The sequence below is a fragment of the Falsiroseomonas frigidaquae genome (assembly GCF_012163145.1).
Taxonomy (GTDB): Bacteria; Pseudomonadota; Alphaproteobacteria; order Acetobacterales; family Acetobacteraceae; genus Falsiroseomonas; species Falsiroseomonas frigidaquae.
Window position 1 is genome coordinate 1 of the sequence record NZ_JAAVTX010000004.1, and the last position, 225,025, is coordinate 225,025.

General features: G+C 70.5%; 209 protein-coding genes, 1 tRNA gene and 2 pseudogenes (1 of these 212 cut by a window edge). 109 read left to right on the forward strand and 103 right to left on the reverse strand.

What is annotated here, in order from left to right:
• The 10 genes and pseudogenes from HB662_RS12575 to HB662_RS12620 all read right to left on the reverse strand — a co-directional run.
• A pseudogene (locus tag HB662_RS12575) lies at window positions 1-413 on the reverse strand (hypothetical protein); the annotation flags it as partial.
• A 10-nt stretch (window positions 414-423) separates the two neighbouring features.
• On the reverse strand, window positions 424-912 hold the full coding sequence (gene tolR / locus HB662_RS12580; RefSeq protein WP_168050116.1) for a protein TolR: 489 nt from the start codon (window positions 910-912) through the stop codon (window positions 424-426).
• 3 nt (window positions 913-915) lie between these two features.
• On the reverse strand, window positions 916-1,641 hold the full coding sequence (gene tolQ / locus HB662_RS12585; protein WP_168050838.1) for a protein TolQ: 726 nt from the start codon (window positions 1,639-1,641) through the stop codon (window positions 916-918).
• Window positions 1,642-1,722: 81 nt separating this feature from the next.
• Window positions 1,723-2,139 carry a tol-pal system-associated acyl-CoA thioesterase gene (gene ybgC, locus HB662_RS12590; RefSeq protein ID WP_168050117.1) on the reverse strand — a complete coding sequence of 139 codons (417 nt, stop codon included), beginning with the start codon at window positions 2,137-2,139 and terminating at the stop codon, window positions 1,723-1,725.
• A gap of 17 nt (window positions 2,140-2,156) precedes the next feature.
• Window positions 2,157-3,206, reverse strand: a complete 1,050-nt coding sequence (gene ruvB, locus HB662_RS12595) for a Holliday junction branch migration DNA helicase RuvB (protein WP_168050118.1) — start codon at window positions 3,204-3,206, stop codon at window positions 2,157-2,159.
• Window positions 3,203-3,829: a Holliday junction branch migration protein RuvA gene (gene ruvA, locus HB662_RS12600; protein ID WP_168050119.1), complete on the reverse strand. Its 627-nt coding sequence runs from the start codon at window positions 3,827-3,829 to the stop codon at window positions 3,203-3,205. The genes ruvB and ruvA overlap by 4 nt, the downstream gene beginning before the upstream one ends.
• A gap of 145 nt (window positions 3,830-3,974) precedes the next feature.
• Window positions 3,975-4,496 carry a crossover junction endodeoxyribonuclease RuvC gene (gene ruvC, locus HB662_RS12605; RefSeq protein ID WP_168050120.1) on the reverse strand — a complete coding sequence of 174 codons (522 nt, stop codon included), beginning with the start codon at window positions 4,494-4,496 and terminating at the stop codon, window positions 3,975-3,977.
• Between the two features lie 25 nt (window positions 4,497-4,521).
• Window positions 4,522-6,558, reverse strand: coding sequence for an acetate--CoA ligase family protein (locus HB662_RS12610; RefSeq protein WP_168050121.1), 2,037 nt, complete (start codon window positions 6,556-6,558; stop codon window positions 4,522-4,524).
• Window positions 6,555-7,337 (reverse strand): enoyl-CoA hydratase/isomerase family protein, encoded by a 783-nt coding sequence (locus HB662_RS12615; RefSeq protein WP_168050122.1) that lies wholly within the window; start codon window positions 7,335-7,337, stop codon window positions 6,555-6,557. Before HB662_RS12615 ends, HB662_RS12610 begins: the two co-directional genes overlap by 4 nt.
• A gap of 12 nt (window positions 7,338-7,349) precedes the next feature.
• A complete protein-coding gene (locus HB662_RS12620; protein ID WP_168050124.1) occupies window positions 7,350-8,336 on the reverse strand; it encodes a Bug family tripartite tricarboxylate transporter substrate binding protein in 987 nt (328 codons plus the stop codon).
• Between the two features lie 127 nt (window positions 8,337-8,463).
• On the opposite strand from HB662_RS12620, the gene HB662_RS12625 reads away from it, so the two are divergent.
• From HB662_RS12625 to HB662_RS12650, 6 genes are all read left to right on the forward strand, one after another.
• The gene (locus tag HB662_RS12625) at window positions 8,464-9,345 is read left to right on the forward strand and encodes a LysR substrate-binding domain-containing protein (RefSeq protein ID WP_245185630.1); all 882 of its coding nucleotides are present in this window, start codon (window positions 8,464-8,466) and stop codon (window positions 9,343-9,345) included.
• Between the two features lie 77 nt (window positions 9,346-9,422).
• Window positions 9,423-10,520, forward strand: coding sequence for an ABC transporter ATP-binding protein (locus HB662_RS12630; RefSeq protein ID WP_168050127.1), 1,098 nt, complete (start codon window positions 9,423-9,425; stop codon window positions 10,518-10,520).
• A 17-nt stretch (window positions 10,521-10,537) separates the two neighbouring features.
• Window positions 10,538-11,821 (forward strand): ABC transporter substrate-binding protein, encoded by a 1,284-nt coding sequence (locus HB662_RS12635; protein WP_168050129.1) that lies wholly within the window; start codon window positions 10,538-10,540, stop codon window positions 11,819-11,821.
• 14 nt (window positions 11,822-11,835) lie between these two features.
• Window positions 11,836-13,116, forward strand: a complete 1,281-nt coding sequence (locus HB662_RS12640; RefSeq protein ID WP_209443273.1) for an ABC transporter substrate-binding protein — start codon at window positions 11,836-11,838, stop codon at window positions 13,114-13,116.
• A gap of 87 nt (window positions 13,117-13,203) precedes the next feature.
• The gene (locus tag HB662_RS12645) at window positions 13,204-14,079 is read left to right on the forward strand and encodes a carbohydrate ABC transporter permease (protein ID WP_168050131.1); all 876 of its coding nucleotides are present in this window, start codon (window positions 13,204-13,206) and stop codon (window positions 14,077-14,079) included.
• On the forward strand, window positions 14,076-14,918 hold the full coding sequence (locus HB662_RS12650) for a carbohydrate ABC transporter permease (protein WP_171970244.1): 843 nt from the start codon (window positions 14,076-14,078) through the stop codon (window positions 14,916-14,918). Before HB662_RS12645 ends, HB662_RS12650 begins: the two co-directional genes overlap by 4 nt.
• On the opposite strand, the gene iolE is transcribed toward HB662_RS12650, so the two are convergent.
• Together iolE and iolD are read right to left on the reverse strand one after the other, a co-directional pair.
• Window positions 14,911-15,774 carry a myo-inosose-2 dehydratase gene (gene iolE, locus HB662_RS12655; RefSeq protein ID WP_168050133.1) on the reverse strand — a complete coding sequence of 288 codons (864 nt, stop codon included), beginning with the start codon at window positions 15,772-15,774 and terminating at the stop codon, window positions 14,911-14,913. The genes HB662_RS12650 and iolE overlap by 8 nt on opposite strands.
• 5 nt (window positions 15,775-15,779) lie before the next feature.
• Window positions 15,780-17,618 (reverse strand): 3D-(3,5/4)-trihydroxycyclohexane-1,2-dione acylhydrolase (decyclizing), encoded by a 1,839-nt coding sequence (gene iolD, locus HB662_RS12660; RefSeq protein WP_168050135.1) that lies wholly within the window; start codon window positions 17,616-17,618, stop codon window positions 15,780-15,782.
• Between the two features lie 107 nt (window positions 17,619-17,725).
• Here iolD and iolG point away from each other — a divergent pair, with 107 nt between their 5' ends.
• The 7 genes from iolG to HB662_RS12695 all read left to right on the forward strand — a co-directional run bounded on the left by iolG (window position 17,726) and on the right by HB662_RS12695 (window position 25,286).
• Window positions 17,726-18,712 (forward strand): inositol 2-dehydrogenase, encoded by a 987-nt coding sequence (gene iolG / locus HB662_RS12665; protein ID WP_168050137.1) that lies wholly within the window; start codon window positions 17,726-17,728, stop codon window positions 18,710-18,712.
• Window positions 18,709-19,488 carry an SDR family oxidoreductase gene (locus tag HB662_RS12670; RefSeq protein ID WP_168050139.1) on the forward strand — a complete coding sequence of 260 codons (780 nt, stop codon included), beginning with the start codon at window positions 18,709-18,711 and terminating at the stop codon, window positions 19,486-19,488. Before iolG ends, HB662_RS12670 begins: the two co-directional genes overlap by 4 nt.
• A complete protein-coding gene (locus HB662_RS12675; RefSeq protein ID WP_168050141.1) occupies window positions 19,485-20,267 on the forward strand; it encodes an inositol monophosphatase family protein in 783 nt (260 codons plus the stop codon). Before HB662_RS12670 ends, HB662_RS12675 begins: the two co-directional genes overlap by 4 nt.
• A gap of 93 nt (window positions 20,268-20,360) precedes the next feature.
• Complete coding sequence (locus tag HB662_RS12680) at window positions 20,361-21,395, forward strand: ABC transporter substrate-binding protein (RefSeq protein WP_168050143.1); 1,035 nt, start codon at window positions 20,361-20,363, stop codon at window positions 21,393-21,395.
• 51 nt (window positions 21,396-21,446) lie between these two features.
• Window positions 21,447-23,630 (forward strand): ABC transporter permease, encoded by a 2,184-nt coding sequence (locus HB662_RS12685; RefSeq protein ID WP_168050145.1) that lies wholly within the window; start codon window positions 21,447-21,449, stop codon window positions 23,628-23,630.
• Between the two features lie 4 nt (window positions 23,631-23,634).
• Window positions 23,635-24,678, forward strand: a complete 1,044-nt coding sequence (locus HB662_RS12690; RefSeq protein ID WP_168050147.1) for an ABC transporter ATP-binding protein — start codon at window positions 23,635-23,637, stop codon at window positions 24,676-24,678.
• 5 nt (window positions 24,679-24,683) lie between these two features.
• Entirely contained in the window at window positions 24,684-25,286 is a 603-nt protein-coding gene (locus HB662_RS12695; protein ID WP_209443274.1) for a 2-hydroxychromene-2-carboxylate isomerase, read from the forward strand.
• Window positions 25,287-25,291: 5 nt separating this feature from the next.
• Here HB662_RS12695 and HB662_RS12700 read toward each other — a convergent pair whose 3' ends face one another.
• Window positions 25,292-26,557 (reverse strand): D-amino acid dehydrogenase, encoded by a 1,266-nt coding sequence (locus tag HB662_RS12700; protein ID WP_168050149.1) that lies wholly within the window; start codon window positions 26,555-26,557, stop codon window positions 25,292-25,294.
• A gap of 120 nt (window positions 26,558-26,677) precedes the next feature.
• On the opposite strand from HB662_RS12700, the gene HB662_RS12705 reads away from it, so the two are divergent.
• The 8 genes from HB662_RS12705 (at window position 26,678) to HB662_RS12740 (ending at window position 32,950) form a co-directional block, all read left to right on the forward strand.
• Window positions 26,678-27,121, forward strand: coding sequence for an Lrp/AsnC family transcriptional regulator (locus HB662_RS12705; protein ID WP_168050151.1), 444 nt, complete (start codon window positions 26,678-26,680; stop codon window positions 27,119-27,121).
• Window positions 27,122-27,259: 138 nt separating this feature from the next.
• Window positions 27,260-28,321, forward strand: coding sequence for an alkene reductase (locus HB662_RS12710; protein ID WP_168050152.1), 1,062 nt, complete (start codon window positions 27,260-27,262; stop codon window positions 28,319-28,321).
• Window positions 28,322-28,562: 241 nt separating this feature from the next.
• Window positions 28,563-29,954, forward strand: a complete 1,392-nt coding sequence (locus tag HB662_RS12715; RefSeq protein ID WP_168050154.1) for a dihydroorotase — start codon at window positions 28,563-28,565, stop codon at window positions 29,952-29,954.
• Entirely contained in the window at window positions 29,951-30,451 is a 501-nt protein-coding gene (locus HB662_RS12720) for a GlcG/HbpS family heme-binding protein (RefSeq protein ID WP_168050156.1), read from the forward strand. The genes HB662_RS12715 and HB662_RS12720 overlap by 4 nt, the downstream gene beginning before the upstream one ends.
• Window positions 30,438-31,436, forward strand: a complete 999-nt coding sequence (locus tag HB662_RS12725; RefSeq protein WP_168050158.1) for a Bug family tripartite tricarboxylate transporter substrate binding protein — start codon at window positions 30,438-30,440, stop codon at window positions 31,434-31,436. Before HB662_RS12720 ends, HB662_RS12725 begins: the two co-directional genes overlap by 14 nt.
• Entirely contained in the window at window positions 31,433-31,648 is a 216-nt protein-coding gene (locus tag HB662_RS12730) for a hypothetical protein (RefSeq protein ID WP_168050160.1), read from the forward strand. The genes HB662_RS12725 and HB662_RS12730 overlap by 4 nt, the downstream gene beginning before the upstream one ends.
• Window positions 31,649-31,715: 67 nt before the next feature.
• Window positions 31,716-32,006, forward strand: a complete 291-nt coding sequence (locus HB662_RS12735; RefSeq protein WP_168050162.1) for a hypothetical protein — start codon at window positions 31,716-31,718, stop codon at window positions 32,004-32,006.
• Entirely contained in the window at window positions 32,003-32,950 is a 948-nt protein-coding gene (locus HB662_RS12740; protein WP_209443275.1) for an N-carbamoyl-D-amino-acid hydrolase, read from the forward strand. Before HB662_RS12735 ends, HB662_RS12740 begins: the two co-directional genes overlap by 4 nt.
• A gap of 6 nt (window positions 32,951-32,956) precedes the next feature.
• Here the strand turns inward: HB662_RS12740 and HB662_RS12745 are convergent, their stop codons facing one another.
• The gene (locus HB662_RS12745; RefSeq protein WP_168050164.1) at window positions 32,957-34,471 is read right to left on the reverse strand and encodes a diguanylate cyclase; all 1,515 of its coding nucleotides are present in this window, start codon (window positions 34,469-34,471) and stop codon (window positions 32,957-32,959) included.
• A gap of 231 nt (window positions 34,472-34,702) precedes the next feature.
• On the opposite strand from HB662_RS12745, the gene HB662_RS12750 reads away from it, so the two are divergent.
• Together HB662_RS12750 and HB662_RS12755 are read left to right on the forward strand one after the other, a co-directional pair.
• Window positions 34,703-35,668 carry an N-carbamoyl-D-amino-acid hydrolase gene (locus HB662_RS12750; protein ID WP_168050166.1) on the forward strand — a complete coding sequence of 322 codons (966 nt, stop codon included), beginning with the start codon at window positions 34,703-34,705 and terminating at the stop codon, window positions 35,666-35,668.
• Between the two features lie 74 nt (window positions 35,669-35,742).
• Window positions 35,743-36,501: a hypothetical protein gene (locus HB662_RS12755; RefSeq protein ID WP_168050168.1), complete on the forward strand. Its 759-nt coding sequence runs from the start codon at window positions 35,743-35,745 to the stop codon at window positions 36,499-36,501.
• Window positions 36,502-36,519: 18 nt separating this feature from the next.
• On the opposite strand, the gene HB662_RS12760 is transcribed toward HB662_RS12755, so the two are convergent.
• Both HB662_RS12760 and HB662_RS12765 read right to left on the reverse strand, forming a co-directional pair.
• The gene (locus HB662_RS12760; protein ID WP_168050170.1) at window positions 36,520-37,278 is read right to left on the reverse strand and encodes an SDR family NAD(P)-dependent oxidoreductase; all 759 of its coding nucleotides are present in this window, start codon (window positions 37,276-37,278) and stop codon (window positions 36,520-36,522) included.
• On the reverse strand, window positions 37,275-38,327 hold the full coding sequence (locus HB662_RS12765) for a ketopantoate reductase family protein (protein WP_245185631.1): 1,053 nt from the start codon (window positions 38,325-38,327) through the stop codon (window positions 37,275-37,277). The genes HB662_RS12760 and HB662_RS12765 overlap by 4 nt, the downstream gene beginning before the upstream one ends.
• Window positions 38,328-38,464: 137 nt before the next feature.
• On the opposite strand from HB662_RS12765, the gene HB662_RS12770 reads away from it, so the two are divergent.
• Both HB662_RS12770 and HB662_RS12775 read left to right on the forward strand, forming a co-directional pair.
• Window positions 38,465-39,319 (forward strand): DMT family transporter, encoded by an 855-nt coding sequence (locus tag HB662_RS12770; RefSeq protein WP_245185632.1) that lies wholly within the window; start codon window positions 38,465-38,467, stop codon window positions 39,317-39,319.
• Window positions 39,316-40,299, forward strand: a complete 984-nt coding sequence (locus HB662_RS12775; protein WP_168050174.1) for an EamA family transporter — start codon at window positions 39,316-39,318, stop codon at window positions 40,297-40,299. The genes HB662_RS12770 and HB662_RS12775 overlap by 4 nt, the downstream gene beginning before the upstream one ends.
• On the opposite strand, the gene HB662_RS12780 is transcribed toward HB662_RS12775, so the two are convergent.
• Window positions 40,230-40,658, reverse strand: coding sequence for a gamma-glutamylcyclotransferase family protein (locus HB662_RS12780; RefSeq protein ID WP_168050176.1), 429 nt, complete (start codon window positions 40,656-40,658; stop codon window positions 40,230-40,232). The two genes, HB662_RS12775 and HB662_RS12780, sit on opposite strands and share 70 nt — an antisense overlap.
• Window positions 40,659-40,699: 41 nt before the next feature.
• Between HB662_RS12780 and HB662_RS12785 the strand changes: the two genes are divergently transcribed.
• Entirely contained in the window at window positions 40,700-42,097 is a 1,398-nt protein-coding gene (locus HB662_RS12785; protein WP_168050178.1) for an L-lactate permease, read from the forward strand.
• Here the strand turns inward: HB662_RS12785 and HB662_RS12790 are convergent.
• Complete coding sequence (locus tag HB662_RS12790) at window positions 42,075-42,305, reverse strand: hypothetical protein (RefSeq protein ID WP_168050180.1); 231 nt, start codon at window positions 42,303-42,305, stop codon at window positions 42,075-42,077. The two genes, HB662_RS12785 and HB662_RS12790, sit on opposite strands and share 23 nt — an antisense overlap.
• Window positions 42,306-42,316: 11 nt before the next feature.
• Window positions 42,317-43,060: a TSUP family transporter gene (locus HB662_RS12795; protein ID WP_168050182.1), complete on the reverse strand. Its 744-nt coding sequence runs from the start codon at window positions 43,058-43,060 to the stop codon at window positions 42,317-42,319.
• Between the two features lie 85 nt (window positions 43,061-43,145).
• Between HB662_RS12795 and HB662_RS12800 the strand changes: the two genes are divergently transcribed.
• The 7 genes from HB662_RS12800 (at window position 43,146) to HB662_RS12830 (ending at window position 50,443) form a co-directional block, all read left to right on the forward strand.
• Window positions 43,146-44,024 (forward strand): LysR substrate-binding domain-containing protein, encoded by an 879-nt coding sequence (locus HB662_RS12800; RefSeq protein ID WP_168050184.1) that lies wholly within the window; start codon window positions 43,146-43,148, stop codon window positions 44,022-44,024.
• 44 nt (window positions 44,025-44,068) lie between these two features.
• Window positions 44,069-45,502, forward strand: a complete 1,434-nt coding sequence (locus HB662_RS12805) for an aldehyde dehydrogenase family protein (protein ID WP_168050186.1) — start codon at window positions 44,069-44,071, stop codon at window positions 45,500-45,502.
• 135 nt (window positions 45,503-45,637) lie between these two features.
• Entirely contained in the window at window positions 45,638-46,267 is a 630-nt protein-coding gene (locus tag HB662_RS12810) for a YjbE family putative metal transport protein (protein WP_168050188.1), read from the forward strand.
• A gap of 125 nt (window positions 46,268-46,392) precedes the next feature.
• Complete coding sequence (dctP, locus tag HB662_RS12815) at window positions 46,393-47,364, forward strand: TRAP transporter substrate-binding protein DctP (protein WP_168050190.1); 972 nt, start codon at window positions 46,393-46,395, stop codon at window positions 47,362-47,364.
• A gap of 169 nt (window positions 47,365-47,533) precedes the next feature.
• The gene (locus HB662_RS12820) at window positions 47,534-48,514 is read left to right on the forward strand and encodes a DctP family TRAP transporter solute-binding subunit (protein ID WP_168050192.1); all 981 of its coding nucleotides are present in this window, start codon (window positions 47,534-47,536) and stop codon (window positions 48,512-48,514) included.
• 58 nt (window positions 48,515-48,572) lie between these two features.
• Window positions 48,573-49,169, forward strand: a complete 597-nt coding sequence (locus HB662_RS12825; protein WP_245185633.1) for a TRAP transporter small permease — start codon at window positions 48,573-48,575, stop codon at window positions 49,167-49,169.
• Window positions 49,166-50,443, forward strand: coding sequence for a TRAP transporter large permease (locus HB662_RS12830; RefSeq protein ID WP_168050194.1), 1,278 nt, complete (start codon window positions 49,166-49,168; stop codon window positions 50,441-50,443). Before HB662_RS12825 ends, HB662_RS12830 begins: the two co-directional genes overlap by 4 nt.
• Before the next feature lie 42 nt (window positions 50,444-50,485).
• On the opposite strand, the gene HB662_RS12835 is transcribed toward HB662_RS12830, so the two are convergent.
• A complete protein-coding gene (locus HB662_RS12835) occupies window positions 50,486-52,264 on the reverse strand; it encodes a vanadium-dependent haloperoxidase (RefSeq protein ID WP_168050196.1) in 1,779 nt (592 codons plus the stop codon).
• Between the two features lie 211 nt (window positions 52,265-52,475).
• On the opposite strand from HB662_RS12835, the gene HB662_RS12840 reads away from it, so the two are divergent.
• Window positions 52,476-53,174: a DNA-3-methyladenine glycosylase family protein gene (locus HB662_RS12840; RefSeq protein WP_168050198.1), complete on the forward strand. Its 699-nt coding sequence runs from the start codon at window positions 52,476-52,478 to the stop codon at window positions 53,172-53,174.
• On the opposite strand, the gene HB662_RS12845 is transcribed toward HB662_RS12840, so the two are convergent.
• Window positions 53,116-54,309 carry an FAD-binding domain-containing protein gene (locus HB662_RS12845; protein ID WP_168050200.1) on the reverse strand — a complete coding sequence of 398 codons (1,194 nt, stop codon included), beginning with the start codon at window positions 54,307-54,309 and terminating at the stop codon, window positions 53,116-53,118. The two genes, HB662_RS12840 and HB662_RS12845, sit on opposite strands and share 59 nt — an antisense overlap.
• Before the next feature lie 47 nt (window positions 54,310-54,356).
• Between HB662_RS12845 and HB662_RS12850 the strand changes: the two genes are divergently transcribed.
• The 3 genes from HB662_RS12850 to HB662_RS12860 all read left to right on the forward strand — a co-directional run bounded on the left by HB662_RS12850 (window position 54,357) and on the right by HB662_RS12860 (window position 55,773).
• A complete protein-coding gene (locus tag HB662_RS12850) occupies window positions 54,357-55,262 on the forward strand; it encodes a metallophosphoesterase (RefSeq protein WP_168050201.1) in 906 nt (301 codons plus the stop codon).
• Between the two features lie 95 nt (window positions 55,263-55,357).
• Complete coding sequence (locus tag HB662_RS12855) at window positions 55,358-55,552, forward strand: hypothetical protein (RefSeq protein ID WP_168050202.1); 195 nt, start codon at window positions 55,358-55,360, stop codon at window positions 55,550-55,552.
• Window positions 55,552-55,773, forward strand: a complete 222-nt coding sequence (locus tag HB662_RS12860; RefSeq protein WP_168050203.1) for a hypothetical protein — start codon at window positions 55,552-55,554, stop codon at window positions 55,771-55,773. The genes HB662_RS12855 and HB662_RS12860 overlap by 1 nt, the downstream gene beginning before the upstream one ends.
• A 1-nt stretch (window position 55,774) precedes the next feature.
• Here HB662_RS12860 and HB662_RS12865 read toward each other — a convergent pair whose 3' ends face one another.
• From HB662_RS12865 to HB662_RS12885, 5 genes are read right to left on the reverse strand one after another with little or no spacing between them, the layout of a single operon-like run.
• A complete protein-coding gene (locus tag HB662_RS12865; protein ID WP_168050204.1) occupies window positions 55,775-56,539 on the reverse strand; it encodes an alpha/beta fold hydrolase in 765 nt (254 codons plus the stop codon).
• Window positions 56,536-57,399, reverse strand: a complete 864-nt coding sequence (locus HB662_RS12870) for a DMT family transporter (protein WP_168050205.1) — start codon at window positions 57,397-57,399, stop codon at window positions 56,536-56,538. The genes HB662_RS12865 and HB662_RS12870 overlap by 4 nt, the downstream gene beginning before the upstream one ends.
• A 59-nt stretch (window positions 57,400-57,458) precedes the next feature.
• Window positions 57,459-58,826, reverse strand: coding sequence for an NAD(P)H-dependent oxidoreductase (locus HB662_RS12875; protein ID WP_168050206.1), 1,368 nt, complete (start codon window positions 58,824-58,826; stop codon window positions 57,459-57,461).
• 10 nt (window positions 58,827-58,836) lie between these two features.
• A complete protein-coding gene (locus HB662_RS12880) occupies window positions 58,837-59,034 on the reverse strand; it encodes a hypothetical protein (protein WP_168050207.1) in 198 nt (65 codons plus the stop codon).
• The gene (locus tag HB662_RS12885) at window positions 59,031-60,050 is read right to left on the reverse strand and encodes an NAD(P)H-quinone oxidoreductase (protein ID WP_245185634.1); all 1,020 of its coding nucleotides are present in this window, start codon (window positions 60,048-60,050) and stop codon (window positions 59,031-59,033) included. The genes HB662_RS12880 and HB662_RS12885 overlap by 4 nt, the downstream gene beginning before the upstream one ends.
• Window positions 60,051-60,202: 152 nt before the next feature.
• Between HB662_RS12885 and HB662_RS12890 the strand changes: the two genes are divergently transcribed.
• Window positions 60,203-61,507, forward strand: coding sequence for an ABC transporter substrate-binding protein (locus HB662_RS12890; protein WP_168050208.1), 1,305 nt, complete (start codon window positions 60,203-60,205; stop codon window positions 61,505-61,507).
• A complete protein-coding gene (locus HB662_RS12895; protein WP_168050209.1) occupies window positions 61,504-63,306 on the forward strand; it encodes an acyl-CoA dehydrogenase family protein in 1,803 nt (600 codons plus the stop codon). The genes HB662_RS12890 and HB662_RS12895 overlap by 4 nt, the downstream gene beginning before the upstream one ends.
• A gap of 4 nt (window positions 63,307-63,310) precedes the next feature.
• Here HB662_RS12895 and HB662_RS12900 read toward each other — a convergent pair whose 3' ends face one another.
• The 3 genes from HB662_RS12900 to HB662_RS12910 all read right to left on the reverse strand — a co-directional run bounded on the left by HB662_RS12900 (window position 63,311) and on the right by HB662_RS12910 (window position 66,726).
• Complete coding sequence (locus tag HB662_RS12900) at window positions 63,311-64,312, reverse strand: Bug family tripartite tricarboxylate transporter substrate binding protein (protein ID WP_168050210.1); 1,002 nt, start codon at window positions 64,310-64,312, stop codon at window positions 63,311-63,313.
• A 170-nt stretch (window positions 64,313-64,482) separates the two neighbouring features.
• Complete coding sequence (locus HB662_RS12905; RefSeq protein WP_168050211.1) at window positions 64,483-65,472, reverse strand: Bug family tripartite tricarboxylate transporter substrate binding protein; 990 nt, start codon at window positions 65,470-65,472, stop codon at window positions 64,483-64,485.
• 84 nt (window positions 65,473-65,556) lie between these two features.
• Window positions 65,557-66,726, reverse strand: a complete 1,170-nt coding sequence (locus HB662_RS12910; RefSeq protein WP_168050213.1) for a diaminopropionate ammonia-lyase — start codon at window positions 66,724-66,726, stop codon at window positions 65,557-65,559.
• 85 nt (window positions 66,727-66,811) lie between these two features.
• Between HB662_RS12910 and HB662_RS12915 the strand changes: the two genes are divergently transcribed.
• A complete protein-coding gene (locus tag HB662_RS12915) occupies window positions 66,812-67,852 on the forward strand; it encodes an NAD-dependent epimerase/dehydratase family protein (RefSeq protein ID WP_168050215.1) in 1,041 nt (346 codons plus the stop codon).
• On the opposite strand, the gene HB662_RS12920 is transcribed toward HB662_RS12915, so the two are convergent.
• Entirely contained in the window at window positions 67,772-68,284 is a 513-nt protein-coding gene (locus HB662_RS12920) for a hypothetical protein (RefSeq protein WP_168050217.1), read from the reverse strand. The two genes, HB662_RS12915 and HB662_RS12920, sit on opposite strands and share 81 nt — an antisense overlap.
• A 197-nt stretch (window positions 68,285-68,481) precedes the next feature.
• Between HB662_RS12920 and HB662_RS12925 the strand changes: the two genes are divergently transcribed.
• On the forward strand, window positions 68,482-69,453 hold the full coding sequence (locus HB662_RS12925; RefSeq protein WP_168050219.1) for a Bug family tripartite tricarboxylate transporter substrate binding protein: 972 nt from the start codon (window positions 68,482-68,484) through the stop codon (window positions 69,451-69,453).
• A 45-nt stretch (window positions 69,454-69,498) separates the two neighbouring features.
• On the opposite strand, the gene HB662_RS12930 is transcribed toward HB662_RS12925, so the two are convergent.
• Window positions 69,499-70,260 (reverse strand): SDR family NAD(P)-dependent oxidoreductase, encoded by a 762-nt coding sequence (locus HB662_RS12930; protein WP_168050221.1) that lies wholly within the window; start codon window positions 70,258-70,260, stop codon window positions 69,499-69,501.
• A 136-nt stretch (window positions 70,261-70,396) separates the two neighbouring features.
• On the opposite strand from HB662_RS12930, the gene HB662_RS12935 reads away from it, so the two are divergent.
• Window positions 70,397-70,978 (forward strand): TetR/AcrR family transcriptional regulator, encoded by a 582-nt coding sequence (locus HB662_RS12935; protein ID WP_168050223.1) that lies wholly within the window; start codon window positions 70,397-70,399, stop codon window positions 70,976-70,978.
• Window position 70,979: 1 nt separating this feature from the next.
• Here HB662_RS12935 and HB662_RS12940 read toward each other — a convergent pair whose 3' ends face one another.
• Complete coding sequence (locus HB662_RS12940) at window positions 70,980-71,381, reverse strand: thioesterase family protein (protein ID WP_168050224.1); 402 nt, start codon at window positions 71,379-71,381, stop codon at window positions 70,980-70,982.
• Window positions 71,378-71,713, reverse strand: coding sequence for an acyl-CoA thioesterase (locus tag HB662_RS12945; RefSeq protein ID WP_245185659.1), 336 nt, complete (start codon window positions 71,711-71,713; stop codon window positions 71,378-71,380). Before HB662_RS12945 ends, HB662_RS12940 begins: the two co-directional genes overlap by 4 nt.
• Before the next feature lie 102 nt (window positions 71,714-71,815).
• Here HB662_RS12945 and HB662_RS12950 point away from each other — a divergent pair, with 102 nt between their 5' ends.
• Window positions 71,816-72,391, forward strand: a complete 576-nt coding sequence (locus HB662_RS12950) for a histidine phosphatase family protein (RefSeq protein ID WP_168050226.1) — start codon at window positions 71,816-71,818, stop codon at window positions 72,389-72,391.
• A 148-nt stretch (window positions 72,392-72,539) separates the two neighbouring features.
• Here HB662_RS12950 and HB662_RS12955 read toward each other — a convergent pair whose 3' ends face one another.
• Complete coding sequence (locus HB662_RS12955; RefSeq protein WP_342449504.1) at window positions 72,540-73,718, reverse strand: M20 family metallopeptidase; 1,179 nt, start codon at window positions 73,716-73,718, stop codon at window positions 72,540-72,542.
• Between the two features lie 142 nt (window positions 73,719-73,860).
• On the opposite strand from HB662_RS12955, the gene HB662_RS12960 reads away from it, so the two are divergent.
• Window positions 73,861-75,483 carry an ABC transporter substrate-binding protein gene (locus HB662_RS12960; RefSeq protein WP_209443276.1) on the forward strand — a complete coding sequence of 541 codons (1,623 nt, stop codon included), beginning with the start codon at window positions 73,861-73,863 and terminating at the stop codon, window positions 75,481-75,483.
• Here HB662_RS12960 and HB662_RS12965 read toward each other — a convergent pair whose 3' ends face one another.
• From HB662_RS12965 to HB662_RS12975, 3 genes are all read right to left on the reverse strand, one after another.
• Window positions 75,484-76,455, reverse strand: a complete 972-nt coding sequence (locus tag HB662_RS12965; protein ID WP_168050228.1) for a Bug family tripartite tricarboxylate transporter substrate binding protein — start codon at window positions 76,453-76,455, stop codon at window positions 75,484-75,486.
• A 97-nt stretch (window positions 76,456-76,552) separates the two neighbouring features.
• Complete coding sequence (locus HB662_RS12970; RefSeq protein WP_168050229.1) at window positions 76,553-77,434, reverse strand: fumarylacetoacetate hydrolase family protein; 882 nt, start codon at window positions 77,432-77,434, stop codon at window positions 76,553-76,555.
• Between the two features lie 46 nt (window positions 77,435-77,480).
• Window positions 77,481-78,908, reverse strand: a complete 1,428-nt coding sequence (locus tag HB662_RS12975) for an amidase (protein WP_168050230.1) — start codon at window positions 78,906-78,908, stop codon at window positions 77,481-77,483.
• A gap of 69 nt (window positions 78,909-78,977) precedes the next feature.
• Here HB662_RS12975 and HB662_RS12980 point away from each other — a divergent pair, with 69 nt between their 5' ends.
• Window positions 78,978-79,874, forward strand: coding sequence for a polysaccharide deacetylase family protein (locus tag HB662_RS12980; protein WP_168050231.1), 897 nt, complete (start codon window positions 78,978-78,980; stop codon window positions 79,872-79,874).
• A gap of 41 nt (window positions 79,875-79,915) precedes the next feature.
• Here the strand turns inward: HB662_RS12980 and HB662_RS12985 are convergent, their stop codons facing one another.
• The 6 genes from HB662_RS12985 to HB662_RS13010 all read right to left on the reverse strand — a co-directional run bounded on the left by HB662_RS12985 (window position 79,916) and on the right by HB662_RS13010 (window position 87,127).
• Entirely contained in the window at window positions 79,916-80,575 is a 660-nt protein-coding gene (locus tag HB662_RS12985) for a GOLPH3/VPS74 family protein (RefSeq protein WP_168050232.1), read from the reverse strand.
• Between the two features lie 111 nt (window positions 80,576-80,686).
• Window positions 80,687-82,780 carry a catalase gene (locus tag HB662_RS12990; RefSeq protein WP_168050234.1) on the reverse strand — a complete coding sequence of 698 codons (2,094 nt, stop codon included), beginning with the start codon at window positions 82,778-82,780 and terminating at the stop codon, window positions 80,687-80,689.
• A gap of 115 nt (window positions 82,781-82,895) precedes the next feature.
• A complete protein-coding gene (locus HB662_RS12995) occupies window positions 82,896-83,876 on the reverse strand; it encodes a Bug family tripartite tricarboxylate transporter substrate binding protein (protein WP_168050236.1) in 981 nt (326 codons plus the stop codon).
• A gap of 113 nt (window positions 83,877-83,989) precedes the next feature.
• Window positions 83,990-84,652, reverse strand: a complete 663-nt coding sequence (locus HB662_RS13000) for a GOLPH3/VPS74 family protein (protein ID WP_168050238.1) — start codon at window positions 84,650-84,652, stop codon at window positions 83,990-83,992.
• Entirely contained in the window at window positions 84,649-86,226 is a 1,578-nt protein-coding gene (locus HB662_RS13005) for a gamma-glutamyltransferase (protein WP_245185635.1), read from the reverse strand. The genes HB662_RS13000 and HB662_RS13005 overlap by 4 nt, the downstream gene beginning before the upstream one ends.
• A gap of 160 nt (window positions 86,227-86,386) precedes the next feature.
• Window positions 86,387-87,127, reverse strand: coding sequence for a GntR family transcriptional regulator (locus tag HB662_RS13010; protein WP_245185660.1), 741 nt, complete (start codon window positions 87,125-87,127; stop codon window positions 86,387-86,389).
• Between the two features lie 307 nt (window positions 87,128-87,434).
• Between HB662_RS13010 and HB662_RS13015 the strand changes: the two genes are divergently transcribed.
• From HB662_RS13015 to HB662_RS13025, 3 genes are all read left to right on the forward strand, one after another.
• Window positions 87,435-89,600, forward strand: a complete 2,166-nt coding sequence (locus HB662_RS13015) for a malate synthase G (protein WP_168050241.1) — start codon at window positions 87,435-87,437, stop codon at window positions 89,598-89,600.
• A gap of 103 nt (window positions 89,601-89,703) precedes the next feature.
• Window positions 89,704-90,054, forward strand: coding sequence for a hypothetical protein (locus HB662_RS13020; protein WP_168050243.1), 351 nt, complete (start codon window positions 89,704-89,706; stop codon window positions 90,052-90,054).
• Between the two features lie 65 nt (window positions 90,055-90,119).
• Window positions 90,120-91,112 carry a S1C family serine protease gene (locus HB662_RS13025; RefSeq protein ID WP_245185636.1) on the forward strand — a complete coding sequence of 331 codons (993 nt, stop codon included), beginning with the start codon at window positions 90,120-90,122 and terminating at the stop codon, window positions 91,110-91,112.
• A 213-nt stretch (window positions 91,113-91,325) separates the two neighbouring features.
• Here the strand turns inward: HB662_RS13025 and HB662_RS30060 are convergent.
• Window positions 91,326-91,991, reverse strand: a pseudogene (locus tag HB662_RS30060) (lecithin retinol acyltransferase family protein).
• Window positions 91,992-92,473: 482 nt separating this feature from the next.
• On the opposite strand from HB662_RS30060, the gene HB662_RS13040 reads away from it, so the two are divergent.
• Window positions 92,474-92,710: a hypothetical protein gene (locus tag HB662_RS13040; protein ID WP_168050249.1), complete on the forward strand. Its 237-nt coding sequence runs from the start codon at window positions 92,474-92,476 to the stop codon at window positions 92,708-92,710.
• A gap of 3 nt (window positions 92,711-92,713) precedes the next feature.
• On the opposite strand, the gene HB662_RS13045 is transcribed toward HB662_RS13040, so the two are convergent.
• Window positions 92,714-95,581: an FAD-dependent oxidoreductase gene (locus HB662_RS13045; protein WP_168050251.1), complete on the reverse strand. Its 2,868-nt coding sequence runs from the start codon at window positions 95,579-95,581 to the stop codon at window positions 92,714-92,716.
• A gap of 68 nt (window positions 95,582-95,649) precedes the next feature.
• On the opposite strand from HB662_RS13045, the gene HB662_RS13050 reads away from it, so the two are divergent.
• The 3 genes from HB662_RS13050 (at window position 95,650) to HB662_RS13060 (ending at window position 98,294) form a co-directional block, all read left to right on the forward strand.
• Window positions 95,650-96,576 (forward strand): dihydrodipicolinate synthase family protein, encoded by a 927-nt coding sequence (locus HB662_RS13050; RefSeq protein ID WP_168050253.1) that lies wholly within the window; start codon window positions 95,650-95,652, stop codon window positions 96,574-96,576.
• Between the two features lie 34 nt (window positions 96,577-96,610).
• Window positions 96,611-97,450, forward strand: a complete 840-nt coding sequence (locus tag HB662_RS13055; protein WP_168050255.1) for an ABC transporter substrate-binding protein — start codon at window positions 96,611-96,613, stop codon at window positions 97,448-97,450.
• A gap of 154 nt (window positions 97,451-97,604) precedes the next feature.
• Complete coding sequence (locus HB662_RS13060) at window positions 97,605-98,294, forward strand: amino acid ABC transporter permease (RefSeq protein WP_168050257.1); 690 nt, start codon at window positions 97,605-97,607, stop codon at window positions 98,292-98,294.
• 3 nt (window positions 98,295-98,297) lie between these two features.
• On the opposite strand, the gene HB662_RS13065 is transcribed toward HB662_RS13060, so the two are convergent.
• The 4 genes from HB662_RS13065 to HB662_RS13080 all read right to left on the reverse strand — a co-directional run bounded on the left by HB662_RS13065 (window position 98,298) and on the right by HB662_RS13080 (window position 102,341).
• Entirely contained in the window at window positions 98,298-98,711 is a 414-nt protein-coding gene (locus HB662_RS13065) for an NUDIX hydrolase (RefSeq protein WP_209443277.1), read from the reverse strand.
• 167 nt (window positions 98,712-98,878) lie between these two features.
• Window positions 98,879-100,438, reverse strand: a complete 1,560-nt coding sequence (locus HB662_RS13070; RefSeq protein WP_168050260.1) for an AMP-binding protein — start codon at window positions 100,436-100,438, stop codon at window positions 98,879-98,881.
• Window positions 100,435-101,172: an enoyl-CoA hydratase/isomerase family protein gene (locus HB662_RS13075; RefSeq protein WP_168050262.1), complete on the reverse strand. Its 738-nt coding sequence runs from the start codon at window positions 101,170-101,172 to the stop codon at window positions 100,435-100,437. Before HB662_RS13075 ends, HB662_RS13070 begins: the two co-directional genes overlap by 4 nt.
• Window positions 101,169-102,341: a CaiB/BaiF CoA transferase family protein gene (locus HB662_RS13080; RefSeq protein ID WP_168050264.1), complete on the reverse strand. Its 1,173-nt coding sequence runs from the start codon at window positions 102,339-102,341 to the stop codon at window positions 101,169-101,171. Before HB662_RS13080 ends, HB662_RS13075 begins: the two co-directional genes overlap by 4 nt.
• Before the next feature lie 129 nt (window positions 102,342-102,470).
• Here HB662_RS13080 and HB662_RS13085 point away from each other — a divergent pair, with 129 nt between their 5' ends.
• Window positions 102,471-103,457: a Bug family tripartite tricarboxylate transporter substrate binding protein gene (locus tag HB662_RS13085; RefSeq protein WP_168050266.1), complete on the forward strand. Its 987-nt coding sequence runs from the start codon at window positions 102,471-102,473 to the stop codon at window positions 103,455-103,457.
• Between the two features lie 2 nt (window positions 103,458-103,459).
• On the opposite strand, the gene HB662_RS13090 is transcribed toward HB662_RS13085, so the two are convergent.
• Window positions 103,460-104,323 carry a CoA-binding protein gene (locus HB662_RS13090; protein ID WP_168050267.1) on the reverse strand — a complete coding sequence of 288 codons (864 nt, stop codon included), beginning with the start codon at window positions 104,321-104,323 and terminating at the stop codon, window positions 103,460-103,462.
• A gap of 29 nt (window positions 104,324-104,352) precedes the next feature.
• Here HB662_RS13090 and HB662_RS13095 point away from each other — a divergent pair, with 29 nt between their 5' ends.
• The 3 genes from HB662_RS13095 to pcaG are packed head-to-tail and all read left to right on the forward strand — an operon-like array spanning window position 104,353 to window position 106,813.
• On the forward strand, window positions 104,353-105,495 hold the full coding sequence (locus tag HB662_RS13095; RefSeq protein WP_168050268.1) for an ATP-grasp domain-containing protein: 1,143 nt from the start codon (window positions 104,353-104,355) through the stop codon (window positions 105,493-105,495).
• Entirely contained in the window at window positions 105,492-106,196 is a 705-nt protein-coding gene (locus HB662_RS13100) for a dioxygenase family protein (RefSeq protein WP_342449505.1), read from the forward strand. Before HB662_RS13095 ends, HB662_RS13100 begins: the two co-directional genes overlap by 4 nt.
• Window positions 106,193-106,813 carry a protocatechuate 3,4-dioxygenase subunit alpha gene (gene pcaG, locus HB662_RS13105; RefSeq protein ID WP_168050269.1) on the forward strand — a complete coding sequence of 207 codons (621 nt, stop codon included), beginning with the start codon at window positions 106,193-106,195 and terminating at the stop codon, window positions 106,811-106,813. The genes HB662_RS13100 and pcaG overlap by 4 nt, the downstream gene beginning before the upstream one ends.
• Window positions 106,814-106,870: 57 nt before the next feature.
• On the opposite strand, the gene HB662_RS13110 is transcribed toward pcaG, so the two are convergent.
• A complete protein-coding gene (locus HB662_RS13110; protein WP_209443278.1) occupies window positions 106,871-107,341 on the reverse strand; it encodes a DUF3237 domain-containing protein in 471 nt (156 codons plus the stop codon).
• Between the two features lie 3 nt (window positions 107,342-107,344).
• Window positions 107,345-107,761: a rhodanese-like domain-containing protein gene (locus HB662_RS13115; RefSeq protein ID WP_168050270.1), complete on the reverse strand. Its 417-nt coding sequence runs from the start codon at window positions 107,759-107,761 to the stop codon at window positions 107,345-107,347.
• Between the two features lie 112 nt (window positions 107,762-107,873).
• Here HB662_RS13115 and HB662_RS13120 point away from each other — a divergent pair, with 112 nt between their 5' ends.
• Window positions 107,874-108,035, forward strand: coding sequence for a hypothetical protein (locus HB662_RS13120; protein ID WP_168050271.1), 162 nt, complete (start codon window positions 107,874-107,876; stop codon window positions 108,033-108,035).
• Between the two features lie 6 nt (window positions 108,036-108,041).
• Here the strand turns inward: HB662_RS13120 and HB662_RS13125 are convergent, their stop codons facing one another.
• The 10 genes from HB662_RS13125 to HB662_RS13170 form a co-directional block, all read right to left on the reverse strand.
• Window positions 108,042-109,214, reverse strand: coding sequence for an isovaleryl-CoA dehydrogenase (locus HB662_RS13125; RefSeq protein WP_168050272.1), 1,173 nt, complete (start codon window positions 109,212-109,214; stop codon window positions 108,042-108,044).
• The gene (locus tag HB662_RS13130; protein ID WP_168050273.1) at window positions 109,211-110,800 is read right to left on the reverse strand and encodes an acyl-CoA synthetase; all 1,590 of its coding nucleotides are present in this window, start codon (window positions 110,798-110,800) and stop codon (window positions 109,211-109,213) included. The genes HB662_RS13125 and HB662_RS13130 overlap by 4 nt, the downstream gene beginning before the upstream one ends.
• Window positions 110,797-112,017, reverse strand: coding sequence for a phenylacetate--CoA ligase (locus HB662_RS13135; protein ID WP_168050274.1), 1,221 nt, complete (start codon window positions 112,015-112,017; stop codon window positions 110,797-110,799). Before HB662_RS13135 ends, HB662_RS13130 begins: the two co-directional genes overlap by 4 nt.
• A complete protein-coding gene (locus tag HB662_RS13140; protein ID WP_342449506.1) occupies window positions 112,014-112,853 on the reverse strand; it encodes an ABC transporter ATP-binding protein in 840 nt (279 codons plus the stop codon). The genes HB662_RS13135 and HB662_RS13140 overlap by 4 nt, the downstream gene beginning before the upstream one ends.
• Window positions 112,850-114,133: an ABC transporter substrate-binding protein gene (locus tag HB662_RS13145; protein WP_168050275.1), complete on the reverse strand. Its 1,284-nt coding sequence runs from the start codon at window positions 114,131-114,133 to the stop codon at window positions 112,850-112,852. The genes HB662_RS13140 and HB662_RS13145 overlap by 4 nt, the downstream gene beginning before the upstream one ends.
• A gap of 22 nt (window positions 114,134-114,155) precedes the next feature.
• A complete protein-coding gene (locus tag HB662_RS13150) occupies window positions 114,156-115,223 on the reverse strand; it encodes a branched-chain amino acid ABC transporter permease (protein ID WP_168050276.1) in 1,068 nt (355 codons plus the stop codon).
• A complete protein-coding gene (locus HB662_RS13155) occupies window positions 115,224-116,117 on the reverse strand; it encodes a branched-chain amino acid ABC transporter permease (protein ID WP_168050277.1) in 894 nt (297 codons plus the stop codon).
• A gap of 12 nt (window positions 116,118-116,129) precedes the next feature.
• Window positions 116,130-118,013, reverse strand: a complete 1,884-nt coding sequence (locus HB662_RS13160; protein ID WP_168050278.1) for an AMP-binding protein — start codon at window positions 118,011-118,013, stop codon at window positions 116,130-116,132.
• A complete protein-coding gene (locus HB662_RS13165) occupies window positions 118,010-118,813 on the reverse strand; it encodes an ABC transporter ATP-binding protein (protein WP_168050279.1) in 804 nt (267 codons plus the stop codon). Before HB662_RS13165 ends, HB662_RS13160 begins: the two co-directional genes overlap by 4 nt.
• A 98-nt stretch (window positions 118,814-118,911) precedes the next feature.
• Window positions 118,912-119,655 carry a glycerophosphodiester phosphodiesterase gene (locus HB662_RS13170; RefSeq protein ID WP_168050280.1) on the reverse strand — a complete coding sequence of 248 codons (744 nt, stop codon included), beginning with the start codon at window positions 119,653-119,655 and terminating at the stop codon, window positions 118,912-118,914.
• Window positions 119,656-119,793: 138 nt separating this feature from the next.
• On the opposite strand from HB662_RS13170, the gene HB662_RS13175 reads away from it, so the two are divergent.
• The 3 genes from HB662_RS13175 (at window position 119,794) to HB662_RS13185 (ending at window position 124,304) form a co-directional block, all read left to right on the forward strand.
• Complete coding sequence (locus tag HB662_RS13175; protein WP_168050281.1) at window positions 119,794-120,114, forward strand: hypothetical protein; 321 nt, start codon at window positions 119,794-119,796, stop codon at window positions 120,112-120,114.
• 194 nt (window positions 120,115-120,308) lie between these two features.
• Window positions 120,309-121,376, forward strand: a complete 1,068-nt coding sequence (locus HB662_RS13180; RefSeq protein WP_168050282.1) for a TRAP transporter substrate-binding protein — start codon at window positions 120,309-120,311, stop codon at window positions 121,374-121,376.
• Entirely contained in the window at window positions 121,377-124,304 is a 2,928-nt protein-coding gene (locus HB662_RS13185) for an ATP-binding protein (protein ID WP_168050283.1), read from the forward strand.
• 4 nt (window positions 124,305-124,308) lie between these two features.
• Here HB662_RS13185 and HB662_RS13190 read toward each other — a convergent pair whose 3' ends face one another.
• From HB662_RS13190 to HB662_RS13200, 3 genes are all read right to left on the reverse strand, one after another.
• Complete coding sequence (locus tag HB662_RS13190) at window positions 124,309-125,553, reverse strand: patatin-like phospholipase family protein (protein ID WP_168050284.1); 1,245 nt, start codon at window positions 125,551-125,553, stop codon at window positions 124,309-124,311.
• 66 nt (window positions 125,554-125,619) lie between these two features.
• Window positions 125,620-126,549 carry a nucleoside hydrolase gene (locus tag HB662_RS13195; protein ID WP_168050285.1) on the reverse strand — a complete coding sequence of 310 codons (930 nt, stop codon included), beginning with the start codon at window positions 126,547-126,549 and terminating at the stop codon, window positions 125,620-125,622.
• Window positions 126,546-127,109: a DinB family protein gene (locus HB662_RS13200; RefSeq protein WP_168050286.1), complete on the reverse strand. Its 564-nt coding sequence runs from the start codon at window positions 127,107-127,109 to the stop codon at window positions 126,546-126,548. Before HB662_RS13200 ends, HB662_RS13195 begins: the two co-directional genes overlap by 4 nt.
• A gap of 78 nt (window positions 127,110-127,187) precedes the next feature.
• Between HB662_RS13200 and HB662_RS13205 the strand changes: the two genes are divergently transcribed.
• The 4 genes from HB662_RS13205 (at window position 127,188) to HB662_RS13220 (ending at window position 131,913) form a co-directional block, all read left to right on the forward strand.
• The gene (locus HB662_RS13205; RefSeq protein ID WP_168050287.1) at window positions 127,188-127,880 is read left to right on the forward strand and encodes a phosphoribosyltransferase; all 693 of its coding nucleotides are present in this window, start codon (window positions 127,188-127,190) and stop codon (window positions 127,878-127,880) included.
• A complete protein-coding gene (locus tag HB662_RS13210) occupies window positions 127,877-129,460 on the forward strand; it encodes an ABC transporter substrate-binding protein (protein ID WP_168050288.1) in 1,584 nt (527 codons plus the stop codon). The genes HB662_RS13205 and HB662_RS13210 overlap by 4 nt, the downstream gene beginning before the upstream one ends.
• Window positions 129,457-131,229, forward strand: coding sequence for an adenine deaminase C-terminal domain-containing protein (locus HB662_RS13215; RefSeq protein WP_168050289.1), 1,773 nt, complete (start codon window positions 129,457-129,459; stop codon window positions 131,227-131,229). The genes HB662_RS13210 and HB662_RS13215 overlap by 4 nt, the downstream gene beginning before the upstream one ends.
• A 63-nt stretch (window positions 131,230-131,292) precedes the next feature.
• Window positions 131,293-131,913, forward strand: coding sequence for a LysE family transporter (locus HB662_RS13220; RefSeq protein ID WP_168050290.1), 621 nt, complete (start codon window positions 131,293-131,295; stop codon window positions 131,911-131,913).
• Between the two features lie 10 nt (window positions 131,914-131,923).
• Here HB662_RS13220 and HB662_RS13225 read toward each other — a convergent pair whose 3' ends face one another.
• A complete protein-coding gene (locus tag HB662_RS13225) occupies window positions 131,924-132,604 on the reverse strand; it encodes a GntR family transcriptional regulator (protein ID WP_168050291.1) in 681 nt (226 codons plus the stop codon).
• 103 nt (window positions 132,605-132,707) lie between these two features.
• On the opposite strand from HB662_RS13225, the gene tcuA reads away from it, so the two are divergent.
• Entirely contained in the window at window positions 132,708-134,105 is a 1,398-nt protein-coding gene (tcuA, locus tag HB662_RS13230) for an FAD-dependent tricarballylate dehydrogenase TcuA (protein WP_209443280.1), read from the forward strand.
• Window positions 134,092-135,237, forward strand: a complete 1,146-nt coding sequence (tcuB, locus tag HB662_RS13235) for a tricarballylate utilization 4Fe-4S protein TcuB (protein WP_209443281.1) — start codon at window positions 134,092-134,094, stop codon at window positions 135,235-135,237. Before tcuA ends, tcuB begins: the two co-directional genes overlap by 14 nt.
• Window positions 135,238-135,364: 127 nt before the next feature.
• On the opposite strand, the gene HB662_RS13240 is transcribed toward tcuB, so the two are convergent.
• On the reverse strand, window positions 135,365-135,817 hold the full coding sequence (locus tag HB662_RS13240; protein ID WP_168050292.1) for a TadE/TadG family type IV pilus assembly protein: 453 nt from the start codon (window positions 135,815-135,817) through the stop codon (window positions 135,365-135,367).
• A gap of 344 nt (window positions 135,818-136,161) precedes the next feature.
• On the opposite strand from HB662_RS13240, the gene HB662_RS13245 reads away from it, so the two are divergent.
• From HB662_RS13245 to HB662_RS13285, 9 genes are all read left to right on the forward strand, one after another.
• On the forward strand, window positions 136,162-137,493 hold the full coding sequence (locus HB662_RS13245) for a pilus assembly protein TadG-related protein (RefSeq protein WP_168050293.1): 1,332 nt from the start codon (window positions 136,162-136,164) through the stop codon (window positions 137,491-137,493).
• A gap of 5 nt (window positions 137,494-137,498) precedes the next feature.
• Window positions 137,499-137,960, forward strand: coding sequence for a TadE/TadG family type IV pilus assembly protein (locus HB662_RS13250; RefSeq protein ID WP_168050294.1), 462 nt, complete (start codon window positions 137,499-137,501; stop codon window positions 137,958-137,960).
• Window positions 137,961-138,200: 240 nt separating this feature from the next.
• Window positions 138,201-140,720, forward strand: a complete 2,520-nt coding sequence (locus tag HB662_RS29715) for a calcium-binding protein (protein WP_168050295.1) — start codon at window positions 138,201-138,203, stop codon at window positions 140,718-140,720.
• Window positions 140,714-141,067, forward strand: a complete 354-nt coding sequence (locus tag HB662_RS13260) for a M10 family metallopeptidase C-terminal domain-containing protein (RefSeq protein WP_168050296.1) — start codon at window positions 140,714-140,716, stop codon at window positions 141,065-141,067. Before HB662_RS29715 ends, HB662_RS13260 begins: the two co-directional genes overlap by 7 nt.
• Before the next feature lie 45 nt (window positions 141,068-141,112).
• A complete protein-coding gene (locus tag HB662_RS13265; RefSeq protein WP_168050297.1) occupies window positions 141,113-141,721 on the forward strand; it encodes a glutathione S-transferase N-terminal domain-containing protein in 609 nt (202 codons plus the stop codon).
• Between the two features lie 94 nt (window positions 141,722-141,815).
• Entirely contained in the window at window positions 141,816-144,101 is a 2,286-nt protein-coding gene (locus HB662_RS13270; protein WP_168050298.1) for a DUF3141 domain-containing protein, read from the forward strand.
• Between the two features lie 142 nt (window positions 144,102-144,243).
• On the forward strand, window positions 144,244-144,441 hold the full coding sequence (locus HB662_RS13275) for a hypothetical protein (RefSeq protein ID WP_168050299.1): 198 nt from the start codon (window positions 144,244-144,246) through the stop codon (window positions 144,439-144,441).
• A gap of 87 nt (window positions 144,442-144,528) precedes the next feature.
• A complete protein-coding gene (locus tag HB662_RS13280) occupies window positions 144,529-145,482 on the forward strand; it encodes a 3-hydroxyacyl-CoA dehydrogenase (RefSeq protein ID WP_168050300.1) in 954 nt (317 codons plus the stop codon).
• Entirely contained in the window at window positions 145,479-146,402 is a 924-nt protein-coding gene (locus HB662_RS13285) for a BKACE family enzyme (RefSeq protein ID WP_168050301.1), read from the forward strand. The genes HB662_RS13280 and HB662_RS13285 overlap by 4 nt, the downstream gene beginning before the upstream one ends.
• A 4-nt stretch (window positions 146,403-146,406) precedes the next feature.
• Here HB662_RS13285 and HB662_RS13290 read toward each other — a convergent pair whose 3' ends face one another.
• The 5 genes from HB662_RS13290 to HB662_RS13310 form a co-directional block, all read right to left on the reverse strand.
• A complete protein-coding gene (locus HB662_RS13290; RefSeq protein ID WP_168050302.1) occupies window positions 146,407-147,093 on the reverse strand; it encodes a hypothetical protein in 687 nt (228 codons plus the stop codon).
• 80 nt (window positions 147,094-147,173) lie between these two features.
• A complete protein-coding gene (locus tag HB662_RS13295; RefSeq protein WP_168050303.1) occupies window positions 147,174-148,214 on the reverse strand; it encodes an ABC transporter ATP-binding protein in 1,041 nt (346 codons plus the stop codon).
• Complete coding sequence (locus HB662_RS13300; RefSeq protein WP_168050304.1) at window positions 148,211-149,179, reverse strand: ABC transporter ATP-binding protein; 969 nt, start codon at window positions 149,177-149,179, stop codon at window positions 148,211-148,213. The genes HB662_RS13295 and HB662_RS13300 overlap by 4 nt, the downstream gene beginning before the upstream one ends.
• Window positions 149,176-150,036, reverse strand: coding sequence for an ABC transporter permease subunit (locus HB662_RS13305; protein ID WP_168050305.1), 861 nt, complete (start codon window positions 150,034-150,036; stop codon window positions 149,176-149,178). Before HB662_RS13305 ends, HB662_RS13300 begins: the two co-directional genes overlap by 4 nt.
• 61 nt (window positions 150,037-150,097) lie before the next feature.
• The gene (locus HB662_RS13310) at window positions 150,098-151,075 is read right to left on the reverse strand and encodes an ABC transporter permease (protein ID WP_168050306.1); all 978 of its coding nucleotides are present in this window, start codon (window positions 151,073-151,075) and stop codon (window positions 150,098-150,100) included.
• An 85-nt stretch (window positions 151,076-151,160) separates the two neighbouring features.
• On the opposite strand from HB662_RS13310, the gene HB662_RS13315 reads away from it, so the two are divergent.
• From HB662_RS13315 to HB662_RS13330, 4 genes are read left to right on the forward strand one after another with little or no spacing between them, the layout of a single operon-like run.
• Window positions 151,161-152,747 (forward strand): ABC transporter substrate-binding protein, encoded by a 1,587-nt coding sequence (locus tag HB662_RS13315; RefSeq protein WP_168050307.1) that lies wholly within the window; start codon window positions 151,161-151,163, stop codon window positions 152,745-152,747.
• Window positions 152,747-153,454: a creatininase family protein gene (locus HB662_RS13320; protein WP_168050308.1), complete on the forward strand. Its 708-nt coding sequence runs from the start codon at window positions 152,747-152,749 to the stop codon at window positions 153,452-153,454. The genes HB662_RS13315 and HB662_RS13320 overlap by 1 nt, the downstream gene beginning before the upstream one ends.
• Entirely contained in the window at window positions 153,439-154,449 is a 1,011-nt protein-coding gene (locus HB662_RS13325) for a ketopantoate reductase family protein (protein ID WP_168050309.1), read from the forward strand. The genes HB662_RS13320 and HB662_RS13325 overlap by 16 nt, the downstream gene beginning before the upstream one ends.
• On the forward strand, window positions 154,446-155,843 hold the full coding sequence (locus HB662_RS13330; protein ID WP_168050310.1) for a M20/M25/M40 family metallo-hydrolase: 1,398 nt from the start codon (window positions 154,446-154,448) through the stop codon (window positions 155,841-155,843). The genes HB662_RS13325 and HB662_RS13330 overlap by 4 nt, the downstream gene beginning before the upstream one ends.
• On the opposite strand, the gene HB662_RS13335 is transcribed toward HB662_RS13330, so the two are convergent.
• The 8 genes from HB662_RS13335 to HB662_RS13370 form a co-directional block, all read right to left on the reverse strand.
• Window positions 155,844-156,437 carry an NAD(P)H-dependent oxidoreductase gene (locus HB662_RS13335; protein WP_168050311.1) on the reverse strand — a complete coding sequence of 198 codons (594 nt, stop codon included), beginning with the start codon at window positions 156,435-156,437 and terminating at the stop codon, window positions 155,844-155,846. It lies immediately after the preceding gene.
• Window positions 156,434-156,928: a gluconokinase gene (locus HB662_RS13340; RefSeq protein WP_168050312.1), complete on the reverse strand. Its 495-nt coding sequence runs from the start codon at window positions 156,926-156,928 to the stop codon at window positions 156,434-156,436. The genes HB662_RS13335 and HB662_RS13340 overlap by 4 nt, the downstream gene beginning before the upstream one ends.
• Window positions 156,925-157,902, reverse strand: coding sequence for a phosphogluconate dehydrogenase (NAD(+)-dependent, decarboxylating) (gene gnd / locus HB662_RS13345; RefSeq protein ID WP_168050313.1), 978 nt, complete (start codon window positions 157,900-157,902; stop codon window positions 156,925-156,927). Before gnd ends, HB662_RS13340 begins: the two co-directional genes overlap by 4 nt.
• A 45-nt stretch (window positions 157,903-157,947) precedes the next feature.
• The gene (locus tag HB662_RS13350) at window positions 157,948-158,838 is read right to left on the reverse strand and encodes an MBL fold metallo-hydrolase (RefSeq protein ID WP_168050314.1); all 891 of its coding nucleotides are present in this window, start codon (window positions 158,836-158,838) and stop codon (window positions 157,948-157,950) included.
• 55 nt (window positions 158,839-158,893) lie between these two features.
• On the reverse strand, window positions 158,894-161,188 hold the full coding sequence (gene xdhB / locus HB662_RS13355; RefSeq protein ID WP_168050315.1) for a xanthine dehydrogenase molybdopterin binding subunit: 2,295 nt from the start codon (window positions 161,186-161,188) through the stop codon (window positions 158,894-158,896).
• Complete coding sequence (locus HB662_RS13360; RefSeq protein ID WP_209443283.1) at window positions 161,185-162,588, reverse strand: FAD binding domain-containing protein; 1,404 nt, start codon at window positions 162,586-162,588, stop codon at window positions 161,185-161,187. Before HB662_RS13360 ends, xdhB begins: the two co-directional genes overlap by 4 nt.
• A gap of 186 nt (window positions 162,589-162,774) precedes the next feature.
• Window positions 162,775-166,098: a maltose alpha-D-glucosyltransferase gene (treS, locus tag HB662_RS13365; protein WP_168050316.1), complete on the reverse strand. Its 3,324-nt coding sequence runs from the start codon at window positions 166,096-166,098 to the stop codon at window positions 162,775-162,777.
• A gap of 331 nt (window positions 166,099-166,429) precedes the next feature.
• Window positions 166,430-167,317, reverse strand: a complete 888-nt coding sequence (locus HB662_RS13370) for a response regulator transcription factor (RefSeq protein WP_168050317.1) — start codon at window positions 167,315-167,317, stop codon at window positions 166,430-166,432.
• A gap of 231 nt (window positions 167,318-167,548) precedes the next feature.
• On the opposite strand from HB662_RS13370, the gene HB662_RS29230 reads away from it, so the two are divergent.
• The 4 genes from HB662_RS29230 to HB662_RS13390 all read left to right on the forward strand — a co-directional run bounded on the left by HB662_RS29230 (window position 167,549) and on the right by HB662_RS13390 (window position 173,295).
• Window positions 167,549-169,027, forward strand: coding sequence for a response regulator (locus HB662_RS29230; protein ID WP_168050318.1), 1,479 nt, complete (start codon window positions 167,549-167,551; stop codon window positions 169,025-169,027).
• Between the two features lie 113 nt (window positions 169,028-169,140).
• Window positions 169,141-170,316: a glycosyl hydrolase family 8 gene (locus HB662_RS13380; RefSeq protein ID WP_245185637.1), complete on the forward strand. Its 1,176-nt coding sequence runs from the start codon at window positions 169,141-169,143 to the stop codon at window positions 170,314-170,316.
• 101 nt (window positions 170,317-170,417) lie between these two features.
• Window positions 170,418-171,791: a methyl-accepting chemotaxis protein gene (locus HB662_RS13385; RefSeq protein ID WP_168050319.1), complete on the forward strand. Its 1,374-nt coding sequence runs from the start codon at window positions 170,418-170,420 to the stop codon at window positions 171,789-171,791.
• On the forward strand, window positions 171,757-173,295 hold the full coding sequence (locus HB662_RS13390) for a chemotaxis protein CheW (protein ID WP_168050320.1): 1,539 nt from the start codon (window positions 171,757-171,759) through the stop codon (window positions 173,293-173,295). Before HB662_RS13385 ends, HB662_RS13390 begins: the two co-directional genes overlap by 35 nt.
• A gap of 49 nt (window positions 173,296-173,344) precedes the next feature.
• Here HB662_RS13390 and araD read toward each other — a convergent pair whose 3' ends face one another.
• A complete protein-coding gene (gene araD, locus HB662_RS13395; protein ID WP_168050321.1) occupies window positions 173,345-175,093 on the reverse strand; it encodes an L-arabinonate dehydratase in 1,749 nt (582 codons plus the stop codon).
• 167 nt (window positions 175,094-175,260) lie between these two features.
• On the opposite strand from araD, the gene HB662_RS13400 reads away from it, so the two are divergent.
• From HB662_RS13400 to HB662_RS29950, 19 genes are all read left to right on the forward strand, one after another.
• Entirely contained in the window at window positions 175,261-176,538 is a 1,278-nt protein-coding gene (locus HB662_RS13400) for a glycosyltransferase family 4 protein (RefSeq protein ID WP_245185638.1), read from the forward strand.
• 187 nt (window positions 176,539-176,725) lie between these two features.
• Window positions 176,726-177,328 (forward strand): dTDP-4-dehydrorhamnose 3,5-epimerase, encoded by a 603-nt coding sequence (gene rfbC / locus HB662_RS13405; protein WP_168050322.1) that lies wholly within the window; start codon window positions 176,726-176,728, stop codon window positions 177,326-177,328.
• Window positions 177,328-178,254 (forward strand): dTDP-4-dehydrorhamnose reductase, encoded by a 927-nt coding sequence (rfbD, locus tag HB662_RS13410; protein WP_168050323.1) that lies wholly within the window; start codon window positions 177,328-177,330, stop codon window positions 178,252-178,254. Before rfbC ends, rfbD begins: the two co-directional genes overlap by 1 nt.
• Window positions 178,251-179,132 carry a glucose-1-phosphate thymidylyltransferase RfbA gene (gene rfbA / locus HB662_RS13415; protein WP_168050324.1) on the forward strand — a complete coding sequence of 294 codons (882 nt, stop codon included), beginning with the start codon at window positions 178,251-178,253 and terminating at the stop codon, window positions 179,130-179,132. The genes rfbD and rfbA overlap by 4 nt, the downstream gene beginning before the upstream one ends.
• Entirely contained in the window at window positions 179,132-182,593 is a 3,462-nt protein-coding gene (locus HB662_RS13420) for a glycoside hydrolase family 99-like domain-containing protein (protein ID WP_245185666.1), read from the forward strand. Before rfbA ends, HB662_RS13420 begins: the two co-directional genes overlap by 1 nt.
• 371 nt (window positions 182,594-182,964) lie before the next feature.
• Window positions 182,965-183,504 (forward strand): calcium-binding protein, encoded by a 540-nt coding sequence (locus HB662_RS13425; RefSeq protein ID WP_168050326.1) that lies wholly within the window; start codon window positions 182,965-182,967, stop codon window positions 183,502-183,504.
• Window positions 183,505-183,562: 58 nt separating this feature from the next.
• Window positions 183,563-185,683, forward strand: a complete 2,121-nt coding sequence (locus HB662_RS13430; protein ID WP_168050327.1) for a glycosyltransferase family 2 protein — start codon at window positions 183,563-183,565, stop codon at window positions 185,681-185,683.
• A gap of 74 nt (window positions 185,684-185,757) precedes the next feature.
• Entirely contained in the window at window positions 185,758-187,041 is a 1,284-nt protein-coding gene (locus HB662_RS13435) for a glycosyltransferase family 4 protein (protein WP_168050328.1), read from the forward strand.
• Window positions 187,031-187,744: a hypothetical protein gene (locus HB662_RS13440; RefSeq protein ID WP_168050329.1), complete on the forward strand. Its 714-nt coding sequence runs from the start codon at window positions 187,031-187,033 to the stop codon at window positions 187,742-187,744. Before HB662_RS13435 ends, HB662_RS13440 begins: the two co-directional genes overlap by 11 nt.
• Window positions 187,745-187,748: 4 nt before the next feature.
• On the forward strand, window positions 187,749-189,464 hold the full coding sequence (locus HB662_RS13445) for an ATP-binding cassette domain-containing protein (protein ID WP_168050330.1): 1,716 nt from the start codon (window positions 187,749-187,751) through the stop codon (window positions 189,462-189,464).
• Entirely contained in the window at window positions 189,461-191,149 is a 1,689-nt protein-coding gene (locus HB662_RS13450; RefSeq protein WP_168050331.1) for an ATP-binding cassette domain-containing protein, read from the forward strand. The genes HB662_RS13445 and HB662_RS13450 overlap by 4 nt, the downstream gene beginning before the upstream one ends.
• A complete protein-coding gene (locus HB662_RS13455) occupies window positions 191,146-192,495 on the forward strand; it encodes an HlyD family type I secretion periplasmic adaptor subunit (RefSeq protein WP_168050332.1) in 1,350 nt (449 codons plus the stop codon). Before HB662_RS13450 ends, HB662_RS13455 begins: the two co-directional genes overlap by 4 nt.
• Before the next feature lie 33 nt (window positions 192,496-192,528).
• Window positions 192,529-193,740, forward strand: coding sequence for an FAD-dependent oxidoreductase (locus HB662_RS13460; RefSeq protein ID WP_168050333.1), 1,212 nt, complete (start codon window positions 192,529-192,531; stop codon window positions 193,738-193,740).
• Between the two features lie 97 nt (window positions 193,741-193,837).
• Window positions 193,838-195,181: a sn-glycerol-3-phosphate ABC transporter substrate-binding protein UgpB gene (gene ugpB / locus HB662_RS13465; protein WP_168050334.1), complete on the forward strand. Its 1,344-nt coding sequence runs from the start codon at window positions 193,838-193,840 to the stop codon at window positions 195,179-195,181.
• Window positions 195,182-195,253: 72 nt separating this feature from the next.
• A complete protein-coding gene (gene ugpA, locus HB662_RS13470; protein WP_168050335.1) occupies window positions 195,254-196,135 on the forward strand; it encodes a sn-glycerol-3-phosphate ABC transporter permease UgpA in 882 nt (293 codons plus the stop codon).
• Window positions 196,135-197,037: a sn-glycerol-3-phosphate ABC transporter permease UgpE gene (gene ugpE / locus HB662_RS13475; protein WP_168050336.1), complete on the forward strand. Its 903-nt coding sequence runs from the start codon at window positions 196,135-196,137 to the stop codon at window positions 197,035-197,037. Before ugpA ends, ugpE begins: the two co-directional genes overlap by 1 nt.
• Window position 197,038: 1 nt before the next feature.
• Window positions 197,039-198,109: a sn-glycerol-3-phosphate ABC transporter ATP-binding protein UgpC gene (gene ugpC / locus HB662_RS13480; RefSeq protein WP_168050337.1), complete on the forward strand. Its 1,071-nt coding sequence runs from the start codon at window positions 197,039-197,041 to the stop codon at window positions 198,107-198,109.
• 16 nt (window positions 198,110-198,125) lie between these two features.
• Window positions 198,126-200,300, forward strand: coding sequence for a glycosyltransferase (locus HB662_RS13485; RefSeq protein WP_168050338.1), 2,175 nt, complete (start codon window positions 198,126-198,128; stop codon window positions 200,298-200,300).
• A 120-nt stretch (window positions 200,301-200,420) separates the two neighbouring features.
• On the forward strand, window positions 200,421-202,496 hold the full coding sequence (locus HB662_RS29950) for an ATP-binding protein (protein WP_168050339.1): 2,076 nt from the start codon (window positions 200,421-200,423) through the stop codon (window positions 202,494-202,496).
• A 29-nt stretch (window positions 202,497-202,525) separates the two neighbouring features.
• Here HB662_RS29950 and HB662_RS13495 read toward each other — a convergent pair whose 3' ends face one another.
• From HB662_RS13495 to HB662_RS13530, 8 genes are all read right to left on the reverse strand, one after another.
• Window positions 202,526-202,930, reverse strand: coding sequence for a response regulator (locus HB662_RS13495; protein ID WP_342449507.1), 405 nt, complete (start codon window positions 202,928-202,930; stop codon window positions 202,526-202,528).
• Between the two features lie 94 nt (window positions 202,931-203,024).
• Window positions 203,025-203,351: a gamma-glutamylcyclotransferase family protein gene (locus tag HB662_RS13500; RefSeq protein WP_168050341.1), complete on the reverse strand. Its 327-nt coding sequence runs from the start codon at window positions 203,349-203,351 to the stop codon at window positions 203,025-203,027.
• Window positions 203,352-203,364: 13 nt separating this feature from the next.
• Window positions 203,365-204,792, reverse strand: a complete 1,428-nt coding sequence (gene pgmG, locus HB662_RS13505; RefSeq protein ID WP_168050342.1) for a phosphoglucomutase/phosphomannomutase PgmG — start codon at window positions 204,790-204,792, stop codon at window positions 203,365-203,367.
• A 39-nt stretch (window positions 204,793-204,831) separates the two neighbouring features.
• Window positions 204,832-205,704 carry a sugar phosphate nucleotidyltransferase gene (locus HB662_RS13510; protein WP_168050343.1) on the reverse strand — a complete coding sequence of 291 codons (873 nt, stop codon included), beginning with the start codon at window positions 205,702-205,704 and terminating at the stop codon, window positions 204,832-204,834.
• 132 nt (window positions 205,705-205,836) lie between these two features.
• On the reverse strand, window positions 205,837-206,529 hold the full coding sequence (locus HB662_RS13515) for a J domain-containing protein (RefSeq protein ID WP_168050344.1): 693 nt from the start codon (window positions 206,527-206,529) through the stop codon (window positions 205,837-205,839).
• A gap of 2 nt (window positions 206,530-206,531) precedes the next feature.
• Window positions 206,532-207,236 (reverse strand): vWA domain-containing protein, encoded by a 705-nt coding sequence (locus HB662_RS13520; protein WP_168050345.1) that lies wholly within the window; start codon window positions 207,234-207,236, stop codon window positions 206,532-206,534.
• Complete coding sequence (locus HB662_RS13525; protein ID WP_168050346.1) at window positions 207,233-207,949, reverse strand: endonuclease/exonuclease/phosphatase family protein; 717 nt, start codon at window positions 207,947-207,949, stop codon at window positions 207,233-207,235. Before HB662_RS13525 ends, HB662_RS13520 begins: the two co-directional genes overlap by 4 nt.
• Window positions 207,946-208,506: a DUF2238 domain-containing protein gene (locus HB662_RS13530; protein ID WP_168050347.1), complete on the reverse strand. Its 561-nt coding sequence runs from the start codon at window positions 208,504-208,506 to the stop codon at window positions 207,946-207,948. The genes HB662_RS13525 and HB662_RS13530 overlap by 4 nt, the downstream gene beginning before the upstream one ends.
• A 116-nt stretch (window positions 208,507-208,622) precedes the next feature.
• Between HB662_RS13530 and HB662_RS13535 the strand changes: the two genes are divergently transcribed.
• Window positions 208,623-209,144 (forward strand): hypothetical protein, encoded by a 522-nt coding sequence (locus HB662_RS13535; protein ID WP_168050348.1) that lies wholly within the window; start codon window positions 208,623-208,625, stop codon window positions 209,142-209,144.
• Here HB662_RS13535 and HB662_RS13540 read toward each other — a convergent pair.
• Window positions 209,089-211,368 carry an NADP-dependent malic enzyme gene (locus HB662_RS13540; protein WP_168050349.1) on the reverse strand — a complete coding sequence of 760 codons (2,280 nt, stop codon included), beginning with the start codon at window positions 211,366-211,368 and terminating at the stop codon, window positions 209,089-209,091. The genes HB662_RS13535 and HB662_RS13540 overlap by 56 nt on opposite strands.
• Window positions 211,369-211,497: 129 nt before the next feature.
• On the opposite strand from HB662_RS13540, the gene HB662_RS13545 reads away from it, so the two are divergent.
• The 3 genes from HB662_RS13545 to HB662_RS13555 all read left to right on the forward strand — a co-directional run bounded on the left by HB662_RS13545 (window position 211,498) and on the right by HB662_RS13555 (window position 213,646).
• Complete coding sequence (locus tag HB662_RS13545) at window positions 211,498-211,878, forward strand: hypothetical protein (protein WP_168050350.1); 381 nt, start codon at window positions 211,498-211,500, stop codon at window positions 211,876-211,878.
• 25 nt (window positions 211,879-211,903) lie between these two features.
• On the forward strand, window positions 211,904-212,743 hold the full coding sequence (locus HB662_RS13550; RefSeq protein WP_168050351.1) for a hypothetical protein: 840 nt from the start codon (window positions 211,904-211,906) through the stop codon (window positions 212,741-212,743).
• A gap of 237 nt (window positions 212,744-212,980) precedes the next feature.
• The gene (locus tag HB662_RS13555; protein WP_168050352.1) at window positions 212,981-213,646 is read left to right on the forward strand and encodes a GNAT family N-acetyltransferase; all 666 of its coding nucleotides are present in this window, start codon (window positions 212,981-212,983) and stop codon (window positions 213,644-213,646) included.
• A gap of 27 nt (window positions 213,647-213,673) precedes the next feature.
• On the opposite strand, the gene HB662_RS13560 is transcribed toward HB662_RS13555, so the two are convergent.
• A tRNA-Leu gene (locus tag HB662_RS13560) sits at window positions 213,674-213,759 on the reverse strand.
• A 28-nt stretch (window positions 213,760-213,787) separates the two neighbouring features.
• Between HB662_RS13560 and lipB the strand changes: the two genes are divergently transcribed.
• Complete coding sequence (gene lipB, locus HB662_RS13565) at window positions 213,788-214,471, forward strand: lipoyl(octanoyl) transferase LipB (protein WP_168050353.1); 684 nt, start codon at window positions 213,788-213,790, stop codon at window positions 214,469-214,471.
• Between the two features lie 22 nt (window positions 214,472-214,493).
• Here the strand turns inward: lipB and HB662_RS13570 are convergent, their stop codons facing one another.
• The 8 genes from HB662_RS13570 to def all read right to left on the reverse strand — a co-directional run bounded on the left by HB662_RS13570 (window position 214,494) and on the right by def (window position 220,219).
• The gene (locus HB662_RS13570) at window positions 214,494-215,285 is read right to left on the reverse strand and encodes a hypothetical protein (RefSeq protein WP_168050354.1); all 792 of its coding nucleotides are present in this window, start codon (window positions 215,283-215,285) and stop codon (window positions 214,494-214,496) included.
• Window positions 215,286-215,372: 87 nt separating this feature from the next.
• Entirely contained in the window at window positions 215,373-215,537 is a 165-nt protein-coding gene (locus tag HB662_RS13575) for a hypothetical protein (RefSeq protein ID WP_168050355.1), read from the reverse strand.
• A 29-nt stretch (window positions 215,538-215,566) separates the two neighbouring features.
• Window positions 215,567-216,988, reverse strand: coding sequence for a DEAD/DEAH box helicase (locus HB662_RS13580; RefSeq protein ID WP_168050356.1), 1,422 nt, complete (start codon window positions 216,986-216,988; stop codon window positions 215,567-215,569).
• A 290-nt stretch (window positions 216,989-217,278) separates the two neighbouring features.
• Complete coding sequence (locus HB662_RS13585) at window positions 217,279-217,554, reverse strand: acylphosphatase (RefSeq protein WP_168050357.1); 276 nt, start codon at window positions 217,552-217,554, stop codon at window positions 217,279-217,281.
• Complete coding sequence (locus tag HB662_RS13590) at window positions 217,551-218,252, reverse strand: ATP12 family protein (RefSeq protein WP_168050358.1); 702 nt, start codon at window positions 218,250-218,252, stop codon at window positions 217,551-217,553. Before HB662_RS13590 ends, HB662_RS13585 begins: the two co-directional genes overlap by 4 nt.
• A gap of 46 nt (window positions 218,253-218,298) precedes the next feature.
• Window positions 218,299-218,829 (reverse strand): hypothetical protein, encoded by a 531-nt coding sequence (locus HB662_RS13595; protein ID WP_168050359.1) that lies wholly within the window; start codon window positions 218,827-218,829, stop codon window positions 218,299-218,301.
• Between the two features lie 287 nt (window positions 218,830-219,116).
• A complete protein-coding gene (locus HB662_RS13600; protein ID WP_342449508.1) occupies window positions 219,117-219,695 on the reverse strand; it encodes a COQ9 family protein in 579 nt (192 codons plus the stop codon).
• Complete coding sequence (gene def, locus HB662_RS13605; RefSeq protein ID WP_168050360.1) at window positions 219,692-220,219, reverse strand: peptide deformylase; 528 nt, start codon at window positions 220,217-220,219, stop codon at window positions 219,692-219,694. The genes HB662_RS13600 and def overlap by 4 nt, the downstream gene beginning before the upstream one ends.
• Before the next feature lie 193 nt (window positions 220,220-220,412).
• On the opposite strand from def, the gene rpsU reads away from it, so the two are divergent.
• Together rpsU and HB662_RS13615 are read left to right on the forward strand one after the other, a co-directional pair.
• A complete protein-coding gene (rpsU, locus tag HB662_RS13610) occupies window positions 220,413-220,616 on the forward strand; it encodes a 30S ribosomal protein S21 (protein ID WP_007006360.1) in 204 nt (67 codons plus the stop codon).
• Window positions 220,617-220,822: 206 nt separating this feature from the next.
• Entirely contained in the window at window positions 220,823-222,100 is a 1,278-nt protein-coding gene (locus tag HB662_RS13615) for an aspartate aminotransferase family protein (RefSeq protein ID WP_168050361.1), read from the forward strand.
• 13 nt (window positions 222,101-222,113) lie between these two features.
• On the opposite strand, the gene HB662_RS13620 is transcribed toward HB662_RS13615, so the two are convergent.
• The 4 genes from HB662_RS13620 to HB662_RS13635 form a co-directional block, all read right to left on the reverse strand.
• Window positions 222,114-222,854 (reverse strand): sulfite exporter TauE/SafE family protein, encoded by a 741-nt coding sequence (locus tag HB662_RS13620; RefSeq protein WP_168050362.1) that lies wholly within the window; start codon window positions 222,852-222,854, stop codon window positions 222,114-222,116.
• A gap of 66 nt (window positions 222,855-222,920) precedes the next feature.
• Window positions 222,921-224,330 (reverse strand): NAD(P)(+) transhydrogenase (Re/Si-specific) subunit beta, encoded by a 1,410-nt coding sequence (locus HB662_RS13625; protein ID WP_168050363.1) that lies wholly within the window; start codon window positions 224,328-224,330, stop codon window positions 222,921-222,923.
• Window positions 224,331-224,334: 4 nt separating this feature from the next.
• Entirely contained in the window at window positions 224,335-224,730 is a 396-nt protein-coding gene (locus HB662_RS13630; protein ID WP_168050364.1) for an NAD(P) transhydrogenase subunit alpha, read from the reverse strand.
• A gap of 12 nt (window positions 224,731-224,742) precedes the next feature.
• Window positions 224,743-225,025, reverse strand: partial view of a Re/Si-specific NAD(P)(+) transhydrogenase subunit alpha gene (locus HB662_RS13635; RefSeq protein ID WP_171970247.1) — the end only. Its footprint extends 866 nt past the window's final position; only the last 283 of its 1,149 coding nucleotides appear in the window; its start codon lies off the right edge, out of view — the gene reads right to left on this strand; it ends in the stop codon at window positions 224,743-224,745.

Below are 225,025 nucleotides of genomic sequence, written 5' to 3' on the forward strand. Positions count from 1 at the left end.
TGGGGGTCTGGGTCTGGGCCATCGACAGTGCCGGGGCCAGCAGCAGGGCTGCGGTGGTGCCGAGAAGAAGGTGCTTCATCTGTCGCCTCCGTCTGTTGGGGTGGCGGCGGGGTCGGCTGCGGCGGCGCGTTGGTCGGCGGCTCCGGCACCGGCGGCACCGGGGAAGGATCGGGCGGCGCCGGCACGGCCTCCGCCGGGGCGGCCGGGCCGGGCTGGTCGCCGCGCGCCTGGGCGGGCGGCTCTGCGGAGGTGAACTCCACCGTCATCGCCATCTCGACCGGCGGCGGCAGCGGCCGCGCATAGCCATAGATCAGCCCGGCCACGCCGAGCAGCAAATGCAGGCCCAGCGAGACGGCGGCCCAGCGCTTCAGCGCCCGGTCATCGTCCGCGGGAAGGAAGATGGCGCCTGACAAGGCGGTTCCCTCAGCGCCCCGCCGGGCGCGCGGCGCCTGGTGCACCTTGCGGACTTTCCGCCAGCAATGCGACGCGGGAGAAGCCGGCCGAGCTGACCACGCCCATAACCTCCATCACCCGACCATAGCTGATGGCGCGGTCGCCGCGCACGAAGATGCGGCGTTCCGGCTGGTTCGGCTGCCGCTGGTTGCTGTCCATGATGGCGCGAAGCTGCGCCACCAGTGCGTCCAGCGGCACCTCCGTCTCCTGCAGGAAGATGGCGCCCTCCGCGGTGACGGAAATGGTCAGCGGGTCCTGTTCCTGGTTCAGGTTGCTGGCCTGGGTGCGCGGCAGGTCCACCGGCACGCCCACGGTCATCAGCGGCGCGGCGACCATGAAGATGATCAGCAGCACCAGCATCACGTCGACCAGCGGCGTGACGTTGATCTCGCTGACCGGCCGGAAGCTGGCCCGCCCGCCGCGTACCGATTTCCTGCCGCCGAAGCTGCCGCCGGCCATGCCTCAGCCCTCCGCCGGCTGGCGGGCCGGCGCCGGGCGCGCGGGTTCTGCCGCAGCCTCCGACTGGCGCGACAGGATGGCGCCGAATTCGGCGGCGAAGGCGTCCAGCCGCCCGGCGAAGCGGGACAGGTCGGTGGCCAGCTTGTTGTAGGCGATGGTGGCCGGAATGGCGGCGACCAGGCCGATGGCGGTGGCGAACAGCGCCTCCGCGATGCCGGGGGCCACCACCGCGAGATTGGTGCTCTGCATGCCGGCAATCGCGGCGAAGCTGTTCATGATGCCCCACACCGTGCCGAACAGGCCGATGAAGGGCGCGGCGGAGGCAACGGTGGCGAGGAACACCATCCAGCGCTCCAGCCGGTCCATCTCCCGCGTGATGGCAACCGTCATGGCGCGTTCCACGCGTTCCTTGAGGCCGTTCACGGCCAGGTCGCTGGTCATGGCGCGGCCGGAGGACCGGCGCCATTCGCGCATCGCGGCGCCGAAGACGGCGGCGATCGGGTTGCTGGGCTGCTCGCCTTCCTTGTTGAACAGCTCCTCCAGGCTGCCGCCCGACCAGAAGCGGTCCTCGAAGCCATCCGCCGCGCGGTTCACCCGGCGCAGCGTGGTCAGCTTCTCGAAGACGATCGCCCAGACCCAGACGGAGGCGAGCAGGAGCGAGACCATCACGGCCTTCACCACCCAATCCGCCTGCAGGAACAGCGACCAAAGCGACATGTCGTGCGCCATCGGTGCCAGGGCCTGCGCGGTCACATTGCCCAAAGCGCAATCTCCTTTTCCAGCCGCCGTCCCATCCGGGTCGGCCGCATCTCAGACCAGCCCCTCCAGCGCCGCGCGCCAGGGCGCCGGCAGCCGGGTGGGCCGCAGCCCGTCGGCGCGGACGCAGACCAGGCCGACCAGCAGCTTCGCCAGCACCGCTTCCCCCCTCAGAACATGCTGTTCCAGGTCCAGGGTGGCAGCGCCAACCGCCCGCACGCGAGTCGCCACATCCAGCGCATCATCGAGTCGGGCGGGCGCCACATACTCCACTTCAATGCGCCGCACCACGAGCATTGCGCTATAACGCTCCATCATAAGCGAATGCGGCAAGTCCATGGCGCGCAACGATTCGGTCCGAGCCCGTTCTGCCCATTTCAGGTAGTTGGCATGGTAGGCGACGCCGCCCGCATCCGTGTCGTCAAAATAGACGCGCAGCCTGTGGCGATGCCCTGTCCAATTCTTGTCCACGCTGCCGGCCTCCCGCCTTATTCCTCGAAGGGTGGCGCCTGCGCCAGCAGGTCGAGCTGCGCCGCGATGGCGCGCGGCGGCATCAGGCCGAGGTGGCGCCAGCCTGGCTCCCCCAGCATGCGCCCGCGCGGCGTCCGCAGCACGAGGCCTTCCTGGATCAGGAAGGGCTCCACGACTTCCTCCAGCGTATCGCGGCTTTCGGCCAGGGCAGCGGCCAGGGTCTCGACGCCGACCGGGCCGCCATTGTGATGCTCGGCAATGCGGCGGAGGTAGCGGCGGTCCTGCGCATCCAGGCCCAGCGCATCCACTTCCAGCCGCAGCAGCGCGCCATCCACCATGGGCCGGTCGGCCGCATGGCCGGAGACCAGGGCGAAGTCCCGGATCCGCCGCAGCAGCCGGCCAGCCACGCGCGGCGTGCCGCGGGACCGCTTGGCGATCTCCAGCGCGCCATCCTCGGTCAGCGCGAAGCCGAGCTTCTCCGCGCCACGGCGGACGATCAGCAGCAGCTCCTCCACCTCGTAGAATTGCAGGCGCAGCGGAATGCCGAAGCGGTCGCGCAGCGGCTGGGTCAGCAGGCCGGCGCGGGTGGTGGCGCCGACCAGGGTGAAGGGCGGCAGGTCGATCCGCACGGTCCGGGCGGCCGGACCTTCGCCGATGATCAGGTCGAGGCAGTAATCCTCCATCGCCGGATACAGCGTTTCCTCGATGGCCGGCTGCAGGCGGTGGATCTCGTCGACGAACAGCACGTCGCGCGGCTGCAGGTTGGTGAGGATCGCCGCCAGGTCGCCCGCCCGCTGCAGGATCGGGCCGGAGGTGGCGCGGAAGCCGACGCCGAGCTCACGGGAGACGATCTGCGCCAGCGTGGTCTTGCCGAGGCCGGGCGGGCCGAACAGTAGCACATGGTCCATCGCCTCGGCACGCTGGCGCGCGGCGCCGATGAAGACGTGCAGGTTTTCCCGCAGCGGCTTCTGGCCGATGAAGTCGGACAGGGTCTGCGGGCGCAGGCTGCCCTCGGCGCCGTCCTCCTCCTGCCTTGCGCCGGCGGTCAGGCGTTCGCTGTCGCTCATCGGGGCGCCATCTCCTTCAGCGCCTCGGTGATCAGCGCCCCCAGCGCGGCGTCATCGCCCAGGCGGCGGGCGCCGCGGGCGACGGCGGCGGCGGCCTCCGGGCGCTTCCAGCCGAGATTGACCAAAGCGGAGACCGCATCCGCCTGCGGGCCGGCGGGTTCGGCCGCAGGCATGGCCTCTCCGGCGCCGACACCATCGGCGTCCGGCATGGCGCGGCCGACCGCCCACTTCTGCATCGCCGGCTCATCCACGATGCGGGTGGCCGTCGCGGCGCCGAGACCCTTCACATCCGCCAGCCGCTTGCGTTCCTTGGTGGCGATGGCGCGGGCGAGGTCACCGGGGGTGAGGCCGGAGAGCACCAGCAGCGCCTTCTGCGGGCCGACGGTCTTGACCTCGATCAAAGCGAGGAAGGCATCGCGCTCCGTCGCGTCCAGGAAGCCGAACAGGGTGATGGCGTCCTGGCTGACGCGGGTCTCCACCAGCAGCTTCTGCACGCCTTCGCGTGCCGTCATCCGGTCCAGCGTCTTGCGGGAGCAATGGACGAGGTAGCCGACGCCGTTGACGTCGAGGACGCAGGCGCCGTCCTGCACCTGGTCCACCAGGCCGCGGAGGGAGCCGATCATGGGTGCGACCTCTCCAAGCAACCGCGCAAAGCCCTCCCCCCCCTGGGGGGGAGGGTTGGGTGGGGGGGACACGGCAGGACGGGCGCGCCTAGCCCCCCACCCCAACCCTCCCCCCCAAGGGGGGGAGGGAGCAGCCTTGCCCCCCTCACGACGCCGCCCTCGCCACCGCCGCGGAGAAGGCGTTCCGCGTCGACCGGTGATGCGCGTGGCAAATGGCGATCGCCAGCGCATCCGCCGCATCCGCCCGCTTGAAGGTCACTCCCGGCAGCAAGTGGCGAACCATGGCCTGGACCTGTTCCTTCGCCGCATGGCCATTGCCGACCACGGCGCGCTTCACTTCCATGGCGCCATATTCCCGCACCACCAGCCCGGCCAGCGCCGGGGCCAGCAGCACCACGCCGCGGGCCTGGCCAAGTTTCAGCGCAGATTCGGGATTGCGTGCGACATAGGTGTGCTCCACCGCCGCCTCATCCGGCGATTGCGCGGCAATCACCGCCGCCAGACCGTTGTGCAGCGTCAGCAGCCGGTGGTGCAGGTCATCCCCGGCCTGGGTGGAGATCACGCCCTCGGCGCAGAAGCGCAGCCGGTAGCCGTCATGCTCCACCAGCCCCCAGCCGGTGTGCTGGAGGCCGGGATCGAGGCCAAGAATGCGAATCGGGCGCGCCATGCGCCTTCATAGCAGATGCCGGGCGTTACCCGAGCACCGCCAGCCCATCCGCCGCCCGCACCCCCTGCCCTTCCGGCAGGACGAAAAGCGGGTTGATCTCCGCTTCCAGCAGCCGCTCGCCCAGCGCCTCACCCATGCGGGAGAAGGCGAGCACGGCGTCGACCAGCGCCGGCACATCGGCCGCCGGCGCGCCGCGGAACCCGGCGAGGACGCGCGCCACCTTCAACCCGCGCACCATCGCCTCCGCATCGTCGCGCGTCAGCGGCAGCATGCGGAGCTGCGTATCCCCGAACACCTCCGCCGCCGTGCCGCCGGCACCGAGCAGCACCGCGCTGCCCAGATGCGGGTCGCGGACGATGCCCAGAATCATCTCGATGCCGCCGGAGATCTGTTCCTGCACCAGCAGGCCCTCGGCCCAGGGCAGCTTTGCCAGCAGCGCCGCGCCGACCTCCGCCACCCGGTCCGGCGTCACGTTCAGCACGACTCCGCCGATGTCGGACTTATGCGCCAGGTCACGGGCCAGCAGCTTCACCACCAGGCGCGGGCCAAGGCCCTGGGCCGCCTGCTGTGCCGCCGCGGGCGTCACGGCGCTGGCTTCCCGGGTCGCGGGGATGCCGAAATGGGCGAACAGCGCCTTGCTCTCCGCCTCGTTCAGCTTGCCGTGCGGCAGGCCGGGCGGCAGGGCTTCGACCTCGGGCGTCGCGGGCCGGAAGGCCGGGCGCGCCAACGCGGCCAGGATGGCGGCGATGCCTTCCGGCGTGGTGCTGGCGGGCACGCCGCGCGCATTCAGCCCGGCGGCGATCTGCGGCGCATGCGGGCTGACATAGGCGATCACCGGCTTTGCCGAATCGCCACGCGCCTCCAGCATCGCATCGGCCACCAGCTCCGGCTGCGCCAGGGCGGAACTGCCGACCACCACCACGAGCTGGTCATAGAGGTCGCTGGCCAACAGCGTGCGGATGGCGCCGCGGAACAGATCCGGCCGCAGCCCGGCGAGCGTCACGTCCACCGGGTTGCCGACCGGCGCCTCGCCCAGCAGGGCGGCCAGGCTGTCGCGCACTGTCGCATCCGGCGCCGGCACGCTGCCGCCGGCGAGCCCCACCGCATCCGCCACCAGCGCCCCGGCGCCACCCGTGGAGGTCAGCACGGCCACGCGGAAGCCTTCGGCCCGGCGGCCCTGCGCCAGGGCGGCGGGCACTTCCAGCAGGTCGGAAAAACGTTCCGCCCGGATCACGCCGAGGCCGGCGAAGAAGGCGTCATACATCCGATCCGCCCCGGCCATCGCCCCGGTATGGGAGATGGCGGCGAGCGCCCCGGCCTCGGAGCGGCCGACCTTGAAGGCGACCACCGGCTTGCCGGCCTCGGCGGCACGGCGCGCGGCGGCGCGGAAGGCCGCCGGGTTGCGAAGGCCTTCGAGATACAGCGCGATGGCCGTGGTCGCCGGGTCGTCCACCAGCGCGTCCAGCACCTCCGCCACCTCGATATCGCCTTCGTTGCCGGTGGCGACCAGCTTGGCGAAGCCGATGCCGGCCGCGGCGCCGCGCGACAGCAGCGCGCCCAGGATGCCGCCGGATTGCGAGACGACGGACAGCCCGCCCGGCGGCAGATCGGGAAACTCCAGCGCGCCGGAGGCACTCAGCACGATGTGGTCGGTCAGGTTCACCACGCCGATGGTGTTCGGCCCGAGCAGCCGCATGGCGCCCGCCGCGCGCTTCAGCGCGGATTGCTTCTCGGCCCCCGCCTCACCCGTCTCGCCATAGCCGCCGGCCAGCACGATCGCGGCCTGGCAGCCCTTGGCCGCGAGATCCCGCACCGCGGCCTCCGCGCGTTCCGGACCGACCAGCACGATGCCGACATCCGGCGCGCCCGGCAGGCTCGCCACATCCTTGTAGCAGGGCAGGCCGGCGATTTCCGTGGCACGTGGATTCACCGGCCAGACCGCACCGGAAAAGCCGTGCCGCAGCAGGTAGCCCACCGGCCGCCCGCCGGTCTTGGTGGCGTCGGCAGAGGCGCCGACCACCGCCACGCTGCGCGGCCGCAGCAGCGCCTGGAAGGCGCTCACTTCTTCGACTTCTCGAGGAAGGCGGCGACGGAGGCGCGGTGCTCGGCCGTGGTGTAGCAGATCGCCTGGGACTGGCTGCCGATGGCGAGAACCTGCTCGAAGCTGGTCTCCAGGCTGCGGTCGAGCGTCGCCTTGGCCAGCGCCAGGGCGGCGATGGAATGGGCGCCCATCTGCGCCGCCCAGTCCTGCGCCGCCGCCGCCAGATCGGCATCCGGCACCACGCGGTCGGCCAGGCCGATGGTCAGTGCCTCCGCCGCATCGACGCGGCGCGCGGTGAAGACCAGTTCCTTGGCGCGGATCAGCCCGACGCGGCGCGGCAGGAAATACATGCCGCCGCCATCCGGGATCAGGCCTCGGGCGAGGAAGCTCATGGTGAAATGAGCCTTCTCACCGGCGATGATGAAATCGCAGGCCAGCGCCACATCCGCGCCGAGCCCGGCCGCCGCGCCATTCACCGCGGCGATCACCGGCTTCGGCATGTGGTGCAGCAGCGTCACCGCGCGATGGGTGCGCGCCTGGCGCCGCCAGCCATTGATGGCGACATCCTCTGGCGGGGCCTCCAGGCGATTCTTCATGCCGCGCACATCGCCGCCGGCACAGAAGGCGGTGCCGGCGCCGGTGACGACCAGCGCCTTGATCGCCGGGTCCGCCGCCACCGCCTCCAGCGCCGCGATCATCTCGCCGCGCATGGCATCGTCGATGGCATTCCGCACCGCGGGGCGGTTCAGCGTCAGCGTGGCGATGCCGCTGTCGGTGGTGAGCAGGATGGCGTCGGACATGTGGGCTTCGCCTTACTGGACGCGGAGGTTGGCGCGCTCGACCACGCGCGACCAGCGCTCACGGTCCGAGGCGAGCAGGCGGGTGAAATGCGCCGGCTCCGGGCTCGGCGCGATCTCATCGACGCCGGAAGCGATCAGGCGGCTCTTGATGTCCGGCTGGTTGATTGCGGCGACGGCGGCGGCGTGCAGCACCGCGATGCGGTCGGCCGGCGTGCCGGCCGGGGCGAGGAAGCCGTACCAGGTCGAGCTGTCGAGTTCCGGAAAGCCCTGCTCCACGCTGGTGGACAGGTTGGGCAGCGCGACGCTGCGCGACTGACCGGCAATGGCGATGGCGCGGATCTTCTCCGCCTCGATATGCGGCTGCAGCGGGGCCGAGGCATTGGTCAGCAGGTCGACCCGGCCTGCGAGCAGGTCGTTCAGCGCCGGGCCGGTGCCGCGGTAGTGGATCGGCTCCATCTCGATGCCCAGCACCACGCCGATCATCGCGCCCAGCGCATGGCCATTGGTGCCGACGCCCGGCGTGCCGAAGCGCAGCGGCTGGCCGCGCGACTTGCCCAGGGCCTGCAACTCCCGAAGGTTGGTCGCCTGCACGCTGGGGTGCACCGTGATGACGTTGGGCGAGGCGCCAAGCCAGCAGATCGCGGCGAAGTCCTTCACCGGGTCATAGGGCAGCCGCGTCTGCACCAGGGAGGAAATCACGAAGCTGCCGGAGCCGGCGAGCAGAATGGTGTGGCCATCGGGCTCAGCCTTCGCCACGGCGTCGTTGCCGATCACGCCGCCGGCGCCGCCGCGGTTCTCCACCACGACCGGCTGGCCGAGGCGCTGCGCCATGGCATCGCCGATCATGCGGCCGACCACGTCGTTGCTGCCGCCGGCAGTGAACGGGATGACCATGCGGACAGGGCGGTTCGGGAAAGCCTGGGCCGCGGCGCCGCGCGGCAGGATGGCGGTGGTGCCCAGGGCAGCCAGGCCCAGCAGGGCGTCGCGGCGACGGATCATGGTGTGTCCTCCTTAGGGGTGGCGGGTCTTGGAACGGGCCCGCGCAGGGTGCTGTCTGCCGGGAACGAACCGGCGGCGCCAGCCTGCAATCCTTGCCCTACCCCAAGCCGGCGTTATGCTGACCCGCATGCCGGACCCACTTCCCCCCCTCGCTGCGCTGCGCACCTTCGCCCTGGTGGCGGAAACCGGCAGCCTGACCGCCGCCGGCGCCCGGCTGAACCTGACCCAGCCCGCCATCAGCCGCCGCATCCGCGAATTGGAGGCGGCGCTGGGCGTCACGCTGGTGCATCGCGGCGCCAATGCGCTGCGGCTGACGGAGGACGGGCTGCGCTACGCCGCCGCCCTGCAGCAGGCCTTCGCCGGCATCGCCGCGGCGACGCTGGAACTGCGCGGCACCGCCGCCGCCCCGCTGCGCATCCGCGCCTACACCACCTGGGCGATGCGCTGGCTGATCCCCCGCCTGCCCCGCTTCCGTGCCCGCCATCCGGGGCTGGAGGTGGAGGTGGTGACCTCCACCAGCCCCGCCGTGGATTTCGCGCGGGAGGGGCTGGACGCCGCCATCCGCACCGCCCCCGCCGGCACGCCCCCGATGCGCGGCGCGGTGCGCCTGCAGGCGGTGCATGTGGCGCCCTTCGCCGCGCCGGCCGCGGCGCGGCAGGGGCTGGACCGGCTGACCTGGCTCGGCAGCCGGGTGCGGCCGCGTGACTGGGGCAGCTGGTGCGCCGCCGCCGGCCTCACCCCGCCCGCCACCCCGCCACTGCTGTTCGAGAGCACCTCCCTGGCCATCCAGGCGGCGCTGGAGGGGCTGGGCGTGGTCATCTGCACGCCTGATTTCGTCGAGGAGGAGGTGCGCCGCCGCCGGCTGCGGCGCATGTCGCCGATATCGGCTGCCACGGGGGACCATTACTGGCTGCTGCAACCGCCCGGCGCGCCGCGGAGCGGGGGGGAGGCGTTCCGGGACTGGCTGCGCGATGAAGTTGCCGCCATCCCGCGCGGCGCGGCGCGATAATCCGTGCTCTCCGCGCTGTCATCTGGCTAACTTCCGTCTGTCATCGCACTGTCATTACAAGAGGCTAAACGCCCGTCATGCCAGAACGCCCCGCAACCCAGGGCCAGCTTCGTCTTGACGGGGTGGCCAAATCCTTCGGGGCAGCCCAGGCGCTGCGCGACGTGACGCTGGCGGCCGCGCCCGGCACCTTCCTGGTGCTGCTCGGCCCCTCCGGCTGCGGCAAATCGACCCTGTTGCGCGTGCTGGCGGGGCTGGAGGCGCCGACCGCCGGCCAGGTCTTCATCAATGGCCGGGATGCGACGGGGCTGCCGCCGGCTTCCCGCGGCATCGCCATGGTGTTCCAGTCCTACGCGCTGTTCCCGCATCTGTCGGTGGCGGAGAACATCATCTTCGGCCTGCGCGCCCGCGGCGTGGGCCGCGCGGAACGTGACGCCAGGCTGTCCCGCACGGCACAGATGATGGGCCTGGCCGGGCTGCTGGACCGCCGCCCCGCGCAGCTTTCCGGCGGCCAGCAGCAGCGCGTCGCGCTGGCCCGCGCCGTGGTGGCGGAAGCGCCGATCTGCCTGATGGACGAGCCGCTTTCCAACCTCGACGCCAAGCTGCGCGCCGAGATGCGGCGGGAGATCCGCGCGCTGCAGCAACGCCTCGGCATCACCATGGTCTATGTCACGCACGACCAGGCCGAGGCGATGAGCATGGCCGACCAGGTGGTGCTGATGCGCGATGGCTGCGTCGAGCAGGATGCGACGCCGGCCGAGCTCTACGCCCGCCCCGCCACCACCTTCGCCGCCAGCTTCATCGGCACCCCGCCGATGTCCCTTCTGCGGCTGGTGCCAGGTGCGCATGGCGCGGAAGTGGCCGGCGCGCCGGGCCTCGCCGTGGCCCGGATCGACGCCGCCGGCGCCACGCTTGGCATCAGGCCGGAGGAAGTGGCGCCGACCGATGGCGCCGGCCTGCCGGTGCGCGTGCTCGCCGCCGAATTCCTCGGCGCGGAAACCGTGCTGGCCTGCGCGGTAGGCGATGGGGCGGAGGTGATGCAGGCCCGCATCCCCGGCCACCACGCCTTGCCCGCCGGCACCCATCTGCGCCTGCGCCTGCCGCCGGCGCTGCATCTGTTCGACGCCCATACCGGCCGGCGCCTGCCGGAGCCGGTGCGCGAAAACGCCTTCGCCTGACAACAGGAGCTTCCTGCATGACCATCACCCGCCGCCTGGCCCTGGGTGGCCTCGCCGCCGCCCCGCTGCTGTCCGCCCCCGCCTTGCGCGCGCAGGCGCCGGTGGAGATCGTGTTCAACTACCCGATCGCCGTCGGCGGCCCGATCACCCGCATCATCGACGGCTATTGCGAGGATTTTGCCCGCGCCAATCCCGGCTTCCGTGTGAAGCCGATCTATGCGGGGTCCTACCAGGACACATTGACGAAAACGCTGACCGCGATGCGCGGCGGCGATGCGCCGCAGATGGCCTGCCTGCTGGCCGTCGATATCTTCACGCTGATCGGCGAGGATGCGGTGCTGGCCTGGGATGACCTGCCGGGCGCCGAGAAGCCGTGGCTCGACAGCTTCTACCCGAGCTTCCTGGAAAACAGCCGCACCGCCGGCAAGACCTGGGGCGTGCCGTTCCAGCGTTCCACCGTGGTGATGTACTGGAACAAGGAGGCGTTCCGCGAGGCCGGGCTGAACCCGGAGACGCCGCCAGCCGACTGGGCGCAGCAGGTGGAATTCGCGCAGAAGCTGACCAAGCGCCAGGGCGATGCCACCAGCCAGTGGGGCATGCAGATCCCGTCTTCCGGCTTCCCCTACTGGCTGTTCCAGGGCCTGACGACGCAGAACGACGTCCGCCTGATGAATGCCGAGGGCAACCGCACCTTCTTCAATGACCCGAAGGTGGCGGAAGCGCTGCAGTACTGGATGGACCTGTCCATGAAGCACCGCGTGCACCCCGCGGGCATCGTCGAATGGGGCACCACGCCGCGCGACTTCTTCGAGCGCAAGGTCGCGATGATGTGGACCACCACGGGCAACCTGACGAATGTCCGCGCCAATGCCCCCTTCCCCTTCGGCGTCGGCATGCTGCCGGCCGGCAAGCGTCGCGGCAGCCCGACCGGCGGCGGCAATCTGTACGTGTTCAAATCCGCCAGCGCCGCACAGCGCGAAGGTGCGGTGCGCTTCGTGAAGTTCCTGACGACGCCGGAGCGCGCCGCGCAATGGGGCATCGACACCGGCTATGTCGCCGTGACGCCCGCGGCCTTCGAGACGCCCGCGATGCGCGCGCATGTCGCCGGCTTCCCCGCCGCCGCCGTGGCGCGTGACCAGCTTGAGCACGCCGTGGCCGAGCTCTCGACGCAAGAAAATCAGCGCGTGACCAAGGCGCTGAACGACAACCTCCAGGCCGCGCTCACCGGCCGCAAGCAGGCCGCCCCCGCCATGGCCGACGCCCAGGCGGAAGCCGAGCGCATCCTCCGCAGCTATCGCTGAGAAAGGATTTTCCCATGATCCAGATCACACGACGCGCTGCCTTCCTGGCGGGCGCCAGCCTGCTCGCGACGCCGGCCCTGGTTCGCGCCCAGGCGGTTCGGGAGCTGACCTTCTACTATCCGATCGCCATCGGCGGCCCGGTGCCGCGCATCATCGATGGCTATTGCGAAGCCTTCCAGCGCGAGAGCGGGATCAAGGTGAACCCGGTCTATGCCGGCAATTACGGCGAGACGCTGACCAAGGCCGTCACCGCCATCCGCGGTGGCGCCGGGCCGCATTTCTCCGTGCTGCTGGCGGCCGAGCTGCACAGCCTGCGCGACATGGACATCCTGGCGCCCTTCGAGGATGTCGAGGGCGCCGGTGATCTGGATGCCTGGACGCGCGGCTTCTTTCCCGCCTTCATGGCGAACAGCAAGGCAGGCGGTAAGACCTGGTCCGTGCCGTTCCAGCGCTCCACCGCCGTCTACTACTACAACAAGGACCTGTTCCGCGCCGCCAGGCTGGACCCGGAGGCGCCGCCGCGGACCTGGGCGCAGCTGATCGAGGCCGGCCGCAAGCTGACGAGCGACGGCAAGTGGGGCGTGAAGATGTCCAACAGCGCCGGCAACGGCCAGTGGACCTTCGGCGCCATGGCCAACCAGGCCGGCCACAAGCTGATGAACGATGCGGGCACGGAGACCTACTTCACCGATCCGCGCGCCATCGAGGCCGCGAATTTCTGGCGCGGCCTGGCCTTCGACAGCCGCATCACGCCGCAGGGCACCATCGACTGGGGCGTGCTGGCGCCGGACTTCCTGAACCAGACCGCGGCGATGATCTGGTCCACCACCGGCAACCTGACCAATATGCGGACCAATGCGAAGTTCAACTTCGGCGTCGCCGGCCTGCCGGGCAAGGAAGGCCCGCGCACCGTCGTCGGCGGCGGCAACCTGTATATCTTCAAGAACGCCTCGCCGGCCGAGCAGGCCGCGGCGCTGCGCTTCGCCCGCTTCGTGGCGCAGCCGGAGATGGCGGCCGATTGGTGCATGAAGACCGGCTACCTGGCGACCCGGCCGGAGGCCTGGGAGACCGAGAGCCTGCGCCGCTACACCAGCGAATTCCCGGCAGCATTGGTGGCCAAGGACCAGATCCCGGTCGCGACCGGCGAACTGTCCACCTTCGAGAACCAGCGCATCTACAAGGCGCTGAACGACAACCTCCAGGCGATGCTGTCCGGCGGCAAGTCCGCGCAGCAGGCGATGGCCGATACCCAGGCCGAAGCCACGCGCGTGCTGCGCCCGTTCCGCCGCGCCTGAACTTCGAAGCGCCCGTCCACTGAGCCCTCTCCCCCCGCTTGGGGGAGAGGGTTGGGTTGAGGGGCAAGCGCAGGACCAGACCACCCGATGCCATCCCGCACCACCCTCCACGCCTGGCTGATGCTAACGCCGGCGCTGGTGCTGCTGATCGGCTTCACGCATTACCCGGCCGTCGCCACGCTGTGGCATTCCTTCTTCACCACGCCACGCGCCAACCGCCCCGCCCGCTACATCGGCGTGGAGAACTATACCGCACTCGCCGATGACCCGGTCTTCTGGCAGGCGCTGTGGAACAACCTGATCTACGCCGGCGCGACCATCCCGCTATCGATCGGGCTGGCGCTGGCCATGGCCGTCTGGGTGAACGGCAAGCTCCAGGGCCGCACCGCGCTGCGCATCGCCTATTTCACGCCGACGGTGCTGCCGATGATCGCGGTGGCGAACCTCTGGCTGTTCTTCTACACGCCGGATTACGGCCTGCTGGACCAGATCACCCGTGCCCTGTTCGGCTGGGGGCCGACCAACTGGATCGGGCAGCAGGAGACCGCGCTGGGCGCGATGATCGTGATTGCCGTCTGGAAGGAAGCCGGCTTCTTCATGATCTTCTACCTGGCGGCGCTGCAGGCGATTCCGCCGAACCTGTATGAGGCCGCGGCCATCGAGGGGGCGTCGCGCGCCCGCGTCTTCCTGCGCGTCACGCTGCCGCTGCTGGGGCCGACCACGCTGTTCATCGCGGTGAATGCGGTGATCAACGGCTTCCGCCTGGTGGACCATATCATCGTCATGACGCGCGGCGGGCCGGACAATGCGACGGCGCTGCTGCTGACCATGATCTACGACCTGGGCTTCCGCTTCTGGGACACGGCGACGGCGGCGGCGCTGACCGTGGTGCTGCTGGTGATCCTGGCGGCGACCGCGGCGCTGCAATTCGCCTTCGCCGCCAAGCGGGTGCACTACCGATGAGTGCCACGACGATGACGCAGGCCCCTGCCCTGCCCCGCCTCGGCACGATCCTGGAGACGACGGCCGCCTGGCTGCTGGCGCTGGTCTGGGTGGCGCCGCTGCTCTACGCCGTCTGGGCCGCGATCCACCCGACCGGCTATGCGACGCGCTTCGAGCTCTTCGCGCCGCTGACGCTCTCCAACTTCGCCGCAGCCTGGGAGGCCGCGCCCTTTGCCCGGTATTTCCTGAACACCTTCGCCCTGGTCACCATGGTGCTGGTCGCGCAATTCGTGCTCTGCACGCTCGCGGCCTTCGCCTTTGCCCGCGCGGCATTCTGGGGCAGCGGCATCCTGTTCGGCCTGGTGCTGGTGCAGTTGATGATCATGCCGGACATCCTGCTGGTCGAGAACTACCGCACGATGCGCGCGCTGGGGCTGGTGGATACGATCCTCTCCATCGGCCTGCCCTATATGGCCAGCGCCTTCGGCATCTTCCTGCTGCGGCAGACCTTCAAGCAGGTGCCGAAGGAGTTGGAGGAGGCAGCGCGGGTGGAAGGCTGCGGCACGCTCGGCATCCTGCTGCGCGTCTATGTGCCGCTGGCGAAGCCCACCTACCTCGCCTATGGGCTCACCAGCGTCTCCTACCACTGGAACAACTTCCTCTGGCCGCTGGTCATCACCAACAGCGTGGAGACGCGGCCGCTGACAGTGGGCTTGTCGGTCTTCGCCTCCACGGACCAGGGCATCGACTGGGCGATCATCAGCGCGGCGACGCTGATGACCTCCGCGCCGCTGCTCCTCGGTTTTCTGCTGTTTCAGCGCCAGTTCGTGCAGAGCTTCATGCGGGCCGGGATCAAGTAACTCGGGAAAGATAGTCATGGCCCATCCGCGCATAGGTCAGCGGGTGGGCCTTGGCGGGGTCCTGCTCCGCCTCCACCACCAGCCAGCCCTCGTAATCCGGCAGCTGCGCGAGGACGGCAGGGTAGTCCACGCAGCCATCGCCCGGCACGGTGAAGACGCCTTCCAGCACGGAATCCAGGAAGGACAGGCCGCGCGCCTTCACATCAGCCATCACGCCCGGGCGGATATCCTTGCAATGCACATGCACCACCCGCGCGGCGTGGCGCCTGGCGGCGCGCACCGGGTCGCCGCCGGCGAAGGTCAGGTGGCCGGTGTCGAGCAGCAGGCCGACATCGCGCGTACCGGCCATCAGCCGGTCCACCTCATCCTCCGCCTCAACCACCGTGCCCATGTGGTGGTGATAGGCCATGGACAGGCCCCGCGCCTTCAGCCGGCGCGCCATCTCATCCAGCCGCGGCAGCAGCACATCCCATTGCGCGCGGGCCAGGATCGGGCGGCATGTCAGCGCGGTGGCCTTCTGGCCATGCACGCTGCCGGTGACCTCGCATTGCACCATGGTGGTGCAGCCGAGCGCGGTGAGCAGCGCGATATGCGGCTCCGCCTCCGCCATCTCGGCATCCACCTCGCGCTCCAGCAGGCGCGAGCCGTACCAGCCGGAGACCAGTGCCAGGCCGTGTGCCTCCAGGATCGGCTTCAACTGGCCCGCCACACGAGGAAACTTATTGCCCAGTTCCACGCCGGCAAAACCGGCCAGCCTGGCCTCCGCCAGGCAGGTCTCGAGCGGGGTTTCCGCGCCGAGCTCCGGCATGTCGTCATTCGTCCAGGTCAGGGGATTGATCCCGAGCCGCACTTTCATCCGTGTCACGCTCCGCTGCCCCGCTTGCGCAGGGCGGTTTCATAGGACTGGCGGGCCGCTTCCTGCGCCGCGCCGCGGGGGGCGGCCGAGACCGGCACCTCCCACCAGGCGCCGCCCTCCGCCGTGCTGGCGGCCGGGTCGGTGTCGATCACCACCACGCTGGTGCGCTTGGCCGACAGCGCCTTGGGCAGCGCATCTTCCAGCCCCGCGATGCCGTCCACCTTCACCGCCTGCGCGCCGAGCGCCCGCGCATGCGCGGCGAAATCGACGTGCGGCGCGGCATCCGGCAACAGGTTCAGGAAGGGCGCGCCGCCGGTGCCCTGCTGCAACCGGCTGATGCAGCCAAAGCCGCGATTGTCCAGCACCACGATGGTCAGCTTCGCACCCAGCGCGACGCTGGTCGCGATCTCGCTGTTCATCATCAGGTAGCTGCCATCGCCGACCAGCACCACCACCTCCCGCTTCGGCGCCGCAAGCTTCACGCCGAGCCCGCCCGCGATCTCGTAGCCCATGCAGGAGAAGCCGTATTCGACGTGGTAGGCTGCCGCATCCGTCGCCCGCCACAGCTTGTGCAACTCCCCCGGCAGCCCGCCGGCGGCGCAGACCACGATGCCATCGGCCGGCATCGCCCGGTTCACCGCACCGAGCACCTGGGCATCCGAGGGCAGCCCCGCCTCGCGCGGCTTCGGCGCGGCGGTGATCTTCTCCACGCTGCGATTCCAGCGGCCGGTCGCCGTCACCGCCTTCTCCTGCCAGGGCCGCGGCGCATCCCAGCGGCCGAGGCCAGCGCTCAGCGCCACCAGGCCGCGCAGCGCATCCGCCACCAATGGCTGCGCGCCGTGCTTGCCGGCATCGAAGCTCGCGACGTTCAGGCCGAGGATGCGCGCACCGCCGAACAGGGCGCGGGACCCGGTGGTGAAGTCCTGCAATCGGGTGCCGACGGCCAGCACCACATCCGCCTTCTCCGCCAGCGCATTGGCCGCCGCGCTGCCGGTCACGCCGATGGCGCCGGCATTGCGCGGGTGGTCCCAGGGCAGGCTGCCCTTGCCGGCCTGGGTTTCCGCCACCGGCACGGCGTGGCGATGGGCGAAATCCGCGAGTGCGGCCTCCGCCCCCGCATACTTCACGCCGCCGCCGGCCAGGATCAGCGGGCGCCTGGCGTCCCGCAGCAGCGCCACCGCCTCGGCCAGCTCCTGCCGGTCCGGCTCCGGCGCGCGGGGGCGGTGCAAGCGCTTGCGGAAGAACTCCGCGGGCCAGTCGAAGGCCTCGGTCTGCACATCCTGCGGGAAGGCGAGCGTGGCAGGGCCGCATTCCACCGGGTCCAGCAACACCCGCAGCGCCGCCGGCAGGGCGGCCAGCAACTGCTCCGGCCGCATGATCCGGTCGAAGTAGCGGGAGACGGGGCGGAAGCAGTCATTGGCCGAGACGGTGCCGTCGCCGAAGGCCTCCACCTGCTGCAGCACCGGGTCGGGCTGACGGCTGGCAAAGACGTCACCGGGCAGGAACAGCACCGGCAGGCGGTTCACATGCGCCAGGGCCGCGGCGGTCACCATGTTGGTGGCACCCGGCCCGATCGAGGTGGTGCAGGCCATCATCCGCCGCCGCGCATGCGTTTTCGCGAATGCGATGGCGGCATGCGCCATGGCCTGCTCGTTATGCGCCCGGAAGGCCGGCAGGGCGCGGCCCATGGCCTGCAGCGCCGGGCCGAGTCCCGCCACATTGCCATGGCCGAAAATCGCCCAGACGCCGCCTAAGATCGGGACGGTGCGACCTTCCAGCTCGGTCATCTGCACGGACAGCCAGCGCAGCGTGGCCTCCGCCGCGGTCAGGCGTATGGTGCCCATGAATTCTGGTCCTGGCGTCCTGTGGCGGGCTTCCGCCGGGGCGGCGGGAAGGCCAGTGTTACGGTTTGATGACAGGCCCCACAAGCGGTGCCCGGGTACGGAACAAGATGCTGCATTTCGCACAATTCGGCGCCGGCCGCATCGGCGCCATCCATGCCCATAGCCTGGCCACCAGCGGCCGCGGCACGCTGCGCCACGTCATCGACGTGAACCAGGCCGCCGCCCAGGCCCTGGCCGAGCGGCACGGCGCCCGCGTCTCGACCACGCAGGCCGCGCTGGCGGACCCCGAGGTGGGCGCGGTGATCATCGCCAGTTCCACCGATACCCATGCGGGGCTGATCATCGCCGCCGCCCAGGCCGGCAAGGCGATCTTCTGCGAGAAGCCCATCGACCTGTCCCTCCCCCGCGTCGATGAATGCCTGGCCGCCGTGGCCAAGGCCGGCGTGCCCATGCTGGTCGGCTTCAACCGCCGATTCGACCCGGATTTCGCCGAGCTGCACCGCCGCATCGAGGCGGGCGCCATCGGCGCGGTGGAGCAGGTGGTGATCACCAGCCGCGACCCGGGCCCGCCGCCGGTCTCCTATATCAAGGTCTCGGGCGGGCTGTTCCGGGACATGACAATCCATGACTTCGACATGGCGCGCTGGATGCTGGGCGAGGAGCCGGTGGAGGTCTTCGCCACCGGCTCCAACCTGGTGGATCCCGAGATCGGCGCGGCGGGCGACATCGACTCGGCCATGGTGGTGCTGAAGACGGCCTCCGGCCGCCTGGCCACCATCAACAACAGCCGCCGCGCATCCTATGGCTACGACCAGCGGGTGGAGGTGCATGGCAGCCTCGGCCGGCTGATCGCGGGCAACCGCGTCGGCAGCACGGTAGAGCAGGCCGATGCCCAGGCGGTGATGACGGAAAAGCCGCTGCACTTCTTCCTGGAACGCTATGCCCAGGCCTACCGGATCGAGATGCAGGCCTTCATCGAGGCGGTGACGCAGGGCTCGCCCATGCCGGTCGGTGCCGCGGATGGCCGCCAGGCGCTGGTGCTGGCCGATGCCGCGCTGCGCTCCATGGCCGAGGGTCGCGTGGTGCGGCTTTGAACATCACCCTCCCCGGCCGCCGCATCCTGGTCACGGGCGGCACGCAGGGCATCGGCGAGGGCGTCGCCCTCGCCGCCGCCGAGGCCGGCGCCGCCGCCATCTGCATCACCGGCCGCAACGCCGCGCGCGGCGCGCAGGTGGTGGACAGGCTGCGCGCGCTGGGCACGCAGGCGCATTTCGTCGCGGCGGATCTCGCCGATGCCGCGGCCACCGCCGGCATCCTGGCGCAGGCCGAAGCGGCACTCGGGCTGATCGACGGTCTGGTGAACGCCGCCGGGCTGACCGACCGAGGCACCATCCTCGACACCGACGTGGCGCTGTGGGACCGGCTTTTCGCGGTGAACGCCCGCGCCCCCTTCCTGCTGACCCAGGCTTTTGCGAAGCGCCTGGTGGCGGAGAAGCGGCCAGGGGCGGTGGTGAACGTCATCACCATGTCGAGCCATGGCGGCCAGCCCTTCCTCACCGGCTATGCCTCCTCGAAGGGCGCCTTGGCGACCTTCACGAAGAACACCGCCTTCGGCCTGCGCACGCAGCGCATCCGCGTGAACGGCATCAATCTCGGCTGGGCCGATACGCCTGGCGAGCACGCCATCCAGGCGAAGGATGGCAACCCGCCCGATTGGCGGGAGAAGGCGGAACCGGCACAACCCTTCGGCCGGCTGATCCGCCCGTCCGACGTGGCGGGGCTGGCGACCTACCTGCTGTCCGACGCCGCGGCGATGATGACCGGCGCCTTGATCGACTTCGACCAGAACGTGATGGGGGCCTATGCGTGACCCAGGATGAACTGAAGCACCGCATGGCGGTTGCCGCCGCCATCGCCCAGGAAGCCGCCTCGCTGGCCTTCCAGATGCGCGCCACCGGCATGGCCGAGACCACCTTCAAGGGCGCGCAGGATTTTCTCACCGAGGCCGATGGCGCGACGGAAACCTTCATCCGCGCCAAGCTCGCCCGGCACTTCCCCGATGATGCGATCATCGGCGAGGAACAGGGCGGCGCGGTGGTCGGCGACGGCCCGGTCTGGATTCTCGACCCGATCGACGGCACCTCCAACTTCTCGCGCGGCAGCGACCGCTGGTGCGTCTCCATCGGCATGGCGCAAGGCGGTCGTGCGGTGCTCGGCGCCATCGCCCGCCATGCGCCGGCGGAGGTTTTCGTCGGCGCGGCGGGCTGCGGCGCCACGCTGAACGGCGCGCCGATCCGCCCCGCCACCACCACCGACATGCGCCGCGCCATCATCGAGGTCGGCTGGTCGAACCGGAAGCCGCTGGCCGAATTCCACAGCCTGGCCCAGGCGGCGATGGCAGCCGGCGCCGGGCTGCGCGTTGGCGGTTCGGGCACGCTGGGGCTGGTGGAGACGGCGGTCGGGCGGCTCGATGCCTATATCGAGCGGCACATCAATTCCTGGGACGCCTGCGCCGCCGTCGCCATCGCGCGGGAGGCCGGCTGCTGGATCAACGGCTTCGACAGCGGCGACTGGATCGCGGAAGGCAACCCCGTCGGCATCGGCGCGCCGGGCCTGGCCGCGGCGCTGGAAGACCTGATGAAGGCTTGAGCCCCGCCGCGCCCCGGCCTTAACTGCACTGTCACAAACAGAATATCGGACCGGCGCCATAACGCCGGCCGTCCCTTCGGAGGTTCCCCGTCCATGCCGACCCCTCGCCGCCTTCTCGCCACCGGCTTCGCCGTCACACTCACTGCGCTGCTGCCGGCCGCCGCCAGCGCCCAGGGGAACCTGACCGTCTATTGCTCGGTGCAGGAGGAATGGTGCCGGCCGATGATGCAGGCCTTCGAACGTGCGACCGGCGTGCGCGTCGCCATGACGCGCAAATCCTCCGGCGAGACGATGACCCAGATCCGCGCCGAGGCCGCCAATCCGCGCGGCGATGTCTGGTGGGGCGGCACCGGCGACCCGCATATGCAGGCGGCGGAGGAGAATCTGACCGTCGAATACCGGTCCCCGCGCATGTCGGAACTGCACCCCTGGGCGACGCGCCAGGCCGAACAGGCGCGCTTCCGCACCATCGGCATCTATGCCGGCGCGCTCGGCTATTCCTACAACACCACCGAGCTGACTCGCCGCCGCATCGCCGCGCCGACCTGCTGGGCGGATCTGGCGAAGCCGGAATTCCGCGGCGAGATCCAGGTGGCAGACCCGAATACCAGCGGCACGGCCTATACCATGCTGGCGACGCTGCTGCAGGTGATGGGCGAGGAACCGGCCTTCGACTTCCTCAAGGCGATGCATCGCAACGTGAACCAGTACACGCGGTCCGGCGCCGCGCCCGCGCGTGCGGCCGCGACCGGGGAGACGCTGGTCGGCATCACCTTCCTGCATGATGCGGTCACGCAGAAGATCGCCGGCGCGCCGGTCGAGATCGTCGCCCCCTGCGAGGGCACCGGCTACGAGATCGGGTCCATGTCCATCATCCGTGGCGCGCGGAACATGGAGAACGCGCAGCGCTTCTACGACTGGGCGCTGAGCGCGGAGGCGCAGGCCATTGCCGGCCAGGCGAACTCCTTCCAGCTGCCGTCGAACCGCAATGCGCCGATCCCGCCGCAGGCGCCGCGCTTCGAGAATATCCGCCTGATCGACTACGATTTCGCGCGCTGGGGTTCGGCCGCGGAGCGTACCCGCGTGATTACGCGCTGGGAGCGTGAGGTGCGCGCGGGCGCCCGCTGATATCTTCGGGAATGGGCCGGGACCTTCCCGGCCCGATCCGCAGGCTCTGACATGGGCGCCCTGACCCTGGCCCGCGCCGCGCTGCTCTGCGCGACGCTCGGCCTGTTCCTCGCCCCCTGGCATGGCCTGCAGGATGGCATTTCCGAAGTCACCGCCTGGCCGGGCGGCAGTGCCGCGCCGCTGGTGGCGCTGCTGCTGGATGGCTCACGCTGGTGGCTGTGGCCGGTGGCGCTGCTGCTGGCGCTGGCCGCCCCTGCCCTGCTGCGCGGGCGTGCCGGGGCGGGGCTCGCCTGGATTGGCGCGGGGCTGGTGCTGGCGGTCTTCGGCGCCGGCTATGCCATCGGGCTGAACGGGTTGCAGTGGGGCTGGCTCGCCCCGCTGCTGGGCGCGCCGCCGGCGCAGCCCTCGCTGGGCTGGGGCGCCTTCCTGGTGCTGGCCGGGGGCATCGGCTTGTTCGCGGCAGGCCAGGCGGCGCGCGGGCGCTTCGGCGCGGATGCCTTCGTCGCCTTCCTGGTCTGCAGCTGCGGTTTTCTTCTGTTGCTGTTCGTCTTCCTGCCACTGGTGAACATGCTCTCGGCCGCGCTGTACGAGGACGGCCGGCTGGCGCCCGCCGCCTTCGGCGCAAGGCTGGTGGCGCCGGAAGCCTGGAGCCTCGCCTGCCTCTCCACCCATGCCGGGTGCGGCGTGGTGTGGAACACGCTGCTGCTGGCCACGCTGACGGCAGTGATCTCCACCCTGCTGGGCCTGGCCTTCGCGCTGCTCGCGGTGCGCGGTGGCGCGCGGGGGAAAGTCAGCGCGGGCGCCTTCCGCGCCATGACCATCCTGCCGCTGATCACGCCGCCCTTCGTCGTCTCGCTGGCGCTGATCGTGCTGTTCGGCCGCACCGGCATCGTCACCGGCTTCATGTGGGACTGGTTCGACATTCCGCGCAGCCGCTGGATCTACGGCCTGCCGGGCGTGCTGCTGGCGCAGGTGCTGGCCCAGGCGCCGATCGCCTTCCTGCTGCTGGACGGCGCGCTGCGCGCCATCTCCCCAAGTCTGGAGGAAGCCGCCAGCACCATGGGCGCGCGGCGCATGCGCGTGTTCTGCAGCGTCACCTGGCCGCTGCTGAAGCCGGCGCTGGCCGCATCCTTCCTGCTGGCCTTCGTCGAGAGCCTGGCGGATTTCGGCAATCCGCTGGTCCTCGGCGGTGACTTCGACGTGCTGTCCACGCGCATCTTCTTCGCCATCGCCGGCGCGCGGCACGACCCCGGCCGCGCCGCGGCGCTGGCCTTGCTGCTGCTGGCCATCACCTTCGGCGCCTTTGCGCTGCAGGCGCTGTGGCTCGGCAAGCGGCGCTACACCACCGTGACGGGCAAGGGCGACAGCGGCATTCCGGCGGCGCTGCCGGCCGGGCTGAAACTCACCTGCGCCGCCGTCGCCTGGCCCTGGATGATCTTCACCGCCGCGGTCTATGGCATCATACTGGTCGGCGGCTTCGTGCATGACATCGGCCGCGGCGACCTGTCCTTCACCTGGCGGCATCTCGGCACCGGCTTCGAAGTGGGTTGGTTCGACGGGCCGGCCTTCATTGGCAGTGCCTGGGACAGCCTTTTCACCACCATCCAGGTCGCGGCGATTTCCGCGCCACTCACCGCCGGCCTCGGCATCCTGCTGGCCTGGCTGATCGCGCGCCAGAATTTCCCCGGGCGGCGCGGGCTGGAATTCATGACCATGCTCTCCTTTGCCATCCCCGGCACCGTGGTCGGCGTGTCCTATATCATGGCCTTCAACGTGCCGCCGGTGGAGCTGACCGGCACGGCGCTGATCCTTGTCATCTGCTTCGTCTTCCGCAATTTGCCGGTCGGCGTGCGCGGCGGCATCGCGGCGCTGGCGCAGATCGACAAATCGCTGGACGAGGCTTCCGCCACCATGGGCGGCGGCGCCTTCCAGACGCTGCGCCGCGTGGTGCTGCCGCTGCTGCGGCCGGCCATCGTCACCGCGCTGGCCTATTCCTTCGTCACGGCGATGACGGCCGTCTCCGCCGTGATCTTCCTGGTCTCGGCGCGGCACAACCTCGCCACCGTCTATATCGTCGGCCGCGTAGAGGCCGGGGAGATGGCGCTCGCCATCGCCTATTCCACCGTGCTGATCGTCATCATGCTGGTGACGGTGCTGGGCATCGAGAAGCTGGTCGGCCGCGCGCGCCTCGGCCGCGCCAGCGCCGCCGCCCCACCCATCCGCGCCGGAGCCTGAGCCCATGTCCGATGTCGCCATCAACTTCGAAGGTGTGACCAAGGCTTTCGGCAATGTGCGCGCGGTGGACGAGGTATCCTTCCAATTGCCGCGCGGCGCGCTGGTGACGCTGCTCGGCCCCTCCGGCTGCGGCAAGACCACGACGCTGCGGCTGGTGGCGGGGCTCGAATTGCCGACCGGCGGGCGGATCGAGATCGAGGGCCGCGACGTCACCGGCCTCTCCGCCGCCGAGCGCCGCATCGCCATGGTGTTCCAGTCCTATGCGCTGTTCCCGCATATGAATGTGCTGGAGAACGTCTCCTACGGCCTGCTGGTGAACGGCGCCCGCAAGCCCTCCGCCGAGGCCGAGGCGAATGCCATGCTGAAGACCCTGGGGCTGGAGGGGCTGGGCCAGCGCCTGCCCTCCGAACTCTCCGGCGGCCAGCAGCAGCGCGTGGCGGTGGCGCGCGCTTTGGTGCTGCGGCCCAAGGTGCTGCTGTTCGACGAGCCGCTGTCCAACCTCGACGCGCGGCTGCGGCGGCGCGTGCGGGAGGATATCCGCGACCTGCAGCGCAAGCTGGGCCTCTCCGTCGTCTATGTGACGCATGACCAGCAGGAGGCGCTGGCCGTCTCCGACCTGGTCTGCGTGATGCGCGCGGGTAAGATCGCGCAGATGGGCACGCCAGTGGAGCTTTATGACGATCCGGCGGATGCCTTCATCGCCGATTTCATGGGCGAGGCGAATGTGCTGCAAGGCGAGGTGCTGGCCCCCGGCCGCATCGCGCTCGGCGGCATCCCGCTCGATGTGACGATGCGCCCGCATCCGTCCGGCCCGGCGCAGATCGCCGTGCGCCCCGAATCCATCCTGCCGCAGCCGGAGGGTGCCCCGGGCCTGCCCGGCCGCATCCAGCGCGCCGCCTTCCTCGGCCAGACGCGGGAGTATGAGGTGGAGACGGCGGCAGGCATGCTGTTCGTGGTGACGCCGGCGGCCAGCCTCGCCTTCGCGATGGGCGAGGCCGTATCCTGCCGGCTGGACCGGGTGATCCCGCTACGCGACGTGAAAGGCTGAGGCCCATGCATATCGACTACTACCTGTCCCTCGGCAGCCCCTGGACGCATCTGGGCGCGGCACGGATCGAGGCCTTGGCGGCCCAGCACGGCGCCACCATCCGCCCGATCCCCTGCGATTTCGGCGGCACCGTCTTCCCGGCCTCCGGCGGCCTTCCCCTGCCGAAGCGCAGCCCGCAGCGCCAGGCCTACCGGATGCAGGAGTTGCGCCGGTGGCGGGAGGCGCTCGACATTCCGATCCATGTCCAGCCGAAGCACTTCCCCTGCGACGAATCCTTCTCCGCCGCCTGCGTCATCGCGGTGCGGGAGACGCAGGGCGACGCCCCCGCGCTGCGCCTCGCCCACCGCGTCCTGAAGGCGCTGTGGGAGGAGGAGGCCAATCCGGCGGATCGCGAGACCCTGTCGCGGCTGATCACCGAGGTGGGCCTGGACGCCGCCGCCGTCACCGCGCTGGCCGAGGACCCGCGCTGGGCCGAGATGCGCCAGGCGGACAGCCAGGCGGCGCTGGCCCGCGGCGTATTCGGCGCGCCGAGCTACGTGATCGGCGAGGACATCTTCTGGGGCCAGGACCGGCTGGAGTTTGTCGCGAAGCGGCTCGCCCAGACTTAGCGAAGTCAGCCGGCGTAGCGGGTCAGCGCCAGGTCGCTGGCGTCGATATCCGGCGCCTTGCCGCTCATCAGGTCCGCCAGCACGCGGCCCGAGCCGCAGGCCATGGTCCAGCCCAAGGTCCCATGGCCGGTATTCAAGAAAAGATTCGGGAAGCGCGTCGGCCCGACCACCGGCGTGCCATCCGGCGTCATCGGCCGCAGCCCGGTCCAGAAGCTGGCCTGGGTCACATCGCCGCCACGCGGGAACAGGTCCGAGACGGAATGTTCCAGCGTGCGCCGCCGCGGCCCGCGCAGGGTGGTGGAGAAGCCGGCGATCTCCGCCGTGCCGCCGACGCGGATGCGGTCGCCTAGGCGGGTGATGGCGATCTTGAAGGTCTCGTCCATCACGGTGGAAACCGGCGCGCCTTCCGGGTCCGTCACCGGCAGGGTCAGCGAATAGCCCTTCACCGGATAGACCGGCACATGCACCCGCAGCGGCCGCATCAGGCTGGGCGCGAAGCTGCCGAGCGCCACCACGTAGCGATCCGCGGTGACGCGGCCCTGGTCCGTGGCGATGCCGGTCACCTGGCCGGCCTCGGTCTCGATCGCCTGGATGGTGATGCCCTGGCGGAAGGTGACGCCCGCGGCCTCCGCCAGCTTCGCCAGCCGCTGGGTGAACAGGAAGGCGTCGCCCGTCTCATCCCCGGGCAGGCGCAGGCCGCCGACATACTTGCCCTCGACGAAGCGCAGCGCCGGTTCGGCGGCGGCGCAGCCGGCGGCGTCCAGCACCTCGTACGGCACCTGGAACTGGTCGAGCACGGTGGTGTCGTTCGGCACCAGATCGAGCTGCTTCTGGGTGCGGAACAGCTGCAGCGTGCCCTGGGTGCGCTGGTCGTACTGGATGCCGGTGGCGCCGCGCAGGTCGCGCAGGCAGTCCCGCGAATACTCGGCCAGCCGCACCATGCGCGACTTGTTCAGGTTGTAGGCGTCCTCGGTGCAATTCGCGAGCAGCCGGGCCAGCCAGCCGTATAGCCGCGTGTCCAGCAGCGGCCAGACCACCAGGGGGCGGTGGTGCATCATCAGCCACTTCAGCGCCTTCACCGGAATGCCCGGGCCCGCCCAGGGGGCGGAATAGCCGGGCGAGACCTGGCCGGCATTGGCGAAGCTGGTCTCCATGCCCGGGGCCGGCTGGCGGTCCAGCACCGTCACCTCATGCCCCGCCTGGGCCAGGTACCAGGCGCTGGCCACACCCACCACGCCGCTGCCGAGCACGACCACGCGCATCATCGTCATCCCTTGCGATTCGGTGAGGATAGCCGGTGAATCCAGCGAATTTCATGCCGCACCGTCGCAGGACTGTTCGCCGCGACCGGCTCAGCGCAATATTCTGCGAGAAATTCGTGGAATCTGCATATGGACGACATCGACCGCGCGATCATCCGCGCGTTGCGCGCCGATGGCCGGATGCCGAACGCCGCGCTGGCCGCCACGGTGGGGCTTTCGCCATCCGCCTGCCTGCGCCGGCTGCGGCTGCTGGAAACGCGGGGCATCATCCGCGGCTATACCGTGCTGGTGGACGAGCCCTCCCCCGCCGGGGTCGTCACGGTGATCGTGCAGATCACGCTGGAACGGCAGACGGATGACCATCTGCGCCGATTCGAGGATGCGGTGCGGCGCTGCGCGGAGGTCCGCGAATGCCACCTGATGACCGGCATCGCCGACTACCTGCTGCGGGTGGAGGCGCGCGACGCGGCCGATTACGAGCGCATCCACAAGGAGGCCCTGTCCCGCATGCCCGGCGTGTCCCGCATCCAGTCCAGCTTCGCCATCCGCACCGTGATCCGCGGCGGCGGATGACAGGTTCCATCGCGGCGCCATCAGCCTCGTGAATGGTCGCCATGGCCGCCGGCCGGTGGCGCAACCGGCCGGGCAGGCCCAGATCACGGTCAACGCAGCGGCACCATCCGTGCCGCGCCGAAATCCAAGGATACCCCGATGACCGAGACCCCCGACCTGTTCGGCCCCGTGAAGCTGGGCGCGCTGAACCTGCCCAACCGCATCGTCATGGCCCCGATGACGCGCAGCCGCGCGCCGGGCAACCTGCCGAATGCGCTGATGGCCGAATACTACGGCCAGCGCGCCTCCGCCGGGCTGATCGTCACCGAGGGCACCGCCCCGGCCCCGAATGGCCGCGGCTATATCGACATCCCCGGCATCTACAGTGATGCGCAGATCGAGGGCTGGCGCGCCGTGGCGGATGCGGTGCATGCCAAGGGCGGGCGCATCTTCGCGCAGATCATGCATGTCGGGCGCATCTCCCTGCCCGAGTTCCAGGACGGCGCGGATCTGGTGGCGCCTTCCGCCGTCGCCGCGGCGGGCCAGATGTACACCCCCTCCGGCATGAAGCCGCTGGCGACCCCGCGGGCGCTGACGGAAGCCGAGATCGAGACGCTGATCGAGGCCTATGCCCAGGCCGCGCGCAACGCCATCGCGGCGGGGCTGGATGGCATCGAGATCCATGGCGCGAATGGCTACCTGCCGAACCAGTTCCTGGCGCCGAATGCCAATCAGCGCACGGACAAGTGGGGCGGCTCGGCCGAGAACCGCGCGCGCTTCCTGGTGGCCATCACCGATGCGGCCGCCGCGGCCATCGGCGCGGATCGCGTCGGCGTGCGGATCAGCCCCGGCAATCCCTTCAACGACATCGATGACCCGGATGTGGAGGACACCTATACGCCGGTGATCCAGGGCCTCTCGGGCAAGGGGCTGGCCTATCTCCACTTCCTCGATGCCAAGCCGGCCTTCGACGTGATCGGCCTGGCGCGGAAGCATTTCGGCGGGCCGATCATCCTGAACGCCGGCTACGACAAGGCCCGCGCCCAGGCGGATCTCGCCAGCGGGCGCGCGGACCTGATCGCCTTCGGGTCCAGCTACATCAGCAACCCGGACCTGGTGGAGCGCCTGAAGCAGGACGCCCCGCTGAATGCGCCGGACCAGGGCACCTTCTACGGCGGCGACGCCAAGGGCTACACGGACTACCCGGCGCTCGCCGCCTGACCTTCACCAGCCAATTAACCCCGGCCGGCTACTGGCCGGCCGGGGCAATGAGACGACGCCGCCGCGGCCGGAAGGACGCGGCGGCGTCCTGCGTTCGGCCCGAGCCGGTCGGTCCGCATGGCATGCAATCTGCAGCCAGATCCCGCGCCGCCCATCCGATGGCCCGATATGCGCCCCCCCGGATTGGCGTGGCGCCCGACCCGTCCTAGCCTCCGCCCGCATCAACCGAGAGAGATCCCGCATGTCCGACGCCGCCGAGCCCTTCGATCTTGTCCTGCGCGGTGCTGTCGTGCTGTCAGACCGCGTGCTGGCGGATGGCTATGTCGGCATCCGGGGCGAGACCATCGCGGCGATCGGCGAAGGCCTGCCGCCGCCCTCCAAGGCGGTGGCGGATCATCGCGGCAAGCTGGTCCTGCCCGGCCTGGTCGATGGCCACATGCACACCTCCTCCTCCACCGGCTGGCCGGGGATCGAGAATGCGACGCTGACGGCGGCCGCCGGAGGCGTCACCACCGTCTGCGACATGCCCTACGACGTGCCGAACCCGGTGATGTCGGCTGCCATCTTCGGTGAGAAGGTGGAATGGGTGAACCGCCTGGCGCATGTGGACATGGCGCTCTACGCCACCATCCGGAAGACGGGTGGCGCGGAGGATGTGGCGGCGATGGCGGAAGCCGGCGCCTCCGCCTTCAAGGTCTCGACCTATGAATACGACGCCCACCGCTTCCCGCGGCTGGACCACCCGACCATGCTGGCGGGCTTCACCGAAATGGCGAAGACCGGTTTGATGGTCGCCGTGCACAACGAGGACCAGGAGCTGGTGGTGAAGCTGACGGAGGCCGCGAAGGCCGCCGGCAACACCAGCCCCATCTGGCATTGCCGCACCCGTCCGCCGCTGGCCGAGAGCATGGCGGACCTCGAGATCTTCGAGATGGCGCTGGAGACCGGCGCGCATGTCCACATCGCCCATTCCTCCATCGCGCGCGGCTTCGAATTGGCGCAGATCTATCGCGGCATGGGCGCCAAGACCTCGGGCGAGGCCTGCATCCAGTATCTTTGCATGACGGAGGAGGACATCGTCCGGCTGCAGGGCTACGGCAAGTGCAACCCTCCCTTCCGCTCGGCGGAGGAGGTGGAGCGCATGTGGGGCGCGATGGCCGGCGGCATCATGGCCTATGTCTCGACCGACCACGCGCCCTGGCCGCGCGCGAAGAAGGAATACAACGGCGACATCTTCCCGGTCGGCGCCGGGCTGACCGGCCTGCAATCCTTCGCGCCGCTGATGTACACGCTGCTGGCCGAGCGCGGCCTGTCGCCCACGGTGATGGCGCGCATGTGCTCCGAGGAACCGGCCCGCTACCATGGGCTGGACCCGAAGAAGGGCGGCATCCGGATCGGCGCCGATGCCGATTTCTGCGTGCTGGAAACCGGCGACTTCGTCTTCGACGAGCGCATCATCCAGGACCGCGAGGAGTTCCGCTGGTCCGCCTATCATGGCCGCGCCATGAAGGCACGCGTGGCGGCAACCCTGCTGCGCGGGGCGGAGATCTGGAACGGCACCGAGGTGAAGGCCCGCCCCGGCACCGGCCGCTTCGTGCCGCGCCAGCACAAGCGGAGCGCACTCGACGCATGAGCACCCCCGATGGCTACTACATCAAGCACCTCGCGGTGGATCTGCGCCTGTCGGTGGCGGAGCACATCGCCGATGCGACGCTGGCCGCCGGCCGCCAGGCGGCGCTGCTGCCGCTGACCGTGGTGGTGCTGGATGCCGGTGGCCATGTGGTGGTGCAGAAGCGGGAGGATGGCTCCGGCATCCTCCGCGCCGAGATCGCGCGCGGCAAGGCGCATGGCGCGCTCGGCATGGGCATCGGCAGCCGCGTCATCCGCGACCGGCTGAAGGACCGCCCGGCCTTCCAGTCGGCCATCGCCGCGGCCAGCGACGGGCGCTTCATCCCGGTGCCCGGCGGCGTGCTGATCTGCCGGGAAGATGGTCCGGTGATCGGCGCCGTCGGCGTCTCCGGCGATGCCTCGGACAAGGACGAGTATGCGGCGATCGCGGGCATCCGCGCCGCCGGCCTGTTGCCCCACCCCGAAACCCCCGTGGAGAATTGGCGCGATGCCGGACTTTAGCCTGACCCGCCGGGGCCTGCTCGCCACCGGCGGAGCGCTGCTCGCCGCGCCCGCGATCGCGCCGGCCTGGGCGCAGGAATTTCCCGCGCGGCCGATCCGCCTGGTCATCCCCTTCCCCGCCGGCGGCCCCACCGATGTCTATGCCCGCTTCTACGCGGAGCGGATGACGCGGGAGCTGGGCCAGACTGTGGTGACGGAGAATCGCGGCGGCGCCGGCGGTGCGATCGGCGCGATGGAGGTCGCCCGCGCCCGGCCGGATGGCTACACGCTGCTGTTCGGCACGGCATCGACCCACGCGCTGTACAATCTGGTGACCCGGCAGCCGCAATACGATGCGGCCAAGGATTTCCAGGTGGTCGCCACCCTGGGCGGCGGGCCGCTGTGCTGGCTGGCGCATCCCTCCCGCCCCGCCACGCTGCCGGCGTTCATGGCGGCGGCGCGCAGCGCCAACCCGCCGCTGGCCTATGGCTCGCCCGGCACCGGCACGCTGATGCACCTGGCGACCGAGATCCTGAAGCGCGAATCGGGTGACGTGCCGCTCAGCCACATCCCCTATCGCGGCGCCGCGCCGGCGATGAACGACCTGGTGGCCGGGACACTGGCGCTGGCGGTGAACACGCTGGGCGCCGGGCTGCCGCTGCACCAGGGCGGCCGCGCGCGGATGCTGGCCGTGGCGTCGAACGCCCGCGCGCCGCAGGCGCCGGATGTGCCGACGGCGGCGGAAGCGCTGGGCCGGCCGGGCTTCACCGCCGTGCTGTGGCACGCGGTCTTCGCCCCGCCCGGCCTGCCGGCGCCGGTGCTGGCCCGCCTGTCCGCCGCCACCAATGCCGCGCTGGCGGATGCCGCCTTCCGCGCCAGCCTCAACGCATCCGGCATCGAGCCCGCCGGACCCGGCACGCCGGAGGCCGCCGCCGCCTTCATCGCCGCGGAGGCCGACCGCTACCGCCCGATCGTCGAGGCGATCCGGCCGGAGCTGGACGCGTGAACGCGTCACATCCCGGCCAGGACGAGGATGAGGAGGCACCACCCAGCATCCTGCCGCAGGCCATCCTGATCGGCATCCTGGCGCTGGTGGGCATCGGCTTCGCGGCCTTCGAGGTGCTGGGCCTGCAGGCGGATGACCTGGGCGGCGCCTGGCCGCTGGTGCTGGGCGGCATGGCGTTGCTGATCATCCTGCGCATCACGCTGCGACCCTGACGGTGGTCCTGGCGGCGCGATCCGGCTACAGGCCAGGGCTGCACAGCACGGCAAGACCCGACCCCGCATGACAGCGAAGCGCCCGCCCGGACAACGTTGGATCAAGCGCCCGCCCCGCCCCTCCCGCAACGGCTTGCCCGGCCCGCCGCCGCGGGTCGGCCCGGGGCGCGTCCACCTGCTGATGGCGATCGCGACCGGTGTCGCCACCGGCATCGTCGGCGTCGTGCTGGCGCAGCTGGCCGATGCTCGGCCGGGCGTGCCGGGATTCGCCGCCGGGCTGGGCTTCATGCTTGGATTCATCGTGCTGTGGCGCGGCTTCGGCGGCACAAGGCAAGACATCAGGAACCTGTTCAAATGAGCCGTCTCCTCACCCTCGCGGGCGCCCAGATGGGCCCCACCCAGCGCGCAGACAGCCGCGCGCAGACGCTCGCCCGGCTGGTGGCGCTGCTGGAGCAGGCGGCGGCACGCGGGGCGAAGCTGGTGGTGTTCCCGGAACTCGCCTTCACCACCTTCTTCCCGCGCTGGCCGATGGACCGCGAGGCGCCGGAACTGCTGGCGAGCTTCGAGACCGCGATGCCGAACCCGCAGGTGCAGCCGCTGTTCGACCGGGCGCGCGAATTGGGCGTGGGCTTCTATATCGGCTACGCCGAGCTGACGCCGGACGGCCACCGCTTCAACTCCGCCATCACCGTGGGCCCGGACGGCCAGATCCTGTTCAAGTACCGCAAGATCCATTTGCCCGGCAGCGACCATGTGAAGGACGGGCAAAAGTACCAGCAGCTTGAAAAGATGTATTTCGAGTATGGCGACATGGGCTTCCCCGTGGCGCGCGGGCCGGAGGCCTGGGGCCGGCCGGTGCTCGGCATGCTGGTCTGCAACGACCGCCGCTGGCCGGAAGGCTGGCGCTGCCTCGGCCTGCAGGGGGTGGAGCTTGTGATGGTGGGCTACAACTCCGCCGCCTATGACCCGAACGGCGGCGAGGGTGAGAGCGAGCAGCTCCGGACCTTCCATTCCATCCTGGCCGCGCAGTCCAACGCCTATATGAACGCCACCTGGGCGATCGCCGTGGCGAAGGCCGGCGTGGAGGATGGCGCCGGGCTGATCGGCGGGTCCTGCATCGTGGACCCCAACGGCGTCGTGGTGGCGCAGGCCCAGACGACGGCGGATGAGGTGATCGTGGCCGAGATCGACCTCGATGCCTGTCGCCAGGGCAAGGAGAAGATGTTCAACTTCGCCCAGCACCGCCGGCCGCAATGGTATGGCCGCATCGTCGACCAGGTGGGCGCCGAGCCGCCCGCCTGAACCGGTTCAGCGCGCGCCAGCCGCCTCCGGCTGGCGCTGCTGCTGGCGCTTCACGCGGTACAGCTCCGCATCCGCATGCAGCACGCCGGCATCGATCCCGCAGCCATCGCGCGGAATGATGGCGGTGCCGATGCTGCAGCCGAGCGACAGGCGGCCATGGCCGGTGGGCAACCCTTCGGACAGCGCCATCTGCAGCCGCGCCGCCACTTCCACCGCCGCCAACTCCGCCATGCTGGCGGGGCCGCGCAGGCAGATCAGGAACTCATCGCCGCCCATCCGCACGGCACAGTCGCCGAGCCGCAGGTTGCCCTCCAGCCAGCGGCCGATGGCAGCCAGCACGGAATCCCCTGCGGCATGGCCCAGCCGGTCGTTGATCGGCTTGAACCCGTCCAGGTCCAGCATCAGCAGCGCGCAATCCTGCTCCGCCTCCGTATGCGCCTCGCGCCAGGCGGCGAAGCCGGCGCGGTTCAGCAGGCCGGTCAGTTGGTCGCGATAGGCGGTGTCGCGCAGCCGGCGCAAGGTGGCGGCCAGCCGTTCCAGTTCCTCCGCCGGGTCGCGGCCGCCGGGCCCGTCCTGGATCGCCCGCAGCGCCTGGCCGAAGCGCGTCACCAGGCCGCCGGCCAGCAGCCCGCCCAGCGCGGCCAGCCCCAGCGTGCCGACTGCCAATTTCCGGCCGAGCGTCCAGAGCGGCGCCAGCACCGCCGCGCGGTCCTGCCGCGCCAGCACCACCCAGCCGAGGCCGGGGTGGTCGGCGGTGCCGCGGGTGCGGGCGAAGCCGGTCACCGCGACATCCTCCGCCACCCAGCCGCGCCGCGCCGTGTCGCCGGCACGCGCCACTGCCTCGCCCTGCACCGGCTTGCCGCGTTCGGCTTCCGGCCCCAGCAGAAGGCGGCCGTCGCTGCCAGCCACCAGCAGTTCCGGCGCCGGGCGGTCGGTGCCCAGGCGCATGATCTCCTGCCGCACGCCCTCGGCCCAGAGCCAGTTCATGTGGCCGGCGACCACGCCGAGCACGCGGCCCGCGGCATCCACCACCGGCGCGGCGGCATCGACGAAATAGGCGTTCGCGCCACCCTGGGAGGCCGGCAGCAGCTTGGCCAGCAGCACCGCCGGATGCACGTCCCCCAGATGCACGCCGTGCATACCGCCGGCGAACCACGGCCGGGCGGCCACATCCTGCCCTTCCAGCAGGCCGCCGGTGGCCGCGATCACCCGTCCATCCGTGCCGGCGAAGCCGATCCAGGAGAATTCCGGCGACCGCGCCTGCAGATCCTCCAGCAGGGTGCGGGCCGCGCCGGGGTTCGGCGGGTCCTGCCGGAAGGCGGCGAAGCGGGCCAGCAGCACCACATCCTGCGCCCAGGCCGCCAGCCCGGCATCGAGCCGCCTGGCCAGCACCCCTGCGGTGGCGGCCAGCTGCGCGCCATGCGCATCCAGCAGCCGCTCGCGTTCGCGCAACAGAGTGATGGCCGACAGAAGTGCGCCCAGCAGCAGGCAGGTAGCGGCGGTGACCAGCGTGGTCCGCATGCGGCCGGCAATGACCGGGCGCGCGGTTGATGATGACAAGTTGATCGTCCCGGCGGGTTCGTGTTGCGCTTTCCTCTATCGCAACCCTTGCGCCGGACCTTGTCCGAATATGTAGCGGCCTCGGGCGACCCTTACATTTCCGGACGATCCCGGCCCGGGCGGGCGCCGCGGGGCTGGCCAGGGCGGGCCGCCTCTGGCATCTGCGACGCAGCATTCGGGAGAGATTGCCGCATGGCCCGCCGCCTCGTCGTCGCCGCAGCCCAGATGGGCCCGATCCAGAAGGCCGAGGGCCGTGACGTGGCCGTGGACCGCATGGTCCGCCTGATGGAAACGGCGGCGCGGCGTGGCGCGGAGGTGGTGGTCTATCCGGAGCTCGCGCTGACCACCTTCTTCCCGCGCTGGTACCACGAGAACCTGGCCGAGGCGGACCATTGGTACGAGCACGCCCTGCCGTCCAACGAGACGGCGCCGCTGTTCGATGCAGCGCGCCGGCTCGGCGTGGCCTTCCACCTGGGCTATGCGGAAAAGACGCCGGAGGGCCATCGCTACAACACCGCCGTCTTCGTGCACCCGACCGGCGAGATCGTGCTGAAATACCGCAAGGTGCATCTGCCCGGCCATGCCGAGTTCGACCCGGTGCGGAAGGTGCAGCATCTGGAGAAGCGGTATTTCGAGCCGGGCGACCTCGGCTTCCCCGTGGTCCGCGCGCCGGTCGGCAGCGCCGGGCCGGTCAATCTCGGCATGCTGATCTGCAACGACCGGCGCTGGCCGGAAGCCTGGCGGGTGCTGGGGCTGCAGCAGGTGGAGCTGGTCATGCTCGGCTACAACACGCCCAGCCTGAACATGGAGAATCGGGGCTTCGAGGCGCATCACCTGCGCGTCGCCCACAGCCACCTGTCGATCCAGGCCGGCTGCTACCAGAACGCCTGTTTCGGCGTCGGCGTGGCGAAGGCGGGCAGCGAGGATGGGCATGAGCTGTTCGGCCATTCCATCATCGTCAACCCGCAGGGCGAGATCATGGCCCAGGCGACGAGCTGGGATGACGAGGTGATCATCGCCGATTGCGACCTCGGCATGTGCGAGCTCGGCCGCAGCACCATCTTCAACTTCGCCCGGCATCGCCGGCCGGAGCACTACGCGCGCATCACCAGCCAGACCGGCAGCGAGGCGCCGGCGGTCTGGACCCCCAAGGGCTGAGACACGCCCGCCCGGCTGGCTAAGCAGCCGGCCGCGCGTTACCTTTGCATCCCTCCCCGCAAGGTCGTTCCCGCATGACTGAAGCCACCAGCTACCCCATCCTGTACCGCGTCACGGCCACCACGGAGCTGCGCGAGGGCCCGGGCCCGGACCAGAAGGCGATCCGCACGCTGCCGATCGACCAGGTGCTGGTGCTGGCGGGGGATGTCGCGGAAGGCTGGCTGCCGGTGGAGGCGCCGTCCGGCCAGAAGGGCTTCGCGCCGGCCGGGCTGCTGCGCCGCCAGGTGGCCGGCGCCAAGGCCCCGCAGCACGTCACCGAGACTTTTCCCTGGCGCAACGTGGACCGCGTGAACCGCGAGCCGAAGATGCTGCACCCCGCCTTCCGCAACAAGGCGCTGCGCACCGTGGCGCGGCTGAACGCGGAGGGGATTCCCTTCGGCATCTATGAGGGCATGCGCGGCCCCTGGCGGCAGAACCACCTCTATGCCTCCGGCCGCAGCCGCACCGGGCGCATCCTGACCCCGGTCCGCGCCTTCGAAAGCTTGCACCAGTTCGGCCTGGCGGCCGATTTCGTGCTGGCACTGGAAGGCCGCTGGTCCTGGGATGCGGATGAGGGCCAGGCGCGGATGTGGGACCGGCTGCATGCGGTGGGCGCCGATGAGGGCCTGGTCTCCAAGCCCGGCGAGACGCCGCATCTGCAGCTTGCCGATGTGAATATCGAGGATCTGCGCGCCGGCCGCCTGCCGCCGAACACCGACCCGGCCTGGACCACCGCCTATACCTGGATGGTGCAGAGCTGGGACGGCAAGCCTTCCGGCCCGCCGTTGAAGTAGCGACGGGCCGCGGGGGGCTCAGCTCCCCCCGTCGACCTGCAGGATCTGCCCCGTCACCCAGCTCGCAAACGGCGAGGCGAAGAACATCACGGCATGGGCCATGTCCTCCGGCTCACCCAGCCGGCGCATGGCGATGCGGTTCAGCATCGCCTTCTGGCCTTCCTCCCCGTAGCTCTCGAACTGCTTGATCGAGGCGGCGTTGGACAGTGCGAAGCCCGGCGCCACGGAATTCACCGTGATGCCGAAGGGGCCGAATTCGCGGGAAAGCTGCCGCGTCAGGCCGACCAGCGCATGCTTGGAACTGCAATAGGCCTGGATGCCGGTGAGGCTCGGCTTCAACCCGGCGCCGCTGCTGATGGTGATGATGCGGCCGGTCTTCGCCTTCTTCATGCCCGGCGCCACCGCCTTGCACAGGTTGAAGGCGGCATGGGTGTTGATGTCGAAGATCGCGTGCCAGTCTTCCTCCGGCACTTCCTCGATCGGGCGCATCACCTGGCCGCGCACGCCGCCGGCATTGCAGACCAGCACGCCGACGGCCTGGCCGGTTGCCTGCTCGATATCGCGGATCCAGCCAGCGGCGGCGCCTTTCGCCGTCAGGTCGAAGGCCGAGGTGGTGATGCTGGCCTCGCCCGCGGCCGTCTCCGCCAGTTCATCCGCCGACAGGTCGCACGCGAAGACCTTGGCGCCGACTCGAGAAAATTCGCGCGCGATGGCGCGGCCATAGCCGTGGCCCGCGCCGGTCACCGCGACGACCACGCCGTCATATCGAATGTTCATGCCATCAGCTCCGTGAGATTCGCATCCGCCATCGGCCGCTCGCCGCGCTCGCATTCGTGGATCATGGCGATCAGCCGTTCCAGCGTCGGGCAGGCCAGCCCGTGCGCGCGGCCGATCGGCGGCACCGCGCCGATCTGCGCATCGGCCGGCGTTGCGCGGTGGCGCACCCACAGGTCGCGCCAGACGCCGGAATGGGTTTTCGCGTTGGGGCGGTTGAAGGCTTCCATCGCGGCCATGGAGGCGCGCGCCGCATCCTCCGTCCCGCCGGGGCCGAAGGCATTGGGGTCGAAGCCGTTGAAGCCGAGCGGCGTCACGCCCTCCGCCCGCGCCACCGTAATCACCTCGCCGCACAGGGCACGGACCAGCGGCAGCAATTCCGTGCGGGCCAGCGTATCCGCGATGCCCTTCTCCGCCAGGGCCTGGGCGTAGAGCAGGCTGGAATAGGCCAGCTTGCCCCAGAGATAGCCCCAGATGTTGGGTGTCAGCACCGCATCCGGCTCGAAGGTCTCGGCCAGCAGCTTGTGCAGCGCGGCCACGCGCGGCGTGGTCGCGCCATCCAGCTCCCCCACCACCACGGCACCGCGATTGCCGTAGAGGATGCGGCCCGGCTCGATCCAGTCGGCGCCGAAATTGACGAAGGCGCCCATGGTGCGCTGCGCGCCGCAGACCTCCGCGATCACCCGCTCGCACAGCCCGTTCTGCAACGACAGGACGTAGCCATCCTCGGCCAGGTGCGGCAGCAGCTGGCGGCAGGCGGCTTCCGTGTCATGCGTCTTCACGGCCAGGAAGACACGGCGGAACACGCCCTTCACCTGCTCGGGCAGCACGGCCGGCGCGCTGATGCGGGGGCGGGAGACGGGGCCCTCGATCGCCAGGCCGCGCATCGGGTCGCCGATGGCGGCGACATGGTCGGCCACGACATCGCAGAACACCACGGCGTGCCGCGCGCGCACCAGATGCGCGCCGATGGTGCCGCCGATGGCGCCCGCGCCCCAGATCAGGATCGGCCCATGATCCACCGCTTCCTTCGCCCCGTCCCTGCCTGCCAAGCCTGTGTCCCTTCCTGCCGATGACGGCCATGCGCCGGGCGCCCTTGCGCGGCAAGGGGCCGCCAGACCACCCTGCATGACAGGCTAGACAGGACCAGCGCCGCGTCAATGCGTCCAGAAACGGTTGAGCGCCCAGGATGAGTGGCAACCTGAAGGGCGCTGCCTTGATGTCGGCGGCCGCGGTGCTGTTCGCGGTGGAAGTGCTGATGATCCGCTGGATGACCGCGCGCGGCATTCCGGTGGAGGTGCAGCTTTTCGCCCGCGCGCTCGGCCAGTTGCTGTGGGTGACGCCGCGCATCGCCACCAGCGGGCTGCTGGTGTTCCGCACCAGGCGGCTGCCGATGCATATGCTGCGCGGCCTGTCGTCGCTGATCTGCTGGGGGCTCTACTACTACTCCTTCACCCGGCTCGACATGGCGACGGGCACGGTGCTGTCCTTCACCAATGTGATGTTCACCACGCTGCTCGCCGCGCCGATCCTGGGCGAGCGGGTGGATCGCTGGCGCTGGTTCGGCACTATCGCCGGCCTGCTCGGCGTGGCCGTGATGCTGCGGCCGGGCGCGGAGGTCGATCCGATCGGCGCCACGGCCGCCATCGCCGCGGCCGTCGCCTGGTGCGGCATCACGCTGTCCTCCCGCAGCCTGACGCGCACGGACAGCACGCTGACCGTGCTCGCCTGGGTCGGGGTCTTCACCAGCCTCGGCGTGCTGCCGCTGGCGGTGCTGGCCTGGGTGCCGCTCGGGCTGTTCGAATTCGGATTGCTGCTGGTGGTGGCGACGGTGATGCCCGGAATCATCTTCATGGTGACGGAGGCGCTGCGCCACGGCGAGGCCAGCGCCATCGCGCCCTTCCAGTATCTGCGCCTGGTGGTGGTGACGGCGGCCGGCTGGATCCTGTTCAACGAGGTGCCGGACCTGTTCGGCTGGATCGGCGCCGTCATCATCCTGTCGGGTGCCGTGGTCATCACCGTGGCGGAGGCGCGCCGGCGGTGAGCCCTTTCGCCAAGGCGGCGCTGCTGTCGGTTGCCGCAGGCTTCATCTTCAACCTGGAGACCACGGTGGTGAAGGCCATCGAGGGTGTGCCGCTGGCCACCCTCGTGCTGGCCCGCGCACTCGGCCAGCTGGGCTGGACGCTGCCGGCGCTGCTGCGCGACCCGACCCTGCCGCATACCCGCGCCCTGCCGATGCAGATCTTCCGCGGCATGCTCTCCGTCGTGTCCTGGTACACCTACTACCTCGCCTTCTCCGGCCTGCCGCTGGCCACCGCCACCGTGCTGTCCTTCACCTCCGTCCTGTTCGTCACGGCGCTCGCCGGGCCGGTGCTGGGGGAGAGGGTTCGCTGGCGGCGCTGGAGCGCGACGCTGGTAGGCTTTGCCGGTGTCGTTGCCATCGTGCGGCCCGGCGAGGCCGGCGCGGTGGCGATCGGCTGGCCGCTTGCGGCCTCCCTCGCCTCGGCGCTGATGGGCGCGGTGATCGTGCTGACCACCAAGACGCTGGCGCGGACGGAGCGCACCGGCACCATCATGTTCTGGATCGGCGTGGTCGCGGTTTCCGTCGCCCTGCCGGTGGCGCTGCCGGGCCTGGCCTGGCCGGGCTGGAGCAACTTCCTTCTGCTGCTGCTCTGCGCGTTGTGCGGGCCCTTCGCCATGCATCTCTGGATCAATGCGCTGCGGATGGTGGATGCCAGCGTGGTGGCGCCGATTTCCTATGTGCGGCTGATCTTCGCCGCGGCGACCGGCGTGCTGCTGTTCGAGGAGGTGCCGGATGCCTGGCTCGGCTTCGGCGCCGCGCTGATCGTGGGATCGGCGCTCTACATCACGCGGCGGGAGGCGCAGGTGGCGCGGCGGCGGGCTGCCCCGCTGGCGGCGAATGCCCAGGCCGCGCTGCCAGTGCAACCGGCGGTTCAGCCGGCGAAGCCGCTGGCGGACAGTGCCGCATCCAGCGACCCCGATTCCAGCCCGAACTCCCGGTAGCCGAGACGCAGATGCGCGACATACCAGCCCTCCGGCGGCCCGGCGCGCAGACGCCGCCCGGCATAGATCCAGGCCTCGCCACCTGCCGTGGTCCCCTGGGGCAGCACGACCTTGAGGCGTTCATAGATGCCGAGCGCGGTGCCCTCGAACTTGTCCAGGCTGCGCAGATGCGCCGGGCGGATGCGCCACAGGCCGATCGGCAGCAGGCTTGCGCGATCCGGCTCGATATCCGCGTAGCGCCGCAGCACCAGGCGCCAGCCGGGCAGCAGCGCGGTGCCCGCCGGTTCGGCGCCCTTGCAGCGGTCGCGCATGCGGGCATGGTCGAGGTTGCTGCCATAGGCGGCGTAGAGAACGGGCATGGCGCGCAGGATCGGTGCGCCGCGGTGGGATTGGCAAGACCATGATGCTCGCCCTGCAGGCCGCGCCGCTGCTGCTGCTGGTGGCGCTGCTGCTTTCCGGTCGCGCCGGTCCGGTGCCGGCGGTGCTCGCCGCGCTGGTGGCCGCGCTGCCTGCGGTGGTCGCAACGCTGGATGCGCCCACCTTGCCCTTCCTGGTGGAGGAAACGCTGCGCGGCGCCTTCCTGGCGCTGAAGCCGATCGCGGTGGTGATAGGCGGGCTGCTGTTCCACGCCGCCGTCTCCGGCCAGGGCGCCGCCCCGGCGCAGGCGGTGCCGGAGCCACGGCGGATCTTCGTCGCCTGCCTGCTGATGGGCGGCTTCATGGAAAGCGTCACCGGCTTCGCGGTGGGCGCCGTCTTCGCGCTGTCCGCGCTCCGCGGCATGGGGCTCCGTGGTGCGCCGGCCGCGGCGATGGCGCTGCTGTCCCTCACTTTGGTGCCCTGGGGCGGGCTGGGGCCGGGCACCTCGCTCGGCGCGGCGCTGACGGGTCTACCGGCGCAGGATGTGGCGGCGCTGACCGCCTGGCCCAACGCCGCCTGGCTGCTGCTGATGGGGCCGGTGCTGTGGCGGCTCTGCGCCGCTGCCGGGGTTGCGGTGCCGGGGCGGGAGAAGGCGGCGCAGATGGGCCTGCTGCTGGCCGTGTCGGGCATCCTGCTGGCCTCCCACGCGCTGTTTCCCTTCGAGATCGCGGGCATCCTCGCCACCGGTATCCCGCTGCTGTTCGCGCTGTGGCGGCTGGACCCGCCGCGGGGCGCGCAGGGCTGGCGTCGGGCCGGGCGGGGGCTGGCGCCCTATCTGCTGCTGACGGCGGCGCTGCTGCTGGCGCGGTCCTGGACCGCGGCACCGGCCTGGACGCCCTATGCCGACCTGCCGGGCTTTCCCCTCACCCATGTCGCCGTGGTGCTGTGGCTGGTCGCGGGTCTGCTGCTGCTGCGCCGGGCGGAACCCGGCGCCCGCGCGCGGTCGGCCTTGCAGCGCGCGCTGCGGCCGGCGCAGGCGATGCTGCTGTATGTGGTGCTGGCGCGCTGGATGGCCGGCTCGGGCATCGCCGGGGCCTTGGCCAGCGCGGCGGCGGAGGGGCTGGGGCCGGCGGCGCCCTTCGCCGTGCCGGTGCTGGGCCTGGCATCCGGCATCGTCACCGGCAGCAATGTCGGCTCCAACGCCGCGCTGATGCCGGTGCAGGCGGCGCTCGGCCAGGCCTCCGGGCTGGCGCCGCTGCTGGCCCCGGCCCTGCACAATTTCGCGGGCGCCGCCGGGGCGGGCATGTCCTTCGCCGTCAGCGCGATGATCTGCGGCCTGGCCGGCGATGGCGCGCGGCCGGCGCAGGTCTGGCGGCTGCTGGCGCCCTCGCTGGCCGGGGTGGTGCTGCTGGGCTGGGCTATGGTGGCGCTGCTGGGCTGAAGCCGGCTCGGCCGGCCGGCGTCGCCTCCACCCACAGCGCACCGTCGCGCGTGGTGCAGGCCAGCAGCCCGCGCTCCACCGCATCCTCCCACACCGTCAGGCGCGGGCAGCTGGTGCGCCAGCTTTCCATCACCTCGGCATAGGGGCGCGGCGCGGCGGCCACCCAGGCCACCAGGTCGCGGATCAGCGGTTCCTTCGGGTCCGTCATCGGCGCCTCCTTCACGGAAAGACCAGCAGCCAGCCACCCTGGGCGATGTAGAAAGCCGAAATGCCGGCGACCAGCCGCCCGGCCCATCGCCGGTATTGCTGCTCCGTCAGGGCGGCCAGCAGGGGCCGTGCGGCCAGCGTCCCGAACAGGGAGGCGAGCACCGCGCCGCCCGCCAGCACCGGGTCCAGCGCCTCCGCCGCGCCGATCAGCCCGCCGAAATACAGCAGCTTCAGCGCATGGCCCTGCACCTGGCAGACCGCCTTGGTGGCGACGATGCCATGCCGGTCCAGCCTACCGCCCAGAAAGAAGCTGTCGAGCAAGGGCCCCGCCACGCCCGTCAGCAGCATCAGCGACATGCTGGCCATGCCGCTGCCCAGGCCGTGCAGCGGCTTTTCGGGATCCGCCTTGGCGCCCCCGGGCAGCAGCCTGAGCAGGAAGGGGCTGAGGCCGAGGGCGATCAGCGCCAGCGGCTTGGGCGGCACGAACAGCACCAGCGACCAGACGCCGAGCGCCAGCAGGCAGCCCAGGCTGTAGACGCCGACAATCCGCCAGCGCACATGCGGCAGCAGGAAGGCCGCGCGCCAGGCATTGGAAGCGATCTGCGTCACCGCATGCAGCGCCATCGCCACCGGCAGGGGCAGCACCACCAGCAGCACGCCGACCAGCACCAGCCCGCCCGCCATGCCGAAGATGCCGGACAGCAGCGAGGTGGCGATCATCACGGCCCACAGCATCAGCATGAAAGGCAGGGTCATCTCGGCGCATCCTCCGGCGGACTCATTGCGCCCCGATCCGGCCGCCCGCAAACTGGATTTCCTGAGGCCAGGATGAGATTTCCTGATGCTGCCACCGTCCCACCCGCCCTTCCTCAACGGCATCCGCGCCTTCGAGGCCGCCGCCCGGACCGGCAGCTTCGTCGCCGCGGCGGCGGAGCTGCATGTGACCCCCGCCGCCGTCAGCCGCCTGGTGAAGCTGCTGGAGGAACGCATGGGCCTGGCGCTGTTCACCCGCCATGCCAACCGCCTGGCCCTGACCGAGGCCGGCCAGCAGTACCGCGATGGGCTGGTCCCGCTGCTCGCCGCCCTCGCCCGGCTGACGGAGCAGGTGGCGGAGGCGGCGGGCGGCGGCGTGCTGACGGTGGGCGTCGGCCCCAGCTTCGCCATACGCTGGCTGATCCCGCGCCTCGCGGATCTGCAGCGCCGCCAGCCGAAGCTGGAGGTCCGCATCACCACCGGCGGCGCCACCGTGCCCTTCTCCCCGCGCTGGACCTGCGGCATCCGGATGGGCGATGGCGCCTGGCCGGGGCTGGTCGCGACCCGGCTCTTCGCGGCGGACCTGCTGCCGGTCTGCAGCCCTGCCCTCGCCGCGCGGCTGCGCGACCCGGCGAGCCTCGTCGGGACGCCCCTGCTGCGGGTGCTGCATGCGCCGCAGGACTGGCCACGCTGGCTGGCGGCCGCGGGCGCGCCCGGCATCCAGGCGGCAGGGCCGGTCTTCGAATTCTACAGCCAGGCGCAGCAGGCCGCGGTGGATGGGCTCGGGGTCGCCATGGGCATCCGGCCCTATATCGACGACGACCTCGCGGCCGGCCGGCTGGTGGCGCCCTTCCCGCTGCCGGTGGCGCGCGGCACCGCCTGGTACCTGGTGCATGCGGCGGGGCGGGAGGCGGAGCCGGGTTTTCGGGCCTTCCGGGACTGGCTGCTGGCCCAGGCAGGCGCTTGAAGCCGCCGCTTGAAGCCGTTGGGGCCCGGCGCTACCAGCCGCGCATGACCCTTCATACGCATTTCATCGGCGGCCGCCCCGTGGCCTCCGACGCCACCCTGCCCGTCCTCAACCCCTCCGACGGCGCCGAGATCGGCCGCATCGCCCGCGGCACGGCGCGGGAGGTGGATGACGCCTGCCGCGCGGCGGATGCGGCGCTGGCCGGCCCCTGGGGCCGCATGCCCGCCGCCGAGCGCGGCCGGCTGCTGCTGAAGCTGGCGGAGCTGGTGCGGCGCGACGGGGAGAAGCTGGCCACGCTGGAATCGCTCGATGTCGGCAAGCCGATCCGCCAGGCGCGCCAGGACGCCGCCGCCTGCGCCCGCTACTTCGAATTCTACGGCGGCGCGGCCGACAAGGTGCATGGCGAAACCATCCCCTCCGCCGAGGGCATCCTGGCGATGACGGTCTGGGAGCCGCATGGCGTCACTGCCCACATCATCCCCTGGAACTACCCGATGCAGATCCTCGGCCGGTCGCTGGGCGGCGCGCTGGCGATGGGCAATGCGGCGGTGGTGAAGCCGGCGGAGGAGGCCTCGCTGACCACGCTCGCCATCGCCGAACTGGCGGCGGAAGCCGGCTTCCCGGAAGGCGCCGTGAATGTCGTGACTGGCCTCGGCGAGGAAGCCGGCGCGGCGCTGACCGCGCATCCGCTGGTCGCCCATATCTCCTTCACTGGCAGCCCGGAGGTCGGCACGCTGATCCAGCGCGCGGCGGCGGAGCGCACGATTCCGGTCACGCTGGAGTTGGGCGGGAAAAGCCCGCAGATCGTCTTCGCCGATGCGGATCTCGACCAGGTGGTGCCCGCGGTGATGGGCGCCATCATCCAGAATGCCGGCCAGACCTGCTCGGCCGGGTCGCGCCTGCTGGTGCAGGATTCGGTGCATGACCGGCTGCTGGCCGCGCTGGCCGATCGCTTCGCCGCGCTGGAGGCCGGACCCGCCGAGCGCGACCTCGACCTCGGCCCGCTGGTGACGCGGGCGCAGCAGCGGCGGGTGGAGGGTTTTCTGGAGACCGCGCGGCGCGATGGCTTGCGCCATGCGGCCACCGGGCGGCTGGCGAGCAACACGCCGGAGGGCGGCTACTATGTGAAGCCGGTGCTGCTCGATGATGTCGATGCCGCGCATAGCCTGGCACAGGAAGAAATCTTCGGCCCCGTGCTGGTCGCCACGCGCTTTGCCGATGAAGAATCGGCGCTGCGCATCGCCAATGGCACCGCCTATGGCCTGGTGGCCGGGGTCTGGACGCGGGACATCGGCCGTGGCCTGCGGCTGGCGCGCCACATCCGCGCGGGCCAGGTCTTCGTCAACAACTACGGCGCCGGCGGTGGCGTGGAGCTGCCCTTCGGCGGTGTGAAGCGCAGCGGCCACGGGCGGGAGAAGGGCTTCGCCGCCCTGCATGGCTTCGGCGCGCTGAAGACGATCGCCATCCGGCACGGCTGAAGTCTCTGTAACCCGGCGGGCATCTTGGGCATGGCCGCCGGGTTGCCGCTTTGAAACTGTGGAAACAGGCCATCGCGCCATAGCTTCCAACCGGGTTGAAACGGCCACGATGTGTGCCGTGCCCGGAGGACCGGTATGGATTCGCTGTTTTCCCAGGGACCGCAGTTCCTGGAGATCCTTTGGCTCAACATCATCCTTTCGGGTGATAACGCCGTGGTCATCGGCATGGCCGCCGCCGGCTTGCCACCCGCCTTGCGCGCCCGCGCCGTGCTTTTCGGCATCATCGCCGCCGCGGTCCTGCGCATCGTCTTCTCGCTCGGCGCCACCTGGCTGCTTGGCCTGTGGTGGGTCGAGATCATCGGCGGGATGGCCCTGCTGTACATCGCCTGGGGCTTCTGGAAGGAACTGCGCCACCAGGCGGAGGAGCAGGAGGCCGGCCACGCGGTGCCGGACAAGACCCTGATGCAGGCGCTGCGCCAGATCATCATCGCCGACGTATCCATGAGCCTGGACAACGTACTGGCGGTGGCCGCCGTGGCGCGCAACAACATCACGATGCTGGTGATCGGCTTGACCGTCTCCATCCTGCTGATGGGGCTACTGGGCGGCGCGCTGGCGCGGCTGCTCGATCGCTACAAGGTCATCGCCTATGTCGGCCTCGCGCTGATCGCCTGGATCGGCGTGGAACTGCTGTGGGAAGGGACCGCCGCGGCGAATGAGGCGCTGGCGCTGGGCCTGCCGCTGCCGCATGTGGCGGCGCATTAGCCCAACCCACGGCGCGGGTTGACCAGCCAGCGGCGCGGGTTGAAGCAGCACCTGCGCTTCACCTATACCCGGGGACAGCAAGGGGCGCCGGCAAGGGCGCCCCGTTCCTTGGGAGAGATGCCTTGATGAAGATGTCCCGCCGGCTGGCCCTCGCCGCCGCGCTCGCGCTGCCGATGGCAGCACCCGCCCTCGCGCAGACGCAGATCACCATCCAGCACCCGCTGCCGCTGAACAGCCATTACGGCGCCGGCGCCACCGCGCTGAAGGAAGCCTTCGAGCGCGCCAGCGGCGGCCGCTACAACGTGGTGATCCAGCGCAACGACAATGAGCGCGAGGCGATCGAGAGCGTGCAGATCGGCACCATCGAATGCGTCGTCACCTCCACCGGCCCGGTCGGCAATTTCGTGCCGGAGACGCGCAACCTGGATGTGCCCTTCCTGTTCCGCGACACCGCCCATGCCCGCGGCGTGCTGGACAGCGAGATCGGCCAGCAGATGCTCGGTCGCTTCTCCGCCCGCGGGCTGACCGGCGTGGTCTGGATGGAGAACGGCTTCCGCCACCTGACCAATTCCCGGCGCGAGGTGAACGCGCCGGCCGATATCCGCGGCCTGAAGGTCCGCACCATGGAGAACCAGGTGCATATGCGCGCCTTCTCCACGCTGGGCGCTCTGCCGACTCCGATGGCGTTCAGCGAACTGGTGCCCGCCCTGCAGCAGGGCACCGTGGATGGGCAGGAGAACCCGATCCCGGTGATCGTGGCAAACAACCTGAACCAGGTGCAGCGCCACCTGACGCTGACCGGCCACGTCTATTCGCCGGCCATCCTGATCTGCAACCCGGCGATGCTCCAGCGCATGTCCGCCGCCGACCGCGCTGCCTTCATGGAAGCCGCCAAGGCCGGCGCTAGCGCCAACCGCGCGCGGGTTTCGGCCGACGAGGCCTCGGGGGTGGAGGAGTTGCGCCGCCGCGGCATGACGGTGGTGACGCAGATCGATTCCGCCGCCTTCCAGACCGCCCTGGCCCCGGCCTTCGCGGAATATGAGCGCACGCTGGACGGCGCGCTGCTGCGCCGGATCCGCGAGTGGCGCGCCAACTGAGGCCAACCGCGCGAAGCAGCTGAAGGGCGCGCGGGAGTGGGGGCGGGAAATCCGCCCTCGCCATCCCGCCGCCACTCCCCCCGGGATTGATGCGTCCGCCGCAATGCATCTATACCCTTACCGCATCGAGTGCCGAGCCAACGGCACTCATCCCAGGGAGAGGTCTTTGATGAATGCAACCCGCCGCGTGGCAATTGCCGCCGCGCTCCTGCTGCCGTTCGCCCTGCCGCCGTCCAAGGCGCAGGCGCAGACCCAATTGACGGTCCAGCACGCGCTGCCGCTCGACAGCCACACCGGCGTCGGTGCCAGCACCTTCAAGACCGCGCTGGAGCGGCTGACCGCCGGGCGCTACCGCGTCGCCACGCAGCGCAACGACAATGAGCGCGAGATGGTCGAGAGCGTGCAGATCGGCACCATCGACTGCACCTTCACCTCGACCGGGCCGGTCGGCAATTTCGTGCCCGAGGTCCGCATCTTCGACGTGCCCTTCCTGTTCCGCGACGCGACGCATGCGCGCGGCGTGCTGGACAGCGAGATCGGCCAGCAGGTCCTCGGCCGCTTCAACGCACGCGGCCTGGTCGGCGTGGTGTGGATCGAGAACGGCTTCCGCAACCTGACCAATTCGCGGCGCGAGATCCACACGCCCGCCGATCTGCGCGGCCTGAAGATCCGCACCATGGAGAACCAGGTGCATATGCGGGCCTTCACCACGCTCGGCGCGCTGCCGACGCCGATGGCCTTCTCCGAGCTGATCCCGGCCCTGCAGCAGGGCACGGTGGATGGGCAGGAGAACCCGATCTCGGTCATCGTGGCGAACAACATCAACCAGGTGCAGCGCTACATCACGCTGACGCGCCACGTCTATTCGCCGCAGGTGATGATCTGCAACCCGGCCATGGTGGCGCGGCTGAACCAGGCCGATCGCGCCCTGTTCCAGCAGGCGGCGCGCGAGGCGCAGGCCGCGAACCGCGCCCGCGTCACCGCGGATGAGGATGCCGGCGTGGCCGAATTGCGCCGCCGCGGCATGACCGTGGTGACGGAGGTGGACACCGCGGCCTTCCAGACCGCACTGGCCCCGGCCTTCGCGGAATGGGAGCGGACGCTGGATTCCGCCACCCTGCGCCGCATCCGCGACTGGCGCGCGAACTGAAGTTCCGCAACGGGGCACGGCGCCACGCCGTGCCCTTCACGCATCCGGAAGCAATGCGATGAACATGATGAACGTGGTGCCATTGCAGGTCACGGGGGCGGCCACGCTTGCCGTTGTCCTGCTGGCGCTGTGGGCAGCCAAGGGCGGTGGAGCCAGGGCCTCGGTGCGCGCGGCGGTGCTGCGGCTGGACCGCATCGCCACCGGCGTCGCCGCCATCCTCGCCTGCCTGGCGCTGGCCATCGCGCTGGCGGCGGGGCTGTGGCAGGTCTTCGCGCGCTTCGCCACGGAAACGCCCTCCGTCTGGTCCGAGGCGCTGGTGCGGACGGCGCTGATCTGGATGGCCTATCTCGGCGTCGCACTGGCCTTGCGCGGCGGCGCGCTGGTTTCCATCGACGTCGCGCAGCGGCTGACTTCCGGCGCCCTGCAGCGGTCGGTGGAAGCGGCGGCGCTGGCCTGTTCCCTGTCCCTCATGGGCATCATGTTCTGGTTCGGCTGGAGCATGGCGCAGCGCGTGCAGTTCCAGGAGATGGCGGGGCTCGAGGTCTCGATGACCTGGGGCTACGCGGCCATTCCCGTCGGCGCGGTCTTCGCCATGATCGGCGCCCTGGCGCATTTCCTCGACCGGCAGCATGCCGAGCTGGAGTACGCGGCATGAGCGGCATGATGCTGACCGTGATGCTGGTGCTGTTCGCCATCAGCGTGCCGGTCGCGGTTGCCATCGGCCTTGCCGCCATCGTCGGCATCCATGGCTTCACCAACTTCCCGCTGATCGTCGCGGCGCAGCAGCTTTTCGTGGCGCTGGACAAGTTCCCGCTGGCGGCGATTCCCTTCTTCATCCTGGCGGGCAACCTGATGGATGTGGGCGGCATCTCCCGCCGCCTGGTCGCCTTCGCGCAATCCATCGTCGGCGGCGTCCAGGGCGGCCTGCCGGCCACCTGCGTCGTCACCTGCATGATCTTCGCCGCCATCAGCGGCAGTTCCGTCGCCACCACCTTCGCGGTCGGCGCCATCATGATCCCGGCACTGGTGCGCGCCGGCTACCCGGTGGCCTTCGCCGCCGCGCTGCAGGCCACCGCGGCGGAGCTCGGCGTGGTGATCCCGCCCTCCATCCCGATGATCCTGTACGGCGTGACGACGCAGGTCAGCATCCCGGAACTGTTCATCGCCGGTTTCGGCCCGGGCATCCTGATCGCCGGCACGCTGGTGGCCACGGTGCTGGTCTGGTGCCGCATCAAGGGCTGGGGCAAGCAGGACGCCGAGGGCCGCCTGCCCGTGCTGACCGCGACGCGCCAGGCGGGCTTCGCGCTGTTCATGCCGGTGGTGGTGCTCGGCGGCATCTATGGCGGCATCACCACCCCGACCGAGGCCAGCGTCGTCGCCGTCGCCTACGCCATCCTGATCGGCATGTTCCTGCACCGGGAGATCGGCTGGCGCGACCTGTATCCGATCTTCCGGAAGTCGGTGGTCAGCAGCGCGGTGATCCTGTTCATCATCGCCTGCGCGGCCGTATTCTCCTGGCTGCTGAACCGGCAGGGCGTGCCGGATGCGGCGGCGGCCTGGCTGGTCGCCACCTTCGACAGCTCGGCGCTGTACCTGCTCGGCGTGAACCTGTTCCTGTTCGTGATCGGCATGTTCGTGGAGACCAGCGCCAGCATCATCGTACTCGCGCCCGTGCTGCAGGAAGCCGCGACGCGCCTGGGCATCGATGGCGTGCATTTCGGCACGATCATGGTGGTGAACCTGGCGATGGGCATGATCACGCCGCCCTTCGGCGTGAACCTGTTCGCCGCGGCGCAGGTGGCCGGCACCAGCGTGGACAAGATGATGCGCTACCTGCCGGTGTTCATCGGCGCGATCTTCGCGTGCCTGATGGTCATCACCTACGTGCCATGGATCGCCCTGGCGCTGCCGCAGATGCTGTTCCGCTGAAAGGGTGGCGGAGCGGATCTCCCGCTCCGCCACCAGCTGGCTTCAGATCAGCGGCCGGTAGAAATCCTCCAGCGCCCGGTCGGACGGCACCTTCACGCCCTCGGGGTCGATGCGGACCTCATGGCCGTCGAAGCTGCAATAGCTGAAGCTGACACCGGCTTCGGCGTATTCCTTCACCTCGCGCGCCATGATGACGGTGGCGATCACCTCCCCCAGCCGCAGGCTGCGGGTGTTGTCGCTGCGCCAATGCACGCCGCCCATGGTGCGCCCCATCGCGACATTGCTGGCGATCTTGTTCAGCTCGCCCCCCACCGTCAGTTCATCGGCGTCGCGGCCGGCATAGGGCGGCAGCGGGCCTTCGATCACCATGGGCTGCAACAGGGTGCGGCGCAGGCGGGTCTGCGGATGGCGAGACGCCTCGACCATCGCCCGGATCGGATGCTTCTCGTCGAACCAGGCCTTCAGCACGGTGACGCAGGCGCCCGCGACGGTGGCGTGGCCGGCGCCATAGGCGGGGTGCGCGGGCGATCCGCTGGTGAAGGCCATCGGCAGCAGGAAGTTGTCATCCGCCGCATGCTGCGTACCGGCATTGGCCGACCGGTTCATCTCGCGGATCGTGCCGGCGGCGCGGGTGGCGAAGACCCAGTCGGGCAGGCCGAAGGCCTTGTCGCGGAAATGCTGCATGGTCATCAGCCCGCCATAGGCTTCCGGCCGCAGCCGGCGATGCACCATCCATTTCTGCCGCCACACCACCTTCAGCGCGCGGGAGGCAACTTCGGAGACCATGGTCAGCAGGTTCGGCCCGCCCAGCGTGGCGAAGCCGCCCTGGCGCCGGTAGCGGCCACCGGGGCGGTACGGGTTGCCCACGTCCAGCGGCGCGTCCCAGTCCATCAGCAGCAGCGCGGCGTTGAAATAGGCCTGGTGCAGCGCGTCCTTGTGCACGAAGCGCGCCAGGTCCCGCATGCTGCCGATGTGGCGCTGCCGGTTGCCCGGCTCATATGCCGCATTGTCGTCGCCGAAGCCGTTGGCGCGGGAATAGTCGCGCGAATGCGCATCGCGGCCGATGTTCTGCGCCATCAGCCAGTCCTGCGTGTTCTGCAGGTAGTTCACCCGTGGCGCGTAAGGGAACTGGGTCTGCTTGATGGTCTGCGTGCCAAAGGGCACGTCATGCAGGAAGAACTGGCTGACCAGCGGCCCCTTCTCCTCATCCACGAAGCCGCTGCGGAACAGCGTCATCGGCGTCAGCTTGAGCCGGCCGTCGGCGCCCTGCGGCAGGTCGAGGCCGAGGCGCAGCCGGCCCGCATCGGGCTCATCCACCGCGGCCTGGAACAGCGGCGTCAGCTCCGCCACCGCGTCCTGGACGGACTGCATGTTCGCCATGTCGGCGCCCTGCAGCAGCTCCAGCGAGACGTCGCGCCAGGACGCCATGTAGAACACCTCGGTCATCTCCGCCGCGGTGCTGGCGGAGCAGACCTCGGGCGCCGGCCAGATGTTCAGGGCGAAGGGGTCCGGGCCAAGGCTTTCCCGCGCCCGGCCCGCCTGCGGGCTGACGAAGGCGGCCGCGGCGCGGTCCCCGCTCGGCAGCGAGCCGGGCGGCACCAGGCCGGGCGCGAGCGCCTCATAATCGCCGCCCGGCCGTGCGTCCTCGGCGGCGCGAACCAGTGCGGCGTAGGCGTTCCTGTCGACCAGGCCGAACGCATCATGCGGCAGGGTCTTGTGGAAGTTGCCGATGAAGGGGAAGGCGGCGTCCTTCCCATGGATCGTCTCATCGTCGTTCGGGCTGGGTCGCGACGGCATCAGCGGGGTGGGGTGTGCGCTCATCTCCGGCTCTCCCTTTCTGGCAGGCGGCGCATTCCGCCGCCGGAAGAGGATCTTTCGCAAGCGAAGTGAAACCGGGCGAAGCGATGGCGTCCCGCGTTTCGCCACAAGCCACGAAGCCAAGTCCGGACTTCGCGGATGACACGAGCGATCGCTCAAAAATGCATCCGGATCGCGGCTTACGCGCCCTGCAGCCGCGCGGTAGCCTTGCGGAATGACGGACGCCCCCCGCCCCTTCGCCGGCCCCACCGCACTGCGCCATCTGCGGCGCGACCCGGTGCTGAAGGCCGTCATCCGCCGCATCGGCCCCTGCACGCTGCAACCCGCGATGCGCGACCCCTATGAGGCGCTGGTCCGCGCCATCACCCACCAGCAGGTGCATGGCCGCGCGGCGGAGGCGATCCTCAACCGCTTCATCGCGCTGTATCCGGGCCACGGCTTTCCCCCCGCGCCGCAGGTGCTGGCCACGCCGGTGGAGGCGATGCGCGGCTGCGGCCTCTCCGGCAACAAGGTCGCCGCCATCCGCGACATCGCCGAGAAGGCCGTGGGCGGCCTGGTGCCGACCGCCGAGGTCGCCGCCCGCCTGCCGGATGAGGCGCTGATCGAGCGCCTGGTCGCGATCCGCGGCGTCGGCCGCTGGACGGTGGAGATGCTGCTGATCTTCACCCTCGGCCGGCGCGACGTGCTGCCGATCGATGATTTCGGGGTGCGGGAGGGCTGGAAGGTCTCGGCAGGCCTCGCGGAGCAGCCGAAGCCGAAGGAACTCGCGGTGATCGGGGAAGCCTGGGCGCCCTACCGCTCCATCGCCGCCTGGTACCTGTGGCGGGCCGCGGATGCGGACAAGGCGGCGCGGATCAAGCCGAAGGCGGCGAAGGTGCCAGTTCCCGGAGCCATGCCGGGATCCGCTCTCTGAAGGCGAAGTAGCCCTTCGTCGCCGCCGGCCAGCAGGCAGCATCCCAGTCCCGTCGCGCCACATGCAGCGGAACGCCCAGTTCCCGCAATGCGGTCGCCGTCCAGCCCACCGGCGCCTGCGGCGTCACCACGGGCAGGCCATGGTCCAGCGCCCAGCCGGCCACCGCCTCCGGCGCCAGGGCGACGGCGGGGGCGTTGCAATGGCGGCCGGCGCGCTCCAACCCATCCGCCATCACCTGCCAGGCGTGGCGTTCGGCCATCGGCGCGCAGCCGAGCGGCGATCGTGCCCGCGGCACCGCCAGGCCGGCGATCGCGCCGACTGCCAGGCCGGGCGGCAGCAGGCTTTCCGGGTGCATGTCATCCTCATGCAGCAGCAGCGCCACCGGCCCTTCCGGCAATGGTGGCACCGGCACCAGGGGTTGCGGCGGGATGGGCGGCGGTGCCGGCGGGGGTGGCGGGTCTTCCTCCAGCCCGACCGGGTCGAAGCGGCCATCGGTGAAGCGCCGGATGTTTTCGGCACGCGCAACATAGGGCTTGCCGGCGGTGTGCAGCCCCGCCACCCAGCGCCAGGACAGCGTGTTGCTCGCCGCATCGGCATCCAGCAGGTGGCGCAGGAACAGATCGGCGCCGAGCGTCCAGGGCAGCCGCAGGGTGAAGATCCAGATGCTGGCGAACCACATGCGGGCGTGGTTGTGCAGCCAGCCGGACTCCTGCAATTCGCGCATCCAGGCATCGAAGGCGTCGATGCCGGTGGCACCGGCCACGGCGCGCGCATGCGCCGCCTGCAGCGCCGGCTCCGCCTCCAGCCTTGCCAGGTCCTGGGCGAGCCCGCTGCGGTAGGAGTCCCACAGGGCCGGGCGCAGTTCGAGAAAGCCCTTCCAGTAGCTGCGCCAGAACACCTCCTCGATGAATTTCTGCGCCCGTTCCGGCCCATGCAGGTGCAGCGCGGTGCCCACCACCTCGGCCTCCGTCACCAGGCGGTGGCGGATGGCGGGCGAGAGGCGGGAGACATCCTGCCGCCGCCCCGGGCCAAGGTCACTGTTGCGGCCCCGTGCATAATCGGGCCCCATGCGCGGGCCGAAGGTTTCGAGCCGCAGCAACGCCGCGGCGCGGTCAGCCGGAAAGTGTTCCATCATCCCATCCAGATCGGCCCGCCGGGCGATCGTGCAACCGAGGCTTCCGCATGACCACCCGCCGCGCCTTGCTGACCACGATGGGCGGGCTGACGCTGGCCGGCGCGGGCAGCGGTCTCTACGGCTTCTGGATCGAGCCGGCCTGGCGGCTGGCCGTCGCCGAGTACCGGCTGAACCCGCCCAACTGGCCGCAGGGCCGGCCCATCACCATCGCGGCCCTGGCCGACATCCACGCCAGCGAGCCGCACATGCCGCTACGGCGCGTGGAGGAGATCGTCGCCGCGACAAATGCACTGCGGCCGGACCTGGTGGTGCTGCTGGGCGACTACATGGGCGATGGCCGCTACGTGAAGCACGGCATCCCGGTGGCCGAGACGGCGGAGGTGCTGAAGGGGCTGCGCGCGCCGCATGGCGTCCACGCCATCATGGGCAACCATGATTGGTGGGACGACCATGAGGTGCAGCGCCGGCGGCGCGGCGTGCCGCACACGGCACGCGTGCTCGCCGGTGCCGGAATCTCCGTGCTGCACAACGCCGCGGTGAAGACCGGCTTCCGCGACCGCGGCTTCTGGGTGGCGGGCAGCGGCAGCCTCTGGGCGTTCAGCGAGGGTCCGGGCCGCTTCCTCGGCAGCAACGATCTGGCGCGCACGCTGGGTGGCGTGCAGGACCAGGACCCGGTGATCCTGCTGTGCCACGAGCCGGACCTGTTCCCCAGCGTGCCGGCGGACCGCGTGGCGCTGACGCTGTGCGGGCATACCCATGGCGGGCAGGTGCGGCTGGCGGGCTACTCGCCCTACGTCCCCTCAGCCTTCGGCAACCGCTACGCCTATGGGCATGTGGAGGAGGCGGGCAAGCACCTGGTGGTCTCCGGCGGGCTCGGCACCTCGATCATGCCGGTACGGCTGGGGGTGCCGCCGGAGATCACGCTGGTGCGGCTGGGCTACGGTCCAGGCTGAGGCGTCCCTCCCTTCGAGAAGAAATTGAATTTCTTGAGCCTCCCGAGACGGCTGCAAATATGCAAAAAACCGGCAGCGAGGAAGGGAGAGATCGGATGACGCAGAACACCAGGCCACAGCCGATCCCGGATGAGGCGTTGGAGCATGTGGTGGGCGGCACGGGCAATTCGGGCCAGCCGGAGCAGCCCACGGAAAGGCCCACGCCGGAGTTCGAATACAGCCCCCCGCCGACCGATGAGACGGTGGATGAGGAGATCGTCGAGGCCGTCCCGCGGACGAGGTTTTCCTGATGCGTCCCGTGGAACCCAAGGCGCCCGTGGAGCCCAGGGCGAAGGCCGTGGCCAAGCCGGTCGCACTGGATGAGGCGTCGCTGGACCAGGTGACGGGCGGCGCCGTCGCGATGAACTTCGAGTACAGCGGCGCGGAATGGCCGCCGCTCGGCGCCGGGCAGGACCCGGCGGATGATGAGGCGGTGACCGAGGCGCGCTCCGGCAACCGCGGCGGCTCCTGACCTACAAGGCCAGGAAGCCCTTCACCGCCGCCAGGAAGGCCTGCGGATTTTCCGCATGCAGCCAGTGGCCGGCGGGAATGCTGGCCTGGGTCGCGGCGGGGAACAGCCGGCCGAACAGCGGCGCATGTTCCGGCTGGATATAGTCCGACCGGTCGCCGGCCAGCACCAGCACGGGGCCCCCATACTGCCCCGGCAGGTCCGGCCAGCCGGCGATCTCCGGCATGCCGGCGGCGATCTGCTCCAGCCCGATCCGCCAGGATGGCGGATTGCGCGTGAAATCCAGGTTCTGCAGCAGGAAGGCGCGCAGCGGCGCCGCGGGCACGGCGGGCGCCAGCGCCGCATCCGCCTCCCGCCGCGCCAGCCCTTCGCGCAATTCCAGGCCGCGCATGGCGGCGATGTAGGTGTTGAACAGCGGCGCCGGGTAATGCACCGGGGCGATGTCGGCGACCAGCAGACGCGAAACCCCCTCCGGCCGCGCCAGCGCCAGCGCCATGGCCACCTTGCCGCCCATGGAATGGCCGATGATGGCGGCGGGCCAGGCGCCCTCGGCCTGCAGCGTCTCCGCCACATCGGCGGCCATGTCGGCATAGGCCATGCCATCCGCATGCGGCGAGGCGCCATGGTTGCGCAGGTCGAGCGCCAGCACCCGGAAGCCCTCCGCCGCCAGCGCCTTCTGCACCGCGCCGAAATTCTGCCCGGCGCCGAGCAGCCCATGCAGCAGCACCACCGGCGGCCCCTCGCCCAGGCTGTTGACGACGAGCCTCATCCGCGTGCCGCCATGATGACCGAGGCAAAGATCAGCCCGCCGCCGATGATGACGTCCCAGCCCAGCGGCTCGCCCAGCCACAGGGTGGAAACCAGCACGCCGAAGGCCGGCACCATAAGGAAGCCGACGGAGGCGACGGCGCCGGGCAGCTTGCGCCCGGCCTCGATCACGCACCACGTGCCGATCGGCGCGGCGAACAGCCCGATGTAGAGCAGATGCGGCCAGGAGCTCAGGCCGACGCCGCCATCCGGCTCCAGCACCAGCGTGATCGGCACCAGCATCAGCGCGCCGATGCCGAAGCACCAGGGCAGCAGGTCGAACATCGGCGTGCGCGGCGGCCATTTGCGCGACGCGATGATGGCAATGGTCCAGAGCAGCCCGGCCAGCACCAGCATCAGATGGCCGATCACGGCATCACGCTGCGACCAATCCACCGACCATGGCCCGATCAGCACGCCGGCCCCCGCCAGCCCCAGCCCGGCCGCGAACCATCGGGCGCGGGAGACCTTCTCCCCCAGGACCAGCACGGAAAGCGGGATCAGCCAGTAGGTCACGACATTGGACAGCACCGCGGTGCGACCCGCCGGCACCAGCGCCACCGCCAGATGCGTCAGCGCGAAGAAGCCGCCGAGCTGGAAAACACCGAGGAAGAACACCGCCCGGCGATCCTCCGCCACCGGAAAGCGCAGCCGCCCCAGCGCCGCGAGCAGGATCGCCGCCCCCAGCGCGGCAAGGGCGGACCGCCCCGTGCCAAACCAGAGTGGCGACGCATCCGCCAGCGCGGCCTTGGTAATGGGCCAGGCACCGCCAAACAGGATGACAGCTGCGAAAAGCAGCCGGAAGGCGGAAGCCATGGGCATTGGCGTTAACCTAGCCGCGCCCGTCGCGTCGCGAAAAGCCTGGTTTTGTGCAAATGCGCTTACAATTCGCCAATCGTATCCATCGCCATGCCGCGCATCGCCGCGCGCATCTCCCGCGCCGCCTGCGCCGCGCCGCCAGCCTGGTGCGGCTGCAGATCCGCCTCCGTCACCAGGGCGCCCTGCGGCACCGCACGCGCCAGGGCGACGCCGTGGGCGAGGCCGATCGGCACGGCGCCCAGGGCGCGTGACCGTGCGGCCGGGATGCATTTGCCCCAGACCATCGCCCCTCCCTCGCCGTCCAGCAGCTCACCCGGCTTCAGCGCGCGCTTGGCGATGGCGACGCAATCGGCGGCCCAGCTTTCCGCCACGCCCGTCGGCTCCCGCCGCAGGGCTGCGGAGGCGACGGAGACGCCGAGCTCCAGCCCGATGAAGTGATAGGGCCGCCACAGCGCGGCGTAGCGGCCGGTGCTGTCGGTGGCGACTCCGTATTCGGCGAAGCAGCGGCGCGCGTATCCGGTGTCGCCCTCGAACACCACATAGACGCCCCAGCGGAGGTTGTCCGGGATCTCGGCGCCGTCGCGGGTAAGGGAGGACACCACCTCCACCACGCCCTTGCGCGCCAAAATGCCGCCTTCGTTTTGCGGGCGCAGCAGGTCGGGCAGCCGGCTGGTGCCGGCGGGCGGGAAGGCCAGGCCATCCTCGGGCGGCGCCAGGCCGGTGGCATTGGCGATGGCCGCCATCTCGATGCCGGATTTCGTGCCATCGAGGAAGGAGTTGAACATGCGCGGATTCATCGCGCCCTGGCGCGCCTGTTCCGCCGTCAGCCCGTAGAAATCCCACACCGTCTCCGGCGTGCTGGCGTGATAGGCGGGCAGGTACTTGGTACCCTTGCCGGCGGCGACGATGGAAAAGCCGCCGGTGCGGATGGTGTCCACCAGCTCCGCCACCAGGGCCGGCTGGTCGCCATAGGCCATGGAATAGACCACGCCGGCCGCCGCAGCCTCCCGCGCCAGCAGCGGGCCGGCGAGCACATCGGCCTCCACATTCACCATCACCACATGCTTGCCGTGGCGGATCGCGTGGCGGGCATGGACCAGGCCGGCGGCGGGGTCGCCGGTGGCTTCCACCACCACCTCCACCAGCGGGTCGGCGATCAGCGCCAGGCTGTCCTCGGTCAGCCAGGTGGCGCCGCTGCGCGCCGCCGTCGCGGCATCCGCCGCGGCGCCGGCCTCGGGCGGCCAGTGGATGCGGGCCAGCGCGGCGCGGGCGTTGGGGATGGACAGGTCGGCGATGCCCAGCACATGCAGCCCCGGCGTGCGCGGCGCCTGGTGGAGGAACATCGAGCCGAATTTGCCGGCGCCGATCACGGCGACGCGCACCGGTCGCCCCTCCGCTTGGCGCTTCAAAAGCAGGCGGTGCAGGTTCATCGTGGGGACCTCAGGGCGAATACCAGGGCCGCGGGCGTGACCCGGGCAGCGGCAGCGCGGTGCCATGGCGGCGGGCCAGCAGGATGCTGGCCGTCAGCGCCAGCAGCACCGCCAGCCCCTGCCCCGCACGCCGAACCCCGCGGTCCCGCAGCCGGGGCGTCAGCGCCAGCAGCAGCAGCGCGGCGGCGAAGGCCCACCAGGGCGTCAAGGCACCGTCAGCATGATCTTGCCGATATGCGCGCTGCTTTCCATCAGGCGATGCGCCTCCGCCGCCTGGATCAGCGGGAAGGTCTTGAAGATGCGCGGCCCAGCCTTGCCCTCGGCCAGCATGGGCCAGACCTTGGCCTCCAGGGCCTGTGCGATCTCCGCCTTCTGCGCCGTACTGCGCGGCCGCATGGTGCTGCCGGTGACGGTCAGGCGCTTCACCATGATCGGGCGGAGGTCCACCTGCTCCGCCAGGTGGCCGTTGAGGAAGGCGATCATCACCAGCCGCCCGTCCAGCTTCAGGCAGCGCAGGTTCTTCGTGAAATACGGCGCGCCGACCATGTCGAGCACCACATCGACGCCCTTGCCGCCGGTCAGCGCCTTGATGCGCTCCTGGAAATCCTCCGCCTTATAGTCGATGGCGGCATCCGCGCCGAGTTCCAGGCAGGCCGCCACCTTCTCCGCGCTGCCCGCCGTGGCGTAGACCGTGGCGCCGAAGGCCTTGGCGAGCTGGATGGCGGTGACGCCGATGCCGCTGGTGCCGCCATGGATCAGGATGGACTCGCCCGCCGCGAGGCGCCCATGGCCGAAGACATTGGCCCAGACGGTGAAATAGGTCTCCGGCAGGGCGGCGGCGCGCAGCGCGTCATAGCCGGCCGGCCAGGGCAGCGTCTGCGCCTCCGGCGCCGTGCAGTATTCGGCATAGGCGCCGCCATTGGCCAGCGCGCAGACCTTGTCGCCCACTTTCCAGCGGGTGACGGCGGCGCCCACGGCCACCACTTCCCCGGCGCATTCCAGGCCGATGACGGGGCTGGCGCCGGGCGGCGGCGGATAGCTGCCGGTGCGCTGCGCCACATCCGGGCGGTTCACGCCAACGGCCTGGGTGCGGATCAGCACCTCATCCGCCGCCGGGCTTGGCAGCGGGCCGCGCACCGGCACCAGTACCTCCGGCCCGCCGCCCTTGCCCGTGCCGCCCTGGGTGTGGTCGATCAGGGTCATCTCGACGGGCAGGTTGGACATGGCGGGCTCCTGTTCTCGGTCGGGGCATGAGGGACCATGCGGCGGCGCGGCACGTCAAGGCGGGACGGCGGAGGACGCAGGCGGGGTGGCGGGGTTGTGCGCCGGCGGCGGGCCGTGGAAAACTGCGCGCGGGTGCCTGGAGGGTTGGAGGAATGCAGGGCTTCGGCCGCCGGATGCTCGGCGGGCTGGCCGGCGCCGCGCTGGGCGCCTTCGGCCCCTTCGGCCGCGCGCGGGCGCAGGCCCCGGCGGCCACCCCCGCCCCGGCCCCGGCCGGGGCACCCTCGGCGCCTCCGGTCCGGCTCGGCGCGCTGTTCCCGCTCAGCGGTCCCTCCGCGCTGTTCGGCGATGAGTGCTATCGCGGCCTGGAACTGGCGGTGGAGGACCGCAACGCGGGCGGCGGCGTCTTCGGCCGCCCGATCGCCCTGGTCCGCGCCGACGCCCCGGATGAAGCCGCGGCCACCGAGGAAGCCCGCCGCCTGGTGCAGGGGCCGGAACGGGTCGCCGCCATCTTCGGCAGCTTCAGCACCACCATCGCGCTGCCCGCATCCCAGGTGGCGGAACTGGCGAATGTGCCGTTCTTCGAGCTGTGCGCGCTGGGCGACCCGGTGGTCGAGCGCGGCTTCCGCTGGGTGTTCCGCGCCGCGCCACAGGCCACGGATTTCGCCGCCACCGCGCTGCAGGGCGTCAGCATCCTGGCTGCTGCCATGGACCGGCCGGACACCGCGCTGCGACTGGCCATCGCGCAGGAGGATGCACTCGGCGCCCAGTCGATCGGAGCGGCGCAGGAAGCGCTGATGCAGGCGCGCGGGCTGACGCTGATCCAGCGCGCCAGCTACGCGCCGCGGCCGACGGACCTGGCCGGCCTGGTGCAGCGCCTGCGCGGGCTGGATGCGGAGGTGGTGCTGCATGTCGGCGCGCCGGGCGACGAGGTGCTGCTGTTCCGCGCCATGCGGGACGCCAACTGGCAGCCGCGCATGGTGATCGGCACCGCCGGCGGCTACGGGCTGGGGGAGACGGCGCGCAGCATCGGCGCGGATTTCGCCGGCACGATGAGCGCGGATTTCACCCCCTTCGCGGTGAATGAACGCATCGCCCCCGGCGCCCGCGCCTTCGCCGAGCTGTATCTGCGCCGGTATGGCGCGGAGCCGCGCTCCGGCCATGGGCTGGCCTGCTTCACCGGGGCGCGGCTGTTCCTGGATGCGCTGCACCGCGCCGGCAGCGCGGAGCGGGACCGCATCCGTGCCGCGCTGATGGCGACCGATATCCCCGAGGGCCTCACCGCCTGCGGCTGGGGCGCGCGCTTCGACGAGCGCGGCCAGAACCTGCGGGCGCGGCCGGTGCTGTGCCAATGGCAGCCCACCCTCGCTACGCCCGGCGGCCAGGCGGGGCTGCGCCAGGTGGCGATCGCCCCGGCGGAGGCCGCCATCGCCGCGGCGCAGACCCGGCTCGGCCCATGAACATCGCCCTGCCCCATCCGCCGCACGGCTCCCAGGCGGCACCGCCGCACGGCTCCCAGGCGGCACCGCCGCAGGGCTCCCAGGCGGCACCGCCGCAGGGCTCCCAGGCGGCACCGCCGCAGGGCGCCGAGGCGGTGCCGGACAGCCGCGGGCTGAACCTATGGCGCGCGGACCCGGCGCTGGCGCGGCTGGCGGGGCTGTACCTGCCGGCGGACCTGCTGGCGCATCTGGCGCCGCATCTGGACCGGCTGGGCGGGCTGGCCGGCGGGCGGCTGGATGAACTGGCCGCGACGGCGGACCGCAACCCGCCGGTGCTGCACAGCCGGGACCGGCGCGGCGCGGATCGGCAGCACATCGAATACCACCCGGCCTACCGGGCGATGGAACAGGTGGCCTTCGGTGATTATGGCCTGGCCGCGCTGTCGCATCGCGGCGGGGTGCTGGGCTGGGCGGCGCCGATGCCGCCGGCGGCGAAGTACCTGATCACCTACCTTCTGGTGCAGGCGGAATTCGGCCTGTGCTGCCCGGTCTCCATGACCGACAGCCTGGCCCGCACGCTGCGCCGCTTCGGCGACCCGGCGCTGGTCGCCCGCTACCTGCCCGGGCTGACCAGCCAGGATCTGGATGCGCTGGACCAGGGCGCGATGTTCATGACGGAACAGGGCGCCGGCAGCGACATCGCGGCCACCGCCGTGATGGCCGCGCCGAATGCGGATGGAAGCTGGGCGCTGACCGGCGACAAGTGGTTCTGCTCCAACCCCGATGCCGGCCTGGCCATGGTGCTGGCGCGGCGCCAGGGGGCTGAGCAGGGTGCGGGGCCGGGGCTTGCCGGTGTCTCCCTGTTCCTGCTGCCCCGGGTCCTGCCGGATGGCACGGAGAACGCCTACCGCATCCTGCGCCTGAAGCCGAAGCTCGGCACCCGGTCCATGGCCAGCGGCGAGATCCGGCTGGAGGGGGCGACTGCCTACCTGGTCGGCGACCCGGCGGCCGGCTTCCGGCAGATGGCCGACATGGTCAACAATTCCCGCCTCTCCAACGGTATGCGCGCCGCCGGCCTGATGCGCCGCGCCGTGACGGAAGCGCTGTATGTGGCGCATCGCCGCCGCGCCTTCGGCCAGCGCCTGGTGGACATGCCGCTGATGCGCCGGCAATTGGCAAAGATGCTGCTGCCGATGGAGCAGGCGCGCAGCCTGATGTTCCAGACGGCGGAGGCGCTGCGCCGATCCGATGCCGGGGAGGAAGGCGCCTACCCCCTGCTCCGCATCCTGACGCCATTGCTGAAATTCCGCGCCTGCCGCGACGCCCGCCGCGTCACCGGCGATGCGATGGAGGTGCGCGGCGGCTGCGGCTACATCGAGGAATGGCCGGATGCCCGGCTGCTGCGGGACGCACATCTCGGCAGCATCTGGGAAGGCACCAGCAACATCGTGGCGCTGGACGTGCTGCGCGCGGCAAAACGGGAGGCGGCGCTGCCGGTGCTGCGCCGGCATGTCATGGCGCTGCTCGGCAATGCCCCTGCCCTGCCCGAAGCGCCGGCGGCACTGGACCGCGCCGTGGCGCTGGCCGAACGGGCGCAGGAGAACCCGGCTTTGGCCCGCCAGGCGGCCTCCGCCCTGTACCATTTGACCTCCGCCGCCGCGATGGCGTGGGAGGCGGCGCGGCTGGAGGATGCCGGGCGGCTGGAACTCGCCCGGCTGGTGCTGCGCCACCGCGTGCTGCCGCGCGACCCGCTGGCGGCGGAGGATGAGGCGGTGCCGGAGGGGATCGCAGCGGGGCTGTTGCCCGACCCCGGCACCTGACACTTCAGCTGGCCCGGATGCCCGCCGCGCGGACCAGCGGTTCCCACACCGCAATCTCGCTGGCGAGGTAGGCGGCGGCCGATTCCGGGGTGCTGTCGGAGACCACCTGCATGGTGAAGCCCAGCAGCCGCTCCTTCACCGCCGGGATGTTCACCGCCGCATTCACCGCCCGGTTGACCTGCTGGATGATGGCCGGCGGCGTGCCGCTGCGCGCCATCACCATGTGCCAGGTATAGGCCTCGTAGCCCGCAACGCCCTGCTCGATCATGGTCGGGATGTTCGGCGCGAGCGGCGAGCGCTGCTTCGTGCTGATCCCCAGCGCCCGCAACTGCCCGGACCGCGCATAGGGCAGCGCGGAGGCGGCGATGTCGAAGATCATCGGCACCCGGCCGGACAACACATCCGGCAGCGCGGCGGAACTGCCGCGATACGGCACATGGTTCACCCGCAGCCCGCCGGCCGCATGCAGGAACAGCTCCGTCGCCAGGTGCACCGCGCCGCCATTGCCCGAGGAGGCGTAGTCGTACTTGCCGGGATTGGCGCGCAGCACGGCGATGAACTCGGCCAGGTTCCGGGCCGGGAAATCATTGTTCACCAGCAGCACCACCGGCACCTGGCCGACCAGCGCGCAGGGCGTGAAATCCGCGATTGGGTCGAAGGGCAGCGTCGGGAACATCGCCCGCGTCACCGCATGCGCCACGGTGGTGTACAGCAGCATGGACCCGTCCTGCGGACCCTTGGCCACCACATCCGTGCCGATCACCACACCGGACCCGGTGCGGTTCTCCACCACGATGCGGTTGGGCAGCGCCTTCGACATTTCCTCCGCGATCAGGCGCCCCGGTACATCGGTGGGGCCGCCAGCGGCGAAGGGGACGATCATGCGGACCGGCTGGCTGGGCCAGGTACCCTGCGCCGCGGCGCCGCGCGGCAGCAAGGCGGGGGTGGCCAGCGCGGCGGCGCCGAGCGCCAGCGCGCTGCGGCGACCGAAGATCGGATCTTTCATGAACATGCTCTCCCCTCGGGCGAGATTGCCGCCCGTTGATTTATGGGCGGAACAGTCGGGGAGAGTGTGGGCCGGCGTCAACCGACGATCGCCGGGGCAGCCTCCGGGGCGGGCACGCCCCCCTCACGCAACCCTCTCCCCCCGTCGGGGGGAGAGGGCTTTCGCGGGTGCTAGTTGATGGTGATATTGGCTTCGCGCACCACCGATGACCACTTCCGGGTCTCCTCCCGCAGCCAGGCGGCAGCCGAATCCGGCGTGCTGTCGGTGACCAGGCGCATCGCCAGGTCGGACAGGCGCTGCTGCACCGCGGCCTCGCCGGCCACCTGCATGAAGGCGCGGTTCACCGTCTGGACCACATCGGCCGGAGTGCCCTTGGGCGCCATGACCATGTGCCAGGTATAGGCCTCGAGCCCCGGGAAGCCGGCTTCCGCCGTGGTCGGCACATCGGGAAGCTGCGGCATGCGGGAGCTGTCCATCACCGCCAGGGCACGCGTCTCGCCGCTCTGGACATAGGACAGCGCGGAGGTGGCGACATCGACGATCAGCGGGATGGTGCCGTTCAGCACATCCGGCATCGCCGCCGCCGTGCCGCGATAGGGCACGTGCAGGGCGCGGGCATCCATCGACCGCAGCATCAGCTCCGTCGCCAGATGCAGCGCGCCGCCATTGCCGGAGGAGGCATAGGTCATGCCGCCCGGATCGGCCTTCAGCGCCGCCTGCAGCCCGCGCAGGTCGCGCACCGGGGAGCTCCGGCCGACGGTGACCAGCATCGGGATCACGCCGACCAGCGCCACCGGCACGAAATCCGCCTCGGGGTCGAAGGGCAGGCGCTGGAACAGGGCGCGCAGTACCGCATGCGCCACGGTCGTATACAGGAAGGTGTGGCCGTCCGTGGCCTTGGCCACCACTTCCGTCCCCACCAGCACGCCGGCGCCGGTGCGGTTCTCGACGATCACGCGCTGCGGCAGGTTGGCGCCGATGCGCTCGGCGAACAGGCGGGCCGGGATGTCGGTCGGGCCGCCGGCGGCGAAGGGCACCACCAGGCGCATCGGCTGGTTCGGCCAACTGCCCTGGGCGCGGGCGGCGGAGGTGAAGGCGGGGGCGGCCAGCGGGGCGGCGATTGCGGCCATGCCGGCGCCGAGAATTTGGCGGCGATTCATGCGGCGGGTCTCTCCGTAAGGTCGTTCAGGCAGCGCCGAAGCGCCGCCGTGGTTCCCCGCATGTCGCGCTGCAACAATCCAACGTCAATCCGATTGGTCTATCAACCTTGCGTAGAGCTCCGGGTCCGTGGCGCCCTCGGTTCCGAACAGCAGCACCCGGCTTTCAGTGCCCAGTCCCAGCATGATCCGGGTCATCGGCTCCCGCGCCGCCAGCAGCAGGGCGGCGAGCCCGGCCACGGCGCTTTCGCCCGCGACGATCTTCGGGGTGCGCCGGGCCAGCAGGCGCATGCAATCCACGGCGCTGTCGTCGGAGACGGCCATGAAGGCGAAGGCGCCGCGCTCCAGCTCCTGCCAGGCGAGCAGGCTCGGCTCGCCGCAGGCCAGGCCCGCCATCAGCGTGTCCAACTCGCCCTCCACCGTCACCGCTTCCCCGGCCTCGGCGCTGGCGAGCAGGCAGGCGGCCTTCTCCGGCTCCACCACGATGACCTTCACATCCGGCCCGAAGCGGGCGCGGAGCTGGATGGAGACCGCGGCCGCCACGCCGCCGACGCCGCCCTGGATGAAGGCGTGGGTCGGCGCCTGGCCGTCCAACTGGTCCGCCGCCTCATCGACCATGACGCGGTAGCCCTGCATCACGTCGCGCGGGACCTCGGTATAGCCCTCATAGGAGGTGTCGGAGACGACAAACCAGTTCTCCGCCTCGGCCGTGCGGGCGGCTTCGCGCACGGCGTCGTCATAGTTGCCCGGGACCACCCGGATCTCGGCGCCGTATTTCGCGATGGCGTCGCGGCGGCCCTGGCTGACCGTCTCATGCACGAAGATGACGCAGCGGCAGCCGAAGCGCTGGGCGCCCCAGGCGACGGAGCGGCCATGGTTGCCATCCGTCGCGCAGGTCACGGTGATGCCGCGCAGCGCGTCGCGATGCGCGCCGCCGGCCAGCTCCGCGCTGGTCGCGGCATTCGCCACGCCGCGCCGCGCCAGTTCCGCCACCAGCAGCCGCGCCACCGCATAGGCGCCGCCCAGCGCCTTGAAGCTGCCGAGACCGAAGCGGCCGGCCTCATCCTTCCAATGCACCGCCGCCACCCGCGCCTCGGTGGCCACATCCTCCAGCTTCAGCAGGGGGGTCGGCGCATAGCCGGGCCAGGAGGCGATCTCCGCCTTGGCGCGACGGAAGCTGCCATCCGGCAGCACCACCACGCCGGGGGTGCCATGGCGGCGATTGAGCAGGAGGCGGGAGGGGCGATCGGGGATCATGCGGCGGAGAGTGGCGCGCCGGCCCCTGTCCCGGCAAGTTGCCCTCGGGCGAGTCGCGCCAGTTGATGAAGAAGGGAAGAGAAGCATGCAGGTCACCATCCTGGGCGGCGGCGGGTTCCTGGGCCGCAGGCTGGCGGCGCGGCTGGCGGCGGATGCCGCGGTGGGCGGCCAGCGCATCACCGGGCTGACCCTGTTCGACCTGCACCAGCCGGCGCCGCTGGAGGCTCCCTTCCCGGTCCGCTGCCTGGCCGGCGACGTGGCCGATGCATCCGTGCTGGCGCAGGCGATTCCGCCCGGCACCGGGCTGGTGGTGCACCTGGCCGCCGTTGTCTCCGCCGCGGCGGAGGCCGATTACGACCTGGGCATCCGGGTCAACATCGCCGGGACGCAGGCGCTGATCGATGTCTGCCGGAAGCTGGTGTCCGATGACCGCAGGGCCGAAGGGCCCGAAGGTCTGAATCGGCCGCCCGGCCAAAGGCCGCCGCGGGTGGTCTTCACCTCCTCCGTCGCCTCCTTCGATGGCGGCCAAGCGGCGATGGTGCCGGATGAGGCGCGGCAGCTGCCCACCAACAGCTACGGCGCGCAGAAGGCGATCGGCGAATTGCTGCTGGCGGATGCGACGCGGCGCGGCTTCCTGGACGTGGTCTCGATCCGCCTGCCGACGGTGATGGTGCGGCCGGGTCGGCCGAATCGCGCGGCCAGTTCCTTCGTCTCCGCGGTGCTGCGGGAACCGCTGCTGGGCCTGCCGGCGCAGTATCCGGTGGCGGAGGATTTCCGCGTCTGGGTCTGTTCCCCGCGCCGCGCGGTGGATTGGCTGGCGCATGCCGCCGGGATGGATACCGCGAAACTCGGCCGCGACCGCGGCATCAACCCGCCCGGCCTGTCCGCCTCCATCGCGGAGATGCTGGCGGCGCTGGAGGAGGTGGCGGGGCCGCAGGCCCGCGCCCTGGCCCGGCACGTGCCGGATGCGGAGGTGGAGGCGATCGTCGCCGGCTGGCCCGCCGCCTTCGCCGCGACGCGCGCCCCCGGCCTCGGCTTCGTCCGCTCAGAACCGCTGACGGAGATCCTGCGCGCCTTCATCGCGGATGATCTCGAAGCCACGCGCCGGGACCGCGAGGCCGGCTGACGGCGCGGCATCACGCGACAGCGGGCCCGGCTGCAGCACCAGGCAGAGCGGGATGGTCATCGCGGCGCGCACCGCCTCCAGCAGCGGGGGCGCCATGCGGCCGCGGGACATGTCGTGCGGGAACCAGCCGATCAGCACCGGCGCGGCCTGCCTTGGCGGCACCGTCACCGGCTCCGCCGGCGCCTCCACGATGCCGGGCAGGCGGATGCCGGCCAGCACGGCGGCGGGCCAGGGATGCGGGTTGCGGACCGTCATCCAGTATTCGGTACGCGCCGCCTGCGGCGGTTCCGTCTGCACCACCAGGTCGAATCGCTCCGCCACGAGGTGGCTGTCCTTGGCCTCGAGCCGGCAGGGGAAGGCTGTCTGCGCCGCGGCCGGGGTGGCGGCCAGCAGCAGCAGGGTGGCGGCGAAGGCGGGGCGAAAGCGGATCATCGGGGTCTCTCCTGCACTGACGGCAGGATGCGGCGCCGGGCGCGGAGCAGGCCAAGACGCGCTGCCTTTCGGGCCGATTGGCTGCGCCTTGGGCCGGACGTTGCGTCAGGTAGAATGATTTATGAAGCGAGTTCAAGCCGTTGCATGCCGCGCAGTCCGGCGTCATGCTGCCGGAAATCGTCCCGGGAGGACCCGCCATGACCACCCGCCGCACCCTGTTGGGTGTCGCCGCCGCATCCGTCGCCACCCTCGCCGCGCCGCGGCTCGCCCAGGCCGCCTGGCCGGGCGACCGCGCCATCGAGGTGATCGTCCCCTTCCCGCCGGGCGGCGGCGTGGACAACATGGTGCGCCCCATCGTGCATTTCGTGACGCCGCGCCTGCCCGGTGCGCGATTCGCCATCGTCAACCGCCCCGGCGCCGCCGGGCAGCTGGGGTTCGAGGCGTTGTTCAACGCGGCGCCGGATGGCTACACGCTGGGCGCGCTGACCAACACCGCCATGCATGCCATCGCGGTGGAACGCACCCCCCGCTACAAGCCGGAGGACTTCACCTACATCGCCAATGTGGTGGATGACCCGGGCGGATTGTGGGTTCGCGCCGACAGCCCCTGGCGCACGCTGGACGACCTCAAGGAAGCCGCGAAGAAGGACCCGGAGGGAATCGGCGTCGGCACCGCCGGCATCGGCTCCGACGACCACATGCTGCAGCTCAGCTTCGAGGAAGCGGCCGGCGTGCGGCTGCTGCACATCCCCTACAACGGCACCGCGCCGGTGCAGCGGGACGTGCTGGGCGGCAGCCTGAAGGTGGGCAGCTTCAACATGAGCGAGGGCGTGGCGCTGATGCGCGAAGGCCGCATCCGCTGCCTGGCGCAGGGCGGGCCGCAGCGCTGGGCGCCGACCGGCCAGGTGCCGACCTTCAAGGAACAGGGCTACGACGTGCTCGGCGGTTCCGCCCGCGGCATCGGCGCCCCGCCCGGCCTGCCGGAGGAAATCCGCGTGAAGCTGGAGACGGCCTTCCGCGAGGCGATGGCCGACCCCGCGCTGATCGCCGATGCCGAGCGCACCGGCCTGCCGCTGCGGCCCCTGGTGGGCAAGGACTACCGCGACATGATGCGGGCCGACCACGCGGTGCTGCAGGGGCTGTGGCAGCGGCGGCCCTGGCGGCAGTAGTTCGGCGAACCCTCTCCCCCTGTGGGGGAGAGGGCTTGCCGGCTGTCAGATCCCGAAGCCGCCGGCCATGTTGAGGGTCTCGCCGGTGATGTAGCCGGCGGAAGGCCCGGCCAGGAAGCAGATGGTCTCCGCCACCTCCTCCAGCGTCGCGATGCGACGAATCGGGTGCGCGTCCAGGATGGCATCCCGGTCCGGCAATTCGCCGGCGACGTCGGCCGCCATGTCCGTCGGCATGATGCCCGGCTGCACCACATTCACCGTGATGTTGCGCGGGCCCAGGTCGCGCGCGATGCCCTTCGCGTAGCCCGCCAGCGCCCATTTCGTGCCGGCATAATCGGCCACCCCCGCGAAGGGCACGACGGAGCCGAGGCGTGAGCCGACGAAGATGATGCGCCCGCCATCGCTCATCCGCGGCGCCGCCGCGCGGGTATTGGCGATGCTGCCCAGGACATTCACCTGCCATTGATGGTTGTAGCGGTCGCCATCGAGCGTGGGGTCATCGACGCGCTGGCCCTGGATGGCGATGCCGGCATTGTTCACCAGGATGTCGAGCCGGCCAAATTCGGCAAGCACCGCATCGACCAGCGGCCGGGCGGTGGCCAGGTCCGCCTGGTCGCTGCGGATGGCGATGGCGCGCGCCCCCTTCGCCTTCAGCTTCGCCACGACGGCCTGCGCCTTGTCGGCGGAGGCCGCATAGCTGATCGCGACATCCGCCCCCTGCGCGGCGAAGGCTTCCGCCGTGGCAGCGCCGAGGCCGCGGGAACCGCCGGTGACCAGGACGACCTTGCCCTTGAACGTGTTGGACATGTGAACCCCTTCGGATGGCATGGGCACCTTCGCCCTGGAAACGTAATGGCCATTACGGTAACGTCTGGTATGAAATTCGACAGGGGCCGTCAAGCCGTTTAATAATGCTCGTTATGAAAAAGGTCGGGTCCAGCTGATGGGACGCCATCGGGAGTTCTGCACCGAGAAGGCGCTCGACGCCGCGCTCTGTGTCTTCTGGCGCAAGGGCTATGAGGGCGCGTCCTACACCGACCTGGTCGCGGCGACCGGCGTCGAGCGGCCCGCGCTGTATGCGGCCTTCGGCAACAAGGAATCGCTGTTCCACCGCGCCTTGGCGCGCTACGGCGAGCGCTACCTTGGCTACATCCCGGAGGCGCTGCAGCAGCCCACGGCGCGCCAGGTTGCGGCGCATTTCCTGCAAGGTGCGGTCGAGCTAACCACTCGCTATACGGACCGTCCCGGCTGCCTCGGCATCCAGGCCGTGCTGGCCGGGTCGGACGAGTCCGAACCCATCCGCCAGGCCCTGATCGCCTATCGCGCCACCGGCGAGGCGGCGCTGCGGGAACGCTTCGAGCGGGCGAAGGCCGAGGGCGACCTGCCAGCCACGGCGGATTGCGCGACGCTGGCCGGCTTCGTGATGGCGATGGCGCACGGCCTGTCCGTGCAGGCAAAGGCGGGCTTGCCGCGCGCGACGCTGCAGGCGGTGGCCGAGCAGGCGCTGGCCGGCTGGCCCGGCTGAGCTAGGCGGCCGCCTCCGCCCCCTGCCCTTCCAGCAGCGCGCGCCATTCGGGCGTCAGCGCCACCTTCTCCCCGCTGTCCTGCCGCGTGAGCACGCAGACGGCGCGCGCCGTGCAGCAGGGCTCGCCATCCTTCAGCAGCGCATAGTCCTGCACATAGGAGCTGCGGCGGAAGGAGATGGTGCGGCAGGTCAGCGTCACCGCATCGTTGAAGCGCACCCCGCGCAGGTAGCGCACATCCAGCTGCGCCACGACCGGCCCCGGCCGGTCCGGCGCCAGCGCCGCGCCGGTCAGCGCCTGCCAATGCGCCACGCGCAGATCCTCGAACAGGATCAGGTAGGCCGCGTGGTTCACATGGCCATAGGGGTCGCATTCGGACCAGCGGATGACGTGTTCGCGGATCACAGGGGGGGCACCGGCCGCGGCTTGCGGTTCTCATCGATGGCCACGAAGGTGAAGACGCCCTCCGTCACCAGGCACATCTCCTCCTCCGACCTTTCGCGGCGCCAGGCCTCGACCTCGATGCGCATGGAGGTGCGGCCGACGGAGACGACCTCGGCATAGATGCTGACCTCGTCGCCGACGAGGACCGGCATGTGAAACTTCATGCCCTCCACCGCGATGGTCGCGACCCGGCCGCGGCCGCGGCGCCCGGCGGCGTTGCCGGCCGCCAGGTCCATCAGCCCCATCAGCCAGCCACCGAAGATGTCGCCGGAGGGGTTGGCATCGGCCGGCATGGCGATGGTGCGAAGCTTCGGCGCATCGGTGGGCGGGGTGCGGGGGTTGGGCAAGCGTGTCTCCGTGGTAGGGTCGTGGCGCAACGCATCCTTACGGCAGCCATGGCGCAAGTCCACTTCCTGACGCATCCGGAGGTCGCGATCGACCCCGCCGTGCCGGTCCCCGACTGGCCGCTTTCGCCGCGCGGGCTGGAACGGTCGCGGGCCATGCTGGCGCAGCCCTGGGTGCCGCAGGTCCGCGCGGTGTTCAGCAGCACGGAGCGCAAGGCGCGCGACATGGCGGAAATCCTGGCCGGGCATCTGGGCCTCGGCGTCACCCAGGTGGCGGCGCTCGGGGAGAATGACCGCAGCGCGACAGGCTACCTGCCGCCGGCGGAGTTCGAGGCGACGGCGGATGAATTCTTCGCCGCGCCGGAGCGCAGCGTGCGCGGCTGGGAAAGGGCGGTGGATGCCCAGGCGCGGATCGTGGCGGCGGTGCGCGGCGTGCTGGCGCAGGCGCCGGCGGGGGATGTGGCGATCGTCGCCCATGGCGGCGTGGGGGCGCTGCTGCTGTGCCACATCAAGGGCGTGGCGATCAGCCGGGCGGAGGACCAGCCGGGCGGCGGCGGGGGGAACGGGTTTCGGTTTGCGCGGATCGGCTGGGGGTTGCTGGAGGGGTGGCGAAGGGTGGAGGGGTAGCCCGGCCCCCACCCTCCCGCGCTGCGCGCGGGCCCCTCCAGCCCATGGCGTTGCGGCAGCGCCGCAACCCCCCGCTTCGCAGGGGAGGGTTTGCTTCTCCCTCCCCCGCTTTGCGGGGGAGGGTCGGGGTGGGGGCTCGGCGGCCCCCTCAGCCCGGCCCGAGCTTCAGGATCGCCCGCGCCACCGCCTGCGCCCGCGGCACCAGGCTCCCCAGCTCCAGATACTCCTCCGGCGTATGCGCCTTGCCGCCCACCGGCCCGACGGCACACAGCGTCGGCGCGCCCATCGCCGCGGTGAAGCCGCTATCGGCGCAGCCGCCGCTGAACTCGCCGCTGGGATCGAAGCCGGATTCGGCGGCCGCCGCGCGATAGGTGGCGAAAAGCTTCGCCGCCTCCGGCGACTGCGTCAGCGGCAGGAACTCGCCCTTGATGGTCAGCTTTGCGCGAGTGCCGGGGACGTAGGATTTGTCGATGATGGCGTGGATCTTCGCCATCACCTCCTCGCGGTCTGCCGGCTCGACATAGCGCAGGTCGATCTGGCCCTGGGCGTGCGGCGCCACCGTGTTCACGCTCTGCCCGCCGGTCACCAGGCCCACATTCAGCGTGATGCCGCGCTTCAGGTCGGTCAGCGCATGGATCGCGGTGATCTTGGCCGCCAGCTCGCCGATGGCGCTGATGCCGGCCTCGAAATTCCCGCCGGAATGGGCGGCCTTGCCCTCGATATCGAAGACGGAAAACACGCCGCCCTTGCGGCCGGTGACGATGCCGCCATTCGGCCGGCCGGGTTCCGAATTGAACACCACGCGCGCCGCCTTGGCCTCCGCCTCGATCACCGGGCGGCCCTCGGGCGAGCCGATCTCCTCATCCCCCGTGAACAGCGCGACGAGCGGCCCGGGCGCGCCGCCGAATTTCTTGAAGGCGGCCAGGACGAACATGTTCATCACCAGCCCTGCCTTCATATCGGCGACGCCAGGGCCAAAGGCGCGATCGCCCTCGATGGTGAAGGGGCGGCGCGTCGGTTCGCCCTTCGGGAAGACGGTGTCGCGATGGCCCATCAGCAGGATGTTCTCACGGGCATTGCCGCCGCGCGTAGCGTCCCCGCCCTCAAGCGTCGCACGGATGCAGTCGCCGTGCTTCTGCTGCGGCAGCACCTCCACCGGAATGCCCTGCGCTTCCATAAAACGCGCAACCTGCGCGCCGACCTTGTCGACGCCCTCCTTGTCGTAGCTGCCGCCATCGGTATCCACCATCTCGCGCAGCACCTGGATCATCGACTCGCGTTGTGTGGACAGCCATTTGATGATGTCGGTCTCGGTGGACATGGTCATCCGGTCTCCTTTGCGGCGCGACAGCCTCGCATCCGGCGGGAAAGCTGGAAAGGCCTGTCCGTCCCGCAGCCTTCATCACCCCGTCATCGGTGCGTCATCCCCCGCGCCTAGCTTCCGCCGCCTTCGAACGGGAGCCATCCGCATGATCCAGCGCAGACATATCCTCGGCGCCACCGCCGGCGCGGCGCTGCTGCCGCGCTTCGCCATCGCGCAGAACGCGGCACCGGATACGCGGCCTTCCATCACGGTTGCCGTGCAGATCGTCAGCATCTCCGGCACGCTGGAGCCGATGCGCGAGCAGTCCAATGTCGGCTTCCGCATCATGCCGAGCTTTTCCGAACCGCTGATCGGCATCGACTGGACGCGCACGCAGCGTGCCGAGCCGGTGCTGGCGACATCCTGGCGCCGCATCGATGCGAAGACGCTGGAGCTGACGCTGCGCGACGATGTGCGGATGCATGACGGCCGCGTGATGGAGGCGGAGGACGTCGCCTTCACCTTCTCCAACGAACGCATGTGGACCGGCCTGCCCGCCGACACCCGCGGGTTGTTCGTCTCCACCACCGCGGGTGCCGCCGGCAAGACGCCGCCGCCCGAGGCCGCTGCCATCAGCCGCGCCCATTTCCCGAATTTCGAGCGCATGGAGGTGGTGGACCGGCGCACCGTGCGCTTCGTCAATTCCGTGCCGGATGTGACGCTGGAAGGCCGGCTGACGCGCACCACCGGCGCCATCTTCTCCCGCGCCGCCTTCGCGCAGGCCGCCACCTGGCTGGACTGGGCGCGCAAGCCGGTCGGCACCGGACCCTACCGCGTGGTGTCCTTCCGCCCCGGCCAGGACCTGGTGCTGGAAGCGCATGACGAATACTGGGGTGGCCGCCCGCCGCTAAAGCGCATCCGCTTCGTCGAGGTGCCGGATGTCGCCTCCCGCGTCGCGGGGCTGCAGGCCGGCGACTGGGATTTCATCTGCGACCTGCCGCCGGACCAGATCCAGGGCATCGAGCGCAGCCCGCGGCACGAGGTGGTCGGTGGGCCGATCAACAACAACCGGCTGATCGTCTGGGACAAGACGCATCCCGTTCTCGCCAATCCGCTGGTGCGCCGCGCCATGTCGCACAGCATCGACCGGCAATCGATCGTCGACAGCCTGTGGGGCGGCCGCACCGCGGTGCCGCGGGGCCTGCAATGGGAAGTCTACGGCGACATGTACCTGGCCGACTGGGAAGCGCCCCGCTTCGACCTGGCCGAGGCGCGCCGCCTGCTGCGGGAGGCCAACTACCAGGGCCAGCCGATCCCCTACCAGCTGCTGAACAACTACTACACGCTGCAGGTCGCCTCCTCGCGGATCCTGGTCGAGGGCTGGCGCCAGGCCGGGCTGAACGTGCAGATCGAGATGAAGGAGAATTGGGGCCAGATCATCGGCCGCTTCGAGGGTCGCGGCCTCTGCGACAATTCCAACACCGCGGTCTTCAACGACCCGGTCGCGCCGATGTCCGTCTATGCGCCGGGCGGCCAGACCTGGGCCAGCGGCCAGTGGCAGAATGACGAAGCACCGAAGCTGATGGACGCGCTGCAGACCGAGAGCGACCTGCAGAAGCGCCGCGCCACCTTCCGCCGCCTGCTGACGCTGACGGAGCGCGAGGACCCCGCCTATACCGTGCTGTTCCAGACCGCGAACTTCACGGGCAAGCGGAAGGACCTGCCCTGGCAGGCCTCGAAGTCCTTCGTGATGGACTTCTCGGCCCGCAACTGGGGCGGCGCGGCCTGACTATTCGACCTTGCCGATCCGGGCGACGGCGCGCAGCAGGCGCGCGCTGTCCTCGGCGAAGAAGCGGGAAAATTCCGGCGCGTCCAGATAGGCCACGGGCGCGCCGGCAGCGGTGAAGGCGGCGACCAGCTGCGGGTCCCGCACCGCCTGGCGCACCGCGTCGCGCAGCTTCTGCTGCACCGGCGCGGGCGTCGCGGCCGGCACGAAGAGCCCGGCCCAGATGTAGAACTCAACCTCCGAGAATCCCTTCTCCATGAAGGTCGGCACATCCGGGAAGGCCGCCACGCGGTCCTTGCCCCAGCAGCCCAGCACCCGCACCCGGCCCGACCGCACATGCTGCGTCAGCGTGCCCGGCGCGGAGGCCAGCGCCTGCACCTGGCCGCCGAGCAGCGCCGTGATGGCGGGGCCGGCGCCGCTGAAGGGCACATGCAACGCACGGAAGCCGGCGGCGGCCGCCAGCATCTCCATCGCCACATGCAGCGTGCCATAGGTGCCGGAGGAGCCGTAGGGGATTTCGCCCGGCCGCGCCTTCGCCGCCGCGATGAACTCCTCCATCGTCTGCCAGGGCGCGCTCGCCGGCACGGCGAGCATGGTCGGGTCGGCATTGACCAGGGCGATGGGGGCGAACTGGTCGACCGTATAGGGCGGCGTGCGGCCGAACAGCTTCTCCGCCTCCGGGATCACCGCCAGCGAGGACAGCGCCATCAGCGAGGTGTAGCCATCCGGCGCGCTGCGCGCGACATGCGCATTGCCGATGGCGCCCGCGGCACCGCCGCGATTCTGCACCACCACCGACTGGCCGAGGATCTTCTCCATCGCCGAGGCCGTCGGTCGTGCCGCCAGATCCGCCTGCCCGCCCGGCGGGAAGGCCACCACCATGGTCATGGCGCGGGAGGGGAAGTCGGACTGCGCGAGGGCGCTGCCGGCGAAGGGCAGCGCGGCGGTGGCGCCCAGAAGCGTGCGACGGTTCATTGTTGTTTTCTCCCTTGGTTCAGATCGCGGGCGGTGCGGCGCAGCCCCCCTCACCCTGCCCTCTCCCCCCGAAGTTGGGGGGAGAGGGTTCGTCAGGCTAGGCGACCGGGTTCTCCAGCACGCCGATGCCCGAAATCTCGATCTTCACCACATCGCCGGACTTCAGGAAGACCGGCGGGTTGAAGCCGATGCCTACGCCGGCCGGCGTACCGGTGGCGATCACATCGCCCGGCTCCAGCGTGATGACGGCGCTGATCGCCTCGATCAGCGTCGGGATGTCGAAGATCAAATCGGCGACGGGCGCCTTCTGGCGCTGCTCGCCATTCACCCAGGTGGTCAGCACCAGCGTCGTCGGGTCCGGCACCTCATCGGCCGTCAGGATGGCCGGGCCCATGGGGCAGAAGGTGTCCAGGCCCTTGCCCAGGATCCACTGGCTGTGGCGCTTCTGCAGGTGGCGCGCGGTGACGTCGTTGATGATGGTGTAGCCGAAGACGTGCTTCAGCGCGTCCGCCTTGGCGATGCCGCGGCCGCCCTGACCGATGACGACGCCGAGTTCGCCCTCGTAATCCACGCCGCCGGTCGGATCGAGATGGCCGAGGATCTTCTCGCCCTGGGCGATGATGCTGGTATGCGGCTTGGAGAAGACCACGGGGAAAGGCGGCACCACGTCCTTCGCGCCGCCGTCGAAGCCCGACCCGGCGAATTCCTTGGCGTGCTCGTGGTAGTTCTTGCCGACGCAGAACACGTTCTTCGGCGGGCGCGGGATCGGCGCGCAGAGCTTCGCGCCCTCCACCACCGGCGCCTTCGGCATGGCAGCGCGGGCCTTGTCCAGCAGCGCCGGCGCGGCGGCCAGGTCCAGCATGCTCTGCCCGCGCAGCAGCGGCTCGGCGGCGGCCAGGTCCAGAACGGCATCGCCGGCACCGAGGGCGCCGACTTCCTGCTGCAACTTGCCCGGACGCGTGAATGTCACCAGCCGCATGACGAGACCTTCCTCATTGGGCGGACCGGGTCGGACCCTCGGGCCGCTAGTTCAGCTTCGCCCGCATCTGCCCGGTTTCGGCCGGATTGGCCAGGGGGAGGCTGGCGGCGCGTTCCAGGGCGCGGGCGGCGCGGAAGGCCAGGTCGTCGCGGTACAGCGCGGCCGCCACCTGCACGCCGCGCGGCATGCCGGCCTCGTCCAGGCCGATCGGCACGGCGATGGCGGGCTGGCGGGTCAGGTTGAAGGCGAAGGTCCAGGGCGCCCAGTCGCGCCACAGCGCCTCGACAGGCTTGATGGTGGGCGCATCGGCGTCGAAGGCCGCGGTGGGGGTGGCCGCCGTCAGGATCAGGTCGTAGCGCTGGTGGAAGCGCGCCATGGCGTGCCCGCATTCCACGCGCAGCATGTCCGCGCCGAGGAAATCCGCGGCGGACATGTCGCCCATCCGCCGCGCCACCTCCTCGATCCCGGAATCGAGCTGGCCGCGCTTGTCCTGGGCCGTGCTGTTCCAGATCCGGGCGATGGCGACGCCCCAGACGCGGGAGAAGATGGCGCGCGTGTCGGGCAGTTCGGGGTCCGCCTCCTCGACGATGGCGCCCTGTTCGGACAGCAGCTTGGCGGCCACCTGCAAGGCGGCCTCGCCTTCCTCATCCAGCGGCGGCTCGAAGCCCAGGCGGCGCACCACGGCGACGCGCAGCCCGGCGACGCCCTGGTCCATGCCGAGGCGCCAGTCGCGCGGATCATCCGGCAGGCTGACCGGGTCGCGCAGGTCGTGGCGGGCCATGGCGGACATCATCAGCGCGGCATCGCCGACGCTGCGCGTCATCGGCCCGGCGCAGGCGACGCCCGAAAAGGCGCCATGCGGCCATTGCGGGATGCGGCCGTAGCTGGGCTTCACGCCGACCAGGCCGCAATAGGCGGCCGGGATGCGGATGGACCCGCCGGCATCGGTGCCGATATGCAGCGGCCCGAAGCAGGCCGCCCCGGCGGCGCCGGCGCCCGATGAGCTGCCGCCGGCGGAACGCTGCGGGTTCCAGGGGTTGCGGGTGACGCCATGCAGCGGGCAGTCGCTCGGCGTCTTCCAGCCGAATTCGGTGGTGGTCGTCTTGCCGATGATGACCGCGCCCTCAGCCAGCAGGCCGACCACGGCCGGAGCATTCTCCGTCGCGGGCGTCGCATCCGTCGTCAGGCTGCCGCGACGGGTCGGGAAGCCGGCCATGTTCAGCAGGTCCTTCACCGTGCAGGGCACGCCATCCAGCAGGCCGATCGGCCGTCCGGCGGCCCAGCGCGCCTCCGACTCGCCGGCCTGGCGCAGCGCCTGCGGGTTCATGGCGGCGAAGGCGTTGACCCAGGGATTGTAGCGCGCCACCCGCTCCATCACCGCCTTCAGCGCCTCCACCGGGGACAGGGCCCGGGCGGCGTACAGCGCCAGAAGCTGTTCCGCGGTCATCTGCGCGGGGTCGGTTGGCGTGTTCATGCGGGGCTTCCGGTTCGGGGCATCGGGGTGCAGCATGGCGACTCACCAACGCCAGGGAAACCCCGCAGCATGACCAGCGCCAATCCGTGGGAATGGAGCGAGCCGGAATGGCGCCACATCGTGGGCCGCGCCCGCGCCGGACGCAGCATGCGGCCGACGCATTGGCCGGATGGCGCGCGCTGCTGCGTGACGCTGAGCTTTGATGCGGACCACGAGACGATCCCGCTGCGCGACAACGACGAAAGCCCGATGCGGATCAGCCAGGGGCAGTACGGCAACCGCCAGGGCATTCCGCGCATCCGCGCCCTGCTGGCCCGGCACGGCATTCCGGCCACCTTCTTCTACCCGGCCGTTTCCGCGCTGCTGCATCCGGAGGAAGTCCGCGCCGTGGCGCAGGAAGGCCACGAGATCGGCGTGCATTCCTGGATCCATGAGGCCAACACCAAGTTGCCCCCCGGCGTGGAACGCGAATTGACGCTGCGCGCGGCGGAGACGCTGGAGAAGATCAGCGGCCAGCGCCCCGTCGGCATCCGCACCGCATCCTGGGATTTCTCGGTCGATACGCTGTCCATCATCAAGGAGATGGGGCTGCTCTATGACAGTTCCCTGATGGCGGATGACGATGCCTATGAGCTGCTGGACCAGGGCGAGCCGACCGGCATCGTCGAGCTGCCGCCGGAATGGATCCGCGACGACGCGGTGTATTTCAACATGCTGCGCTTCTCCGGCCTGCGCCCCTACACGCCGCCCTCCGCGGTGGAGGAGATCTTCGCAGCCGAATTCGACGGCGCCTATGAGGAAGGCGGCATGTTCCTGCTGACCATGCACCCCCACGTCATCGGCCACCGCAGCCGCATCGCGCTGCTCGACCGGCTGGTGACGCGGATCAAGAAGTTCGAGGGGGTGTGGTTCGCGACCCACGCGCAGGTGGCGCAATGGTGCAAGGATAACGCGGCGAAGGCGTAGCGGCAGTACGGCCCCCCGCGCCTTGCGGGGGGCGGCGGGTTTCAGTGCATCGCGCCCTGGCGCAACAGCGTCGCGTAGACGTCCCGCGTCGCCGCGGACAGCGAGCGGGACAGTTCCTCCAGCCCCGCCACCTGGTCCACCCGCGCCGCCGCCTGCGCGCGTTCCTCCTCCGACAGCACCAGCGGCACCAGGCCGCTGGCCTTCGCCAGGCCTATCAGCAGCGCATCGCGCGGGTCCGGGATCTCATCTTCCAGCAGCACGCCGCGCAGGCGGCGCCGGACCTCCGCCGTCTCGGCGCGGCCGGTGGCCTTCGGGTAGCGGCGTTCGGGGAAGACCCAGAGGAAGCGATCCTCGATCCGGCGCAGCACGCCGCCATCCACCAGCCGTTCCAGCACCTGCGCGCGCAGCGCCGGGCCGGATTTGGCGATGTCCTGGATCCACCAGCGGCTGGTGCGCTCGCCGGCTGTGTTTCCTGCCACCAGCCGCGCCAGCACACCATCCAGCAGCGCATCCCCGGTCGGCCGCTGCTGCACCAGCACCAGCCGGTCCAGGTCGGTGTCGATGCGCCCGGCCAACGCCAGCTCCATCAGGATGGCCCCGGCCAGCGCCAAGTCGCCGGCGGGGCCGGGCAGCCCCACCGGCTTGCCGGTTTCGTCATCGAGGAGGAGCAGCAGGATCTCCTCCGGCATGGTCAGCGACATCTCGGCCCCCGTCTTTGCCGGCAGCCTGCCATGGAAGCCCCCACCGGGGCCATCCATGGCTACAAAGCCATGCCGGCGTCAGGCCAGCATGGCTATCAAGCCATGCCAACCTCAGGCCAGCATGCGGACCTTCGGCTCCCGGTCCCATTGCCGCGTCGCGGCCGCCTTGGTGAAACCATCCACGCCTTTCGCCAGGTCGATGACGCCGGCATCGGGCTTCACCCCCGCTTTCTCCAGCAGCTTCATCGCCTCCGCCGTGTGGCCGATGGCCTTGAGATGGGCGAAGGCGAAGCTGGCGAAGTCCATCGCCGCGCTTTCGTGCAGCAACTGCGCGCAGCCTTCCTCGGACAGCACCAGCGCCACGGCGTCGAAGATGACGGAAGGTGTGCCGGCGAGCTGGCCATCGGCGGCCAGCTTCTTGCCGTCCTTCAGCGTCACGCCGCCCACCTTGGGCGCCACGATCTTCACCGTCGCCCCCGCCTGGGTGGCCGCCTTGCGCACCGCCTGCACCAGGCTGCCATCCGCGCCATCCGAGACGAGGATGCCCACGGCGCGGCCCTTCAGCGTCTCCGGATACTTGCCGACGATCCGCAGCGCCGGCGACTCCGGCAGATCCTGCGGCGCCACCGCGGGCTTCGCCGCCGCCGGCAGATCGAGGTTCATGCCGGCGGCGACCCGGCTGGCCAGATCCTCATCCACGTTCCGCAGCAGCGACAGCATCCGGTCCCGCACATGCTGCAGCGTCACCTTGGACAGCTCGAAGACGAGTGCGGAGGCCAGATGTGCCTGCTCGATGGCGGTCTGCGACCGGTAGAACAGCCGCGCCTGGCTGAAATGATCGGCGAAGCTTTCCGCCCGGATGCGGACCTTGCCTTCCTCCACCGGAACCGAGGCGGTGCGGAAGCCGCCACGCGGGTCGGCACGCGGGCCGGCCACCTCGCCGGCCTCGGCCAGGCTGTTCGGCTCGTAATTGGCGCGACCCGGAATCACCTGGGTCTGCATGTGGCCGTCGCGCTGGAAGTTCTGGAACGGACAGCCCTTGGCGCGGTTGATCGGCAGCTGGTGGAAATTGGTGGAGCCGAGGCGCGAAAGCTGCGTGTCCTGGTAGGAAAACAGCCGCCCCTGCAGCAGCGGGTCCTCGGAGACGTCGATGCCGGGCGGCATGTTGGTGGGCAGGTAGGCCACCTGCTCGGTCTCGGCGAAGAAATTGTCCGGGTTGCGGTCCAGCACCATGCGGCCCACCACGCGGATCGGCTTCACCTCCTCCGGCACCAGCTTGGTGGCGTCGAGAATGTCGAAGGGCAGCGCCGCCGCCTCCTCATCGGTGAAGAGCTGCACGCCGAACTCCCATTCCGGGAGATCGCCGGAGGCGATGGCGTCGTGCAGGTCGCGGCGGTGATAGTCGGGATCGGCGCCGGCGATCTTCACCGCCTCGTCCCAGCAGGTGGATTGCGTGCCGAGCTTTGGCCGCCAATGGAACTTCACCAACGTGCCCTTCCCGGCGGCATCCACCAGGCGGAAGGTGTTGACGCCGAAGCCTTCCATCATGCGCAGGGACCGCGGGATGGTGCGGTCCGACATGATCCACATGACCATGTGCATGGATTCCGGCATCAGCCCGATGAAATCCCAGAAGGTGTCATGCGCGGTGGCGGCCTGCGGATAGCCGCGGTCCGCCTCCATCTTCGCCGCATGGATCAGGTCGGGGAACTTGATCGCGTCCTGGATGAAGAAGACCGGGATGTTGTTGCCGACCAGGTCCCAATTGCCTTCCACCGTGTACATCTTCACGGCAAAGCCACGCACGTCGCGCGGCGTGTCCACGGAACCGGCACCGCCGGCCACGGTGGAGAAGCGGGTGAACACCTCGGTCTTCTTGCCAACTTCGGTGAGGATCTTGGCGGTGGTGTAGTCGGCGAGGGATTCCGTCAGCTCGAAGAAGCCATGCGCGGCGGAACCGCGGGCATGGACGATGCGCTCCGGGATGCGCTCATGGTCGAAGTGCTGGATCTTCTCCCGCAGCACGAAGTCTTCCAGCAGCGAGGGCCCCCGCCTTCCAGCCTTCAGCGAGTTCTGGTTGTCGCTGATCGGGACCCCATGATTGGTGGTGATCCGGGCATCCGGCGCGCTGGCCGTCTGGTGCAACTCGCCGCCATTTCCAAGGCTGGAGGCTTGCTCGGCGGGCTTCTTGCTGGCGGGGGGCATGGGGGGCGTCCTTTGGCTGCGCTACGACGCCACCCTTACGCGCCCCCACCCGTGTCGGTTCCATCATGGCCGCCGCCTGGCGCCAGGACAGCGTCCCGAAGGATGGCCAGCCGGTTCAGCTCACCACGATGTTGAATTGCCGCGCCACCGCGGTCCAGGCGGCGATGTCCTCCCGCATGATACGGATGAAATCCTCGCCCAGTGGCGGCGGGTTGCGCGGCAGGGTCACCAGTTCCTCGAAGCGGGCCTTCAGCTCGGGCCGCTGCAGCAGCGGCGGGATCAGCGCCGTCATCCGCGCCGCGATCGGTGCCGGCAGGTTCTTCGGCGCGGACAGGCCCAGCCATTGCGCGCTGGTCAGTTTCGGAAAGCCCTGCTCGGCGAAGGTCGGCACGTTCGGGAAGGCCGCCAGCCGCTGCGGCGACGAAACGCCGAGGCAGCGCAGCGAACCATCCCGCATCGGGCCGACATTGGTGGTGATCGGGTCGAACATGCTCTCGATGGTATTGGCCATCAGGTCCTGCATGGCCGGCGCGCTGCCGCGATAGGGGATGTGTTCCAGGTTCGGCACATTCGCCTCGCTCGACATCATCGCCCCCAGCAGATGCGGCGCGGAGCCGATGCCGGAGGAGCCGTAGCGCACCGGACGGGTCTTCGCCGCCGCGATGTAGTCATCCAGCGTGCGGAACGGCGAATCGGCCCGCACCATCAATACATTGGCCGCTTCCACCAGCATCCCGAGATGGGTGAAGTCGGCCACCGGGTCGAAGGGCAGCGTCGGCATGGTGGCGGTGGAGAACACCTGCACCGAGGCATGGCTCATCAGGAAGGTGTAGCCATCGGCGGGCTGTTTCGCGACGAAATCGGTGCCGATGACGCCACCGAAACCGGCGCGGTTCTCCACCACCACGGTCTGGCCCAGCGCCTGGGACATGAAGGGCGCCATCAGGCGGCTGATCGTGTCCACCAGCCCGCCCGGGGGGAACTGGGCGACCAGGCGGATGGACCCACGGGCCGGCCAGGCGCTGCCCTGGGCGAGCGAAGGCGTGGCCAGGGCCGTGGCGGCACCAGCCAGAAGCAGATGACGGCGTTGCAACATTTCTGTGCCCCGAGCACGAGGACCGGGCGGCCGCCGCACTGGCACCGGGCAGCCGCCCGGCACCGGGGTGCGGAACCCCCGGCAGTCGTGGGGAACAGCAAGCGCCGTGCCGTTCAGTCCCGCCGTGCCGTGCCGAGCCCGACGCCCCGCACATCCGCCACCGCCTCCGCCAGCGACCGGTTCAGGCTCTCGATCCGCGTCACCACGCCGAGCCAGGGCTGCACCGCCTCCAGCTCCGCCGCGGTGAAGATCAGCGGCAGCAGCCCGGCGGCGCGGGCCAGGCCGAGCAGCAGCGCGTCATGCGGCGCCGGGATCTCGCCTTCCAGCAGCAGGGCGCGCAGCCGGGCGCGGGCTTCCCTCACCTCCGGCCGGCCGGGCGCCTTGGGGTGGCGGCGGTCGGGCAGGATCCACAGCACCCGGTCCTCCACCCGCCGCAGGATGCCGCGCGCCACCAGCCGGTCCAGGATCGCCGCGCGGGCGGCCGGCGCTTCGCGCGCCAGCAGGGGAATGGCACCGCGCGCATCGCCCGGCGCGCCGGGGGCCGCCAGCCGCGCCAGCGCCGTATCCAGCGCGGCATCGCCGAGCGGCGTGGGATCGACCAGGATCAGCCGGTCCCGGTCCGTATCCAGCCGCCCGGCCAGCGCCAGTTGCATCAGCAGTGCGCCGGCCAGCGCCCGGTCCGGTGCCATGCCGCCGCGGCCGACCGGGCGCCCTGTCTCGTCATCCAGCGCGAGGAGGACGATCTCCTCCGCCAGCGTCAGCGCGCTGTCGCTCATGTCTGGGCGAGGGCGGCGGACCAGGGGGACATCACATCGGTGATCCCCACCCTTTCGCCGCCCGCGCGGATCTGGATCAGGTTCGGGCAGGCGAAATTCACCGGCAGCACGGCGTGCTCCACCACCTCCAGCGGGCCGGCGGCGGCCAGGCCGTCCAGCGTCGCCTGCGGCAGGCCGCGATCGGCTGTGGCGCCTTCGGGGCCGCTGACATCGATGCGCGGAAAATGCGCCGCCGCGTCGGGGTCCATGCCGAAGCCGCTGACCAGGGACAGCATCTGGAACACCGCCGCCAGGATGCGCCGGCCGCCGGAAGCACCGAGCGCCATTTCCGGATTGCCCGCCGCATCGGCCACGATGACCGGGGACATATTGGTCAGCGGCCGCTTGTTCGGCCCGATCTCATTGGCGCTGCCCGGCCGCGGGTCGAACCACATGACGCCGTTGTTCATCAGCACGCCCGAGCGCGGCAGCACGACGCGGGAGCCCATGGAGGACAGCAGCGTGGTGGTCATGGACACCATCATGCCATCCGCGTCGCAGACATTCAGATGGGTGGTGCAGGTCTCCGCGCCCTTCGGCTCGGCATCGCCGAGGCCGGCCAGGCGCTCGGCATAGGCCGCCTGCATCGCCTTGGCGAAGGCCAGGTGCCAGGCGGTGCCCGGCGCGCTGCCATTCCAGTCCGCCGCCTCCATCAACTCCATCACGCGGCGGAAGGTCGGTGCCGCGGTCAGGCCGTTGGACAGGTGCAGGGTATGGCCGCGCCAGGGCACGGAAACCGCCGGCAGCACCCGCGCCTGGCAGCCGGCGAGGTCGGCGGCGGAGAGGATGCCGCCCGCCTCCTTCACATCGGCCGCGATCGCCGCGGCCACGTCGCCCTCGTAGAAGTCCCGGAAGCCGGCCTGCTGCAGCCGCTCCAGCGTGTCCGGCAGCCGGCCGAGGCGGAAGAAGCCCGGCTTGCCCTGGTAGGGGGTGACCGGCGGCAGGCCGTTCGGCAGGTAGATCCGCGCCGATTCGGCGTAGAGCTTCAGGGTGGAGGCCGCGTTGGCGATCTTCAGCGTGGTGTACCAGTCCTGCGGCAGGCCGCGCTGCGCCAGCGCCACCGCCGGGGCCAGCACATCCTTCGCCGGCATCCGGCCACGGCGCTCATGCAGCAGCGCATAGCCGGCCACGGAGGACGGGGTGCAGAAGCTCATCGGCCCATGGATGTTGCGGTCGCCCTCCACCTCCGGCCAGGAGAACAGGTCCTGCTTCATCCGGCCGGTGGTCGGGAAATCCCGGGCGTTCAGGCCGGCCGGGGAGACGGGACCGAAGTCGAAGGTCTCGGCCGGGCCTCCGGGGGCTGCCACCTGGGCGTAGCCGATGCCGCCGAGGCCGCTGTTCCAGGGCTCCATCGCGGCGAGCGCGAAGGCCATGCCGACCGCCGCATCCGCCGCATTGCCGCCGGCTTCCAGGATGGCGATGCCGGCTTCCGCGGCGGCGCGGGACTGGCTGGCCACCATGCCGCGGCGGCCGCGGGCGGCGGGCTTGGTGACCTGCCAATGCTGGGTGGTATGGGCGGGCGGCTGGTACATCATGCGGGATCCTCCGATGCGCGGAGGATCGACCCGCCCAGGGCGTTGGGCAACCCCGGCCCCGGCCAGGGCGATCCGTTCGGCCGGATCATGTCGGTGCATCCTGCTCCAGGCAGGCCGCCGAGAAGGCCCGTCCAGACAGGGCGGCTGGCGGAGCGAGCCTCTACGGGCGCTGCTTGGCCTGCCGCCGGCGTTCCACCGCCTGCTCGAAATCCAGGTCCTCATGCCAGCTCAGATGGCGGTCCAGCGCTGCCTGCGCGCCCTCCAGGTCGCCGCGTTCCAGCAGGTCCAGGATCTCGGTGTGTTCGGCGGAAATGCGCGGCTTCGGCCGCACATCGTGGCCCAACCCCCAGACCACCGAGAGCTGCCGCGCCACGCTCAGCCAGATGCCATGCAGCACGCCATTGCCGGAAAGCCGGCAGAGCTCGCCATGGAATGCCTCGTCGGCCGAGACGATGGCCGCGGTATCCGGCCCCTCCGCCACGGTGTTGTAGCGATCCGCGGCGCGCCGTGCCGGGGCCAGGCGCTCCGCCGTCGCGAGGCCCGAGGCCAGGATCTCCCGCAGCGCCAGCGCCTCCAGCGCCGTCCGCACCCGCATCAGTTCCGCCACCGCGCGGTTGGTCACCTGCATCAGCCGCATGCCCTTGTAGGGCGTGGAGACAACGATGCCCTGGCTTTCCAGCAGGCGCAGCGCCTCCCTCACCGGGACGCGGCTGATGCCGAGTTCGCGCGCGATCTCGGCCTCCACCAGCCGGTCGCCGGGCAGGAACACGCCGCGCGCGGCGGCGGCCACCACCGCCTCCGCGGCCTGTTCGACCATGGTGCGCGGATGCACCGGGGCCAGGCGTCGCGCCTCGCCGACGGTGTCCTCGGGTGCGGACGGCTCGGAAGCCTCGGCGGACATGGCATTCACGGGCGGCTGCCTTTGGGTCGCTTCGAATTGTCAGGTCATTCCACCACAGGCGCGGGCGCTTGTCTCGCGCCGATGGCAGCGTGAGACGCTTCTTTCCGGGCGAAGGCCGGCGCTGCCCATTCCAGGGGCCGGTCCGCCGGTCCTTCAGGCCGCCCCCGGTGCCGCCGGGCGCGCCCTTCCGGCGTGCTGCCCCCTTGGATGAGCGGGCTTTTGCGCCTAAGCACCCGCCCCAAAGGCCTTGAGAGGCGTGGCACCCGCCGGCCTGGCGAGGGCGCCGCACAGGATTGGGAGACGGATCGTGGCAGCATCGGAGCGGATCGGCGGACTAGGCGTGGACCCGACCTTCCGGCAATTCATCGAGGCCGAGGCCCTGCCGGGCACCGGCGTCGAGCCGGCGCGCTTCTGGTCCGGCTTCGAGGCGCTGCTGCGCGATTTCGCGCCGCGCAACGCCGCCCTGCTGGCGAAGCGGGATTCGCTGCAGGCGCAGATCGATGCCTGGCACCGCGCAAACCCGGCCCGCCCGGTGGATCTGGCGGCCTACAAGGCGCATCTGGCCGAGATCGGCTACCTGCTGCCGGAGCCGGAGGATTTCAGCGTCGGCACCACCGATGTGGATGCCGAGATCGGCCAGATGGCCGGCCCGCAGCTCGTCGTGCCCGTCTCCAACGCCCGCTACGCGCTGAATGCGGCGAATGCGCGCTGGGGCAGCCTGTATGATGCGCTGTACGGCACGGATGCGATCCCGGATGCCGACGGCGCCGAGCGCGGCCGCGGCTACAACCCGAAGCGTGGCGCCAAGGTCATCGCTTTCGCCCGCAACGTGCTCGACCAGGCCGCCCCGCTGGCCGGCGGCGCCAGCCATGCCGGCAGCCGAGGCTACGCCATCGAGGGCGGCGCCCTGGTGGTGACGCTGGAGAATGACCGCAAGGTGGGGCTGGCACGGCCCGGGCAATGCGTCGGCTTCCAGGGCGAGCCCTGGGCGCCGACCGCCATCCTGCTGGTGAACAACGGCCTGCACCTGGAACTGCATATCGACCGCACCAGCGCCATCGGCCAGACCGACCCGGCCGGCATCTCCGACCTGGTGATGGAAGCCGCGCTGACCACCATCATGGATTGCGAGGACAGCGTCGCGGCGGTGGATGCGGCCGACAAGACGGAGGTCTATCGCTGCTGGCTCGGCCTGATGAAGGGCGACCTGACGGCCGATCTGGAGAAGGGCGGCAAGACCATCACCCGCCGGCTGAACCCGGACCGCACCTGGAAGACCCCGGCCGGGTCCGCCGTGACCCTGCATGGCCGCTCCGTCATGCTGGTGCGCAATGTCGGCCACCACATGATGACCGATGTGGTGACCCTGGACGGGGCCGAGATCCCGGAAACCGCGCTGGACGCCATGGTGACGGTGGCGATCGCGCTGCACGACATCCGCGGCAAGCGGATGAATTCCCGCACCGGCAGCGTCTACATCGTCAAGCCCAAGATGCATGGGCCGGAGGAGGTGGCGCTGGCCGACAGCCTGTTCGCCCGCATCGAGGACGCCCTCGGCCTGAAGCGCGCCACGCTGAAGATGGGCATCATGGATGAGGAACGCCGCACCACGGTGAACCTCAAGGCCTGCATCAAGGCGGCGCGGGACCGCGTGGTGTTCATCAACACCGGCTTCCTGGACCGCACGGGCGACGAGATCCACACCGCCATGGAAGCCGGCGCCGTGGTCCGCAAGAACGAGATGAAGGCACTGCCCTGGATCTCGGCCTATGAGGCCTGGAACGTCGATGTCGGCCTGCTGTGCGGGCTGCGCGGGCGGGCGCAGATCGGCAAGGGCATGTGGGCCATGCCGGACCTGATGGCGGCGATGCTGGAGCAGAAGGTCGGCCACCCCAAGGCCGGCGCCAATACCGCCTGGGTCCCCTCCCCCACCGCGGCCACGCTGCATGCGCTGCACTACCACCAGGTGGACGTGGCGGCGCGCCAGGTGGAGCTCGCCGCCGGCGGCCGCCGCGGCAAGCTGGACGACATCCTGACCATCCCGCTGGCCGTGGACACCAACTGGGCGCCGTCCGACGTGCAGGCGGAGCTGGACAACAACGCGCAAGGCATCCTGGGCTATGTGGTGCGCTGGGTGGACCAGGGGGTCGGCTGCTCCAAGGTGCCGGACATCAACAATGTCGGGCTGATGGAGGATCGCGCGACGCTGCGGATTTCCGCCCAGCACATCGCCAACTGGCTGCGCCACGGCATCGTCAGCCGCGACCAGGTGGAGGAGACGATGAAGCGCATGGCGGCCGTCGTGGACCGCCAGAATGCCGGCGACGCGGCCTATACCCCAATGGCGCCGGGCTTCGACGGCGCCGCCTTCAAGGCCGCCTGCGACCTGGTGTTCGAGGGTGCGGCGCAGCCAAATGGCTACACTGAATTCGTGCTGCACCGCCGGCGGCGGGAGGCGAAGGCGGCGGGCTGAACCGGTCGGGACGGGGTGCGGCGCGGGTGATTCCCTCCGCGCCGAACCTGCTATAGGCTTTCGCAACGATCGTGGAGCCCGCGCCCTGACCCGCTTCCTCGCTTTGCTGCCCGTGCTGGCGCTGCTGGCCTGTTCCTCCTCCAGCGAGGTCGCGGAGCTGGCGCCCGAGGTCTATGGGCTGACCGCGCATGGCAATACCTCCGCCCAGGCCGCGCGCGTCGGGGTGGAACGGGCGCGGGCGCATTGCGCGGCGATGGAGCGGGATTTCGCGGTGACGCGCAGCCATATCGGCGGGCTGGACTACACCATCGCCTTCCGCTGCCCGCGCCCGGATGCCGCGGCGCAGAACCAGGCGGCCCCACCCCTGCTCGCCGGTGCGGCGCGCGGCTGGGAACCGGATGCACCGGTGCCGCGATCTCCCGGCGGAAGCGGCCCGGCGCCTGCGCTCTACTGAAACCGTCCGCAATTTGGCGGGGCCGTCAAATGCGGTAGAATGTCCCTTCTGACATGGTTGGATTGATGGCGGACGAGGACTGGAACATCCCCGAGGACATGCGGCCCGACCCGGCCGACTACAGCTTCGACCTGCAGCAAGCCCTGGCTTCGGTGGTCAGCCTGAAGACCCGCGTGCCCTCCGACGCCTTTTCCGCCCGCACATTGGGGACGGAGCGGGAAGGCAGCGGCGTGGTGATCCGCGAGGACGGGCTGGTGCTGACCATCGGCTACCTGATCGGGGAAGCCGACAGCATCTGGATCAAGACCGCCGCCGGGCGCGTCGTGCCGGGCCATGCGCTGGCCTATGATTTCGAGACCGGCTTCGGCCTGGTGCAGGCACTGGGACGGCTGGAGGCACCGGCCATGAAGCTCGGCTCCGCCACGCTGCCGGATGCCGGGGTGCAGACCATCCTGGCCGCGGCGCCGCAATCCGGCCGCGCGGCCGGGGGTGGCGGGGCGATGGCCTGCTCCGTCGTCGCGAAGGAGCCGTTTGCCGGCTACTGGGAATACCTGCTGGAGGAGGCGCTGTTCACCGCCCCGGCGCATCCGTCCTGGGGTGGGGCTGGGCTGATCGGGCCGGATGGGTCGCTGCTCGGCATCGGCTCGCTCGTGCTGCAGCACCGCGATTCCAAGGGGCGCAAGCTGGATCTGAACCTGGTGGTGCCGATCGGGCTGCTGCACCCCATCCTGGACGACCTTTTGGCCTATGGCCGCGTGAACAAGCCGCCGCGGCCCTGGCTCGGGCTTTATTGCGCGGATCAGGAGGAAGGGGTGGTCGTGGCCTCCGTCGCGGCCAAGGGGCCGGCGGACAAGGCGGGCATCCGGCCGGGCGACCGGATCCTGGGGCTGGATGACAGCGAGGCGCCGGATCTGGCGGGGCTGTGGCGCAGCCTGTGGTCGCGCGGGGCTGCGGGGGTCGCGGTGAACGTGGCGGCGGAACGCGACGGCCGGCGGCTGATGCTGCCGGTGGTGAGCGCGGACCGGAACAAGTTTTTGAAGGCGCCGCGGTTGCATTGAGGTCAGTAGCGGCGGGGGTGACGCCCTCGAATTTTTGGTTCGACGAGCAAATTCAAGAAGGGATAGATCGCTTAGCTGGAAAAACTGGGCTCATCCACCAAGACGCCTTGCCATTCGAGGCCAATGCAGGCTCATTCAATTTCAGTGAAAATATGGCTGTCGCTGAAGCCAGCGGGCACAGTGGCGAGAATCTCTAAAATCGAAAGATGCAAGCTAGTAGGCTTTGTAGTCGTTAGTTTTCAAGCGCGATATAGAAAAGCCATGCCCAAGCCAGTCCGGCATAAGCGCATCCTTGTCCGAGTTGTAGAGCGTCAAGAGGGCTTTGACGAAATATTCCGAAACCTCTACTTTCGAGAAATCTTTTGATACGCCCCTCGCAGCTGGTATCTTATAGTTTGAGGGGCCGCAAAGGTGACTCTGGCCAGAGTCCGCTATGCCTGTCCGGCACCAAATTGCAAAATGTTGGCAATTGTCTTGCAGAAGGTCGTAACTAGATCGACCGATATTAGATTCGGCTCGACGGACCGATTCCTTCAAACTAGGTATGGGCCGGCCCTCAACAGTTTCCGGCACGCCAATTACGTCGAAGCAAGGCGCTCCCAGCAGAAATTTATCGAGGCTTGTTTTCTAAATAATATTCTTCCCCGACATTTCAACATCATCATTAGTGTAGTGGACAATCTGGCCGGCTCCCACATATAGCCCGTAGTGCCAATAGAAGCGCCTAGATACGCGCAGAACAACGCCTGGATGTATTGACTTATTTGTTGCAGGTTCGGATGAGAATGACTGGATAGCAGTAAACGCACCAGCAACGATGGAAACCAGGGGCCCGCTGAGTGTGGGCAAAATCGACCCCACGAAGATGCGCCACACCATGTCCTGTGCTCTCTGATGCTTCGAGGTCGGCCAATAGTTCGCTAAGGAGGGGTCGGCTCAACAGGCTGTCAAAACCGGTTCGGCCAAAACGCCCGCCCCGCGCCCGCGCGCCCTGCGCTCCCTTCCGACCAGTCTCCCGCACACCGGCCCCAGCGTCCACCCGTTGAACGTCACCGCATGGTGCAACCCCTTCACCCGAGGGTCCGCCCAAGGATGGGGCCCGGCAACCTGCTCATTCAGCGCCGTCGAGCCTCGTGTCACCTGCAGCGCCGGCAGCACGCCGCGCCTCAGGTTGCCCTCGCCTCCCCTCCAGCAGGTTGCGCTGCCGTCCCGCAATATCCAGCACATTGCGTCCGCGATGCGCGTCAAGTGCCGCCGTCAATGGTGTGGGGGTCACGGCTGAGTCGACACGCGCCCAGGTAGTTCTTGCGATATCCTAAATCGCCTATAGATTGGGTGTGACGATTTCGCGAGATCGCCCGATGCCCGAGAACCTGCCGTTCCTGCCCGTCGATCCCGCGGCCGATGGCCGCCCCGGTTCCTGTACCGGCACCACACTCGGCTTCTCCGCGGCCTCAGCGGCGCAGGCGGTGGCAAGCGCGTTGGCGCAGTTCGCAACGGATCATCCGGCGACGTCGCACAAGGTCCTGCGAAGCGGCGTGCTGCCAGTCACACCCAACGAGGTCGGGCAGTATTTCGCCGAGGTCGCGCCGGTCTGATCCTCAGAACCGCCCCGGCGAGAAGGCCCGCCCCGCCCCCGCGCCGCCGCGAATCCCCTCCGCCACCAGCCGCCCGGCCACCGGCCCCAGCGTCCAGCCATTGAAGGTCACCGCGTGGTGCAGCCCTGGCACCCGCGCATCGGCGCCCAGGATCGGCCCCGGCACCTGCACGTTCAGCCCGGTCCAGGCACGGATCAACTGCAGCCCGGCCAGCGCCGGCAGCACGGTGCCGGCGACGAACAGATTGCCCTCGATCGATTCCCGCAAATTGCGCGGCCGCCCCGCCGCATCCAGCACGCCGGGCCAGGCGCCGCCGAGCACCAGGTGTCCGGCATCGCCCTGCTTGGCCGACAGGTGGCGGCTGCCATGCAGCACCAGGTGGCGCATGATCTCGCCGCTCGCCGCCTCCGTCACCATCACCTGCTGCACCGCCGCCTGCACCGGAATCGGCGCGCCCAGCATTTTCCCGAGTTCCCCCGCCCAGGGCCCGCAGGCATTCACCAGCTGCCCGGCGCGGATCACGCCGCCCGCCGCCGTCTCCGCCCGGAAGCCCGCCCCCTCCCGCACCACCGCCGCGATGGTGGTGCCGCCGCGCACCGAAACGCCCGCCCGCCGCACCAGCGCATACAGCGCCGAAAGGCCGCGCAGCGGGTCCATCTGGCCTTCCGGCGCGCAAAAGGCGGCCCCCGCGAAGCCGGGGGCGAGGTAGGGCGCCACCGACATCAGCTCATTCGCGCCGAGCACCCGGCTGTCCACGCCGAAGCTGCGTTCCATCGCCACCTTGGCGACCAGGCGTTCCAGCTGTTCGGGCGTCTCCACCAGCATGATGCCGCCCTCAGTGCGGATGCCGAGGCCCTCGCCCGCCTCCGCCGCAATCTCCCGCCACAGCGCGACGGAGGCCGGGCCGATGGCCAGCACCTGCGCCGCCGCACTTTCGGGCCCCTCCTCCGCCCCCGCGCTGTCATAGGCATGGAGCTGGATGTGCAGGCTGCCGGCATTGCCCGTGGTGGCGCCCTGCCCCGGCTCGCCGCGTTCCGCCAGGATCACCGAAAGCCCCTCCCGCGCGCAGTACAGCGCGGTGGACAGGCCGAGCGCGCCGCCGCCGACCACCAACACGTCGCAGGCCTCGGCCGGGCCGGTGGCCGGTGCGCGATGCGCCGGCAGGATGGGGGCGGGCTGCACGGCAGGGCCTTCGAGCCATTCCGGCTTCTCCATGGCCAGCGCGATGGCCGGCACCGGCTTCAGCGGCGCGCGCGGCGCGGCCCAGCCAGCTTCCTCCGCGGCGCCGGCGATGCGCGCCACGGTGGCGCCGCACATGCGGCCCTGGCAGCGCCCCATGCCGGCGCGCGTCGCCTTCTTCACCGCGCCGAGCGAGGCCGCGCCATCGGCCATGGCGGCGCGCAGGGTGCCGGCGGAGACTTCCTCGCAGCGGCAGACCAGCGTGCTGTCGGCCAGGCTGCGCGCATCGAATTCCGGCACGGCGAAGAAGCGCCACAGCGCGTCCTGGAAGCCGATGGCGCGCGCCAAAGCGCGGCGGCTGACGGCATCGTCCTCCAGGCCCGGCCGCAGATCCCGCGCCGCCGCCAGGCCAGCCAGGCGGCCGCGTGCGAAGGCGATGCGCGCGCCGCCCACCTGCGCGCCATCGCCCACGGCAAAGACGGTCGGCAGGCTGGTGCGGCCGTTGGAATCCGTCACCGTCTCCAACCGGCCGAGGCCGCTATCGATGAAGCGATGCGCGCAGCCCAGCGCGCGGGCCAGCCCGGTTTCCGGCTGGAAGCCGAGGTTCAGCGCCAGCGCATCGGCGGCGATGCGCGTCTCGCCCCGTGGCGTGGATGCGTGCAGCGCGACGAAGCGGGTCTCGCCCTCCGCCGCCACAGGCCGTGCGCCCCAAATCACCGGCACGCCGGCGCGCTTCAGCACGGCCAGGTAGCGCGCGCCGTCCCAGGCGAGGTCCGGCGCACCGGCCGCCAGCCGCAGCGCCTGGCGCATGCCGCGGAAACCCGGAAAGGGCGCAGCCTCCAGCACCGCGGCGACCTGCACGCCGCCCTCCACCAATTCGCAGGCGAGCTGCAGGTTCAGCGGGCCATTGCCGGCGATCACCACGCGATCCCCGGGCGAGACGCGGTTGGCGCGGGCGAGCGTCTGCAGGCAGCCGGTGGTCATCACCCCCGGCAGGGTCCATCCGGGAATCGGCACCGGGCGTTCATGCGATCCGGCCGCGATCACCAGTCGCTGCGGGCGGAACACCAAGTTGCGGCCCTCGACCAGCGCCGCGATCTCATCCGCCGCGAAGCCGCCCCACACCGTGGCGCCGAAGCGGAACTGCACGCCGGCGGCGATGGCGCGGGCGCGCAGCTCGGCGCCCTGGCGGAACTGCCGGTCCGGCGCCGCATGTTCGTGGCTGGCGGCGAGCGGCTTCAGGTACTGGCCGCCCGGCGCATCGCGTTCATCCAGCGCGACCACGTGGCAACCGGCCTCCGCCGCGGCGATCGCGGCCGAGAGCCCGGCCGGGCCAGCGCCCACCACGAGCAGGTCGCAAGCCACTTCCTCCGCCTGGGCGTGCGGCGGCGGCGCGAGGGGCGCGGGCTGTGCCGGCGCGGCGCGTTCCACCACCATGCCGGGCGTGACCTTCGCCAGGCAGGCGCGCTGATTCGCGCGGCCATCGATGGTGACGAGGCAATCGAAGCAGGCGCCCATGCCGCAATGCAGTCCGCGCGGCGCGCCGGATTGCGTATACCGCAGCGTCAATTCCCCCGCGGCCGACAGCGCCGCGGCCAGTGTTTCCCCGTACAGCGCGGGAATCGGGCGCCCGTCGAAGGTGATGCCCACCGCTTCGGCAGAAGGGCGGATCGCGGCGTGGGTCAGGCGCATGGGATGGGCTTGATGCTTTCGCGGAAAGGCGCATGGATGATGGCCTTTCGTGCAGTCGGAGCAAGCCAATGGGTCACCAAAAAGAGCGGGGCAAGAAATTTCGCGGCTGCTACACAGTACTGATCACGCCCTTCACCGAGGGCGGTGAGGCAGTGGATCTGAAGGCGCTGGAGCGCCTGGTGGAATTTCAGATCCGCGAAGGTATACGCGGCCTGATTCCGCTCGGCTCCACCGGCGAGTTCCTGTCGGTCTCGCCGGAGGAACGCACGGCGATCGTCGAGACGGTGGTGAAGACCGCCGCCGGCCGCGTGCCCGTGCTGATCGGCACCGGAGCCGAGGATACGCGGGAGGTGGTGCGCACGTCGAAGGAGGCGGAAGCGCTGGGCGCCGATGGCGTGATGATCATCCCGCCCTTTTATTCGGTGCCGACCGAGGACGAGCTGTACGTCCACTACAAGAAGGTCGCGGACGCCATCGGCATCCCGATCATGGTCTACAACAACCCTGCGACGGCGAATGTGGATCTGACGCCGAAGATCCTCGCGCGTCTCGCCACCATCGAGAGCTGCCTCTACGTGAAGGAGAGCACGCTGGAGGTGACGCGCGTGCGCGACATCGTCGATCTCTGCGGCGACCGCATGGAAGTCTTCGCCGGCGTGCTCGGCTATGAGAGCGCCTGGCTGGGGGCGATCGGCTGGGTCGCGGTGTGTTCCAACCTGGCGCCGAAGCTGTCCACCGAGATGTTCCACGCGGCGGCCTTCGACAAGGACATGGACAAGGCCTTGCCGTTGTATCGCAAGCTGATGCCGCTGCTGCCCTTCGTCGGCGGGCCGCGCTACGTCTCCGGCACCAAGGCGGGCTTCCGGCTGATGGGCATGCCGATGGGCGATCCGCGTCCGCCGCGGCTGCCGCTGCCCGGCGCCGACACGGCGCAGCTCAGCGCCGTGCTGCAAGGCATGGGCCTGCTGTCCGAGGGTGCGCGGCAGGCCGCCTGACTTCTTCTTCGAACCAAACAGGGAGTTTCAAACCATGCGTCGTCTTCTGCTCGCCGCCGCGCTCGCGGCCTTCGCCTCGCCTGCCTTTGCCCCCGTCGCTTCGGCCCAGGCGCCCGCCGGCTGCACGCCGCGCGTCGCCAATTCCGAGCTGGTGAAGCCCGGCACGCTGATCATGTCGATCAACCCGACCCTGCCGCCGCTGCAATTCGTCAATGCGCAGGGCCAGCTGCAGGGGCTGCGCGTCGATCTCGGCGTGGAGATCGCGCGGCGGCTTTGCCTGACGCCGGAATGGGTTCGGATCGAGTTCAGCGCGATGATTCCGGGCCTCGCGGCGCGGCGCTGGGACGTGATCAACAGCGGCACCTTCTTCACCCCGGCGCGCGCCGAGATCATGCAGATGCTGCGCTACGAGAATGCGGCCGTCGCCTTCTCCGCCGCGCGCGGCAACCCGCTGAACATCTCCAGTGTCGATGACCTGGCCGGCAAGACCGTGGGTGTCGAGCTCGGCGGCTTCGAGGAATCCCGCACCCGCGCGCTGAGCGCGGATCTGGTCGCACGCGGCAAGGCTGCCATCACCATCCGCACCTTCGACAACTTCGCCATCGCCTTCCAGGCGCTGCGCGCCGGCCAGGTGCAGGCGGTGACGAGCGTGGATGCAGTGGCCGCCGAATACGACCAGCGCGGCGATTTTCCGCGTGTTCTGCATGGCCTGTTCCCTACCCCCGCGAGCCTTGCCATGCGGTCGCGTCCGCTGGCGCAGGAAATCGCCAAGGTGCTGACCGAGATGAAGGCGGATGGCAGCTACGACCGCCTGTTCGACCGCTACGGCGTGTCGAAGTACGAGGCGGGCTTCGAGGTCGTCGGCCCGCAATAATCGCAGGAAGGATCTGGCGGCCCGCGCACCTCGCGCGGGCCGAGGCCACGAACCTGGCCCGCGCCCAGACCACCACGCTTGCCAGGCACGATCGTGCACGGCGCGAAGCCAGGCGGCCGCAGGCCGCACCCGGCGTTTGAGGGCCTGAACAAGAATGCATATCTGGTCCTGGCAGGGCTTCTTCGACTACCTGTTCAATCCCTTCCTGCTGGAAGGCGCGCTCACCACGCTGTGGCTGACCGCGGCCTCCCTCGTCTGCGGGCTCGCGCTCGGCATCGTCGTGGCGCTGCTGCGGCTGTCCGGCAACAAGTGGCTGGCGGCGCTGGCCAGCTTCTATTGCTGGATCTTCCGCGGCACGCCGCTGCTGGTGCAGTTGCTCATCATCTATACCGGCCTGCCGCTGTTCGGCGTGCGCTTCAGCGTGACGCAGGCTGCCCTCCTCGGCCTGGCGCTGAACGAGGCCGCCTATCTCAGCGAGATCGTGCGCTCCGGCATCTCCGCCGTCGGCCCGGGGCAGCGGGAGGCGGGGCTGGCGCTGGGGCTGAAGAAGATCCAGGTCTTCCGCACCATCACCTGGCCGCAGGCGTTCCGCATCATCATTCCGCCGCTGGGCAATTCGGTGAACGGCTTGCTGAAGACCACCTCGGTGGCCAGCGTGATCTCCATGGAGGAATTGCTGCGGCGCACGCAGATCCTGATCCAGGAGAAGTTCCTGGTGCTGGAATTATTCCTCGCCGCGGCGTTCTGGTACCTGGTGATGACCACGGTGTGGGACCTGGTGCAGCGCCAGCTGGAGAAGCGCTACGGCCGCGCCTACGTCACCACCGCGGCGGACCGGCGCTGAAGCTCAGCCGGCGGCGATGGTGCGCAGCAGCGCCGCCAGTTCCGGCTCCGCCACCAGCCCCGCGGCGGTGGCGGGCGTGACCAGCCGGCGCTCCCGCTGCCGCCGCTCCGGCCAGTCATGCAGCAGGCGGGCGACGCGGAGGCGATAGACCATCACCTCGCAGGGCAGCAGCACGCCGCCTGGCTTGCGCTTGTTGTAGCCGAAGCTGCCGATCGGTTCCGGATCGGCATCCCCGACGATGCCGGCTTCCTCGAAGGCTTCGCGCACGGCGCTGCGATGCGGCTGTTCGCCCGGCTCGATCCAGCCCTTGGGAATCACCCAGCGCCGCGTCTCGCGGCTGGTCACCAGTACCACGCGCAGGGCGGTGCCCATGCCGGTCAGTGGCAGAGCCGCACATTGCCGGCGGAGGTCAGCCACCACATCGCCGCCCGGCATCTTTTCCCTGACCCCCCGGATCGCAGTGAGGCGGCCAATCCGCCTACGAAATTGCATATGATCCAGATGGACAATCCGCGGCAGGATGTGAAGAGCTTATGAATGCGCCTGGTCATTTCATACGGATGACTGGACTTGTCATGGATGTTTCACAGCTCCAGCAGCGCCAGCGCATGCGCCCGAAGCTTCACCTTCTGCACCTTTCCACTGGCGGTCATGCCGATCGCCTCGAAGCCACCGACGATTCGCAGGTGCCGTGGCATGCGGAAATTCGCCAAGCGCGGCTTCAGCCAGGCGAGCAGTTCCGCCTCCGTCACCGCAGCACCCTCTCGCAGTTGCACGAAGGCGGCCACCACTTCCGTCAACCGCGCATCCGGCACGCCGACCACCTGGGCGAGCGCCACGGCCGGGTGCGCCGACAATACCTCCTCCACCTCGGCCGGCGCGACATTCTCGCCGCCGACGCGGATCACGTCCTTGATACGGCCGACCATGCGCAGCCGCCCATCCGCATCCTGCGTGCCGAGGTCGCCGGTGCGCAGGAAGCCGTCCGGCGTGAAGGTCCTCCGGGTGTTTTCGGCATCGTTCAGGTAGCCGCGCATGATCGACCAGCCCTTCACCTGGATCTCGCCGGCCTGCCCCGCGGGAAGCGGCGCGTTGCTGGCGGGGTCGGCGATGCGGACCTCGAGCCCCGCATGCGGCACCGCACCGCCGGCGATACGCGCCTCGACCGGCTCGCGATGGTCGGACAGGGCGACATTGGGCGACGCCTCGCTCAGCCCATAGGCCCAGCAGAGGTCGGTTACGCCCATCTCCTCGACGATCCGGCGCATCGTCTCCGGCCCCGCCGCGGCCCAGCCGCCGCGCAGATGCAGCCGCGCGCGATCGAAGCGCGGATGCGACATGATCAACTGGAAGATCGCGTCATTGCCGGAGGTCAGCGTGCAGCGCTCACGCTCCAGCAGATCGAGCGCGGCACCGGCCTCGAAGGTCGGCGGCGTGACCATCGCGGCACCGGTCGCCAGGCAGACCAGCAGCGACAGCGTCGATCCGGCGACATGGAAAAAGGGCCGGCAGTTCAGGTAGCGGTCATCCGGCCGCACGCCCAGCTTCGCGGCGCAGGCTGTCGCGTTGCGCAGCATGTTGTGGTGCGTCAGCAGCACGCCCTTGGGGTGGGCTGTGGTGCCGGAGGTGTATTGCACCAGCAGGATGTCCTCCGCCGTCACCTCGGCCATGGCGGCGTCCAGCGCGGCGTCTTCCACCGCCTGCGCACGAAAGCTGTCCCAGCCCGGCGTGCCCGCCACGATCACATGGCGCAGCTCCGGCAGCTCCGCCCGCACCTCGGCGACGGCCGATGCAAAGTCGATGTTGAGGAAGCGCCCGGCCAGCAGCGCCACCTTGCAGCGTGCGCGGCCCAGGGCGAAGGCGATCTCGGGCGGCTTGAAGCGGGTGTTGACCGGCACCGTCACCGCGCCGATCAGCGCCGCGCCGTAGAAGCCCGCAACCCAGTTCGCATCATTGCCCATCAGCAGCCCGACGAAATCGCCGCGCCGCACGCCGAGCGCCAGCAGGCTGCGCGCCACGCCGCGGGCTTCCGCACGCAGTTCCGCATGGGTCAGCCGCAGGCCATCGGCCACCAGCGCCTCCGCCGCGCCGCGCGTCGCCGCATTGGCGTCCAGGAGGTCGGCGACACGGGTGGTCCAGCTCATCGGCCGAACCCGGACATCGCCTTGCGCCATTCGGCGGCGGCCAGGCTGTCCTCGATCGCCAGCAGTTCCGTCGCCAGCGCGCCGCGCGGGTCCCGTTCCAGCCCCTCGTCGATGCAGCGCTTCGCGAGTGCCAATGCAGAGGCGGGCGCCTTCAGGATGGTGGCGGTGATCGCCGCCAGCGTGGCCTCCACAGCATCGGGCGCAACCAGCCGCGCCACCAGCCCGGCCGCCACAGCCTCCTCCGCCGACAGCACGCGGCCGGTAAACATCATGTCCTTCGCCAGCCGCTTGCCGAGGATGCGCGGCAGGCGCTGCGTCGCGCCCACCGTGCCCCACAGCGCCTCCGGCGTCTTGAAGCTGGCAGCCGGGGTGGCGAGGATCAGGTCACAGGCTGCGGCAATCTCCACGCCCGACCCAACGGCCGGGCCCTCGACCACGGCGATGCTCGGCATCGGCAGCCGCTCAATGGATTCATACGCCCAAAATCCCTTCACGCGGCGTGCACGCACCGCGTTGTCGTCCATGCCCTGGCGTTCCTTCAGGTCCGCGCCTGCACAGAAGACCGGGCCATTGGCGCGGATTACCACGCATTTCGCCTGGGCCTCCGTGGCGCGGCGGCAGGCGGCGGCCAGCGCCTCGGCGAGTGCCAGGTTGAGCGCGTTGCGCGCCTGCGGCCGATCCAGCGTCAGCGTGACCAGGCCCTCGGCCTCGGCGTAGAGCAGCGGCTCCGTCATATCGCACCTTCCTCCCGCAATGCGGCGATCCTGTCCGCGTCGTAGCCGAGCTCGGCCAGCACATCGTCCGTATCCGCGCCCAGTGCCGGGGCGGGCAGCGGCGAAGGATCCGCCAGGCCGTCGAACCGGAATGGCAGGCGCAGCGCGGGATGCGTCGCCGCGCCATGCGCCACCTGCGCCACGCTGCCGCGCGCCTGCACATGCGGGTCCGCCACCACCTCATCCAGCGCCAGCACCGGGCCGTTCGGCACATTCGCCGCATCCAGCACCGCCACCGCCTCCGCGCGGGACATCGCGCCGAGGGCGGCGGACATCGCCGCCATGATGCGCTCCCGCTGCTCCAGCCGCTCGGCATTGGTTGCCAGCCCGGCCAGGTCACCAAGCCCCAGCGCGGCGCAGAGCGGTGCCCAGTGCTGGTCGCTGGCGGTGATGTGCAGGAAGCGGTCGTCCTTGCAGCGGAAGCTGGCGGTGGGCACCCGGCCGGGATGTTCCGTTCCGAGCCGTGGCGGCACCTCCCCCAGCGCGAACAGACGTGCCGCGGCAATCGTCAGCAAGGCCACCTGCCCGTCCAGCATGCTGAAATCCACATGCGCGCCATGCCCCGTGGCGTCCCGCCCGCGCAGCGCGGCGAGCAGCGCGATCGCCACCCACAGCCCGCTGGTCAGGTCCGCCACGGGCAGCCCTGGCTTCACCGGCCCGCCGCCCTTCTCCCCGGTCAGGCCCATCAGCCCGCCCATCGCCTGAAACACCGTGTCGTAGCCTTTCCGGGTCGCGTAGGGACCGGTTTGGCCGAAGCCAGTGCAGGACAGGTACACCAGCCGTGGATTCACCTTCTGCAACTCGGAAAAGTCCAGCTTGCGGCGCGCGAGCGTGCCCGTTGGAAAATTCTCCACCAGCGCATCCGCGCCCGCCACCAGGTCGCGGATCAGCTGCCGCCCGCCGGGCTTGCGCATGTCCACGGTGATGCTGCGCTTGCCGCGGTTGCAGGCGAGGAAATAGCCGCTGACGCCGAAATCGAAGAACGGCTCGAAGCCCCGGGTTTCATCCCCCGTCCCGGGCTGCTCCACCTTAATGACGGTGGCGCCGAGTTCCGACAGCAGCATCGTGGCGAAGGGGCAGGCCAGCACGCGCGAAAGGTCCAGGATGCGCAGCCCTTCGAGCGGCCTCATGACGCCATCGCCTGCCATCCGATCCATCCCCCGTTCCGTGCTTGCAGGAATGGGGGCTGTTGGTTGAGGATGTCAACGGTAAGGGCCGTCAGAGCCCGTCGTCAGTGCCCCTGGGATGGAGACCACACAATGCACATCACGCGCCGCCACGCGCTGGCCGGGCTCGGCCTGGCGCCACTCGCACTGGCCGCACCCGCCCTGGTTCGGCCCGCTTTGGCCCAGCCCGCCTGGCCGAACCGGCCGGTGCGCTTCATCGTGCCCTTCGCCGCCGGCGGCCCGGTCGAGGTGCCCGCCCGCTTCATCGCCGATGCGCTGGGCGGCAAGCTGGGGCAGCCGGTGGTGGTGGAGACCAAGCCGGGCGCCGGCGGGTCGCTCGGCGTGCAGGCGGTGGTGCAGGCGAATGACCCGCATACGCTGCTGTTCACCACATCCTCCGTCGCCATCCTGCCGGCGATGATGGCGAACCCCGGCTACGACCCGTTCCGCGACCTGGTTCCGATCACCATGGTCAGCGAGGCGCCGATGGTGCTGCTGGCCAAGCCGGACCACCCGATCAAGGACCTGGCCGACCTGCTGGCGCGGGCCAAGGCGCGGCCGGGCGCGATCAGCTACGGCACCTCCGGCGTCGGCTCCACCACCCATCTCGGCGGCGCGCTGCTGGGCGTGCGGGCGGGGATCGATCTGCTGCACGTGCCCTATCGCGGCGCCGGCCAGGCGGTGAATGCGCTGTATGCGGGCGACACGGATCTGCTGGTGACCGGCACGATCGAGGCGCTGACCCATGTGCGCGACGGCCGCCTGAAGGCGATCGCGGTCACCAGCGGCGAACGCGCCAGCAGCCTGCCGGATGTGCCGGCGATCGGCGAGGCGGTGCCCGGCTACGCCATGACCATCTGGTACGCCATGTTCGGCCCGCGCAACATGCCCGAGGAGGTGGTGCAGCGCCTGGCGCGGGAGGTGGCGCCGCTGTCCCGCGGCAATCTGCTGGCCACCCGCATGGAGGAAAGCGGCGCGAAGCTGCTGCTGGACGGCCCCGCCCGGCTAACGGAGCGCCTGCGCCTGGAAGTGCCGCAGTGGCGGGAGGTGGTGGCCCGCGCCGGCATCCAGGCCGGGTGAGGCTACAGCCCCGCCAGGGCGGCGACCGCGTCCTCGGGCCGCGCCACCGCCAGGGCGCCGGCCTGCGCCAGCGCGGCGAGCTTGGCCGCCGCCGTCTCCCGCTCCGCCCCCGCCAGCGCGCCGGCATGGCCCATGCGGGTGCCGGGCGGGGCATGGCGGCCCATCACCAGCGCGACCAGGGGCTTGCCAAGCGTGGGCAGCGCCTCGGCCAGCGCATATTCCTTGTCACCGCCGAGTTCGCCGCAATACAGCACCGCCCGCGTGCCGGGGTCGGCGGCCAGCATGGGCAGGTATTCATGCGGGTTGCGGCCGATCACCAGGTCGCCGCCCATATGGATGACGGCGCTCTGGCCGATGCCGGCCTCGGTCAGCAGGCGGGCCAGCGCCAGGGTCAGCGTGCCGCTGCGGCAGAGCAGGGCGACATGGCCCGGGCGGCAGAATTCCGGCGCGATGGAGCCGAGCAGCGTGCGGCCGGGGATGCAGAGGCCGAGCGTATTCGGCCCGACCAGCCAGCACCCCGCCGCACGGGCTTCCTGCGCCGCCTTCAGGCTGTCCTGCACCGGCACATACTCCGCCGCGGCGACGATCAGCGGGATGCGCGCGGCGATGGCGCCCCGCACCGCATCCAGCACGCCATCCGGCGGCGTGTAGAGCACCGCGGCATCGGCGGGCGCATCGAGCTGGCTGTAGTCATCCAGCAGCGGCAGCCCATCCTGGCTGGTACCGCCACGGCCCGGCGCGATGCCGGCCACCAGGCTGGTGCCGGCGGCCCGCATGGCGGCGACCTGGGCGCTGGCGTAGCGTCCCGTCGGGTTGACCACGACGACGCGGCGGGGCGCATCCTGCAGCAGATTTTTTTGCATCATTCTCGGACAGGTATAGGGACGGCGGCACGATGCGTCTGACGGAGTGGGACGGCAAGACGGCGCTGCGGCGCCACGGCATCGCGGTGCCGCAGGGCGTGCTGCTCGGCGCGGCGCCGCAGTCGGGCTGGGAGGACGCCGTGGTGAAGGCGCAGATCCTGGAAGGCGGCCGCGGCAAGCGCGGGCTGGTGCAGCGCGGCGCGGCGGCGAAGCTGGCGCCGGAGATCCGCGCGCGGCTCGGCGATGCCGCCGCGCCGCTGCTGCTGGAACGCCCGCTCGACATCGCGCAGCAAATCTTTCTCGCACTGCGCGTGGATGGCACGGCGCAGGCGCTGGAAGTGCTCTGCGCGCCGCAGGGCGGGGTGGAGGTGGAGGCCGGAGCGCCGCCGCTGCGCTGGCACATCCTGCCCGAATCGCCCGCCGCCCTGCCCGACAGCCTGCGCATCCTGCGCGGCGCCTTCCCGGCCGACCTCGCCGCGCGGCTGGCGCGCATGGTGGTGCGGCTGGCGCGGGTGATGGTGGCGGAAGATCTGGAGAGCCTGGAGATCAACCCGCTGGCGCGCCTGGCCGATGGCAGCCTGGTCGCCTGCGACTGCAAGGCGGTGCGCGACGAGGCCGCCGGCTTCCGCCACGATGCGGAGGGCACGGCGCTGTCCGCCGCGCTGGAAGACGCCGCCATGACGCCGCTGGAGCGCCGCGCGCGGGATGAGGGCTTCCAGATGGTGGAAATCCCCGGCGGCCGCGTCGCCATGGTCACCGCCAGGGCGGGGCTCGGCATGATGATGCTGGACCTGCTCGGCGATGCCGGCTGCCCCGCCGCCTGCTTCATGGACAATGCCCAGGGCGGCCCGGTGGAAACCGCGCCACAGCGCTTCGCCATCGCCTTCGAGATGGCGCAGCGGCCGGGGATCGATGCGGTGCTGTTCTACACCACCCTCGCCTCCCGCCCGCTGAAGGGGCGGGTGGAGGCGCTGGCGGCACAGCTGCGCGCGCAGCCTTCGCCCAAGCCGCTGTTCGTCGGGCTGGCGGCGGGGCATGCGGCGCTGGCAGGCTATTCCATGGCGCAGGCGGCAGCCGACCTCGCCGCGGTGGGTGTCACGGCGCTGGAGGCCGACCCGCATGCGCTGGTCCGGCAACTGGCCACCGCCATCGGGCCGAGGAGAACCAAGCCGTGAATCAGCCGGACCGCTTCGACCCGCTGGACCCGGCGACGCAGCCGGTGGTGCCGGTGCCCGGCTACCCCAACACGATCCGCCGCAACCCCTCCCGCGCCGCCTTCCGCCGCGTGCTGACCCGCACGGAGCTGACCGGGCCGCTGGACCTGGCCGAGAAACTGCGGCCGGGCGACGACAACCTGGCGGTGCTGGCGCCGGGCCGCATGGCGCAGGGCCAGCTCATCCATGTCGGCGGGCGGGTGCTAGACGAGGATGGAAGGCCGGTGGCCGGTGCGATCGTGGAGCTGTGGCAGGCCAATGCCGGCGGGCGCTACTTCCACCCGATCGACCAACGCGACGCGCCGCTGGACCCGGACTTCATCGGCAATGGCCGCACGCGGAGTGATGATTCGGGGCGCTACGGCTTTTTCACCATCAAGCCCGGCGCCTATCCGGTGCCCGATAGCGGGCGCTGGTGGCGGCCGCCGCATATCCACATTTCCGTCCTCGGGCCGGGGTCGCTGATGCGGCTGGTGACGCAGATGTATTTCCCGGGCGACCCGCTGAACGCGATCGACCGCATCCTGAACGCGGTGCCCGATGCCGCCGCCCGCGCCCGCTGCATCGCCGGCTTCCTGCCGCCGGAGGCGGTGGAGGGCGACTGGCAGGGCTTCACCCACGACCTGGTCCTGCGCGGCCGCCACGCGACGCCGCCGCTGTGACCCCGCGCCCCAACGCCCCGCTGGTGCCCACCGCCTGGGCCACCATCGGCCCCTTCTTCCCGCAGACCTTCTTCCGGGATGGCGACAACGACCTGACACGGCTCGCCCCTGACGCCCCGCAGACTGCCCAGGGCCGCCCCTTCTGGCTGACCGGGCGCGTGCTGCAGGAAGGTGGCGGCCCTTGCGTGAACGCCGTGCTGGAAGCCTGGCAGGCCGATGCCGCCGGCCGCTTCCGGCATCCGCGCGACCCTGCATGGCAGCAGGCCGATCCCGGCTTCCTCGGCTGGGGCCGCGCCTGGACGGATGCGGAGGGCTGCTTCGCCTTCCGCAGCATCCTCCCCGGCGGCTACCAGGACGCCAGCGGACCGCGGGCGCCGCATATCAACCTGGCGATCATCGGCAGCGGCATCATGGGGCGGCTCGCCACCTGCGTCTTCCTGCCCGACTTCGCCGAGGCCAATGCCGCGGACCCGGTGCTGTCATCCCTGCCCGCGCCGCTGCGCCCGCTGCTGGTGGCCCGCGCCGATGGGCAGGGCCCGGATGGCGCGCCGCGCTTCAGCCTGGACCTGCTGCTGCGCGGCGATGCGGCGGAGGAGACGCCCTTCTTCGAGGATTGAAGCATTTCAAGTCTTGCGGCTTCGCAAGACGGCTCGGAAATGCGTGACAGCAAAAAGCTAAAGCACCGCGTAGACGTCATAGACCGGGCCATTGGCGAAGCGGTGGCCGACGCCCACCGCCAGCACGCGGTTCAGCCATTCATGCGGCCCCGGCCCGGTCTCGAAGCGCATGGCGACGCGCATGTAGTAGCTGCCGGGCTCCATCGCCTCCCCGGCCGCCATGCGGGCGGCCACCTCCGGCGGGGCGTGGCGGATGCCCTGGTAGGTCGCGCCGATGACCTGCCCGTCATCCGCCTGCAGCACCACCCGCACATCCAGGCGCGTGCCACCATCCGACTGGGTTACCAGCCAATCCGCCCCACCCGGCAGCACCTTGCCCGCCAGCCCCGGCCCGAAGAAGCGCCCGCCGGTGACGAGGAAGACGCGCCGGTCGCCGATCGGGCCAGCGCCGATGGCCTGCGGCCCCTCCACCGCCAGTTCCAGGCGGAACAGGAAGTCGCTGTGCAGTGGCATGCGTTCCACGGTCATGGCCTAGCGCTGCCGCCAGGGCAGTCCGTCGGCTTTCCAGCCGGCGACGCCACCGCGATGCCCCGCCGCATCGACCGGGCCCTCGAAGCCGTCAGCGACGTTGAAGGCGTGCGGAAAGCCGTGCTGCTGCGCCGCCTGGCCGGCCGCGAGGCTGCGCGCACCTGAACGGCAGATGAAATAGAGTTTGGACAGCGGGGTGGCCCCGGCGCGGTGCAACTGCTCCACGAAGGCGCCATTGACCTGCATGCTGGGATAGACTTGCCACGGGATCAGCGCGACCTCCTTGCCGACCTCCCCGAGGTCCGGTAGTCCGACGAAGTTCCATTCGGCGTCCGTGCGGACATCGACCAGTATTGCATCGGGATCCTCCGCCAGGGCCTGGTAGGTGGCACGAGGGGTTACATCGGGAACACCGGTCATGGCTTCCTCTCCGTCGGTTGGTTGACCGGCAGGATGGAGCCTCAATGGCTGCGGGACAACCATAGCGTGCCGCGCTAAGTTATGCGTGGCGAGATTAGGGGAAGATCAAAGCATGTCCGAGACGCAAGACAGCGACGCCACGCACGACCACATGGGCCGCAAGATCGTTGATTCGAAGCGGGAAGCCTTCCAGCAGGACCTGCCCTGGATCATCGCCATGGCCGCCCTGACCGTGTTCACCATCATGGCGCTGGCCGGCTACTTCCGCCTCTAGGCCGCTTCAGGCCGATTCGCGGAAGATCTCCCGCCCGATCAGCAGGCGGCGGATCTCGCTGGTGCCGGCGCCGATCTCGTACAGCTTGGCGTCGCGCAGCAGGCGCCCGGCCGGGTAGTCGTTGATGTAGCCATTGCCGCCGAGGATCTGGATCGCATCCAGCGCAGCCTTCGTTGCGGCCTCGGCCGCGAACAGGATGGCGCCGGCGGCGTCCTTTCGGCTGGCGTGGCCGCGGTCGCAGGCGCGCGCCACGGCATAGGTGTAGGCACGGCCGGCGTTCAGCGCCGTGTACATATCCGCCACCTTGCCCTGGATGAACTGGAATTCCCCGATCGCCTGGCCGAACTGCTTCCGGTCGTGGATGTAGGGCACGACCAGATCGAGGCAGGCCTGCAGGATGCCGATGGGGCCGGCGGCCAGCACGGCGCGTTCGTAATCCAGGCCGGACATCAGCACGCGCACGCCGCCGCCGACCGTGCCCAGAACATTCTCCTCCGGCACCTCGCAATCCTCGAAGACCAGCTCGCTGGTCGGGCTGCCGCGCATGCCGAGCTTGTCCAGCTTCTGGGCGGGGCGAAAGCCCTTGAAGTCGCGCTCGATCAGGAAGGCGGTGATGCCCTTGGGGCCGGCCTCCGGGTCCGTCTTGGCATAGACCACCAGCGTCTCGGCGTAGTGGGCATTGGTGATCCAGAGCTTGGTGCCGTTCAGCACCCAGCGCTCGCCGCGCTTGTCCGCCCGCAGCTTCATGGAAACCACGTCGGAGCCGGCGGAGGGTTCGCTCATCGCCAGCGCGCCCAGATGCTCGCCGGAGATCAGCTTGGGCAGGTAGCGGCGCTTCTGGTCCTCGTTGCCGTTGCGGCGGATCTGGTTGACGCAGAGATTCGAATGCGCGCCGTAGGACAGGCCGACGCTGGCGCTGGCGCGGCTGAGTTCCTCCATCGCCACGCAATGCGCCAGGTAGCCCATGCCGGCGCCGCCATATTCTTCCTCCACCGTGATGCCATGCAGGCCGAGCGCGCCCATTTCCGGCCAGAGGTAGCGGGGGAATTCATCGGTGCGGTCGATCTCGGCGGCGATCGGGGCGACGCGATCCTCGGCGAAGCCGCGCACGCTGTGCCGCAGCGCGTCGATCTCCTCGCCCAGGTCGAAATCCAGCATCGGCATCTGGTTGGAGATCATCCCGCCACCCCTTCCCCGGCAAAGCGCGCCCGCAGCGCGCCGCGCATGATCTTGCCCGTCGCCGTCTGCGGCAGGGCTTCGACGAATTCCACCTGGCGCGGATAGAGATGCGCCGCCAGGCGCTGGCGCACCTGCGCCTGGATCTCCGCGGCGAGCGCGGCGCCGGGCGCAAAGCCGGGCTTCAGCACGACGACGGCCGTGACCCGTTCCGTGCGCAGCACATCGGGCAGGCCGATGACCGCGGCCTGGGCGATGGCGGGATGGGTGAGGAGAAAATCCTCCACTTCGCCGGGGCCGATGCGGTAGCCGGCGGAGGTGATCACATCATCATCGCGGCCGATGAAGGTGAACATGCCGGCCTCGTCGCGCACGGCCTGATCGCCGGTCAGCAACCAGTCGCCGTGGAATTTGTCGGCGGTCGCGGCCGGGTTGTTCCAGTAGCGCAGGAACATCACGGGATCGGGCGCGCGTACGGCGAGCACGCCCTGCGCGCCATCAGGCAAGGGCTGGCCCTCGGCATCGAGGATCGCCAGCTCATGGCCCGGCACGGCACGGCCCATGCTGCCGGGACGCACCGGAAACAGTTTCGCCGAATTGGCCACGATCTGGTTGCATTCGGTCTGGCCGTAGAATTCGTTGATGGTCAGGCCGAAGGCGCTGCGGCCCCATTCCAGCATCTCCGCGCCCAGCGTCTCGCCGCCGGAGCCGACGCTGCGGAGCGCATGGCCGAAGTGGGCGGGGTCCGTCACGCCGCGCAGCATGCGCAGCGCGGTGGGCGGCAGGAAGGCGTTGCGCACCCCGTGGCGCGCCATCAGGTGGAAGCAGAACTCCGGATCGAATTTCGCCATCCGATGCGCGAGCACCGGCACGCCGTGGAACAGGCTCGGCAGCAGCACATCCAGCAGCCCGCCGATCCAGGCCCAATCCGCCGGAGTCCAGAACAGATCGCCCGGCTGGGGGAAGCCATCATGCGGCCATTCCACGCCGGGCAGATGGCCGCGCAGCACACGATGCGCATGCAGCGCGCCCTTCGGACTGCCGGTGGTGCCGCTGGTGTAGATGATCAGCGCGGGATCGTCCGGGCCGGTGGCGAGGCAGGCGTGGCTGTCCCGGGCGCGCGCCATCTCCGCCGCCAGATCCAGCGCGCCGGGGCCGCCGCCGATGGCGAACACCTTGGTCAGTTCCGGCAAGGTGTCGCGGATATTGTCGAGCTTAGCCAGACCATCCTGGTCCGTGACCAACGCGGCCGCGCCGCAATCCGCCAGCCGGAAGCGCAGCGCCTCCTCGCCAAACAGCAGAAACAGCGGCACGGCGATGGCGCCGATGCGATAGGCGGCGAGATGCGCCACCGCCGCCTCCGGCCCCTGCGGCAGCAGCACGCCGATGCGGTCGCCGCGCGCGACGCCATGCGCCAGGAAGACGTTGGCGAGGCGGCAGCAGCGACGGTGCAGTTCGTCGAAGCTGATGCGCTCCACGGCATCGCCCTGCAGGTGCAGCAGCGCCAGGCGGCCGCTGCCATCGGCCCAGCGGTCGCAGGCCTCCTGCGCGATGTTGCAGCGGGCCGGGATGTTCCAGGCGAAGCTCATGCCGGGCGCGTGTCGTCGATCACCTTGCCGTCGTTCGGCAGGGCGCCGGGTTCCAGCAGTTCCACGCTGCCACGCAGCCGCGTGACGTTCTGCAGCGTGGCCGCCAGGCTCTGCACCAGGGATGCATCGCGCACCGGCGTTTCCACGCGCAGCACCATCGTGTCCCGCGTCTCGTCCAGCCCGATGACCAGCCGCGCGCGGCCGAGGCCGGGATGCGCGCGCAGGATTTCGGAGACCTGTTCCGGCCGCACGAACATGCCGCGCACCTTCGCCGCCTGGTCGGCGCGGCCCATCCAGCCCTTGATGCGGGTATTGGTGCGGCCGCAGGGGGAGGCGCCGGGCAGTACGGCGGAGAGATCGCCGGTGGCGAAACGCAGCAGCGGATAGGTGGCGGAGAAGGTGGTGACCAGCACCTCCCCCACCTCGCCCTCCGGCAGCGCATCGCCGGTGCCGGGGCGGACGATCTCGACCAGCACATCCTCGTCGCAGATCAGCCCCTCCCCGGCTTCGGATTCATAGGCGATCAGGCCGAGATCGGCGGTGCCGTAGCTCTGTCGCACCACCAGCCCGCGCGCGGCGTAGAAGCTACGCAGCGCGGGCAGGAAGGCACCGCCCGTAACATGGGCCAGCTTCAGCGAGGAGAGATCGAGCCCCAATGCATCGCCCGCCTCCAGGATCGTCTTGAGAAAATCCGGCGTACCGCTGTAGCAGGCGGGCCGCAGATGCGCGGCGGCACGCGCCTGGCTTTCCGTATTGCCGGGACCCGCGGGGAACACCGGGCAGCCCAGGGCGCGCGCGCCTTCCTCCAGCATCATCCCGGCCGGTGTGAAGTGGTAGGCGAAGCAGTTGTGCAGCAGCATCCCGCGCCGCAGGCCGGTGGCGTGCAACGCGCGCGCATAGCGCCAGGGGTCGGCGCCCGCGCCCTGCGGCTCATGGATCGGCCCCGGCGAGGCGAAGACGCGTGGCACATCGGCGAGGCCCAGCGCGGTGAAGCCGCCGAAGGGCGGTGCCTCCGCCTGCGCCGCGATCAGGTCCGACTTGCGGGTGACGGGCAGCGACGCAAGGCTCGCCTCATGCGGATCGAGATCCGCCAGCATCTCGGCATAGGCCGGCGCGTGGCGCCTCGCATGCGCCACCTGCAGCGGCAGGCGCCGCGCATTCTCCGCCGCGCGCTGATCCGCGCTGCGTGTCTCGCGATCGTCGAAGAACCCTGTCACAGCCAGCGCTTCCGTCGTTTGTAGGATTTCAGGTTGCGGAAGGATTTGCGCTCCGCGCCATGGCCGCCGAGGTAGAATTCCTTCACATCCTCGTTGTTCGCCAGGTCGGAGGCGCTGCCATCCAGCACCACCTTGCCCTGCTCCATCACATAGCCATGGCTGGCGACGGAGAGCGCCATGCGGGCGTTCTGCTCCACCAGCAGGATGGTGATGCCGAGATCGGCGTTGAGCTGGCGGATGATGCCGAAGACCTCCTTCACCAGCAGCGGCGACAGGCCCATGGAGGGTTCGTCCATCAGGATCAGCTTCGGCCGCGCCATCAGCGCGCGCCCGATCGCCAGCATCTGCTGTTCGCCGCCCGAGAGGTAGCCGGCCAGGCCCGTGCGTTCCTTCAGGCGGGGGAAGTAGCCGTAGACCATCTCGATGTCGCGCCGGATCTCCGCATTGTCGCTGCGGGTGAAGGCGCCGAGGCGCAGATTCTCCAGGCAGGTCATGTCGCTGATGATCCGCCGCCCCTCCATGACCTGGAAGATGCCGCGGCGGACGATCTGGTGCGCCTCCACGCCGTTCAGTCGTTCGCCTGCGAACCGGATATCGCCGCGCGTGATCTCGCCATCCTCGGACTTCAACAGGCCGGAGATGGCTTTGAGAGTCGTCGACTTGCCCGCGCCATTGGCGCCCAGCAAGGCGACGATCTTCCCCTTCGGCACGGCCAGCGAAAGGCCGCGCAACACGAGGATGACGTCGTTATAGACGACCTCGATGTTGTTCACTTCCAGCAGCAGCTCCTCCGCCGGCGTCACCGCCGACGGAGGATTTGCGAGCGCCTGGCTCACCAGCCGAGCCAGTCGCGGCGACGCTCGAGATCGATCGTCGCGATGTTCTCGATCTTCATCGTGCCCGCCTGCATCAGCTCCGCCACGCTGCCCTGCGTCGTGTCGCCGCTGACATTGGCGCGGTACAGCGCGACGCGCAGCGTGCCGCGATGGTCCTCGCGCGTGAAGGTGGAGGGGTTGCAGACGCCCTCGAATCCGCGCGGCACCCAGTTCTGCCTTGCGTAGAAGCCATCGCGGATGCGCTCGCCCGTCACCTGCCCGCCACCCTCGGCCGCCGTCTCCATCGCCTCGACCATCAACATGGCGGAGCAGATGCCGGAGATGTAGTGCACGGGGCGATAGGCATTGCCGGCGCTGTCCGACACGCGGCTGATCTCCCGCACCTGCGCCATGCCCGGCGCCTCGCCGCCCCACACGGCCGCGGTGCGGACCGGGAACACCACGCCATTCGCCGCCGCGCCCGCGGCCTTCATCGCATTCTCATCCATGCCCCAGACATTGCCGAGGAACTGCACCTGCACGCCGGCCGTCTGGCAGGCGCGCAGGACGGAGATGTTGGAACCAGCGGTATTGCCGAGATAGGCGAAATTGGCGCCACCATTGCGCAGGCCAAGGCATTGCGCCGTGTAGTCGCCAGGCGTCAGCGCGAACTGGATGGCGGGCAGCACATCGAAGCCGAGCTCCGCCGCCAGCGCCTCACCGGCCGCCTTGGGCGAATTCGGATAGGGGTGGTTGGCGCCCATATGGACGTATTTCGGCCGCCCCTGCTGGCCGCGATCCTTCCAGTCCTGCGCCGCCCATTGCAGCATGGCGCGCAGGCTGTCGGAGTAGGAGGGGCCGTAGAAGAAGTTGTAGGGCGCCGCCTCCACGCCCTGCCGCCCGGACTGCCCCGCGGCATCCGTCAGCGCGGCGGAGTAGGAGGCGCTAACATAGGGGATACGGTCGCGCGTGACGAAGCGCACCAGCGCTTCCGTATCCGCCGTGCCCCAGCCCTGGATGGCGACGACGCGCGTGCGCCCGGTCCAGGCCTGGTACTGGCTGACGGCGCGCGGCGCGGCATAGCCGTAGTCGAAACCGGAGACATTCAGCGGACGGCCATTGATGCCGTTGCGCCGGCTGTTCACCCAGGCCAGCGCATCCGCCACGCCCTGCCCATAGGGCTGGCCGACATCGCTGGTGGCGCCGGAATTGTCCATCAGATGGCCGACCGGGATCGGCTGCGCGGCGAGCGGCAGCGCGAAGGCCAGTGTCGCGGCGCCGGCCAGGATCTGCATTTTCATTCGTTCGTTCCTCCCCTTTGGTTCAATGCGAGTATGGGTAGAGCTTCCAATACGCCTTGATCAGGCGCCAACGCCGGGCCAGCCCATCCGGCTCGAAGATCAGGAACAGGATGATCGCCGCGCCCACCACCATCTCCCGCAGGAAGGAGATGCTGGCGCCGAGTTTCAGCGCGCGGTCGATGCTGCTGCCGGCCAGCAGATCCGCGCCCCATTGCGTCACCTCCGGCAGCATCACCATGAAGGCCGCGCCCATCAGGCTGCCCATCACGCTGCCCAGCCCGCCGATGATGACCATGCCGAGGAACTGGATGGAGAACAGGATGTTGAAGGCCTCGACCGAGACGAAGAGCAGGTAGTGCGCGTAGAGGGCACCGCCGATGCCGGCATAGAGGCTGGCGATGCCGAAGCTCAGCGTGCGGTAATAGGCCAGGTTGATGCCCATCATCTCGGCCGACAGGTAATGGTCCCGCACCGCCACCAGCGCCCGCCCGTCGCGGCTCCGCATGAGGTTCGCGGCGCCCACGAACATGATGATGACCCACACCAGGGTCAGGTAGAAATACGTTTCATCGCGGTCCAAGGCGAAGCCGAACAGCACCGGGCTTTCCGTCATCCGCCCCGACACGCCGCCGGTGAACCACTGCGCGCGGGCGAAGAAATCCTCCAGGATGAACTGCGCGGCGAGCGTCGCGATAGCCAGGTACAATCCCTTCAGCCGCGCCGCCGGCGCGCCGAAGACCAGGCCGATCAGCGCCGTCACCACGCCCGCGATCGGGATGCAGAGCAGCACCGGAACGTGGTAGCGCTCATGCAGATACGCCGAGACGAAGGCGCCGAGACCGAAGAAGGCCGCGTGCCCGATGCTGATCTGCCCGGTGAACCCCACCAGAATGTTCAGTCCCAGCGCCGCGATGCCGAGGAAGCCGATATTGATCAGCAGCGAGAGCTCGTAGCGCCCGAAGACAAGTGGCGCGCAGCAGAGAATGGCGATGCCCAGCAGCAGCGCGATGCGGCTGTTGCGCGTCGGGAAGATGGTGGTGTCGGCGGCGTAGCTGGCGCGCCAGTCGCCGCAGGGGGTCAGCGCCGTCATCTACACGCGCTCGATGTTCTTGGTGCCGAACAGGCCGTAGGGCTTGATCAGCAGGATCAGCACCAGCCCGTAGAAGGGCGCGATCTGGAACATGTTGCCCCAGTTGAGCCATTGGCTGTCGACGTAATGCGCCCAGTTCTCCAGCAGCCCGACAATCACGCCGCCCAGCACCGCGCCGAGGATGGAATCCAGCCCCCCCAGGATCACCGCCGGGAAAACCTTGATGCCGTAGAAGGACAGCGCGGAGGACACGCCGTTCACCACGCCAACGACCACGCCCGCCACCGCGGAGACGACGGCCGAGATCGCCCAGGACATGGCGAATACTTTCGGCACGGAGACGCCAAGCGATTGCGCCACCTGCTGGTCAAACGCCGTCGCCCGCATCGCAAGCCCGTGCTTGGAGGCTTTGAAGAACCAGCCGAACCCCGCCATGATCAGCAGCGAGACGCCGAGGCTGGCGAGGTACACGGTCTGCACCTCCAGCCCCAGCACCCGCACCTGTTCCATGGCGAAGATCGGCGGGAAGGGCTTGGCAAACACGCCAAAAATCCACTTCATCAGCGCCTGGAAGAAGATGCCGAGACCGATGGTCGCCATGATCACGCTGATCACCGGCTCCCCGATCAGCGGCCGCAGCACCACCACCTGCAGCACCAGGCCGAAGAGCATCATGAACACCAGGGTGAACAGGAAGCCGGCATAGAAGGGCAGCTGCCATTCCGTCAGGAACCACCAGCAGACCCAGGCACCAACCAGCAGGAACTCGCCCTGCGCGAAGTTCACCACCTGGGACGCCTTGTAGATCAGCACGAAGCTCATCGCGACCACGCCATACAGCATGCCAACGATCAGCCCGTTCAGCGTGAGTTGCAGCAGCAGCGCCATGTCCATGCGACGTCTCTCCTACGCAGCTGCCAAGGCGGGTTCGGTGCGGATCACGGCGAGCGTCGTTCGGATGCGCTGCGTGGTGCCGTCCTGGAAGGCGATGGTGGTGTCGACGGGAATGTTGTCCGCGCCGCCATAGATCGCATTGATGATGTCGCCGTATTTCTCCGCGATCACGCCGCGCCGCACCTTGCGGGTGCGCGTCAGCTCCCCGTCATCGGCGTCCAGCTCCTTGTAGAGCAGCACGAATTCCCGCAGCCGCTGCGCCGGCGGCAGCTTGGCGTTGACCTTCGAAACCTCGTCCCGCAGCAGTTCCAGAACCTGGTCCCGCGCCGCCAGGTCGGAGTAGGTGGTGAAGGCGATGCGGTTGCGCTCCGCCCATTTGGAGACGATGGGGAAGCGGATGCAGATCATCGCCGCCAGGTGCGACCGCCCTGCCCCCAGCACCACAGCCTCCGCCACGAAGGGCGAGAATTTCAGCTTGTTCTCGATATATTGCGGACTGAAGCGATCGCCCCCATGGGTCTCCGCGATGTCCTTGATGCGGTCGATGACGACGAGCTGGCCGGCCTTGTCGAAATAGCCGGCATCGCCGGTGTGCAGCCAGCCGTCCCGCATATCCGCCGGCGCCTCGGTGCCCAGGTAGCCGGAGAACATGTTGGGATGCCGCGTGACGATCTCCCCAACGCCATTCGCATCCGGCGCGTCGATGCGGATCTCGATGGTCTCGTCGAAGCCGACTCCCACCGTCTCGAAATCCACCTCCCCGGCCCGGTGCAGCGTATAGGCGCCGAGCAGCTCCGTCTGGCCATACAACTGGCGCATCGGCACCCCCATCGCCTGGAAGAACCGAAAGGTCTCGGGCCCGAGCGCGGCGCCGCCAGTCGCCGCCGAAGTCAGGTTCGAGAAGCCCAGCCGGTCGCGCAGCGCGCGGAACAGCAGCAAATCCGCCATGGCCGAACGCTTGCCATCGGCGATCTTCACGCCGACATCGAACATGCGGCGCTTCAGGGCCGAGGCGTCCATCACCCGCGCCCGCACCTCGGCCGCCAGCTGTTCCCAGACGCGCGGCGCAAACAGGACGAAGGTCGGGCCGATCTCGCGGAAATCGGCCATCATCGTCTCCGGCTCCTCGACGAAGTTCACCTTCATCCGGGCGATCAGGCCCCAGCCGAGCACGTAGATCTGCTCCATGATCCAGGGCAGCGGCAGGACGGAAACGTATTCGTCCTGCGGTCCCTTGGGGTCGGCCTTCAGATAGGCGCGGCAATGGCGGATCAGCGCGCCAGCGGTCAGCATCGCCAGCTTCGGCCGCGCCGTGGTGCCGGACGTGGTGCACAGCACGGCGATGTTCTCGCCGTCCGTCGCCGCCACAAGCGCCTCGAACAGCCCGGGCTGCTCCGCCTCCAGCGCGCGGCCGGATGCCAGCAGCGCCTCCAGTGACATCAGCCGCGGGTCGTCGTGCTTTCGCATTCCGCGCGGATCGGCGTAGATGACGTGCTGCAGCGTCGGCACGTCGCCAAAGATGTTGAGCAGCTTGTCCACCTGCTCCTCGTCCTCGGCGAAGACCAGCTTCGCGCCGGCATGCGCCAGCAGATAGGCCACCTCCTCATCCAGCGCGTCGCGATACAGCCCCAGGCTGCGCGCGCCCACCGCATGGGCGGCGATCTCGCCCATCACCCAGTCGGGCCGGTTGTCGCCGATCAGCCCCACCACATCACCCGCACCGATGCCGAGCACCCGCAGGCCGAGCGCCATGGCGCCGGTGCGGTCGTGGTATTCGGACCAGGTGAAGCTGCGCCAGATGCCGAACTGCTTCTCCCGCAGCGCCACCTCGGCGCCGTGTTCGCGCGCATTCGCCGCCAGCAGCTTCGGCAGCGTGTCCAGCGTCGGCGCCCTCATGCCTCCACCGGCTCCGCTTGCACGGCATCCTCGCCGAGATAGGCGCGGCGCACCTCCGGATGCGCCATCACCTCCTCCGGCTCGCCCTCCGCGATCTTGCGGCCGAAATCCAGCACCATGACGCGGTGGGAGATGTCCATCACGACGCCCATGTCGTGCTCGATCATCAGCACCGTCATGCCCCATTCGGCGTTCAGGTCGGTGATGAAGCGGGCCATGTCCTCCTTCTCCTCGAGGTTCATGCCGGCCATGGGTTCGTCGAGGAGAATGAGCTTCGGCTTCAGCGCCACAGCGCGCGCCAGCTCCACGCGCTTGCGCAGCCCGTAGGGCAGCGTGCCGGCCATGGCCTTGCGCACCGGCTGGATCTCGAGGAAATCGATGATCTCCTCGACCTCCCGCCGATGCGCGAGTTCCTCCGTCTGCGCGCCGCCCAGCCAGTACAGCATGCCGCGGAGAAAACCCGCCTTCAGCAGGTGGTGGCGGCCGACCATGATGTTGTCGAGCACGCTCATATGCCCGAACAGCGCCAGATTCTGGAAGGTTCGGCCGATGCCGAGGCCGGCGCGGCGGTTGGGGCCGAGGCGGGTGATGTTCTGCCCGTCGAAGTGGATCCGGCCCTCGGTCGGCCGGTAACGGCCGGAGATGCAGTTGACCATGGAGGTCTTGCCCGCACCGTTCGGCCCGATGATGGAGAAGATCTCGCCGGGGCGGACGGCGAAGGACACATCGGTCAGCGCCCGTACCCCGCCGAAGCGCAGGCTTACGCCATCCACTGCCAGAACTGGCGTGTCTTCACCCAACTGGACGCGCTCCCCTGAACGCCGATCTTGTTGAGGGGAGCCTAGGACGGCTTCACGGCGCGCCGCAACGACGCGATTGTGGCGCCGGCCGGTTCAGTTCAGGCTTCGGCGCGCAGCCGGATCGCCAGCGGCGGGTCGTCCGTGGCGAAGATGTCCACGCCAAGGTCCAGCATCCGCCGGATGCTCGGCGCGTGGTTGGCGCCCCAGGTGCCGATGCCGATGCCGGCGTCCCGCAGGCCGGCGACGAGTTCCGCATCGATGACGCTTTCATGCGCGCCGACCTCCGGGAAGCCATAGGCCCGCGCCGTCGCGACCAACCCGGTCAGGCCCAGGTCCCGCAAGGTTGCGGTCTCCAGCAGCCAGGCAACCCCGGCGAGGCCACCTGCCGCCTGCGCCTCGGCCATGGTGCCGGCCTGGAACCCGATGATCCAGCTTCGCGACCTTTCGCCCGCCCGGTCCAGGATGGAGAGGGTGGCGGGGACGATGCCGGTATAGGGCTGGCCGGAGGCGCTGGCCTTGATCTCGACCCGCGGTGCCACCGGGCTGCCGGCCAGGATCGCGAGATATTGTGCAAGCGTCGGCGGCGCCTCCCCGCCCGCTCCGCGCACCCGGACCGTCGCGAATTCGGCGGCGGTAAGGGCTGCAACCGGGCCGCGCCGGTCCGTGGTGCGGTCGAGCGTCGCGTCATGCAGGACCACGACTTCGCCATCCGCGGTCAGGTGGACGTCGCATTCCGCCTGTTCCAGCGCCAGGCGGGCGGTGTTGCGGAAGGCGAGGGCACTGTTCTCAGGCCAGAGGAACAGGCCGCCACGGTGGCTGGCGATCAGGGTCTGGGGGCGCATCGGCCGGCAGTCTCGCCTCGCTTGCGCCGGGGCGCCAGAGCCATTCCGGAAGTTGCATCCGGTTGCAGGCAAGGCAACCTTCAGCGCATAAAGGGTGCGGCCGAACAATGGTCATCAGCTAGCCGTGCGGAGGGCTTCATGACCCTGTCCATTGTCATCCACCGGCCAGAATCCGGCCATGCAGGCAGCCCCCCGGACGCGGAGGCGGAGGCGATGCGCCTCGCTGTGCGCGATGCGGTGTGGGAAATTGCCGATGCGCACTGGACCATGGGAAGCGACGCCATCCTGGTCTCCACCGACCTTTCGCCGGACTACATGCTGAGCCATTTCCGGCGCGCCCTCGCCCGGCGCGGCTTCAGCAGGACAGGATTGCTGCTGGTCACCGGAGTCGGGCCGCGCGCGGCCTGGTCGGACCTGCCGGAGGAAGCTGAAGGCTGGCTGAAGGATGTGCTGGCCTGATCGCGGCAGGTTCCCCTTCGCGGCGAAGGCGTGTTCCTCCTGCCCCCGAATGTCGATAGCGCGATTGCGTAACCGCCCGCTCGCGTTATGGTTGCTGCAATCGTTAATAATCTTGCTATAGGATGCTTCGGTGGCGGGGCCGTGCCGTCATGGCCCGCATGCCGCCGGGCGCCTCGCCTGCCAGGGAGCCCAGCATGCCGACGGCACGTCGCTGCATCTACATCCTTCTCACCGCATGGCTTCTGGCCCTGGGGGTGGGTCTGGCTCCGGCACGCGCCGAGCAGCCGCCGATCCGCCTGAAGATCGTCGGCGGCCTGGCTGATGTCAGCCAGTATGTGCGCTACGAGGAGCCCTTCTGGCGCTCGCGCATCACCGAACTGACCAACGGGCGGGTGCAGGCGGAAATCGCCCCCTTCGACCGCAGCGGCATCCGCGGGCAGGAAATGCTCCAGCTGATGCGGCTGGGAGTGGTGCCGTTCGGCACCGCGCTGCTGGCCGTCGTCTCGACCGAGGAGCCGGAATTCAACGCGGTCGACCTGCCGGCGCTGGCACCGGACATCAACAGCCTGCGGCAGACCGTCTCCGCCTTCCGCCCGCATATCGAGCAGGTGCTGCGCGAGCGATACCAGATCGAGCTTCTGGGCATCTACACCTATCCCGCACAGGTGGTCTTCTGCACCCGCCCGTTCACCGGGCTGTCGGACCTGTCCGGGCGCCGCATCCGGTCCTCCTCCGTCGGGCAGTCCGAGATGCTGCAGGCGCTGGGCGCGACGCCGGTGGTGATTCCCTTCGCCGAGGTGGCGCAGGCGATCAACAGCGGCGTGGTGGAATGCGCCATCACCGGCACGCTGTCCGGCAATGCCATCGGCCTGCACGAGATCACCAGCCATGTGCATGCCATGGCGCTGGCCTGGGGCATTTCCATCTTCGGCGCCAATGCCACCGCCTGGGCGGCAATTCCCCCCGATGTGCAGCAGGTGCTCCGCGGCGGGATCGTCGACCTGGAACGCCAGATCTGGGCCGCCGCGGACCGCGAGACCGGTGAGGGCCTGGCCTGCAATGCCGGCCTGCCCACCTGCACCGCCGGGCGCCGCGGCAACATGACCGTGGTGCCGGTCAGCGCGGCGGATGATGAGCGCCGTCGCCGGCTGCTGACCGATGTGGTGCTGCCGCGCTGGGTGAACCGCTGCGGCATGGATTGCGTGGAGGCCTGGAACGAGTACCTGGCGCCGATCCTCGGCATCCGGGCGCGGCCCGAGTAGATGCAGACCGCCCGCCGCCTTCGCCTAGCCGTACTGGCTGCCGTCATCCTGCTGCTCCTGGCGCAGGTCGTTGCGACGGCGATGCTGCTGGAGCGGTCTCGGGAAGCGGCGCTGACGGCGGCGACCGACACGGCGGACCGGGTCAGCCGCGCCGTCGAATCCTCCATCAACCGCAGCTTCGTGCAGGTGGACGCGATGCTGGCGGGGCTGCCCGCCATCCTCGCCCCCTATGCGCGGGATGGCCGCTTCGACGCGAATGCGGCCGGCCGGGTGATGCGGGAGTTGAACAACCAGAACTTCACCTTCCGGGACGTGCTGCTGGTGCGGGATGATGGCATGCCCATCGCCACCTCGCTGGCCGTGTCGCGCCGCCGGCCGCTGCCGCTGCCGCTGGGCGCCGCCTTCATGGACGCCACGCCGAATGCCGGCAGCGTGATGATCGGCGGGCCGGTGCAGAACCCGGCCACCGGCGAGTGGGCCCTGTTCTTCGCCCGCCCCGTGGTCATGCCGGTGCTTGGCGCGATCACCGCGGTGGCGGAGGTGCCGGTACCGATGGTCGGCAGCCTGCTGGCGGTGGGCGGCAGCGCGCCGGGCCTGCGCATCACGCTGGAACGCGATGACGGCACGCTGCTCGCCGCCCTGCCGCATGACGAGACGCGCATCGGCCGCCGCCTGGCGCTGACCGCTGCCGCGCTCACCGGGGTGGCGGAAACCCGCAGCCGGTTCAACGGGGAGCCGGTGCTGATCGCGGTGCGGCCGACGCTGTACCCCTCCTTCTCCATCGTCACGACCATCGAATTGCAGGCCGCGCTGCAGGGCTGGAGCACGGATCGCGAACGCGCGCTGTTCGTCTCCGCCGCCTTCGCCGCCCTGGTGCTGGCCCTCGCCGCCGCCCTGCTGCTCGGGCTGCGGCAGCGGGAAAAGGTGGAGGCGGAGCGCGCCCGCTGGCGCTCCACGCTGGAGAATGCGCTGGAGAGCATGTCCGATGGCTTCGTCATGTTCGGGCCGGATGACCGGCTGATCGCCTGCAACCAGCGCTACAAGGAATTCTACGCGATCTCGGCGCCCTTCATCAAAGCGGGCGCCGCCTTCCGCGACATCATGCGCGAAGGCGCCCGGCGCGGGCAGTACCCGCAGGCGGTGGGCGACATCGAGGCCTTCGTGGACGAGATGGACCAGTGGCGCCACGCCAACAACCCGCCGATCGAGCGGCTGCTGCCGGACGGCCGCTGGGTGCTGATCACCGAGCGCAGCACGCCGGATGGCGGTACCGTCGGCATCCGCACCGACATCACGCCGCTGAAGCGCGCCATGGATGACCTGGCCCAGGCCCGCGACACGGCGCGCGCGGCCGGCGAGGCGAAGAGCCAGTTCCTCGCCCGCATGTCGCATGAGCTGCGGACGCCGCTGAACGGCGTGCTCGGCTTCGCCCAGGTGCTGCTGCGCGACCCGAACCTGTCGGAGGAACAGCGCGACCAGGTGATGACCCTGCATGAGGCCGGGCAGCACCTGCTGGAGCTGGTGAACAGCCTGCTCGACCTGTCCAAGATCGAGGCCGGCAAGCTTGACCTGCATCTGCGCGATGTCGCGGTGCGGCCGCTGCTGGAAGCCTGCGCCGGGCTGCTGGCGCCGGAGGTGGACCGCAAGGGCATGACCCTGACGCTGGACATCGCCCCCGGCACGCCGGAGGCGGTGGAGGCGGATGCCACGCGGGTGCGGCAGATGCTGCTGAACCTGCTGTCCAACGCCGTGAAGTTCACCCCGCCCGGCGGCAAGGTGGATTTCCGCGCCGGCCCGATGCCGGAAGGCCGCCCCGGCCTGCGGATCGAGGTGCAGGATACCGGCCCGGGCGTGCCGCCAGAAAAGCGACACCTGCTGTTCGAGGATTTTTCCCAGCTTTTCCCCGTCGCCGGTCAGGAAGGCGCCGGCACCGGGCTGGGGCTGGCGATCTCCGCCCGGCTCGCGGCGGCCATGGGCGGGCGGATCGGCTGCGACAGCGAATCGGGCCCCGGCGCCCGCTTCTGGGTGGAGCTGCCGCTGAAGCAGGTGCCGCTGCCCGCCGTCGTCGCCTCCGCCCCGGCAACCCGGCCGGCCGAACCCGCACCGGCCACGCCGGGCCGCAGCCTGCGGATCCTGGTGGCGGATGACGTGGCGGCCAACCGCATGGTGGCGCGCGCCATGCTGGTCGGCGCCGGGCATCGCGTGGACAGCGCGGCGGATGGGGCGGAGGCGCTGGCCGCCGTGGAACGCGATGCCTATGACGTGGTGCTGATGGATGTGCAGATGCCGGTGATGGACGGGCTGGAAGCCACCCGCCGCATCCGCGCGCTGGACAGCGCCCGGCGTCGCGTGCCGGTGCTGGCCGTCACCGCCTCCGCCCTGCCGGAACAGGTCGCCGCCTGCCGCGCCGCCGGCATGGACGGGCACCTGGCCAAGCCGATCGACCGCGAATCGCTGATCGCCGCCGTCGCGCGCCTGGCGGCCGGGGATACGCTGCCGGGCATCACCACCGCCGCCATCGCCGATGCCCAGCAGCCATTGCTGGACGAGGCGGCCTTGCGGAACCTGGCGGCCGATCTCGGGCCGACCGCGGATGTGGTGATCTCGGAATTCGTGTCGGAAGTGCGCATGGGCTTCGAGACGCTGTCCGTCCCCGGCATTGCCCAGGACCTGCCCCGCCTCCGCCATGCCGCGCACCGCATGCTCGGCGCGGCCCGCACCCTCGGCGCCCGGCGCCTGGGCGCGGTGACGGAGGGGCTGCAGAAGGAGATCCATGCGGAGCGGGATCCGGCAGCGCCGCTCCGCCTGGTGCTGGACACGGCGGCCGCCACCCTGCCGTTGATCGAGGCGCCGCTGGAATTCAGTGCGGAGAACGATCCCGCCCCGCGGAGCCGCGCGGCGCGGCTGGCGCAGGGCGTCGCGGATTGAGGCTTCAGCCCGGTTCGCGCGGCAGCGTCCCGATCCGCATCGGCACGATCGGCGGGCGGACGAAGTAGGGCGGCAGATCGCTCCACAGCCCGCCGCGGCGCATGGCGGCGGCGCCGAAATCGAACAGGCACCGCATATAGGTTGGGTCGAATTCCTCGGTCGAGGTGCAGGGCATCTCGCGCGGGATCCAGGCGGCACGGAACTCGATCTCGTCGCGCTGCGCGATCAGGAACAGCTTGTACAGGTCGCCGATGGCGCTGCCGCGGATCAGCGAACTGATCGAGGCGCCGCCGATGGAGAAGATGCGCGGGCGCACCGGCGCCGCGTTGGTCAGCACCCGGTTGTTGACGATCACCCACATCCGCCGATCGATGTTGCGGCCGATCTGCTGCCGGGTCAGCGCCGCGATCGGCAGCTGCGGTGAGATCAGCACCACCTGCGAGGTGGCGCCGCCATCCACATGCATCTCGTCATAGCGCCGTCCATCCGCGGTCTGCACCGGGATGAAGACCGGCGGGAAGGCGATCGGCACGGCGGCGGAGGCGCGGATCACGTCGCGGAACAGCTGCACGGCACCGGGATGGCCGGAGGCGGCGATGGCGCCCATGTTCCAGATCATCGGCCTGCCATGATCCAGGTTGGTGGTGCCGACAAACAGCAGCCGCCCCCGCCGGTACTCCGCCGCAACCTTGGCCAGCAGGTCGGCCGTGACGTAGTGCGCGATGCGGTTGGCGAGGCCGGTGGTATCGGTCAGCGCCACGCCGGAGACCAGGCCGCTGAGCACCGCCGGGCGGGCCACCTGGCTGGTCCGCAGCGTGGTGTAGATTTCCTCGATCACCGGGTCGTAGTCGGAACCGAGGAAGGCGAAGGGCGCGATGATGGCGCCGGTGCTGATGCCGGCGACGGCGGCGAAGGTGGGCCGCGAGCCGCTTTCGCTCCAGGCGCGCAGCACCCCGGCCCCGAAGGCGCCATCCGGCCCGCCGCCCGACATCGCCAGGTAGTGCAGCACCGGCATCTGCCCGGCCGCCGCGCGGTCCCCGTAGCGCTGCCGCAGGATGCCGGCCTGGCGCGCGACCAGCGCATCCAGCGCATTCGGCTCCAGCACGTCGCCCCATACGCGCAGCCCCGGAATGCCGAGCGGATGCGCCTGGCCATCGAGGTCGACCGGCACGGCATTGCGGCTGACGCCAGCGCAGGCGGCCATCAGGCATAACAGGCAGGCCGCGGCCATGCGTCGGAAACGGGTCATCGGCGGAGCCTCCCAGGTCAGCGCGCAGACTGGGCTGGCAGACGTTGAACGTTTCTGAACGCGCCCTCAGCGCAGGGTGGCGATGCGCGCCGCCAGCAGGTCGAAGAAGCCGGGCGCGTCCAGCGTCTCCAGCAGGTTCAGGTTCGGCGGATGGCCGAGGCGTTGCCAGCGGTCGATCACCGTGCGGCCGCGGCCGGGCCCGGGTCCGCAATCCACCTCCGCCTGCGCGTCCCGCGCGCCGAACAGGCCGGGCGCCAGCAGCCAGGCGACGGCGGTCGGGTCATGCAGTGGAAAGCCGCGATGGCCCATGCGGCGGGAGGGTGGCAGGGCGCGCAGGATGGCGGTGGCCGCACGCCAGCAGGCGCCGCCCGGCCGCGCCTCCAGCGCCGCCACCACAGTGGGCGTAACGAAGGCCTGCGCCGTCAGGTCCAGCGTCGCCATGGTCAGCCGGCAGCCGAGGCCGAGCAGGATCGCCAGCGCCTCCGGGTCGTTCCAGGCGTTGAATTCGGCGGCGGGGGTGATGTTGCCCTCGGACCAGGCGCCGGACATCAGCACGATCTCCGCCACCCGATCGACCAGCGCCGGCTCCGTCGCGAAGGCGAGCGCCAGGTTGGTGACGGGGCCGAGGCCGATGACGGTGACGGAGGCGGCGGGCGCCGCGCGCAGCAGGTCGCGGATCGCATCGGCCGCGATGCCAGGGGCCAAAGGCGGGCCTTCCGGCAGTTGCACGCCGGCCAGCCCGTCCTGACCATGCACCGCCGTCTCGAAGCGGAACGGCGCCATCAGGGACCGTTCGGCGCCGGCCACCACGGGGACGGCGCGGCCCGTCAGCCCGACGATGGCGCGCGCATTGGCGGTGGTGGAGGCGAGGCCGACATTGCCGCCCGCCACCGTGACCAGCCGCACATCCAGCTCCGGCGAGGCGAGTGCCAGCCACAGCGCGATGGCATCATCCGTGCCGGGGTCGCAGTCGATCAGGCAGGTGCGTGGGGTCATGCCCGGTCCCTGCCCCATATCGCGTCCTCGGTGAAGCCGAGCTCCGCGAATTCGGCGGCCCGCAGCGGCGCCTCCGCCTCCGAATAGAACTCATCGAGCTGCGGCGGCCGGACGGAGGTGCCGGACAGCATGGCATGCGCCTGGCCGCGATGGTGGATCTGGTGCTGGAACAGGTGCAGCAGCAGCCGGTCGCGCCGTTCCTCCTGCACGCGCGTATTGCGGTTCACCCGCACGATGCCGGCCAGCGCGGCGTCGTCCAGCGCCTCGCAATGCGCGATCAGCCGCCGGTCCACGCCGGACTGGGCTTCGCGCAGGCCGGGCAGGTCCGGATGCGGCACTTCATTCGCCCAGGCGGCGGGGCCGAGCCAGCCGCCCTCCAGCGCATCTACATAGAACCAGTCGATGATCAGGATGTGGTTCAGCGTGGCGATCAGGCTGGGAAAGAAGCCGGTTCGCGGCGCGGCGAGTTCCGCCGGCGGCAGACGGGCGCAGGCGGCCAGCAGGCGGTGATTGGCCCAGGCATTGTTGTAGGCCTGGGCCCGGAACAGCAGCACGCTCATGCCGGACTCTCCCGTCGGGCGGTTGCGGTGAAGCGGCGCAGCATGGCAGTTTGCGCCCCGCAACCCAATGGAACCCGGATGGCGTATTGGCAGCATTTCGGCGCGCCGCCGGTCGCACGCGCGCCGTTCCAGGAAAGCTACCCCGCCACCCTGCCCGATGGCGCGGTGCTGGAGCTGCCGCTGCGCGATTTTTCCGAATTCGCCGTGGCCGGGCTGATCGCCAACCAGGCCAGCTTTCCGGTCATTCGCCGCCTCGCCCATTGGATGACGGAGGCTGCCCGCCCCCTGCAGCCGGAGGTGGTGGTAGGGCTGCCGAGCCTCGGCCAGGTCTTCGCCCCGCTGGTCGCGGAATCGCTCGGGCATGCGAACTGGGTCGCGCCCGGCTGGTCGCGCAAGCGCTGGTACGAGGAACGGCTTTCCGTGCCGGTCCATTCCATCACCTCCCCCACGCCGCGCCGGCTCTGGCTGGATCCACGCATCCTGGACCGGCTGGCGGGGCGGCGGGTGCTGCTGGTGGATGACGTGATCTCCACCGGCACCTCCGCCCTCGCCGGGCTGGAACTGCTGGCCGCCGCCGGCATCGCCCCGGTGGCACTGCTGGTGGCCATGGTGCAGGGCGATCGCTGGCGGGCCAGCTGGCCCGCTGCGGTCCCGGTCCGCGCCGCCTTCGCCACCCCGATCTTCCGTCCCTCCCCCGCCGGCTGGCTGCCGGAGCCCGGGACGGCCCCGCATCACCTGTGTCTGACGACCGCCAAGGACCACGCCGCATGATCCGCACATTTCGCGCCGCCTTGCTCGGCACGGCTCTCCTTGCCAGCCCTTGGGCCACCCCCGTGATGGCGCAGGAGAACATCCGCATCGGCGTGGAGGCCGGGCCGACCAGCCTCGACCCGCATTTCGCCAGCCTGATCACCAACATCGCCTTCGCCCGGCACGTCTTCCAGCCGCTGATGGAGCAGGATGCGAAGCAGGATCTGCGCCCGGCCATCGCCCTGTCCATGCGCGCGGTGGATGAGCTGACCTGGGAGGTGAAGCTCGACCCCGCCGCCCGCTTCCATGACGGCGCGCCGGTGACGGCGGAGGATATCGCCTTCACCATCGGCCGCGCCGGCGACGTGCCGAATTCCCCCTCATCCTTCCGCTACGCCACGCGCCCGATCGCGGGCGTGGATACGGTGGACGCCACCACCATCCGCATCCGCACCACCCAGCCGACGCCGCTGCTGCCAAATTTCCTGGCGCTGGTGATGATCGTCTCGAAGAAGCATGGCGAGGGCGCTTCCACGGCGGACTACAATGCCGGCCGCGCCATGATCGGCACCGGGCCGTTCCGCCACGTCTCCTGGCAGCCGGGCAGCCCGGTGGTGATGGAGCGCAACCCGGCCTTCGCCGGCGCCGCGCCCGCCTTCCAGCGCGTGGAGTTCCGCCCGATCGCCAATGCCGGCGCCCGCGTGGCGGCGCTGCAGGCGGGCGATGTGGACCTCATCGAGATCGTGCCGCCCGACCATTTCGCCCGCTTCAAGGCGGAAGCCGCACGCTTCGCCACGGCCGAAAGCCCCTCCAACCGCCTGATCTTCCTGACGCTGGACAGCGACCGGGAGGACAGCCCCTTCATCCGCGGCCGCGACGGCGCGCGCATCGCCAACCCGCTGCGCGATCCCCGCGTGCGGCGCGCGCTGTCGCTGGCCATCAACCGCGACGCCATCGTCTCCCGCATCATGCAGGGCCAGGCGCTGGCGGCGGGGGATCTCGGCCCGCCGGGTTATTTCGGCACCTCCCCCGATTTGCGGCCGACGCCCTTCGACCTGGACCAGGCGAAGCGCCTGCTGGCCGAGGCGGGCTTCCCGAACGGCTTTGCCGTGCAGATCAACGGGCCGAATGACCGCTACACGAATGACGAGCAGGTGGTGCAGGCCATCGCCCAGATGTGGACGCGGCTCGGCCTGGCGACCACCGTGGAGACCAAGACGCGTTCCATGTGGCTGAGCGAGGCGGCGCAGCTTCGCTATTCGGTGAACCTGGCCGGCTTCTCCCCCAACCCCGAATTGCTGGGGATGCTGGAGACGCAGATCCATAGCTGGAACACCACGCTCGGCCTCGGCACCGCCAATCGCGGGCGGTTCTCCAATGCCGAGATCGACGCCATCATCCAGCGCGCCCGCACCACGATCGATGACGACCAGCGCCGGGCGCTGACGCAGCAGGCGACGCGGATGGCACTGGTGGACCACACGGCGCTGATCCCGCTGTACTTCCCGGTGAACACCTGGGCGATGCGCCGCGGCTTTACCTATGAGGCGCGGACGGATGAGATGACGCTGGCCTTCAGCGCCGGGCGCGCACCGCGGTGAACCAGCACGTCGACCCCGCGCTCCGCGCCCGCGCCGTCCAGGCGGCGCGCGGCGCGGCACCCTTCGACCTGCTGCTGCTGGGCGGCACGGTGGTGGATGTGGCGACCGGCGAATTGCGCGCGGCGGATATCGGCATCGTCGGCCCGCTGATCGCCTCCGTCCACCCGCCCGGCGAGCGTGCCGATGCGGCGATGGTGGAGGATGTGGCGGGACGCTTCCTCGCGCCCGGCTTCATCGACAGCCACCTGCATTACGAAAGCAGCTGCATGGCGCCGGCGGATTACGCCGCCGTGGTGGTGCCCGCCGGCACCACCACCTGCGTCTGGGACCCGCATGAGCTGGCCAATGTGCTCGGCGTGCCGGGCGTGCGCTGGGCCGTCGAGGTCTCCCGAAATCTGCCGTTGCGAACTTTGGTCGCCGCACCCTCCTGCGTGCCCTCCGCCCCCGGTCTGGAACTGGCCGGCGCCGAGATCGGCGCGGCGGAAATGGCCGAAATGCTGTCCTGGCCGGACGTGGTCGGCGTGGCGGAGGTGATGGACATGCCCGGCGTGCTGCGCGGCACGCAGCACATGACGGGCATCGTCGGCGCCGGGATGGCTTCGGGCAAGAACGTGAACGGCCATGCGCGCGGGCTGCTGGATGCGGATCTCCAGGCATATGCCACGGCCGGCGTCACCTCCGACCACGAGATCACCGCGGCCGAGGATTTCCTGCAGAAGCTGCGCGCGGGGCTGACGGTGGAACTGCGCGGCAGCCATGACCAGGTGCTGCCCGGTGCCGTCGCCGCGCTGGCCACGCTGCCGCTGCTGCCGGTGAACCTGGTGCTGGCGACGGACGACGTCTTCCCGGACGAGCTCGTCGCCAAGGGCGGGCTGCGCGACACCATCGCCCGGGTCATCGCGCGCGGGCTGTCGCCGATTTCCGCGATTCGGCTGGCGACGCTGCATGCGGCGATGCGGCTGAAGCGCGATGATCTCGGGCTGGTGGCGCCGGGGCGGCGCGCGGATATCGTGGTGCTGTCCGACCTCGCCGGCGTGGCGGTGGATCGCGTGCTGGTCGATGGCGCCGTGATCGCGCGCAACGGGGCGCTGGTCTCGCCCCCCGCGCGCCGCACGGATGCGCCGACGGACACGATGAAGCTGCCGGCGCAGTCACCGGACGCCTTCCGGCTGCATGTGAAGGGCGTGCGCAGTGGCCGCGCCAGGCTGCGCCGCATCATCGGCTCCCGCTTTACCGAATGGGGCGAGGCCGATGTCGAAGTGCGCGACGGCGTGGCTGAAACCCCGCCGGGGCATGCGCTGCTGACCATCATCCACCGCCATGGCCGCGCCCCTGCGGTACCGCAAACCTGCCTGACCGACGGCTGGGGCGAGATGCGCGGCGCCATCGCCACCACCATCGCGCATGACAGCCACAACCTTCTGGTGCTGGGCGACACGGCGGAGAACATGGCCGCCGCCGCCAATGCCGTGATCGCGGCCGGCGGCGGCATGGCGGTGGCGCAGGGCGGCGCGGTGACGGCGCTGCTGCCGCTGCCCATCGCCGGACTGCTGGCGGAGACCCCGCCGGAGACCACGGCGCGCAACTTCGCAGCCCTTCGCCAGGCCGCCGACCAGGTCTGCGACTGGCAGCCGCCCTACCGGATCTTCCGCGGCATCACCGGCATCTCGCTCGCCTGCAACGCCGGCCCGCATTTGACCGATCTCGGCCTGACCGATGGCGGTACCGGCGACATCTTCGACCCGGCGGAGCCGCTGCCCGCCGGGTGAGGTGCCTTCCCACCCACGGCCTCGCGATGCTTCATGGCGCGGCACATACGGAAGGCTGGTGACATGGACTATCTCGGCGTCCTGGGCGGGATCGCAGGCGTGTTCCTGCTGGCTTGCCTGAGCCCTGGCCCGGTCTGGGTGGTCATCACCTCAACCTCGATCGCGGTGTCCCGCAAGGCCGGAGTGCTGGCCGGCCTCGGCGTGGCCGGGGCCACCATGACCTGGGCCACGGTGGCGATGCTGGGCCTCGGCCTGCTCACCCAGTTCACCTGGCTGGCCATGGCCATCAAGCTCGCCGGGGCGGCCTACCTCGTCTGGATCGGATGCCAGATGATCGCCGGGGCACGCCGCCCGGCACCCGCGCCCGGGTCGCTGTCGGGCGCGATGCATGGCGGCTGGACCGCGCTGCGGCGCGGCTACCTGTCCAGCATCACCAACCCGAAGGCCGCGGCCTTCTTCGGCAGCATCTTCGTCGTCATGCTGCCGGCCGATGCGCCCGGCTGGGTCCATGCGGCGGCGGTGATCCTGCTCGCGACGCTTTCCGCCTTCTGGCATTGCGGCCTGGCCGTGGTGTTCTCGATCGCGCCCATCCAGGCGGGATACCGCAGGGCCAAGGCCGGGATCGACAGCGTTATCGGCGTCGTCCTGGTCGGGCTCGGCATCCGCCTCGCTGTCTCACGCTGAATAAGCCCGGTTAATCCCCGCCCGGGGCCGCGAAGGGCACGCCCACGGTCTGCACCAGCCAGGCCAGCCGATGGCGCTGGGCGGCCTGGGCGTGCGCGCGGCTGGCGGCCTCGGCCGCCGCGCCATCCCGCGCCCGCAGCGCGGCAAGGATAGCCTGGTGTTCCGCATGCGCCTGCTCGGCCCGCCCACCCACGGTCAGCAGGCTGGGCAGCAGCGCCATGGTGGCGGAAATCAGCTCCAGGCTGCGCAGCAGGTAGCGATTATGGGCGGCCAGGTACAACAGGCCGTGGAAGCGCTGGTTGGTCTCCGCCAGGGCGCGGGCGTCGGTGAACAGCGCCGGCTCGCCGTCGATGAGTTCCGCCATGGCGCCGATCTCGGTCGGGCTGGCATGCTGCGCGGCCAGCCGCGCGGCAGCCCCCTCCAGCACCTCCCGCATCACGTACAGTTCCACCACCTGCTGGTGGTCCGGCCGCGTCACGGTCAGGCCGCGGCGCGGTTCGTGGGTGAGCAGCCCTTCCGATTCCAGCCGGGCGATGGCCTGCCGGACCGGGGTGCGGGAGACGCCGAAGCGAGCCGCCAGGTCGGTCTCCGTCACCCTTATGCCGGGCGCCAGCGCGCCTTCCCGGATGGCGGCGCGAATTCGGCCATAGGCTTCCTGGCCGAGGTCGCGGGAGGGGGGCGGCAGATCCATGCAGGCGGTGTAGCCCAGGTGGACCGCGCAATGGAACACGCATCTGGACATCGGTGGATACAAGTGGATACAAGAACGCGCGCCCGTCCAAGGAGACCCCAAATTGCCGGATTTCGCCCGCATCTATGACGTGCTGGTGGTCGGCGGCGGCAATGCCGCGCTCTGTGCCGCCATCACCGCGCGCCGGGCCGGCGCCTCCGTCATCCTCTGCGAGGTGTCCCCGCCGCCGCTGCGGGGCGGCAATTCGCGCCACACCCGCAACCTGCGTGCCCTGCATCCCGGCCCGACCCAGGTGCTGACCGACAGCTACCTGGAGGAGGAATACTGGGACGACCTCAACCGGGTGACCGGCGGCAAGACGAATGAGGAGCTGGCCCGGATGTGCATCCGCGCCAGCCAGCACGCGCCGGATTTCCTGGCGAGCTGCGGCGTGGTGTTCCAGCCCTCGCTGTCCGGCACCCTGTCGCTGTCGCGCACCAACGCCTTCTTCCTCGGCGGCGGCAAGGCGCTGGTGAATGCGCTGTACCGGGAGGCCGCGAAGCTCGGCATCGTTACGCTGACGGATACCGAGGTGCAGCATATCCAGGTCGAGGAAGGCCACGCGACGGAGGCGGTGATCTCCCATTGCGGCTTCCCGCAGCGGATCCGCTTCAAGGCGCTGGTCGCGGCCTGCGGCGGCTTCCAGGCCAATCGCAACTGGTTGCGCGAATACTGGGGCGATGCGGCGGATAATTTCCAGATCCGCGGCACGCCCTATGCGCAGGGCGTCGTGCTGAAGGACCTGCTGGCGCAGGGCGTGCAGCAGGTGGGCGACCCCACCCAGTTCCACGCCGTGGCGAACGACGCCCGCGCGCCCATGGAGGATGGCGGCCTGGCCATGCGGCTAGACTGCGTGCCGTTCTCCCTGGTGGTGAACCGCAATGTCGAGCGCTTCTACGACGAGGGCGAGGATGTCTGGCCGAAGCGCTATGCCATCTGGGGCCGCCTGATCGCGCAGCAGCCCGGTCAGATCGCGCTGGCCGTCACCGACAGCAAGGCGGTGATGAACTTCCTGCCGTCCGTCTACCCGCCCTACAAGGCGAACAGCATTGCCGAGATCGCCGCCATGGCTGGCTTCGATGCTGCGAAGCTTGAGAAGGTGGTGGCCGATTTCAACGCCGCCGTGCGCCCCGGCACCTTCAAGCCGATGGTGCCGGACGACTGCACGACGGAAGGGCTGGTCCCGCCGAAAAGCCACTGGGCGCGGCGCATCGATACGCCGCCCTACTACGCCTATCCGCTGCGCCCGGGCATCACCTTCACCTTCCTCGGCCTCAAGGTGAACGAGAAGGCCCGCGTGCTGATGGCGGATGGCAAGCCCTCCGCGAACATGTTCGCGAGTGGGGAAATCATGTCCGGCAACATCCTCGGCCAGGGCTACCTGGCCGGCTTCGGTATGACCCTCGGCACCGTCTTCGGACGGCTGGCCGGAGAGGAGGCGGCGCGCCATGTCCGCAACTGAAATGAGCAAGCTCGACCTGCTGTTGCAAGAAGCCACGGAAATCGAATCCGACGCCTACCAGGATGCCCGCCGCCAAATGGCGGTGTGCAATGCCTGCCGCTACTGCGAGGGTTATTGCGCCGTCTTCCCGGCGATGGCGGCACGGCGGGAATTCGAGAAGGCGGACCTGACCCACCTCGCCAACCTCTGCCACAACTGCAAGGGCTGCTACCACGCCTGCCAGTATGCGCCGCCGCATGCCTTCGGCATCAACATCCCGGCGACCTTCGCGACCATCCGGCAGGAGAGCTACGCCGAATTCGCCTGGCCCTCGGGCATGGGGCGCCTGTTCGAGCGCAACGGCACGCTGGTGGCCGGCGCGGCGACGCTCTTCGTGACGCTGGCGCTGGTGCTGACGGTGCTGATCCGCGACCCGGCCGTGCTGTTCTCCGCCCAGACCGGTACCGGCGCCTTCTTCCGCATCATCCCGCTCTGGCTGATCAACCTGCTGGCCGGCGGCAGCTTCGGCTTCGCGGTGGTGGCCATGGCAATGGGCGCCATCCGCTACTGGCGCGGCACCGGCGGCATGGGGGGCAGCTTCCAGCCGCAGCCGGCGGTGGATGCGGCGGTGGATGTGCTGACGCTGCGCAACCTCGGCGGCGGCGGGCATGGCTGCAACGACCTGGATGACAGCTTCGCCCAGCATCGCCGCTGGCTGCACCAGGCGATGTTCTTCGGCTTCATGCTTTGCTTCGCCGCCACCTCCACCGGCGCCATCTACCACCACGTCTTCGGCTGGCGGTCGCCGCATGACTTCCTGTCCCTGCCGGTGCAGTTCGGCACCTGGGGCGGCGTGCTGCTGTGCATCGGCACGGCCGGGCTGCTGTGGGTGAAGACGGTGACGGACCCGGCGCCGGTGGCCCGCAAGCTGATGGGTGGCGAATACGCGCTGCTCGGCCTGCTGTTCCTGATCGGCTCCACCGGGCTGCTGCTGCTGGTGGTGCGGCACACCGGCGCCATGGGCATCATGCTGGCGCTGCATTTCGGCCTGGTGCTCGCACTGTTCGTGGTGCTGCCCTATTCGAAGATGGTGCACGGCATCTATCGCAGCATCGCCCTGCTGCGGAATGCGCGGGAGAAGCGGCCGGCCTGAGGCCGCGCCGCCGGGTCGGCCCCGGTCGCGGAACCCGCCGCGACGGCCCTGCAGCCGCAGCCGACCCGAAGCGCCCGCGGGTCATCCATCGCGGGCGCCGCTTGCACTTGAAGAACGCCTGCGCGTTTCAGTTGAAGAACGCCTGCGCGGTCTCCGTCATCACCCGCGACGGTGCGCCGAACAGCGTCACCTGCAGGGTGAAGGGATACTGCACCGTCACCGTGACGCTGGTGATCCCGGCCTGCGTGGCGCAGTCGCTCACCGTCGCCGTCAGCCCGCTTGCATCCAGGAATGGCACGCGCGCGGCAACCCCCGGGAGATTGCCGCTGAGGCTGGTGCAGGCGGCGGTGCCGCTGTTCAGGTTCTGGCTGCCACGCAAGGTCGCCATGCGCACGGCCTCGGCGCTCGCGGTGCGCAGCGCCTGAACCGTGATCAGGTAGCGGCCGAGTTCCATCGTGCCGAGCAGCAACCCCAGCAGGATGGTGCCCACCAGCGCGAATTCCAGGCTGGTCGCACCGCGGCGGCCGAGCGTCCGGAAACGCGCGGACAACCCGCTCTTGCCGCTACCGACAGCCGACATCGTCCCCCTCCTGCCGAGCGGCTCATCCTGCCACCACCCGCCCGGCCGTGATCGGTGCGTTTTGTCTGGACTTGTCAGCCTCCGTCGATCGGCAACGGCTGGACCGGCCGGTAGCGGGAAGCCGGCAGACAGGAATCCGCCTGTTTGTCGTTCCTTTTCAGATGCTTGCGCTTGCACCCGTCCACCTCATCCCGCGCCTTGCGGCCCGGCCGGCAGCGCGTGGATGGCGATTGACGCTTACCGCATGTCGGCCGAATGTCTGCCCACCGCTCGCAGCGACAGGACCAGTACGAGCGGCACCGGCCGCCCCGCATATCGCCGCCCCTGCCAACGGAGGCTCAGCCATGTCCGCCGGCAAGACCCTCGAACCGGCGTTCCAGGCCGCGCAGGCGCCCTTGCGGTGGGCGGCCGTGCGGCGGCAGTTGCGCAGCCAGCGCGGCGCCACCGCGGCGCTCGTCGCAGTCAGCCTGATGATGCTGGTGGGTTTCGCCGGCCTCGCTACCGAGGGTGGCCTGCTCTACCTGACCTCGCGCAATGCCCAGAATGGCGCGGACTCCGCGGCAATGGCGGCTGCCTCTGCCTATCAGTTCCGCGGCCGTACCGCCGCCCTAGGCGCCGCGTCCGAAGTGGCGCTGCGCAACGGCTTCACCGGCGCGGTGGTGAACAACCCGCCCCTCGCGGGGGCAATGGCCGGGAACGCCAATGCCTTCGAGGTGGTCCTGGACAGGGCCGTCCCGATGATCCTGAGCCGGTCGTTGCACGGCAAGGCCAGCATGCCGGTGAGCGCACGTGCGGTTTCGCTTCTGGTCGGCGCGACCCCGGCCTGCATCGTCGCCCTGACCGGCACCCTGACGATCCAGAACTCCAGTACCTTCGACGCCAGGGAATGCGCCATCGGGTCGAATGCCCCGGGTGCATCCGTGCAGATTCCCCAGAGCAACTCGACGGTGCGGGCCCGCGCGGTGACGGCCGTCGGCACCTGCAATGGCTGCAGCAATGCCCGCTGGAGCTTCAGCGAAGGCTACCAGAACCACGCCCCACCGCTCGACAACCCCTATGCCCCGCTGGACACCAAGCCCTACACCCTGGCCAGTGGCGCGTCCTGCCTCAACACCACCACCCTGAACGCCCGCGGGCCGATCGCGCCGACCGGGACGACGCGGGCCTATTGCGCCTCCGTCACCGTCTCCAACACCTCCGCCGTGGTCTTCTCGCCCGGCACCTACGTGTTCCAGAACGCGTCTTTGACCATCGGCAGCATCTCGAGCTTCGCCTGCAGCGGCTGCACCTTCATCTTCCGCGGCAGCAGCCCCGGCAATCTCAGCATCACCAACACATCCGCGGTGAACCTCTCGGCGCCCGCCACCAATGGCGACGACGCCGATTATGACGGCGTGCTGTTCCATCGCGCCACCGGCGGCGCCATGGGCAGCAACGGGTCGCCGAACCTCAACCTGCAGAGCGTGTCGAGCTTCAACCTGGCCGGCGGCATCTATTTCCCCGGCTCCTACATCCGCATCGGCAATGTCAGCTCCAGCAGCTCGAACAACTGCCTCGCCCTGGTCGGCGGCACCATCGAGATCAGCAGCCTCAGCAGCTTCCGCTTCGATGTGTCCAACTGCGCCAGCTACGGCACGGCGGTGCCCGCCACCCGTGTCGCGCGGCTGGTGGAGTAGCGGCCATGCGGCAGCACCTGGCGCGCTTCCTGGTGGATCGCCGAGGCATGGCCGCGGCCGAATTCGCGCTGGTTGGTTCGGTCCTGGTCCTGCTGTTCCTCAGCATGTTCGACCTCAGCCATGCCATGTGGCGGACCACCCGGCTGGAGATGGCGGCGCGGGCCGGGGCGCAATACGCCTTCGCCAAGCCACAGGACAGCAACGGCATCGCCACCCGGGTGACGGCACAGCTTTCCGGCTGGACGGGCGTGGTGGTCGGCTCGACCGCCATGGTGTGCCGCTGCGACGATGGCGCCGCGGCGGATTGCGCCACGGGCACCTGCGAGAACAACGGCCAGACCCACGCGCCGATCGGCTCCCTCTCCATCACGGTGACGCAGCCCTTCGATTTCATCTCGCCGCTGACCGCGCTGCTGTTTCCGCAGCTGGGAACGCTGCGCGGCAATGTGGAGCTCCGGCTGCACTGACCACGGCGGCGCCTGCCCTGTTCGAGGATGGTGCACGGCATCTATCGCAGCATCGGCCAGCTGAGACATGCCCGGGAAAGGCGGCCGGCCCGACGAACCGGGCGCGAAACATCTGAAACAATCGCCCGGCGGCCGCGCAATCGAGTGGAAACACGGCAGCCCTAGGAAGCGCGCCCATCGCAGGGGCGTCTCCGAGGGAAAGGATGGCGGCCCGCTGCCCATCCACCCAATGAGGTTTCCATGCGCACGCCCAGAATGGCGCCTTTCGCAGCTTCGCCCCATGTCATCGAGGGCACCGACGGCACGGACTACCTGTTCGGCGAGACCGGCGCCGACCTGATCATCGGCTATGGCGGCGATGACCATGTCTTCTACGACAACCTGGCGGAAATGCAGGGCGACACGGTCGCCGGCGGCGCCGGCTTCGACACGCTGTCCATCACCTTCACCACCGCCACGGCGGGCATCACCCTGCAGGTGGTCGATTCCGCCAACCTGGTCCCGCTGCTGGGGGCGCAGGTCATCGGCGTCGAATCCTATGCCGTCACCGGCAGCGCCTTCGCCGACCGCTTCACCGGCGGCACCTGGAATGACCGCTTCGTCGGCGGCCTCGGCAATGACACGGCGCTGGGCGGCCTCGGCGACGACACCCTGTTCGGCGAGGACGGCCATGATCGCCTGGAAGGCGGCAATGGCCAGGATGCGCTGCTGGGCGATGCCGGGAATGACAGCCTGCGCGGCGGCAATGGCCGCGACCAGCTATATGGCGGCACTGGCAACGACCGGCTGTATGGTGACAACGGCGAGGACCAGCTGTTCGGCGATGCGGGGAACGACCTGCTGGAGGGCGGCGCGGGCCTCGACACGCTGCGCGGCGGCGACGGCAACGACGTGCTGCGCGGCGGCACGGAGGATGACAGCCTGGCCGGCGGCGCCGGTGCCGACACCCTGGATGGCGGCAGCGGCAATGACGTGATCGAACACTGGAGCGGCGAGGGCGCCGATTCCATCCAGGGCGGCAGCGGCCTGGACCGGCTGGTGCTGCACGGCATCTCCGGCAGCTTCATCGCCAAGGCGGCCGATGTGGTGAATGTGCTGGCCGATGGCACCCGCATCCTCGGCATCGAATCCTACAGCATCGACGGGACGGAACAGGCGAACCTCTTCGCCGGCGCGGCCGGCGACGATGTGCTGAACGGCTTCGCCGGGGCCGACACGCTGCGCGGCGGCGGTGGCCAGGACCTGCTGATGGGCGGCGAGGGCCAGGACCTGCTGGAGGGCGGCGATGGCGATGACTTCCTGATCGTCGGTGCCGGCGGCATCGACACGCTCCGCGGCGGCGCCGGGACCGACACGGCACGGATCGACCGCTTCACCTATTCCGATGCGATCGACTACCGCTTCACCGGCGCCGCGACCGCCACCCTGTCCGATGGCACCACGCTGACCGATATCGAGGTCGTCGAGATCGACACCGCCTATGGCGACGATGTGCTCGCCGCCGGCACGGCGCAGCGCGTGGTCTTCAACGCCGCCGGCGGCAACAATTCGCTGACCGGCAGTGCCGGCGACGACGTGCTCACCAGCGGCAACGGCAACGACACCATCAGGGCCGGTGCCGGCATGGACCGCATCATCGATGGCGGCGGCAATGACAGCATCGATGCCGGCGACGGCGACGACGACGTCCGCGTGGATGGCGCGGCCGGCCACAGCCGGATCCGGCTCGGCGCCGGGAACGACGTGGTCTATCTCAACGCCGGCGGCGGCAGTGCCGGCGGCGCCTATACGGTGGATGGCGGCGACGGCATCGACTACGCCTGGATCAACCGCTCCGGCAGCAGCAACAACATGACTTTCACGCTAGCCGCCAAGGCGCCGCTGTCGAATGGCGCCGTCACGCTGGCGAATATCGAGCGCGTTCACATCCAATCCGGCTCCGGTCGCGACAAGCTGACGGGTGGCGCGCTGGATGACTGGTTCAACGGCATGTCGGGCCACGACACGCTGCTGGGCCTGGGCGGGAATGACGAGCTGATCGGCTGGTATGGCGCCGACCGGCTGGAGGGCGGCGATGGCGCCGACATCCTATGGGCCACCGGCGGCATCAAGGATGGCGACGCCGATACGCTGCTGGGCGACGCCGGGGCGGACGATCTGCACATGAATCGCGGCGACTTCGCCGATGGCGGCACCGAGCAGGACCGCCTGTTCCTCGACCTGACCGAGGAATACGTGGATTTCACCTTCGTCTTCTCCACCGGCCTGACCCAGGTCGATGCCACCACCCGCTTCACCGGCATGGAGCAGCTGTATTTCGACGGCGGCCGCGGCCATGACAGGGTGACCGGCGGGGCGCTCGCCGATGTGCTGGAGGGCAATGCCGGCAATGACCGGCTCCTGGCCGGCGGCGGGGCTGACGAGCTGACCGATGGCGACGGCAATGACAGCCTGTACGGCGAGGCCGGCGACGACCTGCTGGTGCGCACCGATTTCGACGCCAACGGGATCGACCTCTTCGACGGCGGCATCGGCACCGACACGCTGCGCTTCAACATCGTCTCCGGCGCGCCCGTCTGGGTGGACATGGTGGAGCAGCAGTACAATGGCGGCCTCGCCCAGGGCCTGACGCTGGTCAGGGTCGAGAATGTCGTCGGCAGCGACGCCGGCGACGACATCCGCGGCTCCTCCGCCGCCAATGCCTTCTGGGGCGGCAAGGGTCCGACTACCTGGAGGGTCGCGAGGGCAACGACGTGCTGACCGGCGGCGAGGGTTCCGACATCCTGTCCGGCGGTGCCGGGCGCGACCTCTTCCGCTTCGGCCTGGGCGCCACCGGCTCCGGCGATTTCATCCTCGACTTCGTCCGGGGCGAGGACCGCATCGCGATCGAGCGCGCGACCTTCCAGCTTGGCAATGCTGCGACGCCCTCGCTGGTCGTCGGCGCCAACCCGGTGGCGAATGCCGCGACGGCGCAGTTCCTGTTCGAAACCGGAAGCGGCCGGCTGTGGTTCGATGCCGATGGCAGCGGCGCCGTGGCCGATGCCAGCTGGGTCGCAACCCTGTCCGGCGTCACCACCCTCTCGACGGCGGACCTCCTGTTGTTCTGAATGCGCCCCGGACGGCGGGGTGCCGGGACGAGGAGGGGCGACGCGGTGCGGCATTTCTACGGATGGGCGACGCCCAATTCCCAGCGGGTTTCGATCATGCTGGAGGAATGTGGGCTGGAGTATGCGGTGACGGGCGTGAACATCCGCGCCCGCCAGCAATTCGCGCCCGAGATCCTGGCGCTGAACCCCTATGGCAAGATCCCCATCCTGGTCGAGGATGGGCGCGTGATCTTCGAAAGCGGCGCCATCCTGCTGCATCTGGCGGAGCGCCAGGGCGTGCTGCTGGGGGAAGATCGCGCCACCACCCTGTCCTGGCTGATGGTCGCCCTGACCTCCCTCGGCCCCTTCACCGGCCAGGCGCATCACTGGACCGAGCTGGCGCCGGAGAAGCCGGAGGCTGCCCGGGCCCATACCACCGCGCTGGTGGACCGGGTCTATCGCCTGCTGGATGGGCGGCTGGCGGAGGTGCCCTATCTGGCCGGCGTCACCTGCTCCATCGCCGATATTGCCGCCTATCCCTGGGTGGCGAAGCATGGCTGGGCGGACCGCGACCTGGCGCCGACCCCGCATCTGGCGGACTGGTTCGGCCGGATGGGTGACCGGCCGGCGGTCCAGCGCGGCATGGCGATTCCCGCGGGGGCCAGGCTGGAATAGGGCCGAAACTTTCCTGGCGTGCCCCGTTCATCATTCCCAGCTATGCTGCACCGCCGTCGTGGCTCCCCAGGATGGCGATCCAAGGATGCATCGGATGAACGCGCAGACCCCTCCCCCCGGGCGCGAGCTGATGGCCAGGGGCGCCGAAACCCTGTCCCGCTTCGTGGAACAGGCCAATGCCATGGGCGAGGTCGCCCGCAAGCAGATGGCCGCCATGGCCCCAGCCCTCGGCCCGCCGCGCGTGATGGACGGCGCCGGCCCCACCGGCTCGGCATTCTTCGGTCGCTCGCCCTTCGCGCTGATGGCGGATGCCATGGCCTATGCGGTGGATGCGTCGCAGCGTTCCGTCCTGTTCTGGGACACCATGCGCCAGGCCGGCAATGCCTTCACCGAGCACGAGAAGGCCGGCTGCCCGCCGGTGCTGGTCTTCGACTGGGACATGGTGGTGGATGGCCGGCACCTGCCGCGCCGCTGCAACTACGCCCTGGTGCGCATCAAGCCGCCGGAGGGCTTCAAGCCCACCGACCCTGCGATGCGCCCCTTCGTCATCATCGACCCGCGCGCCGGCCATGGCGCCGGCATCGGCGGCTTCAAATCGGACAGCCAGGTGGGCGTCGCCCTGCGCCGCGGCCATCCGGTCTATTTCGTCATCTTCTTCCGCGACCCCGAGCCCGGCCAGACGATCCTCGACATCACCGAGGCCGAGGCGATTTTCCTGCGCAAGATCCACGAACTGCACCCGGAGGCGCAGCGCCCCGTCGTCATCGGCAATTGCCAGGGCGGCTGGGCGGTGATGATGCTCGGCGCCTCCGAGCCGGAGCTGACCGGCCCGCTGGTCCTCAACGGTGCCCCGCTGTCCTACTGGGCCGGCGAGAAGGGCCGCAACCCGATGCGCTATACCGGCGGCCTCGCCGGTGGGTCCTGGCCGGCGGCGCTGCTGGCCGACCTTGGCAACGGCACCTTCGACGGCGCCAACCTGGTGGCCAATTTCGAGAGCCTGTCCCCGGGCAACACCAAGTTCCGCAAGTACTACAATCTGTACGAGAAGGTGGACACCGAGGCCGAGCGCTTCCTGGAGTTCGAGCGCTGGTGGGGCGGCTACTTCCTGATGACGCGGGACGAGATCCGCTGGATTGTCGAGAACCTGTTCATCGGCGACAAATTCGCCCGCGGCGAGATCTCCGCCGGCAAGGGCGCATCCTTCAACATGCGCTCGGTGAAGTCGCCGATCGTGGTCTTCGCCTCGGCCGGCGACAACATCACCCCGCCTGGCCAGGCGCTGCGCTGGATCGCCGACGTCTATCGCGACGAGCAGGAGATCAAGACCCTCGGCCAGACCATCATCTACCTGGTGCATGACGAGATCGGCCATCTCGGCATCTTCGTCTCCGGCAAGGTGGCCAACAAGGAACACACGGAAATCGCCAACACCCTCGACCTGATCGAGAGCGTGGCGCCGGGCCTGTACGAACTCCGCATCACCGGCACCGCCGGCAGCGGGCTGAACACCGGCTACCAGGTGGAGTTGGTGGAGAAGACCGTCGCCGATATCCGCGCCGTCTCCGGCGATGCGGAGAACGAGGCCTTCCCGGCGGTGGCGCGCATCTCCGCGCTGAACCAGATGATCTACGACCTGTTCGCCAGCCCCATCGTGCGGCAATTCGCCACCGAGGAAAGCGCCGAGCTGCGCCGCCAGATGAACCCGATGCGGGCGCGGCGCTACATGGTTAGCGACGCCAACCCGATGATGAAGCCGCTCGGCGCGATGGCGGAGATGGTGCGCGCCAACCGCCAGCCGGTGGCGCCCGACAACCCCTTCGTCGCCATGGAGCGCGCCTGGGCCGACAGCGTCGAGCGCAGCATCGATGCCTGGCGCGACTGGCGCGATTCGCTGCAGGAAACCGCCTTCCATGCGGTCTACGGCACGCTTTCGGCGCTCAATGTGGCATCGGAAGTGCCGACGCTGGATGCGGCGCCTGAGCTGGCCGGGGAGACGCCGGATGTGCGCGCCGCGCTCGACCGGGTGGCGGAGGGTGGCTACGCGGAAGCCGTGGTGCGGATGATGATCCTGCTGGCCAAGGCACGCGGCGGCGTGCGGCGCAGCCGGCTGGCACGCTCCAACGCGCTGCTGACGACGGAGGAGCCCTTCGCGCAGATGACCGCCTCCGCCCGCCAGGCGCTGATCCGGGAGCAGACGGTGGTGGTAGAGATGGCGCCGCAGGAAGCCTTCGACACCCTGGCGAAGCTGCTCGCCACCCCCACCGACCGCCGCCGCGCCCTGGCGACGGTGGAGGATGTGGCCGGACCGGAGGAGGAGCTGGGCGAGCCGGCCCAGGCCATGCTGGCCCGCCTGCGGGCGCTGCTGCTGGACGCGGCGTAGCACTGGTTGATGGCCCGTTGGATTGCCCGGTGGATTCACCACTGGGCAATCGGCGGGTGGGATCATGGCCCTGCGTCCGGTGCCCCGCGCCGGATTCCAAGGCCGCAAAAATTGCGGCGCCGAGGCAAGAGGGCCAACCCCAATGCTGCTGCACCCCACCGGCCAATCCCGGCCCGCCCGCGCGCCCGATTTCGTGGCCGCATCCCTGCTGACCTCCGCCGAAGGCGCGGAAATCCACCTGGTCGCCCGTGATGGCCGCCTGTTGCGTCTGCCGACGGACGAGGCCAATGCCCGCCAGATCATCATCGGCCTGTGGCAGGCGCTGGACCGGGACCGGTAGGCACGGGCCGCGGCGAGACCAGCCAGCCGAAACGGGATTGCGCGCCGCCCTGTGACTTCTATCGTGCCCCTCGTGGGGGAACGACACATGGCGGAAACGCGCAAGGTTGCGATCGTGGGGGCGGGGCTGATCGGCCGCGCCTGGGCCATGATCTTCGCCCGGGCCGGCTGGCGCGCCGCGCTGCACGACCCCTCCCCCGCCGCGCTGGAGGCCGCCCCTGGCCTCTGCCTCGCGGGGCTTCGGGAACTGGCCCGCCATGGGCTGTGCGATGACCCCGATGCCGCCGCCGGCCGCATCGGCATCGCGCACAGCCTGACCGAAGCGCTGGCCGGCGCCGAATTCGTGCAGGAGAACGGGCCGGAGGATGCCGCGATCAAGCGCGCCATCTTCGCGGAACTGGATTTCCTGGCGGCGCCGGATTGCATCCTCGCCTCCTCCACCAGCGCCATCCCGGCCTCCGTCTTCACCGAGGGGCTGGCCGGGCGGGCGCGCTGCCTGGTGGCGCATCCGGTCAACCCGCCGCATCTGGTGCCGGTGGTGGAACTGTCCGGCGCGCCCTGGACGGCGCCGGAAACCATCGACCGTGCGCGAAAGATCTTCACCGGCATCGGCCAGGCACCGATCACGGTGAAGCGGGAGATCGAGGGCTTCATCCTCAACCGCCTGCAGGGCGCCCTGCTGGCCGAGGCCTTTCGCCTGGTGCAGGAGGGCTATGTCTCGCCGCAGGACCTCGACACCACGGTGAGCGAGGGCCTCGGCCTGCGCTGGTCCTTCCTCGGTCCTTTCGCGACCATCGAGCTGAACGCCCCGGGCGGCATCCCGGACTATTGCGCGCGCTACGGCCCGTTCTACGGGCGCATCGCCGCCGCACCGCCCAGCCCGGCCGTCTTCGGGGCGGAGGGTATCGGGCGGATCATGGAGCAATGGGGCGCCTCGCCGCCGCGCGAGGAAATCGCCCGGCGCAGCGCCCGGCGTGACGCCAGGCTGGCCGCGCTGGCGGCGCATAAGAAGCAGCAATCAAAGGGGGAGAACGGCGCATGAGCCGCAAAGTCATCATCACCTGCGCGGTGACCGGCGCGATCCATACGCCGAGCATGTCGCCACACCTGCCGATCACGGCGGAGCAGATCGCCGATGCCGCGATCGGCGCGGCGGAGGCGGGCGCCGCCATCGTCCACCTGCATGCGCGCAACCCGCAGGATGGCCGCCCGGATCAGTCGCCGGAGGCCTTCGCGCCCTTCCTGCGTGTCATCAAGCAGCGCAGCGACTGCGTGATCAACATCACCACCGGCGGCGCGCCGACCATGACCATCGAGCAGCGGGTGAAGCCGGCGGCGAGCTTCGCACCGGAGGTGGCTTCGCTGAACATGGGCTCGATGAACTTCGGCCTGTTCGGCATGCTGAACCGGTTCAAGGATTTCCAGCATGACTGGGAACAGCCCTACCTCGCCAACAAGGACATCCTGTTCCGCAACACCTTCGGCGACATCGAGTACATCCTGAAGACCTGCTCGGAGAACAACACGCGCTTCGAGTTCGAGTGCTACGACACCTCGCATTTGTACAACCTGAAGTATTTCCTCGACCAGGGCCTGGTGAAGGCGCCGCTGTTCATCCAGACGGTGTTCGGCCTGCAGGGCGGCATCGGCGCGCATCCCGAAGACGTCATGCACATGAAGCGCACGGCGGACCGGCTGTTCGGCGATAGCTACCGTTGGTCCGTGCTCGGCGCCGGCCGCAACCAGCTGCCGATCGCGGCGATGGCGGCGGCGATGGGCGGCAATATCCGCGTCGGGCTGGAGGACAGCCTGTGGGGCGGCCCCGGTCGCCTGGCGCGCAGCAATGCCGAACAGGTCCGCAGCGCACGGCAGATCATCGAGGGGCTGGGCCTGTCGGTGGCCACGCCGGAGGAAGCGCGGGAAATCCTGTCGCTGAAGGGCGGCGACCGGGTGAATTTCTGACGGATCAGCCGTGGATGTTGCCGTTGCGCGCCGACCAGCGATAGGTGATCTCGCCATATTGCCGGCCGACGATGCGCAGCGGCAGCGTCGGCGCGTAGATCTCCATGGCGTAGGCGGGGCGGTAGTCGCAGACCAGCTTGCCGGTGGCATCGGTGATGTACACCCAGGTCGACGGCCCGACCCGCCAGGTGACGCCGCCATGATTGGCGATGGTCATCGCCACGATACCCCGCCCGGAGGCGCCGTAGTTGCGGACGGATTTGATGAAGGGCCGGTAGCGCGCCGGCTCATTCGCCACAGCCTGGGCGATGATGCCGTCCTCATGGTCCTCGACCAGCGCCTTCACCACGCCCGTCACCATGGTGGCGCCGGAGCCGATGGCGCCGCCGGCGAGCGAGACCACGGTGCCCAGCCCCCACAGCGCCACATCCCCGGGCTGCGGCGCATTGCCCGAAATCACCCAGACCGCCGGCTGCACCAGCGAACCGGCCAGCCCACCCGCCGCGCCGCGCAGGCCGAGCCGCCCGGCATCGGCGGCACCGCGCTCAATCAGGTGGCTCAGCGTCTCGGAGGCGATGGTCTGCGCCACCTCCCGCCCGGTGTTGGAGGAGTTGTTGATCAGGTCGGTGATGCCGTTGGAGGTCGCCGGCGGCGTGAAATCCCCGGCTGCGGGCTGCGTGCTTCCGCTCATCGGCTATTGTTCCTGGCTGCCTCGTCCGGCGCAGGTTAATCGCGGCCGACCGTTACTGCGTTTCGCTCTGCTTCACGCGTTCATGCGTGATGGCAGGCGACCAGCGCGCCATCCTCGCGCGGCGTCAGCAGCGGGCGTTCGGCACGGCAGATGTCGGTGGCCTTCGGGCAGCGCGGATGGAAGGCGCAGCCGGGCGGTGGCGACAGCGGCGAGGGCAATTCGCCGGCAATCGGCTTGAAGCTCGCCGCCGCATCGCCGTCCAGCCGCAGCTTCGGCACGCTGTCCAGCAGCCCCTGGGTGTAGGGGTGGCGTGGCGCCGCGTAGATCACGCGGGAGAACCCGCTCTCGACGATGCGGCCGAGATACATGATGGCGACGCGATCGCTGACATGCCGCACCACCGACAGATCATGCGAGATGAAGACGCAGGTCAGCCCCAGGTCGCGCCGCAGATCGAGGAACAGGTTCAGGATCTGCGCCTGGATCGACACATCCAGCGAGGCCACCGGCTCGTCGCAGACCAGCATTTCGGGCTGCATCGCCAAGGCGCGGGCGATGGCCACGCGCTGGCGCTGCCCGCCGGAGAATTGGTGCGGGAAGCGCGTGGCGAAGGCGGGGTCCAGGCCGACCCGCGCCAGCCATTCCGCCACCATCCGCGGCGCCTCCGCCCGCGTGGTCAGGCCATGGGTGACGGGGCCTTCCGCGATGGTCTCGCCGATGCGCATGCGCGGGTTCAGGGACGCGAAGGGGTCCTGGAACACGGTCTGGATGCGCGTGGTGGATTTGCGCCGGCCGCTCATCGGCGGCTGGCCGGAGACCAGCACGCGGCCTTCCGTCGGCGCCAGGATGCCGGCCAGCATGCGGCCCAGCGTGGATTTGCCGCAGCCGCTTTCGCCCACCAGGCCCAGCGTCTCGCCGGCCGTGACAGAGAGCGAGACATCCGACACCGCCTGCACCGCGCGCTTTTCCACCTGCGCGCCCAGCGCGCCGGCGATGCGGTCGCCGAGCGACAGGCGCGGGTCGAAGCGTTTGGTCACGCCCTCGGCGACGAGGACCTGATCCGGAAGCGGCCGATTCACGGCGGCGCGGCCTTCGCCGCTCTGCCGATCGGACGCGCTCATGCCGCCAGCCCCAGCGGGTGATGGCAGCGGAACAGCCGGTCGCCCATGGCGACATCCGGCGGGTCCGTCGCACAGACCGCATCGGCGCGCGGGCAGCGCGGCGCGAAGGGGCAGCCGGGCGGCAGGGAAAGCAGGCTCGGCGTGGTGCCGGGAATCTGGTTCAGCTTCTCGCCCGGCAGGGCCGTGGCCGGCAGGCTGTCCAGCAGGCCGCGCGTATAGTGGTGGCGCGGGTCGCGCAGCACCTCCCCCACCCGTCCCGATTCCACGATGCGGCCGGCATACATGACCAGCAGCCGGTCCGCGAGGGAGGAGACGGTGGCGAGGTCGTGGCTGATCCAGACCAGCGCAGTGCCGGTCTCCCTCGCCAGTTTCTGCATCTCCGCCAGGATCTGCGCCTGGATGGAAACGTCCAACGCCGTCGTCGGCTCATCCGCGATGATCAGGTCCGGGCCATGCAGCAGGGCGGTCGCGATCGCCACGCGCTGGCGCATGCCGCCGGAGAATTCATGTGGATAGGCATCCAGCCGCGCCGCCGCATCCGGGATGCCGACGCGGGTCAGCGTGCGCGCCGCAAGATCCCGCGCCGCCGCCTCGCCGGCGCCGCCATGCGCGCGGACGGCCAGCGCCATCTGCTGGCCGATGGTCAGCACCGGGTTCAGCGTCGCAGCAGGGTCCTGGAAGACCATGGCGATGCGCTTGCCGCGCAGCTTCCGCATGTCGCCCTGCGCCAGGCCCACCAGTTCCTGCCCATCGAAGCGGATGGAGCCGGAGACGATGCGACCGGGCGGATCGACCAGGCCGATCAGCGAGAAGCCGGTGACGGACTTGCCCGAGCCGCTTTCGCCGACAAGGCCGAGGATCTCGCCCCGCGCCAGGCTGAAGGACACGCCCTCCACCGCGCGGACCACGCCGGCACGGGTGAAGAAATGCGTGCGCAGATCGCGCACTTCGAGAAGCGCGCTCATCGGCGGAGGCGCGGGTTGAACTGGTCGCGGATCTGGTCGCCGACGATGTTGATGGCGACGATCAGCAGGATCAGCGCGATGCCGGGATACACCGAGATCCAGGCGCGCCCGTTCATCATGTAGGGGAAGCCATTGGCGATCAGCATGCCCAGCGAAGGCTCGGTCGGCGGCAGGCCGAGGCCGAGGAAGGACAGCGTGGCCTCCAGCGCGATGGCATTCGCCACCTGCACCGTGCCCACGACGATCAGCGGCGGCAGGCAGTTCGGCAGGATGTGGCGCAGCACCACCCGCCAGCTCGGCAGCGGCGTGGCGGAGGCGGCCTCCACATAGTCCTTCTGCCGTTCCGCCGTGGCGGCGCCATAGGCGGTGCGGGCGAAATACGCGTATTGCGCGGCCACCAGCGCGATGATGAGCTGCGACTTCCCCTGCCCCAGCACCGCCACCAGCACCAGCGCCAGCAGGATCGCGGGGAAGGAGAGTTGCAGGTCCACCACCCGCATCACCAGCGCCTCCACCCAGCCGCCGAGATGCGCCGAGAGGATGCCCAGCGTGGCGCCCAGCGTCATCGCCACCGCGCCCGCCACAAGCCCCATCTGCAGCGAGATGCGCAGCCCGTAGAGAATGGCCGAGAGCAGGTCCCGCCCCTGCGCATCCGTACCGAGCCAATGCACATACTCGCCGGAACCGACGAAGCCCGGCGGCCGGCGCGCATCCATCAGGTCCAGGATCGCGAGGTCGTAGGGATTCTGGGGTGCGAAGATCGGCGCCGTCAGCGCCGCCAGCACGACCAGCACGACGACGGCAAGTGCCACCACCGCCACCCAATTCTCACGGTATTCGCGCCAGAAGCTTTTCACGGGCGCATCCGATTCAGCTCTCCGGTTCGCGCCGGCTGCGCCCTGCGCCGATCGGATGCGGTCATGCTGCGCGTCCGCCCCGTCGCAGCCGCGGATCGAGCAGCGCGTAGGACAGGTCCACAACCAGGTTGATCACCACGAAGAAGAAGGCGACCAGCACCAGATAGGCGACCATCACCGGCCGATCGAGCGAGGTGATGGAATCGATGATCAGCTTGCCGACGCCGGGCCAGGAGAAGATCGTCTCCGTCACCACGGCGAAAGCGAGCGTCGAGGCGAATTCCAGCCCGAACACCGTCACCAGCGGAATCGAGATCAGCCGCAGCACATGCCGCCGCAGGATGGTGAACTCGGACAGGCCCGCCGCGCGGGCGAACTTTACCGTATCCGTCAGCATGATCTCCCGCGTGCCGGCGCGCGCCAGGCGGATCATCATGGCCAGCTTGAACAGCGACAGGTTCAGCGCCGGCAGCACCAGGTAGCTCAGCCCCTCCAGCGACAGGAAGGACCAGCCGATGCCGAAGACCTCCACCAGCGGCCCGCGGTCGCCTGCCGGCAGCCAGCCGAGATTGACGGCGAAGGTCAGGATCAGCAGCAGCCCGACCCAGAAGGTCGGCACCGAGAACCCCAGCACCGACACCGCCATGATGGCGCGCGACGACACCGCATCCGGCCGGTAGCCCGCATAGATGCCGAGCGGAATGCCGATGAAGGCGCCGATCAGCACGGAGGCCAAGGCGAGTTCCAGCGTCGCCGGCAGCCGGGCCAGCACCAGTTCCAGCACCGGGATGTCGAAAACGAAGGACCGCCCGAAATCGCCCGAGAGCAGCCGCCCGAGGAAGGCGAAATACTGTTGCCACAGCGGCAGGTCCAAACCGTAGCGGCGGATCGTATCCTCCCGGATGTCCTGCGTCGCATCCGGGGAGATCAGCACGTCGATCGGATTGCCGATGGCGTATACGCCAACGAACACCAGCGCCGACATGGCAAGCATGACGCCGGCGGATTGGAGGAGTCGCTGGATGATGAAGCCGAGCATTGCGATGCAGTATCGGGGCATGGACAGCGGACGCAAGCCGTTCCTACCATCGGCGCGACAGGACGCTTCCCCGGGGGATCGAAAAATGACCCAGACCTTCCGCCGCCTTGCCCTGGCGGCCACCACCAGCCTGCTGATGACGGGTGTCGCAGGCGCGCAGACCCTGAACCTCGGCGTCCGCGCCGGGCCGGAGGGCGTGGACCCGCATTTCACCGCCACCGGCACGCATGCCGAGGCGCTAAAGCACGTCTTCGACACGCTGGTGACCAGCGGCGACAATCTGCAATTGCTGCCGGGCATTGCCGAAAGCTGGCGCCCGGTCGATGCCACCACCTGGGAATTCAAGCTGCGCCAGGGCGTCACCTTCCATGACGGCAGCCCGATGACGGCGGAGGATGTGGTCGCCTCCATCCGCCGCATGCAGGTGCTGTCTGGCCCGAACCCGACGCGCATCTATGTCCGCAACGTGCAGGACCTGCGGATCGTCGACCCGCATACGCTGCATGTCATCACCTCCGGCCCCGCGCCGACGCTGCCGAACGATTTCATCCGCGTCTTCATCACCAGCGCCCGCGCCACCGCCGGCCTGACGCCGGAGACCAGCAACGAGGCCTTCAACACCGGCCGCGCCGCCATCGGCACCGGCCCCTACCGCTTCGTCTCCTGGACCCCGCGGGAGCAGTTCGTGGTGGAGCGCAACGACAGCTACTGGGGCGGCCGTCAGCCCTGGGCGCGGCACATCCGCCGCGAGATCCCGAACGACGCGGCCCGCGTGGCGCAGCTTCGCACCGGCCAGGTGGACATGATCGTGCGCGTGCCGGCGGCCGATGTCTCGACGCTGGAGCGCGACCGGGCGCTGCGGGTGGTGAAGGCGGACACCGTCTATGTCTTCAACCTGCAGCTGGACTACCGCGAGACCACGCCGCAGGTGACGGCCAAGGACGGCTCCGCCCTGCCTGCCAACCCCTATCGCGACATCAGGGTGCGGGAGGCGATGGACCTCGCGGTGGATCGTCGCGCCCTGGCCGAAATCGCCATGGAAGGCCTCGGCGCGCCGCAGGGGCAGATGGTGACGCCGGGCATCTTCGGCTTCAACCCGAACATCCCGATCCCGACGCCGAACCTGGCACGCGCCCGCACGCTGCTGGCCGAGGCCGGCTATCCCAACGGGTTCAGGATGGTGCTGAATTTCACCAACAACCGCCTGCCGGGCGACAATGGCGTGGGCACAGCGCTCGCCCAGATGTTCGCCCGCATCGGCATCGAGGTGCAGGCCGCCGGCCAGCCAGCCGCCGTCATCTTTCCCGCGCGTGCGCGCGGCGAGCTGTCGAACATCATGGCCGGCTGGGGCACGCTCACGGGCGAGGCGAACTACTACTATTCGGCCAATGCCCACACCAACAACCCGGCGCTGCGCCTCGGCGCCTTCAACTGGCATGGCTATTCCAACCCGGAGATGGACCGCCTGATCCAGGCCGCCGGCGTCGAGCTGGACGAGAAGAAGCGGGAGGCGCTGCTGCAGGAAATCGGCGCGCTGTTCACGCGGGAACGCGTCGGCATGCCGCTGGCCTCCGTCGGCAGCGCCTGGGCGATGCGGCGGGACCGGGTGAACCTGGTGCGGGCGCGCACGGATGAGGACACGCTGGCGATGGACATCGTGCCGACGCGCTGATGTTCGTCCCCGAGCACAATTGGAAGGATATCGAGGCGCGGCTGCGCCTCGATGACCGTTGCGTGCTGCCGCTGGGCAGCACGGAACAGCATGCGCAGCTTTCCCTCGCCACCGATGCCATCCTGGCGGAACGCGTGGCGCGCGAAGCGGCCGCGCCGCTCGGCGTACCGGTCTTCCCGGTGATGCCCTTCGGCCTCGCGCCCTATTTCGCCGAATTCCCGGGCAGCCTTTCGCTGCGCGTCACCACGCTGCTGGCGGTGATGCGCGACCTGGTGGAGAGCGTCACGCGCGTGGGCTTCCGGCGCGTGCTGGTGGTGAACGGCCATGGCGGCAATGCACCCGTGGCCGCGCTGCTGCAGGAGATGATGGCGGAAACCCCCGGCCTCAGCCTGAAATTCCACAACTGGTACAACACGCCACGGGTCTGGGCCGCGGCGATGGCGGCGGATGCCTCCGCCAGCCATGGCAACTGGTTCGAGAATTACCCCTGGACCCGCCTGCCCCACGCCCCCGCGCCGGAAGGCCGCAAGCCCGTGCCGGACCTCGCGCGCATGAAGGCCAGCGGCCCCGCGCAGACGCGCGACATACTGGGCGACGGCGCCTTCGGCGGCCCGTGGCAGATCGACGACGCGACAATGCAGGCCATCTGGGAGATCGGCGTGGCCGAGACCCGTGAGGCGTTGGAGGGACCATGGCAGACCCGATAATCATCTGGGGCGCCGGCGCCATCGGCGGCACGCTCGGCGCGCATTGGGCGCGCGCCGGGCACGACGTGCTGCTGGTGGACACCGTGGCGGAACATGTCGAGGCCTGCCGCACGCGCGGCCTGCACATCAGCGGCCCGGTCGCCGAATTCACGCAGGTGATTCCGGCGGTGACCCCGGCGGAACTCACCGGCACCTATTCCCGCATCGTCCTTGCCGTGAAGGCGCAGGCGACGGAGGCCGCCATCCCCATGCTGGCGCCGCATCTGGCGCCCGATGGCTTCGTCTTCTCCGCCCAGAACGGCCTGAACGAGATCGCCTTGTCGCGCGCCTTCGGCGCCGATCGCGTGATGGGCTGCTTCGTCAATTTCGGCGCCGACTGGCACGGCCCGGGCGAGATCCTGTTCGGCAATCGCAGCGCATTGGTGATCGGCGAGCTGGACGGCGTGACGCGGCCGCGGACGGAGGCGATGTTCGCGCTGTGCCGGGAATTCGAGCCGGATGCGATCCTGACCGACGACATCTGGTCCTATCTCTGGGGCAAGATGGCCTATGGCGCCATGCTGTTCGCCACCGCCCTGAACGATGACAGCATGAGCGCCAATTTCGGCGACCCCGCCCGCCTGCCCGCCTGGCTCGCCCTGGGCCGTGAAGTGGTCGCCACCGCCCTCGCGCATGGCGTGACGCCGCGCGGCTTCGGCGAATTCCGCCCCATGGCCTTCGCACCCGGCGTGCCGGATGCGGAAGGCAAGGCCGTGGTGGATTGGCTGCGCGATTTCAACGCGGTCGGCGCCAAGACCCATTCCGGCATCTGGCGCGACCTGGCGGTCCGCAAGCGCAAGACGGAAGCGGATGCACAGATCGGCCTGGTGCCAGGCCTGGCCGCGGAGAAGGGCATCCCCGTGTCGGTGATGGAACGGCTCTGCGCGCTGATCGCGGATATCGAGACCGGCCGGCGCACGCAGTCCGCCGAGACCTTCGCGGCCCTGCTGGCATGAAAGACCCCGTCCTCGACCACCTTCTGGCCGACCGCACGGCCTTCGTCGCGCGCCTTGCGGCCCTGGTCGCCTGCCCCTCCGTCTCGACCGACCCGGCCTATGCGCGAGGCATGGCGGAGGCGCGGGACTGGTGGTGCGCGCGGCTGGCCGCGCTCGGCTTCCAGGATGTGCGGGAAGTGGCGGCCGGCGGCCATGCCGCCATCACCGCGCGCTGGCATGGCGCCGGGCCCAGCGCGCCGACGCTGCTGGTCTATGGCCATTACGACGTGCAGCCGCCGGACCCGGTGGCCGCCTGGTCCTCTCCGCCCTTCTCGCTGACGCCGCGCAACGGCCGCCTGCACGGCCGCGGCGTCTCCGACGACAAGGGGCCTTCCCTGCTCGCGATCGAGACGCTGGGCGCCTTCCTGGCAGTGGAGGGAAAGCTGCCCTGCAACGTCACCCTGCTGCTGGAGGGCGAGGAGGAAGTCGGCTCCGCGACGCTTGGCCGCATCCTGGAGCAGAACCGCGCGCTGTTTGCCGCGGATGCGGTGCTGTCCGCCGATGGCGCGCGCTGGCGGGCGGACCTGCCGACCATCACCGTCGCCACCCGCGGCGTGGCGGCGCTGGAGCTTTCGGTGCGCAGCGCGGGGAAGGATCTGCATTCCGGCCGCTATGGCGGCGTGGTGGCGAATGCGGCGCAGGCCCTGGCGCAGCTCATCGCCTCGCTGCGCGATGGACAGGGCGAGATCGCCGTGCCGGGCTTTGCCGATGGCGCGACCCCGCCCAGCGCGGCGGAGCGTGCGGCCCTGGCGGCCATTCCCTTCGACGTGCCGGCGCATGATGCCAGCATCGGCGCGCCGCCGAGCGGGCTGAGCACGGCGCAATTCCTCGAACGCCTCTGGCTGCGCCCGACGCTGGAGGTGAACGGGATGTGGGGCGGCTATACCGGCCCCGGCGGCAAGACCGTGATCCCTAACCAGGCGCAGGCGAAACTGTCGATGCGCCTGGTGCCGGGGCAGGACCCGGCGCGGGTGGTGGCCGCCGTCGCCGCGCATCTGCGCGCCCATTGCCCGCCCGGCGTGGCGCTGGAGATCAGCACGCATCGCGATGGCAGCCAGGCCACCGCCGTGCCGCCGGCGCACCCGCTGCTGCTGGCGGCGGAGGCCGCGCTGGAATCCACCACCGGCACCAAACCGCTGCGCGTGCGGATGGGCGCCACCCTGCCGCTGACGGATATCGTCCAGCGCGTGCTGGGGCTGCACACCGTCATGTTCTCCTTCGCCACGGCGGATGAGGATTTCCACGCGCCGGACGAGAATTGGCGGGAGAGCGCGATCCCGGAAGGGTTCGCCGCCTGGGTCGCGCTGCTGCGCCGCGTGGGCGGGCTGAAGCGAGGGGATTTCGCCCCCGCTTGATCAGGCGGCGGCGGCGCCGAGCTTCCGCAGCCTGTCCAGCCAGGCCTGACGCCGCGCCGGGCTGCCGCCCGCGACATTGCCCAGCAGCGTCCAGCGCACCGGCTTCAGCCCGACGAAGCGCAGCGTGTTGCGCTCCAGGCTGCGCAGGCTATGGGCGCGGAAGAACACCCGGTACAGCATCGCCGGCATCCCCATGGTCACCACGAGCCGCACCGACCGGCCGCGCAGCAGCCCCGCATCCAGGCCGCGCGCCCCGCGCGGGAAGGCGAAGCCCGGCCGCAGCACCTGCTCGAAGAACGCCTTGAGAGCGGCGGGAATATCCCCGAGCCAGAGCGGCGTCAGGATGACGATATGTTCCGCCGCGGCGAGGGCAGCCTGGGCGGCGGCGACATCCGGTGGCGCCTCCGCCTCCCATTCCGCGGCGGAGCGCAGGGGTGCGAAGGCCAACCGCGCCACATCCAGCCGCGTCACCGCATGGCCGGCCTGGCGTGCGCCCTCGGCATAGGCGTCGGCCAGGGCGTGAATCAGTCGCGCAGGGTCGGGGTCCGGGTGCCCATCCAGGATCAGGATGCGGCGGCCGGACCCGGTGTTCATTGGCGGAGGGCGGAGATCGCCGCCTCGGCCAGGGCATCCGGCGTGGCGGCCACATCCAGCAGGATGGCGCCTTCCTCCGGCGCCGGGGGTTCCAGCGTGGCGAACTGGCTCGCCACCAGGCTCGCCGGCATGAAGTGGCCCTGCCGCGCCGCCTGCCGCGCCGCCACCAGCGCCAGGTCGCCCTGTAGGAAGACCAGCCGCAGCCCCGGTGCGGCCACCCGCAGCCGGTCGCGATAGGCGCGCTTCAGGGCCGAACAGGTGACCACGCAGCCCACCCCCTCATGCGCCGCCAGATGCGCGCCGATGGCGTCCAGCCAGGGGGCGCGGTCGGTATCGTCCAGCGGCGCGCCGCGGCTCATCTTCGCGACATTGGCCGGTGGATGGAAGGCATCCGCATCGTCGAAGCGCAGCCCGAGCCGATGCGCGATCAGCGGCCCGACGGTGGATTTTCCCGCGCCCGAGACGCCCATCACCAGGACCAGATGGCTCATTTCGGCTCCAGATGCCCGCCGAAGGCGTTCCGCATGGCCGAGAGCGAGCGGTCCGCGAAGGGTGCCTCCTGCCGCGAGCGGAAGCGCGAGTACAGCGCGGCGGAGAGCACCGGCGCCGGCACCGCGGCCTCGATCGCCGCCTGCACCGCCCAGCGCCCCTCGCCGCTGTCGCCGACCCGGCCGGAATAGCCCGAAAGCTCCCCATCCGCCGCCAGCGCCTGCGCCGTGAGGTCGAGCAGCCAGGAGGCGACGACGGAACCCCGGCGCCAGGCCTCGGTGATGTCGGGCACGTCGAGGTCGAGGCGCAGCTCCGGCGCCACCGCCTCGCTGCCCTGCTGGCGGAGCAGTTCCAGCCCCTCCGCCATCGCCTGCATCATCCCGTATTCGACGGCGTTGTGGACCATCTTGGTGAAGTGCCCGGCGCCATTGGCGCCGCAATGGACATAGCCCTGCGGCGGGCGCGGATCGGCCGCGGCGCTGCGGCCGGGCGTGGGGGCGGCCGCTTCCTCCCCGGGCGCGAGCGCCTTGAAGACCGGGTCCAGACGTTCCACCGGCGCGGCGGGCCCGCCGATCATCAGGCAATAGCCGCGCGCCAGGCCCCAGACGCCGCCGGAGGTGCCGATGTCCAGCATGTCGATACCGGCCTCCCGCAGCAGCCCCGCGCGGCGGATCGCGTCCTTCCACATGCCGTTGCCGCCATCGATGGCGACATCGCCGGGCGACAGTAGACCGCCGAGCTGCGCCACCGCGTCTTCCGTCGCCGCCCCGGCCGGCAGCATCACCCAGACGGCGCGCGGCGCGGCCAGGCGGCGCACCAGGTCGGGCAGGTCCGTCGCCGCCTCGGCACCCTCCGCCGCCAGCGCGGCCACCACCGCCGGGTCGCGGTCCCAGACCACGCAGCCAATGCCGGCCCGCATCAGGCGCCGCACCAGATTGCCGCCCATGCGGCCCAGGCCGACCATGCCGAGTTGCATCCCGAACCCTCCCCGTTTCCCGCGCAGGATGCGGGGCGGCCGCGGTCAGGACAAGCCGGCGGCGGCCTCGGCGGATTTCGGCTTCACCGGGATCTTCAGGTAGCGCACGCCATTCGCCTCCGCCGCCGGGAAGCGGCCGGCGCGGATATTCACCTGGATGGAGGGCAGCAGCAGCGTCGGCGCGGCCAGCTTCGCATCGCGGGCGGTGCGGAAGGTGACGAAATCCTCCTCCGTCTGGCCGTCCTTCACATGCGGGTTGTGGGCGCGCTGCTCCGCCACGGTGGATTGCCAGGCGAAGCGGTCCCGCCCCGGCGCCTTGTAGTCGTGGCACATCCAAAGGCGCGTCTCGGGCGGCAGGTCCAGCAGGCGGCGGATGGAGCGGTACAGGGTGCGCGCATCGCCGCCCGGGAAATCCGCGCGCGCCGTGCCGTAGTCATGCATGAACAGCGTGTCGCCGACGAAAATGTCGTCGCCAATCTTGTAGGCCGCACAGGCCGGCGTGTGCCCCGGCACATGCAGCACCTCCACCTCCAGCTCGCCGATCCGAAAACGTTCGCCATCCTCGAACAGATGGTCGAAGTCGCCGCCCTCGGGCGTCATGTCCTCCAGCCCGAAGACCGGCCGGAAGATGGTCTGCACCTTCTTCACCCCGGCGCCGATGCCGATGCGCGCGCCGCTGTGCTGCTTGATCCAGGGGGCGGCGGTCAGGTGGTCCGCATGGACATGGGTTTCCAGCACCCAGTCCAGCGTCACCCCCTCCGCCCGCGCCGCATCCAGCAGTGCCTGGGCGGAGCGCGTATCGGCCTCCCCGCTGCGGTTGTCCCAATCCAGCACCGGGTCCACCACGGCGCCGCGCATCGTGGCGGGGTCCCAGACCAGGTAGGAGACGGTGTTGGTCGGCTCGTCGAAGAAGGCACGGATGGTGGCGCTGGCCATGATGGTCTCCCCCGGCTTTGCCCCATGATAGGGGAGAATCCGGCTGCGGATCACCTCAATCCCGAGCGATTTTTTCTCCATCTCCGCGCAGCGCCATCAATACCCGCTCCGGCGTCGCCGGCAGGTCCAGCGCCGGCACGCCGATGGCGTCCTTCAGCGCATTCGCCACGCTGATCGCCAGCAGCACCGGCGGCTCCCCCACCGCCTTCGAGCGGAAGATCGTCTCGCTCCGTGCCGGCGCGCCTTCCAGCAGGCGCACATTGAAGATGGGCGGCACGTCGCGGGAACCGGGGATCTTGTAGGTGGAGGGCCCCACCGTACGCAGCCTTCCCTGCCCGTCCCACCACAGCTCCTCGCAGGTCAGCCAGCCCATGCCCTGCACGAAGGCGCCCTCGATCTGGCCGCGATCCACCGCCGGATTCAGGCTGCGGCCGCAATCCTGCACGATGTCGGTGCGCAGGCAGCGATGCTCGCCGGTCAGCGTATCGACGATGACCTCGGACACGGCGGCGCCGTAGGAGAAGTAGAAGAACGGTTCGCCCCGCATCGTCGCGCGGTCCCAGTGGATGTCCGGCGTCCGGTAGAAGCCGGTGGAGGACAGCGACACCCGCTCCAGGAAGCACAGCTTTGCCAACTCGGCGAATTCCAGGAAGCGGTTGCCACCGGCCTGCTCGGCCCAGACGCGGTTGTCGGCGAAGACCACCGCCTCCACCGCAATTCCGAAGCGCCGCGCCGCCACCTCCGCCATGCGACCCTTGATGGTCTGCGCGGCATTGTGCGCCGCCCAGCCATTCAGGTCGCTGCCGGTGCTGGCGGCGGTGGGTGCGGTGTTCGGCACCTCCGCCGTGCTGGTCGCGGTGATGGCGATGCGGTCGAGATCGACGCCGAAGACATCGCAGACCACCTGCGCCACCTTCACGAACAGCCCCTGCCCCATCTCCGTGCCGCCATGGGCCAGCCGGATCGAGCCATCCGAATAGACATGCACCAGCGCGCCCGCCTGGTTCAGGTGCATCACGCCGAAGGAGATGCCGAAGGCCAGCACCATCGACCCCAACCCGCGCCGCAGCGTCGGATGCGTAGCGTTGAAGGCCGCGATCTCGCCGCGCCGCCTGTCCCAGTCGCTGTCCCGCTTCGCCTCGGCCCAGACGCGTGCGATCAGATCGCCTTCGACCTTCTGGCCGTAAGGGGTCTCCTCCCCCTTGCCCGCCGCGCCGAGGAAGTTGCGGGCGCGCACCTCCTCCGGCGGCAGGCGGCAGGCGGCGGCGATGCGGTGGACCACATCCTCCATCAGCAGCGCGCCCTGCGGCCCGCCGAAGCCGCGGAAGGCGGTGTGGGAGACGGTGTTGGTCTTCACCGCGCAGCCGGTGACGGAGACATCCGCCACGTCGCAGCAATTCAGCGCATGGGTGATGGCGCGGAACACCACGCCGCCGGACATGTCCAGCGACCAGCCGCCATCCGCCGCCAGCAGCGCCTGCAGCCCCAGCACGCGGCCCTGGTCATCAAAGCCCGCGGTCCAGCGATACAGGAAGGGGTGGCGCTTGCCGGTGGCGATCATGTCCGCCCGCCGCGCCAGCCGCAGCTTCACCGGCCGCCCGGTATGGCGGGCGGCCAGCGCCGCGGCGGCGGCCACCCAGCTCGCATTGCTCTCCTTGCCGCCGAAGCCGCCGCCCATTCGCCGGCAGGTGACGGTCACGCCGTTGCAGGCACCGCCAAGCACGCGCGCCACCACATGCTGCACCTCCGACGGGTGCTGGGTGGAGGCCACCACGGCGATCTCGCCATCCTCGCCCGGCGAGGCGATGGCTACCTGGCCCTCGAGGTAGAAATGCTCCTGCCCGCCGGCACGGAACTCCGCCTCCATCCGGCGCGGCGCGGCGGCGATGGCGCGGGCCGCATCGCCGCGCGCCATGGTCTGCGGCGCGACCACATGCTGGTCCAGTTCCAGCGCCCGCTCGATGCTCAGCACCGGCTCCAGCGGCGTGATCCCGGCGCGGACCGCGGCGGCGCCAAGCAGCGCGGCGTCGCGCGTGGTGGCGACCACCAGCGCCAGCGGCTGGCCGGCGAATTCCACCAGCGGATCGGCGAATAGCGGCTCCGCCTGGCCGATCGCGGCGATGTCGTTGGCGCCCGGAATGTCGCGCGGGCCGAGCACCGCGACCACGCCGGGCATCGCCCGCGCGGCTTCCGTGTCCAGCGAAAGCAGCGTGCCATGCGCGACATCCGACAGCACAAGCGCGGCGTGCAAGGTGCCGGCGGCCTCCGCCAGATCATCGGCGAAGCGGGCCTCACCGGTTGTGTGCTTCAAGGCGCTGTCATGCCGCAGCGCGGCGCCGGCGCCCTTCATGGGTCATACCCCGCGACATCGGCGGGCAGGTCGGGTCGCGAGGCGCGCAGATGCAGCCGCCGCAGCAGCCCCTGCGCCACCATCAACCGATACGCCGCCGTGCCGCGCCAATCGGACAGCGGCGCGATATCCGAGGCCAGCGCCGACGCCGCGGCCTCCAGCGCATCCGCATCCAGTCGCCGGCCGGCCAGCGCCGCCTCCGCCCGCTTCGCCCGCGCCGCCATCGGGCCGACGCCACCGAAGGCAAGCCAGGCTTCCGCCACCCGATCGCTCGCCAGCCGCAGCCGAAAGGCGGCGCCCACCGTGGCGATATCCTGGTCGTGCCGCTTGCTGATCTTCTCGCAGACGAAGATGTCCGCCGGGTCCGGCCGCGGCAGGCTGACGGAGACCACCACCTCATCCGGCGCAAGGTCGTTCACCCGGTAGCCCCTGAGGAAATCCGCCACCGCCAGCACCCGCGTGCCGCGCGATGATGCCAGGGTCACCGAGGCGCCCAGCGCCAGCAAGGGCGGCAGCGCATCGCCGATCGGCGACGCCGTGCCGAGATTGCCGCCCAGCGTGCCGAGCCCCCGGATCTGCCGCGACCCCAGCCGGGCCAGCAGCGTGGCGAAGGGCGCGAAGCCCGGCTCCTGCCGGAACAGCGCCAGCAGCCGGGCATAGGGCACGGCGGCGCCGGCCTCGATTCCATCCGGCATCGCCCGCAGCGCGTGCAATTCCGGCACGCCGAGCAGGCAGATGACCTCCGCCGGCCGCTCCCGGTGATCCGAGACGCGCAGGCCGAGATCGGTGCCGCCGGCCAGCAGCCAGGCCTGCGGATGCGCGGCCCGCAGCGCCAGCAGCGCCGCCAGCGTGACCGGGCGGTGGAAGACCTGGCCCGGTGCCTCGAAGCAGGCCGCCTGCGGTGCCGGCAGCACGGGCGTGGCGGCGGCATCGTCGGCCAGCGTCGCGAAGACATCGAGGATCGGCCGGTAGCCGGTGCAGCGGCATAGATTGCCCGCCAGCGCCTCATGCACCTCCCCACCCTCCCGCGCATGCGCCCAGGCGGTCATGACGATGCCGGGCGTGCAGAAGCCGCATTGCGTGCCGTCGCTCTCGGCCATGGCGCGCTGGATCGGGTGCGGGCTGCCATCTGCGCCGCGCAGCCCCTCCACCGTGCGGATCGCCTGGCCATGCACCTGGCCGAGCAGGGTCAGGCAGGCGTTGATGGGCGTCCGCGCGCCATCGCCAGCTTCCAAGACCACGGTACAGGCGCCGCAATCACCCTCCGCGCAGCCTTCCTTGGTGCCGGGCAAGGCACCCGGCCCGCGCAGCCAGTCCAGCAGCGATGTGGTGGGAGAGGTGCCGGGCGGCAGGCTGACCTGCCGCCCGTTGAGAAGGAAACCGATGGCCGTGGCGATCATGGCCCGATCTTACGCAAGAACCGGGCCCGCAAGTAAGCGGGCCCTTTAAGCGCAAGAACCGGGCCCGCGGTTAAGCGGCCCCTTTGATCGCAAGAACCGGGCCCGCGGGTAAGCGGCCCCTTTGAGCGCAAGAACCGGGCCCGCGAGCAAACGGGCCCGTGGGCGGACAACCCATGCGCCCCCGGCCTATTCGTTCGCGGGCGGTTCCTCGCCGAGCAGGCGGGACGCGATGGTCACCAGGCCGCGCAGCGGCACCGGCAGCCAGGCCGGGCGGTTGGCGATCTCGTAGCCCACCTCGTAGGCCGCCTTCTCCACCAGGAACAGGTCGAGCGCCGCGGTCGCGCCCGGCGGCACCGGCCCGGCCTCGGCCTCCCACGCCGTGTTGTAGGCGGCGAGGAAGGCCATCTCCGCCGCCTCCCGCCAACGGCTGATCAGCGCGGCGCGGCGCGGCGTCGGCGCCGCGGTGGCGGTGGCCGATTCCTCCGTCGCGGCGGCGACCGCGGCGGCATAGTCCAGGCTTCGCAGCAGGCCGGCCACGTCGCGCAGCGGGCTGTACTTGGCCCGCCTGGCATCCAGCGTGCGCGCCGGCTCGCCCTCGAAATCCAGGATCACCGCATCGCCGGGTGCGACCAGCACCTGGCCGAGGTGGAAATCGCCATGGATACGCGTGGCGGCCAGGCTCGTGGGGTCCGGCTTGCTGGCGCGCAGTGCGGCCAGCAGCGCGTCCCGGTGCCGCAGCAGCCACTCCGCCAGCACCGCCGATTCGCCATCCAGCCCCGGCCGGGAGATCTGCTCGAAGGCCCGGCTGAGCATCGCCTCCGTCTGCCCGACCCATTCATCGACCATCGCCGGATCGGCGGCTTCCGGTGTGAAATCCGGGTCCTCCGACGGCCGCGCCAGCACCAGGTGAAGCTGTGCCAGCCGCCGGCCTATGGCTTCCGCCAGGGGCAGGTAGCCGGCCAAAGGGTCCTCGGGCTCGGCTTCGGTCAGCGCCGCGTCATCGACGGTGCGGGCCAGCCAGTCCAGCGTCCAGCCCCAGGCATCACCCTGGTTGCGGCTGAAGGCCTGCAGCACCATCAGCGTGTGCGGCACGCCATCCTTCCCCACGCGCATCACCTCCCCCAGCAGTGCCGGGGTGCCGGGATAGCCGGAGGTGGTCAGGTGGCGCGCCATCTCGGCTTCCGGATGGCGCCCGGGCAGCACGCGACGGAACAGCTTCAGCACCACCGCCTCGCCGATGATGACCGTGGAGTTCGATTGCTCGACACCCAGGCGCCGCACGTCGGGCAGTTCCGGCAGCGCCATGTCGCGCAGCGCCTCGGTGGCCGTGAAGTGCAGCTTGCCCTGCGGCGTATCCATCATGCTGCCCTTGCGACAGGCGGCCAGCATGGCGCGGACGAAGCCATCCACCGCCATGCCATCGGTCAGCAGACCCACCCGGGCGCCCTGGCGCAGCCGCGCCAAGGCGAGCTGCCCGGCGGGCAGGCCTTCCTCCTCCACCGGCACGCGGGCCAGCGGCAGCGACCAGCGCGTGCCGTCCGGCGTCTCGATCTCGGCCAGGATCATCAGCGGGTTGGTGTTGAACGGCACCGCATAGGCGAAGCGCGGATGGCTGGTCGGCGCCTGGTCCTTCTGGCCGAACCAGCGGCGGCGGCGCAGCCATTGCGGCAGCACCTCCCGCTCCAGCACGCGGCGCGCCTCGTCCAGCAGCGACTGCGCGCCGCCGGCCTTCATGTCGGTGGGCGCCACCAGGGTGCGAAGCTCCGGCAGCGGCTCCGGCGCCGGGCTGTGCCAGGGCGGAAGCTGGGCGCCCTCGGCCAGCAGGAACCACATGAAGGCATAGGGCGGCAGCGTCAGCGGGTAGGAGCCGGAGGAAACCGGCGGGAATGGCGTGCCGCCCAGCATCTCGACCGGCACCCGGCCAAGCATGCTGGACAGGTCCAGCTCCACCGCCTGCGCGGCGCGGGACAGGTTGAAGACGCAGAGCACCACATCGCCCTCATGCTCACGCAGATAGGCCAGCACCTTGCGGTTGCCGGGATACAGCAGCCGCATGGTGCCGCGGCCGAAGGCGCGCGAGCGGCGGCGCACCGCGAGCATGCGGCGCGTCCAGTTCAGCAGGCTGTGGCTGTCCCGCGCCTGGGTTTCGACGTTCAGCGTCTGGTAGCCGTACATCGGGTCCTGGATGGTCGGCAGCACCAGCGCCGCCGGGTCGGCGCGGGAGAAGCCGCCGTTGCGGTCCGGCGACCACTGCATCGGCGTGCGCACGCCGTCGCGGTCGCGCAGGAAGACGTTGTCGCCCATGCCGATTTCGTCGCCGTAATAGATCACGGGCGTGCCGGGCATCGACAGCAGCAGGCCGTTCATCAGCTCGATCCGCCGCCGGTCATTCTCCATCAGCGGCGACAGGCGCCGGCGGATGCCGAGGTTGATGCGGGCGCGGCGGTCGGCGGCGTAGATCGACCACAGCGTATCGCGTTCGGAGTCGGTCACCATCTCGAGCGTCAGCTCGTCATGGTTGCGCAGGAACACCGCCCATTGGCAGCCATCCGGGATTTCCGGCGTCTGGCGCAGGATGTCGGTGATCGGGAACCGGTCTTCCTGGGCCACCGACATGTACATCCGCGGCATCAGCGGAAAGTGGAAGCACATGTGGCATTCGTCGCCGTCGCCGAAATATTCCTGCACGTCCTCCGGCCACTGGTTGGCTTCCGCCAGCAGCATGCGGTTCGGATAGCGGTCCTCCAGCGCCGCGCGGATGCGCTTCAGGATGGCGTGGGTCTCGGGCAGGTTCTCGTTGTTGGTGCCGTCGCGTTCCACAAGGTAGGGCACCGCATCCAGCCGCAGCCCGTCTACGCCCATGTCGAGCCAGAAGCGCATGACGCGCAGCACGGCTTCCAGCACGCGGGGATTGTCGAAGTTCAGGTCTGGCTGGTGGCTGTAGAAGCGATGCCAGTAATGCGACTTCGCCACCGGGTCCCAGGCCCAGTTCGACTTCTCGGTGTCGATGAAGATGATGCGGGTGCCGTCGTACAGGTTCGGGTCATCCGACCAGACGTAGAAATCCCGCTGCCAGGACCCTGGCGGGGCGTGGCGGGCACGTTGGAACCATGGGTGTTCATCGCTGGTGTGGTTGATGACCAGCTCCGTGATCACCTTCAGCCCGCGATTATGCGCCTCCCGCACCAGGCGGCGAAAATCCGCCAGCTTGCCGTAGTCGGCATGCACATCGGTGTATTCGGCAATGTCGTAGCCATCGTCGCGGCGTGGCGATGGGTAGAAGGGCAGCAGCCAGATCGCATCCGCGCCGAGGCCCGCCACATGGTCGAGCCGCGCGATCAGCCCGGCGAAGTCGCCGATGCCGTCATCATTGCCGTCCATGAAGGATTTGGGGTGGAGCTGGTAGATGACGGAATCCCGCCACCACTGGACATCACGCTCCGCCTGCTTCCGCCCCGCCGGGTTTATTCCCCTGGCCTGATCCTTCGCGCTGCTGCGTCCGTCCGCCATGCTGGTCCCCTTGGTCAAGCGGCGGAAACGCGGGGGAAGCCATTCCGTTCCGCCCCCGGCGTCGATCCGGCCAGGCGCCCCGCCGGGAATTGCCCGGTCGAAGGTCGCATGACCGCGGCGCCAGATCTGCCGCCTCGACTGCTCCGCAGGCTGTGTGTCGCCGCTGGGCGCGCCGGGGGCAAGACGGAAGCGGCACCCGCGGCTGGCCGGACGCCGCCGCGGACGTCGCACCGGCCGAATTATCGCCGGACGTCTCCACTACCGAGACACTTTGACAAGGTTTCCACGATGAGGCGGTCCGGCACCGGCGGTCGTCTTTTCCGGAACCGTCTCAGGAATGCGGAAATCCGATGAAGACGTAGCCGACCTGGCGGATGGTGATGATGCAGCGCTCACCCAGTTCCGGCGCCAGTTTCTGGCGCAGATGCAGCACCGCATTGTCCACCGCCCGGTCGCCGACGCGCCAGGGGCGGCGGAAGACCTGCAGGGTCAGCGCCTCCCGCGTCTGCACCTCGCCCGGCATGGCGGCCAGGGCGGCGAGCAGGTCGAATTCGGCGCCGGTCAGCTCCAGCAGGCTGCCATCCGGGCGCATCACCCGGCGCTCCACCGCCTGCAGGCGCCAGCGGTCGCGCCGGGGCGGCGTGGCGGCCAGGCTGCCGGGGCGGCGGATCCGGGCCCGCAGCCGGGCCACCAGCTCGCGGCCGGAAACCGGCTTCACCAGGAAGTCATCGGCCCCCAGTTCCAGGCCCAGCACGCGATCCGTTTCCTCGCGGTTGCCGGTGACGATCAGGATCGGCGCCTCCGTCCGGGCGCGCAGCTCCGGCAGATGCGGCAGCGTGTCCACCGGGCCCAGGCGCTGGTCCAGGATGATGGCGTCCAGCCGATGCGTCTCGACGATGTGCAGGGCGGCGGCAAAGGTGTTCGCCACCACGGTCCGCAGGCCGTAGCGGGCGAGGTAGGCGGCCATCTCGTCCGTCAGTTCACGTTCGTCATCCGCCAGCAGCACCAGCGGCAGCGGCGCCTGGCCGGCCAGGACGGAATCCTCCGCCCGCGCCTCCCGCTCCACGCTCAGGCGCGGCTCGCCTCGCCGGGCCTCTCCCGGGAGGGCCTCGCCTGGGCGCGCGTGCCCCCGCCCGCCATCACCCGGCACGCCATCACCCGGGCGGCCGTCCCCCGGGCGGGCGTCCCCCAAACGGGCGGCAATCGTCCGCGACGTCATGATATGTCTCCCGGAGCGGGGCGTATCTCCGAAAATGGAGACGTTCCCCGACATTGGCATTTACGCGAGGACAAGAGGCGACGTCGAGCGTCCGTCTCAGCAATTGCGAGGTTTGTTACCACGAAACGCGACAACACGGCGACGCGTTAACGTTTCATTCATGGGTCGCCATCAAGGGGCGGCCCGGTCCACCGGCCTCCGTCCCCACTCAGCGAGACGGAGCCGCGACCCATGAATATGCAGATCGGCCTTGGCAGCGCCCACACCCGCCCCGCCACGGGGCTGCGCCTCGACCAGCGGCGCCAGAGCTTCATCGAGCCCGCCAGCCGCTTCGGCGTGCTGGTGGTGGATGATGAGATCGAGGTGCTGGAGGAACTGGCCGCGACGCTGGGCCGCCGCGGGCTGAACGTGCTGGCCGCCGGCTCCGCCGAGGCGGCGCTCGCGGTGCTGCGCGGCCGGCGGGACATCGCCACGCTGGTCAGCGACATCCGCATGCCGGTGATGGATGGGCTGGCCCTGGCGGAAGCCGCGCTGCGTGGCCGGCCCGAGTCGGAGGCGCTGGAGGTGGTGCTGATCACCGGCTATGCCTCCCCCGCGCACGGCATCGCCGCCGCCGGGCTTGGCGCTTTCGGCGTACTGCAGAAGCCGATGCGGGGCGCCGATCTGGCGCGGATGGTGCAGGATGCGCTGGCCCGCGCCGTGCGGCGCCGCAACGCGCCGTCCGGCGGGCGTTCCGGCGCCCCGTCCGGCGAGATCCGCACCCCCGCGGCCGCGGCCCAGCCTGCCTGGCCGCCGACCCGCGCCACGGGCATCATGCACACCCCGGTCGCCTGGACCCGGCGCCCGACGGCGCGCGGCGGGCTGCCGCAGATCGCCCCGCGCCACCCGGATGCGGCACCTGCCGCCCGCACCCCTGCCGCCATCCCGCACCCAGCCACGCAGGCGGACTGGATGCCGCCCGAGGACCAGGCCTGGCCGGCCGAGCTGCCGCTGAACCCGACCATCGCGGCGGAGGCCCTGCTGCAGACCCTGTCGCAGCGGCTGGATGCCGCCGGCAACGGCATCGAGGCGATCGCCCGCGACCTGCGCGGCCCGCTCGGCGACCTGCTGCGCGCCGCGCCGCAGATGGCGGAAGCGGCCGGGGAACCGCGGCGGCTGCTCGCCCTGCTGGACGACCTGATGGACATCGCCGCGCTGGAAGCCGGCCTCGCCGCGCCGCAACGCGCGCCGATCTCCGCGCATGGCCTGGTCGGCGCCGTGGCTGTCAGGCTGTCGGCGCTCGGGCTGCGCTGCGGCCGCCGCATCATCCTGCAGCCCGATGCCGACCCGGCCTTCGACCTGGACACCGCCCGCCTGGTACGCGCCATGGCGCTGCTCGCCTGGCTCGCCGTGGGGTCGCGGGCCTCCGCCGAGGCCGCGGAGGCGTCCCCCACGGGGACCGCGGAACTGTCGATCGACGCGGGTGCGGGGCAGGCACGGCTGGACCTCGTGATCCGCCCGGCCGTCCCCGGCCTCCGCTCTTCCGGCCCCAATGCCCCCAGCCCGGGCACCGCCGATAGCGGCCTGCCGCCGGCGCAACCCTCGCAGGCGGAGCACCGCCTGCCGATCGCCATCGCCCGTCGCCTGGTGGCGCTGCAGGGCGGCCGGCTGGATGCCTGGATGCTGCCGGAGGGTGGCCTGCGCGCCCGCATGCTGATCCGCAGCAGCTGAACCTCGGCGCCGCCACCCGGCGCCACGAAACGCCCGCCTTCGCACGCCACCCGGCCTGGTTCCGCTCGGAACCCGGAACGGCCAGCCGCAGCCTTGACTGGAGCCTCACCCAAATGCTCGCCGAATCGCAGATGCATTCCGACGCCGCCGAGATCATGCCCGACGGGCCGCTGGAGCTGACGCCGCTGGCCCGCCGCACCTTGCTGGCCGCGGCGACCGCCGCCCTGGTGCTGACCCCGGCCTGCGGCGAATCCTGGGCTCCAGTCCCGGTGGTGACCACGCAGGACGACCCGGCGGCGCAGTGGCGCGCCTTCCGCGACCGCTTCATGACGGCGGAAGGCCGCGTGGTGGACAACGGCAATGGCGGCATCTCCCACAGCGAGGGCCAGGGCTACGCCATGCTGTTCGCCGAGGCCTTCGAGGACCGGCCGGCCTTCGAACGCGCCTATCACTGGGCCCGCACCAACCTGCGCCGCCCGGATGGCCTGTATGCCTGGCGCTTCCGCCCGCAGGCCGCGCTGCCGGTGGAGGATGCCAACAACGCCACCGATGGCGACCTGTATATCGCCTGGGCGCTGCTGCGCGCCGCCGACCGGTGGCTGGAGCCGGCCTGGCGGCGGGAAGGCCAGCGCATGGCGCAGACCATCCTGCAGAAGCTGGTGCTGGAGGTGGAAGGCCGCACCGTGCTGCTGCCAGCCGTCTTCGGCTTCCAGCATGCCGACCGCGTGGTGGTGAACCCGTCCTACTATGCCTTCCCCGCCCTGGCGGCGCTGAACCGCGCCGTGCCGGACCGCGCCTGGGGCCGGCTGATGGATGACGGGCTGCAGATGATGCGCGGCATGCGCTACGGCCGCTGGGGCCTGCCGGCGGATTGGGTGGAGATCGGCCGCGGCCGTGCCGCCGGCGCCATGCAGCCGGCCCAGGGCTGGCCCGCCCGCTTCTCCTTCGACGCGGTGCGGGTGCCGCTGCACCTGGCCTGGGCCGGGCTGACGACGGAACCCGCGCTGCGCGCCGCTACGCAGTTCTGGAACGACCCCTGGATGGCCAGCCGCCCCGCCTGGGCCGACCTGCGCAACGGCCATGTCGCGCCCTATGCCGCACCGCCGGGGATCGAGGCGGTGGCCGATGTCACCACCGCCAGCGGCCTGAGCCGCGCCATCACCCGGCCGCTGCCGGGCGTTGCCGCCGCGCCGGATTATTACTCCGCCGCGCTGGCTATGCTGTCCCGGCTGGCGCTGCGGGAGAACCCGCGGATGCTGCTCACGGCCCATGCCCAGCGGGCTGCGTGAACAACAGATCGACATGAACCGGATACCCAACAGGATTCGTTCACCGCTAGGTAACAGGGCTGGCGCAGATTGCCGACGAAGTTGAGGCAGGAGCAGCCGGGATGTCGTCGAAGTCTGAGCAGCGCGCATTCCAGACGGATGAGCGCACGCTGAAGGCCATGTTCACCGCCATAGACCGGGCGCAGGCGGTGATCGAGTTCGACCTCCAGGGCCAGGTGCTGAGCGTCAACGACAACTTCCTGTCGCTGATGGGCTATGCGTCGGAGGATGTGATCGGCCGCCACCACAGCATGTTCTGCGACCCGGCCTATGCCAAGTCGTCCGAATATTTCGCGCTCTGGGCCAAGCTGCGCGGCGGCGCCTTCGACCAGGCCGAATACCTGCGCTTCGGCAAGGATGGCCGGCGCGTCTGGATCCAGGCGAGCTACAACCCGATCCTCGACGATGCCGGCAAGCCATGCCGGGTGGTGAAATTCGCCACCGACGTCACCGCGGCGAAGCTGGCCAGCGCCGAGATCCAGGGCAAGGTCAACGCCATCGATCGCGCCCAGGGCATCATCGAATTCGACCTGCATGGCCATGTGCTGACGGCGAACCGCAACTTCCTGGCGGTGGTCGGCTACACGCTGGACCAGGTGGTGGGCCAGCACCACAGCATGTTCTGCCCGCCCGACCATGTACGCTCCGCCGAATATCGCGACTTCTGGCTGAAGCTGTCGCAGGGCGACTACCATACCGGGCGCTACCTGCGGCTTGGCCGGCATGGGCTCGAGGTCTGGATCCAGGCCACCTACAACCCGATCTTCGATGCCGACGGCAAGGTCAGCAAGGTGGTGAAATTCGCCACCGACATCAGCGAGCAGGTGGCGATGGAGCAGCGCATCCAGGCCAAGACCGCCGCCATGTCGGCCGCCATCGCCGACCTGAACGCCTCGATCAACGCCATCGCCGCCAGCACGCGCGAAGCGACGGAGCTGGCGCGGCTGACGCAGGAGGAAGCGGATAACGGCGCGCGGGAGCTGAACCGCTCCGTCGAGGCGATCGCGCAGATCCAGCAGGCCTCCGAGAATATCAGCGAGATCGTGCAGGTGATCGACGGCATCGCCAGCCAGACCAACCTGCTCGCCTTCAACGCGGCGATCGAGGCGGCACGCGCCGGCGAGCATGGCCTCGGCTTCTCCGTGGTCGCCGACGAGGTGCGCAAGCTGGCGGAGAAATCCTCCCAGGCCACGCGCGAGATCAACCGCCTGATCGGCGAGGCGGAGAAGCGCGTCGCTTCCGGCAACGAGGTCTCCCGCCTCGCGGGCGACGCCTTCAAGCGGATTCTGGCCGGCGTCGGCAAGACCACCAGTTCGATCCAGAAGATCGACAGCGCCACCGCCGGCCAGCTCGCTTCCGCCCGCGCGGTGCAGGAGCTGATCCTGGCGCTGGTGCGCGCCAATGACAGCTCTACCGCCGCCAGCCACGCCGCCTGACCGGATGGACCACGCGCTGGTCTTCGGGGTGCTGCGCGTCGCGGGACGCGAGGTGGCGGTGCCGGCCGAGCTGTTGCAGGAAGTGGTGGAATGGCCCGCCACGCTGGTGCCGCCGCTGCGCGCCGTCGCCTTGAGTCTCGGCACCTTCAACCTGCGCGGCCTGGCGATCCCGGTGCTGGATCTGCGCCGGCTGCTGGATGCGGAGCCCGCGGACGGCGCGGGCCGGATCGCGGTGCTGCGGACGGAGGGCGGCTGGCTCGGCCTGGCGGTGGACGGCATCGCGGAGGTGCTGCGCGTAGCGGCATCGGATATCGACCACCTGGCCGTCAGCGGCGCCGCTTCCGACCCGCCGCTGGTGACCCGCCTGATCACGCAGCGCGAGGGCGGGCGCATCCTGCCGGTGCTGGATGTCGAGTCGCTGCTGCGCCGCCCGGGCGTGACGCGGCTGGCGCCACACCCCTCGCGGCTGGAACGGGCCGGCAAGGCCAACCGCTTCCACCAGCAATACCTGTTCTTCGACTGCGACGATCTGCGCTTCTGCTTGGAGACCCGCGCGGTGCGGGAGGTGATCGAGCATCCGAAGATCGACCGCACCTATCGCCTGGGCGAGATCTACCACGGCATGATCACCCTGCGCGGAGAGGCGGTGCCGGTGGTGGACCTGTTCCACCTGCTCGCCTTGCCGGGGCAGGAGACGCCGAAGACCAGGCTGCTTGTGCTGGAACTGCACGGCCAGGTGGTGGCGCTGATGGTGTCCGCGGTGGTCGGCATGCGGCGCCTGGCGGCCGAGAACATGATGCCCCTGCCCGGCTTCGGATTGCGCCGGCCCGATCTGTTCAGCGGCGTCGTCACCGGCGACCTCGGCGACAAGGACACGCTGATGCTGCGCGAGGACGCGCTGCTGCTGAGCCATGACGGGCTGATGCGCGACAGGAACGTGGGCGCGCTGCACCGCCTGCATGACGGGCTCGTGGCCGATGCGACCAGCACGCCCGGCGCCCGGCGGCGGGACCGATCGGGCGGCCAGCGCACCGCCCTGCTGCAGTTCAGCGCCGGCACGCCGCATCTGGTGCCGCTGGCGCAGGTGCAGGAAATCCTGGCGATGCCGCCGCACTACCTCAAGGTCGGCTCCACCGATGGCTGCGTGCTCGGGCTGATGAAGCGGCGCGGCACGATGGTGCCGCTGGCGGATTTCCGCCGCCTCGCGGGCCAGCCGGACCGTCCGGCGGATGACGCGACGCGGGTGCTGCTAGCACGCGGCGCGCAATCCACCTTCGGCTTCATCGTCGATGCGGCGGAGGCGGTGGAGCACGCCTTCGTCACCAGCAGGGCGGATGACGGCGCGGCGACGCGTCTTGCCGATGGCGACCCCGGGGAGACGGCGGTTGCCGCCGCCACCGGCCTGCTCTGGGTGCAGGATGCCGGGGGCGCGCGGGCGCTGTCCGTCGTGGATCTGTCCCGCCTGGCCTGCGCGCTGGAAGCGCGCTTCGCCCCAGCGGCTTAGTCCAGCGGCTCGGAGCCTGACCCATGAGGTCGCCGCACTGGTCAGGCTCTCAGTAGATGTCCGGCTCCGGCGTCGGCGCGCCGGCCTCTAGGAAGCGCAGGTCGCAGCCCTCATCCGCCTGGGTCACCTGGTCCAGATACATCGAGGTCCAGCCGCGCGCGTAGCGGCGGGTGGGCGCCACCCATGCGGCCTGGCGGCGCGCCATCTCGGCCTCATCCACCAGCAGGTCCAGCTTGCGGTTCGGCACGTCGAGGCGGATCAGGTCGCCGTCCTGCACCAGGGCCAGCGGGCCGCCGACATGGCTTTCCGGCGCCACATGCAGCACGCAGGTGCCGTAGCTGGTACCGGACATGCGGGCATCCGACAGCCGCACCATATCCCGCACGCCCTGCTTCAGCAGTTTTTGGGGGATCGGCATCATGCCCCATTCCGGCATGCCGGGCCCGCCCTGGGGCCCGCCGGACTTCATCACCAACACGCTGTCGGCCGTCACGTCGAGGTCGGGGTCGTCGAGGCGCTTCTTCAGGTCCGCATAGTTCTCGAACACCACCGCCGGGCCGGTATGGTTCAGCAGCCGCGGATCGGCCGCGCTGGTCTTGATGACGGCGCCGCGCGGCGCCAGCGAGCCCTTCAGCACCGCCAGCCCGCCTTCCGCCTGCAAGGGGCGATCCAGTGGCCGGATGATCTCCTCGTTGAACACATCCGCATCGGCGATGTCCTCGCCCAGCGTGGCGCCGGAGACCGTCTTCGCCGACAGGTCGAGATGCGGCGAGAGGCGGTTGAGGAATGCGCGGCTGCCGCCGGCGAAGAAGAAATCCGCCATCAGGTAGGTGTCGCCATTGGGGCGGAGGTTGGCGATCAGCGGCACCCGGCGGCTGATCGCGTCGAAGCGCTCGAGGTCCAGCTCCAGCCCGGCGCGGCGCGCCATGGCGATGATGTGGATGATGGCGTTGGTGGACCCACCGAAGGCCATGGTGGCGGCCACCGCATTGTCGATGCTGCCCTGGCTGAGCAGTTTTCCCGGAATTTCGTCATCCCAGACCATGTCGACGATCCGCTTGCCGGATTCCGTCGCCATGCGGGGATGCGCGCTGTCTGCGGCGGGAATGGAGGAAGCGCCCGGCAGGGTCAGGCCCATGGCCTCCACCGCCAGCATCATGGTGGCCGCCGTGCCTGCCGTCATGCAGGTGCCGAAGGACCGGGCCATGCCGCCCTCCATGTCCTTCCACTGCGCCTGGGTGATGTTCCCGGCCCGCAATTCGGCATGGTATTTCCAGGCATCGGAACCGGAGCCGAGCGTCTTGCCGCGCCAGCCGCCATTGTTCATCGGCCCGGCGGGCACGAAGAGGAAGGGCAGCCCGGCCGACAGCGCGCCCATCACCAGGCCGGGCGGCGTCTTGTCGCAGCCACCCAGCAGCACCAGCCCGTCGCAGGGCTGGCTGCGCGCCAGTTCTTCCGTCTCCATCGCCAGCATGTTGCGGTACAGCATGCTGGTCGGCTTCATGTACTGCTCGGTGACCGGATGCGCCGGCAGTTCCACCGGGAAGCCGCCAGCCTGCCAGACACCGCGCTTCACCTCCTCCGCCCGGGTGCGGAAGTGGAAATGGCAGGGGCTGAGCTCGGACCAGGTGTTGACGATGCCGATCACCGGCTTGCCGCGGAAATCGGATTCGGAGAAGCCCATCTGCAGCATGCGGGACCGGTGCCCGAAGGCGCGCAGGTCATCCACGCCGAACCAGCGGTGGCTCCGCAGATCCTCCGGCCGCTTGCGCGCCCCACCCTTTTCATCAGCGGCCATGGCCGTTTCTTCCCCTGCGATCGCGATGGACGCCAATTTGCCACCCGCGCCGGGGCCCGAACAGCCCGCCGGCCGGCCGACGGGGTCCGCAGGGCCCGGCCTGACTTGACCGCGCCGGCCCCACCTCACAGTTTCGCGCCTTCGATCGCGCGCCCCCCGGAGAAGTAATGGCCCTGCTGCTGCCGCGCCGCCCGTTGAAGGCGATGTTCATCCACCAGAATTTTCCTGGACAATATGCCCATCTCGCCCCTGCGCTGGCCCAGCGGCAGGGCGTGCAAGTCTGGGCGGTGGGCGAGAAGCCGGGCTTCAGCGCCCCCGGCGTGCAATACATCTCCTATGGAGCGCCGAAGGGCGCCGGCGAGAACACGCACCGCTACCTGCGCTCGCTGGAAGCCTCCACCCGGCGTGGCCAGCACATGGCGAACAAGCTCGTGCAGATGCGCGACCAGGGGCTGAAGCCGGACATCATCGTCTGCCACCCCGGCTGGGGCGAGGGGATGTTCCTGAAGGACGTCTTTCCCAAGGCGCGCACGCTGTTCTACTGGGAATTCTACTACAATTCGGTCGGCCAGGATCTGGGCTTCGACCCGGCGCAGCCGGTTGGCCTGGATGATGCAGCACGCGTCCGGGTGCTGAACGCGACGCAGCTCATCTCCCTGCAAGCCGCCGATTGGGGCGTCAGCCCGACCCGCTGGCAATGGAGCCGCTACCCCGCCTGGGCGCGGCGCCGCATCTCCTGCCTGCATGAGGGGGTGGACACGGAACGCTGCGCCCCTGCCGCGGACGCGGTGTTCCGCACGCCGGGTGGCCGGGAATTCCGCCGCGGCGACGAGGTGATCTCCTACGTCGCGCGCAACCTGGAACCCTATCGCGGCTTCCCGAGCTTCATGCGCGCCCTGCCCCGCCTGCAGCGGGAGCGGCCGGGGCTGCACACCGTCATCGTCGGCGGCAACGATATCTCCTACGGCAAGAAGCCGGAGGGGGCGGAGAACTGGAAGGCCAAGATGCTGGCGGAGCTGGGAGGGGAGCTCGACCTGTCCCGCATCCACTTCACCGGGCGCGTGGCGCATGACGCGCTGCACGACCTGTTCCGCGTGACGCGGGCGCATGTCTATCTGAGCTACCCCTTCGTGCTGTCCTGGTCGATGCTGGAGGCGATGGCCTGCGGCGCCCTGGTGGTCGGCTCCGAAACCCCGCCGGTGATGGAAGTGGTGCAGCATGGCCGCAACGGCCTGCTGGTGCCCTTCTTCGAGCCGGAGAAGCTGGCGCAGACGGTGCTGAAGGTCCTGGCCAACCCGGATCGCCATGCCGGCCTGGCCGCACAGGGTCGCGCCGACATCATCGCCCGCTACGACCTGCGGACCCATTGCCTGCCGCGCCAGCTCGACATGGTGGAAAGGCTGGCCGCGGGCGGAGAGCCGGATCCGGAGCCAGAGACCGCCTGAGGAAGTTGCGCCGCACCGCACGCGCGACCTTCCCGGGCGGGCGCGCTTGTATTAAGAGTCGATCGTCTCCCGATGCGCGAATTGCCGATGCGGATGTTTCACGTTTCTCATTTTTTGAACATTTTGCGCTGGCTCTGAACCCGGGCGACAACCCCTGATATGCCTAGCCGCGAGGAGCTGGAGTGGAATGCCGGACGGGACCGGACCGCAGGCTGCCGAAATCCGCCGGTCAGGCAATGTCGAGGCGCGCAGCCTGGGCATCGAGGGACCGCTGCTGGTTTCCGTCCGCCGCTTCGCCGATGCGCGCGGCGCCTTCGTCGAGACCTACTCCCGCCGCGATTTCGCCGCGGTCGGGATCCCGGATGAATTCGTGCAGGACAACCAATCCATGTCGGTCGCCATCGGCACGGTGCGCGGCCTGCACTTCCAGCTGCGCCCGCATGCGCAGGGCAAACTGGTCCGCGTGCTGCGCGGGCGGGTGCTGGATGTGGCGGTGGATCTGCGCGCGGCCTCGCCCAGCTTCGGCCGGCATGTGGCGGTGGAGCTTTCCGCGCTGAACGGCCAGATGCTGTGGGTGCCGCCCGGCTTCGCGCATGGCTTCGCGACGCGGGAGACGGAGACGGAAGTGGCCTACAAGGTCACCGCCCTGTATGCGCCGGATTGCGACCGGGCGCTGGCCTGGGACGACGCGGCGCTCGGCATCGACTGGGGCCTGGCGGCGGCGGATGCCACGCTGTCCGACAAGGATCGCCGCGCGCCGCTGCTCGCCGATCTGGGGCCCGCCTTCTGATGCGCGTGCTGGTCGCGGGCCGCGAGGGCCAGGTGGCGCGCGCCCTGGTGGCACGCCTGGCGGACCATCAGGTGGTGGCGCTGGAGCCGCCGGAGTTGGACCTCACCGACGATGCCTCCGTCGCCGCCGCCATGGCGCGGGCGCGGCCCGACCTGGTGGTGAACGCCGCCGCCTATACCGCCGTGGACAAGGCCGAGGACCAGGAGGCGCTGGCCTTCGCGGTGAATTGCGACGGCGCCGCCCGGCTGGCCGCCGCCGCCGCCGATGCCGGCGCCCCCTTCGTGCATTTCTCCACCGACTACGTCTTTGACGGGCTGAAGGGCGCGCCCTACCTCGAAAGCGACGCACCCTCCCCGCTCGGCGTCTATGGCCGCAGCAAGGAAGCCGGCGAACGCGCGGTGCTGGCGGCCAATCCGCGCAGCGTGGTGCTGCGCACCGCCTGGGTGTGCAGTCCGGACGGCGCCAATTTCGTCAAGACCATGCTGCGCCTGGCGGCGGAGCGCGAGGAACTGCGCGTGGTCGCCGACCAGCATGGCGCACCGACCTTCGCCGCCGACCTGGCCGATGCGGTGGCCGTGATGGCGCCACGCCTGCTGGCGGCCGCGGCGGAGGATGCGGCCTTCGGCCTGTTCCACCTGACCGGCAGCCCGCACACCACCTGGCACGGCTTCACCGCCGAGATCCTGGCGCAGGCGGCAACGCGCGGACACCGGCAGCCACGGCTCCAGGCCATCACCACCTCCGAATTCCCGACGCGCGCGGTGCGCCCGGTGGATGGAAGGCTGGATTGCAGCAGGATCGGGCAGGTGCACGGCATCACGCCCGCGGATTGGCGCCAGTCCCTGGCGCGGTGCCTTGATACGCTTGTGGCCAATACGCCGACCCGAGATACGCCGACCGGGCCGGCAAAGGAGAATTCGGTATGAAGGGCATCGTCCTTGCTGGCGGATCGGGCACCCGCCTGCATCCGGCGACACTCGCCGTCTCGAAGCAGCTGCTGCCGGTCTTCGACAAGCCGATGGTCTACTACCCGCTCTCGGTCCTGATGCTGGCCGGCATCCGGGAGATCATGATCATCTCCACCCCGCACGACCTGCCGCTGTTCAAGCGCCTGCTCGGCGACGGCACGCGCTGGGGCCTGAAGCTGGCTTATGCCGAGCAGGACAAGCCGCGCGGCATCGCCCACGCCTTCGTCCTGGCCGAGGAATTCCTCGCCGGCGAACCCAGCGCCCTGGTGCTCGGCGACAACCTGTTCCACGGCCACGACCTGGAAGCACGGCTGACCCAGGCGAAGGAGAATGCGGCGCAGCAGGGTGCCACCGTCTTCGCCTACCGCGTCGCCGACCCGCACCGCTACGGCGTGGTGGAGTTCGACGGCGAGAGCCGCGCGCTGACCATCGAGGAAAAGCCCACCTTGCCGCGCTCGGACTGGGCCGTGACGGGGCTGTATTTCTACGATGGCCGCGCCGCCGCCATCGCCAAGGCGCTCGCCCCCTCGCCGCGCGGGGAGCTGGAGATCACGGATCTCAACCGCGTCTACCTGGACGAGGGCACGCTGCGCGTGGTCCGGCTTGGCCGCGGCTATGCCTGGCTCGACACCGGCACGCATGACAGCCTGCTGGAAGCCGGCGAATTCGTCCGCGCGATCGAGAAGCGCACCGGGCAGAAGGTGGCGGCGCCCGAGGAAGTGGCCTGGCGCATGGGCTTCATTGATGGCGACGCGCTGCGCGCTTTGGCTGCGCCGCTGCGCAACAGCGGCTACGGCGCCTATCTCGAAACGCTGCTGGCGCGCGACGACGCGTGATGGAACAGGGAGGGCAGGACCGGGCGCCGGAGGATCGGCAGGCGATCGCCGAGGGCGGCGTCTTCGATGCCGCCTGGTACCTCGCCCACAACGCCGATGTGGCGCATGGCGGCGAAGACCCGCTCGGCCACTTCCTCGAACGCGGCTGGGCCCAGGGCCGCGCGCCCTGCTTCTACCTCGACCCGATCTGGTACCTCGCCAACCATGCGGATGTGCGGGAGGCCGGCATCGACCCGGTGCTGCACTTCATCCGCCACGGCGATGCCGAAGGCCGCGCGCCCGGCCCGCATTTCGACACCGCCTGGTATCGCGCACGGCACGGCCTGGCGCCGGAGGATGGCGCGCTGGCGCATTTCCTGCGGCACCGGGACTACGGCGCCAGCCCGATTCCCGAATTCGATGCCGAATTCTACCTCTCGACCTATCGCGACGTGGCCCGCGCCGGCGCCGACCCCTTCCAGCACTACGTCACGCTCGGCTGGCAGGAGGATCGCGAGCCGGGGCCGGAATTCGACACGCGCTACTATGTGCAGCGCCACATGGGCGGCCGCATCACGGAGCCGCCGCTGCTGCACTGGCTGCGCCACCGGCTGGAGCCCGGCGTGCATCCGCGCATGCCGCAGGAAACGCCGACCATCCCGCGGGAAGTCCGCCGCAATACCCGCCCGGCGGAGGAGTTCGAGGAGGTTCAGCCGCTGCCCGACGGCGCCCGCCTGCGCGCCAGGGTGCTGGCCTACTACCTGCCGCAGTTCCATGCGATCGCGGAGAATGACGCCTGGTGGGGCCGCGGCTTCACCGAATGGACCAACCTGCCGCGCGCCCTGCCGCGCTTCGCCGGCCACTACCAGCCCCGCGTGCCGCGCGACCTCGGCCCCTATGCGCTGACCGACATGGAGGTGATGCGCCGGCAGATCGAGATGGCCAAGCGCGGCGGCGTGCATGGCTGGATCTTCTACTGGTACAGCTTCAACGGGCACCGCCTGCTGGAAAAGCCGGTGGACGCCTTCCTCGCCGATCGCAGCCTGGACATGCCCTTCGCCCTGATGTGGGCAAATGAGAACTGGACCCGCCGCTGGGACGGTGCCGAGCACGACATCCTGATGGGCCAGGACTACCGCGCCGAGGATGAGCCGGAGCTGGTGGCGACGCTGGCGCGCCATTTCGCAGACCCGCGCTACATCCGCGTGCAGGGCCGCCCGGTGCTGATGGTCTACCGCGCCGGCCTGATCCCGGAGCCGGAGGAAACCATCGCCGGCTGGCGCAAGCGGTTCCAGGATGCGCATGGCGAGGACCCGGTCTTCGTCATGACCCAGTCCTTCGACGACATCGACCCGACCGAATTCGGCTTCGATGGCGCCATCGAATTCCCGCCGCACAAGCTGGCGAAACGCTGCACGCCGATCAGCGCGCATCTCGACTACCTGGACCCCGATTTCACCGGCACCGTCTTCGCCTATGAGGACGTGGTCCGCGCCTCGCTCGACGAGAAGACGCCGGACTACCCGCTGATCAAATGCGCCGTGCCGGGCTGGGACAACGACCCGCGCAAGCAGGGCCAGAACACCGTCATCATCCACGGCGCCAAGCCCGCCACGTACCAGGCCTGGCTGGCGGAGCTGGTGGAGCGTGCCGTCCATGTGCCGTTCTTCGGCGAGCCGCTGGTCTGCGTGAATGCCTGGAACGAATGGTGCGAGGGCGCCTATCTCGAACCTGACCTGCATTACGGCGGCGCCTTCCTGAACGCCACCGCGCGCGCCGTGGTCGGTACGCCGGCCACGGAAGCGCCCGGCCTGCTGGTGGTGGCCGCCGATGCGGCGGAGACGGAGGCATCGCGCCGGCTGATCGACGCCGCAGCCGCGCTGCGCCGTGCCAGTGGCCTGCGCCTGGAGGTGCTGCTGCTGGCCGGCGGCGCGCTGGAGGAGGATTACCGCCGGCTCGGCCCGCTGACGGTGGCCATCGGCCTGGAACAGGCCGAGGCGGCACTGACCGCCGCCGCGACGGAAGGCCTGCGCCACGCGCTGATGACCAGCGCCGCCGCCGCCCGGCTGGCAGCGCTGGCCGAAGCCCGCGGCATCGCCACCACCATCCTGCTGCAGGAGATGCCGGGCGAATTGCGCGCGCTCGGCCTGCTGAGCGGGGTTCGCGGGGCACTGCGCCATGCCGCGGCGACGCTGCTGCCGGCGGAGTCCGTGCGGAACGCGCTGCTGCCGGAACTGCCGGGCCTGGCCAAGCTGCGCCAGCACCTGCTGGAGCCGGGCCTGCCCTTCCCGGCCAGCCTCGACCTCGCCGCCTGCCGCGCGGCGCGGGATGAGATGGGCCTGACGGCGACGGGCCGCCTGATGGTCGGCGCCGGGCCGGGCGACCTGCGCCATGGCATCGACCTGTTCCTGCAGCTGTTCCGCCGCCTGCGAGCGCAGATCCCCGGGCTCCAGGCGATCTGGGTCGGCGCGCTGGACCCGTCGCTGCGGATCTGGCTGGGGCCGGAACTGGCCGCGGCGCGGCAGGATGGGCTGCGGGTGGTGGAACACATGGCGGAACCCGGCACGCTGCTGGACGCGGCCGATCTGGTGGCGCTGACGGCGCGGGAGGCACCCTTGCCGTTGCTGGCGCAGCAGGCGCTGGTGGCGGGGCTGCCGCTGGTGGCCTTCGCGGGCGCCGGCGGGGCGGCGGATCTGGCGCGGGATTACGGCGGTACCGCGGTGCCGCTCGGCGATGTCGAGGCGATGGCCCTGGCGACGGCCAAGCTGCTCGGTGCGCCGCTGGCCGATGCAGCCCGCGCCACGCGGAGCGCCGCGGCGCGCGGCCGCTTCGATTTCGGCCGCTACGCCACGGCGCTGCGCAGCGCCCTGCTGCCGGAGCTGCCGGACCTGGCCGTGGTGGTGCCCGGGCAGGGCCGTGGCTTCATGCTCGCCAGCCGGCTCGACGCGGTCTTCCGGCAGGATCTGCCGGTGCGGGAGGTGGTGCTGCTGGACGAGGCCGCCGATCCGCGCGTGGCCGAGGGGGCGGCGCTGGCCGCCGCCCGCTGGCAACGGGATCTCCGCATCGTCGTCGCGCCCCTGCCGGCGACGACCATGGAGCAGCGCTGGAGCGCGATCGCCGCCGCCGCACTGTCGACAACGCAGGCCGAGTTCCTGTGGCTGTGCGATCCGGACCTGGCACCTGGCGGCAGCTTCCTGCGCCGCGCCGTGGCCGCGCTGCAGGCGGCACCGGAGGCGCCCTTCGCGGTAGCCTCGGGCCGCATGACGCCGGGCGCGGCGGTGTGGCGCCGCAGCGCGCTGCAGGCCGCGCGGCTGATGTACCAGGGCAGCCCGGTGGCGGCGCTGGCGGACCCGGCCGGCCTGACCCTGCAGGGGATCGCCTTCCAGGATCTCGCTCCTGCGCCGCATCATGCCGAAGCCGGACTCGCCCGCGGCAGTGCCCGTCGGCGGAAGCTGACGCCGACGCCGCAAGACGCCTCATAAGGCGCAAAGCATCCCATCGCCTGGCACCACCCGGCCTCGACGCACGCCTTGTGAGGCTCGTCCCATGCGCCGGATTTTGATGATCTCTGGTTGATTGTCGGCTGCAACGCCGTCAGCCCAATGCAAGTCCGGATCGGCCAGAGAGGCATTTTCAAGACAATTGAGACGATCTCTCAATTTGGTAATCTTGCGTCCAACCGTCCCAAAACCATATATTGCCAGTTGAATCAGTTGCTTACAGCACCTTTCTCGCCTGCTGCGGCGAATTGCTGCGTTGCCAAATCGGTTGACTCGCGATCGGTCTAGTTCGTAATACCGCGCAGAGATAAACGGGCGCCGTCTCCGGTTCCCTTCCCTCTGCGGAGGTTTCCATGTCTGGTTTCGCTTCTATCTCCGGCAGCGATGCCGATGACCTGCTGGTCGCGCCGGCTGGCAACATCGACCACTTGGTGCTGGGACGCGGCGGCGAGGACACCATTTCGGGCCTCGGCGGCGACGACACCCTGCGCGGTAATGGCGGCGACGACGTGATCTTCGGCGGCCTCGGCTCGGATGTGCTGCGCGGTGGCGCGGGCGACGACTCGCTTGAGGGCGGCGGCGGCAGTGACCTGCTCGAGGGCGGTTCCGGCAACGACACGATGGATGGCGGCGTCGGCGCCGACTCCTTCGAATTCGATGACGGCTTCGGCCACGACCTGATCCTCGGCTTCCAGGTCGGCACTGACACGCTGCAGATCGCCAGCAACATCAACGCCACCGGCGTGACGGATCCGAACGATCTGCTGGCGCTGGTCTCCGACGATGGCTCGGGCAATGCCGTGATCACGCTGGGCACCGATACCATCACGCTGGATGGCATTACGGTGGCCGACCTGACCGCCAATATCGGCACCATCGTCCAGATCGTCTGAAGGCCGGCCGCCCCTGCCGGGGCGGCCACAATCCAGCATGCAGGCGGAACGGCGCGAGATGGGGCCAGCCCAAGCTTCCGGCCAGCCGGTCCTTCCGCCTGCCTGGACTCGTCTCGGCACGGAAATCGCCGCGATCATCCTGCCCGCCGAATCGGCGGGCCAGCGGGACCAGATGCTCCGCCTCGGCGAGGGCCAGCCCTTCCCGCCGCTTTCCCAGATCCCACTCAACCCGGATGCCACGCTGCTGCTGCTGCGCGCGGCGTCGGACCAGCCATTGTCGCTGCGGGCGGCGGATGGGTCCTGGCTGCCGCTAGGCGCCCCCGGCCCACTCGCGCTGCTGAGCGCCACGCCACCCGGACCGCGATTCCTCGCACTCCTCGCCAGCAAGGCGGCCGGTCCCTTGCGGGCCGGGGCTGATGCGGCGCTGGCGCGGGACCTGGCGGCGCTGGCGCAGGACAGCGCCCAGCCGGCACCGGAAACGCTGCGCCCTGTGGTCGGCCTCGGCCTCGGGCGGCTGTTGTGGCGCCTCGACTCGGGCGGCTGGCTGGTGACGGCGCAGGGCCTGGCACGGGTGGCGGAGCCGGATGGCGGCCTCGCCCCCCTGCCCCCATCCGCCGGCGGCGCATTGCTGCTGCGGGCGGATGGGCCGCCGCTGCGCCTGCCCACCGGCTATGCGCCGCCGCCCAACCTGGTGGAACTGGCCCGGCAATCCGCCACCGCCCCGCGCGCCCTGCTGCGCCAGGCGCTGCTGGCCCTGCGGCGCCACACGGCGGAGCCCTGGTGCCGCGATTCGGTGCGCGACGCGCAGGTGCTGGCGATGGCGCCCACCCGCTCCGCCGCCGAGCCCTCCAACGCCGTCGCGGCCGCGATCGACCGCGCCATCTCGGACCATGAGGGCGGCGTCTTCCTTGTCGGCTGGTTGCACGACCCGCTGCGGTTGACCCGTGGCATGACACTGCGCGGCCCCTTCGGCGGTACGCCCCTGCCGGCGGAGTCGCTGTTCCGCGTCAGCCGGCCGGATGTGGTGAAGCGCTTCGAACAGGCCGCCTTCGGTGCGACGGATCCCCGGCCCGGCTTCGTCGCCCACCTACCCAATGCCGGTGCCGGTCCCGTCGCCCAATGGCGGCTGGAACTCGCCCTCGGCTCCGGCGAGGCGATCGAGCTGGTCGCCGGCCCCGCCCTGATCCCCGCCGCCCAGGCGCGGGAGGCTGTGCTGCGCGGCGTGAACCCGCTGGATGTCGGCCCGGCTCTGCTGGACCGCTGCCTGACCCCGGCGGCGGAGCGCCTGCACCGTGCCGCGGCGGCGGAACCGCTGGGGACGGAGGTGGTCCGCATCGGCCGGCCGGTGGCCCGGCCCAGCGTCAGCCTGGTGATCCCGCTGTATCGCAACCTGCGCTTCGTCCGGCACCAGATCGCTGCCTTCGCCCGCGACCCGATGCTGCGCGAGGCCGAGATCATCTATGTGCTGGACAGCCCCGAGCAGCGCGCCGAGGCCGACCACCTGCTGCGCGGCATCTGCGGCCTGACGGGCCTGCCGGTGACGCTGGTGCTGCATGGCCGCAACGCCGGCTACGCCACCGCCTGCAACAGCGGCGCGGCGGAGGCCAGCGCGCCGATGCTGCTGATGCTGAACTCGGACGTGGTGCCGGACCGGCCCGGCTGGCTGGCGCCGATGCTGGCGCGGCTGGAGGCCGACCGGCGCCTCGGCTGCGTCGGGCCGAAGCTGATGTTCGACGATGGCTCGCTGCAGCATGCCGGTCTGTACTTCGCCCGCGGCCCCGGCGACGACTGGTACAATTGCCACTACTTCAAAGGCTTCCCGCGCCACTACCCCGCCGCATCGCGGGCGCGGGAAGTGCCGGGCGTCACCGGCGCCGCCATGCTGATGCGCCGCAGCGCCTGGGATGAGGTGGGCGGCTTCTCGGCCGAGTACATCGTCGGCGACTACGAGGACAGCGATCTGTGCCTGCGTCTGCGGCAAGCCGGCTTCGCCATCCTGTACGAACCGGCGGCGGAGCTGTTCCACTTCGAGCGCCAATCGATCGCCCAGCATGGCGGCTATGCCGGCACCGTCGCCGCCGCCTACAACCGCCGCCTGCACCACCGCCGCTGGGCGCCCGCCATCGCCACGCTGATGGAGGATTTCCCGCGCATGGGTGAAACCCACGCGGCCGCCTGAAGATCGCGAACTCCTTGAAACGCCGGGAATCGGTTATTTCGCCGCAACCCGCTTTACTTTAGCTTTGTGGAGCCATGCGCCTCCTCGTCTTCTGCCATAATCATCCTGACCTGCAGCCGGGCGGCACCGAGGTGGTGGCGCGTGGGCTGTTCCGTGCGCTGCGCGACCGGCATGGGGTGGAGGGGCTGTTCCTCGGCGCGGTCACCGCGCAGCACCGCGAACGCCGGCCGGGCACGCTGTTCCAGGCCATCGGCCGCCATCCGGATGAGATGCTGGTCTGGCTCAGCCATTTCGACCGCTTCCACCTGTCCCAGGTCGATACCTGGGGGCTGGCGGAGCTGGCCTCCTTCGTCACCGACTACCAGCCGGACATCATCCACTTCCACCACCTGCTGTATTTCGGGATCGAGACGCTGGACCTGGTGCGCCGGGTCGCGCCCAAGGCGAAGATCGTCGTCACCCTGCATGATTTCTTCGCGCTGTGCCCGCAGGAGGGCCAGTTGCTCACCACCGATGGCCGGCTCTGCCCCGGCCCCAGCGGCGATGGCTGCCGGCGCTGCTTCCCTGGCCGCGGCAGCACCGATCTCGTGCTGCGGGAAATTGCGGTGCGCGGCGCCATGGCGGGGGTCGATCTGCTGCTCTCGCCCTCGGATTTCCTGCGCGACCGCTTCATCGCGGCCGGCTGGGATGCCGGGCGAATCGAGCTGATGCGGAACGGCATCGGCGCCGGCGCCGTGGCGCCGCCACGCGCCGGGAACGGCCAGCGCCGCCGCTTCGGCTTCTTCGGCCACATCAACCGTTTCAAGGGCAGCCTGGTGGCGCTCGGCGCCTCCGCCCGGCTGACCCAGCAGGGCATCGCGCATGATCTGGCGCTGCATGGCGGCACCGCGCACCAGGCGGATGAGTTCCTGACGGAGTTCAAGGCGGCGCTGGAGGCGGCACCCGATGCGCGGCATCACGGCCTGTATGGCGCGGCCGACATGCCGGCGCGGATGGCGGGCGTCGATTGGGTGGTGATGCCCTCCATCTGGTGGGAAAACGCGCCGCTGGTGGCGCAGGAGGCGTTCCGCCACGGCCGCCCGGTGATCTGCGGCGATGTCGGCGGCATGGCCGAATCGGTGCGCGACGGAGTGGATGGGCTGCACTTCCCGGTGGGCGATGCGGTGGGCCTGGCGCGGGTGATGCGCCGCGCGGCGGAGGAGCCAGGTCTGTGGGACCGCCTCGCCGCCAACATCACCCCGCCGCATGGAATGGAGGAGGCGGCCGCGGAACACCTGGCGCTGTATCGCCGCCTGCTGGGTGCGGCGACGCCGCTGAAGCGGGCCATGCGGGCGGGGGGCCGGGCGCGTGTCGGCTGAGCCCCGTACCGCCCCCCTGGCTGCGCCGGATATCCGCGGCTTCGTCGATTCGGTCACCGGCAACCAGATCGATGGCTGGGCCTTCGAACCCACCCAGCCCACGGAACGTGTGGTGGTGGAATTGCGGCTGGATGGCGCGGCCGTCGCCACCAGCGTCGCCGATCGCCACCGGGCGGATCTGATCCGCGCCGGCATCGGCGATGCCTTCCATGGCTTCCGCTTCCTGCTGCGCCCGGCCTGGGCGGAACGCCGCGCCGATCTGCAGGTGGTGGCGCGCGGCATGGAGGGGGGCGAGGTGGCGCTGCCGCTGTTCCGCCGCGGCGCGCCGGCCTCCGCCGCGCCCACCGGCGATGCCCGGCCGGCGCCGCCGAATCCGCAGATCGTCAAGGCGATCGAGCAGCTCGTCGCCGGCCAGCGCGCGCTGGAGGCACGGCTGCAGGAACTCGCGCTGCGGCCGATGCCGGACCAGCCGATGGCCGCGCCGCTGAGCGCCGAGCCGGCCGAGGTCGAGCAGCGCATGGCGGTGCTGGAAGCCTGGGTGGCGCGGCTGGATGAACGCCTGGCCGGGCTGCAGGCAGCTGCCCCGGCGCCGCGCGCCGGCGGGCCCGCGGCGCTGGATACCTGGCAGGTGGTGCTGATGGCGCTGCTGGGTGTCAGCGGGCTGGGTGCGCTGGCGGTCTTCGCGCTGATCCTGGCCCTATAGCCAGATGGCTGAGGCACGCCGCCTGCCGAACCCCGCCGCCGCGCCCGAAGCGGACCGGCGGGACGTGATCGAGGTGGCGCGGGCGGAGGTTTCCGCCGCGGCGCGGCTGACCCTGGCGCTCGGCCTGGCGCTGAGCCTCGCCACCTTCGGCGTGGTCGCGGCCAAGCTGGTGATCTGGCAATTGGTGCTGCCCACCGGCAATCCCTGGACGCTGGCCGGGCTCGCCATCGTCTTCTGCCTGGCGGTCGGCATCCTGCTCGGGCTGGACCAGCTGCGCGAATTGGGGCTGCTCGCCGTGTCGAACCGCCTGGCGCGGCGGCTGGCGGCGCCGCTGGTGCTGGCGGCGGCGCAGCAGCCGGGAAGGTCCGACCTCGCCGCCGGCCAGGCGCTGCGCGATGTGGAGGAGCTGCGCCGCAACCTGACCGGCCCGGTGCTGACCGGGCTGGTGGATGCGGTGCTGGTGCCGACGCTGATCCTGCTGCTGCTGTTCTTCCACTGGGCCTTCACCTTGTGGGCGCTGGCCTGCTGCGTCGCCGCAGCGCTGCTGTCCCTGCTCGGGGACCGGCTGACCCGCCGCGCCGTCGCGGCCTCCAACGAGGCGCAGGCGCGCACGGCGGGGCTGGTGGCGGATGCCATGCGTTGCGCCGAGGCGGTGGAGGCGATGGGCCTGCGCGCGCCACTCGCCGCGCGCTGGGAAGCGCGGATGCAGGAAGGCGCGGCGGCGCTGCGCGGCGCCCAGGCCGGCGCGCGCTGGATCGGCGCGGGGCTTGCCACCATCCATGGCATCGGATCCGGCGGCGCGCTGGTGGTGGGCACGCTGCTGGCGGCCAGTGGGGTGAATGTCGGCTTCGGCATGCTGCTGGCCATGCTGGTCACCGGCCAGGTGATCTCGCCCTTCGCCCGCATCGGCGGGGCGACGCATGAATGGGGCGCGGCCATCGCCGCCTGGCGCCGGCTTTCCGCCATGATGCGCCCGGACCGCACCGCGGATACCGCCATCGCCTTCCCGTGCCGGGAAGCGCGGCTGCGGCTGGAGCGCGTCAGCTTCGCGCATCGCGGTGCGCCGCGGGCGCTGCTGCGCGACGTGTCGCTGGAGGTGGCGCCGGGCCAGATCGTTGCGCTGGCCGGCACCGCGGGCGCGGGCAAGACCACGCTGCTGCGCATCGCGGTGGGCATGATCCGCCCCTCCGCCGGCGGCTGTTTCCTCGATGGCCAGGCCACCTGGCAATGGGCGCGGGAGGATTTCGCCCGCCATGTCGGCTACCTGCCGCAGGACCCGCTGCTGACCGACGGCACGGTGGCGGAGGCGATCGCCCGCCTCGCCCAGCCGGACATGCCGGCGGTGATGCAGGCCGCGCGGCTGGCGGATGCCCATGGCCTGATCGCCGCCCTGCCCGCCGGCTACGCCACGCCGACGCGGGCGGAAGGCCCGCTTTCCGCCGGCCAGCGGCAGCGCGTGGCGCTGGCCCGCGCGCTGTATGGCAACCCGCGCCTGCTGGTGCTGGACGAGCCGGCCGCCTTCCTGGATGCGGCCGGGGAGGAACGGCTGGTGCGGTTGCTGCGCAACCTCGCCGCACGCGGCACCGGCATCCTGTTCACCTCGCACCGCCCGGTGCTGCTGGCGGCGGCGCATCGCGTGGTGACCTTGCGCGGCGGCCAGGTGGTACCCACCACCGGCGCGCCGTTGCTGGCGGCGCCGCTGGCGGGCCGCGCGGCATGACCGGGCAGATGAGCCAGGCCTGGGCGGCGCTGCGCCAGGCGCCGGCCTTTCGGCGGCTGCTGGCGCTGGCGCTGGCGATGTCCTTCGCACGGCAGGCGGCGCTGCTCGGCATGCCGCTGCTGACCATGCACATCTTCGATGGCGTGACGGAGGGCCACAACCTCGACACGCTGATGGTGCTGTCCATCGCCTTCGTCATCGCGCTCAGCATGGCCGGCGCGCTGCGGGCGCTGCGGGCGGCACTGATGTCCGCGCTGGCCGATGACATGGCCCGCCGGCTGAGCCTGGAGGCGCTGCAGGCCGCCGTGCGCAGCGCCCTGCTGGGCAGCCGGCAGCCGGGGCTCGCGGCGTTGCAGGACCAGGCGGAGCTGCGCCGCTTCCTCGGCGGCAACACCATCGCGGACCTGTTCGACATGACGGCGGTGCCGGTGGCGCTGGTGGTGCTGTTCCTGCTGCATCCGGTCTATGCGCTGGTGGTCGGCGCGGCCTGCGTGATGATGGGCCTGCTCGGCCGGGTGCTGGACCGCACCACGCGCGGGCTGGTGCGGGGTGCCTCCGAACGGCAGTTGAAGAATGCCGGCGAGTTGCAGGGCCGGCTGCGGCAGTCGGACATGCTGGAGGGGCTCGGCATGCTGGCCGCCGTGGTGAGGCGGTGGGAGCCGGCCCAGGCGGCGGCGCTGGCGGAGGGCGATCGCGCCCAGGCGCGGGCACGGGCGGTGCGGGGCGTGACCGAATACGCCTCCTACATGGCGCAGGGCGGCGTGGTGGTGGTGGGCGTGGTGCTGGCGCTGGGCGACCGGGCCTCGCCAGGGTCGATCATCGCCGCGATGATGCTGGCCGGCACCGCGACGCAGCCGATCGCGCGCATCGTGCTGGCCTGGCGCGAATGGGCTTTTGCCAATCTCGCCTGGCAGCGGCTGCAGGAGCTGTTCGCGGATCACGCGGCGCCGGCTGTTCGGCCGGCCGATCCGGCCGGGCCGCCCGGCCTTTGGCTGCGGGAGTTGCGCTGGACGCCGCCGGGCGGGCTGCATCCGGTGCTGGCCGATGTCACGCTGTACTGCCCGCCGGGCACGGTAACACTGGTGGTGGGGCCGAATGGCGTGGGCAAGTCCAGCCTGCTGCGGCTGGCGCTCGGGCTGCTGCCGGCGGAGGGTGGGCAGGCGCTGCTCGGTGGCCAGGCGACCCGCTTCGCCGACCGGGCGCTGCTTGGCCCGCGCATCGGCTACCTGCCGCAGGATGTGCAGCTTCTGGATGGCAGCGTGCTGCAGAATATCGGCCGCTTCGGGCCGGAGGATGCGGCCGGCGTGGTGGATGCCGCGCGGATGGCCGGCGCGCATGAGATGATCGGCCGCCTGCCGCAGGGCTACGCCACCGAGGCCGGTCCCACCGGCGGCCTGTCGATGGGCCAGCGCCGCATGATCGGCCTCGCCCGCGCCCTGTATGGCGCGCCGGAGTTCCTGGCGCTGGACGAGCCCGAGGCCGGGCTGGACCAGGCGGGGCGGGAGGCGGTGCGGGATGCGGTGCTGGCGGCGCGGGCGGAAGGTGCCGCCTGCCTGCTGATCAGCCATGAGCCGACGCTGTGGTCCGGGCATGTGGACCAGGTTCTGCGGCTGGCGCCGGGCGGCCATTGGCGTGCCGAGACACCTGGCGATGCGACGACGGCAGCGGGGGAGACGGCGGCATGACCGCGAGACTGGCCGGGCCGCGCCCGATGGCGCTGAACTTCGCCGAGGCCGAGGCCGCCGCCGCCACCCCGGACGTGAAGCGGGTGATGCGGGCCGCGCTGCTGCTGCTGGTGGTGGGCTTCGGCGGCCTGCTGTTCTGGGCCGCCATCACGCCGATCGAGCGGGCGGTGGTGGCGCGTGGGTCGCTGGTGGCGGAAGGCCGGCGCAAATCCATGATCCTGTCCGAACCGGGCATCCTGCAGGAATTGCTGGTGCGCGAAGGCCAGCGCGTGCAGGCCGGCCAGGTGCTGCTGCGGCTGGACCCGACCACGGCCGAATCCAACGCCGTGCAGCTGCGCGCCCAGGCCCGCACCCTGGCCGCCCGCGTCGCCCGGCTGCGCGCCGAACAGCAGGACCAGCGGCAATTCGCGATCCCCGAGGAGGTGGTGCAGGCCGCCCGCACGGACGCCGCTTTGGCCGCGCTGCTGAACGCGGAAACCCGGCTGTTCACCGCGCGGTGGGAAGCCTTCGACAGCAACATGCACGTCTATGAACGCCGCGCCGCCGTGCCGCGGGAGCAGTTGCTGGCCGCCGGCGCCCAGCGCACCGCCGCCGCCGCCCGCGCCGCCTCCGTCCGCGCCGACCTGCAAGGCCTGCGCCCCCTCGCCCAGCAGGGCTTCGCCCGGATGCGGGAGGTGCGGGAGCTGGAGCGGCTGGAGGCGCAGGCGCGCGGCGACATGGGCCTGTATGCGGCGCAGGAGGCGCAGTTCCGCCAGGCCATCGCGCAGGCGGAGGCCGAGCTCGCCACGCTGCGCCTGACCCGCGCCCAGGAGATCGCCCGCGAATTGCAGGATGCCCAGCAGCAGCTGGTGGAGGCGGAACAGCGGCTGGTTTCGGCCGAGAATATCCGGGCGCGGCGCGACCTGGTGGCCTCCGAGCCCGGCATCGTCACCGATATCCGCTTCGTCACCCCGGGCAGCAGCATCACGGATGGCCAGCCGGTGCTGGACCTGGTGCCGTTGGATGACCGGCTGGTGGTGGAGGCGCGCGTCGCGCCCACCGATGTCGAGCAGCTGCGCGTCGGCCAGCCGGTGAATGTCCGCCTGACCGCGCTGCGCCAGCGCACCACGCCGCTGCTGGCGGGCCGGCTCACCTATGTCTCCGCCGACCAGCAGACGGACCCGCAGGGCGTCGCCTTCTTCCTGGCCCGCGCCGAGATCGCGGCCAGCGAGCTGGAACGGGTGCCCGGGCTGCGGCTGAATGCCGGCATGCCGACGGAAATCTTCGTGCTCGGCGAGGTCCGCAGCGCGCTGAGCTACCTGGTTTCGCCGATCCGGGACTCGCTGCGGCGCGCGCTCAGGGATTAGATGCCGCCCTGACATGCAGGGCACACCGATTCCATGACCGACAAGGACCGCCGCATCGCCATCATCGGCGCCGGCCCGGTGGGGCTGGTGCTGGCGCTGAAGCTGGCCACGCTGGGGCTGCCGAGCCTGGTGCTGGAGGCCGGTGCGGATATCAGCGAGGAGCTGCGCGCCTCCACCTTCCACCCGCCGAGCCTCGACATGCTGGACGGGCTGGGCGTGGCGGCGCCGCTGGTCGAACAGGGGCTGGTGACGCCAACCTGGCAGATCCGCCGGCATGAGGATGGCGCGCGGGCGGTGTTCGACCTGTCGATCCTGAAGGACGACACGGCCCACCCCTACCGGCTGCAGGCGGAGCAGTGGAAGCTTTCGCGGATCATCCTGGCGAAGCTGGCGGCGGAACATGCCGGCACGGTCGAGATCCGCTTCGGCGCGAAGCTGGACACGGTGGTGCATGGCGCCGACCATGTGGCGCTGTCCGGCGAGGGCTTCGACAGCTTCGAGGCGCCCTACGTCGTGGGCTGCGACGGCGCGCGCAGCGTCATCCGCCGCGCCATGGGGCTGGATTTCGCCGGCGACACCTACCCCGAGACCACCATCCTCGCGACCACCCCCTTCCCCTTCCATGAGGTGTTCGAGGGGCTGTCCAACGTCAACTACATCTGGACGCAGCACCCCGCCTTCTCCGGCACCTTCTCCCTGCTCCGCGTGCCGGGGCTGTGGCGTGCATCGCTGCACACGGCGCCGGGCGAATCGGTGGAGCAGGCGCTGGAGCCGGCGGCGATCGAGCGCAAGCTGCAGGCGATCCACCCCAGGGACACGCCCTATGACGTGCCGGACCTGCGCCCCTACCGGATCCACCAGCGCATTGTTGAGAACTACCGCATCGGCCGGCTGGTGCTGGCGGGGGATTCGGCGCATCTGAACTCGCCCTCCGGCGGCATGGGCATGAATGGCGGCATCCAGGACGCGATGGAGCTGGCCGAGACCCTCGCCCCGGTCTGGCGCGGGGAGGCCGAGGACAGCCTGCTCGACCGCTACACCCGCCGCCGCCAGCCGATCGCGGCGAAGGAGATCATCGCCCAGGCCGACCGCAACCGCGCCCGGATGCGGGAGCAGGACCCGGCGCGCCGCGCCGTGCTGCTGGCCGATCTGCAGGCCATAGCGGCGGACCCGGTGAAAGCGCGGGAGCATCTGCTGCGCTCCTCCATGATCTCGGGGCTGCGCGCGGCAAGCCAGATCATGTGAGAAGTCGTCCCCTTCACCGAACTGACATAAAACTGTAAAATCCCCGCAACGCAGGCCGTCTAGAGCCCGCCGTCACCTCACGGGGAGAAATTTGCCCATGTTCCGCCGCACATTGATGGCGGGCGCCGTTGCGCTCGCGGGCCTGGTTGGCCCGGCCGCCGCCCAGCAGCCGGCCGAGATCCAGTTCTGGCATGGCCTGTCGCAGCCCCTCGGCGGGCTGCTGGAGCAGGTGGTGACGGAGTTCAACGCCAGCCAGTCGCAGGTTCGCGTCGTGCCGAGCTTCCGCGGTTCCTACCCGGAGACGATGGTCGCCGCGATCGCCGCCTTCCGCGCCGGCCAGGCGCCGCACATCGTGCAGATGTTCGAAGTCGGCACCGGCACCATGATGAATGCCGGCCGCGCCGTCATTCCGGTGCATGAGCTGCTGTCGCGCACCGGCGTCGCCATCAACTGGGACGACTTCCTGCCCGGCGTGCGCGGCTACTACGCCGCAGCCAATGGCAACCAGATGTCGATGCCGTTCAACAGCAGCACCGCCATCACCTACTACAACAAGGACGCCTTCCGCGCCGCCGGGCTGAACCCGGACGAATTCCCCACCACCTGGGAAGGCGTGGAACGCGCGCTGCGGGCGCTGAAGGCCAGTGGCCATGCCTGCCCGATGTCCACCGCCTGGCCGACCTGGGTGATGGTCGAGCAGTTCAGCGCCATCCATGACATGCCGCTGGCGACGCTGGCGAACGGCTTCGGCGGGCTGAACACGGAACTGCGGCTGAACAACCCGCTGATGCTGCGCCACATGACCAACCTGGTGAACTGGCAGAAGGAAGGCCTGTTCCGCTACGGCGGCCGCAACAACGCCGGCGAGGCGTCCTTCCCGTCGGGCGAATGCGCCATCATGATGACGTCCTCCGGCTTCCGCGCCCGGGTGCAGCGGGAGGCGCGCTTCAACTGGGGCGTCGCCATGCTGCCGTACTACGAGGGCACGCAGAACGCGCCGGCCAATGCCATCATCGGCGGCGCCAGCTTCTGGGTGATGAATGGCGGCCCGAGCGTGACGCGCAGCGAGGCCGAGCAGCGCGGCGTGGCGAACTTCTTCGCCTACCTCGCCCGTCCCGACGTGGCCGGCAAGTGGCACATGGACACCGGCTACCTGCCGATCACCCGCTCCGGCTTCGAACACGCCCGCAGCCAGGGCTTCTACGCCAAGCCGGAGAACACCGGCGCCGAGGTGCCGATCGAGCAGATGCTGCGCGGCGCGACCACGGAGAATACCCGCGGCATCCGCCTCGGCGGCTTCGTGCAGATCCGCGACATCATGCAGGAGGAAATGGAGAAGGCCTTCCAGGGCCAGCAGACCCCGGAACAGGCCCTCGCCGCCATGAATACCCGCGGCAACGCGGTGCTGCGCAATTTCGAGCGTGCGAATCGCGGCGGCTGATGCCACAGCGATGAACTGGCCGGGGGGTGGGCGCAACGCCCACCCCCTTGTCGTTTGAGGGAGGCCCAGCGGTTGCGGAAGAAGGTCATCTTCAAGGGCATTGCCCTGCCATGGCTGCTGCTGCTGCCGCAGCTTCTGATCACCGGCGTGTTCTTCTTCTGGCCGGCGGGCCAGGCGATCTACGGGTCCTTCCTGCGTGAGGACGCGTTCGGCCTGTCACGGCAATTCGTCGGCTTCGAGAATTTCGCCGAGGTGCTGGCGGACCCGAACTACCTGGCCTCCGGCTGGACCACCGTGGTGTTCTCCTTCTCCGTCGCCTTCACGGCGCTGAGTGCCGCGCTGTTCCTGGCCGTGCAGGCGGACAAGGCGATCCGCGGCGCCAATGGCTACAAGACCCTGCTGATCTGGCCCTATGCCGTGGCGCCTGCCATCGCGGCCGTGTTGTGGCTGTTCATGTTCCACCCGCAGATCGGCCTTTTCGGCCGCATGCTGAACGGGCTCGGCATCGGCTGGGACTATCGGCTGAACGGCGACCAGGCGATGCTGCTGGTGATCCTGGCCGCGGCGTGGAAGCAGGTTTCCTACAACTTCATCTTCTTCATGGCCGGGCTGCAATCCATTCCCAAGGCGGTGCTGGAGGCGGCGGCTATCGATGGCGCGCGGCCGATGCGCCGCTTCTGGACCATCATCTTCCCGCTGCTGGCCCCCACCTCCTTCTTCCTGCTGGTGGTCAACATCGTCTACGCCTTCTTCGACACCTTCGGCATCATCCACGCCCTGACCAATGGCGGCCCGGGCCAGGCGACGACGACGCTGATCTACAAGGTGTATGTGGACGGCGTGCAGAACCTGAACTTCGGCTCCTCCGCCGCGCAGAGCGTCATCCTGATGGTCATCGTCATCCTGCTGACCGCGGTGCAGTTCCGCTTCGTCGAGCGGAAGGTGCATTACTGATGTCCGCCACGACGGATCTCGAGGCCGACCGCCTCGCCCGCGCCACAGTGCGCCGCAACGCGCGCAACCGCTGGGTGGCCTACATCACGCTGAGCCTCGGCGTGCTGATCTTCGCCTTCCCGATTTGGCTTACCGTGGTGGGCTCCACGCATGATGCCTCCACCATCGGCCGAGGCGACGTGCCGCTGTGGTTCGGGCCGCATGCGATCTCCAACTACGTCTCCGCCTGGCTGACGGGTGGGGAGGCGACGCGCACCACACGGTCCGTCCCGGCCTGGGTCATGCTGTGGAACAGCCTGAACATGGCGGTGCTGATCGCGGTCGGGAAGATCGCGATCTCCCTGCTCTCGGCCTATGCCGTGGTGTTCTTCAGCTTCCCCGGCCGCATGGTGGCCTTCTGGCTGATCTTCATCACGCTGATGCTGCCCGTTGAGGTGCGGATCATCCCGACCTTCGAGGTCATGGTGAATCTCGGCCTGATCAACAGCATGACCGGCCTGGTGGTGCCGCTGATCGCATCCGCCACCGCGACGCTGCTGTTCCGGCAGTTCTTCCTGACCATCCCGGATGAATATGTGGAGGCGGCGAAGATCGACGGCGCCGGGCCGCTGCGCTTCTTCAAGGACGTGGTGCTGCCGCTGTCGGTGACGAATATCGCGGCGCTTTTCGTCATCCTGTTCATCTATGGCTGGAACCAGTACCTCTGGCCGTTGCTCATCGTCACCGACCGGGACCTGGAAACGGTTGTCGTCGGCATGACCAAGATGATCGGCAACGGCGACGCGCAGAATGAATGGAACATCATCATGGCTACCGCCGTGCTCGCCATGCTGCCGCCCGTGGCAGTGGTGGTGTTCATGCAGCGGTGGTTCGTGAAGGGCCTGACGGAGACTGAGAAGTAACATGGCCACGCTCTCCCTGGACTCCGTCAAGAAGCAGTTCGGCACCACCCAGGTCCTGCACGGCATCGACCTGCAGGTCGCGGATGGCGAGATGATCGTCGTCGTCGGCGCCTCCGGCTGCGGCAAGTCCACGCTGCTGCGCATCGTCGCGGGGCTGGAGACAGCAAGCTCCGGCACCGTGCGCATCGATGGGCGCGACGTGACTGCGCTGGAGCCGGCGGACCGCGACATCGCCATGGTGTTCCAGAACTACGCGCTGTATCCGCACATGTCGGTCTTCGAGAACATGGCCTATGGCCTGAAGATCCGCGGCATGAAGCCGGCCGAGATCCGCCGCCGGGTGGATGAGGCGGCGCAGATGCTGGAGATCGGCGCGCTGCTGGACCGCAAGCCGCGCCAGCTCTCCGGCGGCCAGCGCCAGCGCGTCGCCATGGGCCGCGCCGTGGTGCGGGAGCCCAAGCTGTTCCTGTTCGACGAGCCGCTGTCGAACCTTGATGCCAAGCTGCGCGTGCAGATGCGGGCCGAGATCCGCCGCCTGCAGAAGCGCCTCGGCGTCACCAGCCTGTTCGTGACACATGACCAGGTGGAGGCGATGACGCTGGGCGACCGGCTGGTGGTGATGCACCAGGGCCGCGCCGCGCAGGTCGCCTCGCCCATGGAGGTCTGGGGCCGCCCGGCGGATACCTATGTCGCCAGCTTCATCGGCTCGCCGGCCATGAATTTCCTTGCGGCGACGCTGGAGCCGGGCGGCGGCGCGGCCGCGCTGAAGGCCGGCCCGACCATCGGCCTCACCGATGGCCCGCGCGCCGGGGAGGCCGGGATGCCCCTCACCCTCGGCATCCGCCCGGAACACATCCAGCTTGGCGAGGGGGGGCTGGACCTGGCGGTGGATCTGGTGGAACCCCTGGGGTCGGAGACCGTGATCCACGGCACCATCCCGGGCGGGGAGACGCTGACGGTGCGCCTGCCGGTGCCGGCGAGTGGCATCGGCGCCGTCCTGCCGGTGATCCTGCCCTGGGATGCCTTCCATATCTTCGACGGCGCCAGCGGCCGCCGCATCGACCCAGCCTGAGGAAGACCCGTCCCGCATGGATGTGGAGCCCGAGCCCGAGACCCCGCCGACCCCCGAAGCCAGCCCAGAAGCCATCCGGGCCCGCGCCGATGCGCTGCGCGATGCGCGGAACTGGCCGGCGGCGGAGGCGGCGTATCGCGAATATCTGGCGGAACGGCCGCGCCACTGGCAGATCCATGTCCAGCTCGGCCACACCCGCAAGGAGCAGGGCGACCTGGAAGGGTCGCTGCCGCATTACCAGCGCGCCGCCATGCTGGCGCCCGACGACCCGGACCCGATGCTGCAGGCCGGCCATGTGCTGCGGAACCTCGGGCGTGGCGGCGAAGCCTCCGTGGCACTCGCCCGCGCCCTGGCCCTGGCACCCGATAGCCCGGCGCTGCGCCATGTGGTCGCCCTGCTGCGCCACCGCACGCAGCCGGCGCCCGACGGCCCGATGCTGCCACCGTTGCCGCGCCCGACCGGCGCGCCGACGCAGCTCGCCTTCGATGTCACGGACCTGCTGGACTATCTGCGCGCCGCGCGCACGCCGACCGGCATCCAGCGCGTGCAGATGGGCATTCTCGGCGCCCTGCTGGCCAGCCCGCAGCGGCCGGCCAATGTCATCCTGGTGGGGTTCGAGGGCTCCACCTGGCGCTGGTGGCATGTGGACGAGGCCGCCTTCCGCCGCGTGCTGGCGCTGGCGCGCATTGGCGGGCGCGATGATGACCCCGCCTGGCGCGCCGCCACCGCCGCCCTGGTCGCGCCCGATGCGCGGCCGGATGCGCCGATCGTCGCCGGCTGCACCCTGGCCTCGCTCGGCAATGCCTGGGGCGTGCAGGAGTATTTTCGGGGATTGCGCCGGCTGCGCGCCACCACGCCGTTGCGCTACGTCGCCTTCGTGCATGATTGCGTGCCACTCGCCATGCCGGAGCATTGCCTGGACCTGACGGTGCGCCTCTATGCCCGCTGGTTCGCCGCGCTCTCGCTGCATGCGGATGGCATCTTGGCCAATTCCCGCGCGACCATCGCCGACCATGCCCGCTTCGCCGCCCCACTCGGCCCGGTGGCCCCGGCCCGGCTGATCCGCCTGGCTGCGGAGGGCGGCGCCTCCCCCGTCGCCGCCGCGCAGGCGGCGGAGGCACTGCGCGCGCCGCGGCCGGGCGAGGATTTCGTGCTGTTCGTCGCCACGCTGGAGTCCCGCAAGAACCACCTGATGGTGTTCCAGGCGTGGCTGGAGCTGATCCGCCGCCTCGGCGCGGACCGCGTGCCGCGCCTGGTCTGCGTCGGCCGGCCCGGCTGGCGGGCGGAAGCGGCGCTGGCGCTGCTGGAAGGCTCGCCGGACCTGCGGCGCAAGGTCACGGTGCAGTCCGGCGTCTCCGACCTCGCTCTGGCCGGGCTGTATGGGCGCTGCCTGTTCACCGTCTACAACTCCTTCCACGAGGGCTGGGGCCTGCCGGTCAGCGAGAGCCTGGCCGCCGGCAAGCTGGCCGTGGTGCCGGCCCATTCCGGGCTGCTGGAGGCAGGCAGCCCCGGCGCCGTGTTCTTCGCCCCGCAGGACCAGCCCGACCTGGTGGTGAAGCTCGAGATGCTGCTGACCGACCCGGCGCAGCGCGCCGCCCTTGAATCCCGCATCGACCGCGCCAGCGCCCGGCGCGACTGGCCCGATGCGGCGCGGGAGGTGCTGGAGGCGCTGGCCAGCCCGCACGACCAGCCCGAGTCGCCCAGCTTCCTGCCGCTCGGCCGGCACCTGCCGATGGGCTGGCGCGGCGATGGCCTGCCCTCCCCGTCCATGGCCTGGGCCGAGCGGGTGCGCGAAGGGCTGGCCTGGTGGTGGCAGGAGGATTGGGGCGTCTGGATGCGCGACGGCATCGCCACGCTCGCTCTGCCATCGGACCAGCCGGAAGGCACGCCGATGCGCGTGGTGCTGGAACTGCGTGGCCCGCCGGGCCCGCTGAACCTTCGCCTGCGCGCCCGCGGCGCCCGCGCCGAAGCCTGGCGCGGCGTGGCGCTGGCGCCGGGGGAGGTGCTGCGCTGCGTGCTGCAGGCCGAGGCCGGACCGGGCGGGATGGCGGTGGATTTGGATTGCGGCGACGGCGTGCCCCTGGGCGACCGATTCAAGCGGGTGGTCGGTGCCGGGCTGGTCGGCGTGATGCTGTGCCGGGAGGATGACCTGGCCGCACGCCTCTCCGCCCTGGAACGCGCGGAAGCCTGAGGACCATTCCGGGTGCGGATGCAGGCGCGCCCGGCATGGCCTATCCTGTTCAGCGAATCGGCAAGGGGCCGGCACTTACCGCGCGGCGGCGCGCGTCTTCTCCTGCACCTCCTACCCCTGGTGAAAGGGTACCGTTCCATCATTCGCGACCCGCAGCCCCGTACCGCCCGCCCCGGAGCCGACCGGCCCGGTCGCGCCGCGCTGCTGGGCGGGGTGCTGGCGTCGGGCCTGGCCTGGGGTGCGGCGGCCTGGTTCGCCCAGGATCGGACGGAGGCCGCCGCCGCCGCGGCCCTCGCCACCGTGGAACGTGCGGCCCAGGCCGGGCTGCGCCTGGCGGGACGGCCGATCGAAGCGGCGGCCGAGGCGCTGTCCGCCACCGCCCCCCGCCCGGAGATCGCGCTGGCACAGGCGCTGGCCGGCCGGGCGGGGCGGGACGGTCTGCAATTCGGCGCCGTCACGGATGCCACCGGCCGCATCCTGTGGTCCAGCCATCCGCCTCTGGTCGGTTCATCCCTGGCGGGGCGGGAGGCCTTCGCGCAGCACCGGGGCGGCCGCGCGGCGCTGCTGCTGAGCCCGGCGCTGCTCGACCTGCCGGGCGGCCCGCGCAGCCTGCTGGCCAGCCAGCCGCTGACCGATGCGCGCGGCGATTTCGCCGGCATCGCCGTGGTTGCGATCGATCCGCGCCGCCTGGACCGGGCACTGGAGGATGCGGCGCTGACCCCCGGGCTGCGCCTGGCGCTGCTGCGGCCGGATGGCACGCCGCTCGCCACCGGCGGCACCGCCGGGTGGGGCACCATATGGCCGGAGCCGCCCGAAACCCCGCTGCTGCGGCCCGCCACCGCCGATCTGCCGCCGCTGGCGCTGGCCACCGCACCGGTGGCGCCGGAGCTGGTGCTGCTCGCGGCCTATGACCGCAGGGCGGCATCGGCGGCGGCGGCTGAGGCCGGCTGGCTCGGCTTCCTCGCCGCCTTCCTGACCAGCGTGGTGGCGATCGGCACGCCGCTGCTCCGCCGCCCCGGCAGCCCGCCCGCGGCCCGGACGCTGGAGGAGGCGCTGCCCGCCGTCGGCTATCGCGGCATCATCGAGGCCGGCGGCACGCTGCGCCTGACGGAGATCGGGCCGGCGATCGAGCGGCTGACCGGCTGGACCGCGGAGGCCGCGCTGCGCCCCGGCTGGCGCGTCCGCAGCATGGATGCGGCCAGCCTGCCGCTGGGCGCGGATATCGAGGACCGGCTGCGGCGCGAACCCTCCGCCACTGCGGAATTCCGCTTCCGCCGCGCCGATGGCGCCTGGATGTGGCTGCGCGAGACGCTGCGCGCCACCGCCCGCACCACGGCGGGCATCGAGGTGGCGGGTGCGCTGGAGGATATCTCGGCCGAACGCGAACTGGCCCTGCAGGCCGCGACCGCGGCGAAATTCGCCACGCTGGGGGAAATGGCGGCCGGTCTGGCGCATGAGCTGAACCAGCCCATCGCCATCATGTCCCTGGCCGCCGAGAACGCCGCCGAAGCTCTGGAAGACGGCGAACATGGGGTGGAGGAGGCGCTGGTGCGGCTGCGCCGCATCATGGCGCAGGCGGATCGCGCCAAGGCCATCGTCACCCAGCTCCGCGCCTTCTCCCGCGTCGATGTCTCGGCGCTGGAGCCGGTGGATCTCGGCGCCGCGGTGCAGGGCATGATGGTGCTGGCCGGCCAGGCGCTGCGCGATGCCGGCATCCAGGTGCAGCTGCGCCTGCCGGATGTGCTGCCGCCGGTGGTCGGGCAGATCATCCTGGTCGAGCAGGTGCTGCTGAACCTGGTGCTGAACGCCCGCGATGCCCTGCAGGAACGCCCGCCGGAGCGCCGGCGCCTGCGCATCGAGGCGGAAGCCGGCCCGCGTGGCGATGCCGAGGTGGTGACGCTGAGGGTGGTCGATACCGGTCCCGGCCTGTCGGCGGAGGTACTGGAGAAGCTGTTCGAGCCCTTCTACACGACCAAGCCGCCCGGCCTCGGCACAGGGCTGGGCCTGTCCATCTCCCGCACCATCATGCGCGGCCTGGGCGGGCGGATCGTCGCCGCGAATGCTCCGGAGGGGGCGGAGATGGGGGCCGAATTCACCCTGGTCTTCCGCCGCGCGCAGGTCCCGTCCGGGGCGCCGGTGGCCGAGCCGGAGGTTCGCGCCGCAGCGCCCGCCCCGCGCTGGCCCGCAGCGATCTAGCCCTGCCGGCCTTCAGGCCGGCCCGGCATTCAGGCGGCGCAGAGACGCCCCAGCATCGCGATCAGCTCGCCCGGATCATAGGGCTTCGCCAGCACCATGGCGTGCTGGTGGCCGGGCGGCAGCCCGGAGGCTCCGTAGCCGGTTGCGATCACATACGGGATGCCCCGCGCCGCAAGCAGATCCGCCACTGGCGTGGAGGTTTCCCCGGCCAGGTTGAGGTCGAGCACCACCGCATCCGGCCGCTCCCCCTCCAGGAAGCGCAGCGCCTCCTCCACCGTCGCCGCAGGGCCAAGCACTTGGAAGCCGGCGTCGAGCAGCGCGTCCTCCACCAGCATGGCGACAAGGGCCTCGTCCTCAATAACGAGGACCCTCCTGACGATTCCCGACATTGCCCACTCCGTTCGCCCTGTGGTCCCGCGCACACCGAACGCCATGCGCACCCAGGCGTTCCGCTAGCACGTGTCATGCACGAGACTGCACGCGAAGCCCCGGAACACGATTTCCGCCTGTTTCATGGCGTGCACGTCATCAACACTGCGCCAACGCTGGGTTGGAAATCCAGGCTTTTGCAACCCGAAGCCCGCATCCTGTCTGAACCCGCACGGGCCGCAGCCGGTAGGCCGCGCCCTCATAGGCCATCAAGCGGCGCAGCGGGGCGCCACAGACCCGCAGCAGCAGGCCGGGGACCTGGCCGCGCCGGTCGCGACGAAGCGTCGGATAGGGGTGTCGCCGCAGCATGACCCGGCGCCAGCCCGGCAGCATGGCCGGACGCAACGCGCGGGGCGAAAACCGGCGCCCGGCGCGAGCGGCGAGCACCGCCGGGTCGAGCAGCGTGCCATAGAGGAAGACCTCCATGGCGGACTTGCCGTCAGTGGCCGGCGTTTTCGCCGGAGAAATCCGGCACCGGCAGGCCGGAAGCCTGGAGCTGGCGGGCGATATCCGCCTTCAGCCGGTCGAGCCCCGCCTCGGAGGAGGCCTCGGCGCGGGCCACCAGCACCGCCTGGGTGTTGGAGGCGCGCAGCAGCCACCAGCCATCCTCGGTCAGCACCCGCACGCCGTCCACGTCCTGGACCTTCGCGCCCTCATCGGCCAGGCGCTGCTTCACCTCGGTGATGACGCCGAATTTGCGGGTATCGGCGCAGTCGAAGCGCAGTTCCGGCGTGTTGATCACCTGCGGCAGGGCGGCGCGCACTTGGCTCAGCGTCTCCGGCATGCGGGCGACGATGCCGAGCAGGCGCAGCGCGGAATAGGGCGCGTCGTCGAAGCCGTACCATTTGTCGGCGAAGAAGATGTGGCCGGACATTTCGCCGGCCAGCGGGCTGCCGGTCTCGGCCATCTTGGACTTGATCAGGCTGTGCCCGGTCTTCCACATCAGCGGCGTGCCGCCCGCCTTGGCAATCTCGTCGAACAGCACCTGGCTGGCCTTGACGTCGGCGATGATGACGCCGCCCGGCTTCGCCTTCAGCACGTCGCGCGCCAGCACCACCAGGAGCTGGTCGCCGAACAGGATGTGACCCTCATTGTCCACCACGCCGATGCGGTCCGCATCGCCGTCGAAGGCGATGCCAAGGTCGGCACCCTGCTTGGCGACCTCGGCGATCATCTCCTCCAGGTTCTTCGCCACCGTCGGGTCCGGGTGGTGCGCCGGGAAGGTACCGTCGATGCTGCCATTGATGATGTAGTGGGTGCCGGGAAGCCGCGCCGTCAGCAGCTTGACGATCTCGGCGCCGGATCCGTTGCCCGGGTCCCAGACCACCTTCAGCGACCCGGCCTTGCCGGACGCGTCGCCGCCATCCCAGTCCTGCATCATCCGCGCCACGTAGCGCTCGGAGACATCGACCTGTTCATCGGTGCCGACGGCGGTGGGCACCACGTCGCCCTCCGCCGCCATGCGGCCGATTTCCTGGATCTGCGTGCCGTAGAACGGCTTGCCGTCCAGCATCATCTTGAAGCCGTTGTAGTCCGGCGGGTTGTGGCTGCCGGTGACCATGATCGCGCCATCGGCCTCCAGCGCATAGGAGGCGAAGTACAGCATCGGCGTCGGCCCGCAGCCGATCCGCGCCACCTTCAGCCCGCAGGCGCGCAGCCCGGCGACGAGCTGCGCCTCCATCTCCGGCGAGGACAGCCGCCCGTCATAGCCCACCGCAACCTTGGTGCCGCCACCGCGGGACACCATGGAGCCGAAGCAGCGGCCGATGGCGAAGGCGTCCTCCGGGTGCAGGGTCTGCCCGACGATGCCGCGGATGTCGTATTCCCGCAGCGAAGTCGGGTCGAAGCGGTGATTGAAGGCGGTCATCGGCGGCTGCTCTCCGTCGGTGCGGTGCTGGTGGGCGCGCTACTGGGCGTATTTCTGGATGATCGCCCGCATGGTGGATTCCATGTCCGGGCGGGCCAGGGCGAAGGCCACCTGGGCTTCCAGGTAACCCGCCTTGTCGCCGCAGTCGAAGCGCCGGCCTTCATAGAGAACGCCATGGAACGGTTGGGTTCCGATCAGCTTCGCCATGCTGTCGGTCAACTGGATCTCGTTGCCGGCGCCCTTCTCCTGCGTCGCCAGGTGGCCCATCACCTCCGGCATCAGGATGTAGCGGCCGATGACGGTCAGGTTGGAGGGCGCCTTCTCGATCGGCGGCTTCTCGACCAGGCCCTTCACCTCGACGAGGTTGCCGGTCGTCGCACCCGGATCGATCACGCCGTAGCTGCTGACGCGTTCCTTCGGCACCGTCTCGATGGCGACGACGTTGCCGCCGGTCTCGTTGTAGGCGTCGACCAGCTGCTTGGTGCAGGATACGTCGCACAGCATCAGGTCGTCCGGCAGCAGGATGGCGAAGGGCTCATCCGCCACGAAGGCCCGCGCGCACCAGATGGCGTGGCCGAGGCCCAGCGGCACCTGCTGGCGGGTGGAGACGACCGAGCCCGGCGGCAGTGCCTGGGCGTGCAGCATGGCCAGTTCCTTGGCCTTGTTGCGCTCCGTCAGGGTGCGCTCCAGCTCGTAGGCGACGTCGAACTGGTCCACCAGCATGGTCTTGCCGCGGCCGGTGACGAAGCAGAATTCCTCGATGCCCGCCGCGCGGGCTTCCTCCACGGCGTACTGGATCAGCGGCTTGTCGACGACCGGCAGCATTTCCTTCGCCATCTGCTTGGTGGCGGGCAGGAAGCGCGTACCGAGACCGGCGACGGGCAGGACGGCCTTGCGGAGCGGCTTTCGCACGGATGGGGTTTTCCCTATCGGTCAGGTGGGGCGATTGGTGGCGCAGGAGTGCCACTTCCGCCGGGCGCCGTCCACCGGGCGCCGCCCACCGGGCGCATCAATACGCCCCCTGGACACAACCCCCGGCCGTATTCAGCCCAGCAGCGTATCGCGCGCCTCGTTCAGCCGGGAGGCGAGCCAATCCGAGCCGCCCTGGTCGGGATGCGCGCTGCGCATCAGCCGGCGGTGCGCCGCCCGAATCTCCTCCGCCGAGGCGCCCTCGGCCAGGCCGAGCACCTGCAGCGCCTCCGCCCGCCCCATCGGGCCGGAAGGCGCCTCGGGCGGCGGGGCCGCCTGGCGCCAGTCCGGATGGCTGCGATCCAGCCAGGCTTCCAGCAGCGGCATGCCATCCGGGTCCCGCGCCGCCAGTTCCGCCATCAGCGCCAGCAGCGCCGGCAGGTCCAGCTCGCCGAGATCGGAGCCGCCGAAGTGCCCGGCCTTCACCCGCCCGGTCATCCGCCCGCTGTCATGGTCCAGCGTCATCGCCAGCAGCGTGGTCTCGACCTCGGAGGCCTGCCCGGGGCTGGCCGCGCCGCCGCGGGCGAAGGTGCCGGCGACACGCCGCGCCTGCACCCAGCGCCAGACCAGCGGCCCGAACAGCGCCAGCGCCCAGAAGGCCTGCCCGGCCCGGCCGGTGGCCAGCAGCGCCACCAGCAGCACGAGGCCGAAGCCGCCGGCGAACAAGGCCAGCGCCCCTTTCACCTGTGCCGGCCTCGCTTCCGCGAACAGCTTCAACAGGGCGAGAATCGCGACGAGCAGCAGCAGCCCGAGCGCCAGCCATCCCATGCTCAGCGGCCCCGCGGCGCCGGCAATTGCCCAGCGATACCCCGCGCCGCGGCGCTGCCCAGGCGTTGCAGCGCCGGCCGGCCACCGGCCGCGAAGACCGCGACGGCGCGCAGCAGGTCACGCAGCGCCCCGGCGCTGGCCGTATCGAACGGCGCCCAGGCGCCGCCGGACAGCTTCGCCACCTGGCGCAGCGCATTCTGCGCCACCGGGTCCTTGCCTTCCTGGAAGCAGAACACAGGCGTGCCGCGCAAGCCGAGCTGGCCGGCGACATGGCAGGCGGCGTCCACATCCTCCTCGAAGGCATCGCCGATGAAGACCAGGGCGTTCACCCTGCGGCGCTGCGTCTCCTCCAGAACGTGGCGCAGCACGCGGGTGATCTGGGTCTGCCCGCCGAGGCAGGTCACGCCCGTCATCCGCCGCGCCAACTCCTCCGCATTCGCCAGGAAGGGCGTGGCGGCGAATTCCTGGAAGCCGCGGTAATAGGCCAGGCTGACCGCCAGCCCGCCGATCTCCCGCACCGCGCCGAACATCTCCGCCTGCAGGTGGCAGGCGCGATCCCAGCTTGGCTGGCGGCTGGCGGTGGCATCCAGCGCGAAGACCAGCCGGCCGGGCGCCCCGGCCACCGGCGCCGCCGCCGGCATGGCGGCCACCTTCTGCAGGAACGCCGCGACGGCCGGGTCACGGGACTTGTCGGGCAGGTTCGTCATGCAGTCGATGTGGCCCCTGCCGGGCCGAACCGCCAGGGTGGAACCAGCCGCGCCAGCAGCGGCAGATGGTCCGAGGCCCGCCGCGCCGCCGGCGTATCGTGCAGCGCCACCGCCTCCACCAGCCCGGCCGGATGGCCGAGGATGTGGTCCAGCGGCAGCATCGGGCGGATCGCGGGAAAGCTCGGCACCAGGGCCGGGCGGCCGAAGACCGGCGCCAGCACGGCCAGCGCCGAGCCCTGCGGCCGCCATTCGTTGAAATCGCCCAGCAGCAGCGTCGGCAGCGCCGGGTCCATCGCCGCCAGCAGCGCCGCCGCCTGCGCCCGCCGCCGCGCCGCGCCCAGGCTGAGATGCGCCGCCAGCAGCCGGAACGGCCCCTGCCCCAGGTCGAGATCCACCAGGATCGCCCCGCGCGGCTCCCACCCGCCCAGCTTCAGGCCGCGCGGCGGGGCCAGCAACCGGGCCTCGCGCCGGGCCAGCACCAGGTTGCTGCGAAACCCCTGCTGCGCCGGGTCCACCCGCAGCGGCACCAGGCCGATCTCGGCCAGCCCCGCCTCCGGCAGCATCGGGGTGGCGCGGCGGAAATAATGCTGCGCCTCCTGCAAGGCGATGACGTCGGCGCGCAGCTCCGCCAGCACCGCGAGGATGCGGTCCGGCCGGGGCAGGCCGACATGGCCGCGGGCGCGATGGATGTTCCAGGTGGCGACGCGGATCACGGCCTGTCGCGCCGCCACAAGGCCGCGCCGGCCGCCGCGCCGAGCGTGGTCAGCAGGATGTCGGTGACCGTGTCCAGCGTGTTGCCGATGATGCCGAGGATCCATTCCAGCACCTCCCACCCCACAGCAATACCGAGGCCGAAGACCAAGCCGTGCCGCGCCAGGCGCCAGGCGCCGCGTGGCCTTCCGTCGGCCAGCACCAGCCCCGCCAGGACGGCACCGGCCAGCAAGCCGCTGACCAGGTGCACCACCTCGTCATAGGGGTTGGCGCCGTGGAACCAGTTCAGCCCATAGCCGGGCGTGCTGATCAGGCTGGCCAGCACCGGCGCCGCATCCAGCCCGCGCGGCAGGCGGCGCAGGCGTGCGGGCAGCACCGCCATCCGCTCCCGCGGCGGCAGGATGACGCCAAGGCAGCCAAGCAGTGCCGCCACGGTGCCTCCGGCAGCGCCGCGCTTGTCCAGCAGCCACAGCGCGACGGCCGCGGCGGCCAGCGCGGCGAGGCAGAACCAGGCGAAGCGCGATTGATGGCGCAGATCGTCACGTGTCAGCAGCGCCATCCCGTCTCCCCTGGCTGTTCCCGGGGGCAACGCGGCGGGGCGCGGCGGGTCCGTCGCTTCACGCAGGCTTCATGCCCCGGTAGGAACGATCGGGTAATGGCGGAAGGGCCTTGGGCATGGCGAAGTGGGTGCGGGTCGGCCCGGCGGTGGCGGAAGCGCATCCCTTGCACGGCATGGGTGGCTGGCTGCGCGTGCCGTCCTTCTTCCTGGCGCTGGCGGTGCTCGGCAGTCCCTTCCTGCTGGTCCGCGAATGGCGCCCGCCGGGCGCGCCCGATGCGCTGCTGCTGAACCTGGACCTGCTGCTTTCCATCGGCCTGACGCTGGCCGCCACCGTGCTGTGGTTCCGCCGCTGGCGGCATTTCCGCCCGGCCTACGTCTGGGTGTTCCTGGTGCTGGACAGCGCCCTGCAGCTCGCCGGCTTCCTCCTCGCCCCCGGCCTCCGCGGGGCGGCGGACCCGGCGGAGGCGGTGGCGGAAATGGTGGCCGGGCTGGCCTTCCTGCTGCCCCTGGCCATCGCCATGCAGCGCAGCCGCCGCTACCGTGTAACCTTCGAGCAGCGGCTGCGGGCGGAGGAGGCCGCCCTCACCCCACCGCCAACATCCCATTCGCCTGGGCTGCCGCCAGCGCCGTCATGTTGACGATGCCGCGCGCGGTGACGCTCGGCACCAGCACATGGATGGGCTTTGCCATGCCGAGTAGCATCGGCCCCACCTGAAGCCCCTCGCCCGCGGCCTTCAGCAGGTTGAAGCTGATATTGGCGGCGTCCAGGGTCGGCATCACCAGCAGGTTCGCCGCGTCGGTCAGCGGGCTGTCCGCCACCGCGCGGTCGCGGATCGCCTGCACCAGCGCGGCATCGGCGTGCATCTCGCCATCCACCTCGAAATCCGGCGCGCGGTCCCGCAGCAGGCGCAGCGCGTCGCGCATCTTGCGGGCGGAGGGCGCGCCGGAGGCGCCGAAGCTGGAATGCGACAGCAGCGCCGCCTTGGGCGTCAGGCCAAAGGCGCGGATCTGCTCGGCCGCCAGCAGGGTCATGTCCACGATCTGCGCCGCGGTCGGGTCCACCGTCAGGTGCGTATCGACGAAGAACAGATGGCCGTTCGGCACGATCAGCGCGGACAGCGCATAGACGCGTGCCACCTCCCCCCGCTTGCCGATCACGTCATAGGCGTGGTGCCAGTGGCGGAACCAGTCGCCGCTGCCGCCGCAGAGGCAGGCATCGGCCAGCCCCGCTTCCAGCAGCAGCGCGGCGGCGACGGTCGGGCGGTTGCCGACGCGGCGGGCGGCGGCGTCGGGCGGGATGCCCTTGCGGCCCACCTTCGCCTGGTACAGTGCCACCAGCTTGCCGAAGGTCTCGGCATCCGCGGCCGGGTCGAGCACGCGCACGGATTCAGAAAAATCCATCCGCAGCCCCATCGCGGTGCATTTCGCGGCGATCACATCGCGCCGGCCGATCAGGATGGGCTCGGCCAGGCCGTCATCCAGCACGGTCTGCACGGCGCGCAACACGCGCTCATCCTCGCCTTCGGCATAGACCACGCGGGACAGGCGCTTGCGCGCCGCCTCGAAGATCGGGCGCATCAGGTTGCCGGAGCGGAAGACGAAGCGCTCCAGTTCCTGCCGGTACTTCGGCATGTCGGTGATCGGGCGGCGCGCCACGCCGGACTCCATCGCCGCCTTCGCCACCGCCGGCGCGATCTCCAGGATCAGCCGCGGGTCGAAGGGTTTTGGAATGATATAGTCTGGCCCGAAGGTCGGCGCGGTGCCGCCATAGGCCGCCGCGACGACCTCGCTGGCCTCCATGCGCGCCAGCGCCGCGATGGCATCGGCGGCCGCGACCTTCATCTCCTCATTGATCGTGGTGGCGCCGACATCCAGCGCGCCGCGGAAGATGAAGGGGAAGCAGAGGACGTTGTTGACCTGGTTCGGGTAGTCCGTCCGCCCCGTCGCGACGATGGCATCCGGCCGCACCGCGCGCACGGCCTCGGGCAGGATCTCGGGCTCGGGATTGGCCAGCGCCAGCACCAGGGGGCGCGGCGCCAGCATGGGCAGCCATTCCGCCTTCAGGATGCGCGGCGCGGACAGGCCGAGGAACACATCGGCGCCGGGCAGCACCTGCTCCAGCGTCCGCGCCTCCGTCTCCTGCGCGTAGGCCGCCTTGTACGGGTCGGTGTTCGGGCGGCCCTTCCAGACCACGCCGTCAATGTCGCAGATGGTGACGTTGGCGCGGGTCAGCCCCATCGCCACCAGCAGGTCGAGGCAGGCGATCGCCGCCGCGCCGCCGCCGGTATTCACCACCTTCACATCGGCCAGCTTCTTGCCCTGCAGCAGCAGCCCGTTGCGCACGGCGGCGGCGACGATGATGGCGGTGCCGTGCTGGTCGTCATGGAACACCGGGATCTTCATGCGCGCGCGCAGCGCACGCTCGATCTCGAAGCACTCCGGCGCCTTGATGTCTTCCAGGTTGATGGCGCCGAAGCTCGGCTCCAGCGACGCCACGGCCTCGATGAATTTCTCCGGGTCGCGCTGCTCGATTTCCAGGTCGATGGAGTCGATGCCGGCGAATTTCTTGAAGAGGACGGCCTTGCCTTCCATCACCGGCTTCGAGGCCAGCGCGCCGATGGCACCGAGCCCCAGCACGGCGGTGCCGTTGGTGATGACCGCCACCATGTTGCCGCGCGCCGTGTAGTCCCAGGCGGCGTCGGGGTCCTTGGCGATTTCCTCACACGCGGCGGCGACGCCGGGGGAATAGGCCAGGCCGAGGTCACGCTGCGTCGCCATGCGCTTGGTCGGCTCGACGCTGAGCTTTCCCGGGCGCGGCAGCCGGTGATAGTCCAGCGCTGCCTTGCGAAAATCCTCGTCCATCGCCACCTCCGTGCCTTGCTATAGGCGATATCCGGCCGCGCCGCGACCCGCGCCGAAGCGGCGGCCGGTTGCGCTGGCAGCGCCGCGCGGCGGGGTGCTAGGCTGCCGCGGCACAAGGGTTTCAGGGTGATGATGAAGTCCGGCAAGGACGTGCTGTGGAGCCTCGATCTGTTCGCCAGCGGCGCGCCGCAGCGCGCACCGGCGATCAAGGGCCTGGCCACCGCCGAGGTGGCGGCCTTGCTGCCGCCCAGCCCCGAACAGGAAGGCGCCTATCTGCGCTATGGCCGCCCGGTGCTGCAGATCCTCGCCGCCTCCGAGGGCCACACCGCGCGGCTCGGCCAGATCCGCGACGTGCTGGCGGAACGCGACCCGGATTTCGATTTCGACGTGCTGCGCACCGCGATCAGCGAGCTGGAACGGCGCCAGGCGCTGCGCCTGGCGGAGCGCGACACGCGCGGCGGCGATCATCTCTATGGCCTGACCCGCGCCGGCCTGTTGCTGGCCGGCTGAAGGCGCCGCGCGGGGGAAAGCCGGGATGGCAGCTGCGCCGGGGAACGAGGCCGCGCCGAGCCGGCTGGACAGGCTGTGCAACGCGCCCGTCTGGTGGTCCATCGTCGCGCTGCTGGCCGTGGTGCTGGCGCTGCCATGGAGCCAGGATCGCCTTGCAGAGCGCGGCTGGCCGCCCGACACCTTCCTGTGGCGCTACCTGGCCGTCGCCGCGATCGGCGCCGTGGTGGGCTTTGCCGAACTGGTCTCCCGCTACCGCGACGAGCCCTGGATCGTCGCCGCCAGCCCGCCCGGGCTGACCTTCATCGGCGCCAATGCGGCCGCGGCGCTCGCCGCGCTCGGGGTGCTGGAATACTACCCGGAGGTCTTCGCCCCGCCGGCGGATGGGCTGACCCGCACGCTGCTGGCCGGCTTCGGCGCCATGCTGGTGCTGCGCTCCAAGCTGCTGACGTTGCGCCAGCCCGGCGGCACCGATGTGGAGGTCGGCCCCGCCTTCGTGGTGGACAGCCTGCTGACCGCGGTGAACCGCGACGTGGACCGCCGGCGCGCCGAACGCCGCATCGGCCTGGTCACCCGCATGGCACGGCGCTTCTCGGCGCACCCCTTCGAGCAGTCGGCGCCGCATCTGAAGGGCGCGCTGCTCGCCTTCCAGACAATGGATGCGGAGGAACGAACGCGGCTGTCCAACACCATCCGCACCATGCTGTCGGACCCCGAAATCGTCGCGCTGTCGAACGAAGTGAAATACGCGATGATCGGCTACGACTACCTGACCGCCTTCGGCGAGCAGACCTTCATCTGCGCCTTCGACGAGCTGGAGCGCTCGATCCTGGCGACCCCTGCCAGCCCGCCTGCGCCGGGCGGATAGGAAGAAATATTTTTTGTCGCAGCACCGGCAAAGCCGAATCCCCGGTACCACCAAGTGAAGTTGGCCGATTTCCGGGGCCGCGCAGCTTCCTCGGGAAATATCACGACTGTCACATGACAGCCGCGTGCCGGCTGATTTGCCTTTCGACATGCGGGCACGATCTAATGACAGCGACAGAGGCGATCGGCCCGGACCAATCCTGGCCACCCTCTGCGGACACAAACGTAGCAGGATCTCATGTCTTCCCGATGGGCCCGGCAGGCCCTCAACTACCGCCCGATTGCCAAGAACCGCCTGGACCTGGTCCAGACCATGGATCTGGATGCGGACCAGATCGAAGACTTCCTCGGGCCACTCCCTGACATTCTCGCCACCGTCCGCCGCGGCGCCTGGCATTCGTTGATCGGCATCGAGGCCGATGGCCGGCTGATCGGCTTCTACGTCGTCCACCCCGATCCGCGCGATGCCACCTGCTGGTGGCTGGGCTGGTTCATCCTGTCCCCTTCGCATCAGGGGCGCGGCCTCGGCCGGGCAATCCTGGCGCGCATCATGGCCGGACTCGCCGGCGTTCCGGCCTGCCGCCGGATGCGGCTGATCGTGGTGCCGGAGAATGCCGGCGCCCGCGCACTATACGCCAAGATGGGCTTCGGGCTGGTCGATACGCTGCCCGCCACGGGCGATCTGGTGATGGAATGCGCGCTGCGCCCGGGCAGCCCCGCCTGGGCTCCTGCCCGCGCCGCCACCGCCTGCCCGATCGCCACAAGGCGCGGCCGAAGGCGCATGCGGCTGCGGCCGCGCACCGGGCCGCATGCGGCGCGTGTCATCGGCGTGGAGCGCGGGCCGCCGGCGCATATGCTGGGGATGGGATCGGCGCCGCTGCGGGCGCAACCACCGGATCGCTGAGCCGGATCGCTCAGCCGGGGGTGGAGATGGTGCGGTCGAGAAGATTCGAACTTCCACGGGGTTGCCCCCACCAGCACCTCAAGCTGGCGCGTCTACCATTCCGCCACGACCGCATATCGGGTAGAGGCGCGCCTATAGCCGATGACAACGCACCCGACAACGCCCCTCCTTGGGCCCCTCGCCGCTTCTCCTGAATGGTCCATCGCACCGGGCCGCCTGCCCTATGCGCTGGCGCTGGAAACCATGGCCACCCGCGTCGCCGCCATCCGCGCCGGCACCGCGCCGGAGGCCGTCTGGCTGGTGGAGCATGAGCCGACCTACACCGCCGGCACCTCCGCGCGGCCGGAGGATCTGCTGGAGACCCGATTCCCCGCCGTGGCGGCGGGGCGCGGCGGGCAATGGACCTATCACGGCCCGGGCCAGCGCACCGGCTATGTGATGCTGGACCTGACGCGGGAGCACGGCACGGTGCGCGCGCGCGATGTGCGGGACTATGTGCGGGGCCTCGAGGAATGGCTGATCCGCGCGCTGGACCGCTTCAATATCCGCGGCGAGCGGCGGGATGGCCGAATCGGCATCTGGGTGGCCGACAAGGCGCGCGGGACGGAGGAAAAGATCGGCGCCATCGGCGTGCGCGTCACCCGCTGGGTGTCCTGGCACGGCGTAGCGCTGAACGTGGACCCGGACCTGTCCCATTTCGGCGGCATCGTGCCCTGCGGCATCGCCGAGCACGGCGTCACCAGCCTGCACAAGCTGGGCGTGCTGGCGACGATGGAGGAGGCGGATGCGGCGCTGATGTCGGCCTGGGTCGAAGTGTTCGGCTGATTCAGACCGGCCGGGGACCGGCCTAGATCCGCGCCGGGCGGCGGCGCGGCAGGGAGATCATCCGGTACACCGCCAGCCCCGCCGCCCAGGCAAGCCAGGCCAGCACAGGCCAGGCCAGCGCCATCCAGCCCGCCCGGGCACGTTCCGCTGCAATCTCATCCGTCATCGCCAGGAAGGCCGGCTCGGCCACCGCCGTCAGGCCATGCAGCGCGAGAGCAGCCTGCGCTGCCTCCGGCCGTGGGGTGGCGCGGAAGGCCTCCGTCAGGCGCGCCGGAAAGGTGGCGGCACAGGGGGTGGCCGCGCGGGTCTCGGCGCAGACCAGGAAGGCCGCCACCGGCTGGGCACGGTCCCAGCCCTGCGGCACCAGTGGCACGGCGAAGGCGGAAAGCTCTACCGGCGGGCCGGCGCTGCGCGGGATGCGGCTGCGCGCCTCGCCGGCCAGGTCGGCGCGGGCGGTGGCCTCGGGGAAGACCAGGCGCGTGGCCTCGGGCGCGGCCGATGCCTCCGCCACGCTGGCCAGCCGCGCCTCCACCCCGCCGCCGAGCCGCAGCCACAGCGCCGCCTCCGCCGCCACGCCGATGAAGCCGAACAGCGCCACCAGGCCGAGCGCCACGAAGGCCCCCGTGCGAAGGCGCAGTGCGAGCGCGACGCCCACCAGGAAGGCGCCGAGTCCGCCCAGGGCAATCGCGATGGGAAATGGCAGGGCCAGCACCAGCAGCGGCGCGGCCAGGCCGATGGCAACCATGGCCGCCAGGCCGATCATCAGCAGGCGCGGCAGCGCGCCCTCCTGGCCGGATGAAGCGGGCGACGCCATGCGGATCTTCCTTGGTTGCTTCCTGCCGCGCGCATCCTGGCATGGTGGCGACGCGCGGCAAGGCCGGCGGGCAGAGGATGTGGCCTGTTAGGGCCCGTCCTCCTCCACCTCCCACCCCTGCGCCAGGAATCGCGCCAGGGTGGGTTCGTGCTGGTCATCCGGGTAGGATTCCAGCACCTCGTCTTCCTCATCCAGCACCTCGGTGCCGGCCTCGGTGGTGACGATGACCCGCGTGGCCATCTCACCCTTCATCAGCACCGTTTCGCGCAAGGCGGAAGGCCTCAGCGCCCGCGGATGAAGGCGGGAGCAGCGCCGCCGTCGCGGAAATCACCCTCGCGCCAGTTGCGGTCCTTCTGGCCCGCGGCGGCCACGGCCGGACGACGCGCCGGCTGGTCGCCGGTGCGCGGCGCCGGGCCAGCATTGCCGCGCGGAGCACCCTGCTGGCCGCTGCGGCCACCGCCGCCACCACCACCACCACCGCCGTTGCGTCCGCGGGACGGGCTATTGCGGCCGCGGTTGCCGCCGGCCGGCTTCACCGCATCCGGACGCCCGCCGGTGCGATACATCGGCACGGAGACATCCTGGCGTTCGTCGGTCGCCGGGATGGAGATGCGGATCAGCTTCTCCACCGCCCACAGCTTCTCCCGCTCATCCGGCGCGCACATCGCGATGGCGATGCCGGATGCGCCGGCGCGCGCGGTGCGGCCGATGCGGTGGACATAGGCCTCGGGGGTGTCCGGCATGTCGTGCTGGATCACATGCGTCACGCCATCCACGTCGATGCCGCGGGCGGCAATGTCGGTGGCGACCAGCACCGGGGCGCGGTTCGACTTGAAGTCGGACAGCGCGCGTTCGCGCTGGCCCTGGGACTTGTTGCCATGGATGGCGTTGGCAGCGATGCCGTCGGCCTCCAGGTTCTTCACCACGCGGTCGGCGCCGTGCTTGGTGCGGGTGAAGATCAGCGCGCGGCCGACCCCCTCGCCCTTCAACAGCTCGGCCAGCTTGCCGCGCTTGCGGCCCTGCTCGATGACGACGAGCTTCTGGGTCACCCGTTCCGCGGTGGTGGCGACGGGCGCCACCTCGATGCGGATCGGGTCCTTCAGGATCTCGGCCGAAAGCTTCGCCACTTCCGCCGGCATGGTCGCCGAGAAGAACATGGTGTGGCGCTTGGACGGCAGCTTCGGCAGGATTTTCCGAATCGCGGGCCAGAAGCCCTTGTCCAGCATCTGGTCGGCTTCGTCCAAGACCAGCGCGTTCACCATGTCGAGGCGTGCGGAGCCCTCATCCATGTGGTCCTGCAGACGGCCCGGGGTGGCCACCAGGATGTCGATGCCGTTCGCCAGCGCGCGGCGCTGCGGGCCATGCGGCACGCCGCCGAAGATGACGAAGACGGACAGGCCCAGGTGGCGGCCGTAGTTCTTCAGGCTGTCGGCGATCTGGCTGGCCAGTTCGCGGGTCGGCGACAGAATCAGGGCGCGGCAGCCGCCACGCGGCGGGCGGCCCTTCGATTCGGCCAGCAGGTGCAGCAGGGGCAGGCCGAAGGCGGCGGTCTTGCCGGTGCCGGTCTGCGCGATGCCGAGGATGTCGCGCCCGGTCAGCGCATGCGGAATCGCATCGCGCTGGATCGGCGTCGGGGTGGTGTAGCCCTCTTCGGTCAGCGCCTGGAGAATGCGCGGAGAGAGGCCGAGTTCACTGAAGCTCATGAAATACAAAAATCCGGTCAGGCCGCCCGGCATCAGCGCGGGCGGTTGGGTGGCGGTGGGCCAACCCGCGTGCCGGGGCCGGTCCGATGTTGTCCGCAGAGCCACGCCTTTCGGGCGACGGCAGCGCCCCGGTCCGGGCCTCCAGGCGAAAGGTCATCCCCTCATGGGACAACCGCGCCGGGCCCGCTCACGCGGCCGGGGCGCGGCGGGCAATCACCCGCCGACGGGCGGAGAGATAGGGCAGAATCGCTCACCCGACAAGGAATTTCGGCAGTGCAGCATGAGGGTGGTCAGCCATCCGCCCGGCGGCTGAATCCGGCCTCCTCCGGCACCTCGGCCGGGGTCTCCGCGACCGCCCCGACGCGGGCGAGCAGTGGTCCGCGCTGGCAGGCGGCGATCATTGCCCGCACCTGCGCCGCATCACCGGCCACCAGCGCCTGCACACTGCGGTCCGGCCGGTTCCGCACCCAGCCACGCAGGCCGAGGCGCTGTGCCTCCCGCACCAGCCAGTCCCGGTAGCCGACACCCTGCACCCGGCCGCTGATGGCCAGCAGCCGGGCGATCATCCGGCCAGCCGCATCAGCCGGGCCGCCAGCGCCACATCCGCCGCGGCGGCGTTGCGGCGGATCACGCTGTCGGGATCGACGCCCCAGAACTCCTCCTGGAAGGCTTCCTCCAGCGTCGCCAGGCGATGCGCCTCGGCCGGCTCCAGGTGCAGCCCGGTCACCGCCAGGCCCAGCACGAGGCTGCCCAAGGCCGGCACCGCGATGCCCAGCGCCGCCAGGCCCAGAACGGAATGCCGCGCCACCGCCCGGTGCAGCGCCGCCAGGGCCTGGGGCGGCTGCGATACGGGCATGATGCCGGTGGTGACCCGCAGCGGCGCATCCAGCGCGCGCGCAGACCAGGTGAGCCAGGGGTCCCAGGCCTCCGCCTGCCGCGCCGCCAGCCGGCTGACCTCCGCCCGGTAGCAGAGCAGCTCCGTCTCGCCGTAGCGGGCGATGGCGGCGGCGGTGCCTTCCAGCGCCGGCCCGATGCGTTCCTCCGCGGTGCCGACCAGCCGGGTCAGCGGCACATCCTCCGGCCGCATCTCGCCATCCTTGGCGCCGCCGGCCGCCTGCCATTCCGCGGCCACGGCCTCGGCCAGGGGCGCCCCCTGGACGCGCAGCGGCGCGCCGCCCGGCAAGCGGACCGGCCGGCCATCCAGCAGGATGGCGAAGCCTTCCTCGGCAGGCACCGCCCGCGCCTCGTTCCAGAACCGCTTCACGCGCGCAATCCGGTCAACCCCGCGGCCTGCTCAGACCCGCAACCGCTCAGCGGCCGCGGGAGACCGCGGCGGAACGGGTACGCGCCGCCGGGCGGCTGCGCGCCGGCGCCGCACGCTCCGTGCAGGTCTCGGCATCGTGCGGGTTCAGCACGTTGCGCTCCATGGACATCTCGGCGAGCGCGCTCGCGTTGCTCTGCGACAGGGCCGCCTGGAACAGCGGCGTGATGTTCTGGCAGAAGCGCGAGCCCTGGCGGATGCCGTCCTGCGACTGCTCATTCGCCAGCGTCGTGATGTAGCCATCCAGCGCGCGCTGGCCCTGGGCACCGGCGGTGCGGCGGAAATGCGTGCGGATCGTGTTGTAGGCGCCGCCGAGGTCGCCCTGGAACTTGCGGACGAAGGCGTTGTAGTCGCCGTCCCGCTGGCAGGTGATGGCGGCGACCATCAGCTGGCTCTGCAGCGCGCGCAGCTCGAAGGCGGTGCGCTCACTGGCCTGCACGCAGGATTGGGCGATGGCGGGGCCGCCGATGGCCATGGCGGCGCCGGCGAGCAGAAGACGAACGGAAAACTTGCGGCGCATGGCGTGGGAACCTCCCCCTGGGACCCCCTGCCTGCCGCATCGGCCGGGCCGGCGCAACCAATGTTGCGCTGGCGCGATCGCGCGGCGGAGCCCCCCGGCCCCAGGCGTCCCGTAGCACGCCGTCTCTACAGCATCCCGCCGCGAAAAACAGCGGAGATTGCGCAGCCCTTCTTCACAAGATTCCAATCAGGTAGAGCACGATGATAATCGGGATTGGCAACCCGACCAGCCACAGCAGAACACCCTTCATGACCCGCTCCGTAAGGTTACGGAGACTGAACGCCGATTCAGGCCCTGCGTTTCATGCGCTGGAACCGGGCCAGTCCGGCCAAGCGGCGGTCGAGGAAGGCGGCGGTGGCGGCATGGCCCTCCGATTCATCCTGCAGCCAGAAGGCCAGCGTGGCGCCATAGATCGCGGCCAGCGTCGCGCGCCGGGTGTACCAGGAGAAATCCGCCGAGGTGTCGCCGGCCGCCGCCCACATCGAATCGGCGGTGCGCGCCACGGTGCGGGCGGCCGAGGCCAGGTTCCAGGGCAGCGATTGCAGCCCCAGCGCGCGGCGCACCGCCTCCCGCGCCGGCGCGGCCTGTTCCAGGCGGATCAGCACCAGGCGGCGGATGCGGCGGGGGATCTTCAGGCTTGCCAGATCCTCCGCCGCCGCCTGCGCCTCCATCTCCCGGTCCGCCAGGTCGCACCAGGCCTCCACCGCCTCAACCGGGCCGCGCGGGAACAGCCATTCCTGCTCCAGCGGGTCGCGGCCAAGGTCGGTGAGGCCGGCGGCGAGCGCAGCCTTGGTCCAGCCGAGCGCCGGCACATGCGGCAGGGCCGCCTTCAGCGCCTGGTCGCGTTCCTCGCTGCGTTCGATCACGATCCGGTCTCCTCGGCGGCCCGGCTCGCCTGCTGGGCGGCGCGGTGCAGGTCTTCATTGAAGCCGAAGCGGGACAGGTCCGGCATCCGCATCGGGTACAGGATGCCGTCCAGGTGGTCCGTCTCATGCTGGATCACCCGGGCGGGCAGGCCGGCGGCCTCCCCCTCCACCGGCCGGCCCTCGATATCCACGCCGCGGAAGCGGATGCGGCTGGCGCGCGGCACGGCGCCGCGCAGGCCGGGGATGGAAAGGCAGCCTTCCCAGCCTTCCTCCGTCTCCTCCCCCACCGGCTCGATCTCCGGGTTGATCAGCGCCAGGATATTGCCGGCGCCGCCGCGCCAGACGAAAAGCCGCAGCGGCACATGCACCTGCGGCGCGGCCAGGCCGAGGCCGGAGGCGTCCTCCATGGTCTCCGCCATGTCGGCCACCAGGCGGCGGATCTCCGGCGCGGTGGGGTCCGCCACGGGATCGGCCGGGCGGATCAGGACGGGGTGGCCCATGCGGGCGATCTTCAGAAGGGCCATGGCGGCGGAAGGGTCCGGCAGATGTGCCCCATAGGTAATGCATGAAGCGGGCTGCGGGAGGGCCTTTCGCATTCCCCGAATCCTGTGCTAAGGCTCCGCTCCTCGCGTTTGCCGGTTCGGGTCATCTCCCGGATCAGCTGGCGCGCATCCGCTTTTCCGATTCTCATTCATCCGAACCAGGAGGTTCCATCGCGTGCAGGTCGTCGTCCGCGACAATAACATCGACCAGGCCCTGAAGGCGCTGAAGAAGAAGCTTCAGCGTGAGGGTGTGTTCCGTGAAATGAAGCTCCGTCGCCATTACGAGAAGCCGTCCGAGCGCCGCGCCCGTGAGGCTGCGGAGGCTGTTCGCCGCGCCCGGAAGGTGGAGCGCAAGCGGCTGGAGCGGGAAGGCTTCTGATTTCGTCCCGGCACCGGGCCTCAACCCGCTGCCAGGACACGAAGCTGCCTCCCCCATTGCCCGTCCTCCCCGGCGGGCCGTCATCCTGACGAGCCGAAATACCGCGGTGCGGAAACCTCCGCCAGCCGCGGTTTCGTGCTGTCCGGAGTCTTTCCGCGCCGCATGGAAACGCGTCTAATCCCCGCTTGCGGCGGGAGATTGGCAGTATGGACGGGTTCGGGGATCTGGAACAGGCGTTGCTCGCCCGGGCGAAGCGCGTCCTGCCTGCCGGCGGCTTTGGCAATTTCCCGCCCGAGGTGATCCTGCGCGAAGGCCGCGGCGGCCGGGTGTGGGATGTCGCCGGGCGGGAATACGTGGACTACCTGCTCGGCTCCGGCCCGATGTTCATCGGCCATTGCCACCCGGAAGTGACCGAGGTGGTGCAGCAGCAGATCACCCGCGGCACCACCTTCTTCACCAACAACGAGCATGGCATCGCACTCGCCGAGGCGATCGTGGAGGCGGTGCCCTGCGCCGAGCAACTCCGCTTCGTCGGCTCGGGCACGGAGGCGGATCTCTATGCCATGCGCCTCGCCCGCGCCTTCCGCGGCCGCGACAAGATCCTGAAATTCGAGGGCGGCTACCACGGCATGAGCGACCATGGCCTGATGAGCCTGGCGCCGAAGCACCTGGCCAATTTCCCCCGCCCCGTCCCCGATTCGGCAGGCATTCCGAAATCGGTCGCCGATGACGTGCTGGTCGCCCCCTTCAACGACCTGGAGGCGGTGACGCGGCTGGTCGAGCAGCAGGGCGAGGAGATCGCCGGCATCATCGTGGAACCACTGCAGCGCCTGATCCCGCCCGCCCCGGGCTTCCTTAAGGGGCTGCGCGACCTCTGCACGAAACACGGGCTGGTGCTGATCTTCGACGAGGTCGTCACCGGCTTCCGCTTCGCCTATGGCGGCGCGCAGGAATATTACGGCGTGACCCCCGACCTCTGCACCCTAGGCAAGACCATCGGCGGCGGCTTGCCGCTGGCGGCGGTGGCGGGGCGGGCCGACATCATGGCGCATTTCGACCGCGCGCTGGTCGGCGATGCCGGCTTCCTGATGCAGGTGGGCACGCTGTCCGGCAACCCGGTGGCGGCGGTCGCCGGGCTGAAGACGCTGGAGATCCTGCGCCGCCCCGGCGCCTATGAGGGCGTCTTCGCCACCGGCCGCGCGCTGATGCAAGGCATGGCCGCGCAGATCGCCCGAGCCGGCCTGCCGGCCCAGGTGGTCGGCGAGCCGCCACTGTTCGACGTGGTGTTCACCGCCGGCGAGGTGCGCGACTACCGCGCCACGCTGCGCGCCGACCGTGCCACCCAGGCGCATGTGAACCAGGTTCTGCGCGCCGGCGGCATCCTGAAGGGCGACAGCAAGTACTATGTCTCCACCGCGCATGAGCCGCGCGACGTGGACCAGACGATGGAGGCCTTCACGAAGGCGATGGCGACGCTGCCGTAGGGCTGAGGCGTCCTCAGATCCAGCCGACCGCCGCCGCCAGGTTGCGCAGCGACAGCAGCATGATCACCACTCCGACCAGCAGCATCAGCTTCCGGGCCGGCAGGTGGCGTGCAATCAGGGCGGCGAAGGGCGCGGCCAGCACCCCGCCCAGCACCAGCCCGAGGATCGCCTGCCACAGTTCCAGCCCGATCGCGCTGAAGAAGGCGATGGTGATGGCGAGGGCGACGAAGAACTCAGCCGCATTGGTCGAGCCGATGGCGATGCGCGGCACGTCGCCGCGCCCGATCAGGGTGGAGGTGACGATAGGACCCCAGCCGCCTCCCCCCGCCGCATCCAGGAAGCCGCCGGCAAGCCCGAGCAGCGTCACCGGCCGCCCCGGCCGGGATTGCGGCGGACGCAGCGCGCGCCACAGGATCAGCCCGCCCATGCCGAGCAGATAGGCGCTGACCAGAGGCCGGATGATCTGCATCGGCAGCGCCGAGGCCAGCAGCGCCCCGGCGATTCCGCCGGCGATGCCCGGCAGCGCCAGCCGCGCCAGCAGCCGCGCATCGACATTCTTCAGCCGCCAGTGGGCAAAGCCGGAGGCGCCGGTGGTGAAGATCTCCGCCGCATGCACGCTGGCACTGGCAACCGCCGGATGGGTGCCGAGCGAGACCAGTACGCTGGTCGCGGTCAGCCCGTAGGCCATGCCGATGGCGCCATCGATGACCTGCGCCAGGAACCCGACCGCCGTGAAAAGCAGGATCTCATCCATGCCGACCCCTGTGCTGGTGCGGGCATTTCCTCCGGCCGCACCGCGGCGGCCGGAGGAGGAACAGGACTACTTCTGCAGGCTCTGCACGATCTGCTGCGTGACCTTCTTGGCGTCACCGAACAGCATCATGGTGTTGGGGCGGAAGAACAGTTCGTTGTCCACGCCGGCATAGCCGCTGGCCATGCCGCGCTTGACGAAGAACACGGTCTTGGCGCGCTCCACATCCAGGATCGGCATGCCGTAGATGGCGCTGGTCTTGTCCGTCTTCGCCGCCGGGTTGGTCACGTCGTTCGCACCGATGACATAGGCCACATCGGCATCGGCGAATTCGGCGTTGATCTCCTCCAGCTCATGCACCTCGTCATAGGGCACGTTCGCCTCGGCCAGCAGCACGTTCATATGGCCGGGCATGCGGCCGGCGACGGGGTGGATGGCGTAGGAGATCTCGGCGCCTTCCTTCTTCAGCAGGTCGGCCATCTCCCGCACCACCTGCTGCGCCTGCGCCACCGCCATGCCGTAGCCCGGCACGATGATGATCTTCTGGGCGTTCTTCATGATATAGGCGGCGTCCTCGGGCGAGCCCGCCTTCACCGGCGCACGGTCCGCGGTGCCCGCGCCCGGGCCGGCGGCCGCACCGCTGTCACTGCCGAAGCCGCCCAGCAGCACGTTGATGATGCTGCGGTTCATGCCCTTGCACATGATGTAGGACAGGATCGCACCCGAGGCGCCGACCAGCGCGCCGGTGACGATCAGCAGCAGGTTGCCGATGGTGAAGCCGATGCCCGCCGCCGCCCAGCCGGAATAGCTGTTCAGCATGGAGACAACCACGGGCATGTCGGCGCCGCCGATCGGGATGATCAGCAGGAAGCCGAGCGCGAAGGACAGCAGCGCGATCAGCCAGAACAGGATCGGCGACCCGGTCGCGACGAAGGCGATCACCAGCACCAGCAGCAGCGCACCCAGCGCCGCGTTCAGCATGTGCTGGCCCTTGAACAGGATCGGCGAGCCGGACATGCGGCCGTCCAGCTTGGCGAAGGCGATGACGGACCCGGAGAAGGTGATGGCACCGATCGCCAGGCCCAGCGACATCTCGACCAGCGAGGCCGCCTTGATGTTGCCGGCATAGCCGATGCCGAAGCTCTCCGGCGAGTAGAAGGCCGCCGCCGCCACGAACACCGCCGCCATGCCGACCAGGGAGTGGAAGGCGGCGACCAGCTGCGGCAGGGACGTCATCTGGATCCGCTGCGCCAGCAGCGTGCCGATGGTGCCGCCGATGGCGAGGCCGGCCAGCACCAGCACGATGCCGCCCGCGCCCATGCCCGGCTTCAGCAGGGTCGCCGCGATGGCGATGCCCATGCCGACCATGCCGTACAGATTGCCCTGGCGGCTGGTCTCGGGGTTGGAAAGCCCCCGCAGCGCCATGATGAACAGGACCGACGCGACCAGGTAGGCCAGCGTCGAAAGGGTCTGTGCCATCGGCTCAGCTCCCCTTCTTCTTGAACATCGCGAGCATTCTCCGGGTCACCATGAAGCCACCAAAAATGTTCACGGAGGCCAGGGTCACGGCGATGAAGCCGAAGGCCTTCGCGGCCCAGCTATCGGCCAGCCCGGTCGCCAGGATGGCGCCCACCACGATGACGGAGGAGATGGCGTTGGTGACGCCCATCAGCGGCGAATGCAGCGCCGGGGTCACGTTCCACACCACGTAGTAGCCGACGAAGCAGGCCATCAGGAAGATGGTCAGCAGCAGCAGGAAGGGCTCGGCCGCGGCGGCGATGGGGGCCGCGGTCTCGGCGAGCTGCCGCGCATGCTCGGCGAGCAGCGCGGCGCGGTCGGAGATCGAGGCGGCCTCGACGGCGATCTGTTGCGGGTTCATGCGGCGATCTCCTCAGGCGGCCGGGAGCGAGGCGTGCACCACGGCACCGCCGCGGGTCAGCTGCACGCCCTTCACGATGTCATCATCCTCGGCCAGCACCGGCTTCTTCGCTTCCTTGTCCCAGAAGGTGGTCAGGAAGGTCAGCAGGTTGCGCGCATAAAGCGCGGAGGAGGCGCCGGAAATCCGGCCCGGCCAGTTGCGGTAGCCCAGGATCTTCACGCCATTGCCCGTCACCGTCATCTCGCCGGGGACGGTCGCCGCGCAATTGCCGCCAGCTTCCGCGGCCAGATCGACG

Excerpts from the sequence above, each read along its gene's own strand:
- iolD (WP_168050135.1), bottom strand. The coding sequence starts at position 17,618 with ATGGGCACCATACGCCTGACCGCGGCGGAGGCCACGCTGCGCTGGCTG.
- HB662_RS13625 (WP_168050363.1), bottom strand. The coding sequence starts at position 224,330 with ATGGCACAGACCCTTTCGACGCTGGCCTACCTGGTCGCGTCGGTCCTG.
- HB662_RS13120 (WP_168050271.1), top strand. The coding sequence starts at position 107,874 with ATGTCCGAGACGCAAGACAGCGACGCCACGCACGACCACATGGGCCGC.
- HB662_RS13540 (WP_168050349.1), bottom strand. The coding sequence starts at position 211,368 with ATGGACGAGGATTTTCGCAAGGCAGCGCTGGACTATCACCGGCTGCCG.
- lipB (WP_168050353.1), top strand. The coding sequence starts at position 213,788 with ATGACAACGCACCCGACAACGCCCCTCCTTGGGCCCCTCGCCGCTTCT.
- HB662_RS12910 (WP_168050213.1), bottom strand. The coding sequence starts at position 66,726 with ATGATCCCCGATCGCCCCTCCCGCCTCCTGCTCAATCGCCGCCATGGC.
- HB662_RS12870 (WP_168050205.1), bottom strand. The coding sequence starts at position 57,399 with ATGCCCATGGCTTCCGCCTTCCGGCTGCTTTTCGCAGCTGTCATCCTG.
- HB662_RS13285 (WP_168050301.1), top strand. The coding sequence starts at position 145,479 with ATGAGCCGCAAAGTCATCATCACCTGCGCGGTGACCGGCGCGATCCAT.
- ugpE (WP_168050336.1), top strand. The coding sequence starts at position 196,135 with ATGTCCGCCACGACGGATCTCGAGGCCGACCGCCTCGCCCGCGCCACA.
- HB662_RS12995 (WP_168050236.1), bottom strand. The coding sequence starts at position 83,876 with ATGTTGCAACGCCGTCATCTGCTTCTGGCTGGTGCCGCCACGGCCCTG.
- ugpC (WP_168050337.1), top strand. The coding sequence starts at position 197,039 with ATGGCCACGCTCTCCCTGGACTCCGTCAAGAAGCAGTTCGGCACCACC.
- HB662_RS12785 (WP_168050178.1), top strand. The coding sequence starts at position 40,700 with ATGATGCTCGCCCTGCAGGCCGCGCCGCTGCTGCTGCTGGTGGCGCTG.
- HB662_RS13335 (WP_168050311.1), bottom strand. The coding sequence starts at position 156,437 with ATGAACACCGGGTCCGGCCGCCGCATCCTGATCCTGGATGGGCACCCG.
- HB662_RS13290 (WP_168050302.1), bottom strand. The coding sequence starts at position 147,093 with ATGAGCGGAAGCACGCAGCCCGCAGCCGGGGATTTCACGCCGCCGGCG.
- HB662_RS13095 (WP_168050268.1), top strand. The coding sequence starts at position 104,353 with ATGCGTCTGACGGAGTGGGACGGCAAGACGGCGCTGCGGCGCCACGGC.
- HB662_RS12700 (WP_168050149.1), bottom strand. The coding sequence starts at position 26,557 with ATGACGATGATGCGCGTGGTCGTGCTCGGCAGCGGCGTGGTGGGTGTG.
- HB662_RS13050 (WP_168050253.1), top strand. The coding sequence starts at position 95,650 with ATGGGTCACCAAAAAGAGCGGGGCAAGAAATTTCGCGGCTGCTACACA.
- HB662_RS13160 (WP_168050278.1), bottom strand. The coding sequence starts at position 118,013 with ATGAGGGCGCCGACGCTGGACACGCTGCCGAAGCTGCTGGCGGCGAAT.
- HB662_RS29715 (WP_168050295.1), top strand. The coding sequence starts at position 138,201 with ATGCGCACGCCCAGAATGGCGCCTTTCGCAGCTTCGCCCCATGTCATC.
- HB662_RS13450 (WP_168050331.1), top strand. The coding sequence starts at position 189,461 with ATGACCGGGCAGATGAGCCAGGCCTGGGCGGCGCTGCGCCAGGCGCCG.
- HB662_RS13530 (WP_168050347.1), bottom strand. The coding sequence starts at position 208,506 with ATGGCGCTGCTGACACGTGACGATCTGCGCCATCAATCGCGCTTCGCC.
- HB662_RS12845 (WP_168050200.1), bottom strand. The coding sequence starts at position 54,309 with ATGATGGAACACTTTCCGGCTGACCGCGCCGCGGCGTTGCTGCGGCTC.
- HB662_RS13420 (WP_245185666.1), top strand. The coding sequence starts at position 179,132 with ATGGAACAGGGAGGGCAGGACCGGGCGCCGGAGGATCGGCAGGCGATC.
- HB662_RS13245 (WP_168050293.1), top strand. The coding sequence starts at position 136,162 with ATGTCCGCCGGCAAGACCCTCGAACCGGCGTTCCAGGCCGCGCAGGCG.
- HB662_RS13445 (WP_168050330.1), top strand. The coding sequence starts at position 187,749 with ATGGCTGAGGCACGCCGCCTGCCGAACCCCGCCGCCGCGCCCGAAGCG.
- HB662_RS13400 (WP_245185638.1), top strand. The coding sequence starts at position 175,261 with ATGGCCCTGCTGCTGCCGCGCCGCCCGTTGAAGGCGATGTTCATCCAC.
- HB662_RS13125 (WP_168050272.1), bottom strand. The coding sequence starts at position 109,214 with ATGATCTCCAACCAGATGCCGATGCTGGATTTCGACCTGGGCGAGGAG.
- HB662_RS12930 (WP_168050221.1), bottom strand. The coding sequence starts at position 70,260 with ATGTCCAACACGTTCAAGGGCAAGGTCGTCCTGGTCACCGGCGGTTCC.
- HB662_RS12835 (WP_168050196.1), bottom strand. The coding sequence starts at position 52,264 with ATGAGCGCACACCCCACCCCGCTGATGCCGTCGCGACCCAGCCCGAAC.
- HB662_RS13175 (WP_168050281.1), top strand. The coding sequence starts at position 119,794 with ATGACCCTGTCCATTGTCATCCACCGGCCAGAATCCGGCCATGCAGGC.
- HB662_RS13615 (WP_168050361.1), top strand. The coding sequence starts at position 220,823 with ATGGACGGGTTCGGGGATCTGGAACAGGCGTTGCTCGCCCGGGCGAAG.
- HB662_RS13210 (WP_168050288.1), top strand. The coding sequence starts at position 127,877 with ATGATCCGCACATTTCGCGCCGCCTTGCTCGGCACGGCTCTCCTTGCC.
- HB662_RS13320 (WP_168050308.1), top strand. The coding sequence starts at position 152,747 with ATGTTCGTCCCCGAGCACAATTGGAAGGATATCGAGGCGCGGCTGCGC.
- HB662_RS13500 (WP_168050341.1), bottom strand. The coding sequence starts at position 203,351 with ATGGAGGTCTTCCTCTATGGCACGCTGCTCGACCCGGCGGTGCTCGCC.
- HB662_RS12715 (WP_168050154.1), top strand. The coding sequence starts at position 28,563 with ATGTCCGACGCCGCCGAGCCCTTCGATCTTGTCCTGCGCGGTGCTGTC.
- def (WP_168050360.1), bottom strand. The coding sequence starts at position 220,219 with ATGGCCCTTCTGAAGATCGCCCGCATGGGCCACCCCGTCCTGATCCGC.
- HB662_RS12825 (WP_245185633.1), top strand. The coding sequence starts at position 48,573 with ATGAACATGATGAACGTGGTGCCATTGCAGGTCACGGGGGCGGCCACG.
- HB662_RS13145 (WP_168050275.1), bottom strand. The coding sequence starts at position 114,133 with ATGAAAATGCAGATCCTGGCCGGCGCCGCGACACTGGCCTTCGCGCTG.
- HB662_RS13620 (WP_168050362.1), bottom strand. The coding sequence starts at position 222,854 with ATGGATGAGATCCTGCTTTTCACGGCGGTCGGGTTCCTGGCGCAGGTC.
- HB662_RS13495 (WP_342449507.1), bottom strand. The coding sequence starts at position 202,930 with ATGGCGTTCGGTGTGCGCGGGACCACAGGGCGAACGGAGTGGGCAATG.
- pgmG (WP_168050342.1), bottom strand. The coding sequence starts at position 204,792 with ATGACCGCCTTCAATCACCGCTTCGACCCGACTTCGCTGCGGGAATAC.
- HB662_RS13090 (WP_168050267.1), bottom strand. The coding sequence starts at position 104,323 with ATGATGCAAAAAAATCTGCTGCAGGATGCGCCCCGCCGCGTCGTCGTG.
- HB662_RS12810 (WP_168050188.1), top strand. The coding sequence starts at position 45,638 with ATGGATTCGCTGTTTTCCCAGGGACCGCAGTTCCTGGAGATCCTTTGG.
- HB662_RS13115 (WP_168050270.1), bottom strand. The coding sequence starts at position 107,761 with ATGACCGGTGTTCCCGATGTAACCCCTCGTGCCACCTACCAGGCCCTG.
- HB662_RS13545 (WP_168050350.1), top strand. The coding sequence starts at position 211,498 with ATGATGAAGTCCGGCAAGGACGTGCTGTGGAGCCTCGATCTGTTCGCC.
- HB662_RS13060 (WP_168050257.1), top strand. The coding sequence starts at position 97,605 with ATGCATATCTGGTCCTGGCAGGGCTTCTTCGACTACCTGTTCAATCCC.
- HB662_RS13155 (WP_168050277.1), bottom strand. The coding sequence starts at position 116,117 with ATGGACATGGCGCTGCTGCTGCAACTCACGCTGAACGGGCTGATCGTT.
- HB662_RS13225 (WP_168050291.1), bottom strand. The coding sequence starts at position 132,604 with ATGGATCTGCCGCCCCCCTCCCGCGACCTCGGCCAGGAAGCCTATGGC.
- HB662_RS12710 (WP_168050152.1), top strand. The coding sequence starts at position 27,260 with ATGACCGAGACCCCCGACCTGTTCGGCCCCGTGAAGCTGGGCGCGCTG.
- HB662_RS12820 (WP_168050192.1), top strand. The coding sequence starts at position 47,534 with ATGAATGCAACCCGCCGCGTGGCAATTGCCGCCGCGCTCCTGCTGCCG.
- HB662_RS12875 (WP_168050206.1), bottom strand. The coding sequence starts at position 58,826 with ATGAACCTGCACCGCCTGCTTTTGAAGCGCCAAGCGGAGGGGCGACCG.
- HB662_RS13460 (WP_168050333.1), top strand. The coding sequence starts at position 192,529 with ATGACCGACAAGGACCGCCGCATCGCCATCATCGGCGCCGGCCCGGTG.
- HB662_RS13080 (WP_168050264.1), bottom strand. The coding sequence starts at position 102,341 with ATGAGGCCGCTCGAAGGGCTGCGCATCCTGGACCTTTCGCGCGTGCTG.
- HB662_RS12950 (WP_168050226.1), top strand. The coding sequence starts at position 71,816 with ATGGCGCAAGTCCACTTCCTGACGCATCCGGAGGTCGCGATCGACCCC.
- HB662_RS12805 (WP_168050186.1), top strand. The coding sequence starts at position 44,069 with ATGACCCTTCATACGCATTTCATCGGCGGCCGCCCCGTGGCCTCCGAC.
- HB662_RS13515 (WP_168050344.1), bottom strand. The coding sequence starts at position 206,529 with ATGGGATGGCTGGCGCTCGGGCTGCTGCTGCTCGTCGCGATTCTCGCC.
- HB662_RS12955 (WP_342449504.1), bottom strand. The coding sequence starts at position 73,718 with ATGACCATGTCCACCGAGACCGACATCATCAAATGGCTGTCCACACAA.
- HB662_RS13595 (WP_168050359.1), bottom strand. The coding sequence starts at position 218,829 with ATGCGCCGCAAGTTTTCCGTTCGTCTTCTGCTCGCCGGCGCCGCCATG.
- HB662_RS12865 (WP_168050204.1), bottom strand. The coding sequence starts at position 56,539 with ATGAGGCTCGTCGTCAACAGCCTGGGCGAGGGGCCGCCGGTGGTGCTG.
- HB662_RS12770 (WP_245185632.1), top strand. The coding sequence starts at position 38,465 with ATGAGTGGCAACCTGAAGGGCGCTGCCTTGATGTCGGCGGCCGCGGTG.
- HB662_RS13150 (WP_168050276.1), bottom strand. The coding sequence starts at position 115,223 with ATGACGGCGCTGACCCCCTGCGGCGACTGGCGCGCCAGCTACGCCGCC.
- HB662_RS12725 (WP_168050158.1), top strand. The coding sequence starts at position 30,438 with ATGCCGGACTTTAGCCTGACCCGCCGGGGCCTGCTCGCCACCGGCGGA.
- HB662_RS13585 (WP_168050357.1), bottom strand. The coding sequence starts at position 217,554 with ATGATCGCCCGGCTGCTGGCCATCAGCGGCCGGGTGCAGGGTGTCGGC.
- HB662_RS12735 (WP_168050162.1), top strand. The coding sequence starts at position 31,716 with ATGACAGCGAAGCGCCCGCCCGGACAACGTTGGATCAAGCGCCCGCCC.
- HB662_RS13130 (WP_168050273.1), bottom strand. The coding sequence starts at position 110,800 with ATGAGCTTCGCCTGGAACATCCCGGCCCGCTGCAACATCGCGCAGGAG.
- HB662_RS12625 (WP_245185630.1), top strand. The coding sequence starts at position 8,464 with ATGCCGGACCCACTTCCCCCCCTCGCTGCGCTGCGCACCTTCGCCCTG.
- HB662_RS13535 (WP_168050348.1), top strand. The coding sequence starts at position 208,623 with ATGGCGAAGTGGGTGCGGGTCGGCCCGGCGGTGGCGGAAGCGCATCCC.
- HB662_RS12640 (WP_209443273.1), top strand. The coding sequence starts at position 11,836 with ATGATCCAGATCACACGACGCGCTGCCTTCCTGGCGGGCGCCAGCCTG.
- HB662_RS13185 (WP_168050283.1), top strand. The coding sequence starts at position 121,377 with ATGCAGACCGCCCGCCGCCTTCGCCTAGCCGTACTGGCTGCCGTCATC.
- HB662_RS13085 (WP_168050266.1), top strand. The coding sequence starts at position 102,471 with ATGCACATCACGCGCCGCCACGCGCTGGCCGGGCTCGGCCTGGCGCCA.
- HB662_RS12705 (WP_168050151.1), top strand. The coding sequence starts at position 26,678 with ATGGACGACATCGACCGCGCGATCATCCGCGCGTTGCGCGCCGATGGC.
- HB662_RS12650 (WP_171970244.1), top strand. The coding sequence starts at position 14,076 with ATGAGTGCCACGACGATGACGCAGGCCCCTGCCCTGCCCCGCCTCGGC.
- treS (WP_168050316.1), bottom strand. The coding sequence starts at position 166,098 with ATGGCGGACGGACGCAGCAGCGCGAAGGATCAGGCCAGGGGAATAAAC.
- tolR (WP_168050116.1), bottom strand. The coding sequence starts at position 912 with ATGGCCGGCGGCAGCTTCGGCGGCAGGAAATCGGTACGCGGCGGGCGG.
- HB662_RS13340 (WP_168050312.1), bottom strand. The coding sequence starts at position 156,928 with ATGAGCCATCTGGTCCTGGTGATGGGCGTCTCGGGCGCGGGAAAATCC.
- HB662_RS12890 (WP_168050208.1), top strand. The coding sequence starts at position 60,203 with ATGCAGGGCTTCGGCCGCCGGATGCTCGGCGGGCTGGCCGGCGCCGCG.
- HB662_RS12855 (WP_168050202.1), top strand. The coding sequence starts at position 55,358 with ATGACGCAGAACACCAGGCCACAGCCGATCCCGGATGAGGCGTTGGAG.
- HB662_RS12960 (WP_209443276.1), top strand. The coding sequence starts at position 73,861 with ATGATCCAGCGCAGACATATCCTCGGCGCCACCGCCGGCGCGGCGCTG.
- HB662_RS12690 (WP_168050147.1), top strand. The coding sequence starts at position 23,635 with ATGTCCGATGTCGCCATCAACTTCGAAGGTGTGACCAAGGCTTTCGGC.
- HB662_RS12830 (WP_168050194.1), top strand. The coding sequence starts at position 49,166 with ATGAGCGGCATGATGCTGACCGTGATGCTGGTGCTGTTCGCCATCAGC.
- HB662_RS13455 (WP_168050332.1), top strand. The coding sequence starts at position 191,146 with ATGACCGCGAGACTGGCCGGGCCGCGCCCGATGGCGCTGAACTTCGCC.
- HB662_RS12645 (WP_168050131.1), top strand. The coding sequence starts at position 13,204 with ATGCCATCCCGCACCACCCTCCACGCCTGGCTGATGCTAACGCCGGCG.
- HB662_RS13195 (WP_168050285.1), bottom strand. The coding sequence starts at position 126,549 with ATGACCCCACGCACCTGCCTGATCGACTGCGACCCCGGCACGGATGAT.
- HB662_RS13580 (WP_168050356.1), bottom strand. The coding sequence starts at position 216,988 with ATGAGCTTCAGTGAACTCGGCCTCTCTCCGCGCATTCTCCAGGCGCTG.
- HB662_RS12740 (WP_209443275.1), top strand. The coding sequence starts at position 32,003 with ATGAGCCGTCTCCTCACCCTCGCGGGCGCCCAGATGGGCCCCACCCAG.
- HB662_RS13250 (WP_168050294.1), top strand. The coding sequence starts at position 137,499 with ATGCGGCAGCACCTGGCGCGCTTCCTGGTGGATCGCCGAGGCATGGCC.
- HB662_RS13010 (WP_245185660.1), bottom strand. The coding sequence starts at position 87,127 with ATGTCCGCCGAGGCTTCCGAGCCGTCCGCACCCGAGGACACCGTCGGC.
- tcuB (WP_209443281.1), top strand. The coding sequence starts at position 134,092 with ATGTCCGCAACTGAAATGAGCAAGCTCGACCTGCTGTTGCAAGAAGCC.
- HB662_RS12795 (WP_168050182.1), bottom strand. The coding sequence starts at position 43,060 with ATGACCCTGCCTTTCATGCTGATGCTGTGGGCCGTGATGATCGCCACC.
- HB662_RS13380 (WP_245185637.1), top strand. The coding sequence starts at position 169,141 with ATGCTCGCCGAATCGCAGATGCATTCCGACGCCGCCGAGATCATGCCC.
- HB662_RS13300 (WP_168050304.1), bottom strand. The coding sequence starts at position 149,179 with ATGAGCGCGCTTCTCGAAGTGCGCGATCTGCGCACGCATTTCTTCACC.
- HB662_RS13025 (WP_245185636.1), top strand. The coding sequence starts at position 90,120 with ATGGCGGACGAGGACTGGAACATCCCCGAGGACATGCGGCCCGACCCG.
- HB662_RS13575 (WP_168050355.1), bottom strand. The coding sequence starts at position 215,537 with ATGAAGGGTGAGATGGCCACGCGGGTCATCGTCACCACCGAGGCCGGC.
- HB662_RS13070 (WP_168050260.1), bottom strand. The coding sequence starts at position 100,438 with ATGAGCTGGACCACCCGTGTCGCCGACCTCCTGGACGCCAATGCGGCG.
- HB662_RS13275 (WP_168050299.1), top strand. The coding sequence starts at position 144,244 with ATGCTGCTGCACCCCACCGGCCAATCCCGGCCCGCCCGCGCGCCCGAT.
- HB662_RS13170 (WP_168050280.1), bottom strand. The coding sequence starts at position 119,655 with ATGCGCCCCCAGACCCTGATCGCCAGCCACCGTGGCGGCCTGTTCCTC.
- HB662_RS13205 (WP_168050287.1), top strand. The coding sequence starts at position 127,188 with ATGGCGTATTGGCAGCATTTCGGCGCGCCGCCGGTCGCACGCGCGCCG.
- HB662_RS12750 (WP_168050166.1), top strand. The coding sequence starts at position 34,703 with ATGGCCCGCCGCCTCGTCGTCGCCGCAGCCCAGATGGGCCCGATCCAG.
- xdhB (WP_168050315.1), bottom strand. The coding sequence starts at position 161,188 with ATGAAGGGCGCCGGCGCCGCGCTGCGGCATGACAGCGCCTTGAAGCAC.
- HB662_RS12985 (WP_168050232.1), bottom strand. The coding sequence starts at position 80,575 with ATGTCGCTGACCATGCCGGAGGAGATCCTGCTGCTCCTCCTCGATGAC.
- HB662_RS12780 (WP_168050176.1), bottom strand. The coding sequence starts at position 40,658 with ATGCCCGTTCTCTACGCCGCCTATGGCAGCAACCTCGACCATGCCCGC.
- araD (WP_168050321.1), bottom strand. The coding sequence starts at position 175,093 with ATGGCCGCTGATGAAAAGGGTGGGGCGCGCAAGCGGCCGGAGGATCTG.
- HB662_RS13330 (WP_168050310.1), top strand. The coding sequence starts at position 154,446 with ATGAAAGACCCCGTCCTCGACCACCTTCTGGCCGACCGCACGGCCTTC.
- HB662_RS13180 (WP_168050282.1), top strand. The coding sequence starts at position 120,309 with ATGCCGACGGCACGTCGCTGCATCTACATCCTTCTCACCGCATGGCTT.
- HB662_RS12970 (WP_168050229.1), bottom strand. The coding sequence starts at position 77,434 with ATGCGGCTGGTGACATTCACGCGTCCGGGCAAGTTGCAGCAGGAAGTC.
- HB662_RS12900 (WP_168050210.1), bottom strand. The coding sequence starts at position 64,312 with ATGAAAGATCCGATCTTCGGTCGCCGCAGCGCGCTGGCGCTCGGCGCC.
- ugpB (WP_168050334.1), top strand. The coding sequence starts at position 193,838 with ATGTTCCGCCGCACATTGATGGCGGGCGCCGTTGCGCTCGCGGGCCTG.
- rfbD (WP_168050323.1), top strand. The coding sequence starts at position 177,328 with ATGCGCGTGCTGGTCGCGGGCCGCGAGGGCCAGGTGGCGCGCGCCCTG.
- HB662_RS12850 (WP_168050201.1), top strand. The coding sequence starts at position 54,357 with ATGACCACCCGCCGCGCCTTGCTGACCACGATGGGCGGGCTGACGCTG.
- iolE (WP_168050133.1), bottom strand. The coding sequence starts at position 15,774 with ATGAAAGTGCGGCTCGGGATCAATCCCCTGACCTGGACGAATGACGAC.
- HB662_RS12895 (WP_168050209.1), top strand. The coding sequence starts at position 61,504 with ATGAACATCGCCCTGCCCCATCCGCCGCACGGCTCCCAGGCGGCACCG.
- HB662_RS13385 (WP_168050319.1), top strand. The coding sequence starts at position 170,418 with ATGTCGTCGAAGTCTGAGCAGCGCGCATTCCAGACGGATGAGCGCACG.
- HB662_RS12790 (WP_168050180.1), bottom strand. The coding sequence starts at position 42,305 with ATGACGGACCCGAAGGAACCGCTGATCCGCGACCTGGTGGCCTGGGTG.
- HB662_RS12905 (WP_168050211.1), bottom strand. The coding sequence starts at position 65,472 with ATGAATCGCCGCCAAATTCTCGGCGCCGGCATGGCCGCAATCGCCGCC.
- gnd (WP_168050313.1), bottom strand. The coding sequence starts at position 157,902 with ATGCAACTCGGCATGGTCGGCCTGGGCCGCATGGGCGGCAATCTGGTG.
- HB662_RS13220 (WP_168050290.1), top strand. The coding sequence starts at position 131,293 with ATGGACTATCTCGGCGTCCTGGGCGGGATCGCAGGCGTGTTCCTGCTG.
- HB662_RS13055 (WP_168050255.1), top strand. The coding sequence starts at position 96,611 with ATGCGTCGTCTTCTGCTCGCCGCCGCGCTCGCGGCCTTCGCCTCGCCT.
- HB662_RS12720 (WP_168050156.1), top strand. The coding sequence starts at position 29,951 with ATGAGCACCCCCGATGGCTACTACATCAAGCACCTCGCGGTGGATCTG.
- HB662_RS13555 (WP_168050352.1), top strand. The coding sequence starts at position 212,981 with ATGTCTTCCCGATGGGCCCGGCAGGCCCTCAACTACCGCCCGATTGCC.
- HB662_RS13005 (WP_245185635.1), bottom strand. The coding sequence starts at position 86,226 with ATGATGTACCAGCCGCCCGCCCATACCACCCAGCATTGGCAGGTCACC.
- HB662_RS12685 (WP_168050145.1), top strand. The coding sequence starts at position 21,447 with ATGGGCGCCCTGACCCTGGCCCGCGCCGCGCTGCTCTGCGCGACGCTC.
- rfbA (WP_168050324.1), top strand. The coding sequence starts at position 178,251 with ATGAAGGGCATCGTCCTTGCTGGCGGATCGGGCACCCGCCTGCATCCG.
- HB662_RS12990 (WP_168050234.1), bottom strand. The coding sequence starts at position 82,780 with ATGCCCCCCGCCAGCAAGAAGCCCGCCGAGCAAGCCTCCAGCCTTGGA.
- HB662_RS12630 (WP_168050127.1), top strand. The coding sequence starts at position 9,423 with ATGCCAGAACGCCCCGCAACCCAGGGCCAGCTTCGTCTTGACGGGGTG.
- HB662_RS13550 (WP_168050351.1), top strand. The coding sequence starts at position 211,904 with ATGGCAGCTGCGCCGGGGAACGAGGCCGCGCCGAGCCGGCTGGACAGG.
- HB662_RS12925 (WP_168050219.1), top strand. The coding sequence starts at position 68,482 with ATGACCACCCGCCGCACCCTGTTGGGTGTCGCCGCCGCATCCGTCGCC.
- HB662_RS12965 (WP_168050228.1), bottom strand. The coding sequence starts at position 76,455 with ATGAACCGTCGCACGCTTCTGGGCGCCACCGCCGCGCTGCCCTTCGCC.
- HB662_RS13295 (WP_168050303.1), bottom strand. The coding sequence starts at position 148,214 with ATGAGCGCGTCCGATCGGCAGAGCGGCGAAGGCCGCGCCGCCGTGAAT.
- HB662_RS13280 (WP_168050300.1), top strand. The coding sequence starts at position 144,529 with ATGGCGGAAACGCGCAAGGTTGCGATCGTGGGGGCGGGGCTGATCGGC.
- HB662_RS13110 (WP_209443278.1), bottom strand. The coding sequence starts at position 107,341 with ATGACCGTGGAACGCATGCCACTGCACAGCGACTTCCTGTTCCGCCTG.
- HB662_RS13075 (WP_168050262.1), bottom strand. The coding sequence starts at position 101,172 with ATGACGGAGCCGCTGCTCTACGCCGAGGCCGAGGGCCTGGTCACGCTG.
- HB662_RS12920 (WP_168050217.1), bottom strand. The coding sequence starts at position 68,284 with ATGATCCGCTTTCGCCCCGCCTTCGCCGCCACCCTGCTGCTGCTGGCC.
- HB662_RS13370 (WP_168050317.1), bottom strand. The coding sequence starts at position 167,317 with ATGACGTCGCGGACGATTGCCGCCCGTTTGGGGGACGCCCGCCCGGGG.
- HB662_RS12840 (WP_168050198.1), top strand. The coding sequence starts at position 52,476 with ATGACGGACGCCCCCCGCCCCTTCGCCGGCCCCACCGCACTGCGCCAT.
- HB662_RS12935 (WP_168050223.1), top strand. The coding sequence starts at position 70,397 with ATGGGACGCCATCGGGAGTTCTGCACCGAGAAGGCGCTCGACGCCGCG.
- HB662_RS13190 (WP_168050284.1), bottom strand. The coding sequence starts at position 125,553 with ATGACCCGTTTCCGACGCATGGCCGCGGCCTGCCTGTTATGCCTGATG.
- HB662_RS12975 (WP_168050230.1), bottom strand. The coding sequence starts at position 78,908 with ATGAACACGCCAACCGACCCCGCGCAGATGACCGCGGAACAGCTTCTG.
- HB662_RS12745 (WP_168050164.1), bottom strand. The coding sequence starts at position 34,471 with ATGCGGACCACGCTGGTCACCGCCGCTACCTGCCTGCTGCTGGGCGCA.
- HB662_RS13425 (WP_168050326.1), top strand. The coding sequence starts at position 182,965 with ATGTCTGGTTTCGCTTCTATCTCCGGCAGCGATGCCGATGACCTGCTG.
- HB662_RS13315 (WP_168050307.1), top strand. The coding sequence starts at position 151,161 with ATGACCCAGACCTTCCGCCGCCTTGCCCTGGCGGCCACCACCAGCCTG.
- HB662_RS12860 (WP_168050203.1), top strand. The coding sequence starts at position 55,552 with ATGCGTCCCGTGGAACCCAAGGCGCCCGTGGAGCCCAGGGCGAAGGCC.
- HB662_RS12635 (WP_168050129.1), top strand. The coding sequence starts at position 10,538 with ATGACCATCACCCGCCGCCTGGCCCTGGGTGGCCTCGCCGCCGCCCCG.
- HB662_RS12615 (WP_168050122.1), bottom strand. The coding sequence starts at position 7,337 with ATGTCCGACGCCATCCTGCTCACCACCGACAGCGGCATCGCCACGCTG.
- HB662_RS13350 (WP_168050314.1), bottom strand. The coding sequence starts at position 158,838 with ATGGCCAGCGCCACCATCCGTGCCTTCTTCGACGAGCCGACCAACACC.
- ruvA (WP_168050119.1), bottom strand. The coding sequence starts at position 3,829 with ATGATCGGCTCCCTCCGCGGCCTGGTGGACCAGGTGCAGGACGGCGCC.
- HB662_RS13485 (WP_168050338.1), top strand. The coding sequence starts at position 198,126 with ATGGATGTGGAGCCCGAGCCCGAGACCCCGCCGACCCCCGAAGCCAGC.
- HB662_RS12885 (WP_245185634.1), bottom strand. The coding sequence starts at position 60,050 with ATGTCCAACCTGCCCGTCGAGATGACCCTGATCGACCACACCCAGGGC.
- HB662_RS13570 (WP_168050354.1), bottom strand. The coding sequence starts at position 215,285 with ATGGCGTCGCCCGCTTCATCCGGCCAGGAGGGCGCGCTGCCGCGCCTG.
- HB662_RS13435 (WP_168050328.1), top strand. The coding sequence starts at position 185,758 with ATGCGCCTCCTCGTCTTCTGCCATAATCATCCTGACCTGCAGCCGGGC.
- HB662_RS13045 (WP_168050251.1), bottom strand. The coding sequence starts at position 95,581 with ATGCGCCTGACCCACGCCGCGATCCGCCCTTCTGCCGAAGCGGTGGGC.
- dctP (WP_168050190.1), top strand. The coding sequence starts at position 46,393 with ATGAAGATGTCCCGCCGGCTGGCCCTCGCCGCCGCGCTCGCGCTGCCG.
- HB662_RS13520 (WP_168050345.1), bottom strand. The coding sequence starts at position 207,236 with ATGACGAACCTGCCCGACAAGTCCCGTGACCCGGCCGTCGCGGCGTTC.
- iolG (WP_168050137.1), top strand. The coding sequence starts at position 17,726 with ATGCTGCATTTCGCACAATTCGGCGCCGGCCGCATCGGCGCCATCCAT.
- HB662_RS13325 (WP_168050309.1), top strand. The coding sequence starts at position 153,439 with ATGGCAGACCCGATAATCATCTGGGGCGCCGGCGCCATCGGCGGCACG.
- rfbC (WP_168050322.1), top strand. The coding sequence starts at position 176,726 with ATGCCGGACGGGACCGGACCGCAGGCTGCCGAAATCCGCCGGTCAGGC.
- HB662_RS13040 (WP_168050249.1), top strand. The coding sequence starts at position 92,474 with ATGCCCGAGAACCTGCCGTTCCTGCCCGTCGATCCCGCGGCCGATGGC.
- HB662_RS13430 (WP_168050327.1), top strand. The coding sequence starts at position 183,563 with ATGGGGCCAGCCCAAGCTTCCGGCCAGCCGGTCCTTCCGCCTGCCTGG.
- HB662_RS12680 (WP_168050143.1), top strand. The coding sequence starts at position 20,361 with ATGCCGACCCCTCGCCGCCTTCTCGCCACCGGCTTCGCCGTCACACTC.
- HB662_RS12980 (WP_168050231.1), top strand. The coding sequence starts at position 78,978 with ATGACCAGCGCCAATCCGTGGGAATGGAGCGAGCCGGAATGGCGCCAC.
- HB662_RS12620 (WP_168050124.1), bottom strand. The coding sequence starts at position 8,336 with ATGATCCGTCGCCGCGACGCCCTGCTGGGCCTGGCTGCCCTGGGCACC.
- tolQ (WP_168050838.1), bottom strand. The coding sequence starts at position 1,641 with ATGGCGCACGACATGTCGCTTTGGTCGCTGTTCCTGCAGGCGGATTGG.
- HB662_RS12800 (WP_168050184.1), top strand. The coding sequence starts at position 43,146 with ATGCTGCCACCGTCCCACCCGCCCTTCCTCAACGGCATCCGCGCCTTC.
- HB662_RS13240 (WP_168050292.1), bottom strand. The coding sequence starts at position 135,817 with ATGTCGGCTGTCGGTAGCGGCAAGAGCGGGTTGTCCGCGCGTTTCCGG.
- HB662_RS12695 (WP_209443274.1), top strand. The coding sequence starts at position 24,684 with ATGCATATCGACTACTACCTGTCCCTCGGCAGCCCCTGGACGCATCTG.
- HB662_RS13390 (WP_168050320.1), top strand. The coding sequence starts at position 171,757 with ATGACAGCTCTACCGCCGCCAGCCACGCCGCCTGACCGGATGGACCAC.
- HB662_RS13360 (WP_209443283.1), bottom strand. The coding sequence starts at position 162,588 with ATGATCGCCACGGCCATCGGTTTCCTTCTCAACGGGCGGCAGGTCAGC.
- HB662_RS12755 (WP_168050168.1), top strand. The coding sequence starts at position 35,743 with ATGACTGAAGCCACCAGCTACCCCATCCTGTACCGCGTCACGGCCACC.
- HB662_RS13630 (WP_168050364.1), bottom strand. The coding sequence starts at position 224,730 with ATGAACCCGCAACAGATCGCCGTCGAGGCCGCCTCGATCTCCGACCGC.
- HB662_RS29230 (WP_168050318.1), top strand. The coding sequence starts at position 167,549 with ATGAATATGCAGATCGGCCTTGGCAGCGCCCACACCCGCCCCGCCACG.
- HB662_RS12915 (WP_168050215.1), top strand. The coding sequence starts at position 66,812 with ATGCAGGTCACCATCCTGGGCGGCGGCGGGTTCCTGGGCCGCAGGCTG.
- HB662_RS13000 (WP_168050238.1), bottom strand. The coding sequence starts at position 84,652 with ATGAGCGACAGCGCGCTGACGCTGGCGGAGGAGATCGTCCTCCTCGCG.
- ruvC (WP_168050120.1), bottom strand. The coding sequence starts at position 4,496 with ATGGCGCGCCCGATTCGCATTCTTGGCCTCGATCCCGGCCTCCAGCAC.
- HB662_RS12945 (WP_245185659.1), bottom strand. The coding sequence starts at position 71,713 with ATGCCGGCCGATGCCAACCCCTCCGGCGACATCTTCGGTGGCTGGCTG.
- HB662_RS13310 (WP_168050306.1), bottom strand. The coding sequence starts at position 151,075 with ATGCTCGGCTTCATCATCCAGCGACTCCTCCAATCCGCCGGCGTCATG.
- HB662_RS13200 (WP_168050286.1), bottom strand. The coding sequence starts at position 127,109 with ATGAGCGTGCTGCTGTTCCGGGCCCAGGCCTACAACAATGCCTGGGCC.
- HB662_RS13270 (WP_168050298.1), top strand. The coding sequence starts at position 141,816 with ATGAACGCGCAGACCCCTCCCCCCGGGCGCGAGCTGATGGCCAGGGGC.
- ruvB (WP_168050118.1), bottom strand. The coding sequence starts at position 3,206 with ATGAGCGACAGCGAACGCCTGACCGCCGGCGCAAGGCAGGAGGAGGAC.
- HB662_RS12760 (WP_168050170.1), bottom strand. The coding sequence starts at position 37,278 with ATGAACATTCGATATGACGGCGTGGTCGTCGCGGTGACCGGCGCGGGC.